The sequence below is a fragment of the Candidatus Puniceispirillum marinum IMCC1322 genome, from assembly GCF_000024465.1.
Taxonomy (GTDB): domain Bacteria; phylum Pseudomonadota; class Alphaproteobacteria; order Puniceispirillales; family Puniceispirillaceae; genus Puniceispirillum; species Puniceispirillum marinum.
The window spans coordinates 1,787,816-2,018,501 of sequence record NC_014010.1; the positions used below are offsets into that span (position 1 = coordinate 1,787,816).

Here is a 230,686-nt window from a genome sequence, read left to right on the forward strand (position 1 = left end):
ATTCCAATTACTTTTCCCATTCTAATCTCCTTTCTTCCAAGAGGTGGCTGCCTGCGGCTAGCCAGGGCCTCTTAATCTCACTTGCGATCACTTGTTCCGCCCGCTTAGTGAATTAAATGTCGGTTATATCAGTCATATAGTTGTGAAATCTTGTCATACAAGGGGCATCATGCGCCCTTGTTGTCTGCGTCATCATTTCCGGCGCTATCCTCCACTTTGGCTTGGCTGTTGGCACTTTCGGCGGCTGCCTCGGGGGCTTTGGATACGCCCACCATGGCCGGACGCAGTAACCGGTCATGTAACACATAACCATGTTGCAGAACTTCGACGACCATGCCTGGTGGCGTCTCTGCTGTCGGCACTTCGAACATGGCCTGATGAAGATTATAATCGAACTTTTCACCTGCCGGATTGATCTGCTTGATGCCGTGCTTTTCGGTGATCGATATGATCTCCGTCCAGCTCAATTCGATACCTGTGACCACATTGGTCATGGCTTCGCTAAGGCTACCAGCCTCGAAACCATCATCTTTCATGATATCCAGCGCGCGCGCCAGATTATCGATCGCCCCGACAAGATCGCGCGCCAGACCGGTATGGCCATATTTCTTGGCGGCCAGCACATCACGTTCACTGCGGCGGCGGGTATTTTCACTTTCGGCCAATGCTCGTAAAAGCTGATCCTTTAGCGCATCGCGTTCAGCCAGAAGCTGGTCATACGGATCTAACGACGCCCCGTCATCATCCGACCCGTCACTTTCAGCAGGCGGGGCTGTTTCGATCGCATCAGCAAGTACCGCCTCCAGACTGCCATCATCAGGTAGAACTGTTTGCGCGTCGGCATTATCTTTTGCGGCTGTCATTTTGGCGATATCGTCATCTTTGACAGCATTTTCGTCTTTAGCATTCTCGTTCATCGGTGGTCCTTTAGGCGAATCAGATGTTGTACCGCTATTTAGGCATCTTTGTGCACCTATCCAAGAGGCAGAAGCCAAGAAATGTGCAAGAATGTCGCACTTCGTGCATTTTATTGGCAAAATCACCTAAAAACTGCCGTAAAAAGCTGTTTTGATGGATAATTATCTAATCTTTATTGCCGTTTTGAGGGGAATTTACGCGCCCAAATCAGACTATCTGTCAATTTACCGGCACCTTTAGCGTGGAAAAAGGTGACAACATGACAAAAATATGACGTATTAATTAGAGTATAAGTCCGAAGACGCTTAATCCTTAAGGCGTAATCTTAATGATGATATATTTGAATAATGGACAGATTGGTCAAACATGCGTGGTACCGCGGCGTTAAAATCTATTGAAGCGCTCTATAAAGAGGCAGAGACAGTCATCAGTGATGGCGTGCCGATGGTCGCTATTGTGAAATCTGCGCCGCCTGTGGCAAAGCCCGATATTCCTGTGGCCACCCGCCTGCTAGCGACAACCCCTGATCATACCCAGCCTGATCATAGCGTACGGGATGATATGCCCCCTTCGGATCAGGCCAGACCAGACCACAAAGCCTCAAACCAAGTAACCCCAAACCAAGTAACCCCGGATCAGATATCGCCAGCGCCCGCCACGGTCTTTGACCGTATCGAAATGCTCCGCGTCATGGCTGCCAGCCTTGATGACGATAACGATAAAGCCAAAACAGAACCCGCAAGCTCATTACCAGATGCCCCACCGGTTCCTGATTATACTGTTGGAACCCGGCAGATTTCCGATGCCGATCTTGAAAATGTTGTCAAAAAGGCAGTTGATGACATTGTCGCAACCACCCCACTAGATGATGTTGTCGCTGGCAATGAACGTATCGAAAGCGTGATGGCCAACATCGCCGAAGCTGTTGGCAATGCCGAAACAAACGAACCAGCCGCATCAGCCGCAACATCCGATCAAGGTGCTGACGATGACTCCACCCCGGCATCCGAAACGCCAGCACAACCAGCTACATCAGCCAAAGCGGCCGCGGCGATTGATCTTGATGATCTCAATAAAATCGTCGCCAATACGGTTAAATCGGTGATACGCGAAGAATTATCCAATCTTGTACATTCGACCGTCAAAAGCACGCTCGACGAATTGCGGGCAACGCATGATGATAAGGCCAAATCCACCCCATCTGATCGCTAACGTCTAATACTGGGTCTGAAACTGGCGTCTGATCTGGCGTCTGATCTGGCGCATAAGCAAATGCCAAACCATAATCATATTCCATAATCGCGTTAACGTCTTTTTCATTTTTTCCCGCTATTACATATATGCTCGTGAATACATATTATGCCCGGGATTATATTTTATGCCCGGAATTATATTTTATGATTTTAGAAATATCGTAAATGCCCACATGATATGCGCATCATATGATATGCCCTTCCATAATGGCATGATGCCGTAATCTGATCTGGTTACTAAAGGACGACAAGATGCTCTTGAAATGCCCGCATTGTGATGATGAAGCCAACATCCCGAATGCCTTGAGCCAATATGAAAATATGCCGATTGCCTGTCATGCCTGTGGTGGGTTTTTCTTTGCACCGCCGCCCGATCCAGATGACCCGAATAACCCGACGCCGCCCCGTGATCGCACGATAACCCGATCAAATCGTCAAATCGAATGTGCGCATTGCGATATACCGGTGCTGATTCCCGATTGTGACAGCGCTGGCACGCGCCATAAATTCAGCTGTCCGGCCTGCCATGCCGACCTGCCGCCCCTACCACTGGATATCAAGTCACCTGAGATAAAACCGCCACCCAAGGCCTTAAGCGCGTCGCGGCCAGCCAGCAAACCTCGCACCCACATGCCGGTCAGCATTCTGGCAATAGCGATTGCGATTGGCATCGGCGTTGGTGTCGCGCTTGGCGTGTTGCTATCCCGCAACATGATTGCGCTTGATCTTGAGAGTCTGGCAACGCTAAGTGATCAGCTTGGCCAGCGCTTTATCCTGTTCTGGCATCAGACATTGGCCAAACTATCAGCCGCCATCTAACTCTTGACAGATTAGCGGCCAAGCACCCGGGCAATCGCACGGCTGGTATAATCGACCATCGGGATGATTTTGGCGTAATTCATATGCCGTGGGCCGATTACGCCTATGGCGCCGATGATCGAACGGCTGGCATTATGATAGGGCGCGATCACCATTGAACATCCGGTATTGCTGAACAGATTATTTTCGGCACCGATGAAAATCTGCACGCCGTCACCTTGCTTTGTCGCATCCAGCAGACGCAGGGCATTTTCGCGGGCTTCCAGCGCGTCGAACAGACTGCGGATTTCCGCCAGATCATCGCCAGCTTGCACATCTTCGAGCAGGTTTGACTGGCCACGCAGAATCAAGGCCGCGCCATCATCGCCTTTGCCATCCGACCATAAGCCAAGCCCTTGTTCGACAAGCGCCGCTGTCAGCACGTCGATTTCGGCTTTATTCGCGGCGATCTCACTGCGGATCATCTGCATGGCAGCCGCCATATTATGGCCTTCGAGCTTTGCATTCATATAATTATTGGCGCGCGTCAGCAAGCTGGCAGGCACCCCGACAGGCAGATCAATCAGCCGGTTTTCCACCTGGCCATCAGCGCGCACCAGCACCGCCAGCGCACGGTTATCACCGATTGGCACAAATTCGAAATGCTGCAACGCGGCATCGCTAGGCGGCGATAGCACCAGCGATGCGCATTTTGACAAGCCAGACAGCGTCTTGCTGGTCTTTTCCAGCAATTCACTGACGCTGATGCCGCGTGCGGCACATTCGCCATCGATTGAACTTTGTTCATCTTCGGCCAGATTGACATCATATTCCATCAACCCATCGACAAACAGCCGCAGGCCGCTTTGCGTCGGGATTCGGCCCGCCGAGATATGTGGCGAAAACAGCAATCCGGCGTCTTCCAGATCGCTCATATTATTGCGGATCGAGGCTGGCGATAGATCATATGGCGATAATTTAGCCAGCGTGCGCGATCCCACTGGCTGCCCACCATCAAGATAGGCGCTCACCAAAGTATGAAAAATATCAAGGGCGCGGGGGGTAAGTCCCTTTATGCTAGCTTCCGTCATAAAGAAAATCTAAAATGATTCACTAACGCAGGTCAATCTTGCATGTCTATTTATCACGCATGTCAGCTCTTTAATCGTGCTGACCATTATATGGGAACCGACCTATGACACGTCCATCCGGCCGCGCTTATGATGCGCTTCGTTCTATTACGCTTGAATCAGGCTTTTCACTGCATGCCGAAGGGTCATGTCTGGTGCGCTGCGGCAACACGCATGTGCTTTGCACCGCTTCGGTTGATGAACGCGTACCCTCGTTTTTGCGTAATTCTGGCAAAGGCTGGGTAACGGCTGAATATGGCATGTTACCGCGGTCAACCCATACCCGAAGCGACCGCGAAGCCGCCCGCGGCAAACAAGGCGGGCGTACCCTCGAAATTCAGCGCTTGATTGGCCGGTCATTGCGCGCGGTGACTGATCTGAAAGCCCTTGGCGAGCGCCAGATAAAAATTGACTGCGATGTAATTCAGGCAGATGGCGGCACCCGCACCGCTTCGATCACTGGCGCGTGGGTGGCGCTAAAGATCGCATGTGAAAAATTACTGCTGGCTGGTGCTATCACACGCCAGCCGATCATTGATAATGTCGCGGCCATTTCATGCGGCGTCTATAAGGGCAACTCGGTACTTGATCTTGATTATGATGAAGATAGCAATGCCGAAATCGACGCCAATTTTGTCATGTCGGCGGATGGTGGCCTTGTTGAAATTCAGGCAACTGGCGAAGAAAAGCCGTTTTCGCGTGATGTGCTGAATGCGATGCTTGATCTGGCCGAGGCAGGCGGCGCAACATTATTCGCGCTGCAGGATCAAGCCGTACAGACGGACCCGATAAACGCAGGCTAGCCCCGTAACAACATCGTTACATTTGGTAACATTCGGTTACATTAGCCCACACAGGATTTAACAACAGGATTTCAGATCATGGTGCCGCGCCGCTTTACCGACTCGAAACTTGTTATTGCCACGCATAATCCGGGCAAACTTCCCGAAATTGCCGCCTTTCTTGACGGCTTTGATATTACGCTGGTGTCAGCAGGTGAACTGGGTCTTGATGAGCCAGATGAAACCGAAACCAGTTTCACCGGCAATGCAATTCTCAAAGCCCGCGCGGCGGCACTGGCCTCTGGCCTACCGGCACTGGCAGATGATTCGGGGCTGGCGGTGGTGGCCTTGAACGGGGATCCGGGGATCTATTCGGCACGCTGGGCTGGGCAGGACAAGGATTTTGGCATGGCCATGCACAAGGTTGAAGATGCCTTGACGGCCACTGGCACGACCAATCGGCAGGCAGCCTTTATGTGCGCTTTATCGATTGTCTGGCCGGACGGGCATGATGAAACGGTCGAGGGTACAGTCAAAGGCAATCTTGTCTGGCCACCTCGCGGCGCTAACGGGTTTGGCTATGATCCTATTTTTGTCGCTGATGGGTATGATATGACCTTTGGCGAAATGGAACCGGACATAAAACATGCCATTGGTCATCGCGCTGATGCTTTTGCCAAACTTTTGCAACGCTGTTTTGACCAACAAGATTAGCTATCTGGGCATGATTAACCATCAGGGATAGGGGCGCCATGCACCACCAGACCAAAGCCGCATCATCACTTGCGCCTCCACCGGTATCACCATTGGGGCTATATGTGCATTGGCCATTCTGCAAGGCAAAATGTCCCTATTGCGATTTCAATTCGCATGTCAGTAACGATATTGATGCCGATGCGTTCCTTGCAGCCTATCTCACCGAAATGACCTATATGGCTGATCAACTTGAACAGCCGGCATCCCTATCCAGCATTTTCTTTGGTGGCGGTACGCCTTCACTGATGCCTGCCTTTGTCGTCGAGGGCATCATTGATAAGGCTGCCGCTATATTCGGCTTCATGCCCGCTATCGAAATCTCTGCCGAAGCCAATCCAACCTCGGTAGAGGCCAGCAAAATGCTCGATTTTCATCATGCTGGCGTCAATCGCATATCGATGGGTGTGCAGTCTCTGCGTGATGACACATTGGCCTTTTTAGGGCGCGAACATAGTGCTGATGAAGCCCGAAAGGCACTGACCACCGTGCGCACGGCTTTTGACAATATGTCGATTGATCTGATGTATGCGACCCCCAACCAGACGCCCGCAGACTGGCATGATGAATTATCTACCGCTTTGGCGCTGGGGCTTGATCATCTATCGCTATATCAGTTGACCATCGAAAGCGGAACGCATTTCTATACGCGCCAGCGGCGCGGCGAAGTCATGGCACTGGATGACGATCATGCCGCCACCTTATTTGATATCACCCGCATGTTGACACGCGATGCCGGATTGCCTGCCTATGAAATTTCCAATCATGCCAAAGACGGGTATGAATGCCGGCATAATCTGATTTACTGGCAAAGCGGCAACTGGCTTGGGATCGGGCCGGGGGCGCATAGTCGCTTTACACAGCAAGACCATCGCATCGGCATCAGCACCCGGCGCAGTCCGGCGGGCTGGCTGGCCGCCATTGCCAAAGACGGGCATGCCACTGACACGCTTGTCACCGACGGTAAAAATGACTGGGCGGCAGAAATGCTGATGATGGGCTTGCGCCTGACATCCGGTCTGTCATTGGCACGGCTAAGCGCGGCTTGTGGTCCTTATCATAACTGGCTTGATATAGAGGGTTTACGAAAATGTCACGATGCGGGATGGCTACTGGTTACACCTGATATTACGGCCATCAATGCCGATACTGATATTGCAAATCTGCATATCCGCGCCAGTGACGCAGGGGCGATTCGGCTCAATCATATTCTTGCCGAACTAATTTTGTGACCACTATATATTGCCTGTTCAGATTTTAAATCTTGCCCAGTTAGATTTTTCCGGGCGCACGCTGGATAATGTCGGATTTACCAGCCCAGATACGGCGGATTTCATAGGCGCGCAGATTACTGCCATTATCCTGTAACCGAAAGGCGCCACTATAGCCGTTAAACCCTGAATCATCGGTGATTTTTGCGGTCCAATCCGCACGGTCAATCTCGGTCAGCGATGAGACAAGTGCCATCGCGTCAAATCCAAGCCGAGCCAGTTGCCCGGTGCCGTCATGCGGCCAGATCTGTGCCCAGTTTTCTTCAAACACCGGATCAGCGACGCTTGGGCGTTTGGCAAATATCCCGCCTTGCAGGGATGGTTCGCTCAAAAGCTGGTTCTGGTTCCATAAAGCTGTCCCCAGATACAGACTATTATCGGGGCCGACATCATAATAAGCCAGCACTGGCGCCGTGCGTAGCGCAAAGGATGGGCCACCGGCAAATACCACAGCGTCATAAGGTGCATCAGTAACCAGTATGTCCTCATCGTCTTTTGGTTCCTGATAACGTGCAAAATTGCGGATTTTACGTTTCAGCATCGTTTCGTCAGCCAGATCGTCACGAGACAGAATGACAATTTCCTCGGTTTTGAAACCGAATTCCTGAAGCCGTGTTTTGGCGTGGTTGGCCAGCCGCTTGCCAAAAGCTGTCGATTCGGCAAGGATCGCAAAACGCTCACGCCCGTCAGCAACCGCAAAGCCCAGTAGCGAGTCAAGCTGTTGTTCAGGCAGATAGCCCATGACCCATCTTTGCGGGCCCGCCACATTAACATTATTCGAAAAAACGATCATCGGAATGGCATTAAAATCGGCAATCCGTTTCACCTGCTCGACCGATTCTGTAAATAGCGGGCCAATGATGATATCGGCGCCATTCTGCATCGCCTGTGCGGCAACCTGGGCAATCACTTTGCTATCATTCTTGTCGCCACCTGCCGTATCATAGACCAGCATTTCGACCTTCGGATTGGCAATTGTGAATAATGCTAGTTCGGCACCTTTGCGCAATTCCTCGCCAAATTGCTTATGCCTTCCGCTTAACGGTGCCATCAAGGCAACACGCAGACGGTCTGGGTCTTTGGCTGGCAACACAAACTCATCATCATCCGGCGGCACCGGGGTTTTGTTTGCCAGTAAGGCGAAAGCAGCATTCAACGCGTCATCAGCCAGCGACGGATCGGGGCCTTCGGTCACCGGCGCAGAGGCTTCGGGTGTCTGTTTAGGTGCCGAAGACTGAATTTGCCAGATAATCTGATTAATCGTCGATTCGCGTTGCATTTCGGCTTCGATCGCGGCCTTGGCCATGGCGGTTGCTTCATCTTCTTCTAAGATACTATCCGCCAGATCATTAACAATCACATCAAGCGGGCTTGGCGCGTCTGGCTGGGCGTCCTCCGACCGGCTATCATCAGACCGGCTACCATCTGGCAGTCGCATATCCGATACCGGCGCATCTTCGGGGCGGGGATCCGGCACCATCAGCTTTTGCAGCAAATCTATCTGGGCGGGATCAGCCTTTGAAGCTGGGGTGATACGGATCGCGTCATCTTCATTGATACGCGATTTTTGGGCGGCGGCGGTGGCCAGTGCGGCTTCGCTTTCGGCACTCAGCACAATATCTGATCCGGCGTCGGGCTTGGGTTCGGGTGTTGGCGTCACAACCGGCACCGACGCAACTGGTCGAGGGGTGGGCGGCGACCCGCAACTTGCCATTGTCATGGCAATCATAACATAAGATAATAAACGCCAAGGCTTATCCATAATGCCTCCCAACATACTATCCTTATCATGGCTGGTTCATCTGCGCATGTCATTATTCGCTTGGTAGCTATTTAGTTCAACCTTATCATGCTCCCTAACCAAATACGGCGAACCAAATACAGCATATCAAACAGGATAGATCATGCGCGATGATTATGGATTGCTATCGGTGGTCGCTACCCCGATTGGAAATCTGGGTGATTTTTCACCCCGTGCTGCCGCTTGTCTTGAAACGGCGGATATAATCGCCTGTGAAGATACACGGATGACACGCAAATTGCTGACCTTGACAGGTATATCCAGCGTGGCGCGTTTATATGCCTATCATGACCATAATGGCCATACGATGCGCCCGAAACTGATCAAACAGCTTCTGGCGGGCAAAAACATCGCTCTGGTCAGCGATGCTGGCACCCCGCTGATTTCCGATCCCGGCTTCAAGCTGGTGGCCGCGTGCCATGATCACAATATCACCGTGACGTCAATTCCGGGACCCAGTGCGCCAATCACCGCTTTGGCGGCGGCGGGCTTGCCAACCGATAAGTTCATGTTTGCCGGTTTTATCCCGGCAACACCCAAGGCCGCGCGTGATGCGCTAACCGAGGTCGCGTCGCTCACTTTCACCACGATCTGGTTCGCAACGCCGAAACGGCTTTCTGCAACACTTCATATGATGCGGGATATTTTTGGCGATCGGCTTGCCGTTGTGGCACGCGAGCTCACCAAAATGCACGAGCATATCCATCGCGGCACCTTGACCGAATTATGCAATCATTATGACACCACCGACACGCCAAAAGGCGAGCTGGTGATCCTTGTCGAAGGCCGCAAGAAAGATGAATCATTGTTCGATGATGTGACCATTGAACAAATGCTCCGCGCCGAGCTTGAAGGGGCTAGCGTACGCGATGCGGTACAGGCCATCACCGACATAACCGGACAACCACGAAAGAAAATATACAAGCTGGCGATTGATATTCAGGAATAACAGCTATAATGGCCACAGCAGATCACACCGGGTCCAACATGCCGATTACAAACAGAACACCACATAAAACGTCGCCGCATAAAACGTCAAAGAGCGCCCGGTTCAAAGCAGCTGAAAAAGCCGGGCATCTGGCCGAAGCGCGCGCAGCTCTATGGTATCGGTTGCGCGGGTTTCGCATTCTGGCACGGCGCTGGCACAGCCATGTTGGCGAAATAGATATCATCGCACAACGCGGCGCATTGCTGGTCTTTTGCGAAGTCAAATACCGCCAGCAGGATATTCATAGTGCCAGCCCTTCAACCCGCCAGCAAAAACGCATTACCCGCGCCGCGTCCCTATTCATGGCCGCTTCACCCCAGCACCATAATCATCAATGCCGCTTTGATGTGATTTTGATCGAACGAAAACCCCATGCCTTATGGTCGCGCTTGATACCCATTATTAATGCTTGGTAGAACCCTATAGGTCTTGACCATGATGCAACAACTTGTCACATTTAAGCGGCTTACCACAGTCGGAATAAAACCCTATAGGAGATCGTCCATGCAGGCGTCACGCCCTTCCCATATTTCAACTATGACACATCTTACGGCCTGTATGCTGTTACTGGCATCGCTTGCGCTACAAGGTTGTGTGGCGGCGGCGGTTGGTGTTGGCACGGCGGCGGTGGCGGCGTCATCGACGGAAAAAGGGCTTTCGACATCGGTATCTGACAGCGTCATCTTCACCAAACTGCATGACAAATTCATCCAGAACGACGCCAGCCTTGGCACCGTTGTCGATGTGACGGTCAATGATGGCGCGGTATTGATGACAGGCAAGGTAAAAACCCCGGAAGAAAAAGTTCTGGCCACAAAGCTGGCATGGGAAATCAAAGGCGTCCGTGAAGTGGTCAATGAAATTCAGGTCACCGACACCTCAACACTCAAGGATGTTGCCAAAGATCTGGCGGCCAGTGCGCAATTGCGTGGCAAGCTGATTACCGATGGCTCTATTTCATCACTTAATTTCAGCATTGATGTGGTGAATGGCATTGTATATCTGTCGGGCGTTGCCGCATCGACGGATGAAATGAATGCGGTTATTGCCCATGCGCAGGATCTGCGCTTTGCCCAGCAGGTGGTCAATTACATCAGCTTGGCCAGCGATACACGCGATTAGTCCGGCTCATGACATCGCCCCTAAATGCGCCCAAAAACCTCTCCATTGCCATCCAGATGGATCCGGTTGAAGCGATTGCAATCGCTGGTGACACCAGCTTTGCCTTTGGTCTGGAAGCACAGAAACGCGGCCATAGCCTGTGGTATTACACCCCCGACAAGCTCAGCCTGAACGCATCAAGAATTGAGGCACGCGGCCAGTCATTACAGCTATTTGACCGACAAGACGATCATTTCGCCGTTGGTGCCCTCGAGATACGCCCGCTTACCGATTTTGACGTGGTGCTGATGCGCCAGGATCCGCCTTTCGATATGGCCTATATCACCGCCACACATCTGCTCGAAATGTTGCCACCAACAACTATGGTCGTCAACAATCCGGCCGAGGTACGCAACGCACCGGAAAAGCTGCTGGTCACCCTGTTTCCCGAATTGATGCCGCCGACCCTGATCAGCCGCGATCCGGCAACGATTGCTGCCTTTCGGGCGACGCATCGCGACATCATCGTCAAGCCGCTTTTCGGCAATGGCGGGGCTGGTGTGTTCCGCCTGCGTGAAGATGACCAGAATCTTAGTTCCTTACTCGAAATGTTTTTTGAGACCAACCGCGAACCGGTGATGGTACAGGCCTATATTCCGGCCGTTACCAAAGGCGATAAGCGCGTCATTCTTGTTGATGGCGAACCGGTTGGCGCGGTGAACCGGATTCCGCAAAAAGGCGAAGCGCGTTCCAATTTCCATGTCGGTGGCAGTGCTGCCGCGACCGACCTTACCGCGCGTGATCTGGAAATCTGTCAGGCCATTGGCCCGGAATTGCGCCGGCGCCAGCTTCTATTTGTCGGCATTGATATCATCGGCGATTATATCACCGAGATCAATGTCACTTCGCCGACAGGCATCCGCGAGATTCTGCGTCTGTCGAATATCGATATCGCCGCGCTCACCTGGGATGCAATCGAGCGCATTCACCCGACTTACGCAAATAACGGCATCGCCCGATAGGCCAGCGCTTCGGCCAGATGTTCGCGCGTGACCTCTGGCCTGTTATCCAGATCGGCAATCGTACGCGCCACCCGCATAATCTTGTGATAGGCGCGTGCGGATAATTGCTGCTGTTCAAGGGCCGCTTTCAACAGCGTCTTTGCCGCATCTTCAAGCACAATCGCTGCATCCAGATCATCACCTGTCAGCTTGGCATTAAGCGTGCCATCCGCCTGACAGCTTCGCCCCATCGCCACACTGCGCGCGGCCATGATCCGGTCAAAAATCACCGCCGACCGTTCCGCCGCTTCATCAGCCATCAACATCTGTGGGGTCACTTCAGGCACTTCGATAATCAGATCAAACCGATCCATCACCGGGCCTGATACTTTGGCGCTATATTGCCGTCCACATGCTGGCGCACGACTACAGGCACGTGCCGGATCACCCAGATAGCCACAACGACAGGGATTCATCGCCGCAATCAGCTGAAAGGCGGCTGGATAAGTATAGTTATTATTCGCGCGCGCGACGACAACTTTGCCTGTTTCCAAAGGCTGGCGTAGCGAATCCAGCACCACGCGGCTGAATTCAGCCAGCTCATCCAGAAACAGAACCCCATGATGCGCCAGCGATATTTCACCGGGCTTGGCGCGCATACCGCCACCAACCAACGCCGCCATTGATGCCGAATGATGCGGTTCGCGGAATGGCCGGTCACGGATCAAACCGCCATCGGATAACTGACCCGCAATCGAATGTATCATCGTCACCTGTAATGCCTGTTCGGGGGTTAAGGGGGGTAGCAAGCCGGGCAATCGTGCGGCCAGCATTGATTTTCCTGCGCCAGGCGGGCCAATTAACAATAGATTATGTCCACCGGTAGCCGCGATTTCCAGAACCCGCCGTGCGGTCAGCTGGCCTCGCAGATCCGCCATATCGGGATGCTGGGTTTGGCTGGTCGCAATTTTAGGCGTTGGCGGATGCAGAATTTGTCGTCCGCGCACATGATTAAGCAATGCCAGAATATCCGTCGGCGCCAGAATATCAATATCACCTGCCCAGGCCGCCTCGGCACCTGATGCCGCCGGACAGATCAGATTCTGCTGGCGGCTACTGGCAAAAATCGCTGCCGATAAGGCGCCCGATACTGGCTGGATCGCACCATTCAGTGATAATTCACCCAGCACCACGCGGTCAGCCACCGCATCCGCAGGGATCACTCCCATCGCAACCAGCAAACCAAGTGCAATCGGCAGATCAAAATGTGCGCCTTCTTTCAAAACATCGGCTGGTGCCAGATTAATCGCAATCCGTTTTGGCGGCAAAGACAGGCCAATTGACGATAGTGCCGCGCGTACCCGTTCCTTGGACTCGGCGACCGATTTATCCGCCAGCCCGACAATCGCCATCGCAGGCAAGCCATTGGCAATATGCACCTGCACATCAACAGCAATCGTATCGATGCCGCGAAAGGCAACTGTCTGGATATGTGCATGCATAAAGCGGCATCCATGATCGTGAATGACCATTTTGGATGAGCCTAAAGATCGCCGCAAGTTGATTAGATTTTTATGATATGTACTGGCAAATATAGGGCTGAGAAATCCAGCGTCAGATTACCCCTGTTTGCTCAGCATCGGGCCAGTCGGCGCGCCGCCAATCACATGCATATGCAGATGCGGCACTTCTTGATGCCCGTTAACACCGATATTCGAAATAATCCGATAACCTGTTTCACTGATTCCGGTTTTTTCGGCAACACGCTGGATCGCCTTGGCAAAGCCAGCGATTTCTGCGGCCGAGGCATGGCTGGCAAAATCGGTATAATCCACATATCGCCCTTTGGGGATTACCAGCACATGCACGGGGGCTTGTGGGGCAATATCATGAAATGACAAGGTGAACTCATCCTCGTCACATTTATGACATGGAATGTCACCACGCAGGATTTTCGCAAAAATATTATTATCGTCATATGCAGCCATTACGTCACCCCATGTTAGATTACCTACAGGGCTTTGTGATAATAATAGCCCATCACATATTTACCATCGACCTTGGCATAATATTCATTACTCGCATAGCGTTTGAATCCGCGGGCTTCAAAAGACTGGATCGCCCGGGTCTGGGTTGCGCGCACATCAAGGTTAATCATCGAAAACCCTTCGGATTTGGCCAGCGCTTCCGCCTCGCCAATCATCTTTTGCGCTAATCCATGACCCCGCGCCCAGGGGGCGACAAAGAATGTTGTCAGATTACAGCTAAATGACTGCGCTTCGTTATTGCGCGGTGGACGCACAATCTGGCAACAACCCCCGATCATCTTATCAAGGCGTGCCGCAATCAGATGCCGTTCGGGGATCATTTGAACACCGCGCCAGTAATCTTCCATCACCGAACGCGGCGGCGGCGTCAACCAGCCAAAGCCACCACCCGATTTAATGGCTTCTTCGGCCGCATCACATAATTCATTGATGTCACTTGCTGTCAGGCTTGCTACCGTTTCGACCGACAGTTTTGCGACATGATCTTTCAGAATTTCGGGCGTCATTCAAAACATCCTCAACGTTGGACATAGCAGCACACATGACTATGTAATGGGCGGCATGATGCAAAATAAATATGGCTGAATTACAAAATTATTAAATTGGTGAACCATATGCCCACCTGTTGTAATCAATTATCTACCTATTTACGGTTTTCGCGAACCTTTTACCACAACAACGCAAAATTGAAACCGCCAGATTGAATTTTATCACATTATTTATCTCAGACGCTTTTCCAACGCGGTCAAAAGCAGTCGGCAATCCTGATCGTCCAGCCGTTCGATATTCTGTGCCATCATATTAGCCAACATCACCGCATCGGGCGTATGCTTGCGCACATCTATGGTTGGTTTCGGATGCGACAATGTCGCCAGCCGCTTCAATTCTTCGGCATCATCCCAGATCAGGCCAAGCCATACACATATCTGATCGACAAGCACCGTTGAAGGCTTGCCTCTTGCGCCATTTTCCAAAGCCGAGATATAGGCTTTTGACACCCCCAGAAAATCAGCTTGTTGTTGTTGGGTGACATTCTTATCTGCCCGCAATTGGCGCATTTTATAGCCAAAAGGTGTCATTTTCGTTCACGCTGACGGCGCAACAGCACATAAAGCGCACCTGCCCCACCATCACTTGGCTTGGCTTGCGCCATCGCCAATACCAGCTCCGAAAGGGGCGCGCGTTTAAGCCAGTCTGGCACCGCGCTTCGTAAAACACCTGTCCCGCGCGCACCTTTACCGGTAATAACCAGAATACACCGGTAACCAGATAATCTGGCCTGACTCAGAAACTGGGTTAGTTTTCGTTGCGCCTGGGCTGCGTTATAGCCATGCAGGTCAAGCCGGGCGTCGATTTTCACATCCCCGCGGAACAGCCGTTTTTGGGTGCCGCCATCGATACCAGCGGTTTCTCCTGCGCGCAGATCAACGGGCGATGTTTTGGGCGATATTTTTGCCGATGTCTTTGGTAAAGCGAAACCCGCCATGCTGGCAGATGCTGGTTTTGCGCCGCCCGCTTGTTGGCGTTTCGATGGTGACATGCCACCATCATCACGCCCCTGAGTGTGCCCCTGATGATTTAGATCATTACCACTATAACGCCGGTTTTGCTGAATCGCCGGTTTTACAAGCGCTGTTACGCGTTGCCACAACACATGGTCTTCTTCATCTGATTTATCGGATTTGCGCACGCTCATTGGCCATAACCATTATTCCCTATCACCATTAGCTATCGTCATCGGCGGTTTCGGTTTCAACCAGTTTCCAGTTTGGATCATTCAATGTCAGATCACGCTCGAACGTCCAGATATCAACGATTTCCTGCGACTGGCTTTCGTCTTCATCGATGATATTTTCATCGGCATCACGCGCGATACGCGTTTGCACCGAATGGAAATGCACTGTGACCGCGGCAACCGAATCAACAACGGCGATATTCAGGATGCTGGCTTCCTTGATGTTCTCAAGGTCAATCGTCAGGCTTTCCTTATTCGCGTTGCGCTTCTGGATCGACTGCGTAAAGCTTTGCAACAGATCATAGCCAAGCAACCGCTTCAGCTGTGCCAGATCACCTTCGGCATAAGCGCGCAAGACCATCTCGAAGGCTTGTGTCGCACCGCCCAGAAAGGCCGCTTCGGTAAAATTGCGATCGGCTTTGCGTAGCGTTGCAATCCCATGGCCATTTAACGCACCGGTTTCATCCTTATTACTGGGAAAGGGCACCACATCCCCGTCATTGGCGGCCTGCATAGGTTTTTTATCCTGCGGTTGTTCGAATCCCGTGCGCTGACCAAGCACCGATTTCAGACGCAAAACCAGCAACACGGCAATGACCGCAAAAATGATAATATCGATATAGGGCACGTTGTCTCCTGTGCTTTTGAGAAAGCTCATATGTCATCTCATATGTCATTAGGCTAGAAAATATCTTCTATAGATGACATATGTGTATCACAAAATCCAGTTTCCAGCTTTAATAGGGTAAAATCATGCCCAAAAGGAACAAAAATGCGCAAAGGAATAAAATGAACTTAATCATCCTGCTGATCTTTTTTATCTGGGGATGGATCGAAATTAGCGCCTTTATTGTTATCGGTAGTGAAGTTGGCGTTGTGCTGACCATTCTTGGTGTTTTTGTCACCGCCATGATCGGTATTTCCTTGCTGAAAAGCCAGGGACGCGCGGTCATGGACAGCTTGCGCACCGATATCGCGCAGGGGCGTCCGCCGATCAAATCAGTGGCTGATAGTATCGGCCTATTATGTGGGGCGGTTCTGATGCTGTTGCCAGGCTATGTCACCGACGCCATTGGTCTGGCGCTATTTTTGCCTGGTATCCGCACAGTGGCTGGCCTGTGGCTGGCGACGCGGCTTGGTAAAAGTGCGCGCTTCACCAGCTATGCCGGCACAGCGCAGGCGGGTTCAAACGATCATAATTCAAATTTTGGGGCACATTTTGGGGCAACGAATCGGCAGCCATCATCGACATCCGATCGGCATCGCTGGGATGATAATGACATCATCGAAGGCGAAGCCGAAGACAAGACCCCGGATCAGGGATCAAAGACCAAAAAATCAGATAAGAAGCTAAACTGACAACTATCTACTCTGACTCAATAGACCAGCCATCATAGGTGTCACATCTTGCGGCCAGCCCCTTATTCATGCTAGATGGCCTTTACGATAACCGACGGCCCTAATGCGCCACCCCAAAATCAAGCCTGATCTGTTATAACCCAGAGCGTGACGATATAATTCGAACCCGGAGATTCCAATGGCCAATAATTCAAAAACCACAGATTCAGCCGCTGCCGACGGCGCTGGCGAAAACACCCAGGCAATGCGCCAGCTTATCATGCACGCGCAATATATTAAGGATCTGTCTTTTGAAAATCCGAATGCGCCAAATGTTCTAACTGAGAATACCGCCCAGCCAGATGTCGAAATTGGCGTCAATGTTGGCGCCAAAATGATTGGCGAAGACCAGTTTGAAGTGTTGCTGAACCTGACAGCCAAAGCCAAGGCTGATGACACCGCTTTGTTTCTGGTTGATCTGACCTATGCAGGTCTTGTCTCCGCGCCAAACACCCCCGAAAACGAGCTGAACCCGCTGATCATGATCGAAGCGCCGCGTTTGCTATTTCCCTTTGCCCGCGCCATTGTATCCGATATGACCCGCGACGGAGGTTTCATGCCGCTGAATATCCAGCCTGTCGATTTCGTCGCTGTTTATCAGCATAATCTGGCACGCCAACAAGAAGAAGCGCAGGCTGGCGAAGTTCACTAAATCCCAGGCAATGTCGCAACGATAGTACCTGTAGCGTCTATTGCCGCCAGATCGGATTCTCCATACCATCAAGAAAGGCGTCATGCGCTGCCTGTTCTTCTGGGCTTGGCGCATGCGTCCGGATCGGGCGGATCGCGGTCTCAGACATGGCAAAATGCCCGGTTCCGTTGGCTGTTTCGGCACCATGATCCGAACCACTCCAACCAGCTGACCCTAAAGACCCGGCAGACCCAGCTGGACCTGCCCGCGACCTGGCCCCTGATCCGGTGCCATTATCCAAACCAAGACCTGGCTGTTTGCCACCAAGCAATTCGATATAGACCGAGGCCAGCAGATCAGCATCGATCAAGGCGCCATGCAGATCACGATGCCCGTTATCAATCTCGAAACGACGGCATAGCGCATCCAGATTGGCTTGCGCCCCGGGAAATTTCTTGCGCGCCATCATCAAGGTATCAACCGCGCGATCCATCGGCAAAACTGGCCGGTCAAGCCGGGCTAGCTCGGCATTCAGAAACCCCATATCAAAAGACGCATTATGGATCACCATCTGATCACCCCCGATAAACGCCAGAAATTCATCGACGATATCGGCAAATAACGGCTTATCGGCCAGAAATGCACTGGTCAGCCCGTGAACCTTGACCGCGCCTTCGTCAATCTCGCGTTCGGGGTTGATATAAATATGCAATTTGTTGCCGGTAGGCAGGTGATGCAGCAACTCAAGACAGCCAATTTCAATGATGCGATGGCCATCTCGCGGGTTTATGCCGGTGGTTTCGGTATCAAGAGCGATTTCGCGCATAAATTATCCTTTTAACTATAAATCAACAGACTTGGGGCTATAGACGTTTGGCCTGATGTTTATCGCATGGCACCACATCGCTATCAAAGCCGCTATCATCTTCTAAGCCCCGATTGTTTTCAAATCCCTGATCCCTATCAAATCCAATACGGGTCAGCCACGTTTCCAGCTGGGCACGCGTGTCCGCGATCGGAATATCCGTATCCAGCACCATATCGGCGCGGCTGATTTTTTCGGCAGCGGGCATCTGGTTTTGCAAAATGCCTGCCAGCTTATCGGCGCTCATGCCAGCACGTGACAAAGCGCGTTGTTCGATCACATCGGCAGCGGCGTTGGTGACAATCACATAATCACACATATTATCGGCTCCCGTTTCGAACAGCAACGGTATATCCAGCACCACGAATGGGGTGGCATTATGCCGATGATGTTCAAGAAACCTGTCACGGTCATCGCTGACCATTGGATGCAGGATCGATTCGAGTGTTGTGCGCGCGTCACGATCGGCAAACACCAACGCGCCTAGCTTGCCGCGATCAATGCCAATTTCGTGATCCCCAATATCAGTAGCAAAATCTGGGCCAAAGGCCGCCAGAATCTTGTCAACCGCCGCGCCATCTTTGCCCAGCAGACCATGCACCACCTGATCGGCATTGTGCACCGGAATCGCGTGGCTTGCGAACATCTCACTGACTGTGGTTTTGCCGCTGGCGATCATGCCGGTAAGGCCGATGATAATCATGACGACGATCCTGCTGGTGTTAATCCCCCCGGCACTAAACCATGTGGTACTAAACCATGTGGCACTAAACCATGCGGTCTTAAAAAGCCAAGGATCTGCAATAAAGGCAAACCCAATATAGCATAATGACAGCCGGTGATCTGGCTGAACAGATGCGCGCCCAGCCCTTCAATCTGATAGGCACCGGGGCTATGAAGCGCGGCATCACCCATCGCTTCGATATAGGCAGTGATAAAATCATCATCAAGCGGGCGCATATACATATTGGCGCTTTCGATATGATGCCAGATGCGTTGCCCTTGCCGGAATATAACCGCAGCGGTGATCAGCTGATGCGTTTTGCCGGATAAGGCGTGCAGATGCTGGGCGGCGGCTGTGGCTGTTGCGGGCTTGGCAAATATCTGATCATCACAGACCAACAGCTGATCTGCCCCCAGCACATAGCTATCATCACCAGATGGCAACCGCATACTGACCGCTTGCGCTTTCATTTCGGCCAGCATCACTGCGATATCATCCTTGGCCATATCTTCAGCCAGGGCGGCATCGCGCAAGCCCGCTTCATCCACCGGTGCGGCTTGCACATCAAACGCAACCCCTGCCGCCGCCAGCATCGACTGACGTGTTTGGCTTGTTGATGCCAATATCAACCTATCTGCGGGTAATTTTGCAAATATATCTTGGGTCATGCGTTGCTTTCACGCCAATTTGTATGTAGCTGGATAATCGCCGCGGCGGTTTCTTCGACCGAACGGCGCGTTACATCGATAACGGGCCAGCCAGATCTATTGAACAGACGCCGCGCCTCTTTGGCTTCTTCTTCGATCGCGCCGATATCGGCATAGGTTTTATTTTCATTATCAAGCATGGCAATCTGGCGGGTTTTGCGGATCGCGCTTAGCCGCTTCGGATCATTCGTCAGCCCGACGGTAAACAGATCAAGCCCGTCAAGATAATGCGCTGGAAAAGGCACCCCCGGCACCAGCGCATAATTGGCCACCTTATAGCCACGATGCGCCAGATACATCGATGTTGGTGTTTTTGAGGTACGTGAAATCCCCACAATCAGAATATCCGCTTCGGCAAGATTGCCCATATTCATGCCATCATCATGGCTCACGGCGAAATCAACCGCGGCAACGCGGGCAAAATAGGCCGAATTGATCTGCCGCTGGCCACCTGGCAAATTCTGCTGCGCTTGGCCAAGCACGCTCGCCAGCAAATTCACCACCGAATCCAGCACCGACACGGCTGGGATACCCATTTTTTTACAGCGGGCTTCGATTTTATCACGCATGTCTTTATCAATGATGCTCATCAGCAAAATGCCCGGATTGCGCATGAGACCCGTGAACATGAGCTCCAGATGCTCATCGGTGCGCACCAATGTCCAGACATGCTCGGTCACATCGGCATCGGGGAATTGCGCCAGACAGGCGCGGGTGATCTGATGCACCGTCTCACCGGTCGAATCCGAAACAAGATGAATATGTAATTCTTGACGTGCCATGATATCCTCGCTGTTATCCAACCTTACATGGCTATGCTGGCCACGTCATGAGCAAATATCATCAGGCCTGTTGCGATGCGAAAACTAGGGAATAAACCCTGTGCATGAAATAGGGCAATCTGGGGATAGAAAATAGCATATCTGATTTTGCTATAGATAACCACAATCCGGCCACAGCTCATACATTTGCGGATAAATTATCGGTATCAGTTGGGGAAAAGCGGGATAATTACATCAATGGCTGTATTAACAGTAGCTTTGCAAGCCTGTCATTGTTTATAAAACTGGGGATAAAATAGGTAGAAAACTGTGAATAGGCATATCCACACCCACAACCAAAACAACTACTTTATTTATATAATAATATAGATATATAGAAAACTAGGACCATGAGCGGCTTTTTAAAAACACTGGCTGGACAGAAAATGCCAATCCCGCCAATCTGGATGATGCGGCAAGCAGGACGTTATCTAAAAGAATATAGAGACATTCGAGAAACGACACCTGATTTTATCAGTTTTTGTCTGGACGCTGAAAAAGCCAGTAATGTTACAATTCAGCCGATAGTAAGATTCGGATTTGATGCGGCGATCATTTTTTCAGATATTTTGATGGTGCCATGGGCTTTGGATCGCAATGTACGGTTTAAACCAAATCACGGGCCTATGCTTGACCCTTTGGCTGATGCGGCATCACTTGATGAAGCTCTACTTGCCGATGTCCCGACAAAATTAGCACCTGTTGCTAATGCGATTACCCGAACGCGTTCGCTTTTACGTGATGACACGGCTTTGATTGGTTTTGCTGGCGCGCCTTGGACGGTCATGACCTATATGCTTGAAGGTGGATCTTCAAAGGATTTTAACTTGTCACGCCAGATGCTGTGGAATGACCCGGCAGGGTTTGACAAAATTATGGATATCGTTACCCAAGCGACAATTGAATTTCTGTGTTTGCAAGCCCATGCTGGTGCCGATGCCTTGATGCTATTTGACAGTTGGGCAAGTGCCGTTCCCTCTTGGCATCGTGATGCGGTCGTTAATAAACCTGCGGCAACGATTATCGCGGCGCTTCGTGCGCGCGGCATATCTCAGCCAGTAATCGGTTTCCCCAAAGGTATAGGCGAAGGCATTTTGCCTTACGTTGATCAGGTTGGTGTTGATGCACTTGGCCTTGATCATGGTATGGATATTCGCTGGGCGCATAAGAATTTACCCGCATATCTGCCTGTACAGGGTAATCTTGATCCGATTAGCTTATTATCGGGTGATGATGTTATGCTTGCCAATATTGATGATATTCTTGGGGTTTTTGCTGACCGGCCACATATTTTTAATCTTGGGCACGGCATTACACCTGCCACACCGATCGCGAATGTGACAAAAATGATTACGCATGTGCGCCAGGCTCGATAGCTGGGATTAAGGAATAGTGATGAGTTATGAAATTATTAAGGCATTGCATATCATCTCGGTAATATCCTGGATGGCAGGCTTATTATATTTACCTCGGTTATTTGTCTATCACGCTGACGCCCCGCTTGGTTCGGTTCAGGCCGAAACTTTCAAAGTTATGGAACGCCGGCTGTTAAAAGCGATCATGAATCCGGCGATGATTGCATCTTTTATCTTTGGCTTATGGATGCTTGCGCTTAATCATGCGCTGATCTATGAGCTCTGGTTCATTGTAAAATTCGTCTGTGTCATTCTCATGGCTGGCTGTCATGGCAAATTTTCCAAAATGCGGCGTTTGCTTGAAAATGACGAAAAACCGTTATCCTCAAAAGCATATCGGATCTGGAACGAGGTGCCGACGGTGCTGATGATCGTTATAATCGTCATGGCAGTGGTCAAGCCATTCTAGCGTCAGTGCGCATCTAAGCTAAATATGATGTAAATGCTTAATGGCCGTTGCCTTGACTTTTAACGCAAATTAAACTTATATTATGCCTGTATATATCAGGGAGCCGCCCGGCTCACTAAACCGATATATATAATCCCGTTTACCGATGAGTCATATTATGCACCTTCAGGAACTAAAGCAGAAATCACCCGCCGATCTTTTGGCTTATGCCGAAGAGCTGGAAATCGAAAACGCCAGCACTTTGCGCAAACAGGATATGATGTTTGCGATCTTGAAACAGCTCGCTGATAATGACGTATCTATTTATGGTAGCGGTGTTCTCGAAGTCCTATCGGATGGTTTTGGTTTTCTACGCGCGCCTGAGTCAAATTACTTGCCAGGCCCGGATGATATTTATGTGTCACCTAGTCAGGTACGGCGCTTTAGCTTGCGCACAGGTGATACAGTTGAAGGCGAGATCCGCGCGCCTAAGGATGGCGAACGTTATTTTGCTTTGCTTAAAATTCAAACCATCAATTTTGAAGAGCCTAGCGCAGTTCGCCAGCGCATCAATTTTGACAATCTGACGCCTTTATATCCGGAAGAAAAACTTACCCTTGAATTGCCATTTGACCCGGATAAGAAAGACAACACCCCGCGGGTGATCGATCTTGTCGCGCCAATGGGTAAAGGTCAGCGTGGGTTGATCGTGGCGCCGCCGCGCACAGGTAAAACAATGATGCTGCAAAGCATCGCCCATGCAATCTCGGAAAATCATCCGGAAGTCTATTTGATTGTTCTGCTGATTGACGAACGCCCTGAAGAAGTCACTGATATGCAGCGTTCAGTCAAAGGCGAGGTGATTTCGTCAACCTTTGACGAACCAGCTTCACGACACGTGCAAGTAACTGAAATGGTTATAGAAAAAGCAAAACGTCTTGTTGAGCATAAGCGTGATGTGGTGATTTTACTTGATTCGATTACGCGTCTGGCACGGGCCTATAACACGGTTGTGCCATCATCTGGCAAGGTGCTGACAGGTGGTGTTGATGCCAATGCGCTCCAGCGGCCAAAGCGTTTCTTTGGTGCGGCGCGTAATATTGAAGAAGGTGGCTCACTGACCATCATTGCAACGGCTTTGATCGAAACCGGTTCGCGTATGGACGAAGTGATCTTTGAAGAATTCAAAGGCACCGGTAATAGTGAAGTGATTTTGGATCGTAAATTATCTGATAAGCGGACATTCCCGGCGATTGATATCACCAAGTCAGGTACGCGTAAGGAAGAATTGCTTGTCGATAAAGGCACATTGGCCAAGATGTGGGTGTTACGCCGGATTCTCATGCAGATGGGCGCGATCGATGCGATGGAATTCCTCACTGATAAGCTGAAACATTCAAAAACAAATGATGATTTCTTCGATCAGATGAATAGCTAAGCATCATCCGACTGTTAAGTCGGGAGATGATGCGGCATGATAAAAGAATTAAGCATCATCCGACTGTTAAGTCGGGAGATGATGCGGCATGATAAAAGAATTAAGCATCATCCGACTGTTAAGTCGGGAGATGATGCGGCATGATAAAAGAATTAAGCATCATCCGACTGTTAAGTCGGGAGATGATGCGGCATGATAAAAGAAACAAGCCTCATCCAATCAAGCGCAGCGTAGAGTGATAAGATGATCGTGTTCACATAAGCATGATCCAGCGAAGCACCAGGTTACCTAATAATATAACCGTAGCCTAATAAAGAGCTACCGTATTACCTGAAGCCAAAATGTTTCACGTGAAACATTTTCACCCGTTAACGGTGCCCATGTTCATGTTTGATAAGCCAGTCCTTACGCCCAAGGTTTTCTGGGTCTTTGGGGCTGCTCATATCGCCACCGCCATAATTGCCTAATGATCCGTCTGATCTAACAACACGGTGACAAGGATAGATAATCGGGATTGGATTGCGTGCACAGGCTGAACCGGCGGCACGTGGCGCGTTGGGTTTGTCAGCCATCGCGGCAAATTGCTTATAGGAAACCGTTGTGCCATAGGGAATTTGCGCCATGATGCTGAGCCAGTCACATCCGCTTTTGCTTTTGCCTTCGGGGGCCAGCGGCAGATCAAAGCTTGTGCGGGTGCCAGCCAGATAATCCAGAATCTGCTGTTTTGTTTCACGTGAAACATGATCTATTGGCTCTTGGGCTCCATCATATCCATTACGCCAAGGCGATTGTTGCCAATCTAGCCGGATCAAGGACGTGCCGTCACTTATAGGTCGCATCCATCCCAAAGGCGTGTGAAATGTGATATAAAACTGTTCAGTCATAATCCCGACCCTGTTGTTAAAGGGGTGGTCTGATGTCACTCTTGACATGTTCTCAGGGTACTTTACCTCTATTCAGATCATTTTAAAAATGTTTCACGTGAAACATTTTACCAAACAGACCGTGTGATGCCAGATAGGCTTCTTAATGCCAGATAGGCTTCTTAATGCCAGATAGGCTTCTTAATGCCAGATAGGCTTCTTAATGCCAGATAGGCTTCTTAATGCCAGATAGGCTTCTTAATGAAAGACCCGCAATGACAGGCGCTACATTCAATGACACTATTTTTGCGCTAGCAACCCCGCCAGGGCGTTCGGCTATCGCCATTGTGCGGATCAGCGGAAAAAAGGCCGCCTATGCGGCGGATGCTTTTGATGTGCGCTGTCCCAAAATGGGGCGGTTTGCCGTGCGCCGCCTCAAAAATGCTGATGGCCAGCCAATTGACGAAGTGCTGCTTCTTTATATGCAGGCACCGCGGTCTCCGACTGGCGAGGATGTATTGGAAATCCATTGCCATGGAAGTCAGGCGGTGCAGACGATGATTCTTGATAGATTAGCCCAGATAGCGGGGTTCCGTCCGGCTTTACCAGGCGAGTTTACCCGCCGTGCCTTTGGCAATGATAAATTCGACCTGTCGGGTGTCGAGGGTCTGGCTGATCTGATCGATGCGGAAACCCCTGCCCAGCTGCATCAGGCATGGGCACAACTTGATGGGGCTTTGCGCAAACCGGTTACGGCGTGGCGCGAAACGCTGATCAGCTTGGCTGGCCAGCTCGAAGCGCTGATTGATTTTGCCGATGAGGATCTGCCAGCCTCGGTTGAAGCGGCCTTGCGTACAAGTACCGCAACGCTGATTAGCGAAATAGCTGCCATTATGGCGGATAATAAAGCAGGCGAAGTCATCCGTGATGGCGTAAAGGTGGCCTTGCTTGGGTCGGTGAATGCGGGCAAGTCAACCGCCTTGAATGCCATTTCGGGTCGTGATGCGGTTATCACCTCGGCTGAGGCAGGCACCACACGCGATATCGTTGCGGTTAAAATGGATCTGGGTGGCGTGCCCGTGACCTTTATGGATACGGCTGGATTGCGTGATGGTGCGGGGGCTATCGAAGCCGAAGGCATCCGTCGTGCTCGTCAGGCTGGCCGTGATGCTGATTTTGGCCTGATTATCCTTGATGGCAGTGATCCAAAATGGCCAGATCATCTGGCCGAGATTAGCGATTTGACAGGCGGCCAGCATTTAATCGTCCTCAATAAATGCGATCTGGGGCTGGTGGGGTCGGTACCCGAAGGCGCGTTACATCTCAGCTTGCGCGATCATAAAGATGTCGAAGTGCTGATTGCGGCGATCACAAAGGCGATTGCGCCGCTTAATCAGGATGGTCAGAGTGCGATTATCACGCGGGCGCGGCATCGCGACGCGTTGATGGGGGCGATGCAGAGTCTTGAACGCGGCCTGACGCATGATTTTAATGTGAATCCGGAATTGGCGGCCGAAGATTTCCGGATGGCGGCGACGGCCTTGGGACGGATAACTGGCAAAATCGATGTCGAAGATTTACTTGGGTCTATTTTTTCATCCTTTTGTATTGGCAAATAGCCTCAAAGACGCCGTGGTTGAACGCTTTGTTTAGGCCATTTGGGTAAATCATCCCTGGTATTATGATTTATGTGCCTCAAAATGTTTCACGTGAAACATTTTCCGGTTGTTCATTCCGATGACGGCGTCTTGATTGGTGTATTATTAAGCTGTCTATTGGGGTTTATGCGCATTTAAGCGGTTGATTACCATTATTTCTGGTGGCTTTGGTTGCAGATCGGCATGAAAGCTGCCTCAAAATGTTTCACGTGAAACATTTGTGATTTACCTACCGCATGAATAGGGCCAAACTTCATTTGGGGTTAAATCCCTTTAATTTGTGGGAAATTCACGCCCTTAAGCTAGATCAGGCCGGATTGGGCTAGAGTGGGGATGAAAATGTTTCACGTGAAACATTTTAGTGATTTACCTGCCACATCATCTAACAATGCGGCACAAATCCATAATTTGTGCTATGTTCGCCCCGCATTTGATTATAACGGTGAATTTTCGGCATTGGATTAGGCGCTGATAGCTGAATGAAACCCTGATAGAACCGACTAAGATAGCGAAATAGGAAAGAATGAAATCTGCATTTGATGTCATTGTTGTAGGTGGGGGGCATGCTGGCTGTGAAGCCGCGGCGGCGGCGTCACGTATGGGTGCGGCGGTGGCCTTGGTCACAATGCGCGCTGACCGCATTGGCGAAATGTCATGCAATCCGGCGATTGGCGGGCTTGGTAAAGGCCATCTTGTGCGCGAGATTGACGCGCTTGATGGGCTTATGGGGCGGGCGATTGACCGGGCAGGAATCCAGTTCCGCATGTTGAATAAATCACGTGGCCCGGCTGTGCATGGCCCGCGTGCCCAAGCTGACCGCGCGCTATATCGTGCCGCGATACAAGAATTTCTGAATGAGGATGATCATATCACCATCATCGAGGCGGCGGTTGGTGATCTGCTGGTTGACGATATGGCTGCTGGCCTGACAGGCGCGCCCCGTCAGGTGACGGGGATTATCTGCGAAGATGGGCGAGAATTGAAAGCGGCAAGCGTCGTTTTGACAACGGGTACATTTCTGGGTGGTTTGATTCATCTTGGCAATGAGCGTACCGAAGCAGGTCGGATTGGCGAAGCGCCGTCAAATATGCTGGCCACACGTCTGGCGGATCTGGCCTTGCCGCTAGGCCGGTTGAAAACCGGTACACCGCCGCGCCTTGATGGCCGGACGATTGACTGGTCGGTGCTGGAGATGCAGCCTGCCGATAACCCGCCGATTCCCTTTTCGACAATGACCGATAAAATCACTGTGCCGCAGATCGAATGCGGGATCACCCGCACGACGGCCAAAACCCACCGGATCATTGCCGAATCGATACATTTATCGGCGGTGTTCAATGGTAATATTTCGGGTCAGGGACCTCGCTATTGCCCCTCGATCGAAGACAAGGTGAACCGGTTTGCCGATAAGGACTCGCATCAGCTGTTTCTTGAACCTGAAGGGCTTGATGACCATACGATTTACCCGAATGGTATTTCGACAAGCCTGCCGCGCGATGTGCAGGAGGCGCTTGTCAAAACCATACCCGGGCTTGAGCAGACGGTTATTCTGCAACATGGCTATGCGATTGAGTATAATTTTGTCGATCCGCGCGCCTTGCGCCAGACATTGGAATTGCGTGTCTTGCCTGGCCTGTATCTAGCGGGTCAGATCAATGGCACCACAGGGTATGAAGAAGCCGCCGCGCAAGGCTTGATGGCTGGGGTTAATGCCGCCCTCGCCGCGGCCTCTGGTGATAATAGGCAAAAGACCAGTTTTACGCTTGATCGTGCTGATGCCTATATCGGGGTGATGATCGATGATCTGATTTCCAAGGGCGCGCCCGAACCCTACCGGATGTTTACGTCACGCGCCGAATATCGGCTGTTGCTTCGTGCCGATAATGCCGATCAACGTCTAACCGAAAAAGGCATGGCGATTGGCTGTGTGGGTAGCGCGCGACAAAACGTCTGGCATCGCAAGCATAAGCAACTGGCCAAGGCAAAGGCCACATTATTGTCACTCACCGCATCGGGCAAGGATCTGGAAATAGCTGGCCTGCCAAAGCCCCGCGATGGCGGCAAACGCACAGCGGCAGATATGCTCAGCCTTGAAGGCATCACCATCGACCGGCTGACGCCATTATGGCCGGAACTGGCAAATATCGCATCACTTTATCATGCCCAGCTTGAAGCCGATTATCGCTATGCAGGCTATGTGGCGCGCCAGAAAGCCGATATTGATGCGCTGCGGCGTGACGAAGCCACGGCGATTCCCGATGATCTTGATTTTTCGGTGATTGGCGGCCTGTCGGCCGAAGCACAAGATGTATTGAAACGTCGCCAGCCTGAAACGATTGGACAGGCGAATCGGCTTGCAGGGTTGACACCGGCATCGGTGGTTGCGGTTTTGCGGCATCTGCGGCGTCGTGAAGATGCAGCCTATAACACCAAGCCTGACGTTTCGGTTATGCGGCGCGAGACCATATGATGCTTATAGCCCGTCTTCAGTTCCTAAAAATGTTTCACGTGAAACATTTTGTATATGAGCTCGTTTCATATGCCGATATCGGGTACCATAAGGCGCGCTTTAAGACGTTATCGGGGATATTGATCAGCTATGTTGGGGCGGTGCTAGCATGACCGCTAAAAAGACGCCCAAAATGACATCTGAAATGACATCTGAAATGACACCTGAAATGACGCCTGAAACTGTGCAGGACATGCTAAATGTTTCACGTGAAACAATTGATAAATTTGCCATCTACCTTGCGTTGCTGGAAAAATGGCAAAAATCGGTGAATCTGGTTGCCCGGGCAACGCTGGATATTGCCTGGCAGCGACATATTCTTGATTCGGGGCAGTTAGCCCGCTATTTGCCTGCCGGATGCAAGACCATTCTGGATGTGGGCAGTGGGGCTGGTTTCCCCGGGCTAGTGTTGTCGATTATGCAGGATGCAACGGTGCATATGGTCGAATCAGATCACAAAAAAACTGTTTTTTTACAGACAGTTATAAGGAAATTAGACCTGTCAGCCGTGGTTCATAATGAACGTATCGAAAGCTTGCCAGCGATGGTGCCGGATGTGATCACAGCGCGCGCCTTTGCGCCGCTGGGCAAAGCCATCACGCTGCTGGCACCGCATATGCGACCAGATACGGTTTTACTGCTTCTCAAAGGCCGGAATGTCGAAGAAGAATTGACCGAAATGCCAGATTATCCCATCATGGCGGCGGTCACCTATCCAAGCCTGTCTGATCCTGAAGGCATGGTTTTACAGTTAACCCAAGATCATTAGACTCAAGATCAATGATTTACATTATTGACGTTATGTCGGGGTATTGAATGAATAGTGAAGCACGCATCATTGCGGTAGCAAATCAAAAAGGTGGTGTTGGCAAAACGACAACGTCGGTCAATCTGGCAACCGCGTTGGCCGCCTGTGGCCGTAAAGTGCTGTTGGTTGATTTTGACCCGCAAGGCAATGCCAGCACAGGTTTTGGTATCGATCATGCGCAACGTGAGCATAATAGCTATCATGTCGTGATTGGGCAGACGCCAGCAAGTGCCGCTATTCAGGGTACGATTGTGCCGCGCCTTGATATTATTCCGGCTGTTGTCGATTTATCGGCTGCTGAAATTGAGCTGATTGATGTCGCGCGCCGTGAATATTGTCTTGCCGATGCGATTGCCACGGTAGCGGATGACTATGATTATGTGATCATTGACTGCCCGCCATCGCTTGGCTTGCTGACAGTGAATGCATTATGCGCGGCAGCATCGGTTCTGATTCCTTTGCAATGCGAATTCTATGCGCTGGAAGGGTTAAGTCAGCTCATGCGCACGATTGATGCGGTGCGTGGTGGAATCAACCCAAGGCTGGAGATGCAGGGGGTTGTGCTGACGATGTTCGATAGCCGCAATAAATTATCCGAATCGGTGGAAAATGATGTACGCGCACATCTTGGCGCTGTCGTTTATAACACGGTCATTCCGCGTAATGTCCGCGTGTCCGAAGCGCCATCATTCGGACAGCCGGTTTTGATGTATGATCTGAAATGTGTCGGGGCACAGGCCTATGCCGCGCTGGCCGCCGAACTACTGACGCAAGAGAAGGATGCCGCCTAATGGCCAAGACGCCGTCAAAGAAAGCCCCTGCCAAGCAAGCTGCCACAAAAACCAGCAGTCCGGAAAAGGTTATCCCAAAACATCCAGCACGAGGTTTGGGACGCGGTCTGTCATCATTGCTTGGTGATGCCGGTATTGCGGCAGCTACAACAAATGCGAATCCGAATACAGCTTCGGGCGTGGCCACACCACCCGAAATGGCAACGTCACCATTATCGGCTGATGCCAAGGCGACAAAAGCGGGTATTGCATCTGGCGTGACCGGAAATATAACTGCGGGTGTTATTGATATTCCGGTTGAATGGATCAATTCAGGCCCGTGGCAACCGCGTTTGAAATTTGACAAAACCGCGCTGGCCGAGCTGGCTGAATCGATACGCCAGAAAGGCATTATGCAACCGGTTCTGGTGCGGCAAAGCGCGGATAATCCGCAACGTTATCAATTGATCGCCGGAGAACGGCGCTGGCGTGCCGCGCAATTGGCACAGTTGCATACAGTACCAGCGATCCTGCGCGATATCAGCGATGTCGAAGCTTATGAGCTGGCCTTGATCGAAAATGTGCAACGTACCGATCTGACAGTCATTGAAGAAGCGCTGGGATATCAGAATCTGATTTCCAAGCATAAATACAAACAAGAGCAACTATCTGAATTAATTGGAAAATCAAGAAGTCATATTGCCAATCTTCTGCGTCTGCTTAGCTTGCCGAGTGATGTGATGACAATGGTTGCTGACGGCCAGCTGACGATGGGACAGGTGCGCCCCTTGATCGGGCATGAAGATGCGTCGGCATTGGCCGAGGAAATTATCAGCAAAAATCTGTCGGCGCGGCAGGTCGAAGCGCTGGTCAAACGACGCGGCGAAACAGATACGACGTCTGGTCAGGATGATCATGGCAAAGCAGGATCAACGGCATCTGAAAAATCTACCGATATTCTGGCGTTGGAAGCGCGTGCGGCGGAACAGCTGGGTCTGGCGATGACGGTTGATTGGGATGCGTCTAAAGCAAGCGGCAAGCTGGTGTTTCATTGCGAGGATTTTGCCCAAATCACCTTTATTCTGGAACAGCTGGGGCTGGAATAGCATCATCCAATCAAGCGCAGCGAAGATTGATAAGATGATCGCGGGTGATATAAGCATCATCCAATCAAGCGCAGCGAAGATTGATAAGATGATCGCGGGTGATATAAGCATCATCCAATCAAGCGTAGCGAAGATTGATAAGATGATCGCGGGTGATATAAGCATCATCCAATCAAGCGCAGCGAAGATTGATAAGATGATCGCGCTTAACTAAGCCTCATCCGGCTGTAGTGCAAAGAAAGCCGCAAGATGATCGTGGAATCATCAGGAACGTGCGCGCAGGCACAGACCCAATAGACCCTGCATACAGATCACCCGATCATCGGGGCTGGATGATTTCAGCGCAAGCTCGATATCCTGTAGCTTATCAAGGGCGGCCATCGCCTGTTGATAGCCCCATTTGTTTAATTGCGCAGCCATGCGCCCCTGTAATTTGAAATGCACAGGTGGGCGTAGTGACTTTATTGCCATATCGCGCGAACTGCCTGTTGATACGGCATGTGCCGCGATCAGCAAACTGCGGAAATAATTATGACAGCCGCGAATGACCATGACTGGATTGGCATCTTCCGACCAGGCTTTGGTGATAGCGCTTTGCAGACGCGGAATATCCCCATCAGCAACAGCACCCGCCACATCATCGATTGCCAGAACGGTGCTGTCTTCGAGGGCATCTTCAATATCTTGCGCGGTAAGGGTGCCGCCCTGCCCCGCCATCAGTGACAGCTTTTCGATTTCACGACGTGAACTGGCACGATCAGCACCCAATTTGGCAACAATCAGATCCATGACCGGGCGATCAATATTGATAGATAATGCAGCAAAGCTGGTTTGAACAAGATCACGGATGGTGCCGCTATCATCAGCATAACATCCGATTGAGGCACAGATATCACCTGTTTCGAACAATTTGACGATCGCATGCCGCGTTGTTGTTTCGCGCGCTTCGACAATAAGCACAGCCCCTTCAAGCGGGGGGGTGTTGTCGCGCGGTGTCAGCGCCAATTTGCAAGCCTCGACAAGTTCGGTGCCACGGCCACGAACAAGCACCAGGCGGGTATCGGCAAAAACGGCAATGCTGGAAAGCGCATCGGCAATCACACTGACATCATTTTCAATGGCGCGGCTATCAAGGCGGGTCACCGAAAAGACATCATCGAGATTGTCACTGTAATGACTGGCAAGTGCCAGGGCGCGTTCATGGATCAGGCCGATATCATTACCATGAAACAAAAAGGCGCGCATATGCGCGGGGGGGTGGTTGAGAAGACCTGCAATCTGCCGGGTCTGAACTTTCATGTCTGGGCTATGGAGAGAAAATATAGCTGTAAGCGCCGCCGCACGCGTTCAGCCAGTAATGTGGCAAGACGGCGCTTGGCCTGCAATTTGGACTGTTCAATGCCATAAGTCGATGAAACAGTACCTAACGTGGCACTGGCAGTTACCGTATTTTTGATCGCGACTTCATTGGTATTTATATCGGTGAGGGTAAAGGATACCGTCATGGTCATCTTTTTGAAATCGGATGAAACGCCGCGTACCGCAAAAGCTTCGGTTGATCCGATCGAAATTGAACTGGATAGGCGATATCTGGGTTCAGCCGCATAGCTGCTGAACATGGCCTGGCGAAGGTTTCGGCTGTAAATTTGCCCATCACGGCCAGCCACGGTAACAATTTCGACGCTGGCAAGATTATCGATCATCGCCGTATCGACCTGCTGTTGGGACAAGGATGTGCACCCGCCTAGCATAAGCGCACAAACAAGGCTGATGATGGTATTACGCAACGACATTTATAATCCTGTTTGGCACAACGATAATCCGCTTTGGTGTCTTGCCCTCAAGATATCGGGAAACCGCCTCGGATGCCAATGCTTTTGCTTCGGCCTCGTCAGTTGGACAATCTCGCGGCAAGGTGATGGTGGCGCGCAATTTGCCATTCACCTGGACACCGATTTCCACTTCATCATCGGCGGCGAGCGCCGGGTCGGCCACCGGCCATGCGGCATTAGCCAGCATGCTGTCATGACCAAGCATATGCCACATTTCTTCGGCAATATGCGGGGTCAGGGGGGCGATAAGCTTGGTAAGATTTTCAATAGCCATCCGGCGCGCCTCGGCAGAACCGACAGTATCGGGGGCAAGATTGGTGATTGCGTTCGATAGTGTGTGTAGCTGGGCAACCGCACGGTTAAAGCGGAATTCCTCGATATCTCTGGAGATCGCCAGAATGGTTTTATGCACTGTTTTGACAAGATCGAGTGCTTTCTGATCGGCATTGTCAGGCATTTTTGCGCCAGCTGCGGCAAGGCTGTCATCAGTTGCCAGCCGCCAGATTTTTTTCAGAAAGCGTGAGGCGCCTTCAACCCCGGATTCAGTCCATTCGAGATCACGTTCGGGCGGCGAATCCGACAGCATGAACAGGCGCGCTGTGTCAGCCCCATAAGTGTCAATGATGATTTCCGGATCAACAACATTGCGCTTGGACTTGCTCATCTTTTCGATGCGTCCGGCGGTGATCGCAGATTTATCACTGCGCATGACCCAGTCATCACCATCGCGTTCGACATCAGTCGGGAACAGCCATTTGCCATGCTGATCCTGAAAGGTCTGATGGCAGACCATGCCCTGTGTCATCAGACCGGCAAAAGGCTCATCAAGGGTGAGATATCCGACTTCGCTCAGCGCGCGGGTGAAAAAGCGCGAATAAAGCAGATGCAGAACCGCATGTTCAACGCCGCCAATATATTGATCGACCGGCATCCAATAATGTGCCGCTTCGGGGCTGAAGCCATGCGGATGTTTAGGGTCACAATAACGCAGGAAATACCATGAACTTTCAAAGAATGTGTCAAATGTGTCCTGTTCACGGGTCGCCGTGGTACCGCATTTCGGACAATCCACATGTTTCCAGCTTGGGTGATTGGCCAGCGGATTGCCAGGCTGGGTGAAATCGACATCTTCGGGAAGTTGAACCGGGAGTTGATCGTCAGGCACAGGTACCGCGCCGCACGTGTCACAATGAATGATCGGGATCGGACATCCCCAATAGCGTTGCCGCGAAACACCCCAGTCACGGAGCCGGAACGTGGTTTCAGCCGCACCAGACCCAGCATCGGCAAGGGTTTTGAAAGCCGCCTGTTTGCCTGCTTCGACATCAAGCCCGTTCCATGGTCCCGAATTGATCAGCTTACCAGGACCCGTATAGGCGGTGTCGGTGATCGCAAAATCAGACGCATCAGCATCTTCAGGCAGGACCACCGGCAACACCGGCAAGCCATAGGCCGTGGCAAAATCAAGATCGCGCTGATCATGTGCTGGACAGCCAAAAATAGCGCCAGTGCCATATTCCATCAGCACAAAATTGGCGATATGAACAGGCAAGGTTGCGCCGTCAATAACCGGATGCGCAACACGCAGACCCGTGTCATAGCCTTTTTTATCGGCCGTTTCGACCGCGGCTTCGGACGTGCCTAATGTGGCACATTCGGCGGCAAAATCAGCTGCGCCTTTATCATGCACGGCAATATCACGCGCCAACGGATGGTTCGCGGCAATGGCAATGAAGGAGGCGCCATATAGCGTATCAGGGCGGGTGGTGAAAACGTCGATATCACGGCCAGCATAATCACCAGACGCGGCCTCGGTGATGCGGAAATTAACACGTGCGCCTTCGGATTTACCAATCCAGTTATGCTGCATCAGACGTACGCGATCCGGCCAGCGATCAAGCCTGTCAATCGCGGCTAGCAGATCATCTGCATATTTGGTGATGCGTAAAAACCATTGTGATAAAAGCCGCCGTTCAACCGGCGCACCAGAGCGCCAGCCGCGGCCATCGACAACCTGTTCATTGGCCAAAACCGTATTTTCAACCGGATCCCAATTGACCCAGCTTTCCTTGCGATAGGCCAGACCGGCCTCGAGGAATTTAAGGAACATGCGTTGTTCATGCTGGTAGTAATCAGGTGTGCAGGTGGCCAGCTCGCGATCCCAATCATAGGATAGCCCCATGCTTTTCAGCTGGGTACGCATCGCGGCAATATTTTCAACCGTCCATTTGCCCGGATGAATACCGCGTTCCATCGCCGCATTTTCAGCCGGCAGGCCAAAGGCATCCCAGCCCATCGGATGTAGGACATTGAAACCCTGGGCACGGCGGAAACGCGCGACAACATCGCCAAGCGTATAATTGCGGACATGCCCCATATGAATCCGGCCAGACGGATAGGGAAACATTTCCAGCACATAATATTTGGGTTTTGGGTTGGGCTTGTTACTGTCCGGCTGATCGGCGGTGAAACAGCCTTGATCTTCCCACCGGCGCTGCCATTTCTTTTCAATGGCAGGTGCATCATAATGCGTCATGAAATATCCTGTGAACTATCGCGTAAATTATCCCCTATGGGGCGCCATATGATCTGATTTATAATCACCGGCGGTCATTGAAATCTGTCTATTCGGTGGATTCGGCGATTGACGCGGCACGCATCTCACGGGCGCGTGTCAGAATAAGCTCTTCAATTTTACTGGCCAAGGCATCGTCGCGCGTGGCTGTGCCCCAGCCGCCATTATCTGCTTTCTGGGCAAATACGCGTACCTGAATCGCATCCGAACGCAATTCGCGGCCGACAACGAAAATCATCAGCTTGATGCGCTCATCTGGCCGGTCGGCAAGCGAATACCATTCAGTAAGAATACTGCCGCCGAATGTATCAACATCGTCAAGCGGTACAAACGCCGCGATTTCCAGCGATGCACGCCATAATAATGCGTTAACCGGCATGCTGTCGTTTTTGTCATCAGCGCCAAAATCAGCGATTTTTAACCCACCGGTCTTACCAGTCAGAAAAGACACCTCACCTTCTTCTTCGGCAACAGGCTGAATATCTGCGCCTGAACAACCTGCCAGAATAAAGCCAAGAGTCACCAAAGTTGCGGCAAGGGAGTGAATGGTTTTCATGTCAGCGATCCATTGGTAGGTGAAGATGCCAAGAGAATGCAAATAGTGCGTTCATTTGTAAAGAAAAAAGGGAGGGGCAAGCCCCTCCCTTTCCATTCGGAATGATAACATTCAAATTAGAATGTTATGCCAACCTTCAAACGTGTGTTTGCACCGTCGTTTGTTGTACCAGCAGATGAATCTTTCATCTCAAATGAACGGTTTGTCAAAGACACATACATGCCAGCGGCAGGAACGTACTTCACACCTAGCTGAGAAGCTTCGAATGTGTCGCCACCGTTTGTGCTACCTGTTGATAGCTCAGATGACAATGAAGTTGCTTCCAAAGTGATAGTGTCTGACATTGCATATGTAACGCCGTAGTCGCTTGTTGACGCTTCGTAACCAGCAGTACCCATTGAGCTACCGCCCTGCTTTACGTCTTTGTCCATGCTGGCTGCACGTACTGTGAAGTCACCATAAACAACCTTAACACCAAAGCCGTCCTGAGACGTTTCGTATGAACCTGTACCAGTTGCTAGGTCAGCAGCTGAGTCAACGTCATAAGTTGCATAATGGGCAGTAATGCCAACGCCATCAACGTCGATTGCATAAGTTACACCCATCGCAGTTGCGTCAGCTTTAGAAGCTGAACCAGCGTCTGCCTGTGAGATGCTTACAGTCAAACCGTTAACTGTTGGTGATGTGTACTTGATCTGACCTTTGGCCTCAGAACCAACAACAGTAACTGTGCTCAGACCAGTTGTCATAGCAGGTGTTGTTGTTGAAGAAATTGACTGAGTACCTGAAAGACCGGCATCAAATGCAGACTGGCCAGCTGATGCTGCTTTAGCAGCGTCATTGTGCTCACCAAATGCGATCTGGCCCCAATCGTCAGATACATGCATGCGGGCGTCATCATCGACACCATCGTCAACGTGGATTGAACCACCGAATGTCATGCCTGAGTCAGTTGTTGTTGAACCTGAGATTGTGAAATCTGAGTCCATTGTTGCAGCAGTGTTGTTTGTTGTTGCACCTGAAGCTGTTGCTGCAGCTGTGTCGTCTGACCATGAGTCATATGCCCATGAAGCAGAAGCTGACAGTGAAACGTCAGCAGAAGCGGCTGAAACGCCACCGATTGCTACCAAAGCGGTAGTCGCAAGAAGAACCTTACGCATGTTAAATCTCCCTTAGAGAAAATATGTCACCATTGACATGAAGGCAGAATATTAAGTTTTGCTAAATTAACAAGTTATGGTGAACGCAGATGAAACATATTTCTCTAATGTGTGATAAATTTACAACAGTGTTGCGAAAGTGATGTGCCACGCGGACAAAAAGGCTAAACAAATTGGATGATGGGTCGGGTTGCCATGTTTTATTTATTTGGCGCACATGCGTCGTCACAGATGTTTTACATCTGTTCGGGATGTGCTCTATCAACATTGCCGCACATGCGTCGTCACAGATGTTTTACATCTGTTCGGGATGTGCTCTAGTATCACGCTGTAAAACGGACACAGCAGACGGGAATCAATTCAGGTGGCGGTAATGACAGCAATTCACGATAATCTGAAAGCAGTACAGGATAAGATTCAGGCGGCGGCGCGTGCGGATGCCCATGCGGATGCAGATGAACCGACACTTGTGGCGGTTAGCAAACGCCAGCCAGATGACCGGATCGATGCCGCACTTGACGCTGGCCAGCGCTGTTTTGGTGAAAACCGTGTGCAGGAAGCGCAAACACGCTGGGCCGCGCGCCGCGCTGCCTATCCGGATTTGATATTACATCTGATTGGTGCCCTGCAAACCAATAAAGCCGCCGATGCGGTGGCTTTATTTGACGTGATCGAAGTTGTTGACCGCCCCAAGCTGGCGCGTGCATTAAGCGGTGAAATGGCCAAGCAGAACCGGCAACTTGATTGCTATATTCAGGTCAATACGGGTGATGAACCGCAAAAGTCCGGCATCAGCCCGGCCGATGTTGATGATTTTATCGCCCAATGCCGTGATGAATATGGGCTGAATATTATTGGGCTGATGTGCATACCGCCCGCAGATGAGGAACCGGCGATGCATTTTGCGCTATTGGCGACGATTGCCAAACGCAACGGGCTGGATAAATTATCAATGGGCATGAGCGGCGATTATGAAGAGGCTATTGGTTTCGGCGCGACGTCGGTGCGTGTTGGTTCGGCAATTTTTGGCGCACGCGACAGCTAGGATGACATTAGAGGGGCGATATATCATCTCTCGACCTTGCGGCCGGATGATGCTTATATCTTAAATCATGTCGCATCATCTCTCGACCGTGCGGCCGGATGATGCTTGTATCTTAAATCATGTCGCATCATCTCTCGACCGTGCGGCCGGATGATGCTTGTATCTTAAATCATGTCGCATCATCTCTCGACCGTGCGGCCGGATGATGCTTGTATCTTAAATCATGTCGCATCATCTCTCGACCGTGCGGTCGGCTGATGCTTATATCTTAAATCATGTCGCATCATCTCTCGACCTTGCGGTCGGCTGATGCTTGCGCGATCATCTTATCAATCTTCGTTGCTTGATCGGATGATGCTAGTCAATCAAATGGCCGGTGCGGGTTTTCTTGGTTTTGAGATAATCGGCATTAAACGGATTTTCATCTATATCCAGCGATATGCGTTCGCTGATCTCGAACCCATGCGCCGCAATTTGGGCGATCTTGTCAGGATTGTTGGTGATCAACCGCATTTTGCTGATGCCAAGCGTTTGCAGGATATTGGCAGCTGGCAGAAAACTGCGCTCATCAGTATCAAAGCCAAGCATATGATTGGCGTCAACCGTATCCAGGCCGCCATCCTGAAGTGCATAGGCGCGCATTTTATTCAACATGCCGATATCGCGGCCTTCTTGTGCCAGATAAATAAGGATACCGTTGCTTTCACGCGCCATCAGCCCGAGGGCAGCCTTGAGTTGATCGCCGCAGTCACATTTCAAACTGCCAAGCACATCTCCAGTGACGCATTGCGAATGGAGCCGCACAAGGGGCGGCTTATCTTTGCCAGCATCACGGCCAAGCGGGTCACCGATCAGTACGGCAAAATGCTCTTCGCCGCCAGCCGCGGCGCGGAACATGATAATTTCGGCATCTTCGGCCAGTGCTAGTGGCACCTTTGCCCGGGTGGTTTCGCGTAAGGATGCGGCGGCATCTTCGTTATAGTGATCGACATCGCGGGCTTCGATAATGAGCAGGTTATTTTCAAGCGCCCAGCGATCCTGCATGGCAATGTCACGGAAACGTAAGCGTGCCATGAACGCCGCCGGAATCAGCTTGGCGACACGCAATAGCCGGGTGGTATTATCGGCCAGTGATCCGGCTTTTTCCGGAATGATCGTATAGCTGGATTGTGGGCCATCAGTCGCTGGCTGACCTAACGCCATTTCAAAAGCCCGCGCGGCAGAATGCGCGGCACTTGATAAGGTTGCACAAGGTTTGTTTTGTCCAATAGAATGACCAAGGCTGGACATACGGTTTGCTGTCAATACAAGTAACGTTCCCGAACCAGCCATGGTTTTGAGTTCGACAATGTCATTATCATGCGCGATCTCGACGGCTTTGAAAATTGCGGCCTCACCCGAAGGGAGCCGCACAACCACAGCCCCGCCGCGCCGTAATTCGGCACAGGCACGGTCAACCTTTAGATAGGTGCGATTGATATTAGACGACGACATAGTGAATATCCGTTAGCAAAATGTTTGGCCAAAAGGTTTATCGGAGTAGAGTGGTCATGATATTTTAAATTCGTTTATTGGGTTGAAGGTAAAAATGCAAGATTTCTCCTCAGAAAATAACGCTTTCGAAAATAATCAGATACGACTTTTTGTTGTTGATGATGACGATTTATTACGTGCGACGTTAAAAGATCAACTCAATGCCGAAGGGTATAGCCAAGTCACCACCATTGCCGGTGTAACAGAATTATTCCAGATACTGCCTGAATGCAAACCTGATATTATGCTTCTTGATGTGCAGATGCCAGACGGAAATGGTGTTGATGTGTGCCGGAACCTGCGGCGAAATGGATTTACCAAGCCGATTTTGATGCTGACAGGCAAGGATGCCGAAGAAGATATCATTTTGGGGCTGGAAGCAGGCGCCAATGATTATATCTCCAAACCCATGCGGATGGGCGAATTGCTGGCGCGGATCAAATCGCATCTGCACCAGCATCGCGCGTCTGATGATGTCCGGTTCCAGCTAGGCCCGCTTAGCTTTATTCCCGCGACAAAAATGCTACAGCATGAAGAAAGCGGTCAGAAACAGCTATTGACCGAAAAAGAAGCGGTGATTCTGAAATTCTTTATCCGCGCGGCACCTGAAATTGTATCCAAAGACGAATTGTTAAAAGATGTCTGGGGCTTTCGAAGCGGAGTCAGCACGCATACGGTCGAGACGCATATTTATCGCCTGCGCCAGAAAATCGCCCGGGTTACGTCGGAGCAGATTATCCGAACCACCGGCAAAGGCTATTGCCTGTCGAACGGGGTTTCCGATTAGACGCCGAACGGGCTTATGCTTTTAAGATATGTGGTGAAATGTCTGGCATATAGGTTTGGCATATACGTTTGGCATATACGTTTGGCTGGGGCGGTAGGATTCGAACCTACGGTACACGATACCAAAAACCGATGCCTTACCACTTGGCCACGCCCCAACAACAAACGTCCGGCAATCTAACCAGCAACTTTGCCGCAATCAAGCCTGTTATTTCATATCTTTGCTAATTCTTTACTTTATAGATGCGGTAAAAAGGAAAATTATCGTCAATCAGGCTAAAATAGTCCGGATTTGCTGTTCCCAGATAAAACAGCTGGTTAAAACTGCTCCGATAAAGACGTGAATGTAAGATCTGCGTCTGGATCGTCATTTCGCCTAGATCATGCGCCTGCATCACTAGCCCCTGTTTGTGGGCATAGTCCCGGCGTGCAACGATTTTACCACCGCGTGTTTCAATCATATGGCGCATAAGCGGATTTTGGTTAATTGTCCCTCTGGTCAGATCAAACTGGCGCCCCGCACAGATAAGATAAGGTGAGGCATTATCCGCGTTACAGCGGATGTTCTGATAGGCAAGCGTATTGTCGCCAGGACGTATATTGACCGGTTTGCCATTTTCGGCATCCCACATGCCAAGCTGGCTGATCGCGCCCATCCAAGGTACCATCTGATGCGTCAAAACCAGATAGATGTCGGTATTACCAGCACCGGTGAAGGATGCGAAGCGGGCTTCAAGCGTGCCCTTTGTTGTAATGTTTGCCTGTAGGCCAACCATACCATCTTCGGCAAGAAATGTGAGAATCGCGGCGGTTTCGGCCTGGCTATCGGCGATTAATGCGCGCGCGACATAATGCGTAACAGGTGACGTCTGAGTGCCACCATCATGCAGACTGGGCATATCACTGAGGAAGGTGGCCATATAACCATAATCCCACCAGCTGGCGATTACCGCCGGTTTTGGATTCGGACGTGACGCTATGCTGCTGCTGAGCTGATTGAATCCGGTCAGCACCTCGCGGCTGAAAGATGGGGCGGGCAGATAGGGTCTGGTGAACGGATTATAGCTATTCAGATAGACAAGGATGGTTATGATCAGGGCGCTGACGGGCATCACCACGGGCATTAGCGTGGGCATCACCATGATGGGGATACGTAGCAGATAAGGCGGTGTTTGCATGGCGGGGCTGGCGGTATCATATCTGCCGACCAGCCAGCTTTTGGTAAAGCGGATCAGGGTAAAGATACCCCAGGCAACGCCAAACCAGACAATCGGCGCGGCAAAAAACACCACCCGATTGCCAAAAATGAAATTCAGTATGCCAAGCCCCAGAATAGGCAGCATGGCAAGACCAATCACCGGATTGAATATCACCCAGATCAGCAGGCTGATGATGCCAAAGGCACCAATCACCGGATCATATGTGATACCGCGCAACAGATCGGTAAAGGGAATGACGTTCAGTTCGGTGATGGTCTGAAAGGTATTGGGAAATACCAGCGTGCCAAATTGCAGATTAAGATTGGTAAAACTATCAAGATCGACACCGCCCATGCTCATAAAGGTGCCCGACAGCAAAATGAAAATCACCGCCTGTACCCCTGTGCGTTTGAGATCGCGATGCGTCATCAGACCGACCCAGACCAGCACGCCCAGAAAAAACCAGCTGAAGATATCTTTGCTATACCACCAGCTGAAAAGCCAGTTCAGGGCACCAGCACATAGGCTGGTCAGTATCGCGGCACGCCAGCCTCTGACGCGTCCCGCCAGCACGGCCAAAGCGGTGACGCCGTAAAAGAAAGCCAGATTGAGCTGATCGGTATCAATGCGCCCCACCGCGCTCCGCGATAGATAGCTAAGGGATAGCCCGCCACCAAGCGCGGCGATTGCCCCTTCCCACCAGAAACCAGCAATACCAAAGGCGCAGATAATCGCCAGTGCCGTGATCATCGCGGTTATGGGTAGCATCGCATGGGCAGTATCGAGCAAAGCCTTGTTGGAGGCATCCGGCGCAAAATAAGCAATCAGAATTGGCAGTAGCTGTTCAGTGGTCAGGCGTTTATCCGGATTTTCCTGATAGTCGTGATTATTCGGAAACAGACGTTTCTGGTGAAACGCATCACTGGTTTTATCGGTTTTGATGGCTTTGGCGGTGGCCAGAAAAAACCCAGCGTCGGTGGTTGAAACCGACGGCATATCAGCAACGAAATATATATCCTGTTCGGCCTGCCACCTGTCAAACTGCCAACTGCGCATATGCCCGTTCGCGGTGATCGCAATAATAGCCATGACAAGGGCAAGATAGATATAAAGACGGGTTTTTTCAGGGCGCAACCATGACGGGGTGAAATGGGTCTGGTGAAACTCCCTGCAATGCCGATCCAAGGCGGCAAATTTTGCTGTGAAAGACATATTGTTTCCGGATCTCATCGCCCAAACATCAAATTAGAGCTAATTAATCTAACGGGTCAATGCAGGTGATCAAAAAAGCCCGCCAGACCGATAATCAAATCATAAACTATGCGTTGCCTCAGCCCAGATGCCCGATTTGCGCAGGGCGACGCAAGCCTGCTGGCTGGCTGGCTGACTGTCAAACAGGGCAAAGCAGCTGGCCCCACTACCCGACATGGCGGCGATCTGACAGCCATGCTGTTGCCGCAATAGGCTAAGCAGACTGGCAATTTCGGGTACCAATGTACAAGCGGTGGCTTCCAGATCATTACCCAGCCCCACCAAACCCGATATATCAAGCGTGTCAATATCGCCTGCAGACCCCTGACCATCGCTATGCAGATGCGCAAAGACATCTTTGGTTGCCAGCGGGATCAAGGGGTTGGCCAGCACCATAAAAGCATGTGCGTCAGGGGCAGGTGATAAGCTCATGGATGCGGAAAGAGAGGAAATCTGGTCGCCTATTCCTGTCATGCGCAGTGCATGTGCGCGCAGGCAAGCGGGTACATCGGCACCAAGGCGGGTGGCAAGCGCATGAAGTGTTTCGGGGGTGACAGATTTATCAGCATGGGCGTTTAGCGCGCGTAACATAGCAGCCGCATCAGCCGAACCGCCGCCAAGCCCAGCCCCAACAGGTATGCGTTTATCAAGTGTGATGGCGACTGGCGGCATGACGCCACCCGCATCGCGAAAGGCGGTCAGTGCCTGCATACATAGATTTGGCGCGGCCGGGCTGTTAGCCATAGGGCGGGTAACTATGGGGTTGTCAGCAATGTTGGTCAGGGCGGTGGCGAAGCTACCGGTTATGGTCAGGCTGTCAGTGGCGGCCGGGGTGAGGCTGATCTGGTCGCCAAAGGCGGTAAAGATGACAGCCGAATCAAGCAGATGATAACCATCATCGCGGCGGCCACAAATCCGCAGATATAGATTGACCTTGGCAGGTGCCATTTCGGTGATGCTGGTGCCAGTCATTGTGGTGCTCTGGTTATTGGCTTGGGGGATCATTGGCTTGGGTAGCGGATCGCTTTTAATAGATGATGGGAAAGACAGCCCATTATGGGCATATGCCGGTTTATGGATCCAGCCCGTCAGACAGTTTTGTGCGAATAGTATCGGATAAAACCGGATCGTCACTTTGTTCGATGGCAAAGTCCCACATATGGCGCGCTTCGGCATAGCGATCGAGACGCCAATAGACATCGCCCAGATGATCGAAAATCACCGGATCGGCAGGCTCAAGCGTTGTGGCTTTTTCAAGCAGTTCGACAGCGACCGCAAAATTGCCAAGCTTATAATGTACCCAGCCAAGTGAATCGACAAAATAGCCACTTTCGGGACGAAGCTCGACAGCCTTTTCAATCAGCTTGATCGCTTCGGACAGGTTGCGCCCCTCATCCGCCCACCAATAGCCAAGATAATTGAGCGTGAAGGCATCATTCGGGTTGATTGTCAGTGCCGCCAGAAACCGTTCTTCGGCTTTGTCATCAATGCCAAGCTGTTCATAGGTGATGGCAAGATTACGATCAAGCGTGGGCGATTCAAAGCCATATGATTCAGCCCGAAGATAGGCATCGCGGCTGGCAGCATAATTGCCATTGCGACGCAGAATATCAGCATGTTCCTTATGCAGAAACCCGTTATCAGGATGCTTTGCCAGATGGGCATTAAGAATCGATAATGCCGTCTCGAAATCATTCTGTGCGACCAGCATATCCAGCTTCATCAGCATGGCAGGCTGTGCCCATACGCCATCCGGATCGATGTCGGCAAGCACGGCCATGGCCGATGAATCAAGTGCCAGCATGGAGAGGGCTTGCGCCAGCGAGAAGTGAACCGCATCAAGCCCAGGAGCAATGTAGATGGCAAAGCGCAAACGTGCGCCTATCGTCTGTGGCTGTCCATCACCAGCATTGCTGGCAGTCTGCAAAACACCATTGGCAATATTCTGGGCGATCGTTGGTGGTTGATTGGCCTGATTGGCAAGATGCTGGCGGGTTGTTTTCAGATCAAAGGCACGAGGTAGCTTCTGATCGAGCATCGCATCGGCCATGTCGCGGGCATCAAGTCGATACAGCAAGCCAGCAAGATCAAGCATCATAGCCGATGAAGGTATCTGTTCATCAATCAGCAATTGCGCCTTGAGCAAAGCATCATCTTTATTGCCCAGCGCCTCAAACATCAGGGCATGATGGAGCTGGTGATAGAAAGGCAGGCCGTTTTCGGCATCAACCAGCGATAAGGCGCTGTCAGTAAGATGGGTGATGCCGGCGTCACCACGACCAGTGGCAATCATGGCCCAGGATTTTATAACGCCTGCAAATTGGCGTGACGGGATGTTTTCAGCAACATTATCAACCAGCACCATAACCGCATCCCAGTCACCAGCCCGTATCGCCATGGCAATGCTTGGCTCATAGCTCAAGGATGTCATTATATTCAGACTTTCCAGCTGGCGACCAATGCTGGCTGCCCGTTCGATATGGCCAAGATAATATTGCGACATGAAGTTGCGTTGCAGAAATTCTATGTTATCCGGTTCGGCTTCAAGCGAGCGCATATAGAAATGCGCCGAATCTTCGATTTCGCTCATATATAGCGCCTGGCGTGCGGCCAGATAATGCGCTGCTACCGATTGCGGGTTATAGGGTTCTGATCGCTGTGCGGGTGCACGCGCTGCGTCTGTGGCGTCAGTGTTGTGCATATCAAGTGACGAGGACGCCGTACCACCACATCCCGATGCGAAAAGAGCAAGCGCGGCCAAGGCCGCCAGTGGTTTAATTTGGCGCAGCTTTAGGTGACCGGTCTGCGCACAGACCCGAAATCTGTCATTCTGTTTTATATTGGGCATCTGTTCCATAACGGGCTATCCAAACCTAACCATATCAACCCACGAAACTGCCTATATATCCGACCTACATATTCGGATAATTAGGTCCGCCGCCGCCTTCTGGCGTTACCCAGACAATATTTTGTGATGGATCCTTAATATCACATGTTTTGCAATGAACACAATTCTGCGCGTTAATCTGCAAACGGGGATCATCGCCGCTATCGCCGTGAACGATCTCATAGACCCCTGCCGGACAATAGCGCTGTTCGGGCGCATCATATAGGGCAAGGTTATGTGTGATCGGGATCGAGGCATCCTTTAGTGTCAGATGAGCAGGCTGGTTTTCTTCGTGATTTGTGCCTGATAGAAAGACCGACGAATTACGGTCAAAGCTGATAATGCCATCGGGTTTTGGATATTCAATCTTGGGCGCGTCTGCCGCCATGCGAAGCTGTGTATGATCGGCATGATGCCGCAAGGTCCACGGTGCCTTGCCAAACAGCACATAGGTATCAAGGGCGGCATGGGCCAGCCCAAGCCATAGACCCTTGGCAAAGCCAGGACGGATATTACGGACTTTATAAAGTTCTTTCCATAGCCATGATGCGGCCAGCTTGTCGGCATAGCTGGCCGGTTCATGCCCCGCATCGATATTGTCGAGCGCTTCGAAAATAGCTTCGGCGGCGACCATGCCAGACTTCATCGCCGTATGTGTGCCCTTGATTTTGGGTACGTTCAGAAATCCGGCGGTACAGCCCACCATGCAACCGCCGGGGAAGGTTAGTTTCGGTATCGACTGAAAACCACCTTCGTTCAGGGCGCGGGCACCATAGGAAACACGGCGACCCCCTTCGAATACATCGCGCACAGCAGGATGTGTTTTGAAACGCTGAAATTCTTCGAATGGTGACAGATGCGGGTTCGAATAATCAAGCCCGACAACATAGCCAACAGCAACCTGATTGCCATTCAGATGATATAGGAAAGATCCCCCATAAGTGTCGGTGGCCAATGGCCAGCCTATTGAATGCCAGGCCAGACCCGGCTTTGCCTTGGCCGGATCGATGTCCCATAATTCCTTGATCCCGATAGCATAGGTTTGCGGGTCTTTGCCTTCGCGCAGGTCAAATGTATCAAACAGATTTTTGGTCAGATGACCACGACAACCTTCGGCAAAAATGGTCTGTTTGCCGATAAGCTCCATCCCGCGCATGTAATTGTCTGTCGGTTCGCCATCTTTGCCAATGCCCATATCGCCAGTCGCGACACCGCGGACCGCACCATTCTCGTCATACAGAATTTCGGCGGCCGGAAAACCCGGATAAATTTCAACACCAAGCGCTTCGGCCTGGTCGCCAAGCCAGCGACAGAAATTACCAAGCGAGATGATGTAATTGCCATGATTATTCATGCTGGGCGGGGTTGGCATGCGGACGGATTTGGTTTCAGTCAGGAACATGAATTTATCCGATGTGACCGGCGTATCAAGCGGCGCATTTTTGTCTTTCCAGTCAGGAATCAATTCATTCAGCGCGCGTGGCTCCAACACCGCACCCGACAGGATATGCGCGCCCACTTCACTGCCCTTTTCGATCAGACATACATCAAGGTCACGTCCAGCGTCATTGGCAAGCTGTTTGAGGCGAATTGCCGCTGATAGGCCAGAGGGGCCACCACCAACAATTACAACGTCAAATTCCATAGTTTCGCGTTCCATAGTCCGACACCCTTTCACCAACAGTCTAGCCAGCGCCACATTATTCGCGTTGGTTTATAACCTATCCTGATCGTTTCCCCACAATAGTATTGTTAACCATCCTTAAGGGTAAAACCAAGATGAAGTCAAAACCAAGATTACATATATAGCCTATAATTACGTTCGGTGCCTTGAAACCCTAATTGGGGAAACCCTAATTGGGGAAACCCTAATTGGGGAAACCCTAATTGGGGAAACCCTAATCAGGAAATGCCAATTACGAATGCCAACTGGCGGATTGCTAACTAGCGTAACAAGTGCGAGAATGATAATGGTCAGTTTATAGTGTCCGAAACAAGCGATATTCGGTCAATATTCGGCCAAAAAGCGACCTATTCAATGTGCGTGGGTCATTTGTGAGGGACTTTTGATGTCGAACCAGTCGGCGGCGACAATTCAACAGCTTATCACCCAGCTTGCATGGCAGGCCGAAATGGGCGTTGATGAGGCATTTCTGGGCGCGGAAGCGCTGGCCATGCCAAAGGTCAAGCTGGATAAATATCTGCCATCGTCAATAGCGGCGGCACCGGAAGCCATTGCCACGACTCCAGATGATAGCGCGCGCCATTCGGCCAGTGTCATGTCGGCACCAAAAGCTGCCACGCTTAGTGGTGCCATGCCGATGCAAACACCACCTATGCAAACACCACCTATGCAGACACCACCTATGCAGACACCACCTATGCAGACACCACCAGCGCAAATATCGGGACCTGATGCGCCCGATCTGGCGGCGATTGGGTCATTAGCTGCATTGAAAGCTGGCTTGCTGGCCTTTGAAGGATGCGCGCTCAAACATACGGCAAGCAATCTGGTATTTGCCGATGGCAATCCTGGAGCCCGGCTGATGATTATCGGTGAAGCCCCCGGGCGCGATGAGGATATGGTCGGTCTGCCCTTTGTCGGCGTATCAGGCCAGTTGCTTGATAAGATGCTGGCTTCGATCGGTCTTGACCGGTCGCATGTCTATATCGCCAATCTGTTGCCGTGGCGTCCGCCAGGCAACCGGACACCGACTACGGAAGAAACCGCGATGATGTTGCCATGGTTACGGCGGCATGTGCAGCTTGCCAATCCTGATTATATTCTGATTCTGGGTGGGTCGGCGGCCAAAGCCGTACTTGATACCAAGGATGGCATTCTGAAATTACGAGGTCGCTGGCAGGATGTCGATTTTGGTGACGCGATCACGCGCCCCACATTGGCCAGTCTGCATCCGGCTTATTTGCTGCGATCACCCGCGCAGAAGCGGCTTTCTTTTGCCGATATGCTGGCCGTCAATTCCCGATTATCATCATCCCCATCCCCTTCCCCTAGCGATTAGCAGGTAACTGATTTCATGAACGCCTTTTTCAAAACCCGCATTCTGTGCCACTTAACACGCCCGAACCGCACCCGCCTGTATCATGTCAGCCGCCGCCTTGTTCTGTTTGTGGCTTTGACGGTTATGGGAAGCCAAAGCGTGACGGCGACACAATTGCCAACACCGCTATCGGATTTTGACGTTGCGCTTTATGAACGGCTGTTTGCATTGCAACAGGCAGGCAAGATGAAACAGGCAACGCGCGAAATGGGGCGGCTTCGCGACCCGATATTGATGGGGCATCTATTATCGCAACGCTATCTGCATCCGACAGCGTGGCGGTCAACCTATAGTGAGTTAGCAAGCTGGCTTCGGCAATATAATGATCATCCTGATGCAAGCCGGATTTACTGGCTGGCCAAACGCCGCAAGGGTAACTCGCAAAAGGCACCAATTAAGCCCAAATCAGGCTATCTGAATGGTTATGGTCAGGCTGGAAGCTATGGCTATCGTCCGATGATTCCGATGACAACAAAGGCGCGGGCGTCGATTTCGACAACGCGTAATATCGCGCGCAAGGTGCGCCGGTCGATCCGCAGTGGGTGGCCTACAGGCGCGGTCAATATCCTTAATAGCAAGGCCAATAAACGCTATCTGACAAAACAGGAAGAAGCCCAGCTTCGTGGTGAAGTGGCGCATGCCTATTTTATTTTCGGCTATGATGACAAAGCCATCCGGCAAGCCCGCTATGCGATTGGCGTTGGCCGTGAAAGCGCGACCATGGCTTATTGGGCGGCTGGTCTGGCGTCATGGCGCAGTGGTCATTATGAAGATGCCGGGTTGTTTTTCCGTACCCTTGCCGGGTTTGAAAAGGTCTCTCCCGGGCTTCGCAGCAGTGCCGCGTTCTGGGCGCATCGGGTCGATATGCGGCAGGGACGATTCCAGAATGCGACGCAATATCTGGAAATCGCCGCCCGTGAACTGGATAGTTTCTATGGCGTGATTGCGCGCAAAGCGCTGGGTCAAAGCATGGATATTTCCTTTGATCTGCCAGCGGAACATCCCGGGTTCATGGCATGGCTGATAAGCCAGAAAGGCGGCCAGCGGGTGCTGGCATTATTGCAAATTGGGCGGCCACATGATGCGGCGCGAGAATTACGTTATTTATGGATGGATATGCCAGACCAATTCAAGCCAAGCGTGATGCGCTTAGCTGCCTTGCATAACATGCCTGGCCTGTCTTTCCGCGTTGGCGAAATTATCCGCAAGAATGGTGGCAAAAGCTGGTATGGGGCGCTGTATCCGCATCCAGAATTTGCCGATATCGACTTTACCGTGGATGAAGCGCTGGTCTGGGCGGTGTCGCGGCAGGAATCAGGCTTTAACCCGCGCGCCAAAAGCAGTGCCAAGGCATCGGGTCTGATGCAGCTCATGCCTCGGACGGCGGCGTTTATTGCGCGTGATCGCGGTTATCGCGACCGCAAACGCAGCGAGCTTTTATTGCCAGAAGTCAATCTGGCGCTGGGGCAGAAATATATCCGGCATCTGCTGGATGAACGGATTATCGATAATTCGCTGGTACGTCTGCTGGCGGCCTATAATGGTGGGCCAGGCAATCTGAATAAATGGCTTCGTGAAGTCGATCATCAGGATGATATTTTTCTACTGGTTGAATCGATGCCAGCGCGCGAAACACGCTATTATGTGAAAAATGTGGTGTCGAATCTGGCGATCTATCGGGCCCGCTTTGGCGAGGATGCGCCCGAATTAATGTCGCTTGCTATTGGTGACAAGGGCACCTATGTGCCCTTTGCCAAAACCGCACAGGTGGCCAAGTGATGATACCGTTTGATGATACTGTTTGATTATGGGGCGCACGACCGGATATGAGGAAAAGACATGACCGGAGATGATAAGCGTATCGATGCCTCGGTGCCGTTTGTGGCGGTTAATATCGCGATTCTGACAGTTTCGGATTCGCGTAGTCTTGCCGATGATAAATCGGGTGATCTGCTGGCCGCGCGCGCGCAAGGCGACGGTCATCATCTGGCGGATCGCGCCCTTGTGACCGATGATTTTGCGGCAATTACCAGCCAGCTGACGCAATGGATTGCGGCACCGAATATTGATGTGGTGATTTCAACAGGCGGTACCGGCCTGACCGGACGCGATGGCACACCAGAAGCGTTCCGCGCAGTCTTTGACAAGGAAATCGAAGGCTTTGGCGAGATTTTCCGGCTGGTCTCTTTTGACAAGATCGGCACCTCGACGATTCAGTCACGCGCGGTTGGCGGCGTGGCCAAAGGCACCTATCTGTTTGCCTTGCCCGGATCATCATCAGCCTGCCGCGATGGCTGGGACGAGATTTTGCGCTATCAGCTCGATATCCGGCATAAGCCGTGTAATTTTGTCGAGATCATGCCGCGCTTACGTGAAGCGGTTGACCAAAGGCGCGTCTAATGCCGCCGCGCCCACGCCCTGATGCGGCCGATCCCGATTTGTCGCGTGAACAAGCGTTTGAGGGGTTGACGATCGGTATTGACGAGGCAGGACGTGGCCCCTGGGCGGGGCCGGTGACGGTGGCGGCGGTCTGGCTTGATCCAAAGTGTTATGATGATTTGCCTGCCGGTCTGGATGATTCAAAAAAATTGAAAGCAGACAAACGTGCCGCGCTTTATGATGCGCTGACCACGAATACACATATATATAGCGTCATATCGGTACCGCCCGCGATAATCGATGCCGGTAATATTCTGCAAGTGACGTTGCAGGCGATGCATGATTGCGCAGAGGATCTGGCAGGCCAGCTTGCCCAAGCGGGATATAAATCAGCCCTTCACATGCTGGTTGATGGGTCGATCATGCCGCCGATACCCGCGCCGCCGGTTGATGGTGGCCTGTTCACTGGCGAAGCGGTGATTGGCGGTGACGGGCTGTCATTATCGATTGCCGCGGCCTCGATCATTGCCAAGCATACGCGTGATGGCATTATGACCGAACTCGATGCCGCCTATCCGGGCTATGGCTGGGCGACGAATATGGGCTATGGCACCAAGGCGCATCAGGAAGGGCTGGCAACATTGGGGGTGACGCCGCATCACCGCAAAAGCTATAAGCCAGTGAAACGCTATCTGGATGAGCAAACAGGCTGACGGCTTTGGCTTTGACGCTGCTTTGCGGCAAATATAGACCCAACACAGCCGCCTAGTTTCGCCAGAATAGCATTTTGAGCCATTTTCAGTTGCGCGCGCACCACTAGATACAAGGTCTGTGCGTAGATAAGCCACAATATATAGTTGCGACTTTAAGAAACTTTCTTAAGTTGTTGACTTATATTGATTCTGTGATTCTTTTAGACATCAAGAGGCGCCAAATTGGCGTGGAAAATGCAAATGAATAGGAGTTTGGCCAAGGGTTTGGCCAGTGATTGGTTAGTAAAGGACGGTCAGAGTGGATAAGAATATCGTACTTCAGGGTGATTGCGTTGAGACGCTCAAAACCCTTGCCAAAAATTCGGTTGATCTGGTGTTTGCCGACCCGCCTTATAATTTGCAGCTTTCGGAGTTGCTGGTTCGCCCTGATCAATCCTCGGTGGTTTCGGTAGATGATTCATGGGATCAGTTCGATTCCTTTGCCGCCTATGACGAATTTACGCTGGCATGGATGCGCGAAGTGCGCCGCGTGCTGAAGCCGAATGGCGCGATCTGGGTTATTGGCAGCTATCACAATATTTTCCGTGTCGGTAAGATTATGCAGGATCTTGGATTCTGGGTGCTGAATGATGTGATCTGGCGCAAAACCAATCCGATGCCGAATTTTCGTGGTCGGCGTTTCACCAATGCGCATGAAACGATGATCTGGGCGGCAAAATCGCAAAAAGCAAAACACACGTTTAATTATGAAGCGATGAAAGCACTGAATGATGATGTGCAGATGCGGTCTGACTGGGAATTGCCATTATGTACGGGGCATGAGCGTCTGAAAGAAAACGGCAAGCGCGCGCATCCGACACAAAAGCCCGAGTCACTGCTGGCACGGGTTATTCTGGCCTCGACCAAGCGCGATGATGTGATCCTCGATCCATTCTTTGGCACCGGCACCACTGGCGCCGTGGCGCGCCGTCTGAACAGGAATTTTATCGGTATCGAACAGAATCCCGATTATGTCAAATTGGCGCGCGACCGGATCGATCAGGTCACGCCAATTGCCTCGCCAGACCTGCTGGCCAGCGAACAAAAACGGGCTTTGCCAAAAATACCTTTCGGCACGCTGATCGAGCGCGGTATTTTGCAACCCGGGGATCGTCTGTTTGATGCCAAGAAGCGCTTTTCTGCACAGGTGCGTGCCGATGGATCGCTGGTGACTGATAGCAAGGAAAGCGGATCAATTCATTCGCTTGGCGCGCAATTGCAATCGCTACCATCATGTAATGGCTGGATTTTCTGGCATGTCGAGCGTGACGGTAAGCCCGTGTTAATCGACCGTTTCCGCGAAGATATTCGTGCCTCGAATCAAAATGACAGCGCGAAACCATCAAATTAGATAGCTGGCTTTAGACTATATATCTGATAAGAATCGGATATCTGATAAGAATTGGATGGCTGATAAGAAACGGATGGCTGATAGGTATGGTCTAGCTGATCGGTATGGCGCTAGAATTCGTAGCTTTGAAGCGATGCGACAGGAAAAGACAGCTTTTCGCGGGCTTTCAGACCGGTAAGCTCAATCAGACATACGGCGCCAGTCACAGTGCCGCCAGCCATGCTGATCAGATCCCTTGCCGCCAATAGGGTGCCGCCAGTGGCGAGTAGATCGTCGCAGAGAACAATGTTCTTGCCAGCGATGTTACGATCATGCTGAAGCGCCAATGTGGCATTATCATATTCAAGCGCATAGGTGCTTTGATATAGCGTCCCGGGCAATTTGCCAGCTTTGCGAATCATCACGACACCGCAATCAAACCGGGTAGCAATCGGTACCGAAAACAGAAAGCCGCGCGCATCAATGCCAGCGATAAGGTCAGGCTGCATTGGCGCGGCAAGATCGCATAAGGCGTCGGTTGCCTGTTTTAGAATGCGGGGGTCTTCAAGCGCCGGACTTATATCGTAAAAGGTGATGCCCTGTTTCGGGAAGCCCGGCGTCTTTGAAATATACGGATCGAGATTAAGCATCTGCCCGATCACTTAGTTTCTTTTCAAGGCGGCGGCGATGCAATACCGGCTCGGTATAGCCCGAAGGCTGTTCGCGCCCCTGAAATACCAGATCACAGGCAGCTTTGAAAGCGATCGAATTGTCAAAATTGCCCGCCATTGGCGTATAGGCCGGATCGCCTGCATTTTGCTGATCGACGATGGCGGCCATTTCCTGCATTACCTCCATCACCAGCGCATCGTCACAAATGCCATGATGTAGCCAGTTGCTCATATGCTGGGATGAAATGCGCAAGGTTGCGCGGTCTTCCATCAGGCCGACATCATGGATATCGGGCACTTTTGAACAGCCAACGCCCTGATCGATCCAGCGCACAACATAGCCAAGAATGCCCTGGGCGTTATTGCGCAGTTCCTGACGGATATCATCAGCAGACCAGTTTGGTCTTGTGCTGATCGGGATCGACAGAATATCGGCGCGTTTGGCAGGTTCGCGTGTTGCCAGTTTAGCTTGCTGTTCGGCGACATTGACCTGATGATAATGCAATGCGTGTAAAGTAGCGGCGGTGGGTGATGGCACCCATGCACAATTTGCCCCCGCCATCGGATGACCGATTTTCTGTTCCATCATGGCGGCCATCATATCGGGCATTGCCCACATGCCCTTGCCAATCTGGCCACGTCCACCCAAGCCGCAGGCAAGGCCGATATCGACATTCCAGTTTTCATAGGCGGCGATCCATGGCGCCGCTTTCATATCGCTTTTGCGGATCATCGGACCGGCATTCATCGAGGTGTGAATCTCGTCACCGGTGCGGTCGAGGAAACCGGTATTAATAAAGACAACCCGGTTTTTGGCGGCATTGATGCAGGCTTTGAGATTGACCGTTGTACGGCGTTCCTCATCCATGATGCCCATTTTGATGGTGAAAGGCGGCAATCCCAGCACATCTTCAACCGCGGCGAAAATATCATTGGCAAAGGCGACTTCTTCGGGCCCGTGCATTTTCGGCTTCACGATATAAACCGATCCAGCGACCGAATTGCGACGTGCCTGCAAATCTGACATGGCGGCGGCAACGGTGATAAAGGCATCCATGATGCCTTCCGGAATTTCACTGCCGTCAGACAGCATGATCGCCGGATTGGTCATCAGATGGCCGACATTACGCACCAGCATCAATGCGCGTCCGCGCAGGCTGGCGCTTTCGCCATTGGCGGTGACATAGTCGATATCATTATTCAGTTTGCGGACGATGGTCTTGCCGCCCTTTTCAAAGGTGTCTTGAAGGCTACCATTCATCAGGCCGTACCAGTTGCTGTAGGCAACAACTTTATCTTCGGCATCGACAGCGGCGATTGAATCTTCACAATCCATGATCGTTGATAAGGCGGACTCGCCGCGCACATCATTGATGGATGCCGGATCATCCTGACCAATGACGCCATCGGCATCGATCATGATCTGGAAATGCAAACCGTTATTGCACAGAATGACCGATGAAGGGGTTGCCGGATCGCCAGTATAGCCAGCAAAGCCAGCCTTATTAGCAAGCTGGGTTGAGGCGCCCGAGGTAAGCGTTATGTCAAACGCGCCATTGGTGATCACCAGACGTGTGACATCAGACCATGAACCAGACGCCAAAGGCACGGCATCATCAAGCACCTTGCGCACATAGGCGATGACCTTTGCCCCGCGCAGGGGGTTGTAGGCCTTGGTTATGCCATCTTTGTCATCATGCGGGATCACGTCAGTACCATATAGGGCATCATAAAGGCTGCCCCAGCGGGCATTCGCCGCGTTCAACGCGTAGCGGGCATTGGTGATCGGCACGACCAGCTGTGGCCCAGCGATAGATGCGATTTCGGCATCGACATTCGTGGTTTCAACCTGAAAATCGGCGACCTCTGGCACAAGATAGCCAATATCACGCAGAAAGGTCTCATAGGCAGTTGCATCAATAGCACTGCCAGCATGCGTATTATGCCAGGCGTCAATCTGGGTTTGAATCGATTCGCGCTTGGCAAGCAATGCCCGATTACGTGGTGCCAATTCATGAACCGCCTTGTCAAAGCCAGACCAGAAGGCATCAGGTGTCATCAGCCCCTGCTCGGTCAGCATGGTATTTACAAATTGATAAAGCGGGCTGGCAATCGAAAGATGTCCATGCGTATCAAAGGCGATCATCATTATCTCCACATAGAAAGGACAGGTGAAAACAAATGTGCGGTTGCGACCAAAGCGGCGCATCATAGCGTATCCTGTTTGCCATCTGATAGGATAGATTGAGGAAAATATCAATGCCTGCTTGTCTGGTTTGATGGATAAAAGGCATTAGGCCGTTTTTGGTCATCGGCCATGCAGACGCCAAGACAGAAATGTGTCCCAGATTAAATTTTGACCGTCAGATCGGCATGATCCAGTGTTTCACGCAGATCAGCAATCAAACTATCAAGTGCGGTCTGGCTTGACCCTTCGGCGCGGGCAACAAGTGCCGCTTCGGTGTTCGAGGCGCGCACCAACCACCAGCCCGACGCGCTGCGCACACGCACACCATCGACAAGCGAGATGTTCGACATATCATCGCTGCCAAAGCGGGTGCGGGCAAAGCTGGCCAGCGCATCCATTGCGGCGAATTTTTTCGAATCATCGCATTCTATGCGCAATTCGGGGGTCGCAAATTGCGGTGGCAAGCTATCCATGAAAGCGGTGATCGTCTGGCCTGTGCGGTGCATCTGGCTGAGCACGCGCAAGGCAACATAGATGGCATCATCAAAGCCGAAATAATCATCCTTGATAAAGATATGGCCGGACATTTCACCTGCCAGTGGCACATCAAGCTCGGCCATCCGCTTTTTCATATGGCTATGGCCGGTTTTCCAGATTTGCGCATCTGCGCCAGTGGCGGCGATCAGCGACATGGCCATATCGGATGATTTGACATCAAGCAACATCGGCCGGCCTTTATGTTTCGGGGCAATATCCAAGGCCAGATAGGCGGTCAGAAGGTCGCCTGGCACCTGTCTGCCTTTGGCATCGATAAGGCCAATCCGGTCGCCATCGCCATCAAAGCCAATGCCCAGATCGGCATCATGTTCCGCCACCGCGTCGCGGAGCATATCCAAGGTTTCCGGATCAACCGGATTCGGGTGATGGTTCGGAAAGGTACCATCAATCTCGGCAAACAGCACATGATGGGTACCACTAAGCTGGCGGGTAAGCGCATCGGTCACTTCGCCGCTTGCTCCATTACCACAATCCCAGACCGCCGTTACCGCGCCGATATCAGCGCCTTGCAAAATACGCGCGACATAATCATCAAAGATGGATGTTTGACTGCGTTGACCCCCCGCATGACGATCAGGCCCTTTTGCGCTGACAGCGCCAAGATGGTTGATATCTTCGCCAAAAAATACCGCCCCGCCCATAATCATTTTGAAACCGTTATGCGTCGGGGGATTATGACTGCCAGTGACCTGAATCGCGGCGTTGGTGGCCAGCGCCTCATTGGCATAATACAGCATCGGTGTGGGTCCGCATCCAATATCGAAAACCGTTGCCCCGCCTGCAACAAGCCCGTCGATCAGATGGTTGGCCAGAGCTGGTGATGAGAGCCGCCCATCACGCCCAACGGCAATGCGCTTGTCCAGACCGCGCATATCCATGCAGGCGGTAAAAGCCAGACCGATGGCAAAGGCATCAGCATCCGTCAGCGTATGTTCATAAATGCCGCGAATGTCATAGGCACGCAGAATCGATGGATCAAAATGATGTGCGGACATTTAAATACTTTCTTTTACCCATTGGCGTAAATCATCGGCCATATCAGGCCGTTCAAGCGCAAAGGCGATATTGGCCTGCAAAAATCCCAGCTTTGATCCGCAATCAAAACGCTGACCCGAAAAGCGCAAACCAGTGAAAGGGGCTTTGCCAATCTGTTTTGCCAGCGCGTCGGTGAGCTGGATTTCATTACCCGCCCCACGTTCCTGGGTGGCTAATGTGGCAAAAACCTCGGGCTGAATGATATAGCGCCCAACCACGGCCAGCGTCGAGGGTGCCAGATCGGGGGCTGGCTTTTCGACAAGTCCATGTACGTCGATAGAGGTGCCGTTGACTTGGCCTGGCGTTACAATACCATATGATGCCGTTTGCGATGCAGGCACATCCATGACCGCAACCATATTACCGCCGCCGGTGCTGTCATAGGCGGCAACCATTTCGGCAAGGCAGCTTTTGCCCAGAATAAGATCGTCGGCAAGGATGATCGCCACTGGTTCGTCCTTGATGATGTGGCGCGCGCACCAGACAGCATGGCCTAGACCGGCTGGTTCCTGTTGCCGGACATAGATGACCGATCCAGGATCGCGCATCATGTTATGAACGGTGGCCAGCGCCTGATCCTTGCCGCGGGCTTTCAATGTTGTTTCGAGTTCGACACTATGATCGAAATGATCTTCGATGGCGGTCTTGTTGCGACCTGTCACGAAGATAAATTCTTCGATGCCAGCCTCGATGGCCTCTTCAACCGCATATTGAATAAGTGGCTTGTCAACGATTGGCAACATTTCTTTAGGAAGCGCCTTGGTTGCTGGCAGAAACCGTGTGCCAAGTCCGCCGACAGGAAAAATGGCTTTTTTAACCATGTGCTGTCCTTTTTGCCTATCCATCATTGATCCTTATCAAGTATAGGTTCATAACTGAATTAGCAAGTAACAGATTGAGAAGTTGCCTAAATGGCCTATCCAACCGGAACAGATATCAAAGCCGTGCTTCTTGAATCAGCAGCGGTGAAAACAGCAACAGCCAATATGTATGCGGATGCGGTTATTGACGCCGCACTGATGATCGCTGATACCCTAGCACAAGGCGGTAAGCTGATGCTGTGCGGGAATGGTGGTTCGGCTGGCGATGCCCAGCATATCGCCGCTGAATTTGTGGCAACGCTTGATCATCGCCGCCCGCGTGGCGGGTTGGCGGCGTTGGCACTGACCACGGATACGTCTTTTATCACCGCCTATGCGAATGATTTCGGTTTTGAAGGTATTTTTCAACGGCAGGTCGAAGCGCTGGGGCGTGAGGGTGATGTGTTGCTTGGTATTTCAACCAGCGGCAATTCGGCGAATGTGGCGGCGGCTATGGACAGTGCGCGCGGATCAGGCATCAAGACCATTGGCTTTACCGGCGAAGGCGGCGGCAAGCTGGCCCCGCTTAGCGATATGCTGTTTGCCGTGCCAAGCAGAAAAACCATGCATATCCAGGAAGCACATATTGCGCTGGGGCATGTACTGACGATGGCGGTTGAGCAGATTATGGGCTATTAACAAAACCATAATATTAATATGGTAAATGTTAGTCTTGTGAAGTTTGACGCTTGATTGATGATTTTACACGGAGATGGTCTTTTGAGGATTGCTGTCATTGGAACAGGTTATGTCGGGCTGGTATCGGGCGCTTGCTTTTCCGAATTCGGATTTTCTGTGACATGCGTTGATAATGACCAAGCCAAAATCGATCTGATCCAGAATGGTACCATGCCAATTTACGAACCTGGTCTGGAAGATCTTGTGGCGCGTAATGTTGCTGCTAGCCGGTTGCATTTCACCACTGATCTTGGCACCGCCGTTGCCGATGCCGACGCTGTTTTCATCGCTGTGGGCACGCCAACAAGGCGCGGCGATGGCCATGCTGATCTGTCTTTTGTTTATGCGGTGGCACGCGAGATAGCCCCGCATCTTGATGGCTATACGGTTGTGGTGACCAAATCGACGGTGCCGGTTGGCACAGGCCGTGAGGTGTATGACATTGTGGCACAGACGAACCCGCAGGCCGATTTCGACGTGGCATCAAACCCAGAATTTTTGCGTGAAGGCGCAGCGATTAGCGATTTCATGAGGCCAGACCGCGTTGTTGTTGGTACGATGAGCGAACGGGCGCGCACGGTGATCCGGGCGCTGTACCGGCCCTTATATCTGATCGAAACGCCCATTATTTTTACCGAGCTGGAAACATCCGAGTTAATCAAATATGCCAGCAATGCCTTTCTGGCGGTGAAAATTTCCTATATTAATCAGATGGCCGATCTGTGCGAAGCGGTGGGTGCGAATGTGCATGATGTCGCCAAGGGTATGGGGCTGGATAAGCGTATCGGTAATAAATTCCTGCATCCAGGCCCCGGCTATGGTGGTTCGTGTTTTCCCAAGGATACGCTGGCGTTGGTCAAAACCGCCGAACAATATAATATCGATATCGGCATCGTCGATGAAGTCGTGTCCTATAATGACAAGCGCAAAAACGCGATGGCGGGACGGGTGAAAGCCGCGCTGGACGGGGTGGTTGCGGGTAAGGTGATTGCCGTTCTGGGGCTTGCTTTCAAACCCGAAACCGATGATATGCGTGATAGCCCGTCGGTCGATATCATCCGCGAACTTGTTGATGCTGGCGCGCAGATTAAAACCTATGACCCGAAAGCGATGGACGAAGCGCGGCATATGCTGCCTGATAGCGTCAGCTATTGTGCAAGTGCCGGTGCCTGTATTAATGATGCCGATGCCGTTGTCATTGTGACGGAATGGAACGAATTCAGGGCTTTGACAGCCGCCCAATTTATCGCCGCCATGCGTGGCCATGTGCTGGTTGATCTGCGCAATATTTATGATGGCGCACAGATGCGCGATGCCGGGCTGAGCTATTCATCCATCGGCCGCTAAACAACTACCCTTGCCAGCGGCTTTAGGCCTATGCCGTTGTCACAATGGCAATGCCGATCAATATGGCCGCCAATGATGTGCGGGCGATATAAGGAATAGCATTCATGATTTTCGGATTTGGCGGGATGCCTTTTTTGGCGCTCATCGCCAGATGAAAATTCAAAAAGGCAATCACCAGCAACAGAATTGTGGCGCCCAGTAATTTCAGATGAAACGCCCAGCCAAGGTTGAAACTGCCATATATCTGGTTGGTCAGAATAATACCGGTTACCCATAAAATCACTATGGCGACAAGGCCAAGACGTGCCAGTGTCATCATGGTCTGCTGAACAGGTGGGGCAGGAGGCATCTGGGCCTTTTGATGCGCCTTGGCCAGTAGCGCATTGGCAACGCCAAGCCCGCCAGCCAGAAATAACGACAGATAATGAAAAAATTTCAACGCGACAATCAATGACATAGTACCCTCACATTCATTTCTAACAATCATAGTTTAGGATTATTTATTGTGCATGTGAAACTGTATAGAGATGTGGGCTTTGCGCAATGACTATGTCTGGGGCTATGTTTGGGTTTGGGGCTATGTCTGGCCACGCCGGTTGTGCATGATTGCACAGATGACAGGCAAAATGAAGCCGATATAGACAAAAAGAGGACGTGTTATTCTGCGAATGTGGGTGGTTGCTTTACCCTGAAAAGGTAACCTTCCTCGAGTTTGAATAAGAATTCAACACCACCCCACGGCGGATGACGAATCTCAGAACACTCAAATCCGCGATCTATGACCGCATCTCTCAGGTTCGCTAATTCTTTTACGCAAATTACAACTTCTATGCCTTTTCCACCCTCACCAGGTTTAGGTAACAAAAATTCGCTTTGCCCCGACTTGTCTGGTGGTGGAGAGAATAGCATGATGTCGAAATAGGTGGGGTGACGCAATTGCCGCCAACCGGGCTTTTCTTCAATCGGTTTGAAATTAAACACGCTCTCAAAGAGTTCTGCATATTCATCCTGGTTGTTAGTATAAAGTTCAATCTGGATCATTTCACGTTCTTGTTTATCAACAATAGTGTGAACCGATTTTGGGTCTGTCATCATGCGCCTATATGGACGTCGCTCTATGGCAAGGGTTGATTTGCGTGTTTGGACAAGATAGGTTGCAGTTCTATATCCGGCCTGTTGATGCGGAACATTTGCCCGCTGGCCCTGATGGAATCTGCTGATCCGGTCCTTATTCCTCTCGCGGGCTCGTAGCCCTGCACATGATTCAGGTTTACCGGATCATGGTTTGACCCATTTGCCATCACACTATATCGCGCCTTGCGCATCTCTTGACGTGCCATCTCCCTTTGCTGTTAATCCTCAAATTCCATATCTATCAGCCATACCTCAAGCGGGGTGCGCCGTTGGTGGGGCAGGAGGCATCTGGGCCTTTTGATGCGCCTTGGCCAGTAGCGCATTGGCAACGCCAAGCCCGCCTGCCAGAAATAGCGATAGATAATGAAAAAACTTCAGCGCGACAATCAATGACATAAACACCCCCAATAATAGCTGACAATCACATGCGTGGATTAGGTCATGTGGATTGCGGCATAGTGACTATGAAACTGTACAGGGATGCGGGTTTAGTGCAATCACTTAAATGATAAAAGCTAACGCGCCAGATGCCGGGCAGAATATATCTGTCACGGTGGCTTAAAATAATTGTTGGCACAGGCATAGTATGGTTTCGTTTGAAAAGGGAGGTGGTCATGACACGATTTGAACAGAAAAAGGCGTTGGTGACCGGCGCGGCAGGTGGCATCGGATCAGCCATTGTCCGCATGCTGATGGCCGAAGGCGCGCAGGTTGCGGTGGCTGACCGTGCGGTGGCGGGGCTTGATGCCAGCGTGCATCTGCCAGGTGATTTGCTGGATCCTGTCTATAGTGATGGGTTGCCAAAAGCCGCAGAGGCGGCGCTGGGTGGACTTGATATCGTTATTAATAATGCCGGGGTGATTGCCCGCGGCGCTGTAACCGCGACCAGTGATGATGACTGGAACCTATCGCTTGGGGTGAATGTGGAAGCACCTTTTCGCATATGCCGTGCAGCGATTCCTATTCTTGCCGCTACGGGGGGTGGGGCGATTGTCAATACGGCCTCTTGCTGGGGATTGCGGCCAGGGCCAAACCATGCGCTGTACTGCATGACCAAAGCCGCGATGGCGTCACTGACGCAATGTATGGGGATGGATCATGCGCATCAGGGCATTCGGGTGAATGCGGTCTGCCCAAATGAAGTGAACACGCCAATGTTGCGCACCGGCTTTGTCAGCCGCGGATTTGATCCTGATACGGCGCTGGCGTTACTGGATAAGACGGTGCCGATTGGCCGTGTTGCCGAAGCCGAAGACATTGCCGATGTGGTGCTGTTTCTAGCGTCTGATGCCGCCCGTTATATGTGCGGTGCATTGGTCGAGGTCAATGGCGGGAAGGCGGTGGCATGAGACGATTTGACGGGAAAGTCGCGCTGGTCACGGGCGGGCGTAGCGGCATCGGCAAAGCCATTGCCCAGCGTTTGCAGGATGAAGGGGCAAAAGTTTTTACCGCCCAGCGACAGGCAGATGATGTGTTTGACCATATCATCACCGATCTGACCGATGATCAGGCGATAGCCGCCAGCGTTGCCGCGGTGATTGAACAAGGTGGCGGGCTTGATATTCTGGTCAATAATGCGGGGATGATGCAGGAAGCGACAGTCGAGGATATGAGCCTTGATGACTGGCAAGACACTATTATGGTCAATCTGACCGCGCCGTTTCTGCTTATCAAAGCGGCGCTTCCAGCCTTGCGCCAGGCTGGTGGTGCGATCGTCAATATCGGATCGATCGAGGGGCTGGGATCAAACCCCGGTCATGCTGCCTATTGTGCGTCGAAAGCCGGACTGCATGGGCTGACGCGCGCTGTGGCGGTCGATGAGGGCGCAGCGGGCATTCGCTGTAATGCGGTGGCACCAGGCTGGATCGATACCATGCTGAATAATGCGTTCATTGACACGATGGCTGATCCGGCACAATTCAAAGCCGAAATTGGTACTATTCATCCGCTGGGGCGCACCGGGCAACCCGAGGAGGTCGCCGCGCTGGTCGCCTTTCTGGCATCAGATGATGCCAGTTTTATCACCGGCCAGATTTATACCGTCGATGGCGGCCGCATGGCAAAATTAAGCCTGCCATAACCTGTCCAGAGGTTGGCGGCATTCAGCTGTTAAGCTGACGGATGGCATCCAAAACCGCGTCTGTGACCTGTCTGGTGGTTTTGGTGCCGCCCACATCAGGGGTTAATATGCCATCGGCACAGACCTGTTCAATCGCGGTGAAAAGCCGGCTTGCTTCATTGGTCAGGCCAAGATGATCGAGCATCTGTACACCTGTCCAGAAGGTTGCCACCGGATTGGCTATGCCCTTGCCAGTGATGTCAAAGGCAGAGCCGTGGATAGGTTCAAACATCGATGGAAACCGGCCTTCTGGATCAATATTGGCAGTTGGGGCAATGCCGATACTGCCCGCCAGCGCGCCAGCCAGATCAGACAGAATATCGGCATGCAGATTTGTCGCTACGATGGTGTCAAGCGTGTCTGGCTGTAATGTCATCCGCACGGTCATTGCATCTACCAGCATTTTGTCCCATGCCACATCGGGGAATTCGGTAGCGACTTCTGCGGCGATTTCATCCCACATCACCATGCCATGGCGCTGGGCATTGGATTTTGTTACCACGGTGAGGAATTTACGCGGGCGTGTCTGGGCCAGACGGAAGGCATAGCGCATTATGCGAGTCACCCCGACACGGGTGAAGATAGCGACTTCGGTGCCGACCTCTTCGGGCATGCCGCGATGCGCCCGCCCGCCATGACCTGAATATTCACCTTCGGAATTCTCGCGCACAATGACCCAGTCGAGATCGCCAGGACCAGCGTTGCGCAAAGGCGAATCTATGCCCGCGATGATTTTTGTCGGTCGCACATTGGCATATTGGTCGAAGCCCTGACAAATCGGCAGACGCAAGCCCCATAAAGTGACATGATCGGGCACGTCAGGCGCACCAACGGCGCCAAAATAGATGGCATCGAAGGTCTTTAACGTATCAAGCCCATCAGCCGGCATCATTTCGCCATGCCGTTTATAATAATCCGATCCCCAGTCAAAATGCGTAAAGTTCAGATCGATATCACTATTGCGTGCACATACGGCCTGTACAACCTCAATGCCGACAGAAATGACTTCCGGGCCAATACCATCTGCAGGAATGGACGCAATATTGATAGGTTTCATGATCACACTCTTTTGATGCCGCATTCATTATGTTTTACGGTATAGGCGCTTCATGAATTTTTGGCTAGTCGTAGATGATCTGGATGTGCTGCTGGCGGCGTTGCGAACGGTGGTCATCATCCATCGGGCGTGATATTGATCCGTATGATATTGCGCATAAGTGCCTTAAAGATGGCTAGGCTATGCGGTGAATGTGGGCGGTTGCTTTGCTCTGAAAAGACAGCCTTCATTGAGGGTAAAGACAAAATCAGCACCACCCCAAGGTGGATGACGCAGGTCAGAACATGCACATCCGCGATCGATGCTCGCATCTACCGAGACACAATATATATCGGCAAGCTGGTAAGGCACCAGCAAATCAGCATCATTGCTGGCAAAATCAGAGTTGCGTAAAGATATATGCGCCGCGCCCCTATCATGGGAAATAAATGCCTGTTCCACAACATGAGACGTCATTAAACGGCACCCGAACCCCTGTTTCAGAATGACCTGTTCGAAAGGGGTGGAGGCTTGTGCCTTGGAACTCGGTGATTGCTTGATTGTCCAGTGGAACGATCGAAGTCTGGGTGATAATGTCTAGATTATTGGCATTGATTTCATGGTTGTTCTAGTTTTAGCATGTTCATATTATTATTGTTCAAATGATCATTTTTAAAAACCGTTTGTTATTTGGTTGTTAATTATTCGAGTCTCTAAGTTTTAATAAGGTTCAAGTCTATGAAAAGAAGAGACGTTAATATCAAATTAGGATTTACCCTATGTTCGATGGCAATGCCAAACTTCATGTTAAAGGATGCTTTTGCAGCTTTGCCAGGGTCAGTGACCTGGGGCGGAATTTATCTGCTTGAAGATAAACCGGATGTTATGCCTTTTACGCGGCGCGCGTTAGAGATGTCCAAGAATGACAGCCCGACAGGAATTAGTGTAAACAAGACACTTCTTCAGGAAATACGAAATACTGACTGGTCAGGAACAGGTATTAATCTGCGCACAGGTCTCAAAAAAAAGGAGACTCGATACGGTATGGTATTTGGGCTAGCATCAGAAAAAGTGCTGGCTAAAGTTTATTTGCCGAGCATTGATTCAACCCAGTATATTTTGCGTTCATTTGGCTACGCAACAGTTTACGATATCGTTGAACGTAGGATTGTATCCTGTATTGCTGTTAGAGCCAGATATTTTGATAATTTACCCGGCAAGCCTGATCCAGCACAAATGCCAATGTTGTTCTTTAATCTTCTGGCTAATAAAGACCAACCGGGTAGCCTCACCCGTTTCATGGTCAAAGAGGTTAAGGGTTACCCATTTGAAGAAAAATATAAGGGTAAATATTTTCAGGTAGATCCTGTTATTTTTTCGGACTTTGCTCTCGAGAACGCAGCTACCATTGGGATAAACACTGAAAGTTATGGTGATGATACAGGGTTTGCAGTTACAACATCATTTTCTGAAAACTTACGCTCACCTCTTGTTCCATATAGAAAAACGAGTGCGGTAAACCGTGAAATGCTGTCAGAGATGAAAATTGTTTCAGCTTCTGGCGACAGTGCCTTGAATACTGCAATGACGTTGAAGCCAGCTGATTGCGGCATGGAAATAACTCATGAAGGTTGGGAATTTGTAATCACTGCTAGCAGTGATACACGTAATCAGGTTGCCTTGGTAACACGGTTATCGTTCCGCTTTTATGACAAAGATAGTGGCGAAACTTTTTTCAATCAGGGTTATTACGGCAAACAGGAATTTGTAGAATTAAACAACTTTTCTATTGCACGAAAAAGCCGGTTATTCATGCTTCACGAAACAATTATAGATAGGGTGTTTTCTGGAATTTGGTCTGAGGAAATCAGAGGTAAAGTTTTTGATGGTGAAGAAACAAAAACGAAAAGTCAGAATACTTTTATACAAGCTGACGCTGATGACTGGGATATGTTTACAGCTGAAAGCAAACTTGTTCTTGCACGCCTACCGCGGGCATTTGGAAGCTAAGGCATCATCATTAACTTCCAAATGTAGCTGAAGGCTATTGTTTAGCGACTCTTTTTCTTTCGCGGTGCTAAAATATTAGTATTTACAGTCGCATTTGTCGGTTTTAATTCAACATTTGTACGTGACGAAAATTCAATTATCCCTTGTCGGATTTTGCATGAATTCACTCGCATTCGGCCAATTTCACCAACTAACTGGACCGTGTCGTTGTTAAGAATATTACCATTACCTGATGATAAAAACACAAAACTGTAAGACAAACCCAGCAAATATGTTTCATCAATATAGTTTTCAGTTCGTGTAAATAGAGCTTGAACTTTTGGCATAGCGCTTGACTCTAAGGCTTCAACATTTTTGAGCTGCGTCACAAGCATATTTTGGAAATCATCCGTAACAACTAGTAATTCAGTAACTGTGGTAATTGATGGGTTGGTTTGATTTGACAGCTCCGCAAAGACAGCTTTGTATTTTTCAATATCCACACCTGCATTGGTCAGTTCTGCAAGGTCAATAAGCAGTGTGCCTCGGGTAATTGTAAGATCATATACTTGGGATCTAAAAAAAGTAGCATCGCTTATATTGCTAGAACTTTGTGAAAGTTGTTGCTCAAAACTTTGTTTTTGTTCTTCAGCGGCCTGTATCAAATCAACATACAAGTCACGGTTTAAATAATTTGGGTTAAGAACAATTTCAAAGAACTCGTTTTCGATAACTTGTGCCAAATCACCATCACGTTTTGCAGAAATTTCATAGGCAGGTCTCATCCAACTTGCAGCGTTTTTTAGATTAACATTTCGACCATAACCACGTGCCCATTTCAGCCCTTCAATGAAGCGTGCACCATATTGGTTCTTTTTTGCAGCCTCTTTGATCAATTTGTTTCCAAAGTCTTTATTACCGCCAACATTATGGAAGAAAAGATGTATCAATCCGTATGCAAACTGTGCATCAGCGGCAATTATTTTTTTCTTTTTGTCAAAGCTTTGGGTATTCATTGTTGATGCCATGATGCTAAGATCACGGGTGTTAGGAGACTTCACAAAATTACTAAAAAGTTCGGTAACTTCATCACTATTAAAGGCCTGTACATATTGATCAAGTGTGGTGAGATATGGCAAATTCACTTCTGATGAAAGCTTCAACATGGCTTTTATCTGAGACTCATTTTTGTTGAAATCCTTTGTTACCAGAGCCATGTCTGGTTTCCCAAGTTTATTGTAAATATTGCTTTTTGGCGATGAGTCACAAATAAAATTTATGAACTTATTACTATTTGCAATTGCTGAAGCATTGTTACTTGTTGAGGGGCTGGATACGGTCGATTCAGATTTGCTTGCATCATTATTGGTACTTTTGTTTTGAGTCGCACCTTCAATTTTGTTTTTGATAGCTTTTAGATCATCAAAAAGCCCAGCTGAAGCCTCTATCGGTGATACGAACATGACCAGAGGTATTATAAACTTTACTAATTTAAACATCACTTTTTCCTCTTACTATTACTTGCCTGAAGCTTGAAAATTTCTGAAATAACTGGATATCCTGCCTCATTAAGCATATCCGACAATTCTCGCATTGCCGTAATTGTAGGCGCTTGTTCAAATGACTGAAAAGCTTCGCTTAGCTCAATTTCTTCCAACTTCTCAATCTGAAGAATAGTTTTACTTTCGTCTTCAAATTCGAGGCTTTCTAAGATAATTTCGCTAGATTCAGTAGCCAAATTCTGTTCGCCTAATTCGAAGCTGGCTGGGACAGTTCCAAAACTGTTGATAATTAGATGAGTCAGCCAGGTGTCGTTATCTAGGGTATTCGTCGCCTTCAAATTATCGAATTCATTTATTGCGCCATCAAGCATATCAACTGAGGGCATGCGAGTCATATTCCGCTTTTTTGGTTCAATCTTTATCCGCCCCAGATAGAAGCTTATTTTTTCGAGAACCACACAGTTGGGATATAAAGCATCTGCAAGTGCAGGAAGTTTTTTGGTGGCTAGGGCTGGCAGCAAAGTTTGGCATATATATGGGTTGAAAGGGGCTTCATCTAGTAATGAAAAAATCCCCGAGAGTTCTGTAGGAATACCCTCAGCTCTAAGCGCTCGCCCGCTAAACTCAAAATTTTTGGGACTTAGGCTGTTTTGTCCAGGGAACATCGCATATGAGTGGCCTAGATAATTAACCCGCCATAATTTCATTGCTGATGCATACAAATTTAGATCTGGATAGGCTAGTGATAGCTCAATTGCAAATTCAGGCGTAATCAAAGACGACTGTGTTTTGACTAGTTGTTGAATTTTTTCCACCAAGTCATTGTCACTTATTTGTGGTGGATCATCAGGAATATTCCCAGAAAACACAAAATGCCATTTATTATTAATTTTTTTGCGTTTTATGTTTTCAAACCCTGTCACGTCTGAAGATTTGTAATATCCATTACGCAATATGGACTCTAATCGACCTTGGTGAGGATCCCGCACAATTGATAGTGCAAAAGAGACATCGGCAAAATATAACTCAAGCATCTGCACTTGAGCCGTTAATCTGGCACGATCAAGAAATATTTTTTGTTCCAGTTTGCTTTTTGGAGGATCAAGCGCAAATTCCACAGTAACGGTGCGCGCTTCTACGCTCATTGGCAAAAGTGCGGTCATCACAAAAGCTAAGAAGCGTATAGCGCGAAAACTAAAAATCATCTTCAGTTGTTGAGGCCCCGGATGAGCCAGATATCCCAACACTACCATTACTCTTTAATCTCGTGCTTGAAGAATTTTTAGCTGGGTTAGTGGCCTTTTTAATAGGTTGATTATTTGCGTTAATTTCATCCTGAGATTTTTTCATTGATGCAGGTGTCCACACAAGAATAGCTCCTGCAATTGGTTGTTTTGAAACAGGATGTTTTACGCCCCAAAATTTTGGTTTGGCCCCTACGATATCTAAAGCTGAAGATGCTGACTCAATGGCTACATCTAAGGCTGAGCCACCTTCGTAAATTTCACCACCATCCGCCAATTCTTTATAATTAGTGTAATTTTGGGAGTTTTTTGTTTTGAGGGCAATTTCACCCATAAAAGTACGAAGATCGCCTTGTGCACGAGCTAAAGCTTCCTCTTTTGCTGCTTTGAGCATTAGTTGTGAGCTTGATTTTGCGCCTGCTTGGGCATATGAAATGACAGCATAGTTTCCATTTTCATCCCGGACAATCTGAACCCCGTATGAAGTCAGTAATTCCATCAGGCCTTTATTCGTTTTTGGGTTAGGAATATGTTGTGATAGAGGTTTGCCAACCTTGGCTTTGGGAAGATAGCTTGGGTCTTGGGATACTATAGCCCTGGCAACATTCCTTAAATTATCGGAAGTTACCATAACAACACAAACTTCACCCTTTTTTCCTTTACGCGACGTTTCAGCAACAAAACCGCGGCTGGTGCCAATAAGCATCTCTCTTGAAATAGTGTTGACTGCATTGTTGAATGTCTCGCCACCAAGGGTAGCAACAATGTCATCAGCTTCCTCAGCCGTTTCAGGTTCTGGTGGGGCTGTAGACGCTAATTCCTTATCAAGTTCGCGGTGAACCACTTCTAATGATTTCTTAAATGCCGATTTTAAGTCACGATTATCAACCGATGCAGCAGCGCCTTCATCGGTTGCTGGTTCAGGAAAATTTCCAGCAAAAATACGGGTTGAAACCTGACGCGCAACCTTAGCACGTAACGCCTCTAGGATATTGCCTTTAGCCTCAAGAACTGCCTTGTCATAGGCGTTCTGTCGTTCATTGATGTAGTTAGGGTGACCCGGTTCTACCAGCACAATGCCCATCCCTACAGAAACTGAAAACGGCTTGGTTGGATCATTCCACCCTTTGGCTTCAACATGATCATCACAGACGGTTGTGATGCCATCGAGCGGTTCCAATTTCAGCTCAACTTCTGCATCTATATCAAGAACATCTTCATTTGCTAGTGCCAACTTTGGCGCTAATAAAGTCATAGCAAAGGCCACAGAAACAGCACAACAGAGCCTTTTACAATTAGCCTTATCACTTATGCCAAAATGAATTTTTCTTTTTGATAGGTGACGCATATCACTACTCCTAGTTAAAGCTCTGTTTCATTTCTTCAATTCGGTTTTTTGCTTTTTTTACATTCTTGCGATTTGCTTCGAGGGTTGCTGTGGTATTTGAGCGCAATGGTCTAACAATGTATTTATAACCAGTGAGTTTAGTGACGTCGCCCACTTCTATCTCGATAATACGCCCAGTAGACTGCTTTGACTGAACACGTTCAATTTTGATCTTACCAACGGGAATTTCCTGAAAACCAAGGCTTTCTTTTGTGTAGGGATCGATCATTCGTTCACCAAGTTGAACAAGTTCATAGATTTCGTTTCTGACAAATGTCTTGCCGCCCTGACCAATGGTTACAGCATCACCATCGATTGCCACAATTCGGGCTGGATATATTGCGTTTTGAATGGTTTGACCGATCACGCGGCCACCGTCTTTGGCTAGCGTGCGATAATCTTGTTCACTCCGGATCACAATAGTGTCGGAAAATTTAATCTGAGACGTGGCAACATCAAGAATGCGCACGCTGATCTCGCCGACGACCTGCTTTGATTCTTTGATTCGGTTATTGGTTTTCATTTTTTTCTGATAGATATTAGTATTGAGTTCACGCATGATCATCACCACCAGATAATCTGTGCCGACCTTGTTCCCCAAGCGTGCCAATTCTCTGGTCGCCATTCCGGATGTAGCAATGTAATTAAGCTCGGTCTGCGTATCAGCAAGGTTATTTCGATCTATCATCGCAAAACGGCGCGTCTGGGTGAGGTAGTCAACCACCGCATTTTGAATGGCAAGAGCTGTTGCGTCGGCCGCACGCCGATCGGACACGTTATCATCCACATATAGCCCAGAAACCGCCATACGCAGGCGGTTCAGTTGTTTTGATTGTTTCAGTTTTGAGATGCGAACTGCCAGTTGAACAACGTAGTTATTTCCCAGAGACGCATCGCGCCCCGAAGATAGAACATCATAGCCATCTACGACGCCCTTAGTTGCTGTGGTGATGTCTTTAGAAAAAGCGGAGGCAGCGGTGTAGGATTCAGCCTGATTAGTCTCGGTGCTAACAGTCGCCATCTCAAGCCGGCTTTGTGAGGCTACTTCTACACCATTCACCATGCTGACGGCTGATTGCAAGCCATCTAAAATGGCATCACCAAGGGTTAAACCCATACCTTCTACATTTACCTCAACGATCTCAACACGCGCGACAGCTGCGTTTGGAACGGCCATATATATTGCGGTTAAAAGTAAAAATAACTTTAACATTAATCAAAGCTCTCGCGCTCTTATAGTCAAACTCATTACAAAATTAATTTAGTTAAATAGCATTTATTAGTTTACACCTTTTGCGTTTAACCGACTGACAATCTCATTTGCCGTAAAGTCTCCAGCCGTGATTAAAGCATTACGAACAGCTGTGTTATCTTCGGGCCCCCCCGCTTGGGCTTGTACCGGGCCTATTGCCGCAACTTTCTTTGGAAGACGCTTGGCCAAGCTAAGTACCTCACCATTTATTGAAACAACAACATTATAGCCTTCAACACCTGACGCGCGTGGCTGGTTGATATCAATTGTACCAATAGCCAGATATTCCACCTCACAATCGCGTGCTGCTGTAATCACAGATTTACGTGTTTCACGAGACATTTTCCCATTGAGCGCCAATTCTTCTTCGACAATTTCTAGTTCTTCACCACCGCATTCATTGACAAGGTCCACATAGTCGATGGGCTCATAATTTGCGAGCGACAATACCTCTGCCATTTTGGTACTAAAATCAGCAGAAGGCACCACATCATATTCACGTATGACTGAGGTGGTTTCGGTGCCACGATTCACAGTTTTGCCTGAACTCTGGCTACTGTTTTTAGACTCGCTTAGCGTGCTTTCCACGGCAGTTGTATCATCTTGAGCTTCTACAATTTCAACGCTTTTCAGTGAACGAGAACTAGAATTTTTTTCAACATCGGCATCATAGGTCGTAGTGTCACCACCGGCTGTATAAGTTGCTTGTTTTGCGGCGAATATCCAAACCATGTAAGCACCATCACCATCACCACCACCTGATGCTTGAGTAAACAAGCCATCAACTAATGACTGATTTATTGTTAACAGCGCTTCGGCATTCACTATTTTAGATTTCTTATCAACTTTGTGACTAAGCTCTTTTCCAAGAATGTAATTATCCAAATTACCCAGGATTTCCGACCCACGCGCTAGATATTGTTGCATTCGCCCAGCTTCCATGCAGGTGCTGATATATTTATTCCAAGCGGCGAGTAAAGCTTGTTGGCGGGCTTCTTCTATGTCTTCAGGTTTTGGTTTTTTTGAAAAATTACTTTTGGGCGTGTAAACAATTGAAGCCGATCCATAGAAAGGCTGATCTGAAAAGCAGCTTGCTAGGGTCTGATGACTAAAAAAACTTGTTAAACCAAAAAATAAAACACTAGCTAAAACAAGCGAACGTAACATGACTAATCACCCTATAGATATTAAACAACTTCAATAATCTTTAAACTAATCTCAAAATTTTGTTTATGAGCGTTAGACATAAAGTTAATAAATAAATAATTAAAACCTTAATTAGTTTTGATAAATTTTCTGACGCTTTGCAAGATTTTATTTAATGTGAATTTTTGACTTAATTTATATTTTTATTTTTTCTATGCAAAATAGACGGAGCTAAACAAGCGATATAACTAACGGATTGTACAAAACGCGTTCAAATTTTCTCATGAATGGTGGACGCTACATAACAGTCTCATAGCAAGCTAGATGTTAAGAATATTAATTTGAGTTTTCGAAAAGAAAAAACACGTTTGATATAAACGCAAAGTAAATTGGTGAGATTAGGCTTTTTGCCATGCTAAAGCAGGGATGGACGATGATACGCAATCTTATTTTCAGAATAATCAAAGTGACTAGCCTTGTGTTGACCTTTTTAACCTTGTCTCTAGCAGGTCTATGCGTTTTAGCGCCCTCCATATCAGCTGAGGAATACGACCAGGTTATTGTACTTAGCAAGATGATGAGCGTTAAAGAGGATGACAAAAACCAAGCTATTACCGATGCACTTCCAATTGCGCTATCGATGGCATTAACTGAAATTGGAATAACACCACTAGACGCAAGGTTTGCTAGTGCCACATTTTTAGAAGATGACCAAACATCACCAGAGATGATCGAGGCACTACAACGTTACGATGCTGAGCGCACTGGGCGGCTACTTATTTTAGAAGTGTCTGTCACACCCGATATGTCCAACCCAGAATTAATGACCCCAATTGTTTCGGTAATCGATGTTAAATCGGGTCTTATTCCAGCTATTGTTTCGACACTTCCAGTTTTAGTTCCGCTCGATCACGCTAGCATAAATGCAGCCGCTACAGCCCTTGCCCGTTCTGTTGCTATGCGAATGGATGAGAATGGATATATTGTCAAACCAAGCAAAATCAAACCTTGGGGAGGTGTGGCGAGAAAAGTACGCCTTGCGCTTGAAGGTTTTAACGGATGTGAACAGCAAGTGCTTTTGACAATCATGGAAGAAGAGTTTCCCGGGTTTCTGGGAATAGAGTTACAAAAAGCGCCCAATCCAGACTATTCGATTTATAATTATCACACCACTGCAACTAAACAACGACTCAATAAGTGGGTACGGCTTTTGATGGCCGAAAATCAGGCCAGCATGTCCAGTAGCACTTCTGAAAAGGTGCGGCTTTATGCACAAAAGGAAGGTTTGCGTCTCCAAAAAATTAAAAACACTGTAATTTTCAGGGCTGAATGTGGTGGTTGAGGTTGCTGGCGCTAAATTACAGAAGCGGTTACATGAAAGAGGACAAAATTAAAATGATTTCTAAATCAAAAAAAATCAGAAACACTGTTTCTCTTTATCGATATATCTGCGTTACTTTGCTGTCCTTGTTTTTACTCCCTGGATTGAGCTATACGGCTAATGCAGGTGAACAAATTTTCGTGTTCTCCACGAAGAATGCCAATCAAAATACCCAGACACGAGCGTTGACAACTATTAAATCACGTCTCAGCCGTGCAGGCTTTTTTGTTAGAGATAATGTATCCCTTCTCAGCTCTATAGGCATTGTCGCAGACAGTCCAAAGGCGTTTGTCCTGCGGCGTAGCGAAACCCTGGCACAACTCGTTGGCAATTCCACCCTGATATTTGTTGACAGCACGATCATCGATGCCGAGCTTTCCCGTGAATTGCGGATGAGTGCCGAACTCTACAGCACCGCAAGCAATAGTTTTTTGACAAGTTGGTCAGTACCAAACACTATCTTGACTATTCCTAACGATTGTAGTCAGGCATGTTCTAATGGCCTTCTAGCTGATGAGGCAGAAAGAATGGCTGACACGCTCGGAGCAAGCCTTGTGCAATTATTACAACGACCAACGGGCGCAAGTGATCTTAATGGGAATACCATTGCAATTCTGGATGTTGAAATAATCGATTTTACCAATGCTGAAGTGATGCAGTTGGTTGATCTTATGCGCAACGAATTTCCGGGCTTTGTTGATATCACGCGCGTGCAATCGTCAGGGCCACGATACCGTATGCTTTATCATACGTCTGCCGATCTTCAAAAACTTGGTACATGGGTAGATATATCACTTGAAGAAATTGGCCTAAAGATCGATACTGATGTACAGCGCATTATCACCGAAAAACGTATCGATATTCGTCGTATCGACCCGGCCACAAGCAAGGGTAGTACTGGCAACACGCTCAAATATAACTAAACGCTAAATAGTTAATTTAATGGCAAGTATCGCCGCTCCATTGACGCCAAAATTAGTCCAAAATTTTTCATATATCTCTTGAACATATAATTTAAGGAGAGTGAATGTGATTGATGATGGTGCCAACCCACTTGCCGAGGTTGCTTTAGCCCTTGCAATGGCCTTTTTCAGCTTAATGGTCTTGACGTTGTTTGCCGTTGTGCATCAACCAGAAGCGACAATTGTAGATAGTATGGTCGTACAAAAGTCCGTTAGTGAGGCTGTATCGGAACCGCCACAACTTGTTATTCTTCATGCAAACGGGTTGTTTGATGAGATGTTGCGTCCAATCGATGCTGATGGTTTGCCGGTTGGAAAGCCAATAACTCTGGGCGTGCAGGCAGACTTAACCATGTCGGAAATGATGCGCTTTAAGCAAGCCCATCCGTCACTAGACCTTAAAATTAGTGAATTGACGCCTGAATGGTCTGACCTTCTCAACGCTAAATTAGGTGGCTCAGATGAATAGAAACTTGTTTTGGTGCGAGCCAAAAATTCTACAAAGTATGAATAGGGCACCTGCCAGTCTCGCCTATTATTTCATTCTGATTTTTGGGGTTGCTATTGGCTTGACGGCCATGGCATCCGCCAGTCTGGCTGCGGATCCAAAAAATGCAGTGAAAAGCATTATCATTCAAGAAGCTGAAAAATCAGCGTATGTTTCAGCTAGTCTGGCTTTGGCTGTTGCCCATGTTGAGTCGCGTTTTCAGTCAGACGCTCTAAGTCCAAAAGGTGCCATAGGCGTGATGCAAATTATGCCGCGAACAGGGCGAACTGTATTTGGCCTTACGTCTCAGCAGCTATATGACTCCAAAATCAATATCCGGGCTGGTATAAAGTTTCTTGACCAGCTGATCAAACAGTATGATGGCCGAATTGATCTAGCTCTATCGCATTATAATGGTGGATCAGCAGTATCAAAAAATGGAAAGCGACAGATCATACCCTATACAAAAGGTTACGTTCTAAAGGTACTGGATGCAGCCAAAACATATGCAGATCAGGACATGTCCTCTCAAAGGCAGGAGATAAGACACGTAGCTGATAAACCAGCTTATATTTCCCCCAATATCTCTCAGAGCATGGCTATACAGAGCGCTGACGTGAACAGAACTATCAATGATATTGATTTCTGGCTACGAACCGCCGAGACAGCACGTTACCGTCAAACTTTGCCACATTATGCATTATCGCCAAGTAGGCGGCTTATCAAGCAGATGGAGAATAACCGCAAGAATTTCCGAAACCGGTTGAGGCCTAAAGGGTTAACGCGTTACGATGATGAAATCGAGAAGATTTGTATGTTTCGTAAAGTTGCCCAGGCGCGGGTTAAGTGGGAGTGTATTTGATGTTTGATCCAGTGGGAATTCTGAGATCATGGCCAGAGTTCACCTTGGAACCGCCCTCCGAGTACCTTATTAATTGTTTTAGGTGCATTGGTGATGCGGTGACCGCCGCGGGTCGACCTATCCATGACAGATCAACTGTGATCAACCTGACAACATCCATCGCTAGCCGGTCTTATGGTCCTGAACTCTACCGTGCTGTTCATCTGCTTGCCGCCTTAGCTACAACTGAAACTTCAATTGACCAGCTACTCTTACCAGAAAGCCCAATAACTGGATCTAGAGTGATAGCGCTATTACAAAACGGTAAAGAAGCTGACGGATTGGTCATTGAGACGCATCTGTTGTGTTTTGGCATTCACGGCAATAGCGGCGAACAGATGAAAATCAGTGCGCGCCAGTTACCTGCCGCAGTTGCATTAATCGAATTTCTAATTGAGTCTCTTGGCTTTGAAGTAATCTATCAAGCATATGAGAAATTGAGCCAAAATTTGGATAGCGCAACAATTAGTGCCGTCACCAAAAAATTATCTGCAGCTCTATATCAGTTTTTAGGCGAGCATCTGCCAAGTGCTAGTAATCGGCAAATGGTGCAATTGCTGTCAAATTATATATCCAACGCGCAAAAAGGTATCACCTCAATTAATCCTGAGGATGTAACAGATGAGCTTATTTATGATTTTTGGTGTGCGCATGCCCATGATGACAGTGTATCCTTCCGCCTCTTTTCCACCGCCGCACAGGCATGGGTGACTTACAGAAACGCTTTGAACTTAGCCTCCACGGATGCATTTTCACTGCATGTTTCAATAGATCAAATGCAGGAAGATGGCCAAATCGATCAAGTTCACCATCATCAATCACAAAGTCACATGGACGATGAAGATTATCCCAAATCTGGTGCGTCGAGCCTCGCTGAAATTGTTCTCGACATCAATACACCGTCGCAATGGCTTCATGACTTGGTTTCTCCACCTTGTGACAACATCAAACTTTTTACCAAAGTTGAACAAGATTATATCGCCTTTCCTCTAATGGCAGGTTCAGCGGCATCGGCCTTGCTTTTGACATGCTTGCGGGTTGCCGTGTTCAGCCCGTTACAGAATAAGATTGTACAGACAAAACGGAGCAAGAGTAATAAGGACGGCACTAGAGAAGGTGACGATACTAGCCCTTTCGAAAAGGTCACAGACGACGCATATTCAGACATTATTAAGCAATGGAAAGAGATGGTTGCTGTTGCCTCTGGGTTGCGTGATACCGCTTATTACAGATTATGGGAGGCTAAAGATCCCCAGTTTTTTACTTATTTTGTAGATGCAGGAACCGAAGATGAACGTCATATACTTAGCGAAATTAGCCTAGAGCAATCTGAAAAGATGGCTGATTCAGCAATGATAGGAAACTACGCTGAGATGATAGCCAATGCAGTATTTACAACATTGGAGACAATGCCGGCATCACACCTGCTTTGTGCCAAAAAGTCCAAAATGAAGGAAATAGCCCATCGATACCGACGCAAAGGCCTGGTGCCAATTCATTCAACGGATAACGCCATATATAAAGACTGGCTTAATGCATTGTTGATTGGTGGTGAGCGTTTGGGCAAAATACACAATTTTTTGCGAGACCTATCGAGCCTGGCCGATAGCAAAATAGCGCAGTTGCAAATCAACTTCAAACAAGACAAACAGAATTTTAGGAACCAGATGAGGTCCCTATATGAGGTATGATCAATGACATATGGCAATGAGACGAACCCTGACCAAAAGAAAATTGAAGCTGCTTTCGAGATGCTTGTTTCAGCGCAAAATGCAGTTAGCCATATGATGGCACATAATAAGGTGCGTGATCATATTTCTATGCGCGACTTGCTTCGTATCGCTAAAGGGCCAAAGAGTGAGGCGGATCATGCGTTGTTATTGCGCGTCAATGATGACTTCATGGCGAGACGCCAATTAAGGGTCATTTTACAAAGCCAATCCCTTGCCTCACAGCCGCAACAAGCTGCTGCTGCCAGCACTCGTAAAGATGCAATACAATGGCGTTCTGGGAAAGCATTTGACCTAAATTTGATCGCCTCTTCAAAAAATGACGGGTTGTTCTATCTGCAACTGAAACTAAAAGACAGTGAAGATATGGCGCGTATTTCCAAAGCCGAAGTCCTGTTTGCCGAAAGTTCTGGACAGTTTTTTTCGCTTCCGCTTCCAAAAATCATGGATGGCATAGCGCAACTCATGATAAAGCATGGCCACCCAATGTTGGACGCATTTCATGATCCGGAGGCGGAGTTTTTCATACGGTGAATTTGCACAAGCTTATTATTCCCACGACTCGGCACGCTGTTCAGCTTCTTTCAATCACGATAGAAGATCCGAAAATAAAATCTGTGGTCTGTTTGAATGACAGTTTTCAGGCGTTACCAATCAGTGCTGAATATGATCAATTCGTCCGCCGACCAACTGGAATTATTGAAAAATTACTAGGCCCAGCCGCCTATCGAATTGATGTTAGCGCTCCAATCACCCAAGGCGATAGCTGGCAACTCGGCCTATGTCTTGCGCATATTCTTCATCATCATGAAATGTTTACTGGCATTCATGGTGGAGATGGTGATCTGGTCATATGGGCAACTGGCGCCGTAGATTCCAAATTCAGAATTAATCCGGTTGATCATGTCGCAGCCAAAATTGCGGCATCACGGGATCTTCTTGAAAAAGAGATCTTAGATGGAAAAAAACTTGTTTTAATTACTGCCCATGAAAATCTATCTACCCTACGTGAGCATATTCCAGATGATTGGAATGCGTATGGTGTAACTTCTATTGCTGATGCCTGCGCCGCAATTGGCATCGACATGCCAATGGATTCCTTATCAAAAGCATCCCCGACAGCATCCCCAACAGGAGCTGTAAAACCAAAGCGCCGAAGTCAGACGACAATTTATCTTATGGGTGTGCTGGCGGCCGCAATCCTTTTAGTAGGTGTTAACATACCCTTTCAATCGCTACGTGATAGCTATCGATATGAGGCAGAGGGAGATTTGCGCGCCCTGCGTATGGAAATGCGAAAAGTTAGCCGACAAAAAAATTGGGTTGCCACCAATGCTTACTATTTTTTTGAGGTTTTCTATCTGCTGAAAAAATCGAGACAGCTAGAACAGTCTTTAAAAATCGCTTTTCAGGTTTTGGAAGACGGGACAAATGACCCGCTATGTGACTCTTCAAATACCATGGCTGTAAATAGTGGCAATTTGCCGTCTCTCCCAGATCAGGGCTGCACTGTTAAATTTGAGGTAACAAGCAATGCAGAAACCAATGTACGAATATGGCTTGCGCTGATCAGCCACAAAGAAGCAACTGAACCGCTAATTATGATGAAACATGGCGCCGACTTAAAACCTGGCCAGCGATTTGTTACGCCACCGATAACCGTCCATAATGATACCACTCGGCTAGTTACTGCGATTTCTGACCGATCTGACAAAGCATGGCTCAAATGGCTAGAAAATTTGCTCAAGGCTACCTCAGTTGAACGAAAAGAGTTAGAAATTGATCGGCTAACATCAACCGGAATTGGTGTTTTTCAAACAAGTTGGCAGCCTTATCTCGAATTAGATTGATAGTCATCTAGCTACATTGGCCATTATAAAGTCTGATCCGACCAGTAAGAGGTTGGCCATTATGTGTAACCTGATCAAGAAACAAACCATCATGAGCTAGAAGATATTCTGCTTTGATCTGGCCACTTATGTTCTGGTGACGCATGTTCTTTTTATTCTGGGTCATATTGCGTAATCGAGCCAAAAGTCTGATGTCGGTATTCTTTCTAAATATCCTAATAAATTTCCCGCCTTTAATGTTATGACGCAAGCCAGCCAACAAATTTACCTCTTGAGCCGTAATCGGTTGTTCAAACGAGCGTAACAGGGGTGAATGTATTTCTCTGTTAAACCGACGGCTTGCCTGACCAGAGGGGACAGCAACCTGTCCTTTGTGATCAATATGCCCGACAATCATTCCAAGACATTGTGTTAGTGTATGATAGATCTGCCTGTGTGAAGATTGATTTGCTGGCCAGAGAAACTCCAAGGAAGGTGCTTCCTCTCCCATATCAATTTGCCGGCGTGCAATAGCCATATCATCAGAGGAGAGGTTCACTTGTATCGTCGATGGTTTCTGCACCGCCATTGATTTATTCACTAATGGCGCTTCAGCGGGGAGAGTGGCTGGTATTTTGGTTTTACGCAGCGGCTGAATTTTTGAAGTTTCCCTTTTGCTTTTTGCAGAATTCTTTGTGGAAGTTATCACGGGGGAAGGTATTAGGGTTGCTGGTGAAACTGTCGGTGATGTTGCTGGTGAAATTACCGGGCTAGCCAATACAGCGACTATCGGTTTAGCCCTTTGCTTTTCTGTTAACAATGCGCTTTTGAGAAGCGTGGAACCAGCCAAATTCTTCTTTTTCATCTGTTCACCAGCAAGCTTTTGTACGATAGGTTCGGTTTGTGCGGCGTTGGATGGGTTCGGTGAATCCACTTCCTCCCAGAGTGTCTGAGGTGGTTTTGGTAAGGATGCAAGCTGCAAAATTGGCTTTTTTGTTGGTTTACCTTGCGCATCTGCGGTGTTCAGATTCAGTTTAATATCAGGCGTTTTAAGCGTTTTTTTGATCGGTTCTGCAATCGTTTGGTCTGATGAAACTAGGGGATGGTCTGACAGTGCCAAAGATGTGACAACTGCCAGACTCAGGAGGAACCCTAGATTAATCCAAATAGACAAACGAGACCCCATATCATATGCCCGCCTTTTCCAAATAAAGCATATTAAGCTGTTGAATTATTTGCAACATATCAGCTGCACGCTCGGCGCGTGTCATGAAAGTTGGTGTTTGTTCAACAGGGTTTTCTTCAGCCACCACCTCACTAACGTCATCATTTGAAAGGATGTTTTCAGGCTGTTCGCGTTTTTCGAATGCCTTAAAGGCCATCGCTATTTCCTTGTCATTCATCTGAACGGATGCTTTAGTGCTGGCTGCCGTTTTTGTCGCGGTTTTTACGTCAGTAGTTTCTTCAGGTTTTAGCTCAGATTTGGGCGTGGTTTTTACTTCACGTTTAACCGTCTGACTCTCATTTAAAGCGTCCAAGATCATCTCTTTGACTTTGTTTACATCAAGTTCAATGTTTTGTTTCGGCATATCCGCACTGATGATTTTTTCATGGGGTTCTGCCGGGTCAAGGGTTTCAAGTTTGTCACTTGTTGCCTTTGCGACGGCTTTGGCAAAAGTCTTGCCAGATTCAACAACACCCTGATCAGCTATTTGTGTAGTAACTTCAGGCTTGCTCCATACATCCAATTTCACAGCTGCCCATTGGGCGAATGACTGGTTTGGTTCGCTAGACAACAAATAGCCAAGCGCAGCCAGTACGGTGATGTTAAAGATTAAATATCGCATGAGAATTTCCTTAGACAATAGGGTTTGCAATAAGTGGATTTGTTGATCCACATTTGTGGTTTTCCAGTTTGTTTTCTGAGACCACCAATAGTGATGCATTGGCAACAATCAACACAGTTCGCAATGCCGCAGATAGAGGCAGGCCAATGACTGATGTCATAAAGGCAAGACTAAATTGGCTGGTAAGATTGGCGATAACCTGATTTATATTTTCTGGTGTTAAGCCGCCATCTGAAAGTTGGCCAATTCCCAGGCTAATACCTAGCAAAGTAAATGTTAGCGCAAGGGTGGCGATGCCATTACAAGATTGCTGGCCAGCCTGAAGCCATTTCAAACGTCGACTGTCCCGTTCGGCAACATTCTGGATTGATGTTGTTTCATACAGTTTCACCAGTGCTAACAAGCTTGCAAAAACCAAAGACCCAAGAAGCAAGAGAAATGGCAAGCCTAAGACGTTGAGTGCCCAGCGAAGGATATTGGCCGAAGTGTTTCCACTGAGAATGACACTGGCTGCCAGGCTGATAACCACTACCCCTAGCATCAGACTAAGTGCTTTCAGTCCATGAGTGACTTTAACTATGGGCATCAGTCTCATCTACTTACCCGCGCATTCATTAGATTGCTTGTTGTCAGCCCAATTGTTTCCAACCAATGGACAGCTAAAGGACGCTGGCTTTCGCTTGCCGCATGCACCAAAAATGATAATTCATAATGCTTAAACGCCTTCAATACGATTGCTTTCCGGCTGGTTTGCAGTGACTTGTCATTAAGTGCAATTCGTTCCATGTCAGCCATCCGTCTTTTGGTAAAGCTTGTGCGCTCCCATCGTTCCTGTGTGGACATGGCCGGATCAAGAATTTGCGCCACGGCAACGGCACGCTCACGCTCCATGTTTTCGATAGATCCTGCTTGGGCTGAGGTGATGGCACCAGTACTTCCAACCAGCATCATGAATATTAGAAATTTAGCTTTCATAATTGTCTCCAATATGTTGTGAAATGTCATTCGACTTGAGATTTTGTGAATTTTTGAAGTGGCTAAGCATCAATATGCAACAAACATTCGCACATTATGTTTTGGTGAAGTGAAGGTTTGCCCTAAGGTATCCGCTTGATCCTGCCATGCTAGTTCGGCGACTTTCTCAGAAAAGCTCATGGCATCAAGTGTAAGCAATTTCGCCATATGCCCAATGACTTCTTCTTCCATTTTCAGTATGGCTAGCTCAAATTCAGCGTCCATTACCATCTGCGCCAGCTGGTCTGTTTTGGACATTGGTTGACCATCGTTAATCTGCTGTTGATTGGCTGGATGATTTGCAATTGCAGCGCGTAGATCTTCGACTGCAGAACGATTTTCGGCGTAGTTTTCACCAAATTTGCTCTCTGGTAGATTAGAGGTAAAGAAAAGTTCATCCCGCAATTTGGTCTCAACCGCGTTAGAGCGATCACGTGCCTCATCAATCGCCAACCTAAGTTGCCGGGTATCGCGGTTGCGCACTTCTTCACGTTTTGATTGTTGCATTAATCGTTCGTAAAGCCGCCGTTTTGTATCCAATTGCTGGCGCTTAAGCTGGAGTTGGTTACCCATGGTTTCCAAATAATTTCGTTTGCCAACGATGATCTGGTGTTCAACCTCAAGGGCTTCTTCGCCTTCATAAAGATGCTGGTTATCTTGAAGGTTTGAAATATTGGCAATTTCAGCCCCAATTTGCTCATCGAGGGTGCTCATATCATTCGCCAGCAAGGAATTAGCAAAATCCTGTTCGATAGCACGCTCCAGATGTTTGGTAGGCAACATTAGGATTTTCTCGCTGATCTGTGGTTGCCAGCCATTACTGGCGAACGAAATTGATGGACTTGTGAATAAAACGAAGTTACTCAACAAAGTGGTAATCAAAAGCCAACGTGGTTTCATTGCTACAATCATCTTTATCTCCTACTCTCAAAATTTTACTTCTGTTGCCAATACCAAGACCGACGGATTTCGTCTTTGACGATTGGCCTGGCATTTAATGTTGATAGGGCAAATTGTTCTGGCCGCTCATGCTGAAATAGCAACGCATGCATCGTGTCAGTAAAGGAGCTGCCGTCAGTAAATATCAAATCACTTGACCCAAATCGCGTTTGAAAACCTCCAAGTGCAAGACGTGATTGCGCAACGTCGCCTCCTTTGAGATAGTTCTGCACAGCTAGAGCCGTGACTTGCATTTGCTCACGTTTATCAATCAACATTTCAGAGCCGCCAAGTGCGGTTACGCAGCTCATAAGCATGTCGGCGCTGCTTAGATAGAGAGCCTGGTCACGGCCAGCAGATGCCGCTATGTCTTGGGCTTTGCCTTCAGTTGCACAATCTTTAAACGCGATTGCTGCCTGCATATCGATTGCCCGGTCAACCACACTTGCAGTTGGGGTTTTATTCTGAGCAGTTGTCACGGGGCCACATGCTGTCAAAAGGGCAATACCCGTGATACTGGCTAAAAAGGTAAGTGATTTCATTGTCAGTTCCTTGTTGAAATTGATAAAATATCGCCTCAATTTATTGCACCAAACTAAAGTTGGTTGACACATTTAGGCGAACCCGTTCGTTCCTCCGATAGGGACGATTAGAAGTGAATTGAAGTTGTTTTCCACCAGTGCGCACATGTATCATGTAGTGGCTTGGATATTGCTCTGTGCGGCTGGTATAGTAGGTCTCATTAAAGCACTGTTGGCGGTTATTCGAATTTGTTGCCTGTAGCACTCCAGCCACAGCGCCAAGGGTTCCGGCACCATCGCGATCACTTAATTTGTTGCCAATTGCTGAACCAATAAGTCCACCAACAACAATTTGACCAAGTGAAGTGTTTTGCGAACTGTGTGGTTTATTACAACGAATTAATGATTTTGGTTCCTGCACAGTTCGCGTTGCAAAAATTGCTTCGGAACGAGTTACATAACCTTCCTGAATTTCTGAAAAATGCTGAGCACAAGCAGCATCTACACCAATATTTGCAATTAGTAATCCTATGCCTAACTTGCTCATCAAATATTTCATTAAAGCCTCCTCACATTATCTTTGCGAAGCTATGAAAATATTTGAGAAGTTTTTGTAATTAGTTATGAGAACAAAAATTATTATTAAGCATTAATAATAAAGTTAGCGTTTATTTAGTTATTTTTTATTTGAACATTCAATTTTTTTATTCATAATTTAAACCTAATAAAGGAGGTTGTGATGATATATGAAATAGAAGCTTTCGATGAAGATGCTGGTTTCTTCAGTAACGCTAATGACAAGCTAGCCAAAGAATTTAATAAAATTGCCAAAAAACGTGTAAATGACGGTTGGACTCTTCACTCCTATGACACTGTTGGTCAAGGAAAGACAATTTATTGTACCTCTGTCTGGTATAAAGAGTAACAGCTCAAGTGGCTATCAGTATATGTGCAGCCAGATTTTAGAAGGTTATTAAAATGTCGAATTTTATGTCCAACACTATTCATGTCACTTTATTTTCACTCGTAATTTTATCTTCTCCATCTCTGGCAATTGAAAAACTAAATGCTGGTGATGTTGTCAGATCAGCGTGTGAAAAAACCCCTATTTATTCCAAACCCTCAGCCTTTAGCATACCTTCAGGTAACTTATCATTTGGAGATAAAATTACTATTGCAGGCCTTGAAGGACAGTTTGAGTTACCAGACTCTGATTACTCATCAAAAAAAGCGCTTGAACGTAAAGAGCGAAATGCTGCTGGCGAAAATAGTACGCCTAAAGCAGTTAAAAAAGAAGACTATGTCAGGTTTACATTTGCAAAAATCGGCGAGTCAAAATTTATTTCAACCTCATGTTTGGTTAGCGAAGAAAATTTTGCCGAACAGACAATAGAACGTTCAGAGGAGAAAGTTGCAGCTTTGGCATCTGGAAAAGCAAAACGCAATTTTTCTGAAGATGAAGATGAGGGAGACCTGCGTGCTGTTAGGGGGGCTGCTGGAGGTGCCAAAGGCGGCAAGGCCAATTTTGAGCTTGCTGACTCTCTCATTAGTCAATCTCAAGGCGTATATAGCTATCAATTGTTGATGGACTTTAGAAAAGCTGGCGGTCTAGGAGAATTCAAATGAGAAATTATATTTTAACACTTTTCTTAAGCATTCTTTTAGCTGGAACAACTATTTCTGCTGAAGCTCAGCTTAGTGGACTGCTTGGCGGTAAAGATAAAAAAAATCCGATAGGCAATCTGCTTGGTGGAGGTGATGGAGATGACAAGGCAGGTACTGGCAAAGGTTTAGGGGGTTTGCTAGATGGTTTAAGTGGAAAAAACACCTCGGGTAAATCAAACAGTTCTGGTGCATTAGGTACCATTGGCAATGTTTTTGAATCTGCAAAAAATACTAACCTTGGGCCTGTTGGACGATATGTGCTTGGCCGTGATCTAGCCGCTCGGATGCTTGGGAACTACAAAGTCTCAAAGTCAGACGATATGCGAGTTACTTATTTGCAAAATCTAGTCGCCAATCTTCTCATTGCCAGCCGTTTGGGAAGTAATTTTAAAGATCCAACAGTTGTGCTTTTGGATTCGGAAATCATCAACGCTTTTGCGGCTCCAGGTGGGTTTGTCTTTGTATCCACAGGCATGCTTGATTTTGTTGAAAATGAAGATGAGTTAGCATTTGTTCTGGCACATGAAATTTCTCATATCGAAATGGATCACGGGCTAAATGCAATTAAACAAAATGAAGGCTCTAAGCTTTTTCAAAGTGCCACCGAAGATATGGGTGCTGGTGGGCTTTTTGATGATTTGCTGGCGTTTGGAGAGAATGGATTTGGAAAGGATTTGGAAGCAGAAGCCGATATCAGGGGGGCACAAATTGCAAGTTCCCTAGGTTATGATTGGAAAGCTGGAGTTAGTGTTATTCAAAGACTTGATAGCATAACCAGTAGAAAGCATGCCACAGGCTATCCCAAAGATAGAGCTGCCAATCTCAAAAAGGGTTCAAACGCATATTCTGTTAAGGCGGATGATATGACCGCAAGAACCGCTAGATTTAACAAAGTAATGGGTCAGTGATATCTCAAAAAGAAGAATTATTTTTGATACAGGTGTGTAATGAGTGATCCGGAAACATCACAAAAAGATAATGATGTTGAAAGCACTGAGCAGCTTAAACATCTAGTACTGGAGCAAACTTATATTCTCAAACGACTGGCTGCAACGTTTGCACCGGAAGTTGAAGAAGAAAGACAGCGCCGCCTTGTTAAGCTATTAGTCAAAAGCGCTTCGATAGTGGCAATTGGTGTATCGGCATTAGTAGGAAGTTGGGAATTTGGGGTATATTTGAAAGAAACGTGGGATGTACGAAGTATGGCCAATGATTACGCCCAGGTTGGCGTAAGGCTTTATTATGATGAAAACAACTCAGCTGTAGCAAAAAAATTTATTGGAAAGGCTCTAGAATTACAGCCTGGAAATGCTGAATATCTTTTCCTTGACGCTTATATCGATGGCATGTCCTCAGTCAGGGATTTGTTTAATCTGGATAGGCCATATGATGCCAGTGAACTTAACTCTGCATATGAAGCTCTTGCGAAATCAGTTTTTTTAGAACAACAACAGCCTGATAGTGCCGAGCCTTATATTTTGCGAGGTCAAATTTATGCGGCTCTCAAGGATAATGAGAGAGCTCTAGAAACTCTTAACCACGCAATTACTATCGAACCAGAAAATGATTTTGCACTGATGCGCTTGGGGGTTATTAATTATAATGCCGGCAATGTGGAGCAAGCTGAATACCATCTTGATGAAGCGCTTAGTATAAATTCAAATTCAAAATGGGCTCTTTTGTGGAAAGGCGTTATAGCTAGTGATGGCCGCGAATTTGAAAAATCTAAGCGTCATTTCTCTGAAGCCCTAGATATTGATCCACGTTTTGATATGGCGCACTATAATCTTGGTTGGGCTTATCTTGGAGCAAAGAAAAAAGACTATGAGAATGCCGAAAAATCTTTCAGGAAAGCTTTATCATTAAATCCTGATTTCAAAGAGGCCTTTTATGGTCTTGGTATGGTTTTTGGTTATCAAAATCAGTATAGCGTTTCAAAAGAATATCTATCAAAAGCCATAGATATAGATGATAGGTTCTTTACCGCATGGAAATGGAGGGGCATTGTAAATGATGAGCTTGGTTTGTACGATCAAGCCCTAACTGATTTTTCAAGTGCTATTTCAATAAATCCATCAAACTCAGATATTTATATGCGAAGAGCTAGGGTTAGTTTGAAAACTGAAGCTTATGATGAGTCTTTGGTAGATCTGTTACTTGCCAAAAAATACAATCCCAAAAACGCAAGAATATACCTATATCTTGGTCAACTTTACCTAAAATTAAACCAACTTGATGCTTCACGCGATGCCATCGAAACAGCGTTATCACTGAAAAAGAATTACAGTGACGCTTATTCTTTAAAAGCCGACATTTTAATTGCTGAAGGTTTGTTTGAAGAAGCAATTATGGCTCTTAGCAATGCTGTTGATAGCACCAAATACAGACGTGAAAGATTTTATATCAAACGTGCAAATCTCAAGTTCAAATTGGAGCTTTTTGACGAAGCATACGAGGATTATGTATTGGCCAGAGATGACAATCCAAATAATTCAGAGGCTTGGCTTGGTGAATTTAACGCTTTGATAAAGCGTAATGATAAAGGCCAAGCTGAAAAGGCATTAAAGGAATATATCAAACTCAAGCCAAGTGATGACAAAATTCAAAGTTATAAAAAATTGTTGGATTAATAGCGTCACGGTTTCTCAGGTTCGTGAGTAAGACCTATATGTAATCACTTAAAATATAATTTTATAAACTAAATCGATTTGCTGATGAATAAGATAAAATTTTATGTAAATAGCTTGCTTGGATCAGGCGCCAACAGCTTGTTAGTTTGGTTGGCTGCTGTATCTTTTATTTTCGTTTTTATTGTTAGTCTAGTTACCTGGCTATTAGGCTATGGTGGTGATGAAACCTTTGGTGATTTGCTCTGGAATCTGACTATGAGAGCACTTATGCCTGAGTCAATTGATGCTGGTATAGGTTCCTTACCATATCTGCTAATTCTTTTATTGCTTACGCTTTTTGGGATTTTTGTTCTTTCTATATTGATAAGCTTTTTATCAGCAATCATAGATGCCAGAGTACGTGAGGTATCTAAAGGTATTCAGACATTTCCGTTTGATGGTCATACCGTTATTTTGGGTTGGTCTTCGCGCGTCCCAGCTATTGTTGAAGAACTGGTTCTCGCTAATGAAAGTGAAACCCAATCAAAGATTATGATTGCTTCAAATCTTGAGCATGACGAACTAGAAACAATTATTAAAAGGTTTATTGGTTCAACAAAGAACACACAGTTATTCTGGCGTAGCCGAAAACTTGATACATTTGAAACATTCAAAAATCTAAATATTAAAGGTGCAAAACGTATTTTGATATTGGGTGACGATACAGAATCAACTCTTCATCTTGCCAGGCTGAAAACCACTATATCTTTGTTTAATTACTTCGATAGAACAGGAATTGAAATTCCGTCAGTACTAGTTGAGTCTAGTGATGAAAATGAGTCGGCCAGTTTGATTGCAGGATCAAAAAATAGAGTAACACCAGTTATTGTATCAGATCTGCCAGCTCGTTTAATTGTCGAGACAATTTTTCAACCCAATCTCCCAAAAGTATATGAGGAGTTATTAAGTTTTGAAGGCAATGAAATTTACATATCAGATCTTGTTTCGGATTTGGGTTTAGCTGGATTAAGCTTTGAAAATGCATCATCAAAATTTTCCACCTGCATTCCGATAGGGCTATTAAGTGCAAATGAAGACGTATTCATTAACCCCACAAAAGATAAAATATTAGAGCCCACCGACAGCTTAATCATTATTGCTGAGGATGACTCGTTAATTAAAGTTGATGAGTCCAATGGCTCCAAACAATATCAAATTGATACAAAAAATAAGTCATTAATTTCTAATACTCAGAAAACACGTGAAAAATTAAAAGTTCATTTAGTGGGCTACTCTCATTCAACAGACGAAATTGTCGAAAAACTAATTCAGTCTAACCGTTGCGAATTAACTTTGCTTTTGGAAGATAAAACAAGAGTTGAAAATGAAATTTTGGCAAAACTCGAAGCCTGTAACGCAAATGTCTTTTCAGGAAGTATAGCCAATTTTGATGATTTGTATTCGTTTGGTGTTTCAGGCGCCGATACTGTGATTATTTCAAACTCTAATCTGGATCACCCTGCTAATTCTGATTTGGATATTATGCGTTCGATTTTGAGCATGCAAAAAATAACTGAAAATGCAAAAAGTCCACACGTGATTGCCGAACTAAATGCATCAGATTCGCGTGATATGATGGCTGAGCTTTTCGATTTAGATTTTGTCGTAAGTGATAAAATTGGAAGTAAAATTTTCGCACAATATGTTGAGAACCCCCATTTGATTGATATCATCAATTCCTTGGTGTGCTCTGGTAATCATAAAATAATTATTCGCCCACTTAATACTGAAAACATTTCTGATTTCACTTTTGGTTATTTACGCAAAATTTCAGATACAATTGGTATGGTATTAATCGGCATCCGGTTTAATGAAGATGGCAAAGTTATTTCAGTGCTAAACCCCGGCGATAACACTCAAATCCCTTATAAATCTGGGCTAATAGAAGGGGTGTTTATTGAATAGAGTATATACTTTGTTTTCTGGGTGAAATAATCCATCAACATAATTTCAATTCTCTTATTTGTAATGCCTTTTTAATCTTAAAAATTGATTTAAGGGCGTCTTTCAGTCTTAGGTTTAGTTGTTGAAGGTTTTAGTAAATAACGATTTATAAGGCCTATGTTGAGGAAAATTAGAGCATAATTGCCGCCATCAAGTAAGGCATTATAAACATCACAATAAACTGAGCCAAAGAAACCTACTTCGCTTTTTAGGCTCATTATCAACTAGTTAAAAGATCTTTGAAAAACCAAAGGATACTGAAAATTTAGGCTTAGATATGCACTGTTTTTTGTCTTGAAGAGCCTTGATATGACGGCGACGTGCTGGCGCGTCCTCACCTAGGTTTGATGCAAAATCCATTTCAGCCTGTAAAGCGGCACAATCCAGCAATTCGTCTCCTGCCTTTGTTAGAAGTGACCGGTCTTGGGAAGCACATGCGCTCAAGAATGTTAGGATTACTAATGTTGGAACAGCTATTAACCGCATTGTTTCAACCTGCTGTGTTTGATTGATAATTATAAATGCTAACACTAATGAGTAAACTATTACCAATAATAACAGCTTGGCTGATTGCTATAACCATAGCTATGTAAAATAAGTGGACATAAAACCCACGCAACCACATCAAGCTTATAGCCAACTATCCAATCCACCAGCCTTTTAGATCAGGCCATCCTGAAATAGGAAACAGCATCAGTAACCCGGAACGAATGTGGGGTCTAACATGTCATCAGCTAAAATGAGAAGATTATTCAAATACTAAATATTAGGTGGATTGCGGGTAGGAAATGACCGACAGATAGCGCGCTGGCAACACATTCAGGATTTCGGGGCCGTGCGGGGCGTCGGCATCAAAAAACAGTGTATCCCCTGGTTTGAGTACATAAAGGTTGTCACCATGCCGGTAGCTGACTTCACCTTCAAGCATATATAGCATTTCAACACCCTCATGCTGAAAGGTTGGGAATATGTCTGATTCCTCATTCAAGGTGATCAGATAGGGTTCGACCATGACACCGCTAGCATTCGAGCCTATATGCCCAAGAAGGTTATATTGATGGCCAGCCCGCGTGCCTGCACGTTCCATCTCAACCCCTTCACCTGCCTTTGTATGAATCGCTGTGCGGCTTTCTTCAAAGCGCCGGAAAAATGAGGTCAAGGTGACGCCTAGTGCATTAGACAAGGTTTGCAATGTTGATAAGGATGGCGAGGTATTGCCATTTTCGATCTTTGACACCATACCGATCGAGATACCAGTTAGGTGCGCAAGTTCAGCAACAGTTATATTTTGTTGTTTCCTATGTGCTCGCACTTCGCGGCCAATTGCCAGCTCTAGTATTTTTTCTCGTTCATCCTTGAGCCTATGCGGATCTTGATTCAAATTGGCTGGCACGTGATCCTCGTTCGGTAATGAACATGAATAAGCAAAATTCGATTAAACATCCAACGTATTTTCCTTTTCCCAGCTAGAAAAATGCGACACATAGGCGTTCCATTCCTGCATTTTCATTTTGATATAGGCTGCTGAAAAGTCGTCTCCCATGGCTGTTTTGAGACCTTTATCCTTATCATAGGCACGTATCGCATCAAGCAGGTTAAGGGGTAGTTTTGGCGCCCCCGTGACCTTATGCCCTTCAGCATACATGTCGATATCCCAGCGCTTGCCTGGATCTGCGGATGTGCGGATACCATCAAGCCCAGCTGCAATAATGACGGCTTGCAACAAGTACGGATTGGCGGCGCCGTCAGGCAAGCGAAGTTCGAAACGGCCAGGCCCCGGTACCCGCACCATATGTGTCCGGTTATTGCCTGTCCATGTGACCGTATTAGGCGCCCATGTGGCACCGGACACCGTACGCGGGGCATTGATACGTTTATAGCTATTGACGGTAGGGTTGGTAATGGCAGCAAGGGCGCTGGCATGTTTCATGATACCACCAAGGAAATTGCGGCCTTTGTCAGATAACCCCAATTCCTTGCTGTCATCTGCAAATATATTGGTCTTGCCAGCCTTATCCCAGACTGAAATATGCGCGTGACAACCATTGCCAGTCAGACCCTCGACAGGCTTGGGCATGAATGTCGCACGATACCCGTGTTTCTCGGCGACGGATTTGGTCATGAATTTGAAAAAGCTATGCTTATCGGCGGTGTTTAAGGCGTCATCAAAGTCCCAATTCATCTCGAACTGGCCATTGGCGTCTTCGTGATCATTCTGATAAGGACCCCAGCCAAGTTCGAGCATATAATCACAAATTTCAGCGATCACATCATAGCGACGCATAACCGCTTGCTGATCATAACATGGCTTTGATGCGGTATCGAATTCGTCAGATATTTGCGACCCGTCAGGCGTAAGCAGGAAGAATTCGGCCTCAACCCCCGTTTTTACATGCATACCCTCGGCAGCTGCTTCTTGAACAAGGCGATTCAGCACGTTCCGCGGTGCCTGGTCAACCAACGCATCTTCCATAACACAATTACCAGCAACCCAGGCAACATCGGGCTTCCATGGCAGCTGAATAACCGACGCAGGATCAGGAACAGCGAGCATATCAGGGTGCGCTGGCGTCATATCGAGCCATGTCGCAAAACCAGCAAAGCCCGCACCATCTTTCTGCATATCAGCAATCGCCTGTGCTGGTACCAGCTTGGCGCGCTGTCCACCAAACAGATCGGTGAAAGAAATCATGAAGTATTTGACGCCTTTTTCCTGTGCAAAGGCAGAAAGATCAATTGCCATTATATTGTTTCCTCTCTTTTGTCTGTATCGCGCTACTATTAAACGCGCCGAATTTAAAAACTACCTTTGCCAGGTACCCAGTTTGTACCTGCCAAAGGTACGCCAGTCATAGCGGAAGCCTCAATAGTCAACGCACATAAATCTTCAGGTTCCAGATTATGAACGTGGCTTTTTCCGCAGGCACGCGCAATTGTTTGGGCTTCCAAAGTCATGACCTTTAGATAATTGCTAAGCCGCCGACCGCCTAGAGCAGGATCAAACCGTGCCATTAATGCCGGGTCCTGGGTGGTGATGCCTGCGGGATCCATACCCTCATGCCAGTCATCATAAGCACCAGCTGTGGTGCCAAGTTCGTTATATTCGGACTCCCATTGCGGGTCATTGTCACCAAGCGCGATCATCGCGGCCGTGCCGATCGATACGGCATCAGCGCCAAGTGCCAAGGCCTTGGCGACATCGGCACCGTGGCGAATACCGCCAGAAATGATAAGCTGGACTTCGCGATGAAGCCCCATATCCTGTAAAGCCTGAACCGCCGGGCGGATACAGGCAAGGGTAGGCTGGCCAACATGTTCAATAAAGACGTCTTGTGTTGCGGCGGTGCCGCCCTGCATACCGTCAAGTACAATGACATCGGCACCAGCTTTAACCGCAAGCGTCGCATCGAAATAGGGGCGGGCACCGCCAATTTTTACATAAATAGGCTTTTCCCAATTGGTGATTTCACGCAATTCAAGAATTTTGATTTCCAGATCATCCGGGCCTGTCCAGTCCGGATGACGACAAGCTGAGCGTTGATCGATACCTTTGGGAAGATTGCGCATTTCGGCCACGCGATCACTGATCTTCTGGCCAAGCAACATACCACCGCCCCCCGGTTTTGCGCCCTGACCGACAACAATTTCAATAGCATCACAACGGCGCAAATCATCTGGATTCATACCGTAGCGTGACGGCAGATATTGATAGATCAATGTTTTTGAATGACCGCGTTCTTCTTCGGTCATGCCGCCATCACCCGTGGTGGTTGACGTGCCAGCCGCAGATGCGCCGCGCCCCAAGGCTTCCTTTGCACCGCCCGACAAGGCACCAAAACTCATGCCAGCGATGGTGATCGGAATATCAAGATGGATCGGTGTCTTGGCAAAACGTGTCCCCAAAGTGACGTTGGTGTTACAGGTTTCGCGGTATCCCTCGAGTGGATAGCGTGAGATTGATGCGCCCAGAAACAGCAAATCATCAAAATGCGGAACAGCGCGTTTGGCACCACCGCCACGAATATCATAGATGCCTGTAGCAGCGGCCCGCCGAATTTCGGCATTGGTCGCATCGGAAAAGGTGGATGACTTGATCGGTACAGTCCGAGGTATCATGTTTTCATTTCTATCAGTCATAACAACAAATCCTAATATGCTGACGCATTATCAATATTGAAATTGTAAAGCTGGCGGGCAGAACCATAACGTCTGAATTCTTCAGGCGCGCAGGTGGCACCTGACTTTGCAAGCAGATCTCTTAATATCTCTATATGCTCAGCGCGCATTTCCTTTTCGATGCAATCAGCACCAAGGCTTTTAACCGCGCCACGTACAAAAAGACGGGCTTCGTACAATGAATCGCCCAGAGCCTCGCCAGCATCACCCAGAACCACCAAATTACCTGATTGCGCCATAAAGGCAGACATATGACCAATATTGCCATGCACAACAATATCAATGCCTTTCATCGAAATGCCACAGCGCGACGAGGCGTTTCCCTTAATGACGAGCAAGCCCCCATTGCCGGTAGCACCTGCATATTGGCTGGCATCACCCTCAATGATGACCATGCCTGACATCATGTTTTCGGCAACACCAGGGCCAGCCGAACCATGGATATTGATCGTCGCCTGTTTGTTCATGCCGCCACAATAATAGCCGGTGGATCCTTTGACAGTGACCTCAATCGGTGCATCAAGACCAACAGCGATGGCGTGACTACCCTTGGGGTTGGTGATCTGCCAATGTGTCTGATTGGTGGTATTGGCTTGTGCATGCAGCGTTTCATTAAGCGCGCGCAGGCCTTGGGTTTCAAGATCAAATATCTGCATCTTAATATGTCCAAAAATAAACGGTTGCGGGTTCTGGTTCCCAAACACGGGCATTATCGATATCGGGCAAATTGACCAAAGCACGATATTCCGATCCAAAGGCGACATATTGATCGGTTTCAGCCATAACAGCCGGCTTGCATGCAATCGGATCGCGAACAACACCAAAGCCGTCTTTGGTGCCAACAACAAAGGTGAAAAAGCCATCAAGATCGTCAAGGCTGCTTTCGAGAGCTTCGCCAAGGGTTGATCCCTGTTGCATTTTGTAGGTCAGATAGGCGGCAGCCACTTCGCTATCATTTTCGGTTTCAATATGGACACCTTCACGAACCAGTTTACGGCGCAAGCTATTATGGTTGGACAGCGATCCATTATGAACAAGACATTGATCTGCCCCGGTGGAAAAGGGATGCGCGCCCATTGTGGTGATGGCAGATTCGGTCGCCATGCGGGTATGGCCGATGCCATGCGAACCAGACATTTTGCCAATTTGAAAGCGTTTGGCCACATCACGCGGCAGGCCAACCTCCTTATATATTTCGATGCTGTCGCCCGCACTCATGATGCGGATGGCCGGATTGATTGTCGCCAGCTCTTCTCGGGCCGCGGCTATTGATGGGGCAGGCAAATGCAAAACAGCATGCGTATCTTTGGCATCCAACGACACAGTGCATCCAAGCGTTTTTGAAAGATCAGCAGACAATGTTGCAAAGTCTGCCACGGGATTATCCGACTGAATTGTCAATTTGCCATGTTCTTTGCTGTTCTGGCCATAAATCGCAATACCAGCACTGTCAGGCCCACGATCAGTCATTGTAACCAGCATATCGGTAAGCATGGCGCCAAGATCAGCTTCAAGTTTTTTGTCTTTAAGAAAAAGGCCGACGATACCACACATATTTTCAATCCATTGAATTAAACAAATATTGAACGATAATACTATTATCATATTTTATAAAATATAAAGAAACAAATTTTCATTTCATTAAAATTTAAATTCAGCTTTGACAAAGCAAAACAGATAATTATTTTCGAATTTTAGGGCTATAAATGGTTGTAAACTCACAGTCTACAATTTTAACGCCATTCAAGCCTTCTAGCGCAAAAATAATAGATCAAATCAAGTAAGCTGATGTTCGTGAAATCGTGGCTGTCCCAGATATCGTGACAAGCGAAGCCATTTTATGGCTAATATATTACCAAAAGCATACCGTAAAATTTCAAAAAAGACTGGTTCGGAAAGATAATCAGACTTAGCATTTAACTGCAAATAACGTTTATTATGGAGAGTCGTATGTATGATGATGTCCACAAAATACAAAACAAGCAAAGAAGTATTGTAGTCCAAAGCTTTACCAATAGTGTGCTTGATCCAGACCAGCCTATGCTTGGCCCCATCGAGAGTGGTGGTACTATTATTGCTAATACGGCACCAGGTTGCTGGGGGCCAATGATCACACCGCGGCTTCGCGGGGGCCACGAAGTTACAACCCCTGTATTTGTTGAAGGCTCTGAACCGGGTGATGCGGTAATAATTCGCATCCGCGACATCACCGTCACGTCAATCGCTACGGCGTCGGGGCATGACTCCTCACCTGAAGGCTTTTGCCTAGGTGATCCTTATGTTGCCGCACGTTGTCCAAACTGTGATGTGGTATGGCCTGAAACACATATCGAGGGAGTTGGGCAAAGCTCTGTCAAATGTGATAATTGTGGTAATGCTGTAACACCGTTTGAGATTGTTCATGGCTATACCGTAACGTTTGATAACACACGTGAAGTTGGCGTCACTCTGAACAGAAAGGCGGCGAATATGGTTGCTGAACGCGCTGATCATTTCGCAGCTCTACCTGATGGCTCCCGACAGCATTCAATTCTTAATTACGCCCCTGCCGATATGCCCGCCGTGATGGTAAGAATGCGGCCTTTTCTTGGCCAGTTAGGAACCACACCATCAATTGCTATGCCAGACTCTCATAATGCTGGTGATTTTGGCGCTTTTCTTGTGGGTGCCCCTCATGCTTATTCCATATCACATGAAGATTTGATCAAGCATAAGACTGACGGACATATGGATATTGATGCTGTCAGACCCGGTGCGGTTCTTGTTGCGCCTGTTAAAGTAAAAGGTGCCGGCGTATATATGGGAGATATGCATGCTGCTCAGGGTGATGGAGAAATTGCAGGACATACGATGGATGTTTCAGGTAGCGTAACGCTTCAAATTGAAGTCCTGAAAAATTACGCTATCGATGGCCCCGTACTTTTCCCACTGGTCGAAGACCTGCCGCCATTAGCAAAGCCTTATACCGAAGCAGAAAAGATAAAAGGTGAAAAATTAGCTAAGTCATGGGGTATGGATGCCCTTGAACAATTGGCACCGATATCCGTAATCGGAACAGCCGCTACAATGAATGAAGCTATCGAAAACGGCTTGGATAGGGCTGGTAAATTACTGGATATGAGTGTGCCAGAAGTTCGCAATCGTGCCACTATTAATGGCGCTATCGAGATTGGTCGTGCACCGGGCGTAATTCAAGTAACATTCCTGGCGCCTTTGACAAAGCTGGACGGGGCAGGACTTGGCGATATTGCACGCCAGCAATATGATCTAAAATAGCCTTTATGTTAATGGAAGGCTCGGCTCTATATCAAGTTTGCTGGAGATGCCCCGTGCATGTGCCAGCAAGCGTTGATCTTGCCCTAACCCACCAATCAACTGAAAAGCCAAAGGCATGTTTGCCTCGTCACTGCCATAAGGAATTGAAATGGAAGGCGTGCGCAAAAGAGACCACATGCGACTAAATAGCGGATCACCAGTCGCGGCAATACCTGCTGGCGCAGATGACGGTGCTGCGGGCGTCATTAGAGCATCATATTTTTGGAATATTCTAGCTAGCGTCTGCCCAGCCTGATTACGCGCTAATAAAGCTGTTTCATATGTAGTTCGTGTTATATTAAGTCCAGTTTCAACCAAATCAGCAAATGCTGGGCTTAACTGGTCGTGATGCCGTGAATATTCAAAAATCCGTGCGCGCGCCACTTCAAACGCCATAACAGTCTTGTGATGTTCGGTTAGGTTGATCAGTTCATCTGGACAATCAACGTCTTCGATAATGATGCCCTTAAGTGCAAGCGTCTTGGCTGCTAATTCACAGGCCTCACGCATAACCAACGAACCTTCCTGCCAAAGAGGTCCACGGAAAAAACCTATCCGTGTGGGCGACGAAAAGGGTTCGGCAAGTTTCACATCTGGCTCCGCATGTAACACATTCAAAGTTAGCATTAGATCATCAACTGAGCGCGCCATTAACCCTAATGAGTCAAGACTAGAAGACAGGCTCATAACCCCGCTACCATCCAGTGATCCTTGTGTTGATTTATAGCCGAAAACCCCACAATAAGCAGCCGGACGTGTAAGCGAGGCTGCAGTTTGCGATCCCAGCGAAAAAGCAGCCATTCCGTCAGCCACCGCGGCGGCTGAACCGCTTGATGACCCACCTGGCGTATGCTTCAGTCCATGTGGGTTTCGGGTAGGACCTGGGGAAAAATAGGCAAATTCTGTTGTTACCGTTTTGCCTAATGGAACAGCACCCGCACGATTTAGCAATTCAACACAACTTGCATTACGCCTTGGCTGAAAACCTGCATAGATAGGACTGCCCCATGCAGTTGGCAGATCAACCGTATCGATGATATCCTTGATCGCATAAGGTACGCCATGCAATGGCCCCTTCTTTGGCATTTTATCAGCCGCACGCGCGCACGATAGTGCACGCTCTGGGTCAAAATCTATAAAAGCCTTAATTTCTGTATCACGTGCACTGATACGCGCAAGGTAATCACTCATTATTGACTCGGCTGTTCGTGAACCAGATCTAACAGCATATGCAATTTGTGAAGCTGTCATCTTGCTGGCATCATCACTCATTTTGCATCTTCCAACGCAGATAATGCAGAATTAAAAGCTGCCATTGGCGGATCAAAAATACCCCCGCCAATGCGCCCTAATTCCCCTTTGCTGTCGATTATGCCAAGTGCAATAACCATAGCTGCTCCATAGTCATGAACACTTCGCGCTGTAATTCCGATTGGAGGCTTTGCCACTGTAAAATCGAAATGCTCACACCCACGAAGGGCTGTTATCCGGTCGGCAAAATCAGCAGGAAGAAAATTTCCAAGCGCTTTCATTTGTTCTGGGGAATGGGTGATATTCATTGCGCCCAAGCCAAGTGCTTCAACTACTGCACTGTCTCCAATTGCACCTAGCTTTCGTGTTTCGTCAAGCCCATCTGTAATATGGCCATTTGGAGGTGCGGCTGGTGCCGTAAACCAAAGACCAGGCAAGCCAGCAACCTGTAATCCAACATCGACGCCATTACTTCCCATCGCCGTTATCATACTGGAACCATCAATACCAGTTGCAGCCATCATGATGCATTTCGATGCAGCCATCCAAAGATTTAAAAACATACTTGGCGACTGGTTCAAAAATGCGCGCACTTCCTCATTGGCAATACCACCTTTGCTTCGACTATCAATTTCATTGACCAGAAACTGTGTTGCAGCAATGGTTCGGCCATGACAGTCGTCACCTTCAGCCAATCCAGCCGAAGCAAACGGGATGAGTTCTAAGCCTTCACCCAAACCTGCCGCAAGACAATCAAGCACGGGGCCATTAATCCACCGCATATGGGCAACGGCTGCATCAGAACATTGGCCCAGTCTCATTGCAGCGCCGTTACCTCCATTTATGGGCGTCAGACAAACGGTGCGTCCATGATTGCCATCATAGACATAGTGAAGTGGCATATGCGGTGTAACCACACCAGCTAATGGCGTGACCACACCATAATCCTGCGCTGGACGAAGCTCTATCTCACCTGCCATGAGCATGTTAATGGCCTGATCCAAATTGTCTGCTATTCCTTCAAAAACCGCACCAACAGCTGCCGAATTTAGTATCGGTTTGCATATAGATTCAACGCTACTAAAGGCAGGGCCTGCATGCAAAAACACATTGTCATCCAGACCGGCATGGTTTGCAGCCGTATCGAATCCTGTCCAGAAGGGCTGAACTACGGACAAGCGATCAAAGGCAAATATATCAGCTTTATGCTGTGTCATCGACTGATGACTGTCTGAGTTTTTCATGCCCATTCAGCCTCATACGCCTTCAGCTTTTCACGGATATATTCAGTGCGCTCAGCACCTTGCATAACATCAGCAGACATATAAATCGCGGCCACCTCATGTGCAACTTCACGCAATACAGCTTCATCATCACGGCCTTCTACCAGAGGAACACGAAGCATCGTATCCCCCCCATAGGTCGGAATAGGACTCGCCTGATGGGATGATGGTTGAATGACATCACCGCCATCTTCGACTTCTTTGATAGCCATGCGCAGTTTTCGCCTTACTTTAGCAACGCCGCGGTCGGTAAAACCCATATTTTCCCGCGCATGAATATTTTTTGGTCCCTGTGATACCCACGCATCATAGTCACCTGGATCCCTTTGCCGCTGGTCATAAGATCTATCGGCGCCTTGGCCATAAAAATCTGTCTTGCCAAAACCAACCTCATCTCGGTTTGTCATGCCTTTTGGATCATCTCCCTTGCGGAAATGGCGCCATGCAATGACGCGGGTGTTTTCATCATCAATAGGCACCACCCAACGGGAAAGGCCGCAACGTCCAAAATATAGTGAGTCATCTGGCGTTGGAAAGTGACCGCCATTCTGGGTAAAAGACGGTAGCACCTTGTCATGCACTCTTAGCCAGATAATATCCCCCACACGTCTGGTGTTTGTATAAAAATCCCCAATTTCTGTTGAGAAATATTCGATACGAGGTAATTCGGCAAAAGCATCAATGAATTGAGACCGCACAGCCTTAGTATGGAGATAAACCGTATGGAAAGGATCCCACGCATTTTCCATAACCTGTAACCAATTACAGGGTGAATCAATTAGATAGGGCAGCATTTCGTCACCTTCTTCATCAAAGGTGTCATAAAACGGAAATGGCGGCATTTTGTCTGGCGGCCCCATATAGGTGAAAGCAAGACCTTTATATTCAACAACCGGATAAGCGCCCAAACATACTTTTTCTTTAATTTTACTCGCCTTTGGTTCGCATGGCGTTTCCAATATTGTTCCGTCAATATTATATTTCCAGCCGTGATAACTACAGCGGATACCGCCTTCCTCAATAATACCAAACTCAAGTGACATATTACGGTGTGCGCAATGTAGATGCACCAATCCCAACTGCCCACCCTTCTCACGAAACAAAACCAAATCTTCACCAAGAATACGGATGCGGTAAGGCTTTTCGTCAAACTGGTTTGTCATTGCCACAGGCATCCAGAAACGCCTCTGATATTCGCCGCAGGGAGTACCTGGGCCAACTTCGGCTAAAATCGGATCAGGTGCCTCAGACCAAACACCCTGTTTGCTGTGTCCACGGAAATTACCTTCAGGTAAATTGATACTATCTGTCATAAAATTCTCCTTTTTAGCTTTAGGCTACATTAGTGGCTCAAATGGATTTGGTGTTGAAGCTGTGCCCAGCCAAACTGCCTTTTCCTGCATAAAATCCTTGATTGCATTAGGGCCAAGCTCGCGCCCATACCCTGATTTTTTTACGCCACCAACTGGTGCGCATGCACTAACAGAACGGTAGTGATTTACATAAACGGTTCCAGCGTCAATTTGGCTGGCAATATTGTTAGCAAAGGCTATGTCGCCACTCCAGACCCCTGCAGCAAGGCCAAAGGCACTGTCATTGGCCAATGAAACAGCCTCCTTAGCTGTATCAAAACTTGAAACACATAATACGGGTCCAAACACTTCCTCCTGCCATATTGTGGCATCAACCGACACATTTTCAAGAATAGTTGGCGCGACAAAATAGCCATTATCAAAACCATCAACTGTCTGAGCATACCCCCCAGTGACGATAGTTGCACCTTCATCAAGCGCAGTAGCAATCATTGCTAAAACTTTTTCAAATTGCGGCTTGTTTGCAATGGGGCCAACGTCTGTATGATAATCCATCGGATCGCCAAATTTAAGTTTGGCAATCCTATCTAGTAATTTGTTAATAAACTCGTTCTTGATAGATTGATGAATTATCAACCGTGATCCAGCCACACATGTCTGGCCATTAGATAGAAAAATGCCTGACATCACACCATTGACAGTACTTTCAAGATCGGCATCAGCGAATACTAATTGAGGCGACTTTCCCCCAAGTTCAAGAGTCGTAGGTTTGACATGCTGTGCTGCAACGCCCGCAACTTTTGCACCACCAATTTCAGATCCGGTAAAAGTTACCTTTCGTACCTTTTCCGCAGCTACAAGCGCAGCTCCAACCTCATTGCCAAACCCGGTCAAAACATTCACCAATCCTGCCGGGGTCACCGGTGCAATCAATTCGGCAAAAACGACGGTAGATGCCGACGCCATTTCTGATGGTTTGATGATTACTGCATTGCCTGCCGCCAGCGCAGGTGCCAGTTTCCATGCTGCGATCATTAACGGTGAATTCCAAGCTGTTATTGCGGCAATCACTCCATAAGGCATCAATTCCAGCCGGGCGGTAATGTCTTTAATATCCAGCATCAATTTGTCGGGCGCAAGCTTCTCAAGATCATTAGCAAAATGCCTGTACCAACCGCCAAGGGTTGACATCTGGCCATTCACTTCGCGAATACGTTTACCGTTATCATTGACTTCAACCTCAACAAGCTGTTCAAAATTTTGGTCAATTCGATCTGCAATAGCATGAAGAACATTAATGCGTGTAGTGCTATCAGCTCGCCATTCGGGCTTCTGGTAAGCGTTGTAAGCAGCGTTTACGGCCAGTTCAACATCGACTGCATTTCCCCGCGCAAACCGCGCCCATATCTTACCGGTGGCTGGGTTGACACTATCAATCCAGTCATTATTTTGCGGCTTAACAGTCTCACCATTTATGAAATGCGAAAAGTATCTCATCATGCAATCGCTTTCGTTGACTCGAACCATCCCATTGGCAAAACGCCTCTGGCACAATCAAAATTTATGGCATTATTCTTGTGCTTCAAAGACCCGAAAGAATAAACACGTCGGCATTTATCATTTCCTAGTACAAAACATCTGGCAAAAAGTTTGTTTGTCCCTGCTTGAATTTGTGTCAGCCTGTGGCTTGGTAATTTTGTAAAATAAATAATTTTAAGGATTGGTGACATTATGGATTTCCTAAAACTTGCTGATGGTAATCTTGCTTATGAGACGTCTGGCTTATCTGATGGTGATGTTCTTCTATTTTGTCATTCACTTGGAGCCAACCAGTGCCTCTGGGACAGGCAAATAGCATTGTTTGAAGATAGTCATAAAATTGTTAGGCTTGATTTGCGTGGCCATGGCCAATCTGATGTCTTTACTGCCCCCTATTCCATTGAGATGCTTGCTAAGGATGTACTGCATCTGCTTGATCATCTTGATATTCGCCGTTGCTCTCTTATTGGTCTTTCCCTTGGCAGTATGATCGGCTTGTGGTTGGCCGCACATGAACCACATAGATTTAACCAAATGATTCTTGCAGGTGCGAGCGCTTCGGTTCAAAAAAGCGCACCTTTTGACCAACGAATTGCAAGAATTCAGGAACATGGGCTGGACTCCATGTTTGATGAACTCAATGAGCGTTGGTATGCCCCTAATTTTGTAGCCAACAATTCAAACGTGGTAAATGCAGTTCGAAAAATGGTAAATGCCACAGCAAAAGTTGGATATATAGGCGCTACAATGGCTGTCAGGGACTTTGATATAATGGACAAGCTTTCTGAAATTGACACTGAAATGTTACTGATCACTGGTGCCGAGGACAAAGCTACACCGATAGCAGAAGCAGAAGCCATTGCAGCGACATGTGTTAACTGCAAGCTTTTTGTTATCGAAAATGCATCACATTTAGCAATCGTAGAGCAACCTGAGCTATTTGATACAGCTATTGTTAACTTCATCAATAAGGTGCCCTTATCTGTTTGATATATATATATATATATATCTATGTAAATACAGAAAAATTGTTTTCATCCCCTATATGTCAAGAACAAGTTTGCTAGATCGGCATCCAGCAACACATAAAGCAACATGCGAGGTCTGCTCATCAGGCATAAGAACAACATCATTATGAACTGGCTCGCCTTCCAGATACCCAACAACACAAGTGCCACAAACACCTGCTTCGCATGATTTTTCCACGTCGATATTTACTGTCCCTAGAACATCAAGAATAGATTGTCCCTGCTCAACGTGCACCGTCAAACCTTGACTGCTTATCACAACATCGAAGCCCTCACTATTGGTTGAGGTGTCTTCTTTTAGGACGCTGGCAGGATTAAAATCTTCAGTAATTAGTGACTCGCCTTTGTCACCTGCCATCGATTCCATTGCTGCCATCAGGCCTTTTGGCCCACAACAATAGAACTGCGCACCTTTATGGGCATCGAAAACCCCTGCAAGATTTAAAGATTTTGAACGATCACCTTCGTCAAAATGAATATGCAAATCATCCCCTAGCCGATCCGCCAGAAGTGCAGTAAAAGCTGTGCTTTCTGGATGTCGGGCACAGTAATATAATTTGAAAGGTAAATTATGGTGTTGGCAATAATCCGCCATCGACATAAACGGAGTAATGCCGATGCCCCCAGCAACAAACACCTGTAAAGGCGCACTCTCAACAAGTGCGAAATTATTACGGGGCTCAGAGACTTCAATCACGTCTCCAACGCGCAGCTTTTTATGAATATAAGCCGAACCTCCACGTCCCATATTTTCAAGTAGAACAGCGAACATATAGCGGTCCAAATCAGCCGGATCATTTATAAGAGAATATTGTCTTACAAGATCGTTTTTGAGAAAAACATCAATATGCCCTCCTGCTGAAAAAGGCGATAATGAGTCTGCTGTTGCTGATACTAACTCAACGCTAATAACATCATTAGCTTCTTGTCGCATACTCTTTACCAACGTCTGTTGCCTGCTATTCACGTTCATAATTCCTCTTTGCAATTTTTTTGATTCCAATCTATCTTCGTGATCAATAAATACAATTATAAGTGAAGAACTGACTGTGTGCAGACTGATTTCAAATCCTGTTATCACTTTAAATTATATTCTCAGGAGTCCATTATTTCTTCGCGTCATGCGTTATCAGCAATTTTTTTAGTTTTGATTTTAGGCGTTGTGCGCGGCAGTGTCCCAGCTATCTCTAAATTAGTAACCCTTGGTAATATTGACCCCATAATATATGCGGGATCGATTACGCTTGGAGGTGGCCTCCTGCTTTTTTGCATAAATACGGTAATGGGCCAGACGATTGCTCCAACTAGTCATATGATAAAGTTTTCAATTATTGGTGGATTGATTGGGATCGCTTTTCCACACATTATATTTTTTATAGGCATAAAGAGTGTTGATGTAGGCATTGCGTCAGCTATGATAAGCGGTATTCCCATTCTCATTTATTTACTTTCTATAATATGCCGACAGGAAATTTTTTCCCTACGACGTTTGATTGGTGTTGCCTTCGGATTTGGCGGTGTGGCGTTAATAGCAATGGGGGCGTTAACAGAAAATATGTTGCTATCAGCTCCGTTTCTTGGTCTTGCACTTATCCTATTATCAACTTTTTTCTACGCTACTAACGTGATTTACATTTCAATTTTCTTGCCCACAAATATTCCAAAAATTCAGGCTGCTTCGTGGATGATGATTTTTGGTTCAGCACCCATTTGGGCTTATGTTCTTCTTGGGTATGACACGGGAATTATAATCGAGAATGTTACAAATAGCGCCTTTCGCTATGTTCTGGTTCATTGTGTTATTTCGGGTGCTGCTTACTGGTTGTCCTTCCAGATCATTGCCAACCATGGGCCCGTAATCTATAGCGTTGCAGCCTATTTGATGGTTGTTTTTGGCATAATTATAGGGGTTCTGGGATTTCAAGAAAATTACACAAATGCTGACCTCAGCGGCGTTGCGTTGATCTTGATTGGTGTGCTGATTGTAACTTTGAAAAGCCATCAAAAACTCACAGATCCTAAACTTGAACCACCACAGACATAAATTGTTTGGCCTGTTAAAAATGCCGCTTCCTCAGACATTAAATAGTTAGTCATATTGGCAATATCATCAGGTTTGCCAAAGCGGCCTAGGGGAATCTTATCCAATTTGCTCTGACGTACAGCGCTTCCTTCCGGATTATTTTTTATGAATAAATCTGTCTCAACAGGCCCTGGTGCAATAGCGTTACAACATATATTGTACTTACCTAGTTCTAAAGCCCACGTTCTCGCGAAACTTGAAACGGCCGCTTTTGATGCTGAATAGGCGGTACGTGTCGCAAACCCCAAGATCAACTCAGATGAAATATTAACAACCCTGCCTGATTTATTCTGAATCATAGATGGAACAACAGCAGCAGTAAGCTCAGCGACTGCTGTGGCATTAATTGTCATAACAGACTCGTAAATGTCCAAATCAAAATCTTCAAGTAGATTTGGTGTTGCAATCCCAGCGTTGTTAATCAATCCATATATTGGGCCGTAATCTCTGAGCGATTTAAAAACATTGATTCTCTGATATTTATCGCTGAAGTCACAGGCAATATGGTCAACCCCAGCCATATTCGGTGAAGTTCTGCAAACAGCTAATACAGAATAATTTTGTTTAATTAAACGAGCACAAATCGCAGCGCCTATTCCTCTACTACCTCCTGTAATAATTACCTTTTTTTTATATGACATAAAACTTCACTCATTAACTATGATGTATTTTCTATATATTAAGCACTAAAAGTTATTAAAAATTAGCTAAAATATTCCTACGACGCAACATTTTTTATTGATATGCAAAACGATTTTGATCTAAGATTAAATTTAACGAATAGATTATGGTTAATTGTAAAGCGATTGGAGATGTTGGTGGAAGATTATCGTGATATCAGCAAGGAATGGCGTCAAAGGTCGAAAGAAAAATTTGGTGGTTACAATCTTGCGGATCGGCCATCACATGACCCTGAATTAACAGAAACTGGTCCAAGAACCCCTGGCGGGGAATATTGGCGCCGATTTTGGTTTCCAATTTGTCTTTCTGACGAAGTTACAAACCGGCCTCTTCGCAAACGCATTTTAAGTGAAGATTTAGTAGTTTATCGTGATCAAGAAGGTAATTGTGGTCTTCTTCATCTACATTGTAGTCATCGCAACATGTCTCTCGAGTTTGGAATAGTTGAAGAGCGAGGTTTAAGATGTGCATATCACGGTTGGCTTTACGATTATGACGGAACAGTTATTGAAACTCCCGGAGAACCAAAAGGAAGCCCTATTTGTGAAAAGGTTAAACAAGGAGCTTACCCGGTCAAAGAATTTAAAGGTTTAGTTTTTGCTTACATGGGCCCAATGGCTGAAATCCCGCCATTCCCAATTTATGATACCTTTGAACTTGATGGACATGAATTGGTTCCTTACAGATTAAGTTACCCATGCAATTATCTTCAAGTTGCAGAAAATACGATGGACCCAATTCATACGGTTTATCTTCATACATTAGTTGGTGAGACCCAATTTGAAGAATCTTGGGGTATCACGCCGCTTTTAAAATTTCATGATAGCGACACCAGTCTTTACACAACTTTGACATATCGCGTTGAAGATATGATTTGGGTAAGGACTCAGCAAACAGTATTCCCTACTTTTTCTCATGTGGGTGCTTTTTGGGAGACAGGACTCAAAGAAAAATATTTTGTTCGGTCCAGCATCACTAAATGGACTGTGCCCATTGATGATACTGAGTGCATGATAATTGCCTGGCGACATTTTGGCCCCGCAATTGACCCCGATAACAAAGGGAAGCGTGATGAAGTAAAGATTGAATCAGTCGATTTTGAAGGTCAAACAGCAGCACGCGATTATAATGAAATGCAACGAAACCCCGGTGATTATGAAGCACAAGTTTCAATTGGCCCGATAGCTCGGCATGCTACAGAGAACTTAGGCAAGACTGATCAAGGTGTGATGATGCTTCGTAACCGTTTGCGGCGAGGCATTAGAGATGTACAAAACGGTACATTAATTACCCATTACGATGCGGAAAAAGACATAAAAAACCTGTATACCCAAGACACGGTTATGCCCATTCCCCAACGTGATGACATTGATGATGACACATTAATGGCAACAGTTGCAGACGAGGTCATGCGTGTTATTACGGAAGGCGATAAATATTCAGAAAAAGAGCGTGAAGATTTTATCATACAGAATCTTAAAAAAATCAAAAGCGACCCACGATTTGTAGTTAAGGTTTAATAATGGAAAATCGTTGGATCGCCTATCTGTTACCACCCTTCTTTTTAACACTTCTGTTAGTAGCAGGCTCACAATATGTCTTTATCGAAAATAGTTTCTATGAAGATTTAGGTCTTGGCCGAACAGGTAACACATTAACGTTTGTCAACTATTTTAACTTTTTTACGGATCCTTTCTATTTAAAGACTTTTTGGGTGACAATAAAGGTATCGGCACTGGCAGCGATGTTTACTTTATTCCTAGGCTTTCCAATTGCTTATGTGATTGCAAGGATGAAGTCGCGGCTAGCAATGTTGTTGTTGGCTGGGATAGTGGTTTCAACGTTTGTAACTATTGTTATTAAGGTTTTTGGCCTGATTATCATTTTTGCTGCTGATGGAGTGTTGAATACCACACTACTTCAGCTAGGCTTAATTGACAGAGCCTATAGCATAATTGGAACCCAAGAAGGTGTTGTTGTTGGTCTGATGCACTTTACGATCGGCTTTAGTGTTCTTTTACTTTACAGTGTAGTTATTACCGTACCACCTTCACTCGAATATGCTGCGCAAATCCATGGGGCTTCCCGCTGGCGAGTGTATCAACGCGTGATCATTCCACTCTGCACGCCAGGTTTTGTAGTTGGTGGTTTGATGATTTTTAACATGTGTATGGGTGCCTTCACTTCAGCAGCGTTGTTGGGGGGTGGTAGAGTTCTGACTTTACCAGTGTTAGTTCAGCGAACTGTGATGATGGAGGTTAAGTATTCAACGGCTGCTTCAATTGCGTTTGTATTACTGGTTTCGGTAATTTTAATAAACCTCATATCGCTAATGGCTATTCGCAGACTCAGATCTGCAAAGCTTGTGATAGCCTAGGAGGGCAGGATGCAGAGCAAGCTTGAAAAGTTTATATTGTTTGTTTGGTGTGGGTTTTCATATGTATTTTTACTCTCTCCAATGGTCGTGGTTATGGGCGCGTCATTGCATGGTGGCGAGTTTTCTGCAGCTATTAAATTTCCACCGACCGACCCTTCTTTTCAATGGTATGCAAAAATTCCATGGCAACAATTTGAAGCTTTAGGCCTTAGCCTTATTGTAGCAACTTTTGCCACTTTTCTGGCAGCGCTCATCGCTATTCCTGCTGCCCTTGGATTGGTTCGTAGTAATTTCAAGTTTAAATTTTTAGTGAGCACAGTCTTTAGGGCACCGCTTCAAATTCCAGCTATTGTATCTGGCATAGCATTTTTACAACTATATTATCTGGTCTATGATAACAGTAGCCTTATGCTCGCCGGCACTATTCCCGGGATGTTAATTGGTCACGTATTTATTGCGACACCGTTTTTATTTGGAACGATCGTTGCTGTTCTTCAACGCTTTGACCTTCGACTTGAAGAAGCCTCCTACAGCTTAGGTGCTGGAAAATGGAGAACACTACACAGAGTTACGTTGCCTGTAATTATGCCTGGGATTTACTCAGGTGCTCTTTATGCTTTCATGGTCTCTTTTTCCGATGTTCCAATGTCGATCTTTTTGACGGCTCCAGGGTTCGTTACTTATCCAGTTGAGCTTTTTTATGCGTTAGAAAATGATTTTGACCCCAGTATTCTAGCTTCCTCATCAGTAGTCATAGTATTTTGTCTTTTGATGCTTTTGGTAGTTCAAAAGGTGGTTGGATTAGAAACATTACTTCGGTCTGGTGGAGGTAGTGCGCGATAAATATATCGTTAAATATAACAAAAAACAGGAGTTTAAAATGAAAAGAATAATAAAATCATTGCCGAAATGGGCTTTGGCTATAGGGATAGTTTCAAGTTTCGCCACGCCATCATATGCTGGTGAGTTTGATGGGGTAACACTTAAGGTTGCTACTTGGGGTGGCTCTTGGAAAGCAAACATGGAAAAAATTATTGTCCCAAAATTTGAGGCTTTGGGCGGTAAAATCGAGTTTGTAACAGGAAGCCCTGCCGCAAGTTTTGCAAAGCTGGTTGCTGGTAGGGGGCGTGCACCATTTGACGTCATGGAAGTGCTTGATGCGCAAGTTGGAGACTTTGCCCAGGTTGATTACCTGCAACCTATTAATCTAGACCTTATTCCAAACAAAAAAAACATACAGTCTTTTCAGTATAATAATACTTATGTAGGTAGCTGGTTCACGCAAGAAGTGATCTGTTATGATACAGAAAAGTTTAGCGAGTTAGGAATACCAGCTCCAAAAACCTATGCTGATCTTGCGCATCCCGCTTTACAAGACAAGGTTTCATTACCTGACATTAACTCTGGCGCTGGTTTGGCTAATTTTGGTGGGGTTGTGTTTGCCGCTGGTGGCGATGAAGAAAATATTCAGCCAGGACTTGATTTAATGGCAAAAATCAATGCTACCAAGTTTTGGAAACGTGGTGGTGAGACAAAAACACAGTTTGAGACTGGTGATATTTATGCAGCCGTTGTCCATGTGGGTTGGTGTGCAAGAGCAGCTCGCGCCGGATCACCTGTTATGTCTGTACACCCAGAAATCAAGCCTGGTGTTAAAGGCTTGGCAAAAGAAGGCTGGTTGGGAATCATGAAGTCTAGCGATAACGTTGCAGCAGCCCATTGGTTTATCAATGAATATTTAACCACTGATTTTCAGTATGAATATGCAATCAATAGTGGAGTTTTCCCTCTTAACCAAGAAGCAATTGATAAAATGAAAACTGATGAAATTAACGTAAGGTTAATGGAAATGGACTCGGGTAATATTTCTAAAATGCTTCGTATTGATTACAATAAAGTAGACAAGACAGCTTGGATAAATGGTTGGAATAAGACGCTTACAACCAACTAATGTAGAATCCAAATGAACTAAATAAACGTCACTGGTTAGGGTTGAATAAATGTCAGGTGTTAAGCTAACGAACATTGTCAAAAGTTATGGCGCGTTAAAAGCTGTAGATAATGTATCCCTGGATATTAAAGAAGGTGAGTTTCTTACGTTTCTCGGCCCTTCAGGCTGTGGTAAGACAACAACATTGAGATTGATATCTGGCTTTGTTCAACCAACCAGTGGCGCAATTTATTTTGGTGATAAGGATGTAACAGGCGTAGCGCCTCAACATCGGCAAATAGGAATGGTATTTCAAGACTATGCTCTATTTCCCCATTTGACTGTATTTGAAAATATCGCGTTTGGACTTGTCGAACGTAAATATGAAAAGCCTGCAATAAAAAAGCGAGTGGATGAATTGCTTGCGTTGATTGAACTTGAACAAGTTGGTCATCGTTATCCAAGTGAAATTTCTGGTGGCCAAGCTCAAAGAGTTGCCGTTGCCCGAGCAGTAGCGCACCCACCAAGTGTTCTTCTCATGGATGAACCTCTTGGCGCGCTAGACCTTAAATTACGTGAAACTATGCAAACTGAGCTTAGGCGTATTCAACAAGAGTTGGGTATCACAGCTGTATATGTGACTCATGATCAATCCGAGGCGATGAATATGTCCGATCGGGTCGTAGTAATGAATTCAGGTGTCATTGAACAGATTGGCGCACCAAAAGAGATTTATAATAAGCCATCATCTGTCTTTGTGGCCAACTTCATTGGTCAAGTTAATATTATCAATGGACTAGTCACAACGCAAAAAAGCAATCTGACAACCCTAGACTGTAATGGTCTATCACTCACTGGTCTTTTTGATGGAAAACTATCCAAGGGTGAGGCTGTTCATATGGCTGTTAGGCCAGAGGATATACTTATTTCTAGCAAGGCCAAAACAGGCTCTTATAACAGCCTGAAAGGTGTTCTTTCGAATGCCTTATTCTCAGGCAATGTGATGAAAATTACTGTTGATCTTGAAAATGGTGATGTCATAAAGGTTGAAAGTCAGCCAAAGACAAACGTTCATGAAGTGGGTGACACAGTCCATGTTAACTGGCAACCTGAAGATTGTAACATCCTTCTGAACTAAGCTAACCAAAGGCACGATAATGCAAAGAATAGCTGTAAATCCGGGTTCGGTTGAATGGTCCGGTGAAAATCCAGGAATATATCTTAAAAGCGATCCAGATAAGGATTACTCCGTTGTTGCTGTATTTTTCCGTATAGTTTTGTCTCCACATGGCCGTGGAGTTGGCGCAGTTATTTTGGGCGCGCCTGCAAGCGCATCAGCTTATCCGGATGTTCCAAATATGTGCCTTACTGATAACCGTCCCATGATGGAATATTTGGTTGCTAATTTTGTATCAAAATTTCCTACTTTTGCGGGTCAAAAAGGCCTTGATTCTATGAGTTGGCACGACGTTACTGATAGCAAGCAGGATAATAGAAATATGCCGCATAGCTTTTCTGAAGAGCTTTTATCGGACGCTGTTCGGTTGCAAATGACCTGGAAAGGCATCAAGGCTCCAATGGCTGTCGAAGTGGGACCAGAGGCATCAGCAACCAAGGCACATGATATGTATGCCGTATTCGCTGAGGCAACAGATGCATGCATAACGATCAACGGGACCAATTTACCGGGACAAGTTGCAACACGTCAGTTCTTTGGACAGACCATGAGCACAGCTTTTCTAGCCTTATCCGAAACCTGGGTTACGCCCCTTTAATTTAAACGGACAACTATTATGCCAATCGTTCCCCACGTCAGAACAGGTGCCATTGACTGGACGGGTGAAAACCCGGGTATGCTGTTAAAAACAGATCCAGACGGTGACTGGTCGGTACTTGTGCTATTTTTCCGAATTGTATGGTCGCCTGTTGGGCCCGGCAATATGTTATTGCTATTCGAAAACCCGTCATCTGCAACTGGCCTGCCAGAAACCTGCAATGTTATCATGTCTGACAATGAAGCGTTACGCGACTATATAAAGACTGGTTTCATTGAAAAGCTGGGCACCTTTGGTGGTGCTCCTGCCTACAGTTCGGCATCACAGCTAACCATCGATAACGTTGTAGCACAAGGCGACCCAACTGGAGATTTTTATAGCGAAACGATCACTGGAGGTGGACAGGAAATAAAACTTGTCTGGGAGAACCTTGGTAAACCGACTGCACTCGAGCTACCACCAGAATTGACAGGAACCGGCGAACATACAATGTACAGCCTCCTTGTTGATGCAAAAACGGCGTATGTCGAGGTTAACGGACGCCGGCTTAAAGGTGAAACTGTCCCGCGTGAGCAAGCTAGCTTGACGTTATCCTCGGCCTTCTTATATTTCTCTGAGACGTGGATATTTCCAGACTAAATGCCGACTGTAAAACAGCGATGCTATCTGCGCTACTTAATTAAACAGCTTGGATTGCATCTAGCCCTGCCTTTGCAACAGCAAGATCATCGTCACCTGACCCCCCGCTTACACCAATACCGCCAAGATGTTCGCCATCAAGATTGATTGGCAAGCCACCCGGCAAGTTAGTATACTGGCCACCAGTTGCAAACGCGACGCCCACTTCAAACTCTGCAGGTAATGCGCCAGAGGGATGCTGTCTTTCGGCGGCAACGCGCGCTTTCGCATATGCAGGGCCAGAGGCCAGATCTGCGGCACCATCGGTTCTTGCAAAACAGATTAATCCACCTGCTGGATCCATAATAGCAATACATTGTGGCACGCCCATTTCATCTGCCTTTGCAACAGCTGCCTCCATCATTTTACTAGCAGCAAGATAATTAATCCGGTTTGCGGTTAGAATATAACTCATAATAAATATCTCTTTCATGTTTAGTATATTGTGATTAAGCCAGTTGCTTCAGAACCTCTTTTGAAACTTTGCAAATATAGCTATATTTCGGATTCACCATCTGCGTGCATCGTGCTTCAGCAACCTGCCCTAATAGCATATAGGCCTCTTCATAGCTCATCCCAAAATCAGCATTCAACCAATATACCATTTCCTCAAAGGCCGTACGCATCGCATCTTCAAGTGGCCGTGCACAACCAACGGTGCAGATATGTGTTGGCGTCTCGATGCGGGGCCAAGACATTTCCTCCGGTTGTTTGCAAACGTCTACTTCAATCGTCAGATGTGCTGCGATTTCGATAGCCCCCAAACCATTACATTCGCCGTCGCCTTGTATGGCATGACAATCACCAAGATACAGATAGGCACCCTCGTGATGAACAGGAAGCATCACAATATTGCCGTCTGTAACCTCCTGCACATCAAGATTGCCACCTACTTGGTCACAATCCACAGTCATAAGGCCGCCATTTACTGGTGCTGTGGCGATACAGCCAATCATTGGCCGCACAGGTAATTTCACCTTATCTGACCAATGCACAATACCGTTTTTGACAAGTACGTTATGGTTTTTGATGCCAAATTCTTTCTGCCGGCACCAATCCGGGAAAATACCTACACCGGGCCATACAGCCGTAGTACCTATTCCCTCTACAGCCACTTCATGGACAGTTATTTTCAACATGTCACCTTTACGTGCACCCTTAACCTTGATTGGACCAGTAACAGGATTAACAAAGGGAAATGTTACATCATCTTCGGTCAGCTTCTTGTCAAGACTGGTAAGTACGCCACCATTGATATTGATTTCCGTTTCAACTTCAAAAACTTCACCTGGTGAAATTGTGCCGATAAATTCGTCTGTTGCAGCAAACGCAAACTTAAGGTTGTCGCGGTGGAACAGTTGTTTCCCATCTTCTGTTTTACTGACTGTCATCTGATCTTCTCCTGTAAATTTCCTATAACACCACTCAATAAGATGAACAGTTTATGACGCTAATAACTCTTTGTGCGCTTGGTCAATAAAGGCACTGTCTTCAGGGTTGAGGCCGGGGCCGCCAGCAATATGACCCCAATCAGACGGAATGGGTCGCAACTCTACATTGGACATAAGGTCTGCTTGTATTTCATTGTCGGCGACTGGAAAATAAAGATCAGTTTGACAGGGCATTAAGATTGTTTTTGCTTTTATGGCGCCACAGGCAGCCGCATAATCCCCGTTATAAATGTCGTTATCCGCAATGTTGGCAACCTGCCAAGTATGTAACATTCCCAGAAGATCATTAGCGTCAAAGGCCAAAAAATTAGGTTCCCAGAATTCAGCCATATGATCAGTAGCTGTTTCCTGTCCAAGCTGGCGATGCAACTTCCTCCGATAAAATGCTTGCGACGGCCCCCAGCCAGCCCAAATTCGTGCTAAAGCCCTGATACCAGCTTCTGGATTAAACTTATAATAGCCTCGCTCAAAAGCTGGGTCAGCTAGCAATCCGGCCTTTACCCCTTCAAGAAACACCCAATTATGCGGGGATGTTGCCGCACTGCCACACCATGAAATCATTCGTTCAACACGATCTGGGAAAATCGCCGCCCAATGGTTTGCCTGCTGGCCACCCATAGAAAATCCACTGACAAGCGCCAGAGATTCAATGCCATATTGCTGTTCGAGCATCAATTTCTGTGCATGAACATTGTCCCAATGGGTGATGTTGGGAAAATCAGCTCCCGCAAAGGGGGCTTGTGTGTTTGATGGAGATGATGACAGGCCGTTGCACATCATATCCACAGCAATAATAAAATATTCAGTAGGATCCAGTGCTTTACCTTGCCCGATTATTCCCTCGTAATCAGCATGCTTGCCACCATAGAATGTGGGTAACAAAATTGCATTGCTCCGCGCCGAGTTAAGCGTTCCAAAAGTCTTGTGTGAAATCTGTAGATTTTGCAGAACAATGCCACTCTGCAACTCGAATTCACCCAATTTTGCAACCGAACCTGACACTGACATAAAAACCACCAAACAGATTTTTTAAAACATAAAGTGTATTTAATTTTATATCATAAAAACCCTGTTTTCCGAAGGTTTTGAAGCAATATTTTAAAAATTATTGGCTGATTTCAAGCCTTTTTATAGCAACCCTAATAATGGATTTTACGGCTAGATATACGCGCCGGAATCTGTGTTATCTATGAAGCATTAACCGGGAGTGTAGGCAATGCGACCCCAATCATTGTGTCCCGTGTAATCAGGGGTTTTAGTTGATCTGCAGACATATGCTCTGTTCCGTCTGGGCGTAGTGGCATAACCATATAGCGTATATCAGCCGTACTATCATAAACCCTTATCTTTGTGGTTTCATTCAAGTCTAGCCCAAATTCAAGCAGGACATCCTTTGGTTCCTGAACGATGCGTGATCTAAAGGCTGCGCTTTTGTACCACTCTGGTGGTGGCCCCAGCATGAAACGGGGATAACAGGAACATAAAGTGCAAACAACGACATTATGGATATCAGGTTGGTTTTCAACAATACATAAATCGGGCATGCCACTTACATCATAACCTGAGTTTGAAAGCGCTTCCTTTGGATTTTTCAAAAGCGCATCCTTGAACTGTGGTGTTGTCCAAGCGCGTGCAATAATTTCAGCCCCAACAGAAGCCGATTGCGATGCGGTTTGATCCATTTGCTGACGCATCATTGACTGCGTGATAACACCCTTTGCAATCAATAAATCACGTAGAGCTGACTCCCAGATTTCACCATCTGTTGGCACGTTATTGTCTGCATCCGGCTCGGTTGGATGATGATGATGATGATGATCGGTCATTGCGTCTCCTTTACAGGCTCTATCCAGGTTTCCATCAAATCGGCAAATACTTCATCCACGCCTTCGCCACCCCATAAATGGGCATGCGAAAAGCAGACTCTATAGACCGAAATATCACCACTCTTTGTGTCAAAGAAAGATAGCTTTTCTGGATTCGCATAGGCCCCTAAAATGGCAGTGATTTGTCCAGTTTTTCCTTTCAGATACATTGGCACACGGTGGTGCTTATGCATCTGGCAATTTACAACGTGAACATAATCAGCAACTTTGAAAATATGCTGGCTAGTCATCTCTATTCGTCCTTATCGACAGATGTCTTCACATTCTGGGCAAGCATTTTTTCGGCCCCAATCTGCAAAGTCTCAATCCTAGCATCCCATTCCTTCTGAGAAAAAAGTCCCTTTTCGATACACAGACTGGCCATACCCTTTAGCCAGCGGTCATAATAGGAAAGTTCAAGATACTCTTTATGCACAAACTGCTCACTTGCGCGGCGCATAGCATGGATATTCATAATCCCTAATTTCGGGCTACTCAGCAGCATCATTATCGCATCAGCGCGCTCTTCATAAGGTTTCATAGGGGAATCTTCGATCTTAATTGTCCTGTCGATTCCAAACATGGTTAGCCTATCGGCGAAACCACCAAGGTCATGCGCCAGATTCCCGTCTGCATCGACATTATGTGGGGTAATATCTTTACTCTTGCTCATAAGCTTTGATCCAAACAGCATTATCGTGAAAGGCGACGCCCCCGATGGGCGCAACAGGGTCAGCCCCAGTCAGGCTATTGATTCCGACTCCACCAACAAAACTATGGTTCGGCCAAAGGCTTTCAACAATCAACACGCCAGGTTGCAGACCTTCAAAATGAAGTGCATGTATGACAACCCTGCCGCGATTATTGCCTATTTCGCAAAGCGATCCATCCGCTATACCTATTTTTTTGGCATCTGCTGGATGGATCATAACTTGCGGACGTCCTTCAAGCTGGCGCGATGTTTTTGTTTCCGTAAAGCTCGAATTCAGAAACTGCCTAGCTGGCGCGGTGACCAGACGGAATGGCATTTGCGGTGTTTCAGTCTCTAAGACATCCCAATGATCTGGCATATTAGGCATGCATTGCAAAACTTCCTTATCCACATAGCCTTTTGGCAAAAACTCTTGCCAGTCAACAAAAAACCTGAATTTACCATCATCAAAAGCAAAGCCGTCAAGATAGTGCGATTTATTGAAATCTGGCTGACAATCTTGCCAGGGATGCTTTTTCATATGTGTCATGTCAGAACGACCCGAGGCAATCAGCGTTTCGTCAAGCAATGTCGCAGCGTCTTTTTTAAACCCATCCGAACTAGACCCAAGGCGGCAACCCAGAGCTGAAATTACATCATGATTGGACCAACATTCACCTGGCGCTTCAACGGCCTTGGCACCAAGCATCGCATATTGATGTCCACCACCTTGATACAGATCGTCATGTTCAAGAAACATTGTTGCTGGCAAAACAATATCTGCAAAAGTTGCCGTTTCAGTCATAAATTGCTCATGGACAACCAGAAACAGATCTTCCCTGCTAAGTCCGGCTAACACCCGATTGCTATCTGGCGCAACGACCGCAGGATTGGTGTTCTGAATCAGCATGGCATGAACCGGCCCCCCGTCCTTTAACGCGGCTGTATCTCCGGTAAGTATTTCGCCAATTCGTGACTGGTCAAGCATGCGTGGCGGGGATGGCATGTCCAAGCCCTCTATAAGAGTCTTATTCCAGCCATAAATATTCGTATTATTATGAAACGCCCCCCCGCCTTTATGTTGCCAAGCGCCAGTCACTGTGGCTATGCACAAGGCAGCATGCATATTGACCGCGCCATTGCGTTGCCGTGCAAAACCATAACCAAGTCGAAAATAGGTACGGGGCGTTGACCCAACCAGCGTGGCAAATGCTTCGATTTCGGACACATCAAGACCGGTGATTTCACTAGCCCATTGAGGTGTTTTAGATTGCAAATGTGCCGCAAATTCTTCTGGTTGATCAGCATATTCGGCTAGATAATCAAGATCGGCAAGGCCATCCCGAAATAGTATGTGCATAACAGCACAGGCCAGAGCCGCATCGGTTCCAGGCCGAATGATCAACGCCATATCAGCTTGTCGAGACGTTGCGTTATGGTACACATCAATATGGACAATTTTTGCACCACGCGTTTTGCGGGCTTTTACCGCATGTCGCATTACATTAACCTGCGTACTAACCGGATTGGTGCCCCACAAAACAACACAATCAGATTCAGCCATTTCCCGTGGGTCAACGCCTGCAATAAGGCCTGTTCCTGCTTTGAAGCCTGTCCATGACGGTGTCACACAGATTGTTCCATGCATCCCCGAATAACCCTTGGCACGGCTAAGGCGGTTGATCCCATCACGCATCAACAAACCCATGGTACCGGCAAAATAATATAGCCATATCGACTTTGCACCATGTGTCGCCTCGATCGAGGTAAAACGGAATACTATCTCGGCAAGTGCTTCATCCCAGCTAATTTTTTCAAATTTGTTTTCACCCTTGCGCCCTATGCGACGCAAAGGCGTGGTCAATCTTTCAGGATGATAAAGTCTTTCTTTATAGCGGGAAACTTTAGCGCAGATCACCCCGTCTGTATATGTTTGGTCAATAGCACCTCTTACCCTTAAAACCTCTTTTGTATCGCTAATCTGCACCTCAAGCCCACATGCCGAAGGGCAGTCGTGGGGACATACTGTTTTGAAATTGATATTTGTCTCTAAAGACTTTTCTGAATGTCGAATTTTAGTCACGATTTTTTATACCAAAAATTTTATCCATTCTGGCGCTTTGCAATAATGGTCAGTGCATCATAAACAGCTTCAAGGTAGCTCATGAACTCAGATTCTTTTGCCTTAGATATTTTGAAGTTTTGATGAATCGAGGCGTGCATTTTGCGGTTATGATAAATCGTCGCATCAGAAAAAGTGAAAAACTCGATTAGTTCCCCCACATCTGTTATTGAATCATCCATTCTGGCAAGACAATGTTTGAAATTTGGATTTATAACATCTTGAAGGTCTTGTTTGCGAATTACGGGATTGGTTATTTTAATTTGTTCAATTAAATGACCAATTTTTTTAAGCAAGGGATATTTTTTATCCCATATTATATCGTAATTTGAACCCGTGCCAATATGTAGCTTTTCGACCATATTTATGCTCTAAATAGTATGTCTGAGTATAACCTTACAATACCATCTAGCGTGGCTTTAGCAATAAAAAACTAATATTTTTAGTGCTTTATTAGCGATGAAGATACTATAGTTTCATACTTTAACGTATTGTTTTCTGAAAAAGCCAACTCAAGATAAAACTTGATTTTAACATTGTAAGAAACTCTAACTCTAATAGTTACTTAACATTTAAATTATTGAGATTATGACAGTCTTTGACCAATACCAGACGTAGTCCAGCCACCAATGGCATCAACATTGTCTGAGGGCATTCCCCTATACACAGCCTATCCCGCAGTGAATGTCTAAATGAATGAACAACACAGCCTTTTGGTGTGTGTGGTTTCAGCCACTTATTAATTGCGGCACTTGCAGAATTAGAATTCACTTCACCTTCATTGATATATCAAGGGAAAGTATATCTTTCACTAGCCTGTTTCACAATGACTTGTTCGAAAGGGGGGTGGGGCCTAGATTGGGTTGGGCGTTGCGCCTTGGACCGGGCTGGCTTGATGGGTTGGTGGATCCGTTGAGGGAGGCAGCATATAAATGATCGCTAGCTATGTGGCAGGCTTAGTTCAAAACTTGTCCAGCCCGCGCGGCTGGTCAGGGTGACTTTGCCATCATGAAGCACACAGATTTCATGCACAATAGCCAGACCAAGGCCTGCGCCTGAATTTGGCTCGGCCTGCGCAAATCTCTCAAAAATGAGGTTTTGTTGTTTTTTTGGTATCAGCTTGCCGTCATTGCCAATTTTAATATGGACTTCTTTGTTTGTGTACGAGGTTGATATCGAAATTTTACTGATCTCGGCGCCACCGTGGCGCAACGCATTATCAATAATATTTTCAATCGCCTGCCCCATCAAAATACTGTCCAGCTGAATGGCAGGTATGTCCTTGCCGGGGTTAAATGCAAACTCCACATTGCCACTTGTGACACGTTTTGGATTCATCTCGGCATAGTGACTGAGGGCTTTGTCAACAAGATGATTAACATCTGACGAGCCTACCGCCAACGCCGCCCCACGCAAACGTTCGTAAGACAGTAACTGTTCCGATAACCGCACGGCTTGCCGCGATGCTGTCAAAAGTTCGCCTGACCGGTGCCTTGCATCGGCTATCGTCTTGGCATCTGTTGCGACTTCTGCCAGTGCAAGGATGCTGGCCAACGGGTTACGTAGCTGATGCGCCGCATTAGAGATAAAACGATCCTTTTGTTCCTGATTAGCAGTGACTTTTTCAAAAAGTTCATTGATCCGCATCACCACGCCTTTTACCTCGTTCGGGACACGACGTCGGATCGGACTCAAATCCTGTGATGATCGTTTGGTAATTGCATGTTCCAGCGCCAGTAGGGGGCGAAGGCCAAGACCCACGCCAAAGAAAACCACAAAACAGACCGTGACAATCAGAATTGCGGCCAGCAAAGCGCCCTGGAAAGCAAGCTCCTGCGCAAAGGCGCGACGCTGTTCCAGATCTTGCCATACGGTCACCACGACAAACCCGGATATCTGGTCAATGGTGGCGCGTTCCTTTAGCTGTGCAACACGCATCTTGCGGTCTCTATAGACGCTTTCAAACATCACCGGTTCGTTGACCTTGACGTTCATGCCAGCTGGTGCGACTGGCGGCGGGGAATATCCGGAAACAAAGCTGCCATCAGGCCCACGAACATGCGATTTAAAAGGGGCGCCACTTGCCTCGGCAAAGAGGGCTGTTGTCGCTGGCGATAGTGTATCGCCGCCAGAAATAACCACATCACGAGAGATGGCAAGCGCAAGTACGGTCAGGTTACGGTCAAAAACGGCTTCTGCAGAAAGCGTTGACTCACGATATTGCCAGCTAAGCGCCAAACTCGCCACAAATAGCAAAGGCAACAAAATCAGCACCATCAATCGCAACCGCAGTGAATTTGCAAACAACTTCATTCGGTGACCTGCATCAGATAGCCAAGGCCACGAGCAACCTTGATTTCGACACCATATATGGTCAGCCGTTTGCGTAGTCGTGATACATAAACCTCGATGACACTCTCATTCACATCTGCCCCTATACCATAGACGTAATCCAGCAGATTTGCCTTTGAAACAAATCGACCGGAACGGTCAAACAAACATTCAAAAATGCTAATTTCGCGTCGAGGCAAGCCAAGGTCTTTGCCCTCGAAGCTAACCGAATGGCCACGCCGGTCAAATACCAGTTTGCCAATTTGTTCATGTTGGTTGTTATTACGCTGGCGTCGTAGCAATGCTCGAACGCGGGCGTCAAGTTCGTCCATCTCAAACGGCTTGACAAGATAATCGTCCGCACCAGTATCAAGGCCGATTATGCGCTCTTGGGTCGTGTCACGTGCGGTTAGAATTAAAACTGGTGTTGTAACATTATCGCGTCGGGCTTGGCAAAGTAGGTCGAGGCCGTCGCGTAATGGCAGGTTGATATCGAGTATCGCAAGATCGAAATCTTCCTGTTTCAGAAAGGCCAGTCCCGTTTCCCCGTCATGCGTCATGTTGACAGCATGCCCATTATCCTTGAGCCGGTGTGACAGGGCTGTAGCCAGTGTCTCATTGTCCTCGATGATTAATATTCTCATCATTAGCACCAATGCAATGTAAGCTGGCAAATGAAAGGTTAGTGCAAGCTTAGTTCTCTAAGGTCTATCGCCAATGTAACGAAAGTTACGCATTCTTGAGATTCAAGAGTAATCAATTTGTTGGAGGATACAATGAATAAACTATTGAAATCTGCTCTGGGCGCAGGAACTGTGCTTGGCTTGATGGTTGCGGGCGTTACGTCTGCCGCCGCAGTCGATTTTTCAGGCAAGACAATCGAATGGACGATTCCGTTTTCCGAGACAGGTGGCTCTGCCAAATGGGCTAACTTCTTTGCCCCAATGTTGAGTGAAAACCTGCCGGGCAAGCCGAATGTTGTTGTGAAATTTATGCCAGGTGCTGGTTCAACCAAAGGTGCTAACTGGTTCCAAGACGAAAAGCACACAGATGGAACAGTGATGTTTGGTTCTTCGGGTTCAACACAATTCCCATATCTGCTTGGCGACCCGCGCGTACGCTATGAATATGCTGACTGGAACCCAGTTATGGCATCAGGCACAGGCGGTGTTGCTTATTTGAACGCTGAAGCGGGTGCCAAATTTGATGGTACAGCTAATAATCTTAAAGGCATGACATTTGTTTATGGTAATCAGGGCGCGACCCGTCTCGATCTGATTCCGGCACTTGCATGGAAAATGCTTGGCATGAAAGTAGAACATGTCATGGGCGTAAAGGGTCGTGGTGATGGCCGCAAGATGTTTGAAGCTGGCGAAGCCACAATCGACTATCAGACATCATCTTCATATTTGAAAAGCTCGGCAATGCTTGTAAAAGAAGGCAAAGCTGTTGCGATGATGACATGGGGCGCTATTGACGCAAATGGCAATATTGTCCGTGATCCTACATTCCCTGATATGCCTACTTTCAAGGAAGTTTGTGATGCGACTGACGGTTGTGAAACTTCGGGTCCTGCATGGGATGCATGGAAGTCATTCTTCATCGCCGGTTTTCCATCACAGAAGATCGCCTTCCTTCCTGCGGGTACACCACAGGACGTGATTGATGCCTACACAACGGCTTTCGCAAAGATCAAGGCGCGTTCAGACTTTGCCGAAATTTCAGCCAAGCGCCTTGGTAAATATCCAATGTTTATTGGTGCAGAAGCTTCAAAAGCGCTTCAGGGTGCCATCACTGTTTCACCATCAGCCAAAACATATGTAACCGACTGGCTACAGGCTGAATTTGGTGTTTCGCTTAACTAAACTACTTTAAACTATCATCCCACAGATTTATTAAAGTGTCTGTGGGGTGCTGTATTTGATAGGTTGAGTTGGCAATGGACGTTTTTGTAGCTGCATATCCTGCCTTAGTTGACGCATGGCAAATGATACTCCAGCCATCAGTCATCGGGTATTTGTTGCTTGGCGTTGTGATGGGGCTGGCCATTGGCATTTTCCCCGGTCTGGGCGGCATTGCTGGCCTGTCTCTGATGCTTCCTTTCATGTTTGGCCTGGATCCCATTTATGGTCTGGCATTGATGATTGGTCTAGTTGCCGTTGTTCCGACATCAGACACTTTTGCCTCGGTTCTGATGGGTATTCCGGGTTCATCGGCTAGTCAGGCAACTGTGCTTGATGGATTTCCGATGGCCAAAAAGGGGCTTGCCGCGCGGGCATTATCTGCGGCTTTTGCCTCTTCTTTATTTGGCGGCATTATCGGTGCCTGTTTCCTGACAGTCTTTATTCTGGTTGCACGACCAATTGTACTGGAATTTAAATCTCCTGAATTACTTATGGTATCTGTCTTTGGTCTGTCGATGGTTGGTATTTTGGCTGGCCGTGTGGCGCTAAAAGGTATTGTGGCAGCTGGTCTTGGTATGCTGGTTGCGACGATTGGCGAGGGACCTTTCAATGGTGAATTGCGGATGTCGAGCTATGAGACACCCTATCTCATGGATGGCTTCAAGCTGGTGATTGTTGGCCTTGGCATTTTCGCCGTTCCGGAAATCATCGCCTTGTTGCGCAAGGACAAAGCCATCTCGGAGCGCAACAGCCTTGGCGCAGGGTGGTTTGACGGCATAAGGGACTGGTGGGTTAACAAATGGCTATCGGTTCGCTGTTCACTGATTGGTGTCATTGTCGGGGTAATCCCCGGTCTTGGCGGTTCTGTGGTTGACTGGATTGCTTACGGCCATACGGTGCAGACAACCAAAGACAAGTCAAAATTTGGGTCTGGTGATGTGCGCGGCGTCATAGGGCCGGAAAGTTCCAATAATGCCAAAGAAGGTGGTGGTCTTGTGCCAACATTGCTGTTTGGTATTCCGGGTTCCGGATCAATGGCAATCTTCATTGGCGCTCTGTCTTTGCTGGGTTCTGGCGAGCTTGAAGTTGGTCAGGTGATGTTGAAGAATAACCTGAATTATACCTATTCGATTGTCTGGCTTTTGGCACTTGCGAATGTTTTTGGCACTATTTTATGTATCGCGCTGTCGGGTCAGATTGCCCGTATCACAAATATTCGTTTTGCCCTGATCGCGCCATTTGTTTTTATGATTATTTCTTTTGCCGCCTTCCAGTCAGGTCAGAATCTGATGGATTTGGTGGCCTTATTCGGTATTGGCCTTCTGGGTATTATGATGCGGCGGTTTGACTGGTCTCGGCCAGCCTTTCTCATCGGTTTTGTATTGGCTAATCCTGTTGAAAACTATGCCAATAATGCAACACAGATTGCTGGTATCCGTTTTAATCAGAGTCTGGATGCAGGCCTGTCCTATGTAGCCAGTCCTATTGTCATTACCTTGGCTGTTATCACTGTTATTTCGATTATTGTTGGCCTGCGCCAGGCGAAAAATATTCTGGCCGAAGGGCAGGTGGAATCAGGTGGCAAACGTGCCCCGATGATCTTTTTGCTTGGTCTGATGTGCTTTGTGGGTTTTGCCCTGATCAATACAGCCAGTATTCCTGACTATGCCTGGGTTGATGCGGTGTTCCCTGTTTTCGTCTCTTCGATTACATTAATTGGCGGTATGGTCATTCTGGTTCAGATGATGCTTAAGCCTGAAAATGATGTTGTATTTGCTGATCGTGAGCGCAGCGGCGAAGACACTGATATGGCATTCAAGCTGTGGCCTACTTTGGGCTGGTTTGCCGCCTTGCTTGTGATGACCTCATTGCTTGGATACATTATTGCACTTGGTATATTTTTGCTGACATTCTTCCGTCTTCGGGCGCGTCTTGACTGGTTTCGCGTTTTTGGATTTGCCGGTGCTGGCGTATTTTTCATGTGTTTTATGGCATCCTTGCTAAACCGTGATTTTCCACCTGGTTTGCTGCAACATCTTGTCAATTTGCCCTGGCCTCTGAGATAAAATGACACTGTCCCCGCGTCATCTACTGTGTTTGCCTGGTGATGGCATTGGCCCCGAAATCATGCGCGCTACACTAGCCGTTCTGGATGCTGTGACACCTATATTGACCAGACCCATTATGCTGGAACATGCCGAGATTGGGTTTGCCTCACTCGGTACGCATGGTACGACAATTACCAATGATTTAATCGCGCGTACGAAACAGGCTGATGGCGTTATTCTGGGGCCGGTATCGCATAATGAATATCCGCCTGTTGATGAGGGCGGATTGAATCCGTCTGGCGTGTTGCGCAAGGCACTTGATCTATATGCGAATATGCGGCCAGCCAAATCATGGCATGGGCTTGTCCCCCATAATGGCAAATCCATTGATGTGCTGGTAGCGCGTGAAAATATCGAAGGGTTTTATGCTGACCGAAATATGTATGAAGGTAGCGGTGAATTTATGCCCGTACCGGGGGTGGCATTGGCTATCCGCCGGATCACCACTGAAGCATCACGTAATATCGCGCTGGCAGCGTTCGAGGCGGCACAAAGGCGGCCAGTCAAGAAGGTAACCGCCATTCACAAGGCAAATGTGATGCGATTATCCGATGGTGTGTTCCTTGATGCTGTGCGCGCGGTAGCAAAATTCTATCCAGAAATTACCTATGATGAGGTGCTGATTGATGCGGCCGCGGCTTTGCTGGTGCGTGAACCGGAACGGTTTGATGTAATTGTGACAACAAATATGTTTGGTGACATCATCTCGGATCTGGCTTCTGAGCTGTCGGGCAGTCTTGGTTTGGCCGGATCGTTAAATATCGGTTCCAAACATGTGGCGGCGCAAGCGCAACATGGGTCTGCCCCTGATATAGCTGGACAAGACAAGGCCAACCCGACATCACTGATACTATCTTTGGCGATGTTACTGGATCATTTTGGCGAGGCAAAAGCGGCTAGTAGCATAACCACGGCAATCGCTACTGTTCTTGCTGATCCATCATCATGTACAATGGATATTGGTGGTACATTGGGTACCACGGAATTTACCACGGAATTGATAGCCTACATCAAGGCCAAAGAGTGAAAAATGCAAACAGGAATTCCTTTCATTTTCATGCGCGGCGGTTCATCGCGTGGTCCTTATTTCAATCAGGCGAATTTGCCAGAGGATCGTGATACGCTAAGCGAAGTATTGCTGGCCGCAATAGGGTCGGGTCACCCGCTGAATATTGATGGTATCGGTGGCGGTAACGCGGTCACAACAAAGGTGGCGATGCTGTCACGCTCGCATGATGACTGGGCTGACATAGACTATTTCTTTGCCCAAGTCAGTGTCGAAGACCGGCTGGTTGATTACAAACCGACCTGCGGCAATATCATGACCGCGGTTGGTCCGGCAGCATTAGAGATGGGATTGATGCCAATGACCGAGGGTGTCACAGAAATCAGGATCAGGGCGGTGAATACGGGCGCCCGCGTAGTGGCCAAAGTTCAGATCAGAAATGGTCAGGTAACCTATGAAGGCGACGCCAGCATAGACGGGGTACCGGGCACCGCCGCACCGGTTGAGCTGAATTTCATGGATGTTGCCGGATCATCAACAGGGGCGTTTTTGCCGACAGGAAACCTGCAGGATGAATTTGACGGCATTCCGGTTACCTGTATGGATGTGGCCATGCCAATGGTGATTGCGAGGGCAGTCGATTTCGGGCTGAAGGGCACAGAAAGCAGGGACGAGCTTGATGCCAATAAGGATTTCTTTGCAAAGATGGAATCGGTGCGTCTGGCGGCTGGCCTGGAGATGGGACTTGGCGATTGTAGCCAAAGCGTGACGCCAAAATTTGGTCTGGTCGCGCCTGTTGCCGATGATGGTGCCATTGGAACGCGCTATTTTATGCCATGGTCAACGCACCCGACAATGGCTGTTACTGGCAGCCAATGTTTGGCGTCATGCGCTTTGACACCGGGTACGGTAGCTGACGGGATGATGGCTTTGCCTAATGAACGTCCGGCGCGTGTTACATTGCATCATCCAATGGGCAAGATGGAAGTCATGGTCGATTTCGATCTTGAAGGGGAAACGTTTAACCATAAATCTGCTGGCATGGTGCGTACCGCACGAAAGCTGGCCGAAGGAACATTATTTGTGCCAGCCAGCATATGGGGCGGGGCATGAAAATAGCCATTCTTGACGATTGGTTTGATACGTTACGCAACTTGCCATGTTTTGCAAAACTCGGCGGTCTGGATGTCACAGTTTTCACCGACCACCTAGCCGACATAGATGCCCTGGCTTCGCGATTGAAACCGTTTGACGCCATAGTCCTGTTTCGTGAACGCACGGCCATACCAGCCAGTTTGATTGCGCAATTGCCGAATTTGAAACTCATTTCGCAACGCAGTGTCTATCCGCATATCGATATCGAAGCCTGTAGCGCCCATAATGTGCTGGTATGTTCGAATATGCATGCGGGGACGCCATCCTTTGCGGCGTCCGAACATAGCTGGGCACTGATCATGACGGCAATGCGTGATATCCCGCAACAAATGGCAAGTCTGCAAAATGGTAACTGGCAGATGGGTGTGGGCAAATCGCTGCATGGACGTTGTCTTGGGCTCTATGGTTATGGGCGCATTGCCAAACAGGTGGCACATTATGCCGCCGCATTTGGAATGGATGTGCAATGGTGGGCATCCGAAGATGGGCGAGAGCGTGTGCGGGCAGATGGCCAAAACCTTGCGGCCAGTCGGCATGATTTTTTTGCTACGTCCGATGTGGTCAGCATTCATGTCCGTTTAAAGCCTAACACCATAGGGATCATAACCGCGCCTGATCTGGCGGCAATGCGCGCCGACAGCCTGTTTGTAAATACGTCACGTGCTGGTCTTATCGAGGCGGGAGCGTTACGCGCTGCGCTTGATCTGGGCCACCCCGGCAAAGCCGCGATTGATGTGTTTGATGAAGAGCCCATTACCTGGCGTAATGATCCCTTGGTTACGCATCCCCGTTTAATTGCCACCCCACATATTGGCTTTGTGACTGAGGATGAATTTGAAATTCAGTTTGCCGATATCTTTGACCAGATTGTAGCCTATGCTCAGGGTGAACCCATCAATATGATCAACCCCACCGTTTGGGCGCACGCCTAACCCTTGCCAAGGCGTGCAATCATCAAAGGCATACTGAGGAAAATCAACATGACCCTGATAGTGTGATGAAAAGCGATAAAGGCCACATCAAAACCAAAAATTAACGCCAGTAACGTCACCTCATAAAGGCCGCCAGGGACAAAGGCCAACCACATCGCCAAAAGGTCTGCATCAATCACCATCGAAATGCAAACAGCAACCAGAATATATGCAGTCAAAATCAATGTTGTGGTGGCGAAGGCATCTTTTACATAAGTCAGCAATTCACGGAATGGCACCCGTGCCAAACGTGCACCAACCGCACCTCCAATAACCACCTGTGCCAGAATGACAAACTCATTAACACGCGGAATTTCCAGAATGCCGATCATGTGCAGGGCTGTACTGAGACAAAGTGGACCAAGCAAATGTGCCATTGGCAAACGCAACAACCGTGCTATCAGATAGCCAAATAAAGCTGTGCCGAGAAAAGATAATAGCTTCTGCCATGACAGATCGAAAAGGCTCGGCATTGCCTGTAAGGCCGTGTTCGATGCATAAACTGCGTCCTGCCCCTGAACAAATCCAAGCAATAATGGCGTCGTGCAAAATACGATAGCTACCCGTATCAAATGGAAAAGGGCGACAACATAGTCCTTTTCCACCAAGTCGCGTGCCACAACTATGGCTTCGGCCTGTCCACCCGGAATACTGCACAAAAAGGCTAGTTGTTTGTCATATTTGCGCACGCGCCGTAAATAAACAAACCCGATGGTGGTAACGGCAATGGTTGTGATCGCCATGATGGTAACAGTCACAAACCATTTTTCCAGATTAGACAGAATATCAGCGGTAAAATTAGACCCAATCAACACCCCAAGACCAAGGATTACGGGAATGTGAATCCAGCGTGCGACACCCATCCGGTTGCTAATTTGTGGAATGCTGGCACCGACCGCCCATACGCCAAATAGACTGCCCATCAGATAGGGTGCCGGAAACCCAGCATATAGAAAGCCGATGCCAGTTCCCAATGCGACTACAAAGGTCAGAGCCATCTTAGTGATATCAGCCCATAATTCGCCGCGCGTGATCATTTAGTCTATTTCTAGATTTTGTGATGTGCTTAATACGGCCAGTCGCGCTTTCAGGGCTTGGCGTAGGTGCTCCTGCGTAGCTTCTTGAGCCGCATCACCATCGCCACTTATGATAGCAGCGGTGATGGCAGCGTGTTCACTCTGGATAGAGGCACGGCGTTCCGGCAGGCTGTAGGCTGTAGCCCCAAGCAAAACCATTAATCGTGACAATCTTTGCATGGTCTCCAGCAAAAACGGGTTGCTAGCTGCGTTCCAGATCACAAGATGAAATTTGGCATTGTGCGCCGCCAGAACGCTGGGTGACGCATCCGAATTGATTAAGGAAATTTCGGTACTGGCAATCTGTGCAATCAAATCTTTTTCTGGTCTGCTGGCATGAATTGCCGTCAACCGTGCCGCAAGCCCCTCTAGATGTGCGCGCAGTTCATACAGGGATTTTATATCTGACCAGTTGAGCTTGCGCACACGCAGGCCATCTGCATCGACATGTAGTAAATTCTCAGCCTTTAATGCGGCAAGAGCTTCACGAAGCGGTGTCCGGCTGATATTCAATTCGGCAACAAGCCCGGTTTCGGTTAGCCGCGTTCCGGGGGCTAGACCGCCCGAATTTATCGCCGCAACAAGCATATGACGTAACCGCAAGGCCGCGGGCATGTCATTGCCATGTTCCTGAGTGACCTGATTTCCGATTTTATCCCAATCAACCACTGTCTTTCCTTGACTTAACACGCCGATTATTAATATGCATACATATGTATACAAAGAATAGCATAACAAGTTCAACCCCTAGGGAACATGCAATGTCTGAGCGCTGGGATGTTTTGATTATCGGTGCTGGTAATGCTGGTATCTGTGCCGCCATAACGGCGGCTGAAGCGGGGTGTAGCGTTTTGGTGCTGGAAGCTGCACCACGTGATATGCGTGGAGGAAACACACGGCATACGCGCAATTTACGAGCCATGCATGACGAGCCAACCGATGTTCTGACCGACAGCTATTCCTTTGAAGAATATTTTGAAGATTTGATGCGCGTCACCAAAGGCGTGACGAATGAGACGCTGGCTTCTATTACGCTTAGGCAATCGGATGATCTAACGCAGTGGCTGGTGGCGCGTGGTGTCAGGTTTCAACCAGCACTTTCAGGAACCCTGAACCTAGGCCGCACCAACGCCTTTTTTCTGGGCGGGGGGCGTGCGATGTTGAATGCGTTATGCCGCCATGCTGAATCACTTGGCGTCACTATTCATTATGATACGCCTGTTGCTGCCCTCACTATCGACGACGGGTTTTGTCATGGTGTTGAATTATCGGGCAGTGACACGGATATTGTGCCGCAAATAATTACGGCGAAAAAAATCATTACTACAGCTGGGGGATTCGAGGCTGATTTGGACTGGCTGGCCGAAGGCTGGGGAGATGCGGCAAAGAATTTTCTCGTTCGCGGAACACCATATAACAAGGGTGTGGTGCTTCGCAGTCTGCTGGATCAAGGTGCCAAGATGGTGGGTGAACTTGATCAATGTCATGCCGTGGCCATTGATGCACGGGCACCAAAATATGATGGCGGCATTGCCAGCCGGATTGATGGCGTACCTTTTGGCCTGGTTTTGAACAAGCATGCGGAGCGATTTTATGATGAGGGTGAGGATTTCTGGCCAAAACGTTATGCGATCTGGGGGCGTCTTGTGGCGACACAGCCCGATCAGATAGCCTATGCCATTCTTGATGCAGATGGGGTGAAACGCTTCATGCCGTCAGTTTTTACACCTATCACCAATGACACTATCGAAGGGCTTGCCAAACAGATTGATCTAGCCCCTCAAGCTACTCGCAATAGCGTCGAAGCTTTCAACGCCGCCTGCCCTAAAGGGCCGATTGACCAGTCAATTCTGGATGGCAAAGCAACAAATGGCCTGAGTCCCGAAAAGACAAATTGGTCAGCGCCAGTTATTAAACCGCCTTTTTATGGCTTTCCGTTGCGGCCGGGCATTACCTTTACCTATATGGGCGTCGAAGTGAATGAAAATGCGCAAATCCTTATGCAGAATGGCACGCCAACAGCGAACCTGTATGCGGCAGGTGAGATCATGGCGGGCAACATCCTTGGACAAGGCTATCTGGCGGGTATTGGCATGACGATTGGGGGCGTCTTTGGTCGCATCGCTGGTCAGGCTGCGGCGCGCTCTTTGAATAAAGTGGGATTAGTTGAATGAATTTATTCCAGCTCATAAATGATACAAATATAGCTTCATCTGCGGCGCATTTGGAAACAAGCCGCATCATGCAAATCTGTAATGCCTGTCGTTATTGTGAAGGATTTTGTGCGGTCTTTCCTGCGATGGAACGCCGCCGGACCTTTGAAGAGGGCGACACGGCATTTTTGGCCAATCTCTGTCATAATTGCGGGGCGTGTTATCATGCCTGCCAATATGCGCCACCGCATGAGTTTGCTGTGAATGTGCCACAGACATTGGCTGACAGGCGGCTGTCTTCCTATACAGATTATGCGTGGCCAACGCCATTGGCTGGGCTGTTTTCGCGTAACGGCCTTGTCGTCAGTATCATCTGTGTGATCGTATTTTCGATAGTTGTGGGCGCCATGCTGGCAATGATTGCCCCGCATTTGTTCTGGGGTGTTCATCTTGGAGAAGGAGCATTCTATCAGATCATGCCGCATAGCGTCATGGCGGGTATTCCGATGGCTATAATGGCGTTTGTCATCATGTCTCTGGTGATTGGCTGGCGGCGCTATTGGCGGGAAACGGGTGCTGTCTGGGGTGGTATGCCGAGCCTTGCTGATGCTTTCCATGCCGTGGCGACGCTGCGCAATCTGGGCGGTGACAATTCCGGCAATGGCAGTGGCTGTTCAGCTGTCGATGAACGTGCCAGCAATGCCCGAAAATGGTTTCATCATCTGACTTTTTACGGCTTTATGTTATGTCTTGCATCGACCTCGCTTGCCACTTTGTATCATTATCTGTTGGGGTGGGAAGCACCATATGGATATTTCGAGGCGCCAGTCATTCTTGGAACTGTCGGTGGTGTCATTCTTTGTATTGGCACTGCCGGTCTATGGCGGGAAAAACGCCGCGCCGCGCCAGCCACTTTATCGCTGGCCACCATGGGTATGGATTATGCCTTTATCTGGTTATTATTCTGGGTCAGCATGACCGGACTTATTCTGCTTGCGGTGCGCGAGACAAGTTTCATGGGCGTTGCGCTTGCTGTGCATCTTGGCCTTGTCTATGCTTTTTTCCTGATCATGCCCTTTTCGAAATTCGTGCATGGTTTATATCGCTTTGCAGCCTTACTTGCCGATGCAGGTGAACGCCAAGTTGCTTCTAGATATTGAACAATGACTATCTGTTTGACGAACGCGCTCAGGGAAATCAGGGCGATTAGCAAGCGCGTATAGATGCTTGCGACTAATGCCAAGAATAGCTGCCGCTTCTCTTGGGCGAACCAGAGTTTGATTGGATAGTGCGCGCGCGTACTCAAGAGCGCGTGACAGGCTATTTTGATTTTTATAATTAGACATTTCGAATTGCCTTCTAACAGTGCGTTAGAGGCAGTTCCAAAGTGCACATGTCTCTAACGCTGATTAACGTTATGAGACATCGCCCTTTGCCACTTGCAGTGCCGAGTGCTGTGGCCTTCCTGTGGGGATGTTAGATTGTCATGACCTAGGCATTCTTCAAGATAACGGATACTACGTTTTGATACATCATAGAATAGTTTTGTCTTACCTCCGCCTTTTAGTCGGTGATAGAGCGCCAGTGCGTCTGACAGTCTGTACTCACCAGTCGTGCAAGGCTTGGTTTCCTGCAGAACTTTAAGACCAAGCTCACGAGAATATATCATTTCCATCCGCAAACTATCCCAATAGCTTTCAAGCCTATCAGACAGAGCGGCGGCAGACTTGGCAGCTTTTGCTTCAGATTTTGTACGAAGTGAAATCTCGATCTTCCGCTTATTGAAGCGGTGCTGAAGATCAGAGGGGATTGATCGAGAGACGTAAAAGTTTCGTTTCGCTTGTAAAAGTATGCCGGCAACCTTACCCACACCATAGGAAATCAAACACCTGTTCTAAAACGTTAAACGTTTAGAAACAGTCACTTGAACCTTGGCCCGGGGACCTTTGATCTAGGAAACTGGAGCGGGTGAAGGGATTCGAACCCTCGACCCCAACCTTGGCAAGGTTGTGCTCTACCACTGAGCTACACCCGCGCGCACCCCTATTTTAGGGGGGTGCTTAAGCATCTGTTTTGTTAACAAAATTTATCTCAAGCCTAACCAAAATGGGGTGATTCTGGGGGTATTATTTCCCCAGCGCCCATCACAATAAGGTGGGATAAATATGCTAAAACGTAATCAAGTTCCAAAACAAACGCATATAAATCGCGAACCGCTGGATGCTGGTATAATCCAAGCGGTGACGCCACGCAAGAGACAAATTAAGCGATCAGCTTGTGATAACCCCGGTTTTTATATTCATGAGCCGTTTATGGAAGCCGGATGTTCAAATAAGTATCGGGTTTTTAGCGTTGCTTTTCGACATAAGGGGCGGCGCTTCAGCAAAACCATTGGTCATGATGGTGACATGACCGTGGCCGAAGCGCGCGCGATTGCCGCTCAGATTATCGGCGATGTGAAAACGGGTCGTTGTCACAAACCGATCACGCCGAAGGAGCGGCGCTTCGAGGTGTTTGCCGAAACATTCTTCAAACGCTACGGCCATAATTGGAAACCGGTGACGCTGGCGGGAAGCAGACGGGCTTATGAAGCCTATATTGTGCCGTTCTTCACGGGCATGGATGTTCAGACCGTCACGCCTGAAAATGTCCGACGGTGGTTCGCCGCGTTGCATGACAGGCCGGGGGCGGCGAACCGGTCATTGGCATTATTGTCGGTGATGATGCGCGAGGCCGAACGCTATGGTTATCGCGACGCAAACACAAACCCCTGCAAAGGTATGCGCCGTTATCGGCTCCGGAAACAAGAACGCTTTCTGAGTGATGATGAATACCGGCATCTGGGGCGTATGCTGGCGGCGCAGGAATCCGTCACGCCATTAAGGGTGGCCATGATCCGGCTGTTGCTGTTGACGGGATGCCGCAAGTCAGAAATCCGCACGCTGAAATGGTGCTATTACCGAAACGGCCGCAATGGTCGAAAGCATCTGTTTTTACCCGATAGCAAGACCGGTCAAAAAATGATTTATCTGTCCGATCCGGCCAGGGCTATTCTGGATAAAATACCGCGTAAAAGCGCATGGGTGTTTCCAACAACGATCAAGCGCAAGCGCGGGCGACCCCGCAAGGATGCGGTGCCGTTCTTTGATATAGACTTTTGGAATATATTTAGAACCCGCGCTGGGCTTGATGATGTGCGGCTACATGATCTGCGGCATTCCTATGCCAGCCTAGCGATCCGCAATGGCGTGTCACTGGTGACGTTGGGGCGGTTGGTGGGGCATGTCGATCCAGAAACAACACTACAATATACGCATCTGACGGATGGGGCGCTTGGCGATGCGGTAGAGATAATCGCACAATCCTTCCTTGATGAGGATGTGGTCGAACCTGATAAGGCTCTCTTCGATAAAGCAGGCACGTCATGAAGCGGTGCAAAAGCCTGAGTGATGATCTGGTCGCCCGCCTGCCAGCCGCATCGAATATGAAATCGCGTGAATATACAATATATGACCGTGCGGTTTCGGTGTTTGGTGTACGGGTGCGTGATACGGGACATAAAAGCTATATTCTGATGACCAAGCGCAAAGGACGCCCCCTACGCATGACGATTGGTGCGGTGCAACATATGACGTGCGATGCGGCGCGGCAACGGGCTCTGGATCATCTTGCCACGGATTGTGGTGCGTCCTCTGATCCAGCTATCACGCTTGGCGCGTTGGTTGCGGGGCGATGGCATGATGAACATTTAATGCGGTGCAAGCCATCGACCCAGCGCACATATCGCAACATGCTACAAAATCAGCTGATCCCCAATTTTGGTACGATGCAACTGGATGCGATCACGCGTGAGGCGATTGCGGACTGGTTCGACAGGTTCAGCCAGACCGCGCCGGGCAATGCCAATCGCGGGCTGATCCTGTTGAACCAGATCCTTAACTTTGCCGTGCGACATGGCTTGCTGGCGAGGAATGTGGCGGCGGGTCTGACCAAGAATAAGGGCAAAAAGCTGACCCGTTTTTTATCAGGTGAGGAGCTAGCCAGACTCTATCATGTGATGGATGAACATGTTGCCGATTGTCCGCGTACAGAACGCAAACAGGGGCGTGATATTGTGCGGTTATTGATCCTGACCGGATGTCGCAAAGGCGAGATTTTGCGCCTGCGCTGGGATGAGATTGATGGTGATCGATTGCGTCTCAAAGACAGTAAAACCGGACCGCGCGAGGTGCATTTGTCACTGTCAGCACGCGCCATATTAGACCGCCATAAAAGAGCTACGCGAAGCCATGCAGGGGGGCATGGGAGCCAATATAGAGACGGATATGTTTTTCCGTCAAAGATATGCCCGGATCAACCGATTACGAGCATTGAGAGCTTTTGGTATGCGGTGCGCCAGCGCGCCGGACTGGATGACGTGCGGCTGCATGATCTGCGGCACACATTCGCCAGCCATGCGGTGATGAGCGGCGTGCCGCTGCCAGTGGTGGCGCGATTGCTTGGGCATTCCAAAATCAGCATGACGATGCGCTATGCCCATGTCGGCGATGCGCAAGCCGCAGCGGCGGCGGAACTGGTCGGCGCAAGAGTGGCGGAATTGCTGGATGTACCCTAGTCGGCCTTCAACAAATCAGCGAAGGACAAGGTGGAACTTTTCGGTCTATTGCTATCTGGTAGTAGCCAGATTTTAAGTTTCATCGGCATTTGTGTGGCCACACCGCTGAATATGCAGGTGCCGACTGGAAGGACGGGTATAGATTCTTCGGTTAGTTTGTCGATGTAAGAAACCGCCTTGGATATTGCCCGCAGATCACCTTCATTGATCAGTCGGTGGATAAAATAATTATGCGCCTGCGACGTAATGGTGGGTGATATATCGCTGGGGCGCTGGCTGGCGATTGTAACAAAAGTACCAAATTTGCGGCCTTCCTTTATGATCTCTTCAAAGGTTTCCAGACGATAGCTTTTCCAGCTTTCGGCTTCACGCGAAGACTCGGTTGACAGAATATTATGAGCCTCGTCGATTACTATCGACAGAGAGCCTTGGTCCACATTGCTCTTTTGATCCTGATAAATTTTGCGACACACCAGCAGAGGAATGGTTTTCTTCATTTCCAGATTGACGTCATTCAGCGAGATGATCACCACATTTTTGTCAAAAAGAGAGTCCTCGGAATTAGGATCAAAAATTTTCTCGATGTCGGCTTGTTTACTTTTCAGTTTATTGATAACCGGCGCTATATGCTCATTTTGTGCACGATTTGACAGGACGTCATAAATCAATTGAACGTAACAAATGATAATGAGGGTCGATAAAATGTCGTTAGCAGGTGTAAAACTTGATGCTGCATGAAATGCTTTTGTTTGCTCAATATGGTCAGGTTTGGAATGAAAGAATATGTTGTTGTTCGACTTAAGCATGAATCCTTCTGATTTATTGTGCCACTCAAGATCATCTGTTAGTGCTTGCTCGCCATTCCCTTTTTCATCAGAACGCAGAATTTGCGAGAGATAGTCTAACAATAGGAAAGCCCGATCCTTGTCGGCCATTTGTAAAATTTGTTGCACTTGCAGTGTCAGAGTGTTTCGGAGGTAACAAACCGGATCTTCAGACTGAAAAATTTTGTGATAGAGACCAATTGATCGCCGTAGGAATGGCTTTTGCGTCTTCTCGGTCGCGTCTGCCAGTATCGAGATCATTTCAAGATTCAGCAGACTGTCAACATCAAGCGGAATTTTCCGGCCATTATCATTGCGGGTGGACAGATTGTAGATTGATTTCTTGGTGGTTAGGCAATCATCCCTTGAATATTCCCCATTGAAATCGAAAATGATCACTCTGCATCTTTTAGTGAAGTGATCGCTGTTTTCTGTCTGCATGCGTTTTATAAATGCCTGATAAAGATGAGCCAATGTGTTTGACTTCCCGCTACCCGTATTTCCGAAAATGGCAATATGGCTGTTCATTAACCCGTCAATAGGAAGTTCAATTTTGTATTTTTCGTAGGCTGTTTCTCCGATTGTGATGGAAAGATCACCTTCTTGTTTCAGAAGGTTGTGGATTTTCTGAATGCGATCCCGCGTCGGGACAAAAGCCTGATTACCTATCAGGGGAAGTTCCGACGTGCCCCCAGTAAACATGCCCCGATTGTTGATGAAGCCAACCAGCGAGACTTCCAGTTCTCGTTGGAAGAGTCCGTTATTGGCTCGATCCGTTTTCTTGGAGCCGTCCGGTTCGGAATGTTCTCCATCCACCTTGCCAATCAGTGTCAAAAATCCTTTCTTCATCTCCACATAACTGCCGACAGCGACACTCTTTACCAGATCACCATCAAAGAATATGTCTGGCAGGTTTTTGGCCTTGTCCATCCTGATAGATACCTTGCGGCCACTGACCCCCGTAACCTCCCCAATCCGAAGTACCGCTTCCTGATTCAGCCTATGATCAGTCATGTATCGGAACCACGGTGAGGCATTATGGCACCGAGTATGGAAATGAATGTTTTGAACTTAATCTTTTGCTTATTGATCGGCGTGATAATAGTGACGTTTCTATGAGCCTCAAATTTCTTCCTATACTTCTTAGATTCATCTTCATTGAACGCGAAGATCAGAATTTTCAAAGTGGGGTTTCTAAGTGCTCGCTTTGTAATATTAAGGATGTGCTCGTCATCAAAAGAAAATCCTAAGACAAGAAGCACGGAATTTTCTCGATCCAGTGCATTGGCAAAAATTCGAAGTAGATCGTAATAGGTGCCTTCAAGCAGCGTCTTGTTGAACTTGTTTAGATTCGGAAGAATAAGTGCGAGCTGTTCCAAGGCACTACGGATGCCATCGGCGTCCGTCTCCTTTATGCTAGAAAGCTCAATCGCGGTCTGTCTCAATTTGACGGAGTTTTCGATGATGCTCCATGAAAGTGACCCATGAAGCTTGCACAGGTTAATTGACGGCATCTCGGCAGAGTGGCCATAGACCGATGATGACCGATAAACCCTGTCGAAATACTTTTCTGGTGTGAAAGGAACAGGTTTGCCTAAAGGTACGTTCCGATCAAAACCATCATTCAGGATCAGAGACGGAACAATGGTGCAAGCGTGCTCGATAAACAGATCGTAATTGGTCGAGAAGATCGTGGCCTGTCTGGGAAGAAGTGGAGTCTGGCGCTTGAAAAGAATGTCGTCAAGAAGTTTGAGAAAGTTGACATAGGTTTCGAATGTGTCGCCGCTTGACTGATCAACAGCTACCATGTCTCGAATGAATTTGAAGGCCTCGAGGTTTGCTTTTTCATCTTCTCCTGCTTCCAAATTTTTATTTATAGTTTTCTCGATATTGCCGAGGACGTTTATGGCTGGCCTCGAGGTACCCGCACCAATCAAGAAGTTAATGTTTCCAGATTGGATATAAGGCGAAATAGCGTCACCGAGGCACTTTACGCACTCATTTTCAGTTACATCAATGTTGTAAACCCGTGTCATGCACTAGAAACTAGAGGGTATAGTATTAGTATGTCAAACACTTGATTTATATAAGAAAACTATAATTTAAGAGTAAGATTTAACTGGTTCAATTCTTTTTGTACTGTTAATCTATGATACTTAACTTAGAGAGGTATCCATGCCACCGATTTTCCCTGCGGGGATATAGCCGGTGGTTGCCAGTTTTTCATCATTAGGGTCTGCATCAGCAACCACGGGCTATTTTGAAAAAGACGGCTATTATGCACGCGATGATCCGGAGCATCGGCAGGCGAGTTTCTGGTATGGACGCGGTGCCGAAGAACTTGGCCTTGCCGCCCCGCGTGATGACCCGGACGCCCGCGCCCGCCATATCGATGCCGAAGACTTCCGATCCATCCTTGAGGGCTATGTGCCGGATACCGACATCCGCCTTGGTCATAAGCGCGATGGTGAACATAAACACCGCCCGGGTTTTGACCTAACACTATCGGCGCCGAAATCGGTGTCGCTGGCGGCGTTACTGCATGGCGATAAGCGGGTCATTGCGGCGCATGATGCGGCGGTCAAAGCGACGCTCGATCATGTTGAACAAAACTATCTGCAAGTGCGCATTCACGACCCTGCCACTGGCCGTAAGCCGCGTTTTAATGCCCCGCATTTGATCGCTGGTGTGTTCCGGCATGAGGCAAGCCGTAATCTTGATCCACAGCTTCACAGCCACGCTGTCATTGCCAATATGGTGCGGGATAATGAGGGCAAATGGCGTTCCGTTGAACCAACCGAGATATTTCAGAATAAAAAGCTGCTTGGGGCGTTCTACCGCAATGAACTGGCGGGCAACCTGATCGAACTGGGCTACAAGCTCGATCCGTTGCAACTTGGCACTATGCAGTCCTTTGAGATATCCGGCTATGACAAGGCGTTGCGTGATGCCTTTTCCACCCGCCGTCAGGACATTCTGAAATATATGGATGAACGCGGATGGGAGAAAAATGAGAAGATGGCGCAGCGCGCGGCGCTGATCACAAGAGGGCGCAAGAATGAACCCGACCGTGCTTTAATGCATGCGCAATGGGGCGAACGGCTGGCCGAATTACAACGTGACGGTATAGGGCTTGGCATCACCACCCCGCGCCGGACAGCGGCATTGGCCGAACGGGTGGCGGCGATGAACACGCCCGATATGCGTAATGAGATAGCGCAGGGCGCACTGGCCTGGGCGCTTGCGCATCTGGAAGAACGCAAAACCGTATTCACGCATCCTGAGCTGGTTGCAACGGCTTTAAGTCAGACACCGGGTAAGACCGGACTGGATGAAATTGAGACGGGATTGACCGGTCTTAAGAATTCGGGCCGTGTGATCGACGCTGTTATCCCCGATCGGCGATCTGATCGGGCTATGGCCGTTTTGACCACGGATCGCGCGATTGAGACTGAACGCGATATTCTGCAACGGCTTGAGCATGGACGTGGCGGCGGCGGTTCTGTCCCTGTCACACGTGATCTGGAACAGACACTGACAAGCGGGCAACTAACATCCGGACAGCAGGATGCGATCCGCACTATTTTGCAAAGTGATGACAAAATCATTGGCATTCAGGGGCGGGCGGGTACAGGTAAGACGCATATGCTCAACACCGTGGTTGATCTTGCCGAGGATGCCAAAATTTTCGGCTTGGCACCAACGGCCTCGGCCGCGCGTACGCTGGAAGCCGAAGCACAGATACCCGCCGGTACGCTGCAAGGGTTTTTAATGCGTAATGCTGGGCTTGCCGATGGCAGTATGGATCCGGCGCGGGTGGCGACGATCAAAGCCAGATTAGACGGTGCCATCATTGTCGTTGATGAGGCCTCGCTCGCCAGCGCGGTGGAAATGCGTGATCTGCTACAGATCACTGACAAACTTGATCTACAGCGTCTGGTGCTGGTTGGTGACACACGGCAACTGAACGGTGTTGGTGCGGGTGCGCCTTTTCGGCTGATGCAACAGGCGGGCATGGAAACGGCCAGTATGCGTGACATTGTACGCCAGCGTGATCCGTTGCTGAAAGACGCCGTGCATGAGGCCAGCCTTGGGCGCGGCGAAGCGGCGCTGGAGATGCTGAAAGAGTCAGTGATCGAAACGGACAAACAATCTTTATCCATTGAAGCGGCGGAACAATGGCTGGAGCTTGGAGATGACGAACGTGCGGCCACTTTGCTGGTGGCACCGATGCGTCATCAGCGCGATGAGATTAACGAACATATCCGTGAGGCACTGGTCGATGATGGCACAATTCATGGTGATGTGATGGAGATTACGCGGCTGGATTCTTATTGTATGACGCGCGCACAAAAACAGGATCCGGCAAATTATCAGGCAGGTGACAAAGTGGTCTTCGCCGTTGACAGCAACCGGACTGGCCTGAAGGCAAATGAGATATATACCGTTGCCGATCATGATGAACGATTTGTCACACTCGTGGATGGTGATGGTGAGATGCGCTGCTTTGACCCTGGTGGCGGCATCGTCACCCGCCGTGATATAGCATCACGGCTTGATGTGTTTGAACCGGTGGAGATGTCACTGCAGGCGGGCGATCATATACGCTGGACGCGCAATGATAATGCGCGTGGTTTGATTAACGCCCGGCAGGCAGAAGTGACAGACATCACATCCGAGCAGGGCATCCAGTCGGTTCATATGCGTACCAATGATGGGCGCACCCTGTCACTGGATCACGATGATCCGCAGCTTGGCCATTGCGATTATGCCTTTGCCAGCACGGCACATGGCGCGCAGGGTCAGACAATGGACAGGGTGATCGCGGTGATGGACAGTGACCATGTCGCGCTTAGTAACCAGAAGACCTTTTATGTCGAGATCAGCCGCGCGCGTGATGAAGTGACCATCGTGACCGATGACCGGCTACAGCTTGCCGACACGCTGGCAAGCAACAGCGGCGAGATGGCCTCGGCGCTGGAGGCGATTGGTGAGGTAACGACAAGAGAGGCACCAGCGGCACCCGCCCTTGATGTGAACCATGACAGGGTAACAGATATCGCTACTGCCGAAATGACGCCCACCGAACCAATGCTGGAGCGGTATGACGAGCCGCCCCCACCAACGCATGAGGCTGAATATGGTGAGACGGTTCGGCATGAACCGACAAGCGAAGACGGATCAATTGTTACGCGTGAGAGAGAGCCGGAGCCGACAGAAGAAAAAACCAAGGAACGAGACATAGGCATGGAGATGGGGCTGTGATCGGGGACGCGCTGGAAGCAGTCATACAGGCATTGATCCAGTTAATATGGAGAGTCGGCTTTATGATCTTTCTGCCAGTTCTCGGCCTCTATTATACGCGCTGGCACAAGCCGCTAATTGTGGTGCTGCTGCTGATACCGGTGCTGATGGTATCAATTGAAGTGCATCGGCAGTGGCTCACGGACAAGCATCGTTTCGTGACGGCCTACGTCATCGCGAAGACCGAGCATTTGCCGTTCATCTATCATAATGAACGATCTTTTCCCGATATTGTCCTCGGCCTCAACTTTCCTGACGAATGGAAGACCTATGGTGACGCCAGGGTAGCATTGTTGCAGTCACGAGGTGGCCGAGACTACTGGACGGTGAGATATTTTATTGACTGGCAATGGGGCAAGGCCATTCAGCTTAATTTGTGTTTCATCGCGCTTGGCTACGTCTATGGCGCATTTTACGCGATGCTCGCGGCCCGGGCGGCGCTGCGGGAGCACTAGCCTCAAATCTGGTTCTCCTCAAAATATTCAAGGCGTCCTCAAAGACGCATCTTACGCATGAGGCGTTCGGTAAAAGTCCGGTGTTTGTTCGGGTCATCATTCGCGGCGAGCAGCAGACGGAGCTGATGTTCCTGCGCCGTGTTGATCTTCGCCGCCCTGTCCGTTTCGATGGCAAGCGTCTGAAGAATACGGCGTAATTCGGCATGGAGTGACTGAAAAACCTCCTGCGCCTGCGCGATCTCGGTTGATTGCGGGTCCGGCTGGTCGGGATCCTGTTCAGCCACAAGCTCCGTTTTCAGACGATCAAGCACCCGTTCGATATCCGTCAGGCGGTTCGAGATATTCACCGTAAGCGCGGTCTGTTTTTCTGCGCTATAGTCCTTGTTGTTTTCATCCTCGTTGCGAACATAGGCGTCTGCCGCGTCTTTCAGGAAATGCGAAACCGACAGGCCGCGTTCAGTTGCCCATTCTCTGATTTGTGCCATCTCAGAGGGCGTCATCGAGATGGAGGTTCTTTCGGGTTTCGTCCGATTCTTCATCACCCTAGAACCCCAGTTGCCACGCGTTGATCCGCTTCTCCACCTCGGCGCGGATCGCTTCTAGGCGATCTGTGTCGCCGCGCCGGGTCATATTCTCTTCGGTAATTTGCATCAGAGTCAGCACTGCGTGAAGCTGATCCCACTGCGCAGTTTCCGGCAATGCAGATTGGTCTGCATCTGTCGTGATTGGGGATGGCGTGAGTACCCGTTGCAGCACAAAACGCGAGATCGGCATGCCGGCCACCCGCGCCATCTCCGTGACCGCTTGCCATTCGGAATCTGTAGCCGAAATACATCTGTTTTTGCGTTTGCGGTTTTTGGTATCCATAGGAGACTATATGAGGCCGATGGATATTTTCTCAAATCACGAAATTGTGATTATATTAGCATTTTTAGCTACCTAGTAATGGTTGACTCACCCGGTTGCCTTGTTTTTAGATGTTATGTCACTCGGGTAGCGCGTGAATAAAACCGCTCCGGATTGAGGTTGTTTTTCTGTTTCCTTCTTCGTTTTCCTCAGGCTCGCGCCGCCCGGAATCGTCAAGCAGGAGGAAACAGCCATGCCATTCGTCAGCACTAATAGCGCGAGATTCGACACCACCACAAACGCCTATCAACTGACCATCGCCGAAAACAGCGCCGTCGGCACTCTTATCGGCAGGATCGCGTTCGAAGGTGAAAGCGGTGCTGTCGGCAGCGTCTATTTCAACAAGTCCGGCGCTGACGCGGCGAAAATCCGTATTGAGCCCGACGGCTCTATCTATGTCGCCTCGGACGAACCCCTGAATTATGAAGCCGTTGGCGGGCCACCGGTACTGGATGTTGATTTTTCCGTGCTGTTTATCGGTTCGGACGGCTCTGTTGAACAGAGTGCCACCTCCGGGTCCCGCGTAGCGACAACCGATGTCGATGAAGGGCCGACCTTGCGCGTGGAAGTGGAGACCGATCCGTTCGATGAACATGTGGTCGACAGGAACGGCATCACCGACACCACGGCCTTTGCCAGCCTCACCGGAGAGGATGAGGATGACGATACGGTGACCTACAGCCTGTCCGGCGATCATGCCGGGTTGTTCCATGTCGTCGATAACGAGGTGCGGCTGAAAGATGTCACGACATTTGATTTCGAGACGCTGGGTCCCTCGATCGACCTGACCGTCACTGCCGCATCGACCGGAGCCGGGGGCGGCAGACAGACCACCGAACAGACCATCACGATCACCATCAATGATGTGAATGAACCGATTATCTGGAACCACGCCCCGAAAACCTTCACCCTTGCCGAGAACAGCAACGCCAGCACCCCTGTCGGCAGCGTTTCGGCGCAGGATGGGGATGGTGATCCGGTCAGCTACAGCATGTCGGGCGAGCACGCCGACAAGTTCGATATCGACCGCGACACCGGCGCGATCACAGTCAAGACAGGCGCGGTGCTGGATTATGAGGAATTTGCCGCCACCAACGGCGTCTTCACCTTTCAGGTTCACGCCGCCGCCAATGGCCCGGAGGGACGCACCAGCGACGAGGAACAGACCGTCACCATCAATCTGACGGATCTGAATGAACCCACCGGCTGGAATCACGCGCCGAGGGCCTTCACCCTTGCCGAGAACAGCGTTGGCGGCACCCCCGTCGGCGCTGTATCGGCGCGTGACGGTGATGGTGATCCGGTCACCTACAGCCTGACGAATACCCTGGCCGGAAAGGAAGACAATGAGGCCGGAAAATTCCAGATCAACACCACAACCGGCGCGATCACGGTCAGGGACAATGCGGTGCTGGATTACGAGGCGCAGGCCGGCGCACCGCTGAGCTTCAAGGTCGTTGCCATCGCGGAAGGTCCGGACGGGCGGACCAGCCGGGCGGAGCAGGAGGTTACAGTCACCCTGTCGAATGTGAACGAGCCGATCTCCTGGAACCACGTCCCGCGGACCTTCACCATCGCCGAGAACAGCACCGGCAACACACCCGTCGGCGCGGTGACGGCGCGCGACGGTGACGGTGATCCGATCACCTATACCAAGTCGGGTGACGATGCTGACAAGTTCGATATCGACCGCGACACCGGCGCGATCACGGTCAGGGACAATGCGGTGCTGGATTACGAGGCACAGGCTGGCACGCCGTTGAGCTTCACCGTCATCGCCACCGCCAGCGGGGCGGACGGGCGGATCAGCACCTCGGAGCAGCAGGTCACGGTTCACCTGTCCAACGTGAATGAACCGATTATCTGGAACCACGTCCCGAAAACCTTCACCCTTGCCGAGAACAGCAACGCCAGCACCCCTGTCGGCAGCGTTTCGGCGCAGGATGGTGACGGCGATCCGGTCACCTACAGCATGTCCGGCGATCACGCCGACAAGTTCGATATCGACCGCGACACCGGCGCGATCACGGTCAGGAAAGGCGCGGTGCTGGATTATGAGGCATTTGCCGCCACCAAAGGCGTCTTCACCTTTCAGGTTCACGCCGCCGCCAATGGCCCCGATGGTCGCACCAGCAATTCATCACAGACCGTCACCATCGATCTGACGGACCTGAATGAACCGACCGGCTGGAATCACGCGCCGAAAACCTTCACCCTTGCCGAGAACAGCAACGCCAGCACCCCTGTCGGCGCGGTGTCGGCGCGCGATGGGGATGGCGATCCGGTCAGCTACAGCCTGTCCGGCGTCCATGCCGACAAGTTCGATATCGACCGCGACACCGGCGTGATCACGGTCAAGAAAGGCGCGGTGCTGGATTATGAGGGTTTTGCCGCCACCAACGGCGTCTTCACCTTTCAGGTTCACGCCACCGCCAATGGCCCGGACGGGCGCACCAGCAGCGGCGAACAGACCGTGACCATCGATCTGACCAATATAGACGAACCCCCGACATTCGTTGATGCCGCCGGACAGGTCATAATGTCCGACACGGCCGCGGTCGATGAAGGCCAGACCGGTGCGGGGCTGGCCGCGCTGGCGACATTGCGCGCAGTCGATCCCGATGGTGATCCGGTCCTTGATATCTATGTCACCTCGCATGCCAATCTGTTCCACAAGGTTGGCGATGAATTGCGCCTGCGGCCCACGGTTGAGCTGGATTATGAAAACCTGCCGGATGACGCGGTGGATGGCGTCATTCCGGTGCGGGTGACGGCGGTCAGCCGGAAGCCGGGCCAACTGCCGAAACTCACCCATATGACCGTGAATGTCGAAGTCGGGGATGTTGGACCAATCGACAGCGTCAGCATCGGCACCGCCGAACACCCGAACATCGTGCAGGTGGATGCCGCGGTTGGCGACGTTGTCGGCCGGGTGGCGGCGTCATCACCAACCGGGGATGCCATCACCTATGGCCTGACCAACGCCGATAGCAGCGTATCGCGATATTTCACCATCGGGGATGATGGCACCATCACCATGAAGGCCGGCATTACCGATCCGGTGTTTCTGTTGCGCGGTTACGTTCCGCTGACGGTGACGGCCAGCGCCGGCGGCGAGAGCGAGAGCCGGGACATAACCATCCAGGTGAACAGCATCACTGGGGTTCATACGAGACCTTTCCCCAGTCTGGCCGGGCGGACGAAGACGGTTCAGCTGGACCTGCCGTCACGCGACGGCGATGGTGACTTGCTGCATTTTGTCCCGACAAACGGTATGGTCACAACGGCCAATGGCGGCCGGTACAGCGTCGCCGCCGACGGTACCCTGACCTATACCGCCAGGGCGGGGTTTGAGGGGTACGACAACGTTATGGTGACCTATGGCGACAGCCGCGGCGGTACGTCACAAATCCGAATGGAGTTCGATGTCAGCCTGCCAACCGTAACGGTGGTTGAGGGGCAGTCGCAAACCGTGACATGGGACCTGTTGAACCTTGCCGGGCTGGCAGACCCGTCGGGCAGCGTGCGATTCACCACCCTGCCAACACGCGGGACGTTGCAGGTGAAGCGCGGTGAAAATATCGTCGACGTGACGACATCGATGGATATCAGCGCGGCCGACATCGCCGGTGGGCGGCTGACCTACCGCGCCGAGGCGAATTTCGACGATGCGCACTGGCAGACCGCCGGATTCACCCTGACGCATCAGGGCGATTCCCGGTCCGGCAATGTCGCCATCGCGGTGCGGGATTTCGACATCACCGACCTGCAGCATATCGATGACAGCCAGGATTCGCGGTATGAACTGAAAAATGCGCGTGATGTGAAGTTCATCGACATTGGTGACCGCACCTTCCTCCTTGCAACAGGTGGTAAAGATGACGGTGTGACAGTGTTTGAATTTAACCCAGCGACAAAGCGCCTGACCTTCACCGACAGTATCAGTGACAATACAGCCTACACGCTGAATTCCGCCTCGGTGATGGTGCATGTGGAGAAGAATGGCAGGCATTTCGTTTATGTTTCCGGCAATGAAGATGACGGAATCACCCGCTTTACCCTGACATCCGATGGGGAGCTGGAGTTCGAGAACACGCCCGGGGCAGTGGTCCGTAACAGCCAGGATTCCCGATACACCATGGATGGTGGGCGGTCACTGACACTGGTGCAGTTCGACAATGCCGATTATCTGATCGCCGCCGGAAATAGCGATACCGGATACACGGTGTTTCGCATCGCTGACAATGGCGATCTGAATTTCGTCCGCGCCGTCACCGCGCCGGTAACCGGTGATAACGGACAATCTCTGTCACTTGGCAGTCTGTGGGGCGGAATCGCGGCTGAGGCAGGTGGGCAGACATATTTTGTCATTGGATCAGAGACGAATGACAGTCTGTTTGTCTATCGCATGGCATCGGACGGCGACGTGACCCTGACCGACACATTGACCGACACATCCAGCCTTGAACTGGACCATCCCCGCTTTGGCGATAGTTTTTCTATCGGCGGCCGGACCTTTCTGACGGTTGCCGCGGGGGGTGATGACGGATTTGGAATTTATGAACTTTCCGCCGCCGGCAGGCTGTCTGTCATTTCAAGCATTCGCGACAGCGCAAGGCTTGAACTGGATAGTGCCTGGGACAGCAAGGCTTTCACCCTTGACGGCCAGACGTTCATCGTAACCACCGGACATAACGATGACGGCTTTTCGATCTTTCTGGTACAGGATGACGGCACGCCGCGATTCCTGCGATCCGTCGCCGACAATAACGCGCGTCAGCTTGACAGAACCGAACATGTGTTTTTCACCCGCGCCGATGATGGTGATCTGGTGATGGCCGTAGCTGGTTGGCGTGATCACGGCATCTCGCTGTTCGAGATTGATCTGGACGATCCCGATGCGGCGAACCCGCTATTGACCCCGATGCCCGAGATGTGATGCGGCCACCGGGGCCCCCGGATTTTGAATTTTCAGAGGGATTCATCCCGCGCCGTGACGCCCGTTCTGCCGCGGCGAAATCCGCCACCACACGGCTACAGAATCGGAACGTCATGTCCGGGCTGGTCGAACCAGTCCTCAATCTCGGCATAGAGGCCGTGATAATCCGTCCCCGGAATGCCATAGAGGAACTGCAGCGCGTTGATGTCGTTCTGCGTGATGGTGCTTTTTTCCACCGGACCATAGGTCATGATGCTGTTTGATGTATTTTCTTCATCCGGGGTTTTTCCGAAATGTCCCTGTTTTGGCGGGCCGGTATGGGTAGACGAATCCGTATAGCCAAACGGATGAGCAAGACCCAACACATGCCCTATCTCATGAATATAGGTTGAAATATGAATTCCTAGTCCCGTACTTACCCCGCCCCCCCACCGGACCAGGCTTGCAAAGCCCCCTGAAGACCCAGAATTTTTATTGATGGAAAACTCCAACGCCCCCAACGAATGGGCATTATGCGCCACCTCAATGAAATCGATAGTGAGGAATGTTTCATATTCGGCCAGCGCGCGTTCCACCTTCGCCCGCGCCGCGTCAATCGTCTGCTGGCTGTTCAACCGCTTTGTGTTCAGCGACCATGACATATGAAGCGTGCTGCCATCGGGCGGTGTCCACCAAGCCTCGCCATCGAGCAGATATTTCAGATATTGTGTCTGCGTGGCGGTTTCCTGCGGCGTCAGGCCGGAACGATAGTCGCGGAACCAGTCATCGATCAGCCCGGCGATGCGCTCCTTCAGAACCTCCGAATCCATCCGCAGATAATGGTATACCATCCCGATCGAATCGCCGCGGGTGGCTTCGGTCCGCTCCACCGTCTCGCCATGCGCGTTCACCACCGGCAAATCCTGCACCGTCAGTGCCAGATCGATGGTCTCAACCGTGCCGTCGGGCGCGGTGCGGGTGAGTCGCAAATCATAGGTGCCATCGCCCCCCACGTCGCGGTCATCCTCGGCATCCAGCAGGTGATAGTCGCCCGGGTCCTGTTCCCCGTCGCCATCCGGATCATAAGGCACGAACCAGATTTTCCCCGTCGCCGCGTCCACCCGGAAGAATTGATTGTCGGGCGCGCCGGCCGCCGGTGCCATCGTGAAGACACCCGTGCCATCCAGATCGATGATCGGTTTTGTCAGCGGGTGGTTTTCATGGATTTCCCGCGCCAGGTTGCGGGTTGCGGGCGTGGGCGGTGGCGGCGCGGGCGTGGTCACGGTGACGGGATCGCTGGTGAAGCTCCGCGTGTTGCCGAGGCTGTCGGTGACGGTCAAGATGGCCCGCCATTCGCCGGCCTCGCCCACACCCGGGGTCACGCTGTTACCGGTGACAGGCCGGCCGTCATCACCCGTGACCGGCACGCCGTCACGGGTCCAGGTGACGAGTTGCGAGGCGATGCCGTCATCATCGCTGGCGCGGGATGTGGCCGTCAGCGCCTGGCCTGTCCGCGGTGACGCCGGGCCGGTGACCGTCACCGATCCGGTGGCCGGGTCGTCGGCATTGGTCAGTTGGAGAGTGAGTATGCGCCGAACGCTATGGCCAGCATCGTCTGTCGCGGTGATCCGAAGGGTGATCACGCCGTTCGGATTGTTGGGGTCCTCATAGTCGAGCTGTTTATCTGGTCTGATGATCAGCTGATTGTTCTGTAGCGCAAAACGTTCATCAACCTCCCATTCACCATCCCGCTGGCTTTCGACCCGGATCTGGTCAAGGTCATGATTTGGGTCAATGACTAAAACTCTGATACCGGTGTTGAGGGAACGTTCGGTGCGTTCGTCACCCACAGTTTCCATGATAGCTTGATGTTCGTCATTTATTGTGATGTGTGGTGGTTTGGATGGGGCAGCGTGCTGTCTGACATCCTCCGGATCAAGAGGGTCAAAAATAACGATTTTTGAAACAGCGGTTTTGCTAAATGTTGTGTTGCCAGCACCTCTGACATTGGGAAAATACAGCGCAGAAATGGTGAATTGCAATTCAGCAAGACCGTTCACACCTTCGGCATCGAGATCGACATCTCTGCCAAGGAAAAGAATGCCTTCACTGCTAAGGCGCAGCAGGTGGCTGTGCTTGCCGCCAAGTGTATACAGCGTATAGCCGGGTGATAGATTCGGGTTCAGGTGATCCCCATAGCGCACTTTGCCGATAATGTGATAGTCATCGACAGTTTCCGGCAATGAAAACACGTAAGCATTATCTTCGAATATGCCGGTCTCGGTGCTGAAAAACCGGATATTCTGTCCAGGATATTCGGTTACTGGCGCAGAGGATGATGGTGTTGGATTTGATGTGCCAGATCCGGTTACTGTGAATTCCTGTCGTACCCATTCATGTGTATTGAAGTTGTTGTCATGAATAAGCACGGTCAGCACATATGTTCCAGGTGTGCTGGGCGTGAAAGATTGCGATCTGGATACTGGCTCGGTGCGGGTTTCGTGTAGCCACAAATATGTGTATTCAAGCGTGCTGACATCCGAATCATGAGCGTCTATCTCTGCAGTAAGAGATGTGCCTGTTTGAACCGATCCATTGCTGAGCCCTGTAATCGACAGGCTGTTCACGATTATCGGTTCATCCGCATTGGTCAGCTGGATGGTAAGGTTGCGATAGACGCTGTTGCCAGCAGCATCGGTTGCGGTGATTCGCAGTGCGATTTCGCCGTTTGGATTGTCCAAATCTTCATAATCGAACTGCTTGCCGGCCTTGACGAATAATGTGTCATTACGCACTTCAAATCGGTCATCGGCCTGCCAGCGTCCATCCTGCTGGCTTTCGATCCGAATTTGATCAAGATCATCATTCGGATCGCCAGTGATAACGGATATCCCCGTGGGACGCGACGAAACGGTACGTTCGTCCCCCACAGTTTCGCGAATCATGGTCTGGTCACCATCAATGCCGATATAGGGCGGGGCCGGTGTCACGGAGTCCGGTTCGCTGTGTGGATTGAGCGGATCAAAAATAACAACGCGTGAGACAGCCGTCCTGGCAAACTCCAACGTTCCGTTTTCCCTGTCGTGGGGCCAAAAGAGTGCGGAAACAGTAAACTCCAGTTCAGCAAGGCCGTTCACCCCCTCGGCATCGAGATCGACACCCCTGCCAAGTTTGAGAACACCATCATTTCCGAGGCGCAACAGGTGCCGGTGTTTGCCGCCAAGTGTATAAAGTGTTCGTCCCGCCGATTCATCAGGGTCAAGATGGTCGCCATAACGCACTGTTCCGATAATGTGATAATCCTCGTCAGTTTCCGGCAGTGAAAACACGTAACCATTGTCCTTGAATACTCCGATCTCGGTGCTGTAGAAGCGGGCGTTCTGGCTCGGATGCTCGGTTTCTGGTGTAGTTGGTGGTGTAGTTGGTGGTGGGGTTGGATTTGAAAGCGCGGGCTCGGTTACCGTGAATTGCTGTTGTGCCGATTTATAATCATTAGAATTGTTGTCACGAATAAGCACAATCAGAACATATGTTCCGGGTTTACTGGGTGTGAAAGATTTCGATCTGGACAATGGCCCACTATCGGCTTGGTCTGGCTGTGCATATAGATAATACCATACATAGCTGTAGTTGAGCGCGTTGACATCGGGATCATGAGCTTCAACCACCGCTGTAAGAGACGTGCCTGTTTGAACCGATCCGTTGGTGAGCCCTGTAATCGATAGGCCGTTCACGATTGTCGGTTCATCCGCATTGGTCAGCTGGATGGTGGTTGTTCGCGAAACTGAATTGTGGATTTCGTCGCGTGCGATGATCCACAGGGTGATTTCACCGTTTGGATTATCCTGGCTCTCATAATCAAACTGCTTGCCTTTCTTGATAATCAGTTTGTCCTTTTGAACATCAAATCGGTCGTCAACCTGCCAGCGTCCTTTCTGCCAGCTTTTGATCACCAGTGAACTAAGGTTGTTATCGACATCACGTACTATCACCGCGATGCCCGTATCGATGTGTTGGGTTACTTCATTGCCAACGGTTTCGGTGATTTGTGTCTGTTGGGCAGGTAGCCGAATGGTGATGGTGGGCGATGAATCGGCCACGGTAATCGGCTCGCTGAAAAATCGCTCCACATTACCATCATTATCCCGTATGTGCAGAATTGCCCGCCAGACGCCTGGTGCATTTGGAATGATTTTGGTGCCAGTCAAAAATGAAACACCTAGAGGATTCTCGCGCACCGAATACCAAGTGATCCATTGCGCGGCAATACTGTTTTCGCTACTGACTTCGGTGTGAGCTGTCAGCTGCTGACCGGTTAGCGGCGATTCCGAACTGGGGACGATGCGAATGGAGCTTATGGTCGGCGCGATATTCGGCGGTGCTTGTAGTGGCGGCGCGGTGACCTCCATATTCTGGCTGTCGATTTCCTGTTGATTATCGTCATTGTCAACCACGATGGCGACAGCGCGATAGGTGCCGGCGGATGTGGGGGTGAAGCTGCTGCCCTCACCCACCTGAGTGCCGGCACCGTCACGCCAGATAAAGGTCTTGCTCTTGATCCCGTCCTCATCGGCGATCGGGGTTGTCTCATGAACCGTCAGCACGGTGTTTGTATTCACGGCTCCCGACAGCTCCGTGCCATCGGCGGTGATGGCGATTACCCCCGTCGTCGCCTCATTCACGTTGGTCAGGGTGATTGTCACACGCTGTATCGCGCTGCGTGTTGCTGTCTCGTCGGTTGACGTTGCCGTCGCCGTAATCTCGATTTCATAGATGTTGTCGCGATCCGCATCGCGCGCGGTGTCATGATCCGATTTCGCCGTGAATGTCACAACGCCGGTTCTGGCGTCGATGTCGAATTTCCTGCCGTCCGTCCCGCCAGTGATGGCATAACTCACCGTACCCGCTGTCGCTGTCGCCTGCGCCGTATAGCCGGTGGTGGTGCTGCCTTCCGGGATGGAACGCGAGACTGTGCCGGTGCTGGCAAACTCTGGTACCGCCACATCGTTATCCGGATCATTGCGCACGGTCAGCGTGAAAGTCACCGGGGCAGGATTATCGCCGGTGCCGTTGCCGGTCGCCTGAATGGTTACGCTATGGGTGCCGACACTTAACTGGTCCAGCGTGACGCCGGATGCCAGATAAAGGTCATACTTTCCGTGCTGACCCGGACCCGCCACCGGCTCATATCTAAACAGGCCGCTGTCCGCCCCCGACAGCGTCAGACCAACCGTGCCAAGGCCGTCATCCTGAATCGTGATCCGCGCCAGCGCGCCGCCGGGGAGATCGCCACCCTCTTCAACCTGACGGGTTCTCTGACTCAACGACACACTGGTTGGCCTGGCGTTGGCGGGAACCACAGGCGACGCTTTTGGTGGCGGTGTTGACTCTGTCGGATCAAGCACTTCCTCTTGCGGACCCTGTTCAGGGTCTTCGGGCGCTTCCTCCGCTGTGCTGAATGACCTTTTCATCAAAATGGCAATCTGCTTGCGCATTTCAGCAACGATCTCCTGAAGGCCTCCTAATTTTGTCTCAATATTTCTGATCGTTGAGGTGAGACTCTTGGCAATCTGCTTGATCTTTGCAATGTCCGCCGGTGTGATGTTGGTGGGCCTGCCATCCTCCAGCCAGGCGTTATGGTTGAGAGGGTCGTAACCATTTGGGGAACGCTCCTTGAGCGCCGCCTCAGTGGCATAACCCTGTACAACCGAATGCGAAAAGGCTGAAATAACCTTGGCGTTCGCGGGCGCTTTCAGAACCTCTGGCAAGGTGCCAGCATCCGTACCGTCAGGGTTTTTATGGACGACGCCCGCGGCACTGGTATGCGCTATTCGGATATTGTTTTTCAGGCTGTCGGGAACAGAACCGCTGTAACGCCCTTGTGCATCGGTGCGGCCAATCAGATAATCCTCGCCCTCCTCCCAGATACCATCGCCATCATCGGGATTGAGCTCACCATCACCATTGGCATCGACATAAACAGGCGCGTTTTGTACCGGCGGGTCAAAAACCGACCCGCTAGCCCTCGCAAACCCCTGCGTTCCGCCTGATGTTGTGGGGCCACCAGTGTCATCACCTTCCTTGCCAGGTGGTGCTCCCTCCGTTGTAAGGGCAGGTCCACCACCGCCGCCGCCGCAGGCAGCAAGGATCAGCGCCCAGAAAGACGCACCATAAGGCGTCAGGCTGGTGCTATACCGGCCTGATGGTAATAGGCTATAAGGGCGGTGTAAGCTTCGCTCAACCAACCCCTGGTTTGATTTGCGCGTTGCTATCATAATCTTCCAATGGCGGCACCTATGCCGCACTATTCGGTTCAACCTAATGCATAAGTTTTAACAAAACGTTAATTTTACCAATTTTTTTGCTGCATTCAGCCCAGCTAATCACGCCGGATGAACGACGGTTCAAGATGTTTGCGGCGGTTGTCAGATTATCCGCCAACTGAGCTGGCAATTATGCCTGTCGCGTTAATCTTCAATTTTGTGAGGTTGTAAGGCGTTTCAGAAGTTTGCGCGAAAACCCTGCAAATCCGGATGGCAATAGAACCACAAAGACCACAAGAACAAGACCGACAATCATGTTGCGAATATCGCCGTAATCCTTGGCTAGTTCGACAACCACCATCATTACCGCAGCCCCAACCAATGGCCCCCAGGTCGATTTGAGCCCGCCAACAATGACCATGGCCAGCACGAACATTAACAGCGAGAAGTCAAAAAGGCTGGGCCCCGCACTTTTGAAATGCGCGGCATAGGCGGCACCAGTCAGGCCGGTAAAAAAGGCGGTGATTACAAAGGCTAGTAATTGAAATTTGGTGCGGTTCAATCCGCGAGAAATCGCGTAGGTGCGGCTGTCACTCAATGCAAGGAATGCCAGTCCAAGCCGCCCGTGGATAACGCTGATTGCGGCGATTAGCGATGCGGCCAGCACGCCAAGAACCACATAGAAATTTCCTACCATCCACTGCCCACGCAAGAGCTTGCGGAAACCCAGATCGTCAAGCCGCGAAAATCCCGTTGTCCCGCCAAAGAAACGCTGACAACCGCCGCCAACATTGGTGTAGCAGGTGGCCTCGGTGATGATTAAAACGAAAACCATGTAGGATATGGCAAAGGTCAGTAGCGCCACATAAGCCGTGCCAAGACGCAGACAGGCGAGCCCGATGAAAGCTGCGCATAGCGCCGCTATCAGCCCCGCGAGCGGCATAGCTGCCCAAGGCGAAATATCAAAATAGCTGTTTAGCATTGCCAGCCCGTAGGCACCGATTGCGAAAATCAGCATCTGTGCCAACGAAAACACGCCTGCATGACCGATGAGCACGTTCCATTGCACGGCTACCGAAGCCCAAATCATGAAGACGATGATTTGGCTGAGAAAATAACGTTGTGTGACGATCAGCGGCAGGATGGCCATGACAGACAAGAACAGCAATGCTATCAGCAGATTCCGTTGCAAGGCGGTCAGGCTGTTCATGACCGTATCACCTCCTGACGGCCAAAGAGTCCCGCCGGACGGAAGATCAGTACGATGATAACAAGCCCCAGCATCAATGGCAGGCCATAGCGCGCGCCGATATAGAACTGAACAACAGCCTCGAAAAGTCCCAATATAAGCGCTGCTATGCCAGCCCCCGGAACGCTTCCTAGCCCGGCCACCACGCAGATGACAAAGGCACGTACTGCCGGGTTGGTTCCCATTTCGGGTGACAGCGTTGACAGCGAGGAAATCATCACGCCCGCCGCTCCAGCCAGAGCGCCAGCCATTAACAATACTGTCAGATAGGTGTGCTCGGTTCGTACGCCCATCAGTTGCGCAGCTTCCCGGTTCATGGCAGTGGCGCGGATCGACAGGCCAAATCTTGTTTTGGTCAGGATCAAACCCATACAGCCCAACAGGATTCCGGCAAGCACCAAAATGGCAACTGACTGGTAGGGAATCGATGAACCTAGAATGCGGAAAACCCCCTCAATCTGCACGGGCTGCGCAAAAGGATAGGCACCGTAGGCCTTTAGCACGAGATCTTGCAACAACATCCCCACACCCGCCGTGGCCACCAGAATATTGATCTCAAAATCCCGAGTCCCCAGCATGTGACGCACCATCGCTAGATGCATCAACCCCGCCACCAGACCGGCAAACATCACGCCGCCCAGAAAGCTTAGCCATAGTGGCAGGCCCATCTGGCCGGCCAGCGTATAGGCGCAGTAAGCACCTAATGTCATAAATACCCCATGCGCCATGTTGAACATCCGCATCGTGCCATAGGTCAGGGCAAGGCCAATGGATCCTAGCGCATACATCGCGCCCAGTGTCAGTCCGCTGAGAATAACCTGAATGACTGCGTCCATGATCCGTTAGCCCCCTAGATAAGTTCGCAAGATGTCGTCAAAGCCAGATAATTCATGCCGATCACCGCGCCAGGCGATCTGTCCACCATCCATGAGGAAGAATTGTGATCCGATGTTAGTCACCCGGCTTGGGTTTTCCTCAACAACAAGGATGGAGCGGTTCTCGGTTGCCAGCGCTGCCAGCGCCGCGTAAATCTGTTCGATGATCAGTGGGGCGAGGCCAAGGGACGGCTCGTCAATCAACATCAGATCGCCTTCGGCCATCATGCCACGCCCAATGCCAACCATGCGCCGTTCACCACCGGACAGCGAATTTGCCCGCTGTTTGCGTCGATCTGCCAGCTTTGGAAAAAGAGCATAGACCGCATCAAGTGATTGGCGCAGACGCAATATGTCCGACTGCGTATATCCACCCATGATTAGGTTCTCTTCAACGGTCATATCGGCAAATAGCTGATCGCCTTGCGGTACAAGAATAATGCCTGCCCCTGCACGATCCGCAGGCGTTGGCGGAACAGGTGCATTCCGAAAGGTGATCTTGCCTGACCAGGTTTTGTTCAACCCTGCAATGGTGCGCAGAAGGGTTGATTTACCATGGCCATTAGGTCCGATCAGCGCGCCCACGGTGCCTTTTTCAAGATCAAGGTCAATGTCGTGTAATACTTGAAGATGGCCATAGCCTGAACATACACCGCGGAGTGAAAGCAGAGAGGTCACTGCGTTGCCTCCCGCAGTTCTTCGGCCGCAGATCCAAGATAAACGGATTTGACTGTTTCATCACTGGCGATGCCTGCTGGTGCGCCATCATAGATCAATTTTCCCTGATGCATGATCAGAGCGCGTTCTGCCACCGTCATCAAGAACCGCATGACATGCTCGATGAAAACGATGCAGATGCCTGATTTTCGAAGCGCCAGCACCATCTCGATGAAGCTGTCTACCTCAGGTGGCATCAAACCGCTTACGGGTTCGTCCAGCAGGAGAAGCTTGGGTTCATGTGCCACGGCGGTGGCCACCATCAGTTTTTTGCGCGCCAGAGCCGGTATTTCGGCCACCTCGGTATCTGCTAGGTGGCTGAGATTGAAACGGTCGAGCTGTTCTGCCGCGCGCCGCCGATGTTTGGTTTGGATGCGAAGGTCGGGTCGCTCGAGACCCGATCCGAAAAGGATCGAGACCAGCATGTTCTGCATCACAGTAAGGCTGGTAAAGCCGCTTGAGACCTGAAAGGTACGCGCCATGCCCATAGGCAGAAATTTATGCGCCGGAATGCGAGAAATGGATCGCCCATGAAACAGAATATCGCCGCCACTAGCGGGGGTAAGACCCGAAATCAGGTCAAAAAAAGTGGTCTTGCCGGCACCATTGGGGCCGCCAATACCGATGGTTTCGCCCGCATGCACGCTCAGGTCAACCCCGTCAACCGCCGCCAGTGCACCATAGTCCTTTCGTACATTGCGACATTCAAGTAACGGGGCGACCAAGGCTCACATTCCCTGTCTATGACCAGTCAGGTTGTTGGAACCTGGCAACATCATAGGGAGCGGGTGCGATGATATAACCGTTTTCCGCCTTATTCTGAATCTGACTGAATATGTGTGGCATACCAAGCGACGGGTCGTTGGTATCGCCCGGGTATGAATAGGCCGAAAGGGTTTCCGGATCGATCCGGATCGTGCCAACCGGGCTTCGATAAATCAGCTTGCCAAGACGCTCGGCGATCTTGCGGTTCTGTTCTTCTTCATAAGGCTGACCAGCACCGCCGGCAAGCGCCGCTGCCACCGCATATGCCCATAAGGCGGAATAGGTCTGACCGCCACCATTTGACGATGCGTTATTGCCAAAGGCATCAAGATAACGGGCGGTGAAATCATTACCTATTTCATCCTGCAACGCGCCGATAGTGGTGGCGTAAAGCACACCTTCTGACGCATCACCTGCAATATCGCGGAACGCGGCAAGCGAGGCACCATATTGCATATAGATCAAGCTGTCAGTCGGATCATTCACGAATTGCTGCATGAACTGCGCTTGATCCTGCGGGAAGAAATGCGTTACCGCGATCATCGCAGGTGGATTCTGCCGGATTTTGGCTAGGGTTGGCCCCCATTCGCTGGTCGGTGCTTGGACACTTTCAAAAAGCGAGACCTCGAACCCATAATCGGCGGCTCCGTCGCGGATTGCGTTGGCGATGTTGATCGAATAGGCAATCGGGCCGGTAATCACAGCGATCCTGTTATTGGCCGGTTTGAAATCACCATCGTCGATCAGCTTGCGCATATATTGTAGGTAGGCGATGCCGTAGTAAATCTCGGCTGGATCATACTGGAAGCTACCCCAGAATGTCTCGGGGTCGGATTTAATAAGCTCGTTATGCGCGACCACCGTATCGGCGTGCATATAGATGACCGAAGCGTCTGCGGCAACAACTGGCAAAGCGGTGGAGCTTCCAAGATTATAGCCGGAGATCAGTACCGAGGCGTTGGAACGGTCTATCAACCGTTGGCCAGCACTGGCAATCACATCATCGCCCTGGGATTGTGTGTCTTCGATGGCCAGTTCGAGAGGATGCCCCAGAATACCGCCAATTGCGTTGATTTCCTCTACGGCCATTTCCAGCCCGTTGCGAAACTCAATGCCGTCAGCGGCCACGAGGCCGGTCAATGGCAATGGCGCACCGATCACAATTGGTTCGCCACCCAGTGCAGTGGCGGTATTCGCTGAGGCTAGAAGCGCCGCGGATCCGACACCGCCGGCACCGATGGTTTTAAGAAATTGGCGACGAGACGCCGAAGAATGATTTGTCATGACAAAGGCTCCCTATATGGTTCGAGTTGATGCAAGCTGGCAATTTCTGCGATCACCGTAGCTTGGTGGGGCTGGAGGCTCTGGCCTCCGTATCCGACGATGAATTCGTCAAAAGGATCTGTGATGCCTGTTTGGTGGCCGCTCAACGTCTCCAGTACAGCTAAGCCGCAATAGGGCACATGCGACGCGGCGTATCCGCCTTCATGGGTGAAGATTATGCGGCCAGCGCATGTTTTTTCGCTGACCTTGCGAAGCGCCCCAGCCAAGGCACGATAGTCGGCCGCGCCAAGCATCATGTGAGCCAGAGGATCCATGGCCGAGGCGTCAAAGCCTGATGCGACAAAGATCAGTTCAGGCTCGAACCTGTAAAGAGATGGCAGAACGATGCGTTCAAAGGCTTCGGCATAGGCGCCAGATCCCGAACCGGGCGGCAAAGGAATGTTGATATTCGCGCCCTTGGCATGGGAACCGCCCGTTTCTGTCAGCTTGCCACGATCCGGCGGAAATAGATTGTCCTGATGCACGGAGATTGTCAGAATATTGGGGTCGTCATAGAAAATCGTCTCGCAGCCATTGCCGTGATGCACGTCGTAATCGACCACAGCAATGCGTTTGACCCCGTGCACCTGTCGTGCATGCTCAATACCGATGGCACCATTGGCCAAAAGGCAGAATCCTGTAACAAGTTCCGGTTCGGCGTGGTGCCCCGGTGGGCGGCAAAGAACATAGGCATTGTCAACATCGCCCGACATCACCGCATCCACGGTGGCGATGACACCACCAGCTGCGAGCTTGGCGATATCGTAACTGGCTACGCCTACGGGGGTTGCATCGCCTGCCTCGCCACCACCAGCAGCGCAGAGTGCTTCCAAACGGTCAAGATGGGCTCGGGTGTGAATACGAAGTATTTCATCATCACTGGCGACGCGCGGCTTTATCCGGATGACTTCGTCTGCAAGCGAAGATATTTCGAGTAAATTTGCAAACCGTCGTTTGGTGTCTTCGTTTTCGGCGTGGATGCCAGGTTGTACAGTCAGGCTGGGCGGTGTCAAAAGGCTGTAGCTACCCGTGTCATGCCAGAGATAATGTTCGGAGAATGTCCAGCCGGTTTTGCGTATCTTAGACATGTGAACTCTCCAACATAAACTGGCTTTGTGCGACTGCGTTGATGGCATCGTGAAGAATCTGGTGGATTTCTACTATCTGGTCTTTGCTGAGGATAAGAGGAGGCGACAGGACGATAGCGTCGGTAATGGGTCGCACGATCAGGCCACGCGCACGCGCCGCATCGCCAACCAGTTGGCCGATATTGATATTGTCCGGTGCGCCACTGGGACGATTGAATTCCACCGCGGCCATGAAATGGCTTGCGCGCGCTTCCTTCACAAGATCAAGATCGGCGAGAGATTTGATGCCGGCTTCGAACAACTTGCCTGTTTTGCGCACCTGCTCGGGGATGGCCTCGCGCTCCATCACGGCGATATTGGCAAGGGCGCAAGCGCAGGCGGCAGGATGGCCGGAATAAGTCATTCCATGCAAGAACGCGGCGCCGTCCTGAGAAATAACATCGAAAATTTCATCGGATAGGATTGTCGCCGCCAGCGGCTGATAGCCTGATGTAAGCCCCTTGGCGGTGGTGATGATGTCGGGCTCGATGCCAAAAACCTCTTTCGAGGCAAACATATGCCCTAGTCGGCCAAAGGCGGTGATGACTTCGTCAGATATATATTTGATGTCATGGGCATGAACGAGGTCTAGCATGCGTTTGTGATAGCCCTCTGGCGGGATGATGACGCCACAGGCACCCATGATCGGTTCTGCAATGAAACAGGCGATGTTTTCGGCACCAATTTTGCTAATGGCCTGTTCCATATCCTCGGCCAGAATGTCTATAAAATCGGCGTCGCTGAGATTCATTTCGTCTGGTTCACGTTTTGGGCACCGAATGTGATGCACCAAATCCCGCGCAGCATCCCATCCCTGTGAAAAGACTGGCGTGGTCATTGCGATCGCCAGATAGGTCGAACCGTGATAGGCGTTGACCCGTGATAGAATTTTCTTTTTCTTCGGGTGTCCTCTGAGATTGTTGTAGTGGTGCAGGATGCGGATGGCCGTGTCGTTTGCTACCGAACCGGAATTTGAGAAATAGACATGATTCAACCGGTCAGGTGCCAGGGTGGCCAATTTGCGCGCAAGCTCTGCCGCGACCGGGTGCGTAAATTCGAAAAAGGTTGAAAAATAGTCTAGCGTCTCAAGTTGCCGGGTTACGGCCGCGATCACATCGGCATTGCCATGACCGATATTAACGCACCACAGCCCACCCATGCCGTCAAAATAGCGCTTGCCTTCGCTGTCGGTGACATAGACGCCTTTCGCACCTGTAATAGCAAGGCGGCCAATGCTTTGCTTCAGGTTGTTTAGATCAGCAAAAGACTGGATGAGATGGGTATCATCTGAAAAAATTTTATCTGAATTATTCTCTGAATTATTCATTGTGCCGCGTTCCTCCCATCAGGAGGCGCATCACAATGCGACTAAGACCTTTTACCACCGGCCTCCAGCTTTTAGTTGAACATTACAGTATTCGGGGGTATATACCACTAGAGGGGTATATGGTCAGACATCACTGTACGGCACCGCGTCTGCTCGCTAAAGCCATCACACATATCCAGCACCCTGACTTCGAATCCGTTCTCACTGCGTGGCTACGGGCAGAGTTCGTTTTCGACAATTTGCTGATTATTGCATATCTTGGCCATCAACAGCCGAGCCTGTTGTACCATCAGGGTCATGCGCGTACTGCGATTTCTCATGTTGAGACACAATATCTGCCATTTGCTTATCAGCTTGACCCCTATTTTCAACTTCATGCCAAAGGCATTGCATCAGATGTATTTCGATTGGACGAAGTTGCGCCAGACAAATTCCAGTCCAGTCGATATTTCAGAGAATATTACGGTAATGCGAAGCTGGAAGATGAGCTGGTTTTTGTGAACCGGATTGGTGATGATATTTCAGTCCATGTTTGTCTTGGGAATGATACTGCCAATGGCCGGAGATTTTCAGCCCGCATGATACGTGACGCGCGTGCTCTCCAGCCCGTTGTCACAGCATTGATAGAAGGCCACTGGCACGACCTGAGCCCAAAGAATGAGGGTATTAAGATGCACGGCGTCAGGGAATTGCGTGTATCGTTCGAACGCACCCATGGGATTTTTCTGACCCCAAGGCAGGCCGAGGTTGCGCTGATGATTCTGCAGGGACATTCATCGACCTCAATCGGTCTCAATCTTGGTATCTCGGCGCAGACCGTAAAGGTATTTCGCCGGCAGATATATCGACGATGTGATATTTCCTCACAGGCTGAATTGTTCAATTTGATAGTGTCTTCGCGATGATCCGGCGAGTTAGTGAAGGTGGATGATGGAATCTCTGTATCCTTTTTTGCTGCGCCCCATCGGATCAGCCGCCAATGTGGGCGATAGGGAATTCTTCGTGGCTGCGCTACCGGACTAGGAACTAGTGATCGTCTACCGGATTCATGCAGATTGGCGGTTGTCAGACAGTGTATGACAGGCGTTATTATCGTGTCATGTGCTGGTCTTATCTCATATGAAACTCATATGGTGTAAAGCATAATAATTGTGCCTGATATGGTGCTATTGCCTTCCACCAAAGGGATACAGACATGAGGCATAGTTGACGTAATATTTATGCGCTTTTCCCTAATGCCGCTTTTATGGCAGCAAAAGCGTCCCAAAACCCGCCCCGCATTATGTCACGCAAATGTGATTGGAAAGCAGGTTTAAATGCCTGTATTTATAATGATATTCGCTTGGGATGAAAATCTGTTATGCGGGTTATGTAACGTTATGCTTGAGGCAGTCTCTTTGTTACACCCGCGCGCACCCCTATTTTAGGGGGGTGCTTAAGCATCTGTTTTGTTAACAAAATTTATCTCAAGCCTAACCAAAATGGGGTGATTCTGGGGGTATTATTTCCCCAGCGCCCATCACAATAAGGTGGGATAAATATGCTAAAACGTAATCAAGTTCCAAAACAAACGCATATAAATCGCGAACCGCTAGATGGGTGTATAATCCAAGCATCGCTCGCTTGCAAGTGGCAAAATGGGGTATGTGATGCGGTTTTACATCAAAAGCAAAGCCAAAAACCACTATAGAAACCAATAGTGGGGCAGGGTACCGAAAAGCCTGAATCCTTGTTGCCTTTACCCGGCTTTCGCAAGCGCCGTTTCCGTGACCGCTGGCCATTCGGAATTCGTGGTAGAAACATAGCAGTTGCGATGGTGGCGCGTGGTGTCACTTTGCACTATTCATCGTCTTCAATGAAACCTGACCATATGAAAAAACATATGAGTTTCATATGGCATAACCAAATCACTAATGCGGGATGATGGTGACAAGGCGCGATCAAAGGCATGATGACAGGGTATGCCAAAGTCTGAGTAAAATAGTATTGACTTTGGATTTTGATTGACCTTAGGGTATTGAAAAATCTCGGGCTGTTTATGGCCGTTATGGTTTCGTCACTGAGGTTGTTTATCTGTTATATTTTTGTGTTTCCTCGTGCCATGCATTGCCCGAAAGGCTTAGTCGCGCGCCCAATTGTCATGACTATGTTGTGACATGGTTGGCGAGCAGAGTATGGATGGAGATTGAGACATGAAAAAGGATATTCATTCTGCAGTATCGGAACCGGTGGACGCTGAAGTTGAAAACCGAACATTTACGAGAAGGGAGTTTTTGGAAGGTTCTTCCGTCGCATTATCAGCAGTGATTCTTTCACAGGCGGGTTGGCTTGGTCAGGCCACAGACGCAAAAGCTCTTGAAAACATACTTTATGAAACGGAAGCCAGTCTGTATTTTAGGGATCGATTGCCAGACTATCAGACCCCTTTTACCAACAGTTCAGCATCACTGAGTTCATTATTTGACTGGAATTTCCCCGCTTTAATTAAGAGTGCGACCGGTGATGGTTTTTTTGGCACCGAAGGCATGCCAAGTAACTTTAGTAGCCATACCACGGTGCCAGAAAAGTATAATAATTTGCCGGTGGCAATTATTGGAGCTGGAGCTTCTGGATTGGTGGTGGGATATGAGCTAATGAAGCTTGGGTTAGAGCCACATTTTTATGAGATGCAAACGCAAACCAGTGCTACTGGGCAGATGTATTCGCGCCCAAATGGTCGTGCATATAGTTGGGATTTTGGTGGCAACGGTGTAAAGGCTGGCGCGGCAGCGGGCTGGTATACAAATGACACATTGACACCAAATTCTGTAAAACCCAGCTATAATAGAAACGTACATTCATACGGACGTCGCATAGCGGAATTGGGAGCAATGCGTTTTCCTGCAACGCACCTTACGCTTAGAACATATACCGACACTATTTTTGCCAGTGATTATTATTATGGGGACTCTGGTATCAGTGGTTCATGGGTGCCATTTAGAGATCCCGGTCTTTATCACGGCACAAACCCACCCATGACAGATCGAGGCGGTGTTACAAGACCAGGAGGAAACGATACAATTATATTCGACACCGCGTATTACACGAAGGGTATATTTAAAAATAGAAAGAGTGCAAATCCACCCCATCCAGGAGGGTATTCAGAATTTGATCGAGTTAGAAGCGGTACGACCTTGGCAAATTCAAATGCTGCGGTCTTGAATCTTTCTCAAAAATATTTTGATTTACTTTTTGGAGACCTAGATCCGTCTAAACCTTATCAGGGTGTGCTGACTACAATCTTACAATTATATTCTGAATACACCAAAGACCAGAGTCCAGCCAACGCGAAAGCAATAGCGGATGAATGGACAAGGCTTATCGATACATATGATAGCAAATCTTTAGGAGAAGTCCTTCAGGAGGCAGGATGGGATTCGTTGCCAGCATATGAAGATGAATGGGGAGATTTGAATCTGTCATTAGCGGAAATGTTTGGTGAAATCGGAACAGGCACAGGCCCGTTTGCGATGTTCTATTACTCCAGCTTCATGGAACTCCTGAGGATTGCACTTCAGGCTGCTGACTCCAATCAGGACTATTTCAGAGGTGGTGTTGCCTACATGCTACAGCCCTTCCTTACTAATTTCACAAAAACCAAATTAAGTGGTGGGGCACTAACATGTCTCTGGAATGAAACAAAAGGTAGCGTGGTTGTCGATAAGGTGGTTTCAGTTAAAAAGCAGGCAACAGGTGGCGTGTTAATTACAACCCAGGATTCAAGCGGTGTAACAACGGACCGCTCATATGCCGCGGCTGTTGTTACGGCAAGTCCTGCAGCAATACGCGCCATGGATATGTTTCCCGAGCCAGATCAATTTTTGCCCTCGCGCACCGTTTCATATTTCAAACGCATAAGAATAAACAACAACAGCAAGATAGCGATAAATTTCCCAAATATAAAAGGCGAGTCAAGTAGTGCGGCTTTTTGGATGCGTAGAATAGACGATAATGATACCAACCCTAATAATGATCTGATTGTTACCACACTGACTGACAAGACTATCCGGCAGATTTACACCTTTGACAATTATCATTGGGCAACCAGTTACAATGACACCACCATTGGTGATCTAAGCAAATCAGGCACATTAATGTTGAATTATGGCTGGGATTACAACGCCCAATCATGGACAGCATCCGATACAGACACTGCCGTTCGGAAGGCGTGGAACCAGATGAAGTCAATTTATGGTTTTGGCACCCAATATGATAATTACCTAAACTGGGCGATCGAAAACGAACAAACAGCTTTTGTCGTTTGGGAAAAGATTGATGGGTTCAACGCTGCGTGGCGCATGGCTCAACCAGGTCGTGGGACAGCTTATGGGGATTTAAAGGGTAAAACCTATGCACGTCTTTCCGAATTACAAACGGCACAGATTTTTGGGATGACAAGTTATAACCCTGAGACGTCACAATATACAGGGCTCTTTATCGCGGGTGAGGCTACAGCATCACCTGGATTAAGTGGCTGGATCGAAGGTTCGCTTCAAACCGGCCTTCAGGCTGTGGCAGGCATTGTTAAATATCTTAATGAAGCCAACCCATCTGTGCTGGCGCCTAAAAAGCCAGTAACAGGCAAAAACTTTGCGTTGCAAGCTCATCCAGGCATAACCCCTGTGTCTAGGGAAAATGCTTAGGCCTTACTTGACATGAGTTGGCAGTTAAGCCCCCTGTTTGCTTTTAGGAAAAATCAAACAGGGGTGCACTTTAGGCTAGAGCGCAACATGGCATTCGCTAGGCTGGATTTATAAAGTCATGCTTTTACAACACAGGCGATTTGTAAATCCACCGCCTAAACCTCTATTTGCGCTTTCCTACGATCAAGACAGCTTCGCTCATGATGGAGTGCCGATTGTCGGCAGGCGTTCAGCTGGGACAAGTTTATTAGATGCCTTGTACCGTTATCTTCCAGAAGGTGGCTTTGCTGCAATTCCCTCTGATTTAGCGAGTCTGAATGACTTTTTCAGGGATGCTGATAAAAGGGGTACGTTCGGTGCTACTGTACCTATTCTTGATCCAAACCGGATAGAACATTTAAAGGCGGCAGGCTCAGTATTTTCACCTATTCCCAATATCGATAGGCTGGCCATGCTGCGACGCTCAGAAAGCGAGACGGCCTTTTCTGTCATTGGTTTGACGCATACGCTTTCCACTGACAGAATCTATGGTTTGTTGCTCAATCTTTTGCTGGCACCCTTGCATCCTTGGGATGCGCTGATTTGCACGTCCTTTGCGGCTAAGGCGGCGGTTAAAAACATTCTGAAATCTCATTCTGCTTATCTTGAAACTCGCGGTTTCAAGGTGCCTGAAATACCGTTCCAAATGCCCGTGATTCCACTTGGTATTCATTGTGACCAATTTGAACGGACATGGCCGCGCCAGAATGCCGCTAGGCAATGGCGAGCGCAGAAAGGTATTAACAATAGCGATATTGTTTTTCTCAATTTTGGTCGCATTGATCCGTTTACAAAAAGCCACCCTCTCCCATTGCTTTTGGCTATGGATACTGCTCAGAAACGCATTGGAGACTTTCCAAAGCTGCATTTGCTGTTTGTAGGCGCTCCATCTGATCAGGAGGTGGAAGCGAAGGTTAGCAAGCTTGTTGATGAGCTCACCCCATCATGTATTGTTCATTTCATAGATGGTAAAAATGCCGATATTACAGATTTTATATGGTCTGCGGCTGATGTGTTTATTTCTCTGTCCGACAATGTCCAAGAGAGTTTTGGGCTTACACCGCTTGAGGCAATGGCCGCATCATTACCCTGTATTGTGAGTGATTGGAGCGGTTATCGAGATACAGTAATTAATCAAAAAACAGGGTTTTTGATTCCATCTATAATCCCATCTGACTCTTCCAATCTAGGGCAATATTTTGGTGATTCTTACTTTGAGGGCCAAGCTGATTATTTAGACTATGTGGGCGGGTTGTCACAGTTAACGTCCATTGATGTTTTTGAATGCGCAAACCGTATTGAATCTTTGGCGAAATCTGCAACGGAACGTCAAAGAATGGGACAAAACGGACTTCAAAATGTAACTAAAAATTATGATTGGGGTGTGGTGCTTCCAAAATATCTGGCACTGTTTTCCGAATTGACAAATCTTCGTCAAAACGCAATCTGCAAAGATATGCCTTCAAGAGGATGTATCCACCCTTTCAATCCTGATCCATTTATGGCTTTTCAAAGTTTTGCCAGTGAAACAGCTACTGCTGATAGCTATGTTTGTGTAGCTGATCCGACACAGGTCACAGTTGAGTGGCTCAAATCATGTTCTTTGACAAATTTTGCTGAAGACGTTCTTTTTGAGGATCTAGACACGATGTTATCACTCATCACATCATACAAGACCCCGCAAATAAGCGACATTTGCAGACAGCTTCCCGATGCCAGCCCCGAGTCTGTAATAGCAAGTTGCCTATGGCTTGCGAAATATGGTGTCGTGCGCTTGTCCAACAGTAAGAGGTCAGTGGATGATTCCTTCAATTCTATATAAGTGCGGTAATCATCGATCTTTTATTGATGCAGGTAAGGCAAACATCAAAGCCCTTGAAACGTCAGGAGTGAAAATAGTTCCTTGTTTTGATCAGGCGGATTTGGTGATCCTTCATGACATGCCAATATTTTTTCCACGCCATTTTATGTTGAACCCAAAAATCACAGAAAAATATATAATCGCATATAGCGTATGGGAAACTGACTGCCTTCCAGATGCTTTCAAGCATAATTTGCGTTTTGTTGATGAAATTTGGACGCCCTCAACATACTGCAAAGCAGTATTTGGTGACCATCATGACAATGTCCATGTGATGCCACATGTAACCGATATACCCCCTCTTAATGAGAAAGCGCTGGATATACTAAAAGACATGATCGACTTTAAGGAAGATGAATTTTATTTCTACACGATCGCAGATGCAACAGCCCGACGTAAGAATTTGCCGATAGCTCTTAGAATGTTCCCACAATTATTAAGAGGACGAAACGCTCGTTATATTCTGAAGACTGATGTGCTGCCACCGCATGGCTGGGAACCTGGAACCGATCAGATCACAATTTTGCCCTCTTCGTTATCAACCGAAATAATACATGCCCTACACCATATCGGACATTGTTATGTTAGCCCTCATGCCAGTGAAGGGTGGGGGCTTTGCCTTTCTGACGCAATGGCGCATGGTAATCTGGTTGTTGCAACAGATTATGGCGGTAATACGGATTTTATGAATAGTCGTAATTCGCTTCCTGTGAACTTCCAGATAGCTCCAGCGCATATGAACACACCTTTTCCATCTTCTGGAAACTGGGCGTCAATTGATCGACAGCACCTTATGGACTGTTTAATGCATGCTATTGATGACTGGGATGCCTTGAAACCATTGCGTGACCGTGCTGCATTGGACAGTCAGCAATTTGATGTCAGCACTATCGGGCAACAGATGGTGAATCGCATAAAGCAGATATAATCACCGATAAATTCAAGTTTATTCCGCGCCCATAGATAAATGCATGAAATCTATCAGGGCCTTGGTGACGTCGCTATGCGTGGCGTTGGTGCGCCATGTGACACCCACATCCATAGTCGGAATGGTTTCGTCAACATCGATAACATCTACCCGGCGCCCTTCCAAAGACCAGGGGCGATACACCATATCGGATAAAATGGCGACACCCATATCATTTGCGACCATGCTTCTGACAGCCTCGACTGACGATGTTCGAAATACTGTGTTTGGTTTGAAGGGGGTTTTATTCCAATAGCGCTGCGTGGTGTTACTGGCTTCATCGACGGTGAGCATGATATAGGGTTCGGTAGAAATATCCTGCAAAGTCACGGCGGCTTGTTTGGTGAATTTATGGTTGGAACTAACCCAGAGACGCCGCCGAGATTGAATCAATGTGGTTTGTGACAAGTCTTCATGATTGATAATATTTGATGTAAGCATCACGGCAAGATCAAAACCGCCAGTCACAAGCCCTTCTTCGATCTCCGTCCGGTTTGCTTCGGTCATATGAATTTTGATATTCGGAAAGGTGCGCATAAACCGTGCCATCAGTTTTGGTAAAAAATAGCCAATTACGGTGAAAGAGACAGCCAGGTTAACCGTACCAGACAAATCCTCCTTTATACGCCGGGGAATCCGTACCGCCTCATCTACTGATTCCATGATATGAACAGCGTGATTCAAGAATAAGCTGCCCTCATAAGTCAAGGCCATGCCCGCCGCATGCCTTTCAAATAAAGGCGTCCCAACCATCTCCTCAAGTGACTTGATGGCTGTGGTAATAACGGATTGTGAAATATTGATATCCATCGCGGCTCTTGATATCTGTCCGGCATTTGCCGCCGCGATAAAGTACCGAATTTGCCGTAACGTTGGCTCCATCTGTTTTTCCGATATTATTTATAGATTATTAAAATTAATAAATAATTAGCATTTGTGCCTAGGTGGCACTATAGCCCAAGTCTATTAAAAATTTTCAAGCAAATAACTCAAAAAATTGAATAACACAGGCTTAGCCCATATTCCAGAAATCATGTTGTTCACTTTTGATAACTATATGCTTTCTGTTTTTCCAAAAAATTATACTACAAATTCGTATTTGAAAAAAGCGATACGTAATCTTAGCCTTTTTATAGTGAACTGGCTTAAAGAATAAGAGGTTAGAGGACAGACGCGTTCATAAACCAAACGGGTGAAGGATTAAGATTAAACAAAGTCGGTTCATTTGAAAATTCAGCATATCAGCAAAAGGGAGTTGAAAATGAAAAAGACAATGTTCGGCTTGATGGCATCATGCGCAGTCTTGATTGGTGCTACAGCCCTTGCCGATACCAAATGGTTTCCCTATCCTGTACAAGTCTGGAAACCAGCTTTTAATATGGATAGCCCGCGGACAGATTTGGATTATGTGGCGCTATCAAAAGCAGCCACAGCGCATGAATTATGCGTATCCTTTCCCCACATGAAAGACGCCTATTGGTTGGGTGTGAATTACGGTGTTACGGAAGAGGCCAAACGGCTTGGCGTGAAAATGCAAGTTGTTGAGGCTGGCGGTTATACCGAACTTAACAATCAGATTTCGCAAATTGAAGATTGCGTTGCCGCAGGTGCCGATGCGGTCATCATCGGTGCGATTTCCTTTGATGGGATGAATAATCTTGTAAAGGAGATCAGCAAAAAGGGTATTCCGGTCATTGATGTAATCAATGGCATGTCAGCCCCGGAGTTGACGGCAAAATCTTTGGTATCTTTTGGTGAAATGGGCGCTAAGACGGGTGCTTATCTTGCCGAGCTTCATCCGGCGGGTACAGCAACGGTTGAGGTTGCCTGGTTCCCAGGTCCGGCAGGCGCTGGCTGGGTAGAGGCCGGTAATAGCGGATTTGCCGATGCCATTAAAGGCAGTGCGATCAATCTGGTTGCCACAAAATATGGAGATACAGGCAAAGAAGCACAGGCAAAGCTTGTCGAGGATACTTTGGCTGCTTTTCCTGACTTAGACTATATCGTTGGCACAGCTGTGACAGCCGAAGCGGCCATACCCATTCTCAGATCTCAGGGCCTTGCCGATGATATTAAGATAGCCGCCTATTATTTCACACCAGGTGTATATCAGGGTATCAAGCGTCGGCAGATACTCGCGGCGCCGACTGACTCGACGGTTATTCAGGGGCGTATTGCCGTGGATATAGCTGTACGCGCACTTGAAGGACGGTCTTTTGAAAAGCATGTCGGGCCAGAACTATATGTTGTCAGTCAGGACAATATAAAGAGTTTTGATCCTACCTCCACATTGGCACCCGCAGGCTTTAAGCCCATATTCCGCGTGGATTGATCGGGCGCTATGTGTGCTGTAACTCGAAACAGTGATGCGGAAATGTCAGTAGATCAACATGATGACCAGAAGCAGCCGTTGGATGGTGATTCTGGTCATCCCCATCATTTAATTTCAACAACTGGCCTCAGCAAGGACTATCAGGGCATCCGGGCATTGGATCGGGTGGACTTCAATCTGCAGGCAGGTGAGGTTCATGTTTTATTTGGTGAAAATGGCGCTGGCAAATCAACGATGATCTCGATGCTTGCCGGTGCGATAAAACCAACCGCCGGCACTATTCTATTTAAGGGACAGCAGGTATCGCTGACCAATGTGCATCATGCCCATGCGCTTGGTATCAGAACCGTCTTTCAAGAATTTTCGCTAGTGCCACAGATGAGTGTGGCAGAAAATATATTTCTGGGATCAGCGCCCTCGTCCAGAGGGTTCCTGCAAAGAAGGACATTGAAGAAAAAGGCACAAGAGGTTTTGGATGGCCTCAATTTCACTCTTGATCCAGATATGCTTGTCGATGGTTTGACCCGCGCTGAACAGCAGATGGTTGAGATTGCAAAAGCGTTTCGTTCTGATTTATCGGTGCTCATCCTTGATGAACCGACAGCGTCGCTTACCGATATTGAAACAAAACAACTTTTCAAACTTATTGCGCATCTGAAATCACAGAATGTGGGGATCATTTATATCACCCACCGCCTAGCCGAAATTCAGCAGATAGGTGATCGCATCACGGTTCTGCGTGATGGCAAATCAATCAAGACGATTGCGGCAAAAGATGCCACAGAAGATTTGCTGATTGGATTGATGTCAGGCAGGAAAGCCGGCAGCGTATTTCCCAAAATAAAATCCAAACCAGGCGAAACCGTGCTGCAGGTCAAAAACCTTATTACGGTTGGCGGTCAGGTAAATAATGTATCGCTACATGTGCGTCGCGGCGAAATTATCGGGCTTGCTGGTCTGGTGGGGTCCGGAAAATCAAAATTTGGCCAGGCATGTTTTGGTGCATTACGGATTAGCTCGGGTGAAATAACGCTTAAAGGCGAGATAATCCAGCAGCCAAAGATTGGTAATATGCTGGCGCGTGGCTTTTTATATGTTCCCTCCGACCGACGACAGGATGGTCTGTTTATGATGCGGCCAGCGCGTGAAAACATATCCATCCCATCACTTGAACGTGCGCCATTTTCAAAACTTAAAGGCTACTTTCTTAACCACAAAGGTGAGTCAGACGAAGTTTCAGAACTTATCAAGCGGCTTACCGTCTCGCCACCGGAACCTGAAAGGTTGGCGGCATATTTTTCAGGTGGAAACCAACAGAAATTAATGTTGATCCGAAGCCTAACACGTCAATTTGACCTTATTATTTTTGATGAGCCAACTGTGGGCGTCGATGTGAGCACGCGGGCAATTATATATGAATTTATCGCCGAGCTGTGCGCCAATGGCGTTGCCATTGTTCTGATTTCTTCAGACCTTCCCGAAATCCTCAATCTTTCAAGCCGTGTCTATGTGTTCAGCAAAGGTCAGGTGCGCGCGGAGCTTCGTGGTAGCACCATCAATGAAACAAATGTCCTGTCTCACTTTTTTGATCGCGAGGTTGCATGATGCCAAACCTTATCATCTGGAAAAATAATTTTATAAAGATGTTAATTGCCATTTCAACGCGGCTTTTCATACGTATTGGCATATTGCCATTCCTGTTGATGGTCGCGGTGATCGTATTCACCTTAATGTCGGATAATTTTCTGACTGGTAAAAACCTCATGAATGTTCTGCGTCAGTCAGTTTATCTGACCATTGTTTCTATGGGGCAGATGCTGGCTTTGCTAACAGGCGGCTTCGATCTTTCTGTTGGTACCGTTCTGGCACTGACGTCGGTTATCGGCGCCTTGACCATGACCACAATCTATATGGCCAGTCCGGACGCGGTTTTTCTGGCCATTACGCTTGGCTGCTTGGCAGGTATTTTGGCGGGAACATTGATTGGTGTGATCAATGGGATCGGGGTGGCTTTCTTTGGCGTTTCGCCTTTTATGATGTCCCTTGGCATGGCGTCAGTTGGCTTTGGTATTGCTCTTTATCTAACCGGTGGTGTCCCGGTTTACGGTATGCCGCAGGCATTTGGGGACATTATTGGGTTCGGCGTTTTTCTGGGTATTCCGACGCCGGTATATGTGACGATTCTGATCGCTATCTTGCTGTATATATTTTTATACAGAACGACATTTGGCCGGTATCTTTATGCGGTTGGCGGCAATCTAAAGGCGGCGCGGCTATCCGGCATAAGTACCCGTGCGGTGCTATTCACAACCTATACGCTGTGTGCTGCTCTTGCGGCGCTGTCTGGGATGTTGCTGACCGCACGCCTTGATACGGGCGAAGCTAATATTGGTGCATCTATGCCACTTCAGTCGATTGCGGCATGCGTCATTGCCGGCGTGAGCCTGCGCGGTGGCGTGGGGCGTCTGGAAAGCGTGATCCTTGGTGCATTGTTCATCGGCCTTGTGCAGAACGGCATGAATCTCGCGCGGATTGAATCATATCTTCAAACGGTAGTGCTTGGCGCGTTGTTAATTCTAGCGGTGATCGCAGACCAGCTACGGCTGCGCTATTTAGCTTCGGCAAAACACTAACTGACAAGAGGGAGAGGGCGCATGACTATAGATATCAATTGTGACATGGGCGAAAGCTTTGGCATTTACAAAATGGGCAATGATGAAGCGCTTATGCCCTTTATAACCGAAGCCAATGTAGCGTGTGGGTTTCATGCGTCTGATCCCAACCATATGCGTACCACTGTGACTTTGGCCAAACAGCATAATGTCAAGATAGGCGCCCATTTTTCACTTCCAGATCTGGCGGGATTTGGCCGCCGCGAAATGGTGATCGAACGGGATGAACTGGCCAATATAATCATCTATCAAATTGGCGCGCTTAAAGAATTTCTAAAGATTCTTAATGTGTCGCTTTGCCATCTGAAACCACATGGATCATTATATGGCATGGCAGCGCGATATGAGCATGTGGCGCATGCAGTTTGCGATGCGACAGAACATCTTCAACTGCCCGTTTTTGGGTTGGCTGGCACCCTTCATGAGCAGGTCTATGAAGCCCGCGGCATAATGTTCAAAGCCGAGTTCTTTGCCGATCTTGATTATGATGATGACGGCAAATTGTTAATCACCCGCGAGCATCCCCGGCTCGATCCTGTGAAGGTTGCCGATAAGGCACTTCGCGCCGTGACGGATGGTATCGTTGTTAGCGCTTCGGGTAAGAAAAACAAGGTACGAGCTGATACGATTTGTATCCATTCTGACACGCCCAATGCGCTGGAAATTGTCAAGGCGGTGAATGCGTCCCTGTCTGGCTACATGCAAGCGTCTAACTAAACCCAACCTGCATATTTAAAAGGAGTAAGACATGGCAGCATCAAAAATTCAATCTCCACTTCCCGGCATATTCTATCGTCGGCCAGCACCGGATCAGCCAAATTTCAAAGAGGTTGGCGATAAAATAGAGGCTGGTGATGTCATTGGCCTTGTCGAGGTTATGAAAACCTATACCCAAATTCAGTCCGATGTGAACGGCGTTATCACCGCATTTCTGGTTGATAATGAAACGTCAGTTACACCGGGGCAGGTGCTAGCCGAAATAAAAACATGAGCCAACCATGAAAATCAAAAAGCTCTTTATTGCTAATAGAGGTGAAATAGCGGTTCGCATAATTCGTGCCGCCAGAGATTTGGGCATTGAAACCGTGCAGGCGTTTAGCACGGCTGATGCCACGGCGCTTGCTGTTGAACTGGCCGACCATGCTGTTGAAATAGGGCCAGCTCCGGCGGCACAATCCTATCTATCGGGTGACGCCATAATCGCTGCTGCCAAGAAAGCCGATGCAGATGCCATTCATCCCGGCTATGGATTTTTGTCGGAGAATGCCGATTTTGCCGATGCGGTGACAGAAGCCGGATTGATTTTTATTGGCCCAAGCGGTGATACGATCCGTCTTATGGGTGATAAAGCCATGGCGCGGCAAAAGGCCGCCGAAGCAGGTGTTCCGACCATTCCGGGAAGCGATGGCGTGTTGGATAATCTGGATGAGGCCGCGGATATGGCTGAGGCCATAGGGTTTCCGGTGATGATAAAGGCCGCCGCAGGAGGTGGTGGCCGCGGCATCCGGATAGCCGAAAACGCAGAGGATTTCGTGAAGATTGCTGCAGAGGCGACAAGTGAAGCCAAAGCTGCGTTTGGGGATGGGCGGCTCTATGTTGAGAAGCTAATAAGCAACGCTCGTCATGTCGAAGTGCAAATATTGGGCGACGGGCAGCGATTTGTACATTGTTTTGAGAGAGAATGTTCATTACAACGCCGCCGACAGAAATTATGGGAAGAGGCCCCCTGTCTGGCATTATCGGATGATATGCGTGATAGGCTGTGTAATTCAGCGGTTAAATTGGCTCAGGCGGTTGGGTATAAAGGCGCTGGAACAATAGAATTTTTATATGACGACGTATCGCGCACATATTACTTCATCGAAATGAACACACGAATACAGGTTGAACATCCAGTTACCGAAGCGATAACGGGAATTGATCTGGTAGCCGAGATGATCAGGATCGCCAGCGATGAGCCACTTGCCATCACACAAAATGACATCAGCGTAAACGGGCATGCCATTGAAGTGCGCATTAATGCCGAAGATCCCGAAAATAATTTTTTGCCATTTCCCGGCATTATTGATGACCTGAGAGTGCCGGGTGGCATAGGGATCCGTTTTGATCACATGTTATTTAATGAATACCAAATTCCACCCTTCTACGACTCACTTCTGGGCAAGTTGATTGCGTATGGGCAAAATCGCGAGATCGCCATCAAGCGCTTACGACGTGCGCTTGCCGAATTGCGCCTTGGTAAAAATCTCAAGACCACAAGTACTCTTTTGCATCGCTTATCGCATGATCCAGATGTCCTGTCAGGCGCGGTTCATGTCAACTGGCTCGAACCCTGGATCAAGGCAAATTTTACAAGGAAGAATAACGAAACGACAGAAACAACAGGAGGATACAAGCATGACCAGCCGATATAGTTTTGGTGCGGACGAACATGTTTTTGTAGAAATCAGTGAAGACATGTCTCTTGATTCATTCTTTAAATCACTATTTATCACCAACACGGTTCGCGAATCGAACATTGATGGTGTCACTGAAATATGTCCTGCCAATGCGTCATTTCAGATAAAGTTTAATCCTGATGTGATCCATCCAGATGATCTGTTGCTAGAGCTCAAGCGCATAGAGGAAACAGCTGAATTGGCAGATCCAGTTTTAAGCACACGAATCATAGAAATACCGGTTTTTTATCAAGACCCCTGGACGCATGAAACGCTGATGCGATTCAGGGAACGTCATCAAGACCCCAATGCAACAGATATCGAATATGCTGCACGGATTAACGGGTTCGACACGGTTCAGGCCTTCATCGAGGCACATTCGGCAGCGCCATGGTTTGTATCCATGGTCGGGTTTGTATCAGGACTGCCATTTCTGTATCAGATGGTTGATCGTGACAGGCAAATTCAGGTACCAAAATATCTGCGCCCCCGCACAGATACACCAAAGCTGACGGTTGGGTATGGTGGCTGTTTTTCCTGCATATATTCGGTGCGAGGGGCTGGCGGCTATCAGATGTTTGGCGTGACACCTATGCCTATTTATGATCCTGAACAGAACATCAGCTATCTGAAAGATTTCATGGTGTTTTTCAAACCGGGCGACATCGTCAAATGGAAACCCATAAATCGTGAGCAATATGATCAGTGCCTTGCCGATGTAGAGGCGGGAACCTTTGAACCGCGCATCCGGGAGGTTTTCTTTTCTTTAGACGAATTCAACAAGGATATTGATGCGACAAACACAAAACTGATGGAGGCGCTTTATGTCAGCTAACATTTTATCTGCCGGCTTTGCGACAACAATTCAGGATATGGGACGTCCTGGATATTATCATCTTGGCATCCCAATGGGCGGTGCGATGGATCGCTTTGCCCTGCGTTGCGCCAATCTTCTTGTAGGCAATAGTGAAGATGCGGCTGGTTTGGAATGCGTGTTCACAGGACCTGAAATTGAATTTACCTCGGATACGGTGATTGCTGTCACGGGTGCAAATTTGCCACCAAAGCGTGATGGAAAAGTGATGAAAACATGGACGGCGATTCCATTTAAAGCGGGACAAATACTGTCGTTTGATTTTCTTAAGGCAGGTGCCCGCGCTTATGTGGCAATCGCCGGTGGTATCGATACGCCACCCATTCTGGATAGCCGGTCAACATATGGCATAGGCGCATTAGGTGGTATCGAGGGGCGCGCTGTCCAGACTGGCGACGCCTTACCCATCGGCACCGCAACATTGCCAGTGCATTTGGATACACGATCAATTCCTGCAACGATGCGACGGTCTGTAAAAACACCAACAGCACTTCGCGTGGTGCCAGGGTTATATTGGCATCGGCTGACCAATGAATCGGGTGACCAGTTTTTTCAAGACCGGTGGAAAGTGGCTTCGGAAGCGGATCGCATGGGCTATCGGTTTGGTGGCGGATCGCCTCTGACCTTTGTCGAGCGCGAGCCTCCCTTTGGGGCAGGTTCAGAACCATCGAACATTACCGACGCCTGCTATCCCTACGGGTCGATACAGGTGCCAGGTGGCACCGAGCCCATTATCCTGCATCGCGATGCTGTATCAGGTGGTGGATACTGCATGGTGGGCACTGTCATATCGGCTGATATGGATCTTATTGGTCAGCTTGTTCCAGGTGATGAGGTGAATTTTGTGAAGGTAAACATGCATACGGCGCTCAAAGCACGACGGAGCCGAGCGGAGATGCTGGATACGGTTCGTCGTCATCTTAATGGATAAAGATCAAACAGAGGAGACATATAAAATGGTTGCGAATGTTACATCATATCCCACACTTTTTGAGGCAATATGGCCTAAAACCAACTCATGGGGCGCAAAAGTCACCGTGGCGTTAGTTGGTAGTTTGGCACTATGGATGTCTGCCAAAATTCAGGTACCCTTTTATCCTGTTCCGCTGACGTTGCAAACAATGCTGGTACTTGCTCTTGGAGCGGCATTGGGGTGGCGGCTGGCCGGATTGACGATTTGTTTCTATCTTCTCGAAGGTGCCGTTGGATTACCCGTTTTTGCAGGCACACCTGAACGGGGCATTGGTCTGTTATATATGGCAGGACCAACAGGCGGGTTTCTGATCGGGTTTCTAGCAGCAGCGATGATGGTGGGGTATCTCGCACAAAGAGGATGGGATCGTCATATTCTGTCAATGACATTGGCGATGCTGATCGGAAATATAATCATTTACGGGTTTGGTCTGATATGGCTAGGCAACAGCCTTGGCTGGGACAAGCCAATTCTGGCATGGGGGTTTTATCCCTTCATCATTGGCGATTGTGCAAAAATTGTCATTGCGGCTATTGGCCTTCCTCTTATATGGCGCATGATGGGCCGGACATATTCACGGTGATTATGCTACTAACAGATATGCGTCATCAGATGCGATGATGCCGCATAGTGGTTTGCCTTTGGATGGCTGTCTTACAGCGTATGACCGGCGTCATAATCATGTCATATGTCAGTCACAGCGCATATGAAACGCATATGGGTTATGTGATACGGGTTTGCATCAAAAGCAAAGCCAGAAATCAATAAAGGGTCAGGTCATCGAAAAGCCTGAATCCTTGTTGCCTTTACCGGGCTTTCGCATGGATTCCGTGCCGTCTCCCAGTAGTGGGGGGTATAAATATCAAGCCGGATACGTCATTTTCATCGTTGCTCTCAAGCATAAAGGACGGCGTTTCAGCAAAACCATTGGCCATAACGGTTACACCATAACGGTGACACGAGCGTGGCCGAAGCGCGCGCGATTGCCGCCCAGATGATTGGCGATGTGAAAACGGGTCGCTGTCACAAACCGATCACGCCAAAGGAGCGGCGCTTCGAGGTGTTTGTAAAACATTTTGCAGGCGGAATGGTCAAAAACATCTGTATCTGTCAGATAGTAAAACAGCTCAGATGACCACCTCTATGGCGGCACCGGTAAAGACTGGATTTGATTTGGTGGTGATACATGCCTGAAAACGGTTCTGGCTGTCGGACAATTTCCGCATAATGATTATGCACTTTTCCAAACCTGTTGTTGATATTGCTGTGATGGATGCATGGGTAACACGCACCCTCGCCATGACCAAGCATGGGTATTAATCCGATGCGCGCATAAGAATAGGCGTATATAATCTACATTGAGTATTAAATAACTCATTAAAAACAATGGGTTGACATGATTATGAATATTTGTCACTCTAAACTATATTTCAAGATTTTTCGATATTATGACCCCCTGCATGCTGTAGTGGCATGAATGAAATCGGAGCAGAATATTTGAAATAACAGTCCAAAAAAGCAACAGATAAGAGAAAATGGATCGCGCCTATAAACCGGATTTTCCGTTTGGTGGATGCGAATCCGTAGCAAATATATGAAAAATTATAGACATGACAAAGAATTCGCTAATGATGAGAAATTAGCTGATACACCCCCTCTGGTAGTCACTATAAACACTCGGGCTATATCTGCTTTGGCGAGATATTCTTCGTCCGTTTTGTTTGGTTCTAAGCAACCAAAGATGATGAAGCAGGATGCTGGCAGAGGCCTCATCTGGACATTATTGGCGATCGGGTTGGCGGCTTGTTCCGACAGATCAGTTTATGATAATAAAAAAACTGATACGCATGGCTATGACGATGATCAATCCCAGATTCAGAATAGCGATGATCCTATCAGAGTGGCTGACGGGCCCATAGAAGGGGCGCTTGTCTATGGGCGACGGGCAGACGGGAGCTATAGCTCGTCACCACTTGGAAAAACCAATTCCAAAGGTGAGTTCACCCCTACATCTGCACAACGTGCCGAATTTGTCGGTTATAAATTTGATCTGACAAATGCACGTGATGTGAATAGCGGAAAAGTATATGACAAGGGTGAACAATTAGAAACGCTGGATGATGGCGACATCGCAACGCCCCTGACCACATTGATACGGGCTGCGCGAAAGATCGCTGAAACCGATGATGACAACACGACCACTGCTGAGAATGCGACAGAGCAAGTCATCCAAGGTCTTTTCGGTTCTGAGACAGATGTAACACTCAAACAGATTCAAGATTTTGAGATTTATCGTGTTGGTGACCGGGATAATGAGATCGTCAAAAAGGCGGTACAGGTGATGGCCACGATCACCAAGAAAATGGATGAATCGGGTGGTGCTTCAAGCGAAGCGGTGAATATCGTCAACAATATGGCTATGGCCGCGCAGAAAGTTGGTGCCAGCAAAGGCCAAGCGCGTGAGGACGCAGAGACCGAGCTCGGGCTTATTTCAGAAAATGATCCGGTCATTCAAGTTTTACTTAATAAGGTCCCAACCGGCGGGGTAACCATTACCGGCACGCTGAGGGCTGGAGAGAGGCTGACGGCCGATTTTAGTGCGCTTCGGGATGCTGACGGGATACCGGACCAGGATAGTAGTGGCGGTCTGAGCGCGGATGATCTGACCTTTCAATGGAAGAAGGATGGCGTCGATATTGCCGGTGCGAGAGGTGAAAGCTATGTGCTGGCGGCTGATGATGTTGGCGGGCAGATAACGGTAAAGGTATCCTGGCGGGATGCTGGTGGGACCGATGAGAGCGTGACCTCAACACCGACCGCGGCTATCACCGCAGCTAATCAAGCCCCAACCGGCGGGGTAACCATTACCGGCACGCTGAGGGCTGGAGAGAGGCTGACGGCCGATTTTAGTGCGCTTCGGGATCGTGACGGGATACCGGACCAGGATAGTAGTGGCGATCTGAGCGCGGATGATCTGACCTTTCAATGGAAGAAGGGTGGCGTCGATATTGCCGGTGCGAGAGGTGCCAGCTATGTGCTGGCGGCTGATGATGTTGGCGGGCAGATAACGGTAAAGGTATCCTGGCGGGATGCTGGTGGGACCGATGAGAGCGTGACCTCAACACCGACCACGGCTATCACCGCAGCTAATCAAGTCCCAACCGGCGGGGTAACCATTACCGGCACGCTGAGGGCTGGAGAGAGGCTGACGGCCGATTTTAGTGCGCTTCGGGATGCTGACGGGATACCGGACCAGGATAGTAGTGGCGGTCTGAGCGCGGATGATCTGACCTTTCAATGGAAGAAGGATGGCGTCGATATTGCCGGTGCGAGAGGTGCCAGCTATGAGCTGACGGCTGATGATGTTGGCGGGCAGATAACGGTAAAGGTATCCTGGCGGGATGCTGGTGGGACCGATGAGAGCGTGACCTCAACACCGACCACGGCTATCACCGCAGCTAATCAAGCCCCAACCGGCGGGGTAACCATTACCGGCACGCTGAGGGCTGGAGAGAGGCTGACGGCCGATTTTAGTGCGCTTCGGGATGCTGACGGGATACCGGACCAGGATAGTAGTGGCGGTCTGAGCGCGGATGATCTGACCTTTCAATGGAAGAAGGATGGCGTCGATATTGCCGGTGCGAGAGGTGAAAGCTATGTGCTGGCGGCTGATGATGTTGGCGGGCAGATAACGGTAAAGGTATCCTGGCGGGATGCTGGTGGGACCGATGAGAGCGTGACCTCAACACCGACCACGGCTATCACCGCAGCTAATCAAGCCCCAACCGGCGGGGTAACCATTACCGGCACGCTGAGGGCTGGAGAGAGGCTGACGGCCGATTTTAGTGCGCTTCAGGATCGTGACGGGATACCGGACCAGGATAGTAGTGGCGGTCTGAGCGCGGATGATCTGACCTTTCAATGGAAGAAGGATGGCGTCGATATTGCCGGTGCGAGAGGTGCCAGCTATGAGCTGACGGCTGATGATGTTGGCGGGCAGATAACGGTAAAGGTATCCTGGCGGGATGCTGGTGGGACCGATGAGAGCGTGACCTCAACACCGACCACGGCTATCACCGCAGCTAATCAAGCCCCAACCGGCGGGGTAACCATTACCGGCACGCTGAGGGCTGGAGAGAGGCTGACGGCCGATTTTAGTGCGCTTCGGGATGCTGACGGGATACCGGACCAGGATAGTAGTGGCGGTCTGAGCGCGGATGATCTGACCTTTCAATGGAAGAAGGATGGCGTCGATATTGCCGGTGCGAGAGGTGCCAGCTATGAGCTGACGGCTGATGATGTTGGCGGGCAGATAACGGTAAAGGTATCCTGGCGGGATGCTGGTGGGACCGATGAGAGCGTGACCTCAACACCGACCACGGCTATCACCGCAGCTAATCAAGCCCCAACCGGCGGGGTAACCATTACCGGCACGCTGAGGGCTGGAGAGAGGCTGACGGCCGATTTTAGTGCGCTTCAGGATCGTGACGGGATACCGGACCAGGATAGTAGTGGCGGTCTGAGCGCGGATGATCTGACCTTTCAATGGAAGAAGGGTGGCGTCGATATTGCCGGTGCGAGAGGTGCCAGCTATGTGCTGGCGGCTGATGATGTTGGCGGGCAGATAACGGTAAAGGTATCCTGGCGGGATGCTGGTGGGACCGATGAGAGCGTGACCTCAACACCGACCACGGCTATCACCGCAGCTAATCAAGTCCCAACCGGCGGGGTAACCATTACCGGCACGCTGAGGGCTGGAGAGAGGCTGACGGCCGATTTTAGTGCGCTTCAGGATCGTGACGGGATACCGGACCAGGATAGTAGTGGCGATCTGAGCGCGGATGATCTGACCTTTCAATGGAAGAAGGATGGCGTCGATATTGCCGGTGCGAGAGGTGCCAGCTATGAGCTGACGGCTGATGATGTTGGCGGGCAGATAACGGTAAAGGTATCCTGGCGGGATGCTGGTGGGACCGATGAGAGCGTGACCTCAACACCGACCGCGGCTATCACCGCAGCTGCTGAACCCAGCACTCCACCGGCGAATACGGGACCAACTATTTTGCTTTATATGACAGAAACGCCGGTTCTGAGACATACACAGTCCGAGGCGGCTGACACGGGCTTTATTGTCAGTACGACTGACCCAGATGAAGGCGATGAAGTCACCTTGTTGGTTAGCGATGAGAGATTTGAGATTGTGAATGGTAGCCTGCGAATCAAAGCCAACCAGACCTTTGATTTTGCAAATGAACCAATCATTAGAGTGACAATTACCGCCACAGATCGGAGTGGGACGCCCGACAGGCAGGTTGTCTATGTTATGGCTCCTGAAGAAACCTTACCCAGCCCGGCACTCTATACCAAAGAAAGGGATGTGACGGTTCCCGATCTCGCCATATCGGGTGATTTTACGATTGAAGGTTGGATGTATTTTACGACTCGTGGCAATGCAATTTCTGATCGAACCGATGGGATGTTCAGGGGGGTGACCGCTTCGGGTGAGAAGATCACGTTGAATTTTCTTGACAATAAGGCGCGGCTATTTATCGGCGCTAATGCAATGAATCACCTCAAGGCCACAGCAGACGTGAAAGGACAACCACCGGTATATAACCCTGAAAATGACTATGTTGTTTCAAAAAAGGTGGTTGCTGTGTCGCAGTGGCTGCATTTTGCGCTGGTACGCGAAAATGGCGCTTTGAGGCTCTATCAGGATGGTGAACTGGTCAGTGAAGTCTTGACGACTAAAATGTGGAGCGCTGATTTTACCCTCAAGCAGATTGCCAAAGGGTGGACCAACGATAGCGGCCTGAATGGGCAGATGGATGAATTTCGGGTATGGAACATGGCACGTACTGAAACAGATATTCAGGACAATATGCGTTCGCGTGTCGATCCATCTGATGTTGATTTGTTACGTTATTATAAATTTGATAAGCCGGGTGTTATCAAGGATTCGATTACGCATGGAACACCGGCTGCAGATGTGACTTTGCCTACCCGTGATGAGGACCTAAAAATTGGTGGTAGTAACGATGCTGAAATTCTGAACCCAATCGAAATTGACAATCAGGGGTTTGAGGCGCCAATCCAGATAGGGCTTGTTGATGACGAAATTCCGTTGGATAAATGGGTGTTCACCGGCGAGTCAGGTACGTTTATGCCCCCAGCTGATGATCTTAACAACGGTGCGCCCGAGGGCCACAATGTGGCATATATCAATGGGCGCGGAGAGATTTCACAAACACTTTCGACGCTTCTTACGCGGGCAGACGGCGTGCGTTATCTTGATTATGTGCTGAAGCTGACGCTTGGTGATTCCAGTGCAGATATTGGCGATGCTGCCAGTTGGGAAGTGGCACTTTATGCTGGTGACACGCTGATAGGGCGGTTGACCAGTCAAGATGTGCGATTGAGTAGCGGGACTGTGTCCGAAGCGGTGCTGGTCGTTGATGCCGCACGGCTTTACAAACTCAGCCTTCATAAAGCTGTTTATGGACAGAAGCTGAAAATCGTTCTGCGTGACTCAGGTGATTCCGAGGGGTGGATCAGATTTGACGATGTACAACTTTATTCACGTGCGTCTAATTTTACGCCACGCCTTGATGACAGTGACGGTGACGGGATACCCAAGATACCCAAATTAAGTATCGGCGACAGCATCATGCTGGATTTTCAGGCTGCGGCAAAAGCGATTGGTGATAATCCCGCACCAGTCACATCACAATGGGATCCAGATGGCGTGAATGGACCAAACGGAAATGTCTGGAATCCTTTTACCATTGGCCCAGGTCACACTTATGGTAGCACATGGACAGCAAAAAAGATTGAAGGTGATGGGATCAGAGTCGCGAATCTGAAAACAAGTCATGGCATTGTAACGAAGGTAGGTTTGAAAATCACTGGCAAGATAGGTGCTTATAATTCTGGTAGCAACCCGCGACCCAATCCGAATCATATTGATTCCCTAATCCTAGACCATCATTATTTTGATCTAAAAGGTTTTAAAGCTTATGGCGATAAACGTGTCGCGCCCGATGGCGCGGAAATAACTGGTAAAGAAACACATAGCACGCCCTGGATACCCGGAAGCCAATGGGTGCCAACTAATAACAATTGGGGTGCGCGTGGGCCAGTGACCTATAGCTATACGAATCTACAGCCAGGTATTTATTCGCTCGAATTCTTTATTAACTCCACAGCACATGCGCCCCCGCGTGAATATATGGTCAATATCAACGGTGAGACCGAAGCAGGCGGAACAACGTTGAAATGGGTGACAGTGACATCAGAGGTCACTAATCCAGCTCATGGTCGTGGCGCCGCTGATGCCGACAATCGGATTACGGTTAATAATGTTGAGGTCGGCCAGGATGGTCAACTTACCCTCAGATATAAGGGGCCAAACGACGCGCAGGGTTCAGATCCCAGTCCGGCCGGAATCATTCTGACATACACAGGAAGGCCGGAAACGCCAAGTGGACAAACCCCTGAACAGGTTGAAGACGCGCGTGCCGCCGAGGCGGATATCACCGACATTCCGCCAGAATCACGTTTTAGCTCCGAGCTGGTGATCCCTGCACTTGATGGTGCGACCGATCTTGAGTTTCTGCCATCCAACATGCCAGGCAAGGAGCATCTGCAGAACAGCCTGCTGGTCGTGACGCTGGGTGGCAAAGTTTTGAAATATGGTAACCCAAGCGCGGGTGACATTGCCGTGCAAACTGTTCTTGAGATTCCTAGTGCAAATATTCTGACTAAGAGTGGCGAACGTGGCCTGTTCGCTATTGAGATAGATCCATCATTCAATCAGAATGGATTTTTCTATCTGATGTATACAAAAGCTGTTGGCAATGGAAAGCATCTGACCACTGTATCGCGCTTTACCTATAGTGAAACGGAAGAAAGAACGCCAGATAGCGCCAGTATTCTGAGTAGTGAAACGGTTTTGTGGCAGGAACATGATCCTAATTTTGTGGACAATTATGCACACCAGGGTGGTGGTCTTGCCATCGGCTGGAGTCCAAGCGATGGTAGGGCGAAGCCAGAAATTCTGACCGCTGATGATCGCCAGCATTTTAAGATTTTTATCACTACAGGCGAAGAATTTCAGGAGAAAAATTCCCGCAATCTGGGGCATTCAGACGGCAAGACACATCGGATCAATCTTGATGGGTCGATCCCCAGTGATAATCCCTATTATGATGCAGATGTGGCAGGTAAATACGACATCAGCAATCCGGCCTCAGCAATCGCGAGAACCACATCGGGCACTGTGACCTATGCGATCTCGGATGGAGCGGATAAGGATAAATTCGACATTAATGTCAACACCGGTGTCGTGACCTTCAAAACGAATTCGGATTTTGACAGCCGGGCTGATGCCGACCAAGACAATATCTATGTCATCAAAGTCCGGGCGACCATAGTGGATGGTTCATATACCGAAAGTATAGAGCAGACGGTATCGATCAAGCTAAGTAAAAGCGTTGTCAAGCCCCCGAGTTTTGAGAATAGCGATCCGGTCATTGTTCCCGTCTTGGAAGGTACCACCGATACCGACTATACAGCGAGTCACCTCTCGGAAATTCTTGAGAAGCGATTGATGACCATCTGGTCCTATGGATTGCGTAATCCGTGGCGGGCTTGGTTTGATGATGAAACGGGCATGTTGTTTATCGGCGAGGTCGGTGGCAATAACAATAACGCGGGAAAATCAACCGAGGATATCCATATTGCCTATAAGAATGCCGATCATGGTTGGATAGGGGATGGCTCGGAAACAACTTTTAATAAAAATGATGGTGGAACGCCACTGTATCTCTATTCTCATTTTAACGGACCGGGACGAGATGGTAACATTCTGAATGGCCCTGCCGGTGCCTCGATCACGGGTGGGGTGGTGTATCGGTATAAAGGCGATGGTGAATTCAAGTTTCCAGACGAATATCAAGGTCGCTATATGTATGGTGACTGGATACGGACTGTGATTCATTCATTAAAGCTGGAACCTGTGGCATCGCCAGTGGCTGGTGGTCATAAAATGAAAGTGGCTGAAATTAAGGGCGACCAGTTTATGACTAATATGGCTGGTAGGCCATTGGCGATGACAGTTGGGCCGGACGGCGCGCTATATGTCATTACAACGCATCAGGTAGGTGGTATTTTCGATTTCACCAGCCGTATATTTCGGGTGGTTTTTGGCAATAATTTACCACTTACGGGCACAGGGATTGTTATAGGTGAGGAGCAAAAGGAATCCGACACAGCCCCACATACTGTAACCTTTACCGCCGATGTCGAGGATCCAGATGGGGCAGATTCGCAACTACGCTATAAATGGTACTTTGATCATGGAGGGGACAATAGTCTGGTGGCAGAAGGGCGCCAGGTAACGTATACATATACCAGCCTTGGGGTGTATGATGTGTTGCTTGAAGTTACCGATTTCAGGGGCAAAGTGACGCGCTTTGAGACCCGCAAAATCAAGATCGGAAAGCGTCCAGAAGTGAGTTTTAGCGAGATCAAGGAAGAAGGTTTGGAAACAAATATTCAACCTGATGACTCAACATACCGATTCAAGGCGGGACATGAAGTGCGCCTGAAAGCCACCGCTATTGACCCTGATCTTCCTATTGGTAATCAAAGTTTGGATTCATCTGACATCAGATGGTCGTCGCAGCTGAAGCATAATGAGCATTCGCATCCCGGAGGTGACGGCGTGATGGATAAGGATGGCTATATCATCTTTTTCATCCCAAACACAGGGCATGGTTATCCTGGCCCCACCTATTACAGAGTCACGCCATCGATACGCGATGGTTCCGGGATGACCGGATACAATCCATATAATTTGAAGGTTAAAAAAACCACACTCGAGCTGGTCGCACCTGGCGATGATTATCAGTTCCTACGCCTTAAATCGCCAGATAATCCCAGTTCCGGATCGCATAGGTTTAGTGATGTTGCTGTCGGATTTCTCGATGTGTTTGTGGCACAACCTTTCTATATTGACGGTTTGACAAGGCGTGTATTCTCGCATTGGAAAATCAATGGCGTTGATGAAAGGCAAAAGAACAATCCGGTTTTGCTCTATCAAATACCAGATCAAGCCAACTTAAGTTTAGAACCAATTTATGTGCTGGCCAATTCAGACCGATATTATCTGAGGCTAGATGGGACTACACCTGTATCTCTTGGAAATCAGCCCATTGAACTAAGCGGGGACTTCACCATTGAGATGCAGGTGAGTATTGATGAGCCTTTGAACAATAATGACTCACTTTTATTTGGAACAATTACAGACGGTGGAGCACCCAAAACCTTTGATATGAATTTCTACCAGCAACTGTTTCGCATTTATGACGGTATAAACCATGCCGTGGTGACACAGAAAGTTGAGGCCAATACATGGTTTCATATCGCGCTTGTCAGGCAGAACGACACCATTACCGTTTATCTGGATGGAGTGCCCATTAATGCCACAGGCCGTTTAAGTTGGGTCGGAAATGTGACGGTTACGCATATAGGCAAGTCAATTTCGTCGTCACAGGATTTCATGGGTAAGATGGATAATATCAGATTCTGGAATACCGCCCGATCCCAGCAACAGATTAATGAAAATAAAGAAAGGGATGTAGAGGCAGACGAAAATGGGTTGTTACGTAAATATAGCTTTGATAGCGATTCGAGTCGTATAGTTGACGATACCAATAATTCAAGACCACTTCCCCTTTTTTCGGATGGATCCATATCGATAGACCCTCCTAGAGGGGGTTCTAACGTATTCAAATACTTTCATTTTGATGGTACGAGAGGCATTGATATTCCCGACTGGCAGGTTGCAGCAGACCAGGATTTTACCATGGAAACATGGGTTAGGGTTTCCACGCCGCTGTCACCGGTGGATGGCGTATTCTGGGGATTCAAGGATGACTCAAATACAAATTTAGCAGTCCTTATTAATGCGCGGTGGTGGCGATTTAGGGATCTGGAGTACGCGGAGACGAACCATGGTGATATTGTTAGTGCGGGTAAACCTTTTGAAAAAAATCAGTGGGTACATATCGCCCTGACACGCGAAAGTGGTGTTCTTAAACAATATATCAATGGTGAATATTCTGTTTGGAGTAATTTACAAAATAATTCTTGGACAGATGCTTTCACGATCACAGATATAGGCAAAGGTTTTTATAATGGCTTCTTTGAAGGTGACCTCTATAACATTCGTTTCTGGAATACAGCCCGAAATGCAAACCAGATAAAGCAAAATAAACATAGGGAACTGGAAAACGAAGATGGTTTAGCTCGCCAGTACCGTTTTGATAAAGCCAACCATAGAATAATCGATGTGACCGAAAATGAAAATTCCGAAAACCGCGCCATATCTTTGCCAAGGGATGAGAAAGAAACAGCTTCATCACCACATATTGGTCTGGTCAGAAGCAATGGCGAGCCACTTACGACCGCAGAAAATCGTCCACCTGTGCCGGTGCCAGACTTTAAGGCTGTACCACACGATACTCCCGCGTTGATTGGTGTTACGGGAAACGATGCCGACGACAAGACCCTAGCCAAGAATCTTATTTTACTTGATTATCATCGTATTGAGATCATCAGTGATGATCGCACGCCGGCACAAAAAGAATCTGGAACCAATGTGGGCAACGTCACAATCGATACGGCAAATAAGAATGTTACCTTTACGCCACAGAATAATTTTCACGGTAAGGTAAAGATTTTTTACAAAATCACCGATGCCGATGGTGCAGAAGCGGAAGGCTATATTATGATAAGGGTTGGTGCGCCCCCACCTGATCAGGATTCCAGCCCAGGTGAGGATGCACATAATAGTGGTAGTTCGGAGTTACTGCCAAGTGTTTCTCCGCTTGTCGAGATGCAGTTCAGTATGCAAGATATGGCGTTGCAAGATATGGCGTTGGACGTTATGTAGATTTTGCCCCGCGCTTAAGACCGAATGGCCTTTTCCAAAGCCTTGAAACCGCCGGCGAACACCTCATCACGCACAAAAGCCTGCCAGTGATCATCGCGGCCGTCGCCAGCCTTAAAATCGGCCACCCAACGCGCAAATGTTTCGTCGCGGTCGGTGATGGCCTGAAATGACATGATAGCGACATAGTCAATAAAGGGCAAAGGCGCATCCAGCATGTCATAGGTTAGACTGTGGTCAATTTGTGAGATAGCAAGCAGGGTTTCGCGTACGCGCCCCGACCCGTCAGACAGGGCAAAATTGCGTATACAGCCAACTTCACCATTATGTTTACCGTCTTCGATATAGCTTTCTGTTGCGGCGGGGTGCCAGTTTGGCAAGCCGTTAAAGTCGGCAACGATGGACCATACCGACGCTATGGGTGCCGGAATGATGGTTGAATAATCTACATGGATCATGGGTATCTCCTATAGTTATTAAATATGTGGGGTTTAAGGTTTTAGATCGCTGAATTCTTTTGTGCGCGCGGTGATTGCCAGTTCGGTGGGTAGCCGTTCCATACTGCTGGCACCATAAAATCCATGGCATTCAGAACAAAGAGCTAGAAATTTCCGAACGTCCTGCGGTTCTGCCAGAGGGCCACCATGCGCGATCAGGATGATATCGGAACGGATGCTTAACGCCGCCTCGGCCCAGTCATTGAAATGTGCGGCGCATGCCTCAATCGAGCTGGTATCCACCGCGCCAATGGTGCCCCCAGCTGTCAAACCAAAATGGGGGACGACGATATCGGCACCTGCTTCTGTCATCGCGATGACTTCTTCTTTGGTGAAGGCATAGGGTGTTGTGAGAAGATCTTTCTTATGGGCGCGGGCAATCATGTCGATTTCAGCATCATAACCCATGCCAGTAGCTTCTAAAGAGGCACGAAAAGCCCCATCAATCAGCCCCATTGTGGGAAAATTCTGGACGCCAGCAAAGCCGATTTGCTTAATCTCATCCAGGAAGGGATCAATCAATAAAAAGGGATCGGTCGCATTGACGCCCGCCAGAACCGGAACATGATGCACCACCGGCAATACCTCTTTGGCCATTTCCATAACGATTTCATTAGCATTGCCATAGGCCATATAGCCCGCAAGTGATCCCCGCCCCGCCATGCGATAGCGACCAGAATTATAAATGACAATCAGATCAGCGCCGCCAGCCTCCTCGCAACGTGCCGACAGGCCAGTGCCAGCACCCCCGCCAATAATTAACTGCTTATCGGTAATTTTTGCACGCAAACGTTTCAGGATGCTGGCGCGGTCATTTTTTTGAGACATGATTTATTTTCCCATTATTTTGATGATTGTCTGGCGATGGCGTTTTGGAATAACGAGACAGCAGCCTTTGCAAATGCTGGGTCATTTATGTGAAGATCAAGTTTGTGAAGGCGGCGCTTGCTGGTCTGTTTGACTGTATCTTCCAGTGCTGAAAATAAAGCCGTATTGGCGGTTTTGTCATGGAAAGGACCATTTTCAATATCCAGTGCTGACAGACCTTTTAATGGCAGAAGAAAATCGACTTCGCCATCACAAGCGTTCAGTTTATTGCCAATCCATGCGCCAATTTGGGCGCATTCTGCAGGCGTGGTTCGCATCAGGGTGATCTGTTCATTATGTCGGTATAGATTGCGTGACTTGAATTTGTCAGGCACGCTATCAATACCCCAGAAATTGACCATATCCAGCGCACCACATGAGCCGATAAAGGGTATTTGAGTGCGGGCAACGGCACCAAGCCGATCTTCGCCAGCACTTAGCACCCCGCCAACCAAAAGGTCACATATTTCAGTCGTTGTTATATCCAGAACGCCGCTAATATCCCCCTGATCGATCAGTTTTTCGAGTGATTGGCCACCAACACCGGTGGCATGGAAAACGAGGCAATCAAAATCAGTTTCCAGCATGTCTGTGATCGCCAGAACACAAGGGGTGGTCACGCCAAACATGCTCAAACCAATGGCCGGCCTGCTGGTATCAATATCTGGTGTTGGCCCGGTCATCATTCCAGCCATCGCATGTGCCGCATTGCTAAGCACCTTGTAGGACACACGATTGAGGCCAGCTATATCGGTTACAGGATGAAGCATCGTGATGTCACTTGGCCCTACATATTCGGATACATCTCCAGATGCTAAAGTCGACACCATCAATTTTGGAATGCCGATTGGTAATGCGCGCATGCCAGGCGTAATCATTGCGGTGCCGCCTGAACCACCAAGACCAATAATGCCGCCAATGTCATCACGTGTGAGGATTAAGGCTTTAAGCGCACGCGCCATTTCGGTGACGGCGTTTCCCCGATCATCAACAAAAACGCTAGATGCTGATACGGGATGATGCGCCGCGACGTCACGTGCTGATATATCTGCAAAATTTTGCTTGCTCTTAATACCAATATCAACGGTAGTTGTGTTAATACCCCTAGCCTTGATGAGGTCGGCAACATAGTCCAATTCACGCGCTTTGGTGTCAAACGTGCCTATTACATAGGCAGATTTTGGTGCTTTTTTCATAATGCTTTTGCCGTTTTAGGTTGTGTAGAGGTATTGTTGACGCCGATCCCCAGATGCCGCTGTTGCAGGTCCGGATCTGTAGCAAGTGTTGCTGAGGGGAGATACTCAACAATGGCACCATTAACCATAATGCCAACATGATCCGCTACCTGAAGCGCCACCTGGAGATTCTGTTCAATAATCAGCAAAGCGATACCGTCTGCGCTGAGTTTTTGGAGAAGCGTGACTACCTGTTCCACAATGACAGGTGCCAGCCCCTCTGTCGGTTCATCCATGATTAATAAATTCGGATTCAGAAGTAATGCCCGACCAATGGCAAGCATCTGCTTTTCGCCACCGGATAGCTCATCACCAAGATGTGTGCGGCGTTCTTTCAAACGGGGGAAAATGTCGTATATGCGTTCAATAGTCCATTTGCCATTTGCTTTGGGATTGGCAATTAGTCGCAGATGTTCATCAGTAGTAAGTGAACGGAATAACCGTCGTCCTTGCGGCACATAGCCAATGCCCAATTTGGCACGGTCGTCAGGAGACCGGCTTGTGATGTCAATACCGTGAAATTCAAGGGTGCCCGATGTTACCGGCAATAACCCCATAATGGCGTTACATAAGGTGGTCTTTCCCATACCATTTCGTCCAACGATGGATAATGGCTTGGCCGCGTCTAGGACAATGGTTGCGTTTTGCACTGCATAGCTACTGCCGTAATGGACGTTTAAGTCTTGGATTTTCAGGCATGATCGAGGCGAAGTTCCGGTGGCCATTATGTGCCTCCCATATAGATCATGCGTACATGATCGTTATCCATAATGTCTGATGGGCTACCGTCAGCGATAATTTTGCCATTATGCATAACGCTGACCCAATCAGCATATTGCAAGGCAAGGTCAACATCATGCTCGATTATAATGAGTGTTATTTCCCTAGCTAACATGCCAAGCAGATTGCTCAAGAGGACACGTTCAGCAGGTGAGAGTCCGGCCGCAGGCTCATCAAGCAACAGCATTATGGGTTCGCCTGCCAAGGCCATACCGATTTCAAGTTGACGTCTTTTGCCGTGCGAAAGTGCGCCGGCAGTTTCGGATAGGGCATCAGTTAACCCAACCTGTTCGGCTACATTTTCGATAATTTCAGTAATCGGAGACTGGCTAAGCTGGGCAAAGGGTAGACATGACGTCCAGCCATTAGTTGCGCCCCATTGCGAAATCAACAAATTTTCTCGTACTGTAAGACCGTCAAACAATTTGGCATTCTGATAGGTTCGGCGAAGGCCGAGATCCACACGTCTGTTCGGTGCCATTTTTGTGATGTCACACTGGTTTAAAAATACGCTACCTTCTGCCACAGGATGAATGCCAGCCAGTAAATTGAATAATGTGGTTTTTCCAGCACCATTTGGGCCAAGCACAGCGCGCCGTTCACCACGCCTGATACACATGGAAACGTTATCTACGGCGGCAAGTCCGCCAAAGCGCCCGACAACACCCTCAATTTCGAGGGTGTTGTCATGCTTCATGTTTTTATTGGTCATGGGCAAGATGGGTTGTCGCGGCTGACCGGACCACGGGCAAGAAACGTTTCAGCATCCATACCAAGGGTCTGATTTACGTCACCGACAACTTTGATTACCTTATTACCAAGTGTGCCATCCGGCTTTTCAAACACTTCGGTGATGAAGTTGTCGATAATGCCGTTGCGATTGTGGTCAACGCGCATAATTCCCCCTGTGGGAGAAACAAACGCTAGGTTGGTCAATGCCGCACGATAGGCTTTATGGTTGTTGGATAAATTGCCATCCACCTGATCAAGACCCAGAAGCGCCGCTTTTGCACTCATATAATAATGATGAGCAAAAATAGTTGGGGATGTGAACCCATCTGGAAATTCAGCACGGTAGGCATCAGCAAATTTATTCCATTCAGGATGGTCAAAATCACTGACAGTCGGGGTACCAGCGGGTGCACCAACCAGTAATTTACGGAATGGCCCTTTTGAATCCAGAATTGACTGGTCAATCGTGATCGTACCACCAATGATGGGTTTCGTACCGCCCGCCTGATGATACTGGGTCAGGAAATTAATGGCGTCAGCCCCACCCAAGGCCACATACATCGCATCAATATCATTCGGAATCGAATAGATAATTGAGTTGTAGTCCTTGTTCCCAATCGGCACCCAGAATTTTTCTGGTACCCGCCCTCCAGCGTCACAGAATTCATTCATAAAGCCCAGAACCTGGGTATATGGGAATGAATAGTCTTCTGCAATCACAACGACTTTCTTATAGCCTTTGTCCTGATAGGCATAAGTGCCAAGGCCAGCCTGCCACTGTGCGCCATCACCGCCAAAACGGAAAAAATTATCAGAAGACTGACGCAAAGTTGTATCCTGTGCGGCAGATGAGCCATTAAAAAACGTTACATGGGGGTATGTTTTAGAAAAATCACGAAGAGCAATACCCTCGCTACCGCTGAGCGGGCCGACGATAATATTGACCTTGTCATTTTCAATCAATTTGCGGGCACTGTTAACAGCTGATTCAGGACTTGCATTCGATGACATGGTGGATAGGGTGATTTTTTTGCCACCAGCCATACCACCAAATTCTTTGACAGCTAATTCAACGCCGCGAATGCCATCTTGGCCAAGCGCCGCGAAGGCACCTTCCAAGATCGAAATCACACCTATTTTTATATCTGCCGCAAAGGCAGTATTCTGACCTGTCATGACCAGCGCAAAGGCCATCAGGCACTTCAAAAATGCTTTTTTGAACATTTTTCTTCCTCTCAGTTTTTGTGGTTTGTATGTCACCCGAAAAACAAAACAAAAAAGAAAAAAGGGGTTAACTCCTCACCTGTTTTTGGTCAAAAAAATGTAACATTTTACCTGCCATGCCACTTAGACCTTGCGGTGACATGATCATAATTAACAATAATACGAGTCCTATAACTGTGTTAAACCGATCCTGCGAAATCAGGTCTATTGCAAAAACATCAATTAGCACAAAGATGAGGGCACCAACGAAAGCACCGGATGGCTTTCGAAGCCCACCAATCACAGCAATAATCAAAACATCTAGGATGGGGTCAAGTCCGACTGAAAATGAAGAAATACGGCCATAATACCAAACCAGTAAAACACCACCCATACCAGCAATGAGACCTGAAACAGCGTAAGCTGTGATAATGGCAGGTGGTGATGGAATACCTACCGACATGACCCGTTCTGGATTGTCACGCACGGCCTGAATAACAAGACCAAGCGGTGACTTGATAAACCCTTCAATCAATAGGCTGGCAAAAAGCGCGACAGCAAGTACCAGAAAATAAAAAGGTACCGGCGCGCTAATATCAATGCCAGCGATAATAGGTGCATCCAATCCAGCGAAACCGTTCCAGCCATTCAAAAGCGAGTAATTCTGACGGGTTAGAAAAAAGAAAGTCATGCCAATAGCCAAGGTAATCATAATGGCATAGATACCTGTTGACCGGCGGCAGATAAGCCCGAGAAGTGCTCCAGCTAATGTGGCAAATAAAAGTGCTAGAATGACCGTAACAGGCCAGGGCAGTAAAACCCCAACATTTTCAACTGTATTTGGTCCAAAATAGGCAATGGTATAGCCAGCAATGCCTGCCAAGGTCATTTGCGCGAATGATACAACCCCCAAATATGAGGCTAGAAAACTGAGGCTGATGGCAATTATACCCCAAAGCAAAGCTCGGGTTGCAATCTGTGTAAGCCAAAATTGATCCGCAAAAAGTGGCAGGAATAACAGGAAAACCAGTCCCATAATCATTAAGGCATGCCGGGATCTACTAAACCGTGTCATTATACTTCTGCCTTTCCAATTAGTCCCTGTGGGCGAAAGGCGAGCACCAGAACCATGAGGCCAAATGTGAAAACCACGCTGTAGGTCGGTGCATAGGCAAGGCCATATTGTTCGGCTAATCCAACCATTAAAGCACCTAATGCTGCCCCGCCAACGCTACCCATACCGCCTACAATCACAACCACCAATGAGAATAGTAGGTATTGTACATCGGTACCGGGGGCAACGGATAGCGCGCTGGCGGCCACATTGCCAGCGACACCGGCAAGCGCCCCGCCAAGTGCAAAGACATAAATAAAAATGCGACCCACATTGAAACCTAAGGCGCGTAGCATATCCCTGTCATCAACGCCGGCACGAATCATCATGCCCAGTTTCGTACGGGAAATAAGGAGCCACAGCCCAACACCAATGCCGATGGCCAAAACCATCACAAAGATGCGCACCGCAGCATAACCAATATTCAGCACTGGCAGGAAAACGCTACCGCTTAATAATGCAGGCATTTCGATTTGATAGGTGATGCCGCCCCAATAGGCCAACATCAGGTCAGCAAGAATTATCGATAAGGCAATCGTAAGAAGTGTCTGTCGTAATTCTTCCCCCTGATAACGTCCTAGCAGGCACGCTTGAATCAAGGCACCTACGGCCGCGGTACCGATAGCACTGCCAACAAGGCCAATAACCCATGAGCCGGATGCGGTTGTGATTTCATAGCCAAGATAGGCGCCCAGCAGTAATAATCCACCATGTGCCATATTTACTGTGCGCATGAGACCAAAGATTAGGGTAAAGCCACTTGCCGCTAGAAAATAGAGAGCGGCAAGGGTGAGACCATTTAATGTAACGACTGCAAAATATTGCATATCTATTCTACCTTTGTATCAACGTACACAGTTAAACAATAGGATAAATCAACTAGCTATACTTTGGAGTAGCGGCTCGTTACGTTCAGCAAACAGTCAGTTAGATCATCTACTCCAAATCAGAAGTTTAACTATAAATAACAGGTAGTAAAAAAATCGTTAACTTGCTGAAATTAAATATTGTCGGTGCATATTTTTACAGAAATTAGGTTTTAGAATTTGCTTTCCACCATTATAACTTGAAGGATAGTCGTCGTTCATATTATTAGTCTAAAGAATCAATCTGGCGCTTTGCAGACTAGCCGCCTGATTTGTAGCTGTCTTACAGCGTATGACCGGCGTCATAATCATGTCATATGTCAGTCACAGCGCATATGAAACGCATATGGGTTATGTCAGCATGATCGGCGTTGATCGGCAGACTTTTAGCCATAGACCGTTTGATAAGCTGAAATATCCCAGAGTCCGGATAGGCTTTAGCGTCTGAAAGCCGTTTCAGATCGTATCGATTGTGAAAGCGGTTGAGATGACGTTGTCAGCTCAGACCGATAAATCCATACCACCTGCCAGAAGCCAGTAATCAAGACCCGTGGTTAGCGATCAAGACCCGTGGTTAGCGATCAAGACCCGTGGTTAGCGATCAAGATAGGTATAATCGATGTCTTTCCAGCTATCAGTTGGAAACATCCAGATGATTTCTAGCGGCACATCACCATTGTTTTGAATGCCATGTTCTTCGCCTGGTGGAATATAGACAACATCATGCGCGGTAACTGCACGCGTCTGGTCATTGGCCATCAGCATGAGACCAGACCCCGCTTTGATAAAATAGACTTCCTGCGGGGCGTGGATGTGTGGCGGTAATGCGCTGCCAACAGGGATCACCAGACAGCCAACCGACAAGCCATGGCTTTGATGCAGATTCGCATCAACCAGATAGCAGAACCGCAAATCAGGATTGGCTCCGATGGCAATGCGCTCGGGGCCATGCTGATCCCATGTGGCGTCATTCAGATTGCTGATGAAAATCTTTTCGTCGGCCATAGAGTCACCTGCTTTCCCTTTCATCACACCGCGTTACCGCGCTGGTGGTTTATTTCTGCTTGCCAAAAATCTGTGTGATCAGCAACAGACCCGATGAAATGATAATTAGAATGGTCGAAATGGCGGCAATGGTCGGGTCGATCTGGTCACGCAAGGCCAAAAACATGCTACGCGTGATGGTCGAATTGTCACCGCCAGATACAAATAGCGAGATAATGATTTCGTCAAAGGAGGTTAAAAAGGCAATCAACGACGCCGAAATGATCGAAAATTTGATCTGCGGCAAGGTGATTTCCATAAAGGCACGCAGACGCGTTGCCCCTAGTGACCGTGCCACCTTTTCCTGATTCATATCGTAATTTTTCAAAGCCGACAGAATGATAATCAGCACCAGCGGCATCGCCACCAATGAATGCCCCAGCACCAGCCCAGGAATGCTGTTGACCATCTTGAACTGGACAAAGAAATAGAACAGGCCGATAGCCACCAGAATTACCGGCACCATCATCGGCGAAATCATGATCGGAAACAGAATGCTGCGTAGTTTGTTATTGCTGTTGATAAGCCCATATGCCGCCATCGTGCCGATAGGCGTTGCCACCAGAATAGTCAGAATGGCGACTTTAATTGAAGTCCATGTGGCGGCCATCCAGTCATTAAAGCCATTTTCCACTTTCCATGAGAAAAAGTAATTCTCGTACCAACGCAGAGAAAAACTCTTAGGTGGAAATTCGAGATACTGGCTTTCCGAAAAAGACATCGGAATAACGATCAAGGATGGCACAATCAGCAGGAACAGAACCAGTATCGAAAAGATATAGAGCCAAAGCCGGTCTTTGAGCTTGATCTGTGTTTCGGATACATGTTTGTTGAAAAATCCCATCATCTAGCTCCTTTGACCTAGCTGATCGACGGAGATCAGCTTTGACGCCAGATACAGGATCAGCATTGTCACCACTAGCAGAACGACGCCCAGCGCACTGGCCGCACCCCAGCTGAAATAGAGCTCGATATTGCTGGAAATCTTCATCGCGGCCATGATCACCCGGCCACCGCCAAGCACTGCCGGGGTGACATAGAAGCCAAGACACAGAACAAAGACAATCAGCAGCCCTGCCAGTAGTCCGGGGATGCTCATCGGGAAAAATACCGTCCAGAACGCCCGTGTTGGCGTGGCGCCCAGACTAGACGCCGCTTTCAGACAATCCTTGTCAATCGCCCGCATATTTGCATAAAGCGGCAGGATCAAGAATGGTAGCATGATATGCACCATGCCGATCAAGGTACCGGAGGTGTTATGCACAAATTTTATCGGTTCGGCGATAAGTCCCAGATCAACTGCCAGACTGTTCACCAGCCCCTTTTTCTGCAGCAATACCAACCACGCATAGGTACGCACCAGCAAGCTGGTCCAGAAGGGGATCAGCACGCCAATCATGCAGATATTGGCCCAGCGGTTGGATAATTGCGACATGAAATAAGCCAGCGGATAACCAATAAGCGCACAAATGAGCGTGGTCAGAAAGCTGATCTTAAAGGTGGTGATGAAAATACGGATATAGGCCTTGCTTTCGATCATCCGGGTATAGTTTTCGAAAGATAATGTGCCATCGCGTCCAATGAAAGACAGATAGAATAACCATCCGATCGGAATGATGATCAATGCTCCAACCATTAGCAGATAGGGCACGGTCAGGCCAAAAAAGGTGTAACGTTCACGGCTTGCTAGTTTGCGCAGGCTGGCTTCGTTCAGATGTTCTGCAACGCCCGACATTATGCGCTTTCCACGAAATAACTATCGGCCAACCGCAAACCAACCGAGATTGCTTTGCCGATGCCTGGGATTTCCTGTTTCAAATCGGTGCCGTTCGGAATCCGCATTTGCAATGTTTGCCCACCATAAGTGGTCTGATCCAGATCGATCACCAGTAACTGGCTCTCGCCCTGGAAGATCGAATCCTTTACGGTGCCCTTAAAATAATTGGTGCCCTTTTCTTTTTTACTGGTGATGAATAGTTTTTCCGGCCGGATCACCAGCAGAAAATCACCATCCTTTTCGATTGTATGATTCACCAGAACTTCGGCTTTTCCAAGAATGGCTTTTTTGTTCTTAACCGTCACAGGGACAAGCGTGGACTCACCGATAAAATCGGCAATAAAGGCATTATTGGGTTCTTGATAGATATCATTCGGGCTACCTAGCTGCTGGAGCTGACCGTCATTGATGACAGCGATGCGATCCGACATCGTCAAGGCTTCTTTCTGGTCATGTGTCACATAAACTGTGGTCATGTTGAGACTATCGTGAAGCTGGCGCAATTCGATCTGCATTTCTTCACGCAGTTTTTTATCGAGCGCAGATAGCGGCTCATCCATCAGCAAAATCTGGGGTTTGAAAACAATCGCCCGGGCCAGGGCAACGCGCTGGCGCTGGCCACCTGACAATTCGTCAACGCGGCGATGCCCAAGACCGTCAAGCTTTACCGTCGCCAAGGCTTCATCAACACTGATTTTGGTTTCAGCCGCACTGACGCCGCGTAATTTCTGTGGATAGCCGACATTCTGTTCGACATTCATATGCGGGAATAAGGCATAGTTCTGGAACACCATGCCGATACCGCGCAGATGTGGTGGCTTGAGAATGACCTCTTCATCGCCAAATTTGACACTGCCATGATCGGGGCTGGTAAAGCCAGCCAGCACCATCAGCAAGGTTGTTTTGCCCGAACCCGAAGGCCCCAGTAAGGTCAGAAATTCACCCGATGTGACATCAAGACTAACGTCATTCAGGGCGAAAAAATCACCATATTTTTTGGTAATATTTGCAATGGAAATATTTAATGAACTATTTTTCATAATTGTGACTTAATCAATAATGGTGGGATTGATAATGGTGAATGATTTTGCAAGCTAGGTTTGCTAAATGGCTGGAGGGTACATACCCTCCAGCCGTAGTCTATGGAAATAAGACCGATTATTCAGTCATCATTTCAGTATATTTTTCCGCAGCGATTGTACGCCATTTGGCATACCATGCGGTTTTCAATGTCAGCTGATGCTTGGCATTGTCTGGATGACTAGGCATCTGACGCGCACGTGAATCTTCCATCAGACCTAGCTCATAGACCTTTGTATTGGTCGGACCATAAGTGATGTATTTGGCAAATTCGGCCATATATTCAGGCTTCATCATCTCGGCAATATATTTCATTGCCAGATCCTTGTTCTTGGCATTTTTTGGAATGCCATAGCCTTCCCAGTCCATGATGCCGCTTTTCCAGTCATAAGCAACCTTTGCACCGTCAAGTTTGGCCACGTCAAAACGACCATTCCAACCAGTTGTCATATCGACTTCACCATCTTTCATCAGCTGGGCATGCTGGGCACCAGATGTCCACCATACAGCGATGTGATCCTTGATTGAACGGATCTTGTCGAGGGCGCGATCGATACCTTCTTCGCTATCAAGCACGGTATAGATATCTTCCATGGCGACGCCATCAGCAAGCAAAGCAGCTTCGAGCTGGGCGTCCACTTTGGCGCGCATCGCGCGGGTACCCGGGAATTTTTCTACATCGAAGAAATCGGCCCAGCTACGCGGTCCGTTATCACCATAAGTATCGGTGTTCCATGCTGCCACAACCGAGAAAATATCGGCACCAGCACAATAATCACTATACATGCCTGGCAAATGGTTGCTGACATCGATCACCGAATAATCAAGCTTTTCCAGAATGCCTTCGGTACCACCAGAGGCACAGCCACCAGCACCACTTGAAAAGATATCGAATTTATCCGCGCCTGATTTGACCATCAGTTTCACGTCCGAGATACCACCATAGGTATCTTCTTTGACTGTAATACCCATGGCTTTGGCCGCAGGCTGGAAAATACCAACCGACTGACCTTTTTGATAGGCACCACCCCAAGATACGATTCTAAGCTCATCTGCAAAACTGGCTGTCGTGACGCTCATCACGCTTGCAACCGCCGCAGTGACAGCAAGTGATTTCAATTTAAACGATTTTTTCATTATTTCCCCCTTGAGGTCATTTTACAATTTTGAATAAAAGGTTGATAGAGGTTGCACAATGATTTCAGACTAGTCAAACTTTTAGGCCATCAAAAATAAGATTATTGTAATTTTATATTACGGTCTGCCAATTCATCAAGCGTATATAGATTAGAAAGACTTTGTATTAAGATGAAAATCCAGAAACTTGAAACATTCACCTCGCGCTATGTCAGCTTTGTCAAAGTCACAACCGATGATGGGAAAAGCGGTATCGGGCAGATGTCCACCTATCATGCTGATATAACGGCGCAGGTATTTCACCGGCAGGTCGCGCCCTGGGTGCTTGGAAAATCGATTGCGGGTGCGCATCATGACGATGATGAAGGGGATGCCCGCACGGTATTTGCCGACCTGGCCGCTTTGGTGACCGAACGCGAGCATAAATTCCCCGGCTCTTATATATATAGGGCGTTGGCCGGACTTGATACGGCGTTGTGGGATCTGGTGGCACAGGCCGCAGAGATGCCCGTTACCGCGCTGATTGGCGGACAGGCTGGCCAGCTTCGTGCCTATGCCTCATCGATGAAACGCGATATTACGCCAGCCGATGAAGCCGCACGCTTTTGCCAGCTTCGCGACGAAAAGGGCTTTGATGCGTTCAAATTCCGCGTCGGTGCCGAATGCGGGCGCGGCAAGGATGAATGGCCCGGGCGCACCGAAGAGATTATCCCGACAGTGACCGCGGCATTGGGTGACGGCATTGTCAAAATGGTCGATGCCAATAGCTGTTTCGGGGTCGAACGCGCGATCGAAGTCGGGCATATGCTGCAAGATCACGGTGTCACGCATTATGAAGAGCCATGCCCCTATTGGCATCCGGATGACACGTTGCAGGTGACGAACGCGCTGGCTATCGATGTGACTGGCGGTGAACAGGATTGTGATATGCGCGTCTGGAAAGACATGATCGACCGCCGCATTGTCAATATCGTGCAACCCGATGTCATGTATATGGGCGGCATCACGCCGTGGTTGCAGGTGGCCGATATGGCGAAACAGGCCGGCCTTAAATGTACCCCGCATGCGGCGAATCTGTCGCTGGTGACGGTCTGTACGATGCATGCGCTCAAGGCGATTGCGAATGCCGGTGCCTATCTGGAACTGTCAATCGAAGGCGCGGATTATTACCCGTGGCAGGACGCCTTGTTTCGGGGCGATCCGTTCAAGGTGACGGACGGGCATGTGACGATTAGCGATACCCCCGGATGGGGGGTCGAGGTCAATCCCGACTGGCTGGCGGCGGCAGATTATGCGGTGAGTGAGGTTGGCGGTTCGTGATGAGGGGGATGGTGGCGTGAGGCGTTGCCTGTTATCCGTCGTCGTTCTGTAATTTAGCCAAGTTACGGCTGTGAGTAACTGTTTGTTAACCTGCATGTGATAGCGTTTCCCAAAACCATGGGAGTCGAAGATGAAACCTCAGGAATTAACAATCGGTCAGCTTATAAGTGAGAAACGGCAACTTCGCGTTCCAGTTTATCAAAGATCGTATGAATGGACTCCAGAAAAGCAGCTAGATAGATTTTTTGAACAACTAAAAGATCAGGCAAAAAGGATTGAGACTGGTTCAGAAAGGCTGGTTAGCCATTATATGGGCACATTGTTGCTTATTAGTGATAGAGGTGATGTTCAAAAACTGATTCACGATATAGTTGACGGTCAGCAGCGACTAACTAGCTTTTTTCTTGCTATTGCGGCTTTGAAGGATGCCTCACATTCCTTTGGGTTGCATTCGTTATCTAGTGAATTAGATAGACATATTTTCAACGATACTGATATTCCAGACTTTCGCTCTAAATTGGTGCCGAATGCTAAGGAACGAGGAATCTTTGATGATTTATTACGCCTTGGTTTAGAAGGTATGAAAGAAAACATCCTATATTCTAATTTCTTCGCTACAACAGGAGCATTAAAGCAAAAGGGTTCGGAAACACCAAAGGCCTTAAGCGCATATCACTGGTTACAACAGAATTTCTCTCGGTATCTTTCTGATGGAGAGAATGAAGATATCCGGACGAAAGCAAATGCATTGCTGATGGCTCTTACTGATCAATTCAAATTAATAGTTATTGAACTAGAAGAGCATGATGACCCTCAGGTCATTTTTGAAACATTAAATACTGGAGCGGAACCTCTCGCTGCTATGGATTTAGTGCGCAATTTTATTTTTCACCGCGCTTCAAAAGAAGGTGAAGCTAGTCAAAATGATGTCGAAAATGAATTGAGTAGTAAATTCTCGCCAGACACTTTTTGGAGAGCATCAATAAGGCAAGGACGTTTTAACAGAAAACGCTTAGACCACTATCTAACACATATGCTGGCGGCTGAGATGGGGAAAGAAATCTCCATTCATGAATTATATAAAGAATATAAAAGTTTTGCTGATAATTATTATGGTGCGCACAGTGTTGTAGATGAAGTGAAAACACTCACCAAATATACTGAAACATATAAAACAATTTCAGATGGAAAGTCTTCCATCAACCTTGATTCCACAGAGTCTGACAAAGCACTTTTTTGGCTTAAAAATACCTTAGAAGCATTTGATGTAGGAACAGCGGTTCCCATAATATTTGTTACTGACACATTACCGAATATTACCGATCATCAGAAAGCCGAAATCTACAATGCAATTGAGAGTTTTATTGTGAGGCGTGCCGTTTGTGGTTTGACGACAATGGGCCGTAATTTGTTTTTCGCAAGTATTGCTAGAAAGCTCAAAAGCAATCCTTCATCCGGATTTATACTTGATGTTCTAAGACAGTCAGATTCAGATACGACTAGATTTCCTGATAATGATGAGTTTCGTAAAGCATTTTTTGAGAAAGAAGTTTACAAAACTTTGCGATCAAAAAGAGTTGGACTTTTGCTTCGTCGAATAGAGCAACAAACCCTGACTGACCATGATGAGCGCGATAATTTAGCTGACAACTTAACGGTTGAACATGTTATGCCCCAGAAATGGAATGAGCATTGGCCATTGCCAAATGGAGATTTTTATTCTTCAAGTGAGGTATATAGCTCTGAAATGAAGAAAGTGGCCAATCAAAGAGAGAGTTTAATTCATACGTTTGGAAATCTGACGCTTTTAGCAAGCAAGACTAATCCGGCGTTAGGTAACGATAACTTTGAAATCAAAAAACAAAAGCGTCTTGGGATTTCAAAACTCAAAATGAATTTAGAAATATCGAATGAAGAAGTATGGGATGTAGAGCAAATTCTTTCACGAACCAAACGGTTGTTTAATCAAGCAGAAAATATTTGGCGCACGGTCAGATAAAACCACATGTCCATAAGCTAATTTAAAATATACCCAACTACCCTACCCACTCCCCCTACAAAACCTTGCGGAGTTCGCTGGCGATGATGTGCTGGGCGTCTTCGGTCAGATAGGGATGCATCGGCAAGGCCATCACCCGCGCGCATAGATCATGCGTCACCGCCAGCCCATCTGCCGACACCGGATAATGCTGATAAGGCGGTTGCTGGTGCATCGGGATCGGATAATAGATCGCGGTGGGCACGCCGGCCTCGCCCAGTCTGGCACAGATCGCATCGCGGTCACTACCCGCTGGCAGTTTCACAGAATATTGTGCCCAGCTTGATGTGGCACCGGCGGATAGGGATGGGATTTCAACCATATTACCCAGCATCGCCGCATAGCGGTCAGCCACCGTCTGGCGGGCGGTAAGCTCATCGGCGAAAATATCGAGCTTGGCATCGAGTACGACCGCCTGCATCGTATCCAGCCGTCCGGTCATGCCAATACGTATATTATCATATTTGGTCTTGCCCATGCCATGCACACGGCATGAACGGATGATCTCGGCAATCTTGTCATCATCGGTAAAGACCGCGCCGCCATCGCCATAGCATCCCAAAGGCTTGGCCGGAAAGAAGCTGGTACAGGTCACATGCGCCAGCTGGCCAACGGATGTGCCATGCCAGCTTGCCCCGAAACTTTGCGCCGCATCATCGATAACCCACAGATCATGATGCGCGGCAAAATCCATGATCGCCGGATAATTGGCAGGCTGGCCAAACAGGCCAACGCCGATAATGCCAACAACCTTGATGCCTGCTTTGCGGGCGCTGTCCATCGCCGCATCAAGCTTGTTGGGGTCGAGATTGAAACTGTCATGTTCGACTTCGGCAAAGACTGGCACCGCGCCCATTACCGGCATCACTTCGGCGCTGGCGGCAAAGGTAAAAGACGGCACAATGACACCATCACCTGGCTGTAATCCTAATCCCGAAAGCGCCAGAAGTAGCGCATCGGTGCCGGATGAACAGGCGATATTATGTTTGGCGCCACTCCAGTCGGCAAGGCGGGCTTCGAGTGCGCCGACTTCGGGCCCCATGATATAGGCACCATGATCAAGTACGGCGGCAAAACCTGCTTCGACCTTGTCGCGAATGCGTGATTGCTGGCTTTTCAGATCAATAAAGGGAATGGACATTATGGCTCGCTTTGGTTTAACGGGTGCTGTCTGTCATATCGACAAGCTGATGTTGCATTTGTTCGAGAACCACCTGTACGGCAAGGGCGTCCTCAATATCGGTGGGGGCGGGATTACCGCTGGCGCAGGCCCGGATAAAGGCGCGCATTTCATCTTTCAAAGGCTCGCTTTCGGCAATGGCTATGGGCTGTGGTGGCTGGCGGGTGATGGTGAAATAATCGCCATCCTGACGGATATCATCGGTGAACAGGGTCAGCTTTTCGTCCCACGGTTTGGTGTCGTCAAACACCAGCGATCCGGTGGTGCCGGTAACGGTCAGGCAATGTTGTTTGACCGGATTGATCCAGCCCGTATTGAGATGCGCGCTGACACTGCCCGGAAACCCAAGAACGGTGCTCAAGATATCGACAATGCCTGGTGTTATATGGCTGGCACCTGCACATGAAATATGCGCCGGTGTTGTGCCGGTAAGCGCTAGCACAAGCGAGAGATCATGCGGGCATAGATCAAATAACACGGACTCGGTGTTGCGAATACGTCCCATGGCCAGACGGGTGGCCTGAATATGACGCAGGTCACCAATAGCACCAGCCGCCAGCTGTGTCTGCAGTTCGATAAAGGCTGTGTGATAGCGGATCAGATGTCCAACCATGACCTGGCGATCATGCTCTTTGGCCGCGGCGGCGATGCGCGTTGCATCATTCATGCTCAAGGCCAACGGCTTTTCGATATAGACATGCTTGCCAGCCGCCAGCAATGGTAGGGCAATGTCAGCGTGACTGTTGGCCGGTGTCGCAATGACAACACCATCAAGCGATGGATTCTGGCATAGATCGTCAAAGCTGGCAGGCTGGCTGTTAAAGGCGGCGGCAAAATCGCTGGTGTTTTCGGGGGTGGCATCGGCGACGCAGGCAAGCGCATCAAGTGACGCCAGATTGCGGGCAAGATTCCGCCCCCACATGCCACAACCTATCAAACCGATATTCGTCATTAAACGCCGCCATTATAAAAAGTCTTTCTCTTGATAATCACCACGTGATTCGGCGTCAATCGTTGCATTTGGTTACATTTTTTGAGGTCTGGACTACGGTAAGCCGATTTTATCGCCTGTCACGCCGATCATCACTTTTGATTTTGGGCATCCTCGGTTACATAGAAGTCATGGTCATATCGCATGACCTGATGAAATGACCTTGCGGCCTGTACGGCCAGAGAAGAACGGAGTGCGATCTATGGATGCGTCATCTGCCTTTAAGGATAGTTTGCCCACCACCCCCGAAGCGATCATGGCGGTTCTGAAGCGTCTGGACATAAGCTTTTCAACGCATCATCATCCGCCCTTGCGCACGGTTGAGGATTCAAAACAATTTCGTGATGGCATGAATGGCGCGCATATCAAAAACCTCTATATGCGTGACCGCAAGAAAAAGAATTTTCTGGTGGTTGCCGACGAAGACCGTACGATTGACATGAAAACGCTGAATGGACGGATTGGCTGTGACCGGCTGTCTTTTGGCAGTGCTGACCGGCTATTTGAAATGCTGGGCGTTAGACCAGGTGCGGTCAGCCCCCTGACCCTGATCAATGATCCGGATCAGGCGGTGCGGCTGGTGATTGATGCCAAGATTCTGCAAGGTGGAATGATATATGTGCATCCGCTGGTCAATGATGTGACGCTGGGCATGTCGCCTGATGGGCTGCGCCGCTTTTTCCAACATACAGGACATGACCCGATGGTGCTTGATTTCGATAGTAAAGGCACCACATTAGAACAATCATGACATGCCCCTAGTTAGGGTATGTTAAACAAATGACGACGTTAAATTTGAGGCTGATATGGAACAGATCATCGCTGGTGCAAGCGCATCCCCTGTCGATGTAAATATGAATAATTTTATGGCTGAGGTCATCGATGGCTCGTCGCAGATGCCGGTTATCGTGCAATTCTGGGCGCCTTGGTGCGGCCCATGCAAACAGCTAGGCCCGATTTTGGAAAAGGTCGTTGGCGCCAATGCGGGCAAGGTCAAGATGGTGCGCGTCAATATCGACGAAAATGCCGAAATCGCACAGCAGATGCGGGTACAATCAGTCCCAACCGTTTTTGGGTTTGTGAATGGCCAACCCGTAGATGGCTTTGCCGGTGCGCAGGCCGAATCATCGATCAAGCAGTTTGTCGCCAAGCTGATTGCCAGTGGTGGTGGTGGCGCCGATGCGGCCAGCATGATCGAGGCCGGTAACGAAGCAGTTGACCAACAGGATTTTGCCGCGGCAATGACGCATTTCCAGCAAGCGATGGAAGCTGATCCTGAATCAGCCGAAGCATTGGGCGGTGTTATTCGCTGTCTGACCGGCATGGGTGATCATGCCAGCGCGCGTGACGTGGCGGATCAGCTAAGCGATGAATATAAGGAAAATAAGGCAATTATCACGGCGATTGCGGCGCTTGATCTGGCCGAACGGGCGGCGGAATCGGCTGGCGGGTTGGACGCCGCACGCGCGGTTGTGGCTGCCGAACCCGAAAATCTGGATGCGCGTCAGGAATTGGCGATGGCCTTGTTTGCTGTTGGTGAAAATGCGGCTGCGATGGAACAATTGCTGGAATCGATCCGCATTGACCGGACATGGAATGACGAAGCGGCACGGGTGCAATTGCTTGATTTCTTCACGTCGATCGGCGTTGCCAATCCCGATGTGATGAGAGCACGACGCAAGCTATCGACATTGCTGTTTTCGTAAGACGATCCGCATGGATTAAGCTGCAATATTTAGGCGGCATGCGGGAACTAGGTTGCGCATAATCACGTTAGAGAGGATTTTCATATTATGGTGTCATCACCCTTTGCTGTTGATTTTGGCGATCTGCCATCCCAGTTGCCGATTTTCCCGCTGGCCAATGCGGTGCTGTTGCCAGGTGGACAATTGCCGCTGAATATTTTCGAGCCGCGCTATCTGGAAATGTGCCAATTTGCGCTGACCACGCCAACCCGCATGATCGGCATGATCCAGCCTTCAATGCAGGGTGATGAAGATGATCTGTTTGCTATTGGCTGTGCGGGGCGCATCAGCTATTTTCAGGAGACGGATGACAACCGTTTGATGATTTCGCTGGATGGCATTTGCCGGTTCAGGCTGGATGATGCCGCGGTACAAGATGGCGGATTCAGACTGGCCAATGTCCGCTGGGATGGCTTTGATGCTGATATGATCCCGGATGATCTGGCGCTGGAAAAGGAGCCGCTACTGGCGATCATGCGCCGCTATTTTGAAATCAAGGGGTTTGACGCTGACTGGGACAATATCGAGCGCGCCGAAAATGTGCAGTTGTTGACCACATTGGCTATGGTATGCCCGTTTGATGTTTCCGAAAAGCAAGCTTTGCTGGAAGCTGAAACAATGAAAGCGCGTGCAGACCTGCTGATGGCGATGATGGAAATGGCCATTCATGGCAATGAAAGCCCGCATGAGTCGCGCCATTGATATGATGAATAATAACCAGACTGATGAATTGACGAATGGGGATGAAAAGATGATTGATCCAACCTTGATGGATATTCTGGTTTGTCCGATTGCGCGTTGCCCGCTGGTATATAATGCCAAAACCAACGAACTGATCAGTGTGCAGGCGCGCAAGGCCTATCCGGTGCGCGACGGGGTGCCGATCATGCTGATCGACGAAGCCCGTGACCTCGATGATAATGATGTGCCAGCCTAGATAATTTCACTCAGATAATGGACAATGTAATGACCGCACCAACCAGCTTTCCTCTGCCACAGGAAATCCGCCTGTCACCAACCAAGGATATGCTGACAATTTCATTTGATACAGGTGATCTGGTGACCCTGCCTGCCGAATTATTGCGGGTTGAATCACCATCAGCCGAAGTGCAGGGGCATGCGCCAGATCAGAAAAAAACCCCTGCCGGAAAAGCCAATGTCCGGATCAAGGATATCGAACCGGTAGGTAATTATGCTGTGCGTCTGGCGTTTGATGATGGTCATAATACCGGTCTGTTCAGCTGGGCATTGCTGTTTGATTACGGCATGCGTAAAGACGAATTAATGCAAGCCTATGAAGCGCGGTTGGCGGCAGAAGGACTGCACAGGTAATCATGCGCCTAATGCGGTAATTTACCCTGCATCAAGGATGCCTTGTTAAGCTTGCCACCCGCGGCAATCTGGCTGAGCGCCTGTTTCAAGGGTGAAGCATTGACCAGACTCATGCCAATGCCGCTGAGTCGGCGCACGCTTCGCGGCATGTTGAAAAACAGATTATTCAAAGTGGTTGTCACCGCGCTCATCGCCAGCACTTCGACGTTCCGTCCAGCGGCATAATCACGCAAGACCGATGGATGACTAGCGGTCAGGCCACGCTGATGCGCCTGTGTCAGACAATCAGCCAGCACGGCGGCATCGCCAAGCGCCAGATTATAACCTTGTCCGGCAAGCGGATGAATGGCGTGAAAAGCATCACCTGCCAGCACCATATTGTCACTTGTTGGGAATAGGCTGAGCGCGGGAGCCAATGGCCATAAAAGCCGATCACCATCAACAGTCAGACGACCCAGATCATGCCCAAAGGCGGCGTTACAGGCGATGCCGAACTGGGCATCATCCATCGCCATATGCGCATCAGCTTCGTCTTTAGGTAATGTCCAGACCAGCGAAAGCAGATTGTCCGGCATCGGCATCAGGGCAATGGGCCCGCCCAGCAGAAAGCGTTGAAAGGCACTGTTGCCATGCGGCATTTCGCTTTTCAGAACTGCGACAATGGCCGATTGCCGATGCGGTGCAGTGCGGGACTTTAGCCCTGCTAATTTACGAAGCGGGCTGTTGGCGCCATCGCACGCGACCAGCAGATCGCATGATATGGTGCGACCAGACGCACATGTCATATGCGCTTTTTGACCGCTAACGGATAATGAGCTGATCGTCTCATCCTGAATATATCTAACATTGGTGCTGGCAAGGCGTTGTTTTAGAGCTGCAAATAGATGGCTATTCTCAACGACAAAACCCATGGGCGCGTCATCATGTGACCAGTGCAGATTAAAATCACTTTTGGCCTGACTATGCTTGCGGGCGGATGCCGTGGTGGTACCTTCGGCCACATGCATATGCCAGATCGGTGCGGCCTTTTCGGATAGATAGTCCCAGATACCAAGACAATCGAGCATCTTGGCTCCGGCGGCATGGATTGTGGTTGTGCGGCGATCACGCGGGATTGATGCGGCTGGTTCGGCGCTATGACCCGAAGCAGGGTTGCTGCCGGATGAATGGTCAATTCCAGAGGATCGGTCAATTCCAGAGGATCGGTCAATTAATGTCACATCATATGGCGTATGTGCCAGGGTGATGGCCATCATCAGTCCTGTCAGACCGCCACCGGCAATGACAATTTCAGTTATGTGGGGCGCGTTTGTTTCGGGATCATGTGTCTGTTTAACTGGCATTATCACCCCTTAAAATGTTGTTGCAGTACATGCCGCGCCATAGTTGCCAGATTGCCCCCTTCGAAACGATAGGCATGACAGCCTGCGTGATGACCTGCTTCGACATCTTTTGCATTGTCGCCGATCATCACTGAGCGTGATAGATCAAGCGCCCATTTTTCGGCAAGATCAAGTATCATACCAGGGGCAGGTTTGCGACATGCGCAGGGGGTTTTCAGATCTTCGATAACGGCCAAAGGGTGATGCGGGCAAAAGGCAATATCGGTGATGGTGACACCCGCCTTGCCAAGTTCGTTTTGTAAATGATTATGAAAGGCGTGCATATCGGCCTCGGTGAAAAAACCGCGCCCAATACCACCCTGATTGGTGACGATAAATATATCCAGCCCGGCATCAGCAAATAGCTGTAACGCCTCAACCGCACCATCAATCCACGCAAAATCGGCGATATCCCATGTATAACCATGATCGTGGGTCAGGGTATTGTCGCGGTCAATAAAGATGGCAGGTTTGTCTATCATGCTGTCCGTAAAGGTTAAGGGTGCCCGAAGCGGTAAAAGAATAATCACAGGTTCGTTTTCAGCGATTGTTAATCTATTATATAGTCAATAGTTGGCAGATCGCCAGTTCATCCTTGCTTTGATCTTAGTTGGTACATGCGGGCTGGTGCATGTGGGTTGGTACATATGGGTGGGGGTTACGATTGCCCATTCGGGCGGCATGCGGTACGACTATACCGCGTTCATGCTGTTATGGACGTAGGTTGATATTTTACGGACTTGGTATTGTAAGGCGTGACCATGAAGTTAAACCCCGACTATTCGGTTTTTGATGGCAATATGTTTGTGCAGCTTCGGGCTTTGCTGGCCGATGTAGCCTTGCCAGAAAATAAACCCATGCTTGATCTGTCGATTGGCGAGCCGCAATTACCGGTGTCATCAATACTGACCGATGGGGTTCAGTCATATAATAACGGCTGGCAATTTTATCCAAAAGCCAATGGCACCCCCCGTTTTCGTGCAACCATCGGTGATTATATCGCGCGGCGCTGGCCGGCGGCAGCCGGACTGGTTGATGTCGATAGGGCGATCGCGCCCGTCACCGGCACACGCGAACCGCTTTTCATGTTGGGCAATCTGGTGCAGGGTACAAAGCCTGATCCGGTGGCGCTGGTGACCAACCCGTTCTATCACGCCTGGCGTGCAGGCGGGCTGGCCAGTGGTAGCGAGATTGTCTTTATGAATAGTGATGCGGGGCATAATTTCCTGCCGGATCTGGATGCGATCAGCGTGGAAATATATACACGCACAACGATCATGTATCTGTGTAGCCCGACCAATCCGCATGGCTATGTGATGGATATTGACTATCTGAAAAAGGCGCTTGGTCTGGCGCGGCGCTATGATTTTCTGCTGGTGCTGGATGAATGTTATGCGGATATCTGGCGCGGTTCGCCCCCTACGGGTTTGCTGGAAGCAGCGGCAGCCTTGGTGCCGGATAGTGGCGACGATGATCCTTTACATAATATGGTGATATTGAATTCACTGTCGAAGCGGTCTGGTGCGGCGGGTATCCGCGCTGGTTTCATGGCTGGCGACAGCTCGGTGATAGAGCTGTATCTGAAGCTGATTGGTAATGGCGGGTCGCTGGTGCCGACACCATTGCTGGAAGTTGCCAGCGATCTATATGCAGATGAAGCGCATGTTGCCAAAATTAGGGCACATTATGACCATTCTTTTGCCCTAGCCGAACAGCATCTTGGCATCACCGCCCCACCTGGCGGTTTCTTTCTGTGGTTGCCGGTTGAGGATGATATAGAGTTTGTAAAACGACTAATGGCTGAACAAGCGGTAAAAGCCATTCCCGGATCATATATGGGCGTTGAAACAGCGGCAGGTAATCCAGGGCGTGGATATGTAAGGCTGGCTTTGGTGCATGAACATGCGGTGATCGATCAGGCATTGGCACGTATTGCCACTTTATATCAGGCGAAATAGACATAAAGTGACTTAAATTGACATGCGCACCCACGGTACATGGCTGTAATATTCAGGTGAAATAAATACTGGCGATAACATATACTGGCGCAACTTGATAACCGCCGACATAGAATGGAACTATCAGCATAGATATGCAGGACGAAACCGAAAAGAAGCCACTTTTATCCACCGCGGTTGCCCGCTTTCTCCAGCATCGCCTGATGGAGCTGGTTGGCCTGTGCCTGTTTGGGCTGGGCTGTCTGGTCATGGCCGCGCTAATTATGTCGTATGCTACCGATCCCGGGCCGAATGTGTCATCAACTTCGAATGTGCGCCACCAACTTGGTTCGATAGGGGCTAATCTAGCTGATGGTCTTATCGCTTCGATAGGTTGGGCGTCTTTTGCTTTGGCCGCGATACCGATTCTGTGGGGTATAAGGTTAATCCGCAAGCGGGTTATCACCCATTTTCGTGTCCGTTTCTTTATGGTGCCATTTTCGTTGATATTGCTGACAGTGGCGTTGCAGGGCATAACACCGGACGGATATGCAGTTGCTGCCAGTCAACAGCCTGGTAAAGCTATTGGAGGCATGATTGGTTCGACACTATTACATAATGCGGTCAAGTTAGCGGAGCCATTACCAGAATTTTTAGGCTTTGGCACAGCGCATTATCTGGGGCTAGCTTTTGGTGTTTTCGGTGTCTGGAGCTGGCTGTGGTCAGCCGCCCTGTCACGCCAGCAATGGCTGGGGCTGGGACGTGTGACGGGGCGTATAAGCGCGGGCATAAAAAGCGTGTTTGGCGCGGCTGGCAATCTGGTGGCGCGTGACGAAAGCGTTGAAAAGCCAGTCAAGAAAGCCAAGCCAAAACGGAACAAGAAAACGCGTCAGGAACCGGTTCTGGTGGCAGGTGCCAGCACCGATGATGCCGAAGCCAAAACCGACGGACGCGTGACCAAAGCCGGCAATGGCAAACAGACAGTGCTTGATTTTGATGCCGCTACAGGATTCAAATTGCCGCCACAGAAGCTGTTACAGGCACCAGGTAAAAGCGCATCAGCGCCCGCCAAGGCAGTGTTACAGGAACATGCCAATATGCTGGAAACCGTACTGTCTGATTTCAGCGTCAAAGGCAATATCGCTGATGTGCGTTATGGCCCTGTGGTCACCCGCTATGATCTGAATCCGGCACCTGGCACAAAATCACAAAGGGTGATTTCGCTGGCTGATGATATTGCCCGTTCGATGAGCGCGATTTCGGTGCGGGTTGCGGTTGTGCCAGGCCAGAATGTGATTGGCATCGAATTACCTAATGAAGACCGGCAAACGGTGATTTTGCGTGATGTTCTGGATAGTGCTGTCTGGCGTGAGAATAACAATGCCTTGCCGATGGCGCTTGGTAAGGATATTGCGGGCGCGCCAATTGTTGTCGATCTGGCCAAAATGCCGCATTTGCTGGTCGCAGGCACCACCGGATCGGGTAAGTCGGTTGGGATCAATGCGATGATCCTGTCCTTGCTTTATCGCCATACACCAGAGTCCTGCCGGATGATTATGATCGATCCAAAAATGCTCGAATTATCAGTTTATGATGGGATTCCGCATTTGCTTAGCCCGGTGGTGACCGATCCGTCAAAGGCGGTGGTGGCGTTGAAATGGGCAGTGCGCGAAATGGAAAACCGTTATCGCAATATGGCGAAGATGGGCGTGCGTAATATAACCGGCTATAATGATCGTCTTGCCGAGGCGCGTGCCAAGGGCGAAACGCTGACCCGTCGTGTGCAGACCGGATTTGATCCGGAAACCGGCAAGCCAATCCATGAAGAAGAAATTCTCGATCTGGCACCCCTGCCCTATATTGTCGTGCTGATCGATGAGGTTGCTGATCTGATGCTTGTGGCGGGCAAGGAAATCGAAGCGGCGGTGCAACGGTTGGCGCAGATGGCGCGGGCGGCTGGCATCCATGTGATTATGGCTACCCAGCGGCCATCGGTTGATGTGATTACCGGTACGATCAAGGCCAATTTCCCGACCCGAATCAGTTTTCAGGTCACGTCGCGGATTGATAGCCGCACAATTCTGGGGGAACAGGGTGCCGAACAATTGCTGGGGCGCGGTGATATGCTGTTCATGGAAGGTGGTGGCCGCGTGATGCGTGTGCATGGCCCGTTTGTTCAGGATGGCGAAGTCGAAGCGGTTGCCAATTTTCTGCGCCTGCAAGGTGAGCCTGAATATGATGAGCGCGTGGTTGCCGATGCCGAAGATGATAATGGCGGCGGGGGTGGTGCTATGGACGGGGTTTTGCCGACCGGAAATAGCCTTTATGAGCAAGCTGTCCAACTTGTGGTGCGCGAGCAGAAAGCCTCGACAAGTTTTGTGCAGCGACATCTTAAAATCGGTTATAACCGCGCGGCCACGATTATCGAGGAAATGGAATCAAACGGCATCATCAGCGCCGCCAATCATGTGGGCAAGCGCGATGTGCTGATAACGGATGAGGCGGATAATGGGTTTTAACATAGTGATGAAGCGTCTGTCGTCAGGGCTTGTTTTCAGCATCATTGTGATGCAGATGAGCCTGGTAGCCCAGGCCGCTGATGCCGTGAGTGCCGCCGAGGACTGGTTTGCCGATCTGACCACAATGCAGGCGGATTTTACACAAATTTCATCGGATGGCAGTGCCGCCGAAGGCACCTTATATCTGCGACGTCCACACCGGATGAAAATCGAATATGACGGTGATGATGCCTTGGTTCTGATCACCACCCCCGTCTGGTTGCATGTTGACCAACCCAAGCAAAAGCGCGTCACAAGCTATCCGATTTCGGAAACCGCTTTGTCGCTGATCCTCAAGGAAAAGGTTGTTCTACGCGCTGATGATTTTCAGACCAGTGCGCGTGTGGCAGATGGCATTGCGACGATCTATCTAAGCAAGGAAAGTGGTGAAGCGGCAGGTGATCTGGCGCTGGAATTCAGTCTGCAACCGTTTCAGCTTCGCAAATGGACAGTGCGTGATTCGGTTGGTGTGACGACCAGCGTGACCTTGCAGAATATGAAATTCGGCCTGACATTCCGGAATGAATTATTCCGGCAGAACGAATATTCGAATTAGCATGTTCTCTGGCCTAGATATTTTGAAGGTTATTCTGGCTGATATCATCAAATTCAATCAAAATGAAAATGGGCAAAGCACGAAACGGCATCTATGATTCGATATGTTGATAAATATGGCTATGCGGATGGTCTGATGATGAGATGACCCGCACCCAGTTATTTGTCGCGTATTAAATCGGGGGTGTCTCAGAAAATGGCGACAAGTATGAAAAGCTGTATCGCCACGGTGTCGATTGCAGGTGATTTTCGGGAAAAGCTGGCGGCGATCGCCCGTGCCGGTTTTGCCGGTATCGAAATTTTTGAACAGGACTTTATCGCCTTTGATGGCCGGCCAGAAGATGTTGCCCGCATGGTCAAGGATCATGGGCTTGAGATAATGCTGTTCCAGCCCTTCCGTGATTTTGAAGGCATGCCTGACACGATGCGCCAACGTGCTTTTGACCGCGCCGAACGCAAATTTGATCTGATGAACCAACTTGGCGTCGATCTGATGCTGGTCTGTTCGAATGTGTCACCGCATAGCCTTGGCGGTATTGATCGCGCGGCAGATGATTTTGCCCAATTGGGCGAATATGCGGCGGCAAAAGATATTCGCGTCGGCTATGAAGCGCTGGCATGGGGACGGCATATCAGCGATCATCGTGATGCGTGGGAAGTGGTACGCCGTGCTGACCATGCGCATATCGGTATTATTCTGGACAGTTTTCATACTTTGGGGCGCGGGCTTGATCCGCAGTCGATCCGCGCCATTCCCCGCGACAAGATTTTCTTTGTCCAGCTTGCCGATGCGCCGCTGATCGAGATGGATCTGTTATATTGGTCGCGGCATTTCCGCAATATGCCCGGTGAAGGCGATCTGCCAGTACAGGCATTCATGCAGGCAGTGGCAGCAACCGGATATGATGGCCCCCTGTCGCTGGAAATTTTCAATGACCAGTTCCGAGGTGGAAGCCCCTGGACAATCGCCCAGGATGGGTACCGGTCGCTTGTCTGTCTGATGGATGATGTACGGCGTGCCGAACCCGATATTGCCTTATATGCGCCGTCGATGCCGCCGCGCATCGTATCCAGCGGTATAGAATTTATTGAATTCACCACCGATACCGATGCGGCCGAAACGCTGGAACAGCTTTTAGCTGTTCTGGGCTTTACCAAGGCCGGTCAGCATGTGTCAAAACAGGTGCAGCTTTGGCGGCAGGGCGATATCAATATTCTGATCAATACCGAGGAAAACGGCTTTGCCCATTCGGCCTATCTGATGCATGGCACATCGGTCTGCGATATTGGTATCCGTGTCGAGGATGCGACCGCCACCGCCACACGGGCAGGCGTATTAGGTGCCGAATTATTCAGCCAGCCATCGATTCCGGGTGAGCTCGATATCCCGGCAATAAAGGGCGTTGGCGGCGGTGTTATTCATTTCATCGATGATAAAAGCGATCTGGCACGCTTGTGGGAAATTGATTTTGTGCAGGATAACCAGCCTGCCAATAGCGGCGTTGGTCTGGTCACGATCGATCATATCGCCCAGACGATGAAATATGAAGAAATGCTGACCTGGGCTTTGTTCTATACGTCGATTTTCGATACGCGCAAGGTGCCGATGGTGGATGTTGTTGACCCTGCTGGACTGGTACGAAGCCGTGCCATTCAGAATACGGATGGAAGCTTGCGGATCACGCTGAATGGTGCCGAGTCACAGGATACATTGGCAGGTCGCTTTATCAGCGAAACTTTTGGCTCCAGTGTTCAGCATATCGCCTTTGCCAGTGATGATATTTTTGCCACCGCCGCCGCCTTGCGCCAGAACGGGTTTGAAGCCTTGACGATTTCGCTCAATTACTATGATGATCTTGGGGCGCGTTTCGGACTTGATGATGCCTTGCTGGACAAGCTCAAAGCAGCGCAGATATTATATGATTGCGATGAAGCGGGGGAATATTTTCATGTCTATGGGCAGATGCTTGGTGCAGGTATGTTTTTTGAGATTGTCCAGCGCACAAAGGCGTATGATGGCTATGGGGCGGCGAATGCACCATTCCGGATTTCTGCGCAGAAACGAAACTGGGCTTAGGTCTAAGATATAAATTTAATCAGCATAGCTGAGATAGACACATAAATGAAAATAGCGACTTGGAATATCAATTCGGTGCGTCTGCGGCGTGATCTGGTAAAGCAGTTTCTGGATGAAAGTGATGTAGATGTGCTGTGTTTGCAGGAAACCAAAACTGAAGATAAAAGTTTTCCAGTGGATTTTTTTGCCGAGGCGGGCTGGGGGCATCAGGCGATTCGCGGTGAGAAAAGCTATAATGGTGTGGCGATATTATCGCGTACACCACTTGCGGATATTGCGCATATAAACTGGGCAGGTAAGCAGGATTGCCGGCATATTTCGGCACGTACTGAAAGCGGTGTGACGATTCATAATTTCTATGTGCCCGCTGGAGGAGATGTTGCCGATCCGGACGAAAATCCCAAATTTGCGCATAAGCTGACTTTTCTTGCCGAGATGACGGCGCATTTTGTGAAAAACCGTCCGGAGAATGCGGTGCTGGTTGGCGATCTGAATATCGCGCCGCTGGCCGAAGATGTGTGGTCAACGAAACAGCTATTAAAAGTGGTCAGCCATACACCAGTCGAAACCGACGGGCTGAAAGCCCTGATGGCCAAGGGAAGCTGGCATGACCCGGTGCGTGCGCATTTTGGAGATGATGAACAGATCTATTCATGGTGGTCCTATCGATCGCGCGACTGGCAGGTCAATAATCGTGGTCGCCGGTTGGATCATATCTGGGTTAGCACCGACCTTGCCAATGCGGTCAGCAAAGCCGAGATTCTGACCGATTACCGAAATGCGGAAAAACCGTCGGATCACGTGCCCACGATTATCACCTTGTGATCTGTTCGTCGCATTGCCAGTTCTGTTTGCCAGTTCCGTTTGCCAGTTCCGTTTGCCAGTTCCGTTTGCTAGTCACGTTTGGCGGGAAAGACTTTGCACGGCATTATAAAGTGGCGTATATGCAGAAGCATGATCACATTTTTGAAAATGCATGGCCTTGGTAATGACTTTGTCATTCTGGATGCCCGCGATCCCGATAGTGGGATAGGCGCGGATATATCCGTGCGCGCTGCCAGCCTTGTCTCTGATCGCCGGCGTGGCATTGGCTGTGATCAATTGCTAATTATACGGCCTAGCGATAACGCCGATATTTTCATGCAGATTCTGAATCAAGATGGCTCGGTTGCCGGTGCCTGCGGGAATGGCACACGCTGTGTTGCCGACTATGTCATGCGTGATTTAGACGTTGATCAACTGCTTATCGAAACCAAAAGCACGATGCTGTTTGCTGAACGAAGCCGCATTGGTGATGCCGATCTAATTGCGGTCAATATGGGGGCGGCGCGGCTTGACTGGCAACAGGTGCCGTTAGCGCAGGCGCAGGATACGTTGCATGTCGATCTTGGTGCTGATGCGCCTGCCTTGGCGGTATGTCAATCTATGGGTAATCCGCATGCGGTTATGTTCGTCGATGATGTGGCAGCCATTGATCTTGACGCTATCGGACCCAAGCTGGAACATGCCGATATATTTCCAGATCGCGCTAATATCTCGATTGTGCAGAAGCTGGATGATGCAAAATTCCGCATGCGCGTGTGGGAAAGAAGTGTTGGCATCACGCAGGCCTGTGGATCAGGTGCCTGTGCGGTTGGCGTTGCGGCGCATCGGCGCGGGCTAGCCGGACGGTTGTCAGAAATCGTGATGGATGGTGGCTCGGTAATCATCGAATGGCGTGATAACGGCACCGCAGGTGGTGAGGTCATTATGACCGGTCCGGTGACCTATGTCGGGCATGGCGTTCTGGATGATGCGATTTCGGCCTTATTTGGGACTCATCATGCCAAAGCGTAATACGCCGCAGGTCGAAACCTTTGGCTGCCGTCTGAATATATGGGAGTCCGAAGTCATTCGCGAGAAAGCTGCCGCAGCAGGTGTGCAGGATGCGATCATTTTCAACACCTGCGCGGTGACATCCGAAGCCGAAAAACAGGCGCGACAGGCGATCCGAAAAGCACGCCGCGAAAATCCGGATAGCCAGATTATCGTGACCGGATGCGCTGCTCAGATCGCGGCTGAAAACTGGGCTAGCATGGATGAAGTCGATGTGGTGCTTGGCAATCATGATAAGCTACAGGCCGAAAGCTGGCGTGATCTTGGGTCTGCCTCTGCCGCCTGTATTGATGATGTAAGTGATGGTACCCGTGAAGATGTCCGTGAAGGGACGGCGGCCGAAGTGGTCAGCGATATCATGCAGGTGCGCGAAATGGCATCGCACATGCTAGATGGCTTTCAGGAACATACCCGCGCCTTTCTGCAAATCCAGCAAGGCTGTGACCATCGCTGTACCTTTTGTATTATCCCCTATGGACGAGGCAATAACCGTTCAGCCGGTCTGCATCAGATTATCGATGCGGCACAAGCACTGGTTGATGGGGGCGCGTGCGAAATTGTTCTGACAGGTGTTGATATCACCTCATGGGGCAGTGATCTGGCGGGGCGCCCGCGTCTGGGACGCCTGGTCCGTGCCTTGCTCCGCGAAATTCCGGCCTTGCCACGCTTGCGTCTGTCTTCGATCGATCCTGCTGAAGGTGACGCCGAATTGATGGCGGTATTGGGCGATGATGACCGGCTGATGCCGCATTTCCATATTTCTGCGCAGCATGGCGATGATCTGATATTAAAGCGTATGAAGCGGCGGCATCTGGGGCGGGATATCATCCGCTTTTGCGACGAAGCCCGACGTCGCCGTCCCGATATCGTATTTGGGGCTGATATGATTGCCGGATTCCCAACCGAAGATGATGCCGCACATCAGGCTAGCTGTGAGATGATCGCGCGCGCCGGAATTACGCATCTGCATGTCTTTCCCTATTCACCACGTCCAGGCACGCCGGCCGCATTGATGCCGCCAGTGGCTGCCGCCGATATAAAAAACCGGGCCGCGTCCCTGCGGGCTATCGGATCAGGTCGGCTGTCACATCTGCTAGATAATTCGATCGGCAGTTTTGATCAGCTTCTGGTCGAGTCAGGCAATAAAGGGCATGGACGTAATTTTTCGAAAATCCGGCTGCAAGGTGATTATGTGCCAGCCGGATCGCTGGTTGATGTGAAAATAACGGATCGTGACAGTCAAGAGCTGATTGCCGAAAGAGTGTAAAATGAGCTGGTTCAAGAAACTTAAAGAAGGTCTTGGTAAATCGACAAGCAAGGTGACCGCCTCGCTTTCATCGCTGAGCAATCTGTTTGGCGGGGCGCGCATTGATGCCAGCTCTCTGGAAGAGGTTGAAGATGCGCTGATCAGTGCCGATCTTGGCACTACATCGGCACAACGTCTTGCGGACAGGATGCGCAGGCATAAATTCGAAGGGCCAATTGATTCGGATACGCTTGGTCAGGCGCTGGCAGATGGCATCACCGAAATTCTGGAACCAGTTGCGCAAAAGCTGGAGATTGACGCCGCGCATGCACCGCATGTGGTATTACTGGTCGGGGTCAATGGGTCAGGCAAAACAACCACGGCCGGCAAGCTGGCTCAGCAATGGCGGGATGAAGGTAAAAGCGTGATGCTGGCGGCAGGCGATACGTTCCGCGCGGCGGCGATCGAACAGTTACAGATATGGGGCGCGCGTACCGGCACCGAAGTGATCGCAGGGGCGCAAGGCGGTGATGCAGCGGCGCTGGCTTATGAAGCGCTGGAAAAAGCCAAAGCCGCCAATATAGATGTTCTGATTATCGATACGGCTGGTCGTTTGCAAAACCGTACCGAATTGATGGATGAGCTGGCCAAGATCGTACGTGTGATGCGCAAGCTTGATGCAAGCGCGCCACATGATTCGGTGATTATTCTGGATGGTACTGTCGGCCAGAATGCGATCAGTCAGGTTAAAGCCTTTCGTGAGGTGGCTGATGTGACCGGCCTGATTGTCACCAAGCTTGACGGGTCAGCGAAAGGCGGTGTTGTCGTCGCACTTGCCGAAGAATTTGGTCTGCCTGTGCATGCGGTCGGTGTTGGCGAACAGGCGGATGATCTGCAACCCTTTGCTGCCGCCGAATTTGCCAAGGCGTTAGTTGGTATCGATACCGACTAGGATTTTCAAGCTTATGGTCAGGTGTCTATTTCGGAATAAAGGCATCAGTCTTGCCGCTTAGCCAATAGGCAAATAGGCCGGCATATTCATGAAATACGATCGTCATTGTGTGCAGGCCGCGTGGCAAATTCCAGATGTAGGGGAAGCCGCTTGGCAAGGTCTGGTAATCAACCGGATAGGGGATTACCCCACCCCATCCGGCGTTTCTGAAACTGCCTACCGCCCGCGGCATATGTGATGCCGATGTCACCAGAACCCAGAATGATCCGGGCTGTGGGGATAGCACAGTTTCGCTATATAGTGCATTTTCATAAGTGTTACGGCTGGTGCTCTCGAACAGAATGTTTGGCGATTCGGCCATGCCCAGTTCATCAAGCAGACGTTTTATGGTCTGGGTTTCGGACCAGCCTTTTGGCATCAGTTCACCGGAAAAGCCACTAAACAGGATTGGCAGATCGGGGAATTGGCGATGCAGATGAAGTGCGGTTGTAAAGCGTTCGGCGGCAGCGCTTAATTGCGGCTGACCTCTGCCTTCGGAAATCTCACCATTGCCTGTATGGCCGCCCAGAATGATGATGCCATCAAGTGGACGACCTTCAAGGATCGGAACATCAAAGCGGTTTTCAAGAAATTGCAGCGGGATATGTGATAGCGGTATAAAGCCGTATAATAGGGGTAAAATCACCGCCACTATGGTGAACATCCGCGCCCAGCGCCGGTTTTTGAACAGGCGGCATAGTAGCGCTGCCAGCAATAGCAAAAAGGGCTGGATGACAGGCTGGATAAAAATCTTGAGGATTGTCGATAATATGAAAAACATAGAACAGCTTGACAAATTTGCCAGTTTGGCGCAATAGACATGCACATCCGGCCATCGCCGACTATCAGACCTTAGCGGGTTCCACACGTCCTTGAAGTTTTCGAGCACGGGTGCCGAATGCTTTTATGGCGCGTTCATGTAATCGCTGGTCTGCTGGGCATATGGTTTGTGGCTTTGGAACGGATTGATAAGTGGATTTGGAATGTCATGTTTGAGAATCTGAAGGACAAATTAGCTGGCGTATTTGACGGTCTTGCCAAGCGCGGTGCGCTTCGCGAAGGCGATGTTGATGCGGCCTTGCGCGAAGTTCGTCTGGCCTTGCTTGACGCCGATGTTGCCTTGCCTGTTGTCAAAACCTTTATCGAAAAGGTGCGTGAAGGCGCGGTTGGCGTCGAAGTTCTGAAATCGGTTCGTCCAGATCAACAGGTTATCAAGCTGGTTAATGATGCGCTTATTGATGCGCTTGGTGGTGATCCAGCTCCTTTGATGACAGGCACAAACCCACCGTCAGTTATTCTGATGGCAGGTCTGCAAGGTTCGGGTAAAACCACGACTGCCGGTAAATTGGCGCGGCGTCTGCGTGAACGCGACCGCAAAAAAGTCATGGTGGCGTCGCTTGACGTGACACGTCCGGCCGCGCGTGAACAATTACGGCTTCTGGGTGAACAGGCCGAAGCCGGTATCCTGCCCGAACTTGATGGCGAGTCGCCAGTCCAGATTGCCAAGCGCGCTTTACAGTCGGCAAAATTGCAGGCCTATGACGTGCTTATTCTGGATACGGCAGGCCGTATCAGTGTCGATGAAGCGCTGATGGCCGAATTGCGCGATGTCCGCGCCGCGACCAATCCACATGAAGTGTTGCTGGTTGCCGATGCCATGACAGGTCAGGATGCGGTAACAACAGCTTCGGCATTTAATGATGCGGTAGGTGTTACCGGAATTGTGCTGACGCGTCTTGATGGTGATGCGCGTGGTGGTGCGGCGCTATCGATGCGGCAGATTACCGGCTGTCCGATCAAATTTGTCGGTATTGGCGAAAAGCAGGATGCGCTCGAAGAATTTGATCCGGCGCGTCTGGCTGGCCGTATTCTTGACATGGGTGATGTGGTTGCGCTGGTTGAAAAGGCTGCCGAAAGCATCGAGGCCGAAGAAGCCGAACGTCTGGCCCGGCGTATGGCCAAAGGCCAGTTCGACATGAATGATTTTCTTAGCCAGATTCGTCAGCTCCAGAAAATGGGTGGACTTGGCGGTATCATGAGCATGTTGCCAGGTATTGGTAAAATGCAAAAACAGATCGCCGCTGCCGGTGTCGATGACAATATGATCAAGCGGCAGGAAGCGATTATCCTGTCGATGACCAAAAAGGAACGTATTTCGGTGGGCTTGCTGAACGCATCACGCCGGAAACGTATCGCGTCCGGATCTGGCACATCAGTGCAGGATGTAAACCGTCTGGTAAAGCAATATCAGGATATGGCGCGGATGATGAAAAAGCTTGGCGGCAAAGGTGGCGCGTCTGCCATGAAAGCCCTGCTTGGCGGCGGTGGCCCCTTTGGCGGCGGCGGCATGGGCGGTGCTATGGGAGGTGGCAACATGCCTGACCTGGGTGCACTCGCTAAAGGATTGGGAGGTAAAATGCCCGGTGGATTATCAGGGGGGTTGCCTGGCGGTTTGCCCGGACTGGGTAGCAAGCCTCCTGAAGATAAGAAATAGTCTTGGGATCAAATGGTCTCGTTTAACCACATTATTTACTAAGCCTGTGAGAGGAAAAATTCATGGCATTGAAAATCAGACTTGCACGTGGTGGTGCAAAAAAACGTCCATTTTACCGTATCGTTGTTGCCGAGGCAGCGTCGCCACGTGATGGTCGTTATGTTGAGCGCGTTGGCACCTATAACCCAATGGTGCCCAAGGATCATGAACAGCGTGTGACCCTGAATAACGAACGCATTTCATTCTGGATGAGCAAAGGTGCCCAGCCAACCGAACGTGTTCAAAAGATGCTGGCATCTGCTGGTTTAACCGCGGCTGTTGAAATGCGCGATCAGCCCAAGAAATCTGCACCAGGTCAAAAGCGTCTTGATCGTGAAGCCGAAGCCGCTGCCAATGCAGAAGCTGCTGCCGAAGCCGAAGCTGCCGAAAAAGCGGCGGCTGCCGAAACTGCTGCGGCTGAAGCTGCTGCGGCTGCCGAAGCCCCAGCTGAAGAGGCTGTTGCCGAAGAAGCCCCAGCTGAAGAGGCTGTTGCCGAAGAAGCCCCAGCCGAGGACGCTGTTGCTGAAGCCCCAGCCGAGGACGCTGTTGCTGAAGCCCCAGCCGAGGACGCTGTTGCCGAAGACGCTCCTGCAGAAGAGGCCGCTGAAGAGGATAAGGCTGAGGGGTAATGCCACAGGCGCGTCCACAGCAAAAGGGCCGGATTTCGGTTGCCGCGATCACTGGCAGTCATGGTGTGCGTGGCAATGTGAAGATCAAACCCTTTACCGAAACACCCGAATCATTGGGACGTTTTGATAAGGTCTATCTTGAGGATGGCCAGCAGGTCGCGCTGAAAATTCTGTCGTTTGGC

The 230,686-nt window shown here is 49.1% G+C and carries 199 protein-coding genes and 2 tRNA genes (2 of these 201 cut by a window edge); 98 read left to right on the forward strand and 103 right to left on the reverse strand.

What is annotated here, in order from left to right; genetic code table 11:
• Positions 1-20, reverse strand: the start of a protein-coding gene (gene dnaK, locus SAR116_RS08345) for a molecular chaperone DnaK (protein WP_013046485.1). The gene continues 1,894 nt to the left of window position 1, outside the view; the window shows 20 of its 1,914 coding nt (coding positions 1-20); it begins with the start codon at positions 18-20; its stop codon lies beyond the left edge, outside the window.
• Between the two features lie 147 nt (positions 21-167).
• Positions 168-917, reverse strand: a complete 750-nt coding sequence (locus tag SAR116_RS08350) for a nucleotide exchange factor GrpE (protein ID WP_013046486.1) — start codon at positions 915-917, stop codon at positions 168-170.
• 367 nt (positions 918-1,284) lie between these two features.
• Between SAR116_RS08350 and SAR116_RS08355 the strand changes: the two genes are divergently transcribed.
• A complete protein-coding gene (locus tag SAR116_RS08355; protein WP_013046487.1) occupies positions 1,285-2,130 on the forward strand; it encodes a hypothetical protein in 846 nt (281 codons plus the stop codon).
• 293 nt (positions 2,131-2,423) lie between these two features.
• A complete protein-coding gene (locus tag SAR116_RS08360; protein ID WP_013046488.1) occupies positions 2,424-2,990 on the forward strand; it encodes a hypothetical protein in 567 nt (188 codons plus the stop codon).
• 11 nt (positions 2,991-3,001) lie between these two features.
• Here the strand turns inward: SAR116_RS08360 and hrcA are convergent, their stop codons facing one another.
• Positions 3,002-4,060, reverse strand: a complete 1,059-nt coding sequence (gene hrcA, locus SAR116_RS08365; RefSeq protein WP_013046489.1) for a heat-inducible transcriptional repressor HrcA — start codon at positions 4,058-4,060, stop codon at positions 3,002-3,004.
• 104 nt (positions 4,061-4,164) lie between these two features.
• Between hrcA and rph the strand changes: the two genes are divergently transcribed.
• The 3 genes from rph (at position 4,165) to hemW (ending at position 6,866) form a co-directional block, all read left to right on the forward strand.
• The gene (gene rph / locus SAR116_RS08370; RefSeq protein WP_013046490.1) at positions 4,165-4,902 is read left to right on the forward strand and encodes a ribonuclease PH; all 738 of its coding nucleotides are present in this window, start codon (positions 4,165-4,167) and stop codon (positions 4,900-4,902) included.
• 78 nt (positions 4,903-4,980) lie between these two features.
• Positions 4,981-5,595 (forward strand): RdgB/HAM1 family non-canonical purine NTP pyrophosphatase, encoded by a 615-nt coding sequence (rdgB, locus tag SAR116_RS08375; RefSeq protein ID WP_013046491.1) that lies wholly within the window; start codon positions 4,981-4,983, stop codon positions 5,593-5,595.
• A gap of 38 nt (positions 5,596-5,633) precedes the next feature.
• Positions 5,634-6,866, forward strand: coding sequence for a radical SAM family heme chaperone HemW (gene hemW / locus SAR116_RS08380; RefSeq protein ID WP_013046492.1), 1,233 nt, complete (start codon positions 5,634-5,636; stop codon positions 6,864-6,866).
• Positions 6,867-6,906: 40 nt separating this feature from the next.
• Here hemW and SAR116_RS08385 read toward each other — a convergent pair whose 3' ends face one another.
• A complete protein-coding gene (locus SAR116_RS08385) occupies positions 6,907-8,667 on the reverse strand; it encodes a penicillin-binding protein activator (protein ID WP_013046493.1) in 1,761 nt (586 codons plus the stop codon).
• 142 nt (positions 8,668-8,809) lie between these two features.
• On the opposite strand from SAR116_RS08385, the gene rsmI reads away from it, so the two are divergent.
• The 4 genes from rsmI to gshB all read left to right on the forward strand — a co-directional run bounded on the left by rsmI (position 8,810) and on the right by gshB (position 11,817).
• Positions 8,810-9,655, forward strand: a complete 846-nt coding sequence (gene rsmI, locus SAR116_RS08390) for a 16S rRNA (cytidine(1402)-2'-O)-methyltransferase (RefSeq protein WP_013046494.1) — start codon at positions 8,810-8,812, stop codon at positions 9,653-9,655.
• 38 nt (positions 9,656-9,693) lie between these two features.
• On the forward strand, positions 9,694-10,110 hold the full coding sequence (locus tag SAR116_RS08395) for a YraN family protein (protein WP_083775340.1): 417 nt from the start codon (positions 9,694-9,696) through the stop codon (positions 10,108-10,110).
• 88 nt (positions 10,111-10,198) lie between these two features.
• Positions 10,199-10,816: a BON domain-containing protein gene (locus SAR116_RS08400; RefSeq protein ID WP_013046496.1), complete on the forward strand. Its 618-nt coding sequence runs from the start codon at positions 10,199-10,201 to the stop codon at positions 10,814-10,816.
• A gap of 8 nt (positions 10,817-10,824) precedes the next feature.
• A complete protein-coding gene (gene gshB / locus SAR116_RS08405; RefSeq protein ID WP_013046497.1) occupies positions 10,825-11,817 on the forward strand; it encodes a glutathione synthase in 993 nt (330 codons plus the stop codon).
• Here gshB and SAR116_RS08410 read toward each other — a convergent pair.
• From SAR116_RS08410 to SAR116_RS08435, 6 genes are all read right to left on the reverse strand, one after another.
• Entirely contained in the window at positions 11,790-13,298 is a 1,509-nt protein-coding gene (locus SAR116_RS08410; RefSeq protein WP_041861333.1) for a YifB family Mg chelatase-like AAA ATPase, read from the reverse strand. The two genes, gshB and SAR116_RS08410, sit on opposite strands and share 28 nt — an antisense overlap.
• 117 nt (positions 13,299-13,415) lie before the next feature.
• Entirely contained in the window at positions 13,416-13,784 is a 369-nt protein-coding gene (locus SAR116_RS08415; protein WP_013046499.1) for an HIT domain-containing protein, read from the reverse strand.
• A 23-nt stretch (positions 13,785-13,807) separates the two neighbouring features.
• Positions 13,808-14,350 carry a GNAT family N-acetyltransferase gene (locus SAR116_RS08420; protein ID WP_013046500.1) on the reverse strand — a complete coding sequence of 181 codons (543 nt, stop codon included), beginning with the start codon at positions 14,348-14,350 and terminating at the stop codon, positions 13,808-13,810.
• Positions 14,351-14,563: 213 nt separating this feature from the next.
• Positions 14,564-14,923, reverse strand: a complete 360-nt coding sequence (locus tag SAR116_RS08425; RefSeq protein WP_013046501.1) for a helix-turn-helix transcriptional regulator — start codon at positions 14,921-14,923, stop codon at positions 14,564-14,566.
• Positions 14,920-15,540, reverse strand: a complete 621-nt coding sequence (locus SAR116_RS13305) for a Smr/MutS family protein (protein WP_013046502.1) — start codon at positions 15,538-15,540, stop codon at positions 14,920-14,922. The genes SAR116_RS08425 and SAR116_RS13305 overlap by 4 nt, the downstream gene beginning before the upstream one ends.
• Before the next feature lie 28 nt (positions 15,541-15,568).
• Positions 15,569-16,237 carry a Tim44/TimA family putative adaptor protein gene (locus tag SAR116_RS08435; RefSeq protein ID WP_049757511.1) on the reverse strand — a complete coding sequence of 223 codons (669 nt, stop codon included), beginning with the start codon at positions 16,235-16,237 and terminating at the stop codon, positions 15,569-15,571.
• Between the two features lie 131 nt (positions 16,238-16,368).
• Between SAR116_RS08435 and SAR116_RS08440 the strand changes: the two genes are divergently transcribed.
• Together SAR116_RS08440 and secB are read left to right on the forward strand one after the other, a co-directional pair.
• Entirely contained in the window at positions 16,369-16,938 is a 570-nt protein-coding gene (locus SAR116_RS08440) for an FxsA family protein (RefSeq protein WP_190275433.1), read from the forward strand.
• 178 nt (positions 16,939-17,116) lie between these two features.
• Positions 17,117-17,629, forward strand: coding sequence for a protein-export chaperone SecB (gene secB, locus SAR116_RS08445; RefSeq protein WP_013046505.1), 513 nt, complete (start codon positions 17,117-17,119; stop codon positions 17,627-17,629).
• A gap of 37 nt (positions 17,630-17,666) precedes the next feature.
• Here the strand turns inward: secB and dnaQ are convergent, their stop codons facing one another.
• The 4 genes from dnaQ to SAR116_RS08465 are packed head-to-tail and all read right to left on the reverse strand — an operon-like array spanning position 17,667 to position 20,686.
• Positions 17,667-18,434 carry a DNA polymerase III subunit epsilon gene (gene dnaQ / locus SAR116_RS08450; protein ID WP_013046506.1) on the reverse strand — a complete coding sequence of 256 codons (768 nt, stop codon included), beginning with the start codon at positions 18,432-18,434 and terminating at the stop codon, positions 17,667-17,669.
• Between the two features lie 37 nt (positions 18,435-18,471).
• Positions 18,472-19,176: a dephospho-CoA kinase gene (gene coaE, locus SAR116_RS08455; protein ID WP_013046507.1), complete on the reverse strand. Its 705-nt coding sequence runs from the start codon at positions 19,174-19,176 to the stop codon at positions 18,472-18,474.
• The gene (locus tag SAR116_RS08460; RefSeq protein ID WP_013046508.1) at positions 19,173-19,865 is read right to left on the reverse strand and encodes a Maf family protein; all 693 of its coding nucleotides are present in this window, start codon (positions 19,863-19,865) and stop codon (positions 19,173-19,175) included. Before SAR116_RS08460 ends, coaE begins: the two co-directional genes overlap by 4 nt.
• Entirely contained in the window at positions 19,862-20,686 is an 825-nt protein-coding gene (locus tag SAR116_RS08465) for a pyruvate, water dikinase regulatory protein (RefSeq protein ID WP_013046509.1), read from the reverse strand. The genes SAR116_RS08460 and SAR116_RS08465 overlap by 4 nt, the downstream gene beginning before the upstream one ends.
• A gap of 389 nt (positions 20,687-21,075) precedes the next feature.
• Between SAR116_RS08465 and hemE the strand changes: the two genes are divergently transcribed.
• The 3 genes from hemE (at position 21,076) to rho (ending at position 23,966) form a co-directional block, all read left to right on the forward strand.
• Positions 21,076-22,101 carry a uroporphyrinogen decarboxylase gene (gene hemE / locus SAR116_RS08470; RefSeq protein ID WP_013046511.1) on the forward strand — a complete coding sequence of 342 codons (1,026 nt, stop codon included), beginning with the start codon at positions 21,076-21,078 and terminating at the stop codon, positions 22,099-22,101.
• A gap of 19 nt (positions 22,102-22,120) precedes the next feature.
• Positions 22,121-22,549, forward strand: a complete 429-nt coding sequence (gene hemJ, locus SAR116_RS08475) for a protoporphyrinogen oxidase HemJ (RefSeq protein WP_013046512.1) — start codon at positions 22,121-22,123, stop codon at positions 22,547-22,549.
• A 157-nt stretch (positions 22,550-22,706) separates the two neighbouring features.
• Positions 22,707-23,966, forward strand: coding sequence for a transcription termination factor Rho (rho, locus tag SAR116_RS08480; protein WP_041860865.1), 1,260 nt, complete (start codon positions 22,707-22,709; stop codon positions 23,964-23,966).
• A gap of 368 nt (positions 23,967-24,334) precedes the next feature.
• Here rho and SAR116_RS08485 read toward each other — a convergent pair whose 3' ends face one another.
• Positions 24,335-24,850 carry a methylated-DNA--[protein]-cysteine S-methyltransferase gene (locus SAR116_RS08485; protein WP_013046514.1) on the reverse strand — a complete coding sequence of 172 codons (516 nt, stop codon included), beginning with the start codon at positions 24,848-24,850 and terminating at the stop codon, positions 24,335-24,337.
• 221 nt (positions 24,851-25,071) lie between these two features.
• On the opposite strand from SAR116_RS08485, the gene mnmE reads away from it, so the two are divergent.
• From mnmE to SAR116_RS08515, 6 genes are all read left to right on the forward strand, one after another.
• Positions 25,072-26,448, forward strand: a complete 1,377-nt coding sequence (gene mnmE, locus SAR116_RS08490) for a tRNA uridine-5-carboxymethylaminomethyl(34) synthesis GTPase MnmE (RefSeq protein ID WP_013046515.1) — start codon at positions 25,072-25,074, stop codon at positions 26,446-26,448.
• 562 nt (positions 26,449-27,010) lie between these two features.
• Positions 27,011-28,957, forward strand: a complete 1,947-nt coding sequence (gene mnmG / locus SAR116_RS08495; protein ID WP_013046516.1) for a tRNA uridine-5-carboxymethylaminomethyl(34) synthesis enzyme MnmG — start codon at positions 27,011-27,013, stop codon at positions 28,955-28,957.
• Positions 28,958-29,105: 148 nt separating this feature from the next.
• Complete coding sequence (gene rsmG, locus SAR116_RS08500) at positions 29,106-29,765, forward strand: 16S rRNA (guanine(527)-N(7))-methyltransferase RsmG (protein WP_013046517.1); 660 nt, start codon at positions 29,106-29,108, stop codon at positions 29,763-29,765.
• Positions 29,766-29,812: 47 nt separating this feature from the next.
• A complete protein-coding gene (locus SAR116_RS08505) occupies positions 29,813-30,595 on the forward strand; it encodes a ParA family protein (protein WP_013046518.1) in 783 nt (260 codons plus the stop codon).
• A complete protein-coding gene (locus SAR116_RS08510) occupies positions 30,595-31,680 on the forward strand; it encodes a ParB/RepB/Spo0J family partition protein (protein ID WP_013046519.1) in 1,086 nt (361 codons plus the stop codon). Before SAR116_RS08505 ends, SAR116_RS08510 begins: the two co-directional genes overlap by 1 nt.
• Positions 31,681-31,714: 34 nt before the next feature.
• The gene (locus tag SAR116_RS08515) at positions 31,715-31,894 is read left to right on the forward strand and encodes a hypothetical protein (RefSeq protein WP_041860867.1); all 180 of its coding nucleotides are present in this window, start codon (positions 31,715-31,717) and stop codon (positions 31,892-31,894) included.
• Between the two features lie 50 nt (positions 31,895-31,944).
• Here the strand turns inward: SAR116_RS08515 and holA are convergent, their stop codons facing one another.
• The 5 genes from holA to SAR116_RS08540 all read right to left on the reverse strand — a co-directional run bounded on the left by holA (position 31,945) and on the right by SAR116_RS08540 (position 37,803).
• Positions 31,945-32,979 (reverse strand): DNA polymerase III subunit delta, encoded by a 1,035-nt coding sequence (holA, locus tag SAR116_RS08520; RefSeq protein WP_013046521.1) that lies wholly within the window; start codon positions 32,977-32,979, stop codon positions 31,945-31,947.
• Complete coding sequence (locus SAR116_RS08525; RefSeq protein ID WP_013046522.1) at positions 32,976-33,473, reverse strand: hypothetical protein; 498 nt, start codon at positions 33,471-33,473, stop codon at positions 32,976-32,978. Before SAR116_RS08525 ends, holA begins: the two co-directional genes overlap by 4 nt.
• On the reverse strand, positions 33,460-36,048 hold the full coding sequence (gene leuS / locus SAR116_RS08530; protein ID WP_013046523.1) for a leucine--tRNA ligase: 2,589 nt from the start codon (positions 36,046-36,048) through the stop codon (positions 33,460-33,462). Before leuS ends, SAR116_RS08525 begins: the two co-directional genes overlap by 14 nt.
• Positions 36,049-36,136: 88 nt before the next feature.
• A complete protein-coding gene (locus tag SAR116_RS08535; protein ID WP_013046524.1) occupies positions 36,137-36,643 on the reverse strand; it encodes a DUF3576 domain-containing protein in 507 nt (168 codons plus the stop codon).
• 116 nt (positions 36,644-36,759) lie between these two features.
• Entirely contained in the window at positions 36,760-37,803 is a 1,044-nt protein-coding gene (locus tag SAR116_RS08540; protein WP_013046525.1) for a porin, read from the reverse strand.
• 373 nt (positions 37,804-38,176) lie between these two features.
• On the opposite strand from SAR116_RS08540, the gene SAR116_RS08545 reads away from it, so the two are divergent.
• Positions 38,177-38,848, forward strand: coding sequence for a YggS family pyridoxal phosphate-dependent enzyme (locus SAR116_RS08545; protein ID WP_013046526.1), 672 nt, complete (start codon positions 38,177-38,179; stop codon positions 38,846-38,848).
• Between the two features lie 357 nt (positions 38,849-39,205).
• On the opposite strand, the gene ribA is transcribed toward SAR116_RS08545, so the two are convergent.
• Complete coding sequence (gene ribA, locus SAR116_RS08550; protein ID WP_013046527.1) at positions 39,206-40,342, reverse strand: GTP cyclohydrolase II; 1,137 nt, start codon at positions 40,340-40,342, stop codon at positions 39,206-39,208.
• A 94-nt stretch (positions 40,343-40,436) separates the two neighbouring features.
• Between ribA and SAR116_RS08555 the strand changes: the two genes are divergently transcribed.
• The gene (locus SAR116_RS08555; protein ID WP_013046528.1) at positions 40,437-41,168 is read left to right on the forward strand and encodes a response regulator transcription factor; all 732 of its coding nucleotides are present in this window, start codon (positions 40,437-40,439) and stop codon (positions 41,166-41,168) included.
• An 82-nt stretch (positions 41,169-41,250) separates the two neighbouring features.
• Here the strand turns inward: SAR116_RS08555 and SAR116_RS08560 are convergent.
• From SAR116_RS08560 to SAR116_RS08580, 5 genes are all read right to left on the reverse strand, one after another.
• Positions 41,251-41,325 (reverse strand) — tRNA-Gln (locus tag SAR116_RS08560).
• A 66-nt stretch (positions 41,326-41,391) separates the two neighbouring features.
• Positions 41,392-43,578 carry a glycosyltransferase family protein gene (locus tag SAR116_RS08565; protein WP_041860868.1) on the reverse strand — a complete coding sequence of 729 codons (2,187 nt, stop codon included), beginning with the start codon at positions 43,576-43,578 and terminating at the stop codon, positions 41,392-41,394.
• Positions 43,579-43,677: 99 nt separating this feature from the next.
• Positions 43,678-44,793: a 4-(cytidine 5'-diphospho)-2-C-methyl-D-erythritol kinase gene (locus SAR116_RS08570; protein WP_190275434.1), complete on the reverse strand. Its 1,116-nt coding sequence runs from the start codon at positions 44,791-44,793 to the stop codon at positions 43,678-43,680.
• Positions 44,690-46,474, reverse strand: coding sequence for a tetratricopeptide repeat protein (locus tag SAR116_RS08575; protein WP_013046531.1), 1,785 nt, complete (start codon positions 46,472-46,474; stop codon positions 44,690-44,692). Before SAR116_RS08575 ends, SAR116_RS08570 begins: the two co-directional genes overlap by 104 nt.
• A 55-nt stretch (positions 46,475-46,529) precedes the next feature.
• Positions 46,530-48,182 (reverse strand): electron transfer flavoprotein-ubiquinone oxidoreductase, encoded by a 1,653-nt coding sequence (locus SAR116_RS08580; protein WP_274378523.1) that lies wholly within the window; start codon positions 48,180-48,182, stop codon positions 46,530-46,532.
• 391 nt (positions 48,183-48,573) lie between these two features.
• On the opposite strand from SAR116_RS08580, the gene SAR116_RS13310 reads away from it, so the two are divergent.
• The 5 genes from SAR116_RS13310 (at position 48,574) to SAR116_RS08605 (ending at position 54,048) form a co-directional block, all read left to right on the forward strand.
• On the forward strand, positions 48,574-49,527 hold the full coding sequence (locus tag SAR116_RS13310) for a uracil-DNA glycosylase (RefSeq protein ID WP_013046533.1): 954 nt from the start codon (positions 48,574-48,576) through the stop codon (positions 49,525-49,527).
• 15 nt (positions 49,528-49,542) lie between these two features.
• Complete coding sequence (locus SAR116_RS08590) at positions 49,543-51,345, forward strand: lytic transglycosylase domain-containing protein (RefSeq protein WP_013046534.1); 1,803 nt, start codon at positions 49,543-49,545, stop codon at positions 51,343-51,345.
• Between the two features lie 60 nt (positions 51,346-51,405).
• Positions 51,406-51,966: a molybdenum cofactor biosynthesis protein B gene (gene moaB / locus SAR116_RS08595; protein WP_013046535.1), complete on the forward strand. Its 561-nt coding sequence runs from the start codon at positions 51,406-51,408 to the stop codon at positions 51,964-51,966.
• Positions 51,966-52,658, forward strand: a complete 693-nt coding sequence (locus tag SAR116_RS08600; RefSeq protein ID WP_013046536.1) for a ribonuclease HII — start codon at positions 51,966-51,968, stop codon at positions 52,656-52,658. Before moaB ends, SAR116_RS08600 begins: the two co-directional genes overlap by 1 nt.
• A 298-nt stretch (positions 52,659-52,956) precedes the next feature.
• Positions 52,957-54,048, forward strand: coding sequence for a site-specific DNA-methyltransferase (locus SAR116_RS08605; protein ID WP_013046537.1), 1,092 nt, complete (start codon positions 52,957-52,959; stop codon positions 54,046-54,048).
• Between the two features lie 110 nt (positions 54,049-54,158).
• On the opposite strand, the gene SAR116_RS08610 is transcribed toward SAR116_RS08605, so the two are convergent.
• The 4 genes from SAR116_RS08610 to galU form a co-directional block, all read right to left on the reverse strand.
• Positions 54,159-54,677 (reverse strand): adenine phosphoribosyltransferase, encoded by a 519-nt coding sequence (locus SAR116_RS08610; protein ID WP_013046538.1) that lies wholly within the window; start codon positions 54,675-54,677, stop codon positions 54,159-54,161.
• Positions 54,670-56,844 (reverse strand): malate synthase G, encoded by a 2,175-nt coding sequence (locus SAR116_RS08615; RefSeq protein ID WP_041861344.1) that lies wholly within the window; start codon positions 56,842-56,844, stop codon positions 54,670-54,672. Before SAR116_RS08615 ends, SAR116_RS08610 begins: the two co-directional genes overlap by 8 nt.
• Before the next feature lie 203 nt (positions 56,845-57,047).
• Entirely contained in the window at positions 57,048-58,439 is a 1,392-nt protein-coding gene (locus SAR116_RS08620; protein WP_013046540.1) for a phosphomannomutase/phosphoglucomutase, read from the reverse strand.
• Entirely contained in the window at positions 58,440-59,300 is an 861-nt protein-coding gene (gene galU / locus SAR116_RS08625; protein ID WP_041860870.1) for a UTP--glucose-1-phosphate uridylyltransferase GalU, read from the reverse strand.
• A gap of 90 nt (positions 59,301-59,390) precedes the next feature.
• Between galU and SAR116_RS08630 the strand changes: the two genes are divergently transcribed.
• Positions 59,391-59,978, forward strand: a complete 588-nt coding sequence (locus tag SAR116_RS08630; RefSeq protein WP_013046542.1) for a D-sedoheptulose-7-phosphate isomerase — start codon at positions 59,391-59,393, stop codon at positions 59,976-59,978.
• 81 nt (positions 59,979-60,059) lie between these two features.
• Positions 60,060-61,364: a UDP-glucose dehydrogenase family protein gene (locus tag SAR116_RS08635; protein ID WP_041861345.1), complete on the forward strand. Its 1,305-nt coding sequence runs from the start codon at positions 60,060-60,062 to the stop codon at positions 61,362-61,364.
• 28 nt (positions 61,365-61,392) lie between these two features.
• Here SAR116_RS08635 and SAR116_RS08640 read toward each other — a convergent pair whose 3' ends face one another.
• From SAR116_RS08640 to SAR116_RS13730, 3 genes are all read right to left on the reverse strand, one after another.
• Positions 61,393-61,821: a hypothetical protein gene (locus SAR116_RS08640; protein ID WP_013046544.1), complete on the reverse strand. Its 429-nt coding sequence runs from the start codon at positions 61,819-61,821 to the stop codon at positions 61,393-61,395.
• Between the two features lie 200 nt (positions 61,822-62,021).
• Positions 62,022-62,459 (reverse strand): hypothetical protein, encoded by a 438-nt coding sequence (locus SAR116_RS08645; RefSeq protein ID WP_190275435.1) that lies wholly within the window; start codon positions 62,457-62,459, stop codon positions 62,022-62,024.
• A gap of 291 nt (positions 62,460-62,750) precedes the next feature.
• On the reverse strand, positions 62,751-62,894 hold the full coding sequence (locus tag SAR116_RS13730; protein ID WP_013046546.1) for a hypothetical protein: 144 nt from the start codon (positions 62,892-62,894) through the stop codon (positions 62,751-62,753).
• Between the two features lie 218 nt (positions 62,895-63,112).
• Here SAR116_RS13730 and SAR116_RS08655 point away from each other — a divergent pair, with 218 nt between their 5' ends.
• Positions 63,113-63,847, forward strand: coding sequence for an SDR family NAD(P)-dependent oxidoreductase (locus SAR116_RS08655; protein ID WP_013046547.1), 735 nt, complete (start codon positions 63,113-63,115; stop codon positions 63,845-63,847).
• Entirely contained in the window at positions 63,844-64,578 is a 735-nt protein-coding gene (locus SAR116_RS08660) for an SDR family NAD(P)-dependent oxidoreductase (RefSeq protein WP_013046548.1), read from the forward strand. The genes SAR116_RS08655 and SAR116_RS08660 overlap by 4 nt, the downstream gene beginning before the upstream one ends.
• A 22-nt stretch (positions 64,579-64,600) precedes the next feature.
• Here SAR116_RS08660 and SAR116_RS08665 read toward each other — a convergent pair whose 3' ends face one another.
• Both SAR116_RS08665 and SAR116_RS08670 read right to left on the reverse strand, forming a co-directional pair.
• Positions 64,601-65,674, reverse strand: coding sequence for a tartrate dehydrogenase (locus SAR116_RS08665; protein ID WP_041861346.1), 1,074 nt, complete (start codon positions 65,672-65,674; stop codon positions 64,601-64,603).
• A gap of 180 nt (positions 65,675-65,854) precedes the next feature.
• Positions 65,855-66,130, reverse strand: a complete 276-nt coding sequence (locus SAR116_RS08670) for a hypothetical protein (RefSeq protein WP_013046550.1) — start codon at positions 66,128-66,130, stop codon at positions 65,855-65,857.
• A 261-nt stretch (positions 66,131-66,391) separates the two neighbouring features.
• Between SAR116_RS08670 and SAR116_RS08675 the strand changes: the two genes are divergently transcribed.
• Positions 66,392-67,663, forward strand: a complete 1,272-nt coding sequence (locus tag SAR116_RS08675) for a hypothetical protein (protein WP_013046551.1) — start codon at positions 66,392-66,394, stop codon at positions 67,661-67,663.
• Positions 67,664-67,704: 41 nt separating this feature from the next.
• On the opposite strand, the gene SAR116_RS08680 is transcribed toward SAR116_RS08675, so the two are convergent.
• The 5 genes from SAR116_RS08680 to SAR116_RS08700 form a co-directional block, all read right to left on the reverse strand.
• Positions 67,705-69,141: an SEL1-like repeat protein gene (locus SAR116_RS08680; RefSeq protein ID WP_013046552.1), complete on the reverse strand. Its 1,437-nt coding sequence runs from the start codon at positions 69,139-69,141 to the stop codon at positions 67,705-67,707.
• Positions 69,141-70,391 (reverse strand): hypothetical protein, encoded by a 1,251-nt coding sequence (locus SAR116_RS08685; protein WP_148212281.1) that lies wholly within the window; start codon positions 70,389-70,391, stop codon positions 69,141-69,143. Before SAR116_RS08685 ends, SAR116_RS08680 begins: the two co-directional genes overlap by 1 nt.
• Positions 70,339-71,736, reverse strand: a complete 1,398-nt coding sequence (locus tag SAR116_RS08690) for a hypothetical protein (RefSeq protein ID WP_013046554.1) — start codon at positions 71,734-71,736, stop codon at positions 70,339-70,341. Before SAR116_RS08690 ends, SAR116_RS08685 begins: the two co-directional genes overlap by 53 nt.
• 10 nt (positions 71,737-71,746) lie before the next feature.
• Positions 71,747-72,988, reverse strand: a complete 1,242-nt coding sequence (locus SAR116_RS08695; RefSeq protein WP_013046555.1) for a hypothetical protein — start codon at positions 72,986-72,988, stop codon at positions 71,747-71,749.
• A 66-nt stretch (positions 72,989-73,054) separates the two neighbouring features.
• A complete protein-coding gene (locus tag SAR116_RS08700; RefSeq protein ID WP_013046556.1) occupies positions 73,055-74,194 on the reverse strand; it encodes a hypothetical protein in 1,140 nt (379 codons plus the stop codon).
• 412 nt (positions 74,195-74,606) lie between these two features.
• Between SAR116_RS08700 and SAR116_RS08705 the strand changes: the two genes are divergently transcribed.
• The 7 genes from SAR116_RS08705 to SAR116_RS08735 all read left to right on the forward strand — a co-directional run bounded on the left by SAR116_RS08705 (position 74,607) and on the right by SAR116_RS08735 (position 81,484).
• Complete coding sequence (locus SAR116_RS08705) at positions 74,607-75,515, forward strand: hypothetical protein (protein WP_013046557.1); 909 nt, start codon at positions 74,607-74,609, stop codon at positions 75,513-75,515.
• A gap of 32 nt (positions 75,516-75,547) precedes the next feature.
• Complete coding sequence (locus tag SAR116_RS08710) at positions 75,548-76,477, forward strand: hypothetical protein (protein ID WP_041860876.1); 930 nt, start codon at positions 75,548-75,550, stop codon at positions 76,475-76,477.
• Positions 76,478-76,583: 106 nt separating this feature from the next.
• Entirely contained in the window at positions 76,584-76,985 is a 402-nt protein-coding gene (locus tag SAR116_RS08715) for a hypothetical protein (RefSeq protein ID WP_013046559.1), read from the forward strand.
• Positions 76,978-77,865, forward strand: a complete 888-nt coding sequence (locus tag SAR116_RS13315; protein ID WP_013046560.1) for a lytic transglycosylase domain-containing protein — start codon at positions 76,978-76,980, stop codon at positions 77,863-77,865. The genes SAR116_RS08715 and SAR116_RS13315 overlap by 8 nt, the downstream gene beginning before the upstream one ends.
• Positions 77,865-79,595 (forward strand): hypothetical protein, encoded by a 1,731-nt coding sequence (locus SAR116_RS08725; RefSeq protein WP_013046561.1) that lies wholly within the window; start codon positions 77,865-77,867, stop codon positions 79,593-79,595. Before SAR116_RS13315 ends, SAR116_RS08725 begins: the two co-directional genes overlap by 1 nt.
• A 3-nt stretch (positions 79,596-79,598) precedes the next feature.
• Entirely contained in the window at positions 79,599-80,168 is a 570-nt protein-coding gene (locus SAR116_RS08730; protein WP_013046562.1) for a hypothetical protein, read from the forward strand.
• Positions 80,165-81,484 carry a hypothetical protein gene (locus SAR116_RS08735; protein ID WP_013046563.1) on the forward strand — a complete coding sequence of 440 codons (1,320 nt, stop codon included), beginning with the start codon at positions 80,165-80,167 and terminating at the stop codon, positions 81,482-81,484. Before SAR116_RS08730 ends, SAR116_RS08735 begins: the two co-directional genes overlap by 4 nt.
• 7 nt (positions 81,485-81,491) lie before the next feature.
• Here the strand turns inward: SAR116_RS08735 and SAR116_RS08740 are convergent, their stop codons facing one another.
• The 7 genes from SAR116_RS08740 to SAR116_RS08770 all read right to left on the reverse strand — a co-directional run bounded on the left by SAR116_RS08740 (position 81,492) and on the right by SAR116_RS08770 (position 86,343).
• Entirely contained in the window at positions 81,492-82,649 is a 1,158-nt protein-coding gene (locus SAR116_RS08740; RefSeq protein ID WP_041860877.1) for a hypothetical protein, read from the reverse strand.
• Between the two features lies 1 nt (position 82,650).
• Positions 82,651-83,310, reverse strand: a complete 660-nt coding sequence (locus tag SAR116_RS08745) for a hypothetical protein (RefSeq protein WP_013046565.1) — start codon at positions 83,308-83,310, stop codon at positions 82,651-82,653.
• A 10-nt stretch (positions 83,311-83,320) separates the two neighbouring features.
• The gene (locus SAR116_RS08750) at positions 83,321-83,905 is read right to left on the reverse strand and encodes a hypothetical protein (protein WP_013046566.1); all 585 of its coding nucleotides are present in this window, start codon (positions 83,903-83,905) and stop codon (positions 83,321-83,323) included.
• Positions 83,902-84,285, reverse strand: coding sequence for a hypothetical protein (locus SAR116_RS08755; RefSeq protein WP_013046567.1), 384 nt, complete (start codon positions 84,283-84,285; stop codon positions 83,902-83,904). The genes SAR116_RS08750 and SAR116_RS08755 overlap by 4 nt, the downstream gene beginning before the upstream one ends.
• 69 nt (positions 84,286-84,354) lie before the next feature.
• Positions 84,355-85,236 (reverse strand): hypothetical protein, encoded by an 882-nt coding sequence (locus tag SAR116_RS08760; protein ID WP_013046568.1) that lies wholly within the window; start codon positions 85,234-85,236, stop codon positions 84,355-84,357.
• Positions 85,237-85,259: 23 nt separating this feature from the next.
• Complete coding sequence (locus SAR116_RS08765) at positions 85,260-85,805, reverse strand: hypothetical protein (protein WP_041860878.1); 546 nt, start codon at positions 85,803-85,805, stop codon at positions 85,260-85,262.
• A gap of 40 nt (positions 85,806-85,845) precedes the next feature.
• Positions 85,846-86,343, reverse strand: coding sequence for a hypothetical protein (locus SAR116_RS08770; RefSeq protein ID WP_013046570.1), 498 nt, complete (start codon positions 86,341-86,343; stop codon positions 85,846-85,848).
• A gap of 180 nt (positions 86,344-86,523) precedes the next feature.
• Here SAR116_RS08770 and SAR116_RS08775 point away from each other — a divergent pair, with 180 nt between their 5' ends.
• The 5 genes from SAR116_RS08775 (at position 86,524) to SAR116_RS08795 (ending at position 92,023) form a co-directional block, all read left to right on the forward strand.
• The gene (locus SAR116_RS08775) at positions 86,524-86,709 is read left to right on the forward strand and encodes a hypothetical protein (protein ID WP_013046571.1); all 186 of its coding nucleotides are present in this window, start codon (positions 86,524-86,526) and stop codon (positions 86,707-86,709) included.
• Positions 86,710-86,762: 53 nt separating this feature from the next.
• A complete protein-coding gene (locus SAR116_RS08780) occupies positions 86,763-87,410 on the forward strand; it encodes a hypothetical protein (RefSeq protein WP_013046572.1) in 648 nt (215 codons plus the stop codon).
• Complete coding sequence (locus SAR116_RS13320; protein ID WP_013046573.1) at positions 87,407-88,357, forward strand: M48 family metallopeptidase; 951 nt, start codon at positions 87,407-87,409, stop codon at positions 88,355-88,357. Before SAR116_RS08780 ends, SAR116_RS13320 begins: the two co-directional genes overlap by 4 nt.
• A gap of 39 nt (positions 88,358-88,396) precedes the next feature.
• Entirely contained in the window at positions 88,397-90,079 is a 1,683-nt protein-coding gene (locus SAR116_RS08790) for a tetratricopeptide repeat protein (protein WP_013046574.1), read from the forward strand.
• Positions 90,080-90,163: 84 nt separating this feature from the next.
• Complete coding sequence (locus SAR116_RS08795) at positions 90,164-92,023, forward strand: CASTOR/POLLUX-related putative ion channel (RefSeq protein ID WP_013046575.1); 1,860 nt, start codon at positions 90,164-90,166, stop codon at positions 92,021-92,023.
• 805 nt (positions 92,024-92,828) lie between these two features.
• Here the strand turns inward: SAR116_RS08795 and SAR116_RS08800 are convergent.
• From SAR116_RS08800 to SAR116_RS08820, 5 genes are read right to left on the reverse strand one after another with little or no spacing between them, the layout of a single operon-like run.
• Positions 92,829-93,455, reverse strand: coding sequence for a type II toxin-antitoxin system RelB family anti-toxin (locus tag SAR116_RS08800; RefSeq protein ID WP_013046576.1), 627 nt, complete (start codon positions 93,453-93,455; stop codon positions 92,829-92,831).
• Between the two features lie 42 nt (positions 93,456-93,497).
• Entirely contained in the window at positions 93,498-94,805 is a 1,308-nt protein-coding gene (glnT, locus tag SAR116_RS08805; RefSeq protein ID WP_013046577.1) for a type III glutamate--ammonia ligase, read from the reverse strand.
• 53 nt (positions 94,806-94,858) lie between these two features.
• On the reverse strand, positions 94,859-96,199 hold the full coding sequence (locus SAR116_RS08810; RefSeq protein WP_013046578.1) for an FMN-binding glutamate synthase family protein: 1,341 nt from the start codon (positions 96,197-96,199) through the stop codon (positions 94,859-94,861).
• Between the two features lie 11 nt (positions 96,200-96,210).
• On the reverse strand, positions 96,211-96,894 hold the full coding sequence (locus tag SAR116_RS08815) for a GltB/FmdC/FwdC-like GXGXG domain-containing protein (RefSeq protein ID WP_041860879.1): 684 nt from the start codon (positions 96,892-96,894) through the stop codon (positions 96,211-96,213).
• Position 96,895: 1 nt separating this feature from the next.
• Positions 96,896-97,792 carry a class II glutamine amidotransferase gene (locus SAR116_RS08820; RefSeq protein WP_041861350.1) on the reverse strand — a complete coding sequence of 299 codons (897 nt, stop codon included), beginning with the start codon at positions 97,790-97,792 and terminating at the stop codon, positions 96,896-96,898.
• Positions 97,793-98,188: 396 nt separating this feature from the next.
• On the opposite strand from SAR116_RS08820, the gene SAR116_RS08825 reads away from it, so the two are divergent.
• Positions 98,189-99,514 carry an acetamidase/formamidase family protein gene (locus SAR116_RS08825; RefSeq protein WP_013046581.1) on the forward strand — a complete coding sequence of 442 codons (1,326 nt, stop codon included), beginning with the start codon at positions 98,189-98,191 and terminating at the stop codon, positions 99,512-99,514.
• 3 nt (positions 99,515-99,517) lie between these two features.
• Here the strand turns inward: SAR116_RS08825 and SAR116_RS08830 are convergent, their stop codons facing one another.
• From SAR116_RS08830 to SAR116_RS08845, 4 genes are read right to left on the reverse strand one after another with little or no spacing between them, the layout of a single operon-like run.
• A complete protein-coding gene (locus SAR116_RS08830) occupies positions 99,518-100,825 on the reverse strand; it encodes an amidase (protein ID WP_013046582.1) in 1,308 nt (435 codons plus the stop codon).
• Positions 100,822-102,048 carry a YlbE family protein gene (locus tag SAR116_RS08835; RefSeq protein ID WP_238531139.1) on the reverse strand — a complete coding sequence of 409 codons (1,227 nt, stop codon included), beginning with the start codon at positions 102,046-102,048 and terminating at the stop codon, positions 100,822-100,824. The genes SAR116_RS08830 and SAR116_RS08835 overlap by 4 nt, the downstream gene beginning before the upstream one ends.
• The gene (locus SAR116_RS08840; RefSeq protein WP_013046584.1) at positions 102,045-103,400 is read right to left on the reverse strand and encodes a Rieske 2Fe-2S domain-containing protein; all 1,356 of its coding nucleotides are present in this window, start codon (positions 103,398-103,400) and stop codon (positions 102,045-102,047) included. The genes SAR116_RS08835 and SAR116_RS08840 overlap by 4 nt, the downstream gene beginning before the upstream one ends.
• Before the next feature lie 24 nt (positions 103,401-103,424).
• The gene (locus tag SAR116_RS08845; protein ID WP_238531140.1) at positions 103,425-104,900 is read right to left on the reverse strand and encodes an aldehyde dehydrogenase family protein; all 1,476 of its coding nucleotides are present in this window, start codon (positions 104,898-104,900) and stop codon (positions 103,425-103,427) included.
• 231 nt (positions 104,901-105,131) lie between these two features.
• On the opposite strand from SAR116_RS08845, the gene SAR116_RS08855 reads away from it, so the two are divergent.
• Positions 105,132-105,929: an alpha/beta fold hydrolase gene (locus tag SAR116_RS08855; RefSeq protein ID WP_013046586.1), complete on the forward strand. Its 798-nt coding sequence runs from the start codon at positions 105,132-105,134 to the stop codon at positions 105,927-105,929.
• 51 nt (positions 105,930-105,980) lie between these two features.
• Here SAR116_RS08855 and SAR116_RS08860 read toward each other — a convergent pair whose 3' ends face one another.
• Complete coding sequence (locus SAR116_RS08860; RefSeq protein ID WP_049757513.1) at positions 105,981-106,901, reverse strand: PDR/VanB family oxidoreductase; 921 nt, start codon at positions 106,899-106,901, stop codon at positions 105,981-105,983.
• Between the two features lie 117 nt (positions 106,902-107,018).
• Between SAR116_RS08860 and SAR116_RS08865 the strand changes: the two genes are divergently transcribed.
• Positions 107,019-108,011 carry a DMT family transporter gene (locus tag SAR116_RS08865; RefSeq protein ID WP_083775275.1) on the forward strand — a complete coding sequence of 331 codons (993 nt, stop codon included), beginning with the start codon at positions 107,019-107,021 and terminating at the stop codon, positions 108,009-108,011.
• Here the strand turns inward: SAR116_RS08865 and SAR116_RS08870 are convergent.
• Positions 107,969-108,691, reverse strand: coding sequence for an SDR family NAD(P)-dependent oxidoreductase (locus tag SAR116_RS08870; RefSeq protein ID WP_013046589.1), 723 nt, complete (start codon positions 108,689-108,691; stop codon positions 107,969-107,971). The genes SAR116_RS08865 and SAR116_RS08870 overlap by 43 nt on opposite strands.
• 177 nt (positions 108,692-108,868) lie before the next feature.
• On the opposite strand from SAR116_RS08870, the gene SAR116_RS08875 reads away from it, so the two are divergent.
• Genes SAR116_RS08875 through SAR116_RS08905 form a run of 7 tightly spaced genes read left to right on the forward strand, consistent with a single transcriptional unit; the run spans position 108,869 to position 115,452 of the window.
• On the forward strand, positions 108,869-110,251 hold the full coding sequence (locus SAR116_RS08875) for an aromatic ring-hydroxylating dioxygenase subunit alpha (RefSeq protein ID WP_013046590.1): 1,383 nt from the start codon (positions 108,869-108,871) through the stop codon (positions 110,249-110,251).
• A 2-nt stretch (positions 110,252-110,253) separates the two neighbouring features.
• A complete protein-coding gene (locus SAR116_RS08880) occupies positions 110,254-111,108 on the forward strand; it encodes an ABC transporter permease (RefSeq protein WP_013046591.1) in 855 nt (284 codons plus the stop codon).
• A 9-nt stretch (positions 111,109-111,117) separates the two neighbouring features.
• Positions 111,118-111,951: an ABC transporter permease gene (locus SAR116_RS08885; protein ID WP_013046592.1), complete on the forward strand. Its 834-nt coding sequence runs from the start codon at positions 111,118-111,120 to the stop codon at positions 111,949-111,951.
• Complete coding sequence (locus tag SAR116_RS08890) at positions 111,941-113,059, forward strand: ABC transporter substrate-binding protein (protein ID WP_148212282.1); 1,119 nt, start codon at positions 111,941-111,943, stop codon at positions 113,057-113,059. The genes SAR116_RS08885 and SAR116_RS08890 overlap by 11 nt, the downstream gene beginning before the upstream one ends.
• A 49-nt stretch (positions 113,060-113,108) precedes the next feature.
• Positions 113,109-114,176 carry an ABC transporter ATP-binding protein gene (locus SAR116_RS08895; RefSeq protein WP_013046594.1) on the forward strand — a complete coding sequence of 356 codons (1,068 nt, stop codon included), beginning with the start codon at positions 113,109-113,111 and terminating at the stop codon, positions 114,174-114,176.
• Positions 114,177-114,195: 19 nt separating this feature from the next.
• Positions 114,196-114,813 carry a hypothetical protein gene (locus SAR116_RS08900; RefSeq protein ID WP_013046595.1) on the forward strand — a complete coding sequence of 206 codons (618 nt, stop codon included), beginning with the start codon at positions 114,196-114,198 and terminating at the stop codon, positions 114,811-114,813.
• Positions 114,814-114,831: 18 nt separating this feature from the next.
• The gene (locus SAR116_RS08905; RefSeq protein ID WP_013046596.1) at positions 114,832-115,452 is read left to right on the forward strand and encodes a hypothetical protein; all 621 of its coding nucleotides are present in this window, start codon (positions 114,832-114,834) and stop codon (positions 115,450-115,452) included.
• 40 nt (positions 115,453-115,492) lie between these two features.
• On the opposite strand, the gene SAR116_RS08910 is transcribed toward SAR116_RS08905, so the two are convergent.
• The 10 genes from SAR116_RS08910 to SAR116_RS08955 form a co-directional block, all read right to left on the reverse strand.
• Positions 115,493-115,906, reverse strand: a complete 414-nt coding sequence (locus tag SAR116_RS08910; protein ID WP_041860884.1) for a GlcG/HbpS family heme-binding protein — start codon at positions 115,904-115,906, stop codon at positions 115,493-115,495.
• Positions 115,907-115,940: 34 nt separating this feature from the next.
• Complete coding sequence (locus tag SAR116_RS08915; RefSeq protein WP_013046598.1) at positions 115,941-116,882, reverse strand: acetamidase/formamidase family protein; 942 nt, start codon at positions 116,880-116,882, stop codon at positions 115,941-115,943.
• A gap of 51 nt (positions 116,883-116,933) precedes the next feature.
• Complete coding sequence (locus SAR116_RS08920) at positions 116,934-117,950, reverse strand: alpha/beta fold hydrolase (RefSeq protein ID WP_013046599.1); 1,017 nt, start codon at positions 117,948-117,950, stop codon at positions 116,934-116,936.
• Between the two features lie 179 nt (positions 117,951-118,129).
• Positions 118,130-118,768, reverse strand: a complete 639-nt coding sequence (locus SAR116_RS08925; protein WP_013046600.1) for a nitrile hydratase subunit alpha — start codon at positions 118,766-118,768, stop codon at positions 118,130-118,132.
• On the reverse strand, positions 118,765-119,058 hold the full coding sequence (locus SAR116_RS13875) for an SH3-like domain-containing protein (RefSeq protein WP_013046601.1): 294 nt from the start codon (positions 119,056-119,058) through the stop codon (positions 118,765-118,767). Before SAR116_RS13875 ends, SAR116_RS08925 begins: the two co-directional genes overlap by 4 nt.
• A gap of 2 nt (positions 119,059-119,060) precedes the next feature.
• Positions 119,061-119,480, reverse strand: a complete 420-nt coding sequence (locus SAR116_RS13880) for an SH3-like domain-containing protein (protein ID WP_041860885.1) — start codon at positions 119,478-119,480, stop codon at positions 119,061-119,063.
• Complete coding sequence (locus tag SAR116_RS08940) at positions 119,467-121,581, reverse strand: molybdopterin-containing oxidoreductase family protein (RefSeq protein WP_013046603.1); 2,115 nt, start codon at positions 121,579-121,581, stop codon at positions 119,467-119,469. The genes SAR116_RS13880 and SAR116_RS08940 overlap by 14 nt, the downstream gene beginning before the upstream one ends.
• 20 nt (positions 121,582-121,601) lie before the next feature.
• Positions 121,602-121,982, reverse strand: a complete 381-nt coding sequence (locus tag SAR116_RS08945; protein ID WP_013046604.1) for a hypothetical protein — start codon at positions 121,980-121,982, stop codon at positions 121,602-121,604.
• Between the two features lie 577 nt (positions 121,983-122,559).
• Positions 122,560-123,933, reverse strand: coding sequence for a sensor histidine kinase (locus tag SAR116_RS08950; RefSeq protein ID WP_013046605.1), 1,374 nt, complete (start codon positions 123,931-123,933; stop codon positions 122,560-122,562).
• Complete coding sequence (locus SAR116_RS08955; protein WP_320410275.1) at positions 123,930-124,598, reverse strand: response regulator transcription factor; 669 nt, start codon at positions 124,596-124,598, stop codon at positions 123,930-123,932. Before SAR116_RS08955 ends, SAR116_RS08950 begins: the two co-directional genes overlap by 4 nt.
• Positions 124,599-124,778: 180 nt before the next feature.
• Here SAR116_RS08955 and SAR116_RS08960 point away from each other — a divergent pair, with 180 nt between their 5' ends.
• From SAR116_RS08960 to SAR116_RS08980, 5 genes are all read left to right on the forward strand, one after another.
• Positions 124,779-125,816 carry a type 2 periplasmic-binding domain-containing protein gene (locus SAR116_RS08960; RefSeq protein WP_049757591.1) on the forward strand — a complete coding sequence of 346 codons (1,038 nt, stop codon included), beginning with the start codon at positions 124,779-124,781 and terminating at the stop codon, positions 125,814-125,816.
• Positions 125,817-125,890: 74 nt separating this feature from the next.
• Positions 125,891-127,921: a tripartite tricarboxylate transporter permease gene (locus SAR116_RS08965; RefSeq protein ID WP_013046608.1), complete on the forward strand. Its 2,031-nt coding sequence runs from the start codon at positions 125,891-125,893 to the stop codon at positions 127,919-127,921.
• Between the two features lies 1 nt (position 127,922).
• Positions 127,923-128,990, forward strand: a complete 1,068-nt coding sequence (locus tag SAR116_RS08970; RefSeq protein WP_013046609.1) for an isocitrate/isopropylmalate dehydrogenase family protein — start codon at positions 127,923-127,925, stop codon at positions 128,988-128,990.
• A gap of 3 nt (positions 128,991-128,993) precedes the next feature.
• Entirely contained in the window at positions 128,994-130,082 is a 1,089-nt protein-coding gene (locus SAR116_RS08975) for a 4-oxalomesaconate tautomerase (protein WP_013046610.1), read from the forward strand.
• Complete coding sequence (locus tag SAR116_RS08980; protein ID WP_013046611.1) at positions 130,079-131,056, forward strand: D-2-hydroxyacid dehydrogenase family protein; 978 nt, start codon at positions 130,079-130,081, stop codon at positions 131,054-131,056. The genes SAR116_RS08975 and SAR116_RS08980 overlap by 4 nt, the downstream gene beginning before the upstream one ends.
• On the opposite strand, the gene SAR116_RS08985 is transcribed toward SAR116_RS08980, so the two are convergent.
• A complete protein-coding gene (locus SAR116_RS08985; protein WP_013046612.1) occupies positions 131,053-132,132 on the reverse strand; it encodes an AbrB family protein in 1,080 nt (359 codons plus the stop codon). The genes SAR116_RS08980 and SAR116_RS08985 overlap by 4 nt on opposite strands.
• On the reverse strand, positions 132,133-132,840 hold the full coding sequence (locus tag SAR116_RS08990) for a GntR family transcriptional regulator (RefSeq protein WP_013046613.1): 708 nt from the start codon (positions 132,838-132,840) through the stop codon (positions 132,133-132,135).
• 92 nt (positions 132,841-132,932) lie between these two features.
• Here SAR116_RS08990 and tcuA point away from each other — a divergent pair, with 92 nt between their 5' ends.
• Both tcuA and tcuB read left to right on the forward strand, forming a co-directional pair.
• On the forward strand, positions 132,933-134,345 hold the full coding sequence (gene tcuA, locus SAR116_RS08995; RefSeq protein ID WP_013046614.1) for an FAD-dependent tricarballylate dehydrogenase TcuA: 1,413 nt from the start codon (positions 132,933-132,935) through the stop codon (positions 134,343-134,345).
• Positions 134,342-135,484, forward strand: a complete 1,143-nt coding sequence (gene tcuB / locus SAR116_RS09000; protein ID WP_013046615.1) for a tricarballylate utilization 4Fe-4S protein TcuB — start codon at positions 134,342-134,344, stop codon at positions 135,482-135,484. Before tcuA ends, tcuB begins: the two co-directional genes overlap by 4 nt.
• Before the next feature lie 239 nt (positions 135,485-135,723).
• Here tcuB and SAR116_RS13945 read toward each other — a convergent pair whose 3' ends face one another.
• Both SAR116_RS13945 and SAR116_RS09010 read right to left on the reverse strand, forming a co-directional pair.
• Positions 135,724-136,194, reverse strand: a complete 471-nt coding sequence (locus tag SAR116_RS13945) for a DUF6538 domain-containing protein (RefSeq protein WP_013046616.1) — start codon at positions 136,192-136,194, stop codon at positions 135,724-135,726.
• 90 nt (positions 136,195-136,284) lie between these two features.
• Positions 136,285-136,359: transfer RNA gene (locus SAR116_RS09010), tRNA-Gly, on the reverse strand.
• A gap of 130 nt (positions 136,360-136,489) precedes the next feature.
• Between SAR116_RS09010 and SAR116_RS09015 the strand changes: the two genes are divergently transcribed.
• Positions 136,490-137,752, forward strand: a complete 1,263-nt coding sequence (locus SAR116_RS09015; RefSeq protein WP_013046617.1) for a site-specific integrase — start codon at positions 136,490-136,492, stop codon at positions 137,750-137,752.
• Complete coding sequence (locus tag SAR116_RS09020) at positions 137,749-138,939, forward strand: site-specific integrase (RefSeq protein ID WP_013046618.1); 1,191 nt, start codon at positions 137,749-137,751, stop codon at positions 138,937-138,939. Before SAR116_RS09015 ends, SAR116_RS09020 begins: the two co-directional genes overlap by 4 nt.
• Here the strand turns inward: SAR116_RS09020 and SAR116_RS09025 are convergent.
• Both SAR116_RS09025 and SAR116_RS09030 read right to left on the reverse strand, forming a co-directional pair.
• Positions 138,936-140,777 carry an ATP-binding protein gene (locus tag SAR116_RS09025; RefSeq protein ID WP_041860886.1) on the reverse strand — a complete coding sequence of 614 codons (1,842 nt, stop codon included), beginning with the start codon at positions 140,775-140,777 and terminating at the stop codon, positions 138,936-138,938. The two genes, SAR116_RS09020 and SAR116_RS09025, sit on opposite strands and share 4 nt — an antisense overlap.
• Positions 140,774-141,799: an SIR2 family protein gene (locus SAR116_RS09030; RefSeq protein ID WP_013046620.1), complete on the reverse strand. Its 1,026-nt coding sequence runs from the start codon at positions 141,797-141,799 to the stop codon at positions 140,774-140,776. The genes SAR116_RS09025 and SAR116_RS09030 overlap by 4 nt, the downstream gene beginning before the upstream one ends.
• A 172-nt stretch (positions 141,800-141,971) precedes the next feature.
• Here SAR116_RS09030 and mobF point away from each other — a divergent pair, with 172 nt between their 5' ends.
• Positions 141,972-145,028, forward strand: coding sequence for a MobF family relaxase (gene mobF, locus SAR116_RS09035; protein WP_013046621.1), 3,057 nt, complete (start codon positions 141,972-141,974; stop codon positions 145,026-145,028).
• Positions 145,025-145,522, forward strand: coding sequence for a hypothetical protein (locus tag SAR116_RS09040; RefSeq protein ID WP_041860887.1), 498 nt, complete (start codon positions 145,025-145,027; stop codon positions 145,520-145,522). Before mobF ends, SAR116_RS09040 begins: the two co-directional genes overlap by 4 nt.
• Positions 145,523-145,560: 38 nt before the next feature.
• On the opposite strand, the gene SAR116_RS09045 is transcribed toward SAR116_RS09040, so the two are convergent.
• Both SAR116_RS09045 and SAR116_RS09050 read right to left on the reverse strand, forming a co-directional pair.
• On the reverse strand, positions 145,561-146,061 hold the full coding sequence (locus SAR116_RS09045; RefSeq protein WP_013046622.1) for a DNA repair exonuclease: 501 nt from the start codon (positions 146,059-146,061) through the stop codon (positions 145,561-145,563).
• Between the two features lie 4 nt (positions 146,062-146,065).
• Positions 146,066-146,389 carry a hypothetical protein gene (locus SAR116_RS09050; RefSeq protein ID WP_013046623.1) on the reverse strand — a complete coding sequence of 108 codons (324 nt, stop codon included), beginning with the start codon at positions 146,387-146,389 and terminating at the stop codon, positions 146,066-146,068.
• A gap of 232 nt (positions 146,390-146,621) precedes the next feature.
• Between SAR116_RS09050 and SAR116_RS09055 the strand changes: the two genes are divergently transcribed.
• Positions 146,622-151,367, forward strand: a complete 4,746-nt coding sequence (locus tag SAR116_RS09055) for a cadherin domain-containing protein (protein ID WP_013046624.1) — start codon at positions 146,622-146,624, stop codon at positions 151,365-151,367.
• 95 nt (positions 151,368-151,462) lie between these two features.
• Here SAR116_RS09055 and SAR116_RS09060 read toward each other — a convergent pair whose 3' ends face one another.
• The 8 genes from SAR116_RS09060 to SAR116_RS09095 all read right to left on the reverse strand — a co-directional run bounded on the left by SAR116_RS09060 (position 151,463) and on the right by SAR116_RS09095 (position 164,992).
• The gene (locus SAR116_RS09060) at positions 151,463-157,621 is read right to left on the reverse strand and encodes a hypothetical protein (protein ID WP_013046625.1); all 6,159 of its coding nucleotides are present in this window, start codon (positions 157,619-157,621) and stop codon (positions 151,463-151,465) included.
• A 199-nt stretch (positions 157,622-157,820) separates the two neighbouring features.
• Entirely contained in the window at positions 157,821-158,819 is a 999-nt protein-coding gene (locus tag SAR116_RS09065; RefSeq protein ID WP_013046626.1) for a branched-chain amino acid ABC transporter permease, read from the reverse strand.
• The gene (locus SAR116_RS09070) at positions 158,816-159,694 is read right to left on the reverse strand and encodes a branched-chain amino acid ABC transporter permease (RefSeq protein WP_013046627.1); all 879 of its coding nucleotides are present in this window, start codon (positions 159,692-159,694) and stop codon (positions 158,816-158,818) included. The genes SAR116_RS09065 and SAR116_RS09070 overlap by 4 nt, the downstream gene beginning before the upstream one ends.
• Before the next feature lie 6 nt (positions 159,695-159,700).
• Entirely contained in the window at positions 159,701-160,411 is a 711-nt protein-coding gene (locus SAR116_RS09075; protein WP_013046628.1) for an ABC transporter ATP-binding protein, read from the reverse strand.
• A complete protein-coding gene (locus SAR116_RS09080) occupies positions 160,408-161,175 on the reverse strand; it encodes an ABC transporter ATP-binding protein (protein ID WP_013046629.1) in 768 nt (255 codons plus the stop codon). The genes SAR116_RS09075 and SAR116_RS09080 overlap by 4 nt, the downstream gene beginning before the upstream one ends.
• Positions 161,176-161,191: 16 nt before the next feature.
• A complete protein-coding gene (locus SAR116_RS09085) occupies positions 161,192-162,499 on the reverse strand; it encodes an ABC transporter substrate-binding protein (protein WP_013046630.1) in 1,308 nt (435 codons plus the stop codon).
• Positions 162,496-163,626 carry a histone deacetylase-like amidohydrolase gene (locus tag SAR116_RS09090; protein WP_013046631.1) on the reverse strand — a complete coding sequence of 377 codons (1,131 nt, stop codon included), beginning with the start codon at positions 163,624-163,626 and terminating at the stop codon, positions 162,496-162,498. The genes SAR116_RS09085 and SAR116_RS09090 overlap by 4 nt, the downstream gene beginning before the upstream one ends.
• Positions 163,619-164,992 (reverse strand): aminotransferase class III-fold pyridoxal phosphate-dependent enzyme, encoded by a 1,374-nt coding sequence (locus SAR116_RS09095; RefSeq protein ID WP_013046632.1) that lies wholly within the window; start codon positions 164,990-164,992, stop codon positions 163,619-163,621. Before SAR116_RS09095 ends, SAR116_RS09090 begins: the two co-directional genes overlap by 8 nt.
• Before the next feature lie 35 nt (positions 164,993-165,027).
• Here SAR116_RS09095 and SAR116_RS09100 point away from each other — a divergent pair, with 35 nt between their 5' ends.
• From SAR116_RS09100 to SAR116_RS09115, 4 genes are all read left to right on the forward strand, one after another.
• Complete coding sequence (locus tag SAR116_RS09100; protein WP_013046633.1) at positions 165,028-165,897, forward strand: helix-turn-helix transcriptional regulator; 870 nt, start codon at positions 165,028-165,030, stop codon at positions 165,895-165,897.
• A 1,287-nt stretch (positions 165,898-167,184) separates the two neighbouring features.
• On the forward strand, positions 167,185-169,674 hold the full coding sequence (locus SAR116_RS13915) for an FAD-dependent oxidoreductase (RefSeq protein WP_013046635.1): 2,490 nt from the start codon (positions 167,185-167,187) through the stop codon (positions 169,672-169,674).
• 118 nt (positions 169,675-169,792) lie between these two features.
• Entirely contained in the window at positions 169,793-171,535 is a 1,743-nt protein-coding gene (locus SAR116_RS09110; protein ID WP_013046636.1) for a glycosyltransferase family 4 protein, read from the forward strand.
• Positions 171,513-172,502: a glycosyltransferase gene (locus SAR116_RS09115; RefSeq protein ID WP_013046637.1), complete on the forward strand. Its 990-nt coding sequence runs from the start codon at positions 171,513-171,515 to the stop codon at positions 172,500-172,502. The genes SAR116_RS09110 and SAR116_RS09115 overlap by 23 nt, the downstream gene beginning before the upstream one ends.
• A gap of 18 nt (positions 172,503-172,520) precedes the next feature.
• Here SAR116_RS09115 and SAR116_RS09120 read toward each other — a convergent pair whose 3' ends face one another.
• Positions 172,521-173,423, reverse strand: coding sequence for a LysR family transcriptional regulator (locus SAR116_RS09120; protein ID WP_013046638.1), 903 nt, complete (start codon positions 173,421-173,423; stop codon positions 172,521-172,523).
• A gap of 379 nt (positions 173,424-173,802) precedes the next feature.
• Here SAR116_RS09120 and torT point away from each other — a divergent pair, with 379 nt between their 5' ends.
• The 10 genes from torT to SAR116_RS09170 all read left to right on the forward strand — a co-directional run bounded on the left by torT (position 173,803) and on the right by SAR116_RS09170 (position 193,786).
• Positions 173,803-174,873, forward strand: coding sequence for a TMAO reductase system periplasmic protein TorT (gene torT, locus SAR116_RS09125; RefSeq protein ID WP_013046639.1), 1,071 nt, complete (start codon positions 173,803-173,805; stop codon positions 174,871-174,873).
• A 42-nt stretch (positions 174,874-174,915) separates the two neighbouring features.
• Positions 174,916-176,478 carry a sugar ABC transporter ATP-binding protein gene (locus SAR116_RS09130; protein WP_013046640.1) on the forward strand — a complete coding sequence of 521 codons (1,563 nt, stop codon included), beginning with the start codon at positions 174,916-174,918 and terminating at the stop codon, positions 176,476-176,478.
• Positions 176,478-177,506 carry an ABC transporter permease gene (locus tag SAR116_RS09135; protein ID WP_013046641.1) on the forward strand — a complete coding sequence of 343 codons (1,029 nt, stop codon included), beginning with the start codon at positions 176,478-176,480 and terminating at the stop codon, positions 177,504-177,506. The genes SAR116_RS09130 and SAR116_RS09135 overlap by 1 nt, the downstream gene beginning before the upstream one ends.
• A 21-nt stretch (positions 177,507-177,527) precedes the next feature.
• Entirely contained in the window at positions 177,528-178,262 is a 735-nt protein-coding gene (locus SAR116_RS09140) for a LamB/YcsF family protein (RefSeq protein WP_013046642.1), read from the forward strand.
• Positions 178,263-178,293: 31 nt separating this feature from the next.
• Complete coding sequence (locus tag SAR116_RS09145; RefSeq protein WP_013046643.1) at positions 178,294-178,536, forward strand: acetyl-CoA carboxylase; 243 nt, start codon at positions 178,294-178,296, stop codon at positions 178,534-178,536.
• A gap of 7 nt (positions 178,537-178,543) precedes the next feature.
• Positions 178,544-179,959: an acetyl-CoA carboxylase biotin carboxylase subunit gene (locus SAR116_RS09150; protein WP_013046644.1), complete on the forward strand. Its 1,416-nt coding sequence runs from the start codon at positions 178,544-178,546 to the stop codon at positions 179,957-179,959.
• The gene (locus SAR116_RS09155) at positions 179,943-180,818 is read left to right on the forward strand and encodes a 5-oxoprolinase subunit B family protein (protein WP_013046645.1); all 876 of its coding nucleotides are present in this window, start codon (positions 179,943-179,945) and stop codon (positions 180,816-180,818) included. Before SAR116_RS09150 ends, SAR116_RS09155 begins: the two co-directional genes overlap by 17 nt.
• Complete coding sequence (locus SAR116_RS09160; RefSeq protein WP_013046646.1) at positions 180,808-181,788, forward strand: 5-oxoprolinase subunit C family protein; 981 nt, start codon at positions 180,808-180,810, stop codon at positions 181,786-181,788. The genes SAR116_RS09155 and SAR116_RS09160 overlap by 11 nt, the downstream gene beginning before the upstream one ends.
• A 25-nt stretch (positions 181,789-181,813) precedes the next feature.
• Positions 181,814-182,413 (forward strand): biotin transporter BioY, encoded by a 600-nt coding sequence (locus SAR116_RS09165; RefSeq protein WP_013046647.1) that lies wholly within the window; start codon positions 181,814-181,816, stop codon positions 182,411-182,413.
• A 1,158-nt stretch (positions 182,414-183,571) separates the two neighbouring features.
• Positions 183,572-193,786: a LamG-like jellyroll fold domain-containing protein gene (locus SAR116_RS09170; protein ID WP_041860891.1), complete on the forward strand. Its 10,215-nt coding sequence runs from the start codon at positions 183,572-183,574 to the stop codon at positions 193,784-193,786.
• Positions 193,787-193,800: 14 nt separating this feature from the next.
• On the opposite strand, the gene SAR116_RS09175 is transcribed toward SAR116_RS09170, so the two are convergent.
• From SAR116_RS09175 to SAR116_RS09235, 13 genes are all read right to left on the reverse strand, one after another.
• Positions 193,801-194,241, reverse strand: coding sequence for an SRPBCC family protein (locus SAR116_RS09175; protein WP_013046650.1), 441 nt, complete (start codon positions 194,239-194,241; stop codon positions 193,801-193,803).
• Between the two features lie 33 nt (positions 194,242-194,274).
• Positions 194,275-195,108 carry a phosphoenolpyruvate hydrolase family protein gene (locus SAR116_RS09180; RefSeq protein ID WP_013046651.1) on the reverse strand — a complete coding sequence of 278 codons (834 nt, stop codon included), beginning with the start codon at positions 195,106-195,108 and terminating at the stop codon, positions 194,275-194,277.
• Positions 195,109-195,122: 14 nt separating this feature from the next.
• Complete coding sequence (locus tag SAR116_RS13740) at positions 195,123-196,343, reverse strand: Tm-1-like ATP-binding domain-containing protein (RefSeq protein WP_013046653.1); 1,221 nt, start codon at positions 196,341-196,343, stop codon at positions 195,123-195,125.
• On the reverse strand, positions 196,340-197,107 hold the full coding sequence (locus SAR116_RS13745) for an ABC transporter ATP-binding protein (RefSeq protein ID WP_013046654.1): 768 nt from the start codon (positions 197,105-197,107) through the stop codon (positions 196,340-196,342). The genes SAR116_RS13740 and SAR116_RS13745 overlap by 4 nt, the downstream gene beginning before the upstream one ends.
• On the reverse strand, positions 197,107-197,859 hold the full coding sequence (locus SAR116_RS09195; protein ID WP_049757593.1) for an ABC transporter ATP-binding protein: 753 nt from the start codon (positions 197,857-197,859) through the stop codon (positions 197,107-197,109). The genes SAR116_RS13745 and SAR116_RS09195 overlap by 1 nt, the downstream gene beginning before the upstream one ends.
• A gap of 11 nt (positions 197,860-197,870) precedes the next feature.
• Positions 197,871-199,118 (reverse strand): ABC transporter substrate-binding protein, encoded by a 1,248-nt coding sequence (locus SAR116_RS09200; RefSeq protein ID WP_013046656.1) that lies wholly within the window; start codon positions 199,116-199,118, stop codon positions 197,871-197,873.
• Positions 199,119-199,185: 67 nt separating this feature from the next.
• Complete coding sequence (locus SAR116_RS09205) at positions 199,186-200,172, reverse strand: branched-chain amino acid ABC transporter permease (RefSeq protein WP_013046657.1); 987 nt, start codon at positions 200,170-200,172, stop codon at positions 199,186-199,188.
• Positions 200,172-201,038 (reverse strand): branched-chain amino acid ABC transporter permease, encoded by an 867-nt coding sequence (locus SAR116_RS09210; protein WP_013046658.1) that lies wholly within the window; start codon positions 201,036-201,038, stop codon positions 200,172-200,174. The genes SAR116_RS09205 and SAR116_RS09210 overlap by 1 nt, the downstream gene beginning before the upstream one ends.
• Before the next feature lie 633 nt (positions 201,039-201,671).
• A complete protein-coding gene (locus SAR116_RS09215; RefSeq protein ID WP_013046660.1) occupies positions 201,672-202,082 on the reverse strand; it encodes a cupin domain-containing protein in 411 nt (136 codons plus the stop codon).
• 49 nt (positions 202,083-202,131) lie between these two features.
• A complete protein-coding gene (locus tag SAR116_RS09220; RefSeq protein ID WP_083775342.1) occupies positions 202,132-202,965 on the reverse strand; it encodes an ABC transporter permease in 834 nt (277 codons plus the stop codon).
• Positions 202,966-202,968: 3 nt separating this feature from the next.
• Positions 202,969-203,856, reverse strand: coding sequence for an ABC transporter permease (locus tag SAR116_RS09225; protein ID WP_013046662.1), 888 nt, complete (start codon positions 203,854-203,856; stop codon positions 202,969-202,971).
• Complete coding sequence (locus SAR116_RS09230) at positions 203,856-204,938, reverse strand: ABC transporter ATP-binding protein (protein ID WP_013046663.1); 1,083 nt, start codon at positions 204,936-204,938, stop codon at positions 203,856-203,858. The genes SAR116_RS09225 and SAR116_RS09230 overlap by 1 nt, the downstream gene beginning before the upstream one ends.
• Before the next feature lie 118 nt (positions 204,939-205,056).
• A complete protein-coding gene (locus tag SAR116_RS09235) occupies positions 205,057-206,115 on the reverse strand; it encodes an ABC transporter substrate-binding protein (protein WP_013046664.1) in 1,059 nt (352 codons plus the stop codon).
• A gap of 171 nt (positions 206,116-206,286) precedes the next feature.
• Between SAR116_RS09235 and SAR116_RS09240 the strand changes: the two genes are divergently transcribed.
• Positions 206,287-207,435, forward strand: coding sequence for a mandelate racemase/muconate lactonizing enzyme family protein (locus SAR116_RS09240; RefSeq protein WP_013046665.1), 1,149 nt, complete (start codon positions 206,287-206,289; stop codon positions 207,433-207,435).
• Between the two features lie 130 nt (positions 207,436-207,565).
• Positions 207,566-209,434: a DUF262 domain-containing protein gene (locus SAR116_RS09245; protein WP_013046666.1), complete on the forward strand. Its 1,869-nt coding sequence runs from the start codon at positions 207,566-207,568 to the stop codon at positions 209,432-209,434.
• A gap of 55 nt (positions 209,435-209,489) precedes the next feature.
• On the opposite strand, the gene SAR116_RS09250 is transcribed toward SAR116_RS09245, so the two are convergent.
• Entirely contained in the window at positions 209,490-210,614 is a 1,125-nt protein-coding gene (locus SAR116_RS09250; RefSeq protein WP_013046667.1) for a DegT/DnrJ/EryC1/StrS family aminotransferase, read from the reverse strand.
• Positions 210,615-210,630: 16 nt separating this feature from the next.
• The gene (locus SAR116_RS09255) at positions 210,631-211,605 is read right to left on the reverse strand and encodes a Gfo/Idh/MocA family protein (protein WP_083775278.1); all 975 of its coding nucleotides are present in this window, start codon (positions 211,603-211,605) and stop codon (positions 210,631-210,633) included.
• 241 nt (positions 211,606-211,846) lie between these two features.
• Between SAR116_RS09255 and SAR116_RS09260 the strand changes: the two genes are divergently transcribed.
• The 5 genes from SAR116_RS09260 (at position 211,847) to SAR116_RS09280 (ending at position 214,721) form a co-directional block, all read left to right on the forward strand.
• On the forward strand, positions 211,847-212,395 hold the full coding sequence (locus tag SAR116_RS09260) for a prolyl-tRNA synthetase associated domain-containing protein (protein ID WP_013046669.1): 549 nt from the start codon (positions 211,847-211,849) through the stop codon (positions 212,393-212,395).
• Positions 212,396-212,450: 55 nt separating this feature from the next.
• Positions 212,451-213,350, forward strand: coding sequence for a thioredoxin (gene trxA, locus SAR116_RS09265; protein WP_013046670.1), 900 nt, complete (start codon positions 212,451-212,453; stop codon positions 213,348-213,350).
• An 87-nt stretch (positions 213,351-213,437) separates the two neighbouring features.
• Positions 213,438-214,091, forward strand: a complete 654-nt coding sequence (locus SAR116_RS09270; RefSeq protein WP_013046671.1) for an LON peptidase substrate-binding domain-containing protein — start codon at positions 213,438-213,440, stop codon at positions 214,089-214,091.
• A complete protein-coding gene (locus SAR116_RS09275) occupies positions 214,075-214,326 on the forward strand; it encodes a Trm112 family protein (RefSeq protein ID WP_320410276.1) in 252 nt (83 codons plus the stop codon). Before SAR116_RS09270 ends, SAR116_RS09275 begins: the two co-directional genes overlap by 17 nt.
• Positions 214,327-214,355: 29 nt before the next feature.
• Positions 214,356-214,721, forward strand: a complete 366-nt coding sequence (locus tag SAR116_RS09280; protein ID WP_041861369.1) for a gamma-butyrobetaine hydroxylase family protein — start codon at positions 214,356-214,358, stop codon at positions 214,719-214,721.
• A gap of 8 nt (positions 214,722-214,729) precedes the next feature.
• Here SAR116_RS09280 and SAR116_RS09285 read toward each other — a convergent pair whose 3' ends face one another.
• Both SAR116_RS09285 and SAR116_RS09290 read right to left on the reverse strand, forming a co-directional pair.
• A complete protein-coding gene (locus SAR116_RS09285; protein ID WP_013046674.1) occupies positions 214,730-216,064 on the reverse strand; it encodes an FAD-dependent oxidoreductase in 1,335 nt (444 codons plus the stop codon).
• 2 nt (positions 216,065-216,066) lie between these two features.
• Entirely contained in the window at positions 216,067-216,633 is a 567-nt protein-coding gene (locus tag SAR116_RS09290) for a D-glycero-alpha-D-manno-heptose-1,7-bisphosphate 7-phosphatase (protein ID WP_238531141.1), read from the reverse strand.
• Between the two features lie 231 nt (positions 216,634-216,864).
• Here SAR116_RS09290 and SAR116_RS09295 point away from each other — a divergent pair, with 231 nt between their 5' ends.
• The 8 genes from SAR116_RS09295 (at position 216,865) to ftsY (ending at position 227,303) form a co-directional block, all read left to right on the forward strand.
• Positions 216,865-218,061: an aminotransferase class I/II-fold pyridoxal phosphate-dependent enzyme gene (locus tag SAR116_RS09295; protein WP_013046677.1), complete on the forward strand. Its 1,197-nt coding sequence runs from the start codon at positions 216,865-216,867 to the stop codon at positions 218,059-218,061.
• Between the two features lie 134 nt (positions 218,062-218,195).
• Positions 218,196-220,559: an FtsK/SpoIIIE family DNA translocase gene (locus tag SAR116_RS09300; protein WP_013046678.1), complete on the forward strand. Its 2,364-nt coding sequence runs from the start codon at positions 218,196-218,198 to the stop codon at positions 220,557-220,559.
• The gene (locus SAR116_RS09305) at positions 220,549-221,154 is read left to right on the forward strand and encodes a LolA family protein (RefSeq protein ID WP_041860892.1); all 606 of its coding nucleotides are present in this window, start codon (positions 220,549-220,551) and stop codon (positions 221,152-221,154) included. The genes SAR116_RS09300 and SAR116_RS09305 overlap by 11 nt, the downstream gene beginning before the upstream one ends.
• Before the next feature lie 207 nt (positions 221,155-221,361).
• Positions 221,362-223,230: a bifunctional sugar phosphate isomerase/epimerase/4-hydroxyphenylpyruvate dioxygenase family protein gene (locus SAR116_RS09310; RefSeq protein ID WP_041860893.1), complete on the forward strand. Its 1,869-nt coding sequence runs from the start codon at positions 221,362-221,364 to the stop codon at positions 223,228-223,230.
• Between the two features lie 45 nt (positions 223,231-223,275).
• Positions 223,276-224,055, forward strand: coding sequence for an exodeoxyribonuclease III (gene xth / locus SAR116_RS09315; RefSeq protein WP_013046681.1), 780 nt, complete (start codon positions 223,276-223,278; stop codon positions 224,053-224,055).
• Positions 224,056-224,184: 129 nt separating this feature from the next.
• Complete coding sequence (gene dapF / locus SAR116_RS09320; protein WP_013046682.1) at positions 224,185-225,066, forward strand: diaminopimelate epimerase; 882 nt, start codon at positions 224,185-224,187, stop codon at positions 225,064-225,066.
• Complete coding sequence (mtaB, locus tag SAR116_RS09325; RefSeq protein ID WP_013046683.1) at positions 225,053-226,372, forward strand: tRNA (N(6)-L-threonylcarbamoyladenosine(37)-C(2))-methylthiotransferase MtaB; 1,320 nt, start codon at positions 225,053-225,055, stop codon at positions 226,370-226,372. Before dapF ends, mtaB begins: the two co-directional genes overlap by 14 nt.
• 1 nt (position 226,373) lies before the next feature.
• On the forward strand, positions 226,374-227,303 hold the full coding sequence (ftsY, locus tag SAR116_RS09330; RefSeq protein WP_013046684.1) for a signal recognition particle-docking protein FtsY: 930 nt from the start codon (positions 226,374-226,376) through the stop codon (positions 227,301-227,303).
• Positions 227,304-227,328: 25 nt separating this feature from the next.
• Here the strand turns inward: ftsY and SAR116_RS09335 are convergent, their stop codons facing one another.
• Positions 227,329-228,123 carry a YdcF family protein gene (locus tag SAR116_RS09335; RefSeq protein WP_013046685.1) on the reverse strand — a complete coding sequence of 265 codons (795 nt, stop codon included), beginning with the start codon at positions 228,121-228,123 and terminating at the stop codon, positions 227,329-227,331.
• Between the two features lie 207 nt (positions 228,124-228,330).
• Here SAR116_RS09335 and ffh point away from each other — a divergent pair, with 207 nt between their 5' ends.
• The 3 genes from ffh to rimM form a co-directional block, all read left to right on the forward strand.
• Positions 228,331-229,836 (forward strand): signal recognition particle protein, encoded by a 1,506-nt coding sequence (gene ffh / locus SAR116_RS09340; RefSeq protein ID WP_041861370.1) that lies wholly within the window; start codon positions 228,331-228,333, stop codon positions 229,834-229,836.
• A gap of 62 nt (positions 229,837-229,898) precedes the next feature.
• Positions 229,899-230,504 carry a 30S ribosomal protein S16 gene (gene rpsP, locus SAR116_RS09345; protein ID WP_013046687.1) on the forward strand — a complete coding sequence of 202 codons (606 nt, stop codon included), beginning with the start codon at positions 229,899-229,901 and terminating at the stop codon, positions 230,502-230,504.
• Positions 230,504-230,686, forward strand: the start of a protein-coding gene (rimM, locus tag SAR116_RS09350; RefSeq protein WP_013046688.1) for a ribosome maturation factor RimM. It continues 390 nt past the right edge of the window; only the first 183 of its 573 coding nucleotides appear in the window; its start codon is at positions 230,504-230,506; its stop codon lies off the right edge, out of view. The genes rpsP and rimM overlap by 1 nt, the downstream gene beginning before the upstream one ends.

Bases quoted from the DNA above. Each gene is read 5' to 3' on its own strand.
- SAR116_RS08350 (WP_013046486.1), bottom strand. From the start codon at position 917: ATGAACGAGAATGCTAAAGACGAAAATGCTGTCAAAGATGACGATATC.
- SAR116_RS08355 (WP_013046487.1), top strand. From the start codon at position 1,285: ATGCGTGGTACCGCGGCGTTAAAATCTATTGAAGCGCTCTATAAAGAG.
- SAR116_RS08360 (WP_013046488.1), top strand. From the start codon at position 2,424: ATGCTCTTGAAATGCCCGCATTGTGATGATGAAGCCAACATCCCGAAT.
- hrcA (WP_013046489.1), bottom strand. From the start codon at position 4,060: ATGACGGAAGCTAGCATAAAGGGACTTACCCCCCGCGCCCTTGATATT.
- rph (WP_013046490.1), top strand. From the start codon at position 4,165: ATGACACGTCCATCCGGCCGCGCTTATGATGCGCTTCGTTCTATTACG.
- rdgB (WP_013046491.1), top strand. From the start codon at position 4,981: ATGGTGCCGCGCCGCTTTACCGACTCGAAACTTGTTATTGCCACGCAT.
- hemW (WP_013046492.1), top strand. From the start codon at position 5,634: ATGCACCACCAGACCAAAGCCGCATCATCACTTGCGCCTCCACCGGTA.
- SAR116_RS08385 (WP_013046493.1), bottom strand. From the start codon at position 8,667: ATGGATAAGCCTTGGCGTTTATTATCTTATGTTATGATTGCCATGACA.
- rsmI (WP_013046494.1), top strand. From the start codon at position 8,810: ATGCGCGATGATTATGGATTGCTATCGGTGGTCGCTACCCCGATTGGA.
- SAR116_RS08395 (WP_083775340.1), top strand. From the start codon at position 9,694: ATGCCGATTACAAACAGAACACCACATAAAACGTCGCCGCATAAAACG.
- SAR116_RS08400 (WP_013046496.1), top strand. From the start codon at position 10,199: ATGCAGGCGTCACGCCCTTCCCATATTTCAACTATGACACATCTTACG.
- gshB (WP_013046497.1), top strand. From the start codon at position 10,825: ATGACATCGCCCCTAAATGCGCCCAAAAACCTCTCCATTGCCATCCAG.
- SAR116_RS08410 (WP_041861333.1), bottom strand. From the start codon at position 13,298: ATGCATGCACATATCCAGACAGTTGCCTTTCGCGGCATCGATACGATT.
- SAR116_RS08415 (WP_013046499.1), bottom strand. From the start codon at position 13,784: ATGGCTGCATATGACGATAATAATATTTTTGCGAAAATCCTGCGTGGT.
- SAR116_RS08420 (WP_013046500.1), bottom strand. From the start codon at position 14,350: ATGACGCCCGAAATTCTGAAAGATCATGTCGCAAAACTGTCGGTCGAA.
- SAR116_RS08425 (WP_013046501.1), bottom strand. From the start codon at position 14,923: ATGACACCTTTTGGCTATAAAATGCGCCAATTGCGGGCAGATAAGAAT.
- SAR116_RS13305 (WP_013046502.1), bottom strand. From the start codon at position 15,540: ATGAGCGTGCGCAAATCCGATAAATCAGATGAAGAAGACCATGTGTTG.
- SAR116_RS08435 (WP_049757511.1), bottom strand. From the start codon at position 16,237: ATGAGCTTTCTCAAAAGCACAGGAGACAACGTGCCCTATATCGATATT.
- SAR116_RS08440 (WP_190275433.1), top strand. From the start codon at position 16,369: ATGAACTTAATCATCCTGCTGATCTTTTTTATCTGGGGATGGATCGAA.
- secB (WP_013046505.1), top strand. From the start codon at position 17,117: ATGGCCAATAATTCAAAAACCACAGATTCAGCCGCTGCCGACGGCGCT.
- dnaQ (WP_013046506.1), bottom strand. From the start codon at position 18,434: ATGCGCGAAATCGCTCTTGATACCGAAACCACCGGCATAAACCCGCGA.
- coaE (WP_013046507.1), bottom strand. From the start codon at position 19,176: ATGATTATCATCGGCCTTACCGGCATGATCGCCAGCGGCAAAACCACA.
- SAR116_RS08460 (WP_013046508.1), bottom strand. From the start codon at position 19,865: ATGACCCAAGATATATTTGCAAAATTACCCGCAGATAGGTTGATATTG.
- SAR116_RS08465 (WP_013046509.1), bottom strand. From the start codon at position 20,686: ATGGCACGTCAAGAATTACATATTCATCTTGTTTCGGATTCGACCGGT.
- hemE (WP_013046511.1), top strand. From the start codon at position 21,076: ATGAGCGGCTTTTTAAAAACACTGGCTGGACAGAAAATGCCAATCCCG.
- hemJ (WP_013046512.1), top strand. From the start codon at position 22,121: ATGAGTTATGAAATTATTAAGGCATTGCATATCATCTCGGTAATATCC.
- rho (WP_041860865.1), top strand. From the start codon at position 22,707: ATGCACCTTCAGGAACTAAAGCAGAAATCACCCGCCGATCTTTTGGCT.
- SAR116_RS08485 (WP_013046514.1), bottom strand. From the start codon at position 24,850: ATGACTGAACAGTTTTATATCACATTTCACACGCCTTTGGGATGGATG.
- mnmE (WP_013046515.1), top strand. From the start codon at position 25,072: ATGCCAGATAGGCTTCTTAATGAAAGACCCGCAATGACAGGCGCTACA.
- mnmG (WP_013046516.1), top strand. From the start codon at position 27,011: ATGAAATCTGCATTTGATGTCATTGTTGTAGGTGGGGGGCATGCTGGC.
- rsmG (WP_013046517.1), top strand. From the start codon at position 29,106: ATGACCGCTAAAAAGACGCCCAAAATGACATCTGAAATGACATCTGAA.
- SAR116_RS08505 (WP_013046518.1), top strand. From the start codon at position 29,813: ATGAATAGTGAAGCACGCATCATTGCGGTAGCAAATCAAAAAGGTGGT.
- SAR116_RS08510 (WP_013046519.1), top strand. From the start codon at position 30,595: ATGGCCAAGACGCCGTCAAAGAAAGCCCCTGCCAAGCAAGCTGCCACA.
- SAR116_RS08515 (WP_041860867.1), top strand. From the start codon at position 31,715: ATGATCGCGGGTGATATAAGCATCATCCAATCAAGCGCAGCGAAGATT.
- holA (WP_013046521.1), bottom strand. From the start codon at position 32,979: ATGAAAGTTCAGACCCGGCAGATTGCAGGTCTTCTCAACCACCCCCCC.
- SAR116_RS08525 (WP_013046522.1), bottom strand. From the start codon at position 33,473: ATGTCGTTGCGTAATACCATCATCAGCCTTGTTTGTGCGCTTATGCTA.
- leuS (WP_013046523.1), bottom strand. From the start codon at position 36,048: ATGACGCATTATGATGCACCTGCCATTGAAAAGAAATGGCAGCGCCGG.
- SAR116_RS08535 (WP_013046524.1), bottom strand. From the start codon at position 36,643: ATGAAAACCATTCACTCCCTTGCCGCAACTTTGGTGACTCTTGGCTTT.
- SAR116_RS08540 (WP_013046525.1), bottom strand. From the start codon at position 37,803: ATGCGTAAGGTTCTTCTTGCGACTACCGCTTTGGTAGCAATCGGTGGC.
- SAR116_RS08545 (WP_013046526.1), top strand. From the start codon at position 38,177: ATGACAGCAATTCACGATAATCTGAAAGCAGTACAGGATAAGATTCAG.
- ribA (WP_013046527.1), bottom strand. From the start codon at position 40,342: ATGTCGTCGTCTAATATCAATCGCACCTATCTAAAGGTTGACCGTGCC.
- SAR116_RS08555 (WP_013046528.1), top strand. From the start codon at position 40,437: ATGCAAGATTTCTCCTCAGAAAATAACGCTTTCGAAAATAATCAGATA.
- SAR116_RS08565 (WP_041860868.1), bottom strand. From the start codon at position 43,578: ATGTCTTTCACAGCAAAATTTGCCGCCTTGGATCGGCATTGCAGGGAG.
- SAR116_RS08570 (WP_190275434.1), bottom strand. From the start codon at position 44,793: ATGCCGAAGCGCGCCATATGTGGGACTTTGCCATCGAACAAAGTGACG.
- SAR116_RS08575 (WP_013046531.1), bottom strand. From the start codon at position 46,474: ATGGAACAGATGCCCAATATAAAACAGAATGACAGATTTCGGGTCTGT.
- SAR116_RS13310 (WP_013046533.1), top strand. From the start codon at position 48,574: ATGTCGAACCAGTCGGCGGCGACAATTCAACAGCTTATCACCCAGCTT.
- SAR116_RS08590 (WP_013046534.1), top strand. From the start codon at position 49,543: ATGAACGCCTTTTTCAAAACCCGCATTCTGTGCCACTTAACACGCCCG.
- moaB (WP_013046535.1), top strand. From the start codon at position 51,406: ATGACCGGAGATGATAAGCGTATCGATGCCTCGGTGCCGTTTGTGGCG.
- SAR116_RS08600 (WP_013046536.1), top strand. From the start codon at position 51,966: ATGCCGCCGCGCCCACGCCCTGATGCGGCCGATCCCGATTTGTCGCGT.
- SAR116_RS08610 (WP_013046538.1), bottom strand. From the start codon at position 54,677: ATGCTTAATCTCGATCCGTATATTTCAAAGACGCCGGGCTTCCCGAAA.
- SAR116_RS08615 (WP_041861344.1), bottom strand. From the start codon at position 56,844: ATGATCGCCTTTGATACGCATGGACATCTTTCGATTGCCAGCCCGCTT.
- SAR116_RS08620 (WP_013046540.1), bottom strand. From the start codon at position 58,439: ATGTCCGCACATCATTTTGATCCATCGATTCTGCGTGCCTATGACATT.
- galU (WP_041860870.1), bottom strand. From the start codon at position 59,300: ATGGTTAAAAAAGCCATTTTTCCTGTCGGCGGACTTGGCACACGGTTT.
- SAR116_RS08630 (WP_013046542.1), top strand. From the start codon at position 59,391: ATGGCCTATCCAACCGGAACAGATATCAAAGCCGTGCTTCTTGAATCA.
- SAR116_RS08640 (WP_013046544.1), bottom strand. From the start codon at position 61,821: ATGTCATTGATTGTCGCGTTGAAATTTTTTCATTATCTGTCGTTATTT.
- SAR116_RS08645 (WP_190275435.1), bottom strand. From the start codon at position 62,459: ATGATGACAGACCCAAAATCGGTTCACACTATTGTTGATAAACAAGAA.
- SAR116_RS13730 (WP_013046546.1), bottom strand. From the start codon at position 62,894: ATGTCATTGATTGTCGCGCTGAAGTTTTTTCATTATCTATCGCTATTT.
- SAR116_RS08655 (WP_013046547.1), top strand. From the start codon at position 63,113: ATGACACGATTTGAACAGAAAAAGGCGTTGGTGACCGGCGCGGCAGGT.
- SAR116_RS08660 (WP_013046548.1), top strand. From the start codon at position 63,844: ATGAGACGATTTGACGGGAAAGTCGCGCTGGTCACGGGCGGGCGTAGC.
- SAR116_RS08665 (WP_041861346.1), bottom strand. From the start codon at position 65,674: ATGAAACCTATCAATATTGCGTCCATTCCTGCAGATGGTATTGGCCCG.
- SAR116_RS08670 (WP_013046550.1), bottom strand. From the start codon at position 66,130: ATGACGTCTCATGTTGTGGAACAGGCATTTATTTCCCATGATAGGGGC.
- SAR116_RS08675 (WP_013046551.1), top strand. From the start codon at position 66,392: ATGAAAAGAAGAGACGTTAATATCAAATTAGGATTTACCCTATGTTCG.
- SAR116_RS08680 (WP_013046552.1), bottom strand. From the start codon at position 69,141: ATGTTTAAATTAGTAAAGTTTATAATACCTCTGGTCATGTTCGTATCA.
- SAR116_RS08690 (WP_013046554.1), bottom strand. From the start codon at position 71,736: ATGCGTCACCTATCAAAAAGAAAAATTCATTTTGGCATAAGTGATAAG.
- SAR116_RS08695 (WP_013046555.1), bottom strand. From the start codon at position 72,988: ATGTTAAAGTTATTTTTACTTTTAACCGCAATATATATGGCCGTTCCA.
- SAR116_RS08700 (WP_013046556.1), bottom strand. From the start codon at position 74,194: ATGTTACGTTCGCTTGTTTTAGCTAGTGTTTTATTTTTTGGTTTAACA.
- SAR116_RS08705 (WP_013046557.1), top strand. From the start codon at position 74,607: ATGATACGCAATCTTATTTTCAGAATAATCAAAGTGACTAGCCTTGTG.
- SAR116_RS08710 (WP_041860876.1), top strand. From the start codon at position 75,548: ATGAAAGAGGACAAAATTAAAATGATTTCTAAATCAAAAAAAATCAGA.
- SAR116_RS13315 (WP_013046560.1), top strand. From the start codon at position 76,978: ATGAATAGAAACTTGTTTTGGTGCGAGCCAAAAATTCTACAAAGTATG.
- SAR116_RS08725 (WP_013046561.1), top strand. From the start codon at position 77,865: ATGTTTGATCCAGTGGGAATTCTGAGATCATGGCCAGAGTTCACCTTG.
- SAR116_RS08730 (WP_013046562.1), top strand. From the start codon at position 79,599: ATGACATATGGCAATGAGACGAACCCTGACCAAAAGAAAATTGAAGCT.
- SAR116_RS08740 (WP_041860877.1), bottom strand. From the start codon at position 82,649: ATGGGGTCTCGTTTGTCTATTTGGATTAATCTAGGGTTCCTCCTGAGT.
- SAR116_RS08745 (WP_013046565.1), bottom strand. From the start codon at position 83,310: ATGCGATATTTAATCTTTAACATCACCGTACTGGCTGCGCTTGGCTAT.
- SAR116_RS08750 (WP_013046566.1), bottom strand. From the start codon at position 83,905: ATGAGACTGATGCCCATAGTTAAAGTCACTCATGGACTGAAAGCACTT.
- SAR116_RS08755 (WP_013046567.1), bottom strand. From the start codon at position 84,285: ATGAAAGCTAAATTTCTAATATTCATGATGCTGGTTGGAAGTACTGGT.
- SAR116_RS08760 (WP_013046568.1), bottom strand. From the start codon at position 85,236: ATGATTGTAGCAATGAAACCACGTTGGCTTTTGATTACCACTTTGTTG.
- SAR116_RS08765 (WP_041860878.1), bottom strand. From the start codon at position 85,805: ATGAAATCACTTACCTTTTTAGCCAGTATCACGGGTATTGCCCTTTTG.
- SAR116_RS08770 (WP_013046570.1), bottom strand. From the start codon at position 86,343: ATGAAATATTTGATGAGCAAGTTAGGCATAGGATTACTAATTGCAAAT.
- SAR116_RS08775 (WP_013046571.1), top strand. From the start codon at position 86,524: ATGATATATGAAATAGAAGCTTTCGATGAAGATGCTGGTTTCTTCAGT.
- SAR116_RS08780 (WP_013046572.1), top strand. From the start codon at position 86,763: ATGTCGAATTTTATGTCCAACACTATTCATGTCACTTTATTTTCACTC.
- SAR116_RS13320 (WP_013046573.1), top strand. From the start codon at position 87,407: ATGAGAAATTATATTTTAACACTTTTCTTAAGCATTCTTTTAGCTGGA.
- SAR116_RS08790 (WP_013046574.1), top strand. From the start codon at position 88,397: ATGAGTGATCCGGAAACATCACAAAAAGATAATGATGTTGAAAGCACT.
- SAR116_RS08795 (WP_013046575.1), top strand. From the start codon at position 90,164: ATGAATAAGATAAAATTTTATGTAAATAGCTTGCTTGGATCAGGCGCC.
- glnT (WP_013046577.1), bottom strand. From the start codon at position 94,805: ATGGCAATTGATCTTTCTGCCTTTGCACAGGAAAAAGGCGTCAAATAC.
- SAR116_RS08810 (WP_013046578.1), bottom strand. From the start codon at position 96,199: ATGACTGATAGAAATGAAAACATGATACCTCGGACTGTACCGATCAAG.
- SAR116_RS08815 (WP_041860879.1), bottom strand. From the start codon at position 96,894: ATGCAGATATTTGATCTTGAAACCCAAGGCCTGCGCGCGCTTAATGAA.
- SAR116_RS08820 (WP_041861350.1), bottom strand. From the start codon at position 97,792: ATGTGTGGTATCGTCGGCCTTTTTCTTAAAGACAAAAAACTTGAAGCT.
- SAR116_RS08825 (WP_013046581.1), top strand. From the start codon at position 98,189: ATGTATGATGATGTCCACAAAATACAAAACAAGCAAAGAAGTATTGTA.
- SAR116_RS08830 (WP_013046582.1), bottom strand. From the start codon at position 100,825: ATGAGTGATGATGCCAGCAAGATGACAGCTTCACAAATTGCATATGCT.
- SAR116_RS08835 (WP_238531139.1), bottom strand. From the start codon at position 102,048: ATGAAAAACTCAGACAGTCATCAGTCGATGACACAGCATAAAGCTGAT.
- SAR116_RS08840 (WP_013046584.1), bottom strand. From the start codon at position 103,400: ATGACAGATAGTATCAATTTACCTGAAGGTAATTTCCGTGGACACAGC.
- SAR116_RS08845 (WP_238531140.1), bottom strand. From the start codon at position 104,900: ATGATGAGATACTTTTCGCATTTCATAAATGGTGAGACTGTTAAGCCG.
- SAR116_RS08855 (WP_013046586.1), top strand. From the start codon at position 105,132: ATGGATTTCCTAAAACTTGCTGATGGTAATCTTGCTTATGAGACGTCT.
- SAR116_RS08860 (WP_049757513.1), bottom strand. From the start codon at position 106,901: ATGCGACAAGAAGCTAATGATGTTATTAGCGTTGAGTTAGTATCAGCA.
- SAR116_RS08870 (WP_013046589.1), bottom strand. From the start codon at position 108,691: ATGTCATATAAAAAAAAGGTAATTATTACAGGAGGTAGTAGAGGAATA.
- SAR116_RS08880 (WP_013046591.1), top strand. From the start codon at position 110,254: ATGGAAAATCGTTGGATCGCCTATCTGTTACCACCCTTCTTTTTAACA.
- SAR116_RS08885 (WP_013046592.1), top strand. From the start codon at position 111,118: ATGCAGAGCAAGCTTGAAAAGTTTATATTGTTTGTTTGGTGTGGGTTT.
- SAR116_RS08895 (WP_013046594.1), top strand. From the start codon at position 113,109: ATGTCAGGTGTTAAGCTAACGAACATTGTCAAAAGTTATGGCGCGTTA.
- SAR116_RS08900 (WP_013046595.1), top strand. From the start codon at position 114,196: ATGCAAAGAATAGCTGTAAATCCGGGTTCGGTTGAATGGTCCGGTGAA.
- SAR116_RS08905 (WP_013046596.1), top strand. From the start codon at position 114,832: ATGCCAATCGTTCCCCACGTCAGAACAGGTGCCATTGACTGGACGGGT.
- SAR116_RS08910 (WP_041860884.1), bottom strand. From the start codon at position 115,906: ATGAGTTATATTCTAACCGCAAACCGGATTAATTATCTTGCTGCTAGT.
- SAR116_RS08915 (WP_013046598.1), bottom strand. From the start codon at position 116,882: ATGACAGTCAGTAAAACAGAAGATGGGAAACAACTGTTCCACCGCGAC.
- SAR116_RS08920 (WP_013046599.1), bottom strand. From the start codon at position 117,950: ATGTCAGTGTCAGGTTCGGTTGCAAAATTGGGTGAATTCGAGTTGCAG.
- SAR116_RS08925 (WP_013046600.1), bottom strand. From the start codon at position 118,768: ATGACCGATCATCATCATCATCATCATCCAACCGAGCCGGATGCAGAC.
- SAR116_RS13875 (WP_013046601.1), bottom strand. From the start codon at position 119,058: ATGACTAGCCAGCATATTTTCAAAGTTGCTGATTATGTTCACGTTGTA.
- SAR116_RS13880 (WP_041860885.1), bottom strand. From the start codon at position 119,480: ATGAGCAAGAGTAAAGATATTACCCCACATAATGTCGATGCAGACGGG.
- SAR116_RS08945 (WP_013046604.1), bottom strand. From the start codon at position 121,982: ATGGTCGAAAAGCTACATATTGGCACGGGTTCAAATTACGATATAATA.
- SAR116_RS08950 (WP_013046605.1), bottom strand. From the start codon at position 123,933: ATGAAGTTGTTTGCAAATTCACTGCGGTTGCGATTGATGGTGCTGATT.
- SAR116_RS08955 (WP_320410275.1), bottom strand. From the start codon at position 124,598: ATGATGAGAATATTAATCATCGAGGACAATGAGACACTGGCTACAGCC.
- SAR116_RS08960 (WP_049757591.1), top strand. From the start codon at position 124,779: ATGGTTGCGGGCGTTACGTCTGCCGCCGCAGTCGATTTTTCAGGCAAG.
- SAR116_RS08965 (WP_013046608.1), top strand. From the start codon at position 125,891: ATGGACGTTTTTGTAGCTGCATATCCTGCCTTAGTTGACGCATGGCAA.
- SAR116_RS08970 (WP_013046609.1), top strand. From the start codon at position 127,923: ATGACACTGTCCCCGCGTCATCTACTGTGTTTGCCTGGTGATGGCATT.
- SAR116_RS08975 (WP_013046610.1), top strand. From the start codon at position 128,994: ATGCAAACAGGAATTCCTTTCATTTTCATGCGCGGCGGTTCATCGCGT.
- SAR116_RS08980 (WP_013046611.1), top strand. From the start codon at position 130,079: ATGAAAATAGCCATTCTTGACGATTGGTTTGATACGTTACGCAACTTG.
- SAR116_RS08985 (WP_013046612.1), bottom strand. From the start codon at position 132,132: ATGATCACGCGCGGCGAATTATGGGCTGATATCACTAAGATGGCTCTG.
- tcuA (WP_013046614.1), top strand. From the start codon at position 132,933: ATGTCTGAGCGCTGGGATGTTTTGATTATCGGTGCTGGTAATGCTGGT.
- tcuB (WP_013046615.1), top strand. From the start codon at position 134,342: ATGAATTTATTCCAGCTCATAAATGATACAAATATAGCTTCATCTGCG.
- SAR116_RS09015 (WP_013046617.1), top strand. From the start codon at position 136,490: ATGCTAAAACGTAATCAAGTTCCAAAACAAACGCATATAAATCGCGAA.
- SAR116_RS09020 (WP_013046618.1), top strand. From the start codon at position 137,749: ATGAAGCGGTGCAAAAGCCTGAGTGATGATCTGGTCGCCCGCCTGCCA.
- SAR116_RS09025 (WP_041860886.1), bottom strand. From the start codon at position 140,777: ATGACTGATCATAGGCTGAATCAGGAAGCGGTACTTCGGATTGGGGAG.
- SAR116_RS09030 (WP_013046620.1), bottom strand. From the start codon at position 141,799: ATGACACGGGTTTACAACATTGATGTAACTGAAAATGAGTGCGTAAAG.
- SAR116_RS09045 (WP_013046622.1), bottom strand. From the start codon at position 146,061: ATGAAGAATCGGACGAAACCCGAAAGAACCTCCATCTCGATGACGCCC.
- SAR116_RS09050 (WP_013046623.1), bottom strand. From the start codon at position 146,389: ATGGATACCAAAAACCGCAAACGCAAAAACAGATGTATTTCGGCTACA.
- SAR116_RS09055 (WP_013046624.1), top strand. From the start codon at position 146,622: ATGCCATTCGTCAGCACTAATAGCGCGAGATTCGACACCACCACAAAC.
- SAR116_RS09060 (WP_013046625.1), bottom strand. From the start codon at position 157,621: ATGATAGCAACGCGCAAATCAAACCAGGGGTTGGTTGAGCGAAGCTTA.
- SAR116_RS09065 (WP_013046626.1), bottom strand. From the start codon at position 158,819: ATGAACAGCCTGACCGCCTTGCAACGGAATCTGCTGATAGCATTGCTG.
- SAR116_RS09070 (WP_013046627.1), bottom strand. From the start codon at position 159,694: ATGGACGCAGTCATTCAGGTTATTCTCAGCGGACTGACACTGGGCGCG.
- SAR116_RS09085 (WP_013046630.1), bottom strand. From the start codon at position 162,499: ATGACAAATCATTCTTCGGCGTCTCGTCGCCAATTTCTTAAAACCATC.
- SAR116_RS09090 (WP_013046631.1), bottom strand. From the start codon at position 163,626: ATGTCTAAGATACGCAAAACCGGCTGGACATTCTCCGAACATTATCTC.
- SAR116_RS09095 (WP_013046632.1), bottom strand. From the start codon at position 164,992: ATGAATAATTCAGAGAATAATTCAGATAAAATTTTTTCAGATGATACC.
- SAR116_RS09100 (WP_013046633.1), top strand. From the start codon at position 165,028: ATGCGACTAAGACCTTTTACCACCGGCCTCCAGCTTTTAGTTGAACAT.
- SAR116_RS13915 (WP_013046635.1), top strand. From the start codon at position 167,185: ATGAAAAAGGATATTCATTCTGCAGTATCGGAACCGGTGGACGCTGAA.
- SAR116_RS09110 (WP_013046636.1), top strand. From the start codon at position 169,793: ATGCTTTTACAACACAGGCGATTTGTAAATCCACCGCCTAAACCTCTA.
- SAR116_RS09115 (WP_013046637.1), top strand. From the start codon at position 171,513: ATGATTCCTTCAATTCTATATAAGTGCGGTAATCATCGATCTTTTATT.
- SAR116_RS09120 (WP_013046638.1), bottom strand. From the start codon at position 173,423: ATGGAGCCAACGTTACGGCAAATTCGGTACTTTATCGCGGCGGCAAAT.
- torT (WP_013046639.1), top strand. From the start codon at position 173,803: ATGAAAAAGACAATGTTCGGCTTGATGGCATCATGCGCAGTCTTGATT.
- SAR116_RS09130 (WP_013046640.1), top strand. From the start codon at position 174,916: ATGTCAGTAGATCAACATGATGACCAGAAGCAGCCGTTGGATGGTGAT.
- SAR116_RS09135 (WP_013046641.1), top strand. From the start codon at position 176,478: ATGCCAAACCTTATCATCTGGAAAAATAATTTTATAAAGATGTTAATT.
- SAR116_RS09140 (WP_013046642.1), top strand. From the start codon at position 177,528: ATGACTATAGATATCAATTGTGACATGGGCGAAAGCTTTGGCATTTAC.
- SAR116_RS09145 (WP_013046643.1), top strand. From the start codon at position 178,294: ATGGCAGCATCAAAAATTCAATCTCCACTTCCCGGCATATTCTATCGT.
- SAR116_RS09150 (WP_013046644.1), top strand. From the start codon at position 178,544: ATGAAAATCAAAAAGCTCTTTATTGCTAATAGAGGTGAAATAGCGGTT.
- SAR116_RS09155 (WP_013046645.1), top strand. From the start codon at position 179,943: ATGACCAGCCGATATAGTTTTGGTGCGGACGAACATGTTTTTGTAGAA.
- SAR116_RS09160 (WP_013046646.1), top strand. From the start codon at position 180,808: ATGTCAGCTAACATTTTATCTGCCGGCTTTGCGACAACAATTCAGGAT.
- SAR116_RS09165 (WP_013046647.1), top strand. From the start codon at position 181,814: ATGGTTGCGAATGTTACATCATATCCCACACTTTTTGAGGCAATATGG.
- SAR116_RS09170 (WP_041860891.1), top strand. From the start codon at position 183,572: ATGATGAAGCAGGATGCTGGCAGAGGCCTCATCTGGACATTATTGGCG.
- SAR116_RS09175 (WP_013046650.1), bottom strand. From the start codon at position 194,241: ATGATCCATGTAGATTATTCAACCATCATTCCGGCACCCATAGCGTCG.
- SAR116_RS09180 (WP_013046651.1), bottom strand. From the start codon at position 195,108: ATGTCTCAAAAAAATGACCGCGCCAGCATCCTGAAACGTTTGCGTGCA.
- SAR116_RS13740 (WP_013046653.1), bottom strand. From the start codon at position 196,343: ATGAAAAAAGCACCAAAATCTGCCTATGTAATAGGCACGTTTGACACC.
- SAR116_RS13745 (WP_013046654.1), bottom strand. From the start codon at position 197,107: ATGGCCACCGGAACTTCGCCTCGATCATGCCTGAAAATCCAAGACTTA.
- SAR116_RS09195 (WP_049757593.1), bottom strand. From the start codon at position 197,859: ATGAAGCATGACAACACCCTCGAAATTGAGGGTGTTGTCGGGCGCTTT.
- SAR116_RS09200 (WP_013046656.1), bottom strand. From the start codon at position 199,118: ATGTTCAAAAAAGCATTTTTGAAGTGCCTGATGGCCTTTGCGCTGGTC.
- SAR116_RS09205 (WP_013046657.1), bottom strand. From the start codon at position 200,172: ATGACACGGTTTAGTAGATCCCGGCATGCCTTAATGATTATGGGACTG.
- SAR116_RS09210 (WP_013046658.1), bottom strand. From the start codon at position 201,038: ATGCAATATTTTGCAGTCGTTACATTAAATGGTCTCACCCTTGCCGCT.
- SAR116_RS09215 (WP_013046660.1), bottom strand. From the start codon at position 202,082: ATGGCCGACGAAAAGATTTTCATCAGCAATCTGAATGACGCCACATGG.
- SAR116_RS09220 (WP_083775342.1), bottom strand. From the start codon at position 202,965: ATGGGATTTTTCAACAAACATGTATCCGAAACACAGATCAAGCTCAAA.
- SAR116_RS09225 (WP_013046662.1), bottom strand. From the start codon at position 203,856: ATGTCGGGCGTTGCAGAACATCTGAACGAAGCCAGCCTGCGCAAACTA.
- SAR116_RS09230 (WP_013046663.1), bottom strand. From the start codon at position 204,938: ATGAAAAATAGTTCATTAAATATTTCCATTGCAAATATTACCAAAAAA.
- SAR116_RS09235 (WP_013046664.1), bottom strand. From the start codon at position 206,115: ATGAAAAAATCGTTTAAATTGAAATCACTTGCTGTCACTGCGGCGGTT.
- SAR116_RS09240 (WP_013046665.1), top strand. From the start codon at position 206,287: ATGAAAATCCAGAAACTTGAAACATTCACCTCGCGCTATGTCAGCTTT.
- SAR116_RS09245 (WP_013046666.1), top strand. From the start codon at position 207,566: ATGAAACCTCAGGAATTAACAATCGGTCAGCTTATAAGTGAGAAACGG.
- SAR116_RS09250 (WP_013046667.1), bottom strand. From the start codon at position 210,614: ATGTCCATTCCCTTTATTGATCTGAAAAGCCAGCAATCACGCATTCGC.
- SAR116_RS09255 (WP_083775278.1), bottom strand. From the start codon at position 211,605: ATGACGAATATCGGTTTGATAGGTTGTGGCATGTGGGGGCGGAATCTT.
- SAR116_RS09260 (WP_013046669.1), top strand. From the start codon at position 211,847: ATGGATGCGTCATCTGCCTTTAAGGATAGTTTGCCCACCACCCCCGAA.
- trxA (WP_013046670.1), top strand. From the start codon at position 212,451: ATGGAACAGATCATCGCTGGTGCAAGCGCATCCCCTGTCGATGTAAAT.
- SAR116_RS09270 (WP_013046671.1), top strand. From the start codon at position 213,438: ATGGTGTCATCACCCTTTGCTGTTGATTTTGGCGATCTGCCATCCCAG.
- SAR116_RS09275 (WP_320410276.1), top strand. From the start codon at position 214,075: ATGAGTCGCGCCATTGATATGATGAATAATAACCAGACTGATGAATTG.
- SAR116_RS09280 (WP_041861369.1), top strand. From the start codon at position 214,356: ATGACCGCACCAACCAGCTTTCCTCTGCCACAGGAAATCCGCCTGTCA.
- SAR116_RS09285 (WP_013046674.1), bottom strand. From the start codon at position 216,064: ATGCCAGTTAAACAGACACATGATCCCGAAACAAACGCGCCCCACATA.
- SAR116_RS09295 (WP_013046677.1), top strand. From the start codon at position 216,865: ATGAAGTTAAACCCCGACTATTCGGTTTTTGATGGCAATATGTTTGTG.
- SAR116_RS09300 (WP_013046678.1), top strand. From the start codon at position 218,196: ATGCAGGACGAAACCGAAAAGAAGCCACTTTTATCCACCGCGGTTGCC.
- SAR116_RS09305 (WP_041860892.1), top strand. From the start codon at position 220,549: ATGGGTTTTAACATAGTGATGAAGCGTCTGTCGTCAGGGCTTGTTTTC.
- SAR116_RS09310 (WP_041860893.1), top strand. From the start codon at position 221,362: ATGAAAAGCTGTATCGCCACGGTGTCGATTGCAGGTGATTTTCGGGAA.
- xth (WP_013046681.1), top strand. From the start codon at position 223,276: ATGAAAATAGCGACTTGGAATATCAATTCGGTGCGTCTGCGGCGTGAT.
- dapF (WP_013046682.1), top strand. From the start codon at position 224,185: ATGATCACATTTTTGAAAATGCATGGCCTTGGTAATGACTTTGTCATT.
- mtaB (WP_013046683.1), top strand. From the start codon at position 225,053: ATGCCAAAGCGTAATACGCCGCAGGTCGAAACCTTTGGCTGCCGTCTG.
- ftsY (WP_013046684.1), top strand. From the start codon at position 226,374: ATGAGCTGGTTCAAGAAACTTAAAGAAGGTCTTGGTAAATCGACAAGC.
- SAR116_RS09335 (WP_013046685.1), bottom strand. From the start codon at position 228,123: ATGTTTTTCATATTATCGACAATCCTCAAGATTTTTATCCAGCCTGTC.
- ffh (WP_041861370.1), top strand. From the start codon at position 228,331: ATGTTTGAGAATCTGAAGGACAAATTAGCTGGCGTATTTGACGGTCTT.
- rpsP (WP_013046687.1), top strand. From the start codon at position 229,899: ATGGCATTGAAAATCAGACTTGCACGTGGTGGTGCAAAAAAACGTCCA.